At 69.0% G+C, this 226,040-nt stretch carries 197 protein-coding genes, 1 tRNA gene, 3 pseudogenes and 2 riboswitches (2 of these 203 only partly in view); of the genes and pseudogenes, 85 read left to right on the forward strand and 116 right to left on the reverse strand.

The window, feature by feature from the left end:
- The 6 genes in view from cobN to ASF53_RS22425 are tightly spaced (at most 29 nt apart) and all read right to left on the reverse strand, a layout consistent with a single transcriptional unit that may run on beyond the window.
- Nucleotides 1–2,900, reverse strand: the 5' portion of a protein-coding gene (cobN, locus tag ASF53_RS22400; RefSeq protein WP_056204121.1) for a cobaltochelatase subunit CobN. The gene continues 532 nt to the left of window position 1, outside the view; 2,900 of the gene's 3,432 nt are visible here — the first part of the coding sequence; its start codon is at nt 2,898–2,900; its stop codon lies beyond the left edge, outside the window.
- A gap of 13 nt (nt 2,901–2,913) precedes the next feature.
- Nucleotides 2,914–3,810, reverse strand: coding sequence for a DUF4349 domain-containing protein (locus ASF53_RS22405; RefSeq protein ID WP_056204124.1), 897 nt, complete (start codon nt 3,808–3,810; stop codon nt 2,914–2,916).
- A complete protein-coding gene (cobW, locus tag ASF53_RS22410) occupies nt 3,807–4,841 on the reverse strand; it encodes a cobalamin biosynthesis protein CobW (RefSeq protein WP_056204128.1) in 1,035 nt (344 codons plus the stop codon). The genes ASF53_RS22405 and cobW overlap by 4 nt, the downstream gene beginning before the upstream one ends.
- Nucleotides 4,838–5,245: a DUF1636 family protein gene (locus ASF53_RS22415; protein ID WP_056204131.1), complete on the reverse strand. Its 408-nt coding sequence runs from the start codon at nt 5,243–5,245 to the stop codon at nt 4,838–4,840. The genes cobW and ASF53_RS22415 overlap by 4 nt, the downstream gene beginning before the upstream one ends.
- The gene (locus ASF53_RS22420; protein WP_056204134.1) at nt 5,238–6,002 is read right to left on the reverse strand and encodes a CbtA family protein; all 765 of its coding nucleotides are present in this window, start codon (nt 6,000–6,002) and stop codon (nt 5,238–5,240) included. The genes ASF53_RS22415 and ASF53_RS22420 overlap by 8 nt, the downstream gene beginning before the upstream one ends.
- 29 nt (nt 6,003–6,031) lie before the next feature.
- A complete protein-coding gene (locus ASF53_RS22425) occupies nt 6,032–6,214 on the reverse strand; it encodes a CbtB domain-containing protein (protein WP_056204137.1) in 183 nt (60 codons plus the stop codon).
- A gap of 41 nt (nt 6,215–6,255) precedes the next feature.
- A riboswitch (cobalamin riboswitch) is annotated at nt 6,256–6,456 on the reverse strand.
- Nucleotides 6,457–6,522: 66 nt separating this feature from the next.
- Between ASF53_RS22425 and cobU the strand changes: the two genes are divergently transcribed.
- The 3 genes from cobU (at nt 6,523) to fumC (ending at nt 9,765) form a co-directional block, all read left to right on the forward strand.
- The gene (cobU, locus tag ASF53_RS22430) at nt 6,523–7,056 is read left to right on the forward strand and encodes a bifunctional adenosylcobinamide kinase/adenosylcobinamide-phosphate guanylyltransferase (protein ID WP_200943314.1); all 534 of its coding nucleotides are present in this window, start codon (nt 6,523–6,525) and stop codon (nt 7,054–7,056) included.
- Nucleotides 7,056–7,658: a cob(I)yrinic acid a,c-diamide adenosyltransferase gene (gene cobO, locus ASF53_RS22435; RefSeq protein ID WP_056204140.1), complete on the forward strand. Its 603-nt coding sequence runs from the start codon at nt 7,056–7,058 to the stop codon at nt 7,656–7,658. Before cobU ends, cobO begins: the two co-directional genes overlap by 1 nt.
- Nucleotides 7,659–8,223: 565 nt before the next feature.
- The gene (gene fumC, locus ASF53_RS22440; protein WP_056204142.1) at nt 8,224–9,765 is read left to right on the forward strand and encodes a class II fumarate hydratase; all 1,542 of its coding nucleotides are present in this window, start codon (nt 8,224–8,226) and stop codon (nt 9,763–9,765) included.
- A gap of 108 nt (nt 9,766–9,873) precedes the next feature.
- On the opposite strand, the gene fae is transcribed toward fumC, so the two are convergent.
- On the reverse strand, nt 9,874–10,413 hold the full coding sequence (gene fae, locus ASF53_RS22445) for a formaldehyde-activating enzyme (RefSeq protein ID WP_056204836.1): 540 nt from the start codon (nt 10,411–10,413) through the stop codon (nt 9,874–9,876).
- A 178-nt stretch (nt 10,414–10,591) separates the two neighbouring features.
- Here fae and ASF53_RS22450 point away from each other — a divergent pair, with 178 nt between their 5' ends.
- A complete protein-coding gene (locus ASF53_RS22450; protein ID WP_056204146.1) occupies nt 10,592–10,825 on the forward strand; it encodes a hypothetical protein in 234 nt (77 codons plus the stop codon).
- 24 nt (nt 10,826–10,849) lie between these two features.
- Here ASF53_RS22450 and ASF53_RS22455 read toward each other — a convergent pair whose 3' ends face one another.
- On the reverse strand, nt 10,850–11,296 hold the full coding sequence (locus ASF53_RS22455; protein ID WP_056204148.1) for a hypothetical protein: 447 nt from the start codon (nt 11,294–11,296) through the stop codon (nt 10,850–10,852).
- Nucleotides 11,297–11,516: 220 nt separating this feature from the next.
- Between ASF53_RS22455 and ASF53_RS22460 the strand changes: the two are divergent.
- Both ASF53_RS22460 and ASF53_RS22465 read left to right on the forward strand, forming a co-directional pair.
- Nucleotides 11,517–12,402, forward strand: a pseudogene (locus ASF53_RS22460) (alpha/beta fold hydrolase).
- Between the two features lie 312 nt (nt 12,403–12,714).
- Nucleotides 12,715–14,766, forward strand: a complete 2,052-nt coding sequence (locus tag ASF53_RS22465; protein ID WP_286134647.1) for a methyl-accepting chemotaxis protein — start codon at nt 12,715–12,717, stop codon at nt 14,764–14,766.
- Nucleotides 14,767–14,817: 51 nt separating this feature from the next.
- Here the strand turns inward: ASF53_RS22465 and ASF53_RS22470 are convergent, their stop codons facing one another.
- Nucleotides 14,818–18,096 (reverse strand): PAS domain-containing protein, encoded by a 3,279-nt coding sequence (locus ASF53_RS22470; protein WP_156635782.1) that lies wholly within the window; start codon nt 18,094–18,096, stop codon nt 14,818–14,820.
- 153 nt (nt 18,097–18,249) lie between these two features.
- Nucleotides 18,250–19,152: a DMT family transporter gene (locus ASF53_RS22475; RefSeq protein WP_056204842.1), complete on the reverse strand. Its 903-nt coding sequence runs from the start codon at nt 19,150–19,152 to the stop codon at nt 18,250–18,252.
- Between the two features lie 172 nt (nt 19,153–19,324).
- Here ASF53_RS22475 and ASF53_RS22480 point away from each other — a divergent pair, with 172 nt between their 5' ends.
- The gene (locus ASF53_RS22480) at nt 19,325–20,191 is read left to right on the forward strand and encodes a helix-turn-helix domain-containing protein (RefSeq protein WP_056204154.1); all 867 of its coding nucleotides are present in this window, start codon (nt 19,325–19,327) and stop codon (nt 20,189–20,191) included.
- A gap of 57 nt (nt 20,192–20,248) precedes the next feature.
- Here the strand turns inward: ASF53_RS22480 and ASF53_RS22485 are convergent, their stop codons facing one another.
- The 4 genes from ASF53_RS22485 to ASF53_RS22500 all read right to left on the reverse strand — a co-directional run bounded on the left by ASF53_RS22485 (nt 20,249) and on the right by ASF53_RS22500 (nt 27,317).
- Nucleotides 20,249–22,339 (reverse strand): hypothetical protein, encoded by a 2,091-nt coding sequence (locus ASF53_RS22485; RefSeq protein WP_056204157.1) that lies wholly within the window; start codon nt 22,337–22,339, stop codon nt 20,249–20,251.
- Nucleotides 22,340–22,529: 190 nt separating this feature from the next.
- Nucleotides 22,530–25,367, reverse strand: a complete 2,838-nt coding sequence (locus ASF53_RS22490) for a DUF4159 domain-containing protein (RefSeq protein WP_056204160.1) — start codon at nt 25,365–25,367, stop codon at nt 22,530–22,532.
- A gap of 13 nt (nt 25,368–25,380) precedes the next feature.
- Entirely contained in the window at nt 25,381–26,295 is a 915-nt protein-coding gene (locus ASF53_RS22495; RefSeq protein WP_056204163.1) for a DUF58 domain-containing protein, read from the reverse strand.
- 11 nt (nt 26,296–26,306) lie between these two features.
- Nucleotides 26,307–27,317, reverse strand: coding sequence for an AAA family ATPase (locus tag ASF53_RS22500; protein ID WP_012253080.1), 1,011 nt, complete (start codon nt 27,315–27,317; stop codon nt 26,307–26,309).
- Between the two features lie 196 nt (nt 27,318–27,513).
- Between ASF53_RS22500 and ASF53_RS22505 the strand changes: the two genes are divergently transcribed.
- From ASF53_RS22505 to ASF53_RS22525, 5 genes are all read left to right on the forward strand, one after another.
- Nucleotides 27,514–27,948, forward strand: a complete 435-nt coding sequence (locus ASF53_RS22505; RefSeq protein WP_056204165.1) for a PaaI family thioesterase — start codon at nt 27,514–27,516, stop codon at nt 27,946–27,948.
- Nucleotides 27,945–28,538, forward strand: coding sequence for a DUF1285 domain-containing protein (locus ASF53_RS22510; RefSeq protein ID WP_056204168.1), 594 nt, complete (start codon nt 27,945–27,947; stop codon nt 28,536–28,538). The genes ASF53_RS22505 and ASF53_RS22510 overlap by 4 nt, the downstream gene beginning before the upstream one ends.
- Nucleotides 28,535–29,233: a CoA pyrophosphatase gene (locus ASF53_RS22515; protein ID WP_056204171.1), complete on the forward strand. Its 699-nt coding sequence runs from the start codon at nt 28,535–28,537 to the stop codon at nt 29,231–29,233. Before ASF53_RS22510 ends, ASF53_RS22515 begins: the two co-directional genes overlap by 4 nt.
- Before the next feature lie 68 nt (nt 29,234–29,301).
- On the forward strand, nt 29,302–29,559 hold the full coding sequence (locus ASF53_RS22520) for a DUF6111 family protein (RefSeq protein WP_056204175.1): 258 nt from the start codon (nt 29,302–29,304) through the stop codon (nt 29,557–29,559).
- The gene (locus tag ASF53_RS22525) at nt 29,556–30,842 is read left to right on the forward strand and encodes a CCA tRNA nucleotidyltransferase (protein WP_056204178.1); all 1,287 of its coding nucleotides are present in this window, start codon (nt 29,556–29,558) and stop codon (nt 30,840–30,842) included. The genes ASF53_RS22520 and ASF53_RS22525 overlap by 4 nt, the downstream gene beginning before the upstream one ends.
- Before the next feature lie 94 nt (nt 30,843–30,936).
- Here ASF53_RS22525 and ASF53_RS22530 read toward each other — a convergent pair whose 3' ends face one another.
- From ASF53_RS22530 to hemH, 7 genes are all read right to left on the reverse strand, one after another.
- Nucleotides 30,937–31,338 (reverse strand): F0F1 ATP synthase subunit epsilon, encoded by a 402-nt coding sequence (locus tag ASF53_RS22530; RefSeq protein WP_056204181.1) that lies wholly within the window; start codon nt 31,336–31,338, stop codon nt 30,937–30,939.
- A gap of 26 nt (nt 31,339–31,364) precedes the next feature.
- Nucleotides 31,365–31,616, reverse strand: coding sequence for a hypothetical protein (locus ASF53_RS22535; protein ID WP_056204184.1), 252 nt, complete (start codon nt 31,614–31,616; stop codon nt 31,365–31,367).
- A 21-nt stretch (nt 31,617–31,637) separates the two neighbouring features.
- Nucleotides 31,638–33,095, reverse strand: a complete 1,458-nt coding sequence (gene atpD, locus ASF53_RS22540; protein ID WP_003597665.1) for a F0F1 ATP synthase subunit beta — start codon at nt 33,093–33,095, stop codon at nt 31,638–31,640.
- 24 nt (nt 33,096–33,119) lie between these two features.
- Nucleotides 33,120–34,004 carry a F0F1 ATP synthase subunit gamma gene (locus ASF53_RS22545; RefSeq protein ID WP_056204186.1) on the reverse strand — a complete coding sequence of 295 codons (885 nt, stop codon included), beginning with the start codon at nt 34,002–34,004 and terminating at the stop codon, nt 33,120–33,122.
- Between the two features lie 166 nt (nt 34,005–34,170).
- Nucleotides 34,171–35,700 (reverse strand): F0F1 ATP synthase subunit alpha, encoded by a 1,530-nt coding sequence (gene atpA, locus ASF53_RS22550; protein WP_056204190.1) that lies wholly within the window; start codon nt 35,698–35,700, stop codon nt 34,171–34,173.
- A 74-nt stretch (nt 35,701–35,774) separates the two neighbouring features.
- Nucleotides 35,775–36,344: a F0F1 ATP synthase subunit delta gene (locus tag ASF53_RS22555; RefSeq protein WP_056204193.1), complete on the reverse strand. Its 570-nt coding sequence runs from the start codon at nt 36,342–36,344 to the stop codon at nt 35,775–35,777.
- A gap of 268 nt (nt 36,345–36,612) precedes the next feature.
- The gene (gene hemH / locus ASF53_RS22560) at nt 36,613–37,683 is read right to left on the reverse strand and encodes a ferrochelatase (RefSeq protein ID WP_056204196.1); all 1,071 of its coding nucleotides are present in this window, start codon (nt 37,681–37,683) and stop codon (nt 36,613–36,615) included.
- A 191-nt stretch (nt 37,684–37,874) separates the two neighbouring features.
- Here hemH and ASF53_RS22565 point away from each other — a divergent pair, with 191 nt between their 5' ends.
- The 4 genes from ASF53_RS22565 to ASF53_RS22580 all read left to right on the forward strand — a co-directional run bounded on the left by ASF53_RS22565 (nt 37,875) and on the right by ASF53_RS22580 (nt 43,221).
- Nucleotides 37,875–38,846 carry a class I SAM-dependent methyltransferase gene (locus tag ASF53_RS22565; RefSeq protein ID WP_056204199.1) on the forward strand — a complete coding sequence of 324 codons (972 nt, stop codon included), beginning with the start codon at nt 37,875–37,877 and terminating at the stop codon, nt 38,844–38,846.
- Nucleotides 38,847–38,853: 7 nt separating this feature from the next.
- A complete protein-coding gene (locus tag ASF53_RS22570) occupies nt 38,854–40,353 on the forward strand; it encodes a bifunctional metallophosphatase/5'-nucleotidase (RefSeq protein WP_056204201.1) in 1,500 nt (499 codons plus the stop codon).
- A 145-nt stretch (nt 40,354–40,498) separates the two neighbouring features.
- Nucleotides 40,499–41,245 (forward strand): uracil-DNA glycosylase, encoded by a 747-nt coding sequence (locus tag ASF53_RS22575; protein WP_502690597.1) that lies wholly within the window; start codon nt 40,499–40,501, stop codon nt 41,243–41,245.
- 278 nt (nt 41,246–41,523) lie between these two features.
- Complete coding sequence (locus tag ASF53_RS22580; protein WP_056204204.1) at nt 41,524–43,221, forward strand: methyl-accepting chemotaxis protein; 1,698 nt, start codon at nt 41,524–41,526, stop codon at nt 43,219–43,221.
- 171 nt (nt 43,222–43,392) lie between these two features.
- Here the strand turns inward: ASF53_RS22580 and ASF53_RS22585 are convergent, their stop codons facing one another.
- Both ASF53_RS22585 and ASF53_RS22590 read right to left on the reverse strand, forming a co-directional pair.
- Nucleotides 43,393–43,593, reverse strand: coding sequence for a hypothetical protein (locus ASF53_RS22585; RefSeq protein ID WP_056204207.1), 201 nt, complete (start codon nt 43,591–43,593; stop codon nt 43,393–43,395).
- 133 nt (nt 43,594–43,726) lie between these two features.
- Nucleotides 43,727–44,629, reverse strand: coding sequence for a peptidylprolyl isomerase (locus tag ASF53_RS22590; RefSeq protein ID WP_056204210.1), 903 nt, complete (start codon nt 44,627–44,629; stop codon nt 43,727–43,729).
- 467 nt (nt 44,630–45,096) lie between these two features.
- On the opposite strand from ASF53_RS22590, the gene secA reads away from it, so the two are divergent.
- Entirely contained in the window at nt 45,097–48,009 is a 2,913-nt protein-coding gene (gene secA, locus ASF53_RS22595) for a preprotein translocase subunit SecA (protein ID WP_056204211.1), read from the forward strand.
- 7 nt (nt 48,010–48,016) lie between these two features.
- On the forward strand, nt 48,017–48,427 hold the full coding sequence (locus ASF53_RS22600; RefSeq protein WP_056204213.1) for a GNAT family N-acetyltransferase: 411 nt from the start codon (nt 48,017–48,019) through the stop codon (nt 48,425–48,427).
- A 4-nt stretch (nt 48,428–48,431) separates the two neighbouring features.
- Here the strand turns inward: ASF53_RS22600 and ampC are convergent, their stop codons facing one another.
- The gene (gene ampC, locus ASF53_RS22605) at nt 48,432–49,604 is read right to left on the reverse strand and encodes a class C beta-lactamase (RefSeq protein ID WP_056204215.1); all 1,173 of its coding nucleotides are present in this window, start codon (nt 49,602–49,604) and stop codon (nt 48,432–48,434) included.
- 55 nt (nt 49,605–49,659) lie between these two features.
- Between ampC and ASF53_RS22610 the strand changes: the two genes are divergently transcribed.
- Both ASF53_RS22610 and ASF53_RS22615 read left to right on the forward strand, forming a co-directional pair.
- On the forward strand, nt 49,660–50,505 hold the full coding sequence (locus tag ASF53_RS22610; protein WP_056204217.1) for a 4'-phosphopantetheinyl transferase family protein: 846 nt from the start codon (nt 49,660–49,662) through the stop codon (nt 50,503–50,505).
- A 38-nt stretch (nt 50,506–50,543) separates the two neighbouring features.
- Entirely contained in the window at nt 50,544–50,999 is a 456-nt protein-coding gene (locus ASF53_RS22615; protein WP_056204221.1) for an NUDIX hydrolase, read from the forward strand.
- Between the two features lie 39 nt (nt 51,000–51,038).
- Here ASF53_RS22615 and ASF53_RS22620 read toward each other — a convergent pair whose 3' ends face one another.
- The 9 genes from ASF53_RS22620 to ASF53_RS22660 all read right to left on the reverse strand — a co-directional run bounded on the left by ASF53_RS22620 (nt 51,039) and on the right by ASF53_RS22660 (nt 58,949).
- Nucleotides 51,039–52,319: an extracellular catalytic domain type 1 short-chain-length polyhydroxyalkanoate depolymerase gene (locus ASF53_RS22620; RefSeq protein ID WP_056204224.1), complete on the reverse strand. Its 1,281-nt coding sequence runs from the start codon at nt 52,317–52,319 to the stop codon at nt 51,039–51,041.
- A 72-nt stretch (nt 52,320–52,391) separates the two neighbouring features.
- Nucleotides 52,392–52,841 (reverse strand): ribbon-helix-helix domain-containing protein, encoded by a 450-nt coding sequence (locus ASF53_RS22625; RefSeq protein WP_056204227.1) that lies wholly within the window; start codon nt 52,839–52,841, stop codon nt 52,392–52,394.
- Nucleotides 52,842–53,060: 219 nt separating this feature from the next.
- Entirely contained in the window at nt 53,061–53,771 is a 711-nt protein-coding gene (gene dnaQ, locus ASF53_RS22630) for a DNA polymerase III subunit epsilon (RefSeq protein ID WP_056204230.1), read from the reverse strand.
- Nucleotides 53,772–53,841: 70 nt separating this feature from the next.
- Entirely contained in the window at nt 53,842–54,462 is a 621-nt protein-coding gene (coaE, locus tag ASF53_RS22635; RefSeq protein ID WP_056204233.1) for a dephospho-CoA kinase, read from the reverse strand.
- A complete protein-coding gene (locus ASF53_RS22640; protein WP_056204847.1) occupies nt 54,459–55,295 on the reverse strand; it encodes a shikimate dehydrogenase in 837 nt (278 codons plus the stop codon). Before ASF53_RS22640 ends, coaE begins: the two co-directional genes overlap by 4 nt.
- A 29-nt stretch (nt 55,296–55,324) precedes the next feature.
- Nucleotides 55,325–56,326 (reverse strand): cation diffusion facilitator family transporter, encoded by a 1,002-nt coding sequence (locus ASF53_RS22645; protein ID WP_056204236.1) that lies wholly within the window; start codon nt 56,324–56,326, stop codon nt 55,325–55,327.
- Between the two features lie 14 nt (nt 56,327–56,340).
- Entirely contained in the window at nt 56,341–56,955 is a 615-nt protein-coding gene (locus ASF53_RS22650) for a Maf family nucleotide pyrophosphatase (RefSeq protein ID WP_056204238.1), read from the reverse strand.
- Between the two features lie 16 nt (nt 56,956–56,971).
- The gene (locus tag ASF53_RS22655; RefSeq protein ID WP_056204241.1) at nt 56,972–58,108 is read right to left on the reverse strand and encodes a glycosyltransferase family 61 protein; all 1,137 of its coding nucleotides are present in this window, start codon (nt 58,106–58,108) and stop codon (nt 56,972–56,974) included.
- Nucleotides 58,109–58,118: 10 nt separating this feature from the next.
- On the reverse strand, nt 58,119–58,949 hold the full coding sequence (locus ASF53_RS22660; protein ID WP_056204245.1) for a pyruvate, water dikinase regulatory protein: 831 nt from the start codon (nt 58,947–58,949) through the stop codon (nt 58,119–58,121).
- A gap of 747 nt (nt 58,950–59,696) precedes the next feature.
- On the opposite strand from ASF53_RS22660, the gene hemE reads away from it, so the two are divergent.
- The 4 genes from hemE to ASF53_RS22680 all read left to right on the forward strand — a co-directional run bounded on the left by hemE (nt 59,697) and on the right by ASF53_RS22680 (nt 62,086).
- A complete protein-coding gene (gene hemE / locus ASF53_RS22665) occupies nt 59,697–60,779 on the forward strand; it encodes a uroporphyrinogen decarboxylase (protein ID WP_056204247.1) in 1,083 nt (360 codons plus the stop codon).
- Complete coding sequence (locus ASF53_RS22670) at nt 60,776–61,225, forward strand: NUDIX hydrolase (RefSeq protein WP_056204252.1); 450 nt, start codon at nt 60,776–60,778, stop codon at nt 61,223–61,225. The genes hemE and ASF53_RS22670 overlap by 4 nt, the downstream gene beginning before the upstream one ends.
- Nucleotides 61,218–61,658: a protoporphyrinogen oxidase HemJ gene (gene hemJ, locus ASF53_RS22675; protein ID WP_082482934.1), complete on the forward strand. Its 441-nt coding sequence runs from the start codon at nt 61,218–61,220 to the stop codon at nt 61,656–61,658. Before ASF53_RS22670 ends, hemJ begins: the two co-directional genes overlap by 8 nt.
- Nucleotides 61,659–61,744: 86 nt before the next feature.
- The gene (locus ASF53_RS22680; RefSeq protein ID WP_056204255.1) at nt 61,745–62,086 is read left to right on the forward strand and encodes a lysozyme inhibitor LprI family protein; all 342 of its coding nucleotides are present in this window, start codon (nt 61,745–61,747) and stop codon (nt 62,084–62,086) included.
- Nucleotides 62,087–62,235: 149 nt separating this feature from the next.
- On the opposite strand, the gene hisG is transcribed toward ASF53_RS22680, so the two are convergent.
- From hisG to ASF53_RS22705, 5 genes are all read right to left on the reverse strand, one after another.
- Entirely contained in the window at nt 62,236–63,213 is a 978-nt protein-coding gene (hisG, locus tag ASF53_RS22685; RefSeq protein ID WP_056204258.1) for an ATP phosphoribosyltransferase, read from the reverse strand.
- Complete coding sequence (locus tag ASF53_RS22690) at nt 63,210–64,373, reverse strand: ATP phosphoribosyltransferase regulatory subunit (protein ID WP_056204261.1); 1,164 nt, start codon at nt 64,371–64,373, stop codon at nt 63,210–63,212. The genes hisG and ASF53_RS22690 overlap by 4 nt, the downstream gene beginning before the upstream one ends.
- Nucleotides 64,374–64,584: 211 nt before the next feature.
- A complete protein-coding gene (locus ASF53_RS22695; protein WP_056204264.1) occupies nt 64,585–65,223 on the reverse strand; it encodes a VOC family protein in 639 nt (212 codons plus the stop codon).
- Nucleotides 65,224–65,281: 58 nt separating this feature from the next.
- Nucleotides 65,282–66,169 (reverse strand): TIGR01459 family HAD-type hydrolase, encoded by an 888-nt coding sequence (locus ASF53_RS22700; RefSeq protein ID WP_056204267.1) that lies wholly within the window; start codon nt 66,167–66,169, stop codon nt 65,282–65,284.
- Between the two features lie 231 nt (nt 66,170–66,400).
- Complete coding sequence (locus tag ASF53_RS22705; protein WP_056204854.1) at nt 66,401–66,913, reverse strand: TetR/AcrR family transcriptional regulator; 513 nt, start codon at nt 66,911–66,913, stop codon at nt 66,401–66,403.
- A gap of 293 nt (nt 66,914–67,206) precedes the next feature.
- Here ASF53_RS22705 and ASF53_RS22710 point away from each other — a divergent pair, with 293 nt between their 5' ends.
- Nucleotides 67,207–70,623 (forward strand): acyl-[ACP]--phospholipid O-acyltransferase, encoded by a 3,417-nt coding sequence (locus ASF53_RS22710; RefSeq protein WP_056204271.1) that lies wholly within the window; start codon nt 67,207–67,209, stop codon nt 70,621–70,623.
- A gap of 197 nt (nt 70,624–70,820) precedes the next feature.
- Here the strand turns inward: ASF53_RS22710 and ASF53_RS22715 are convergent, their stop codons facing one another.
- The gene (locus tag ASF53_RS22715) at nt 70,821–71,033 is read right to left on the reverse strand and encodes a type II toxin-antitoxin system Phd/YefM family antitoxin (RefSeq protein WP_286134652.1); all 213 of its coding nucleotides are present in this window, start codon (nt 71,031–71,033) and stop codon (nt 70,821–70,823) included.
- Nucleotides 71,034–71,151: 118 nt separating this feature from the next.
- Here ASF53_RS22715 and ASF53_RS22720 point away from each other — a divergent pair, with 118 nt between their 5' ends.
- Nucleotides 71,152–71,838, forward strand: a complete 687-nt coding sequence (locus ASF53_RS22720) for a DsbA family protein (protein WP_056204274.1) — start codon at nt 71,152–71,154, stop codon at nt 71,836–71,838.
- A 4-nt stretch (nt 71,839–71,842) separates the two neighbouring features.
- On the opposite strand, the gene mbfA is transcribed toward ASF53_RS22720, so the two are convergent.
- Nucleotides 71,843–72,835: an iron exporter MbfA gene (gene mbfA, locus ASF53_RS22725; RefSeq protein WP_056204276.1), complete on the reverse strand. Its 993-nt coding sequence runs from the start codon at nt 72,833–72,835 to the stop codon at nt 71,843–71,845.
- Between the two features lie 48 nt (nt 72,836–72,883).
- Nucleotides 72,884–73,906 carry a gamma carbonic anhydrase family protein gene (locus tag ASF53_RS22730; RefSeq protein ID WP_056204279.1) on the reverse strand — a complete coding sequence of 341 codons (1,023 nt, stop codon included), beginning with the start codon at nt 73,904–73,906 and terminating at the stop codon, nt 72,884–72,886.
- A gap of 149 nt (nt 73,907–74,055) precedes the next feature.
- Between ASF53_RS22730 and ASF53_RS22735 the strand changes: the two genes are divergently transcribed.
- Nucleotides 74,056–74,508 (forward strand): molybdenum cofactor biosynthesis protein MoaE, encoded by a 453-nt coding sequence (locus ASF53_RS22735; protein ID WP_056204282.1) that lies wholly within the window; start codon nt 74,056–74,058, stop codon nt 74,506–74,508.
- A 64-nt stretch (nt 74,509–74,572) separates the two neighbouring features.
- Nucleotides 74,573–75,715, forward strand: coding sequence for an AI-2E family transporter (locus ASF53_RS22740; RefSeq protein ID WP_056204285.1), 1,143 nt, complete (start codon nt 74,573–74,575; stop codon nt 75,713–75,715).
- Between the two features lie 24 nt (nt 75,716–75,739).
- Here ASF53_RS22740 and mqo read toward each other — a convergent pair whose 3' ends face one another.
- The 10 genes from mqo to ASF53_RS22790 all read right to left on the reverse strand — a co-directional run bounded on the left by mqo (nt 75,740) and on the right by ASF53_RS22790 (nt 89,588).
- Entirely contained in the window at nt 75,740–77,392 is a 1,653-nt protein-coding gene (mqo, locus tag ASF53_RS22745) for a malate dehydrogenase (quinone) (protein ID WP_056204859.1), read from the reverse strand.
- A 196-nt stretch (nt 77,393–77,588) separates the two neighbouring features.
- Nucleotides 77,589–78,293: a hypothetical protein gene (locus ASF53_RS22750; protein ID WP_056204288.1), complete on the reverse strand. Its 705-nt coding sequence runs from the start codon at nt 78,291–78,293 to the stop codon at nt 77,589–77,591.
- On the reverse strand, nt 78,290–79,390 hold the full coding sequence (locus tag ASF53_RS22755) for a YcxB family protein (RefSeq protein WP_156635784.1): 1,101 nt from the start codon (nt 79,388–79,390) through the stop codon (nt 78,290–78,292). Before ASF53_RS22755 ends, ASF53_RS22750 begins: the two co-directional genes overlap by 4 nt.
- A gap of 205 nt (nt 79,391–79,595) precedes the next feature.
- On the reverse strand, nt 79,596–80,759 hold the full coding sequence (locus ASF53_RS22760) for a VWA domain-containing protein (RefSeq protein WP_056204293.1): 1,164 nt from the start codon (nt 80,757–80,759) through the stop codon (nt 79,596–79,598).
- Nucleotides 80,756–83,077, reverse strand: a complete 2,322-nt coding sequence (locus tag ASF53_RS22765) for a DUF5682 family protein (protein WP_056204296.1) — start codon at nt 83,075–83,077, stop codon at nt 80,756–80,758. The genes ASF53_RS22760 and ASF53_RS22765 overlap by 4 nt, the downstream gene beginning before the upstream one ends.
- A gap of 322 nt (nt 83,078–83,399) precedes the next feature.
- Nucleotides 83,400–84,500 carry an ATP-binding protein gene (locus ASF53_RS22770; protein WP_056204299.1) on the reverse strand — a complete coding sequence of 367 codons (1,101 nt, stop codon included), beginning with the start codon at nt 84,498–84,500 and terminating at the stop codon, nt 83,400–83,402.
- Complete coding sequence (locus ASF53_RS22775) at nt 84,497–86,071, reverse strand: DUF5691 domain-containing protein (protein ID WP_056204302.1); 1,575 nt, start codon at nt 86,069–86,071, stop codon at nt 84,497–84,499. The genes ASF53_RS22770 and ASF53_RS22775 overlap by 4 nt, the downstream gene beginning before the upstream one ends.
- The gene (locus ASF53_RS22780) at nt 86,071–87,447 is read right to left on the reverse strand and encodes an SWIM zinc finger family protein (RefSeq protein ID WP_056204305.1); all 1,377 of its coding nucleotides are present in this window, start codon (nt 87,445–87,447) and stop codon (nt 86,071–86,073) included. Before ASF53_RS22780 ends, ASF53_RS22775 begins: the two co-directional genes overlap by 1 nt.
- A 247-nt stretch (nt 87,448–87,694) precedes the next feature.
- Nucleotides 87,695–89,185 carry a glucose-6-phosphate dehydrogenase gene (gene zwf / locus ASF53_RS22785; RefSeq protein WP_056204308.1) on the reverse strand — a complete coding sequence of 497 codons (1,491 nt, stop codon included), beginning with the start codon at nt 89,183–89,185 and terminating at the stop codon, nt 87,695–87,697.
- 136 nt (nt 89,186–89,321) lie between these two features.
- Nucleotides 89,322–89,588 carry a Rossmann-fold NAD(P)-binding domain-containing protein gene (locus ASF53_RS22790; protein WP_056204311.1) on the reverse strand — a complete coding sequence of 89 codons (267 nt, stop codon included), beginning with the start codon at nt 89,586–89,588 and terminating at the stop codon, nt 89,322–89,324.
- 21 nt (nt 89,589–89,609) lie between these two features.
- Between ASF53_RS22790 and ASF53_RS22795 the strand changes: the two genes are divergently transcribed.
- The 3 genes from ASF53_RS22795 to ASF53_RS22805 all read left to right on the forward strand — a co-directional run bounded on the left by ASF53_RS22795 (nt 89,610) and on the right by ASF53_RS22805 (nt 90,851).
- Nucleotides 89,610–89,858 carry a type II toxin-antitoxin system ParD family antitoxin gene (locus tag ASF53_RS22795; RefSeq protein WP_056204314.1) on the forward strand — a complete coding sequence of 83 codons (249 nt, stop codon included), beginning with the start codon at nt 89,610–89,612 and terminating at the stop codon, nt 89,856–89,858.
- Nucleotides 89,855–90,145 (forward strand): type II toxin-antitoxin system RelE/ParE family toxin, encoded by a 291-nt coding sequence (locus ASF53_RS22800; protein WP_056204317.1) that lies wholly within the window; start codon nt 89,855–89,857, stop codon nt 90,143–90,145. The genes ASF53_RS22795 and ASF53_RS22800 overlap by 4 nt, the downstream gene beginning before the upstream one ends.
- A 79-nt stretch (nt 90,146–90,224) precedes the next feature.
- The gene (locus ASF53_RS22805) at nt 90,225–90,851 is read left to right on the forward strand and encodes a uracil-DNA glycosylase family protein (RefSeq protein ID WP_056204320.1); all 627 of its coding nucleotides are present in this window, start codon (nt 90,225–90,227) and stop codon (nt 90,849–90,851) included.
- Nucleotides 90,852–90,963: 112 nt separating this feature from the next.
- On the opposite strand, the gene ASF53_RS22810 is transcribed toward ASF53_RS22805, so the two are convergent.
- Nucleotides 90,964–92,355: an alginate export family protein gene (locus tag ASF53_RS22810; protein ID WP_286134655.1), complete on the reverse strand. Its 1,392-nt coding sequence runs from the start codon at nt 92,353–92,355 to the stop codon at nt 90,964–90,966.
- 459 nt (nt 92,356–92,814) lie between these two features.
- Here ASF53_RS22810 and pyrF point away from each other — a divergent pair, with 459 nt between their 5' ends.
- Entirely contained in the window at nt 92,815–93,507 is a 693-nt protein-coding gene (pyrF, locus tag ASF53_RS22815; protein ID WP_056204323.1) for an orotidine-5'-phosphate decarboxylase, read from the forward strand.
- Between the two features lie 12 nt (nt 93,508–93,519).
- On the opposite strand, the gene ASF53_RS22820 is transcribed toward pyrF, so the two are convergent.
- Nucleotides 93,520–93,903: a VOC family protein gene (locus ASF53_RS22820; RefSeq protein ID WP_056204326.1), complete on the reverse strand. Its 384-nt coding sequence runs from the start codon at nt 93,901–93,903 to the stop codon at nt 93,520–93,522.
- A 156-nt stretch (nt 93,904–94,059) separates the two neighbouring features.
- Between ASF53_RS22820 and ASF53_RS22825 the strand changes: the two genes are divergently transcribed.
- Nucleotides 94,060–94,404: a DUF1330 domain-containing protein gene (locus ASF53_RS22825; RefSeq protein WP_056204863.1), complete on the forward strand. Its 345-nt coding sequence runs from the start codon at nt 94,060–94,062 to the stop codon at nt 94,402–94,404.
- A gap of 19 nt (nt 94,405–94,423) precedes the next feature.
- Here ASF53_RS22825 and ASF53_RS22830 read toward each other — a convergent pair whose 3' ends face one another.
- From ASF53_RS22830 to dut, 3 genes are all read right to left on the reverse strand, one after another.
- Nucleotides 94,424–95,047, reverse strand: coding sequence for a TetR/AcrR family transcriptional regulator (locus tag ASF53_RS22830; RefSeq protein ID WP_056204329.1), 624 nt, complete (start codon nt 95,045–95,047; stop codon nt 94,424–94,426).
- Nucleotides 95,048–95,268: 221 nt separating this feature from the next.
- Complete coding sequence (locus ASF53_RS22835; protein WP_003605412.1) at nt 95,269–95,469, reverse strand: hypothetical protein; 201 nt, start codon at nt 95,467–95,469, stop codon at nt 95,269–95,271.
- 182 nt (nt 95,470–95,651) lie between these two features.
- Entirely contained in the window at nt 95,652–96,182 is a 531-nt protein-coding gene (dut, locus tag ASF53_RS22840) for a dUTP diphosphatase (protein WP_056204332.1), read from the reverse strand.
- An 80-nt stretch (nt 96,183–96,262) separates the two neighbouring features.
- Here dut and ASF53_RS22845 point away from each other — a divergent pair, with 80 nt between their 5' ends.
- The 3 genes from ASF53_RS22845 to ASF53_RS22855 all read left to right on the forward strand — a co-directional run bounded on the left by ASF53_RS22845 (nt 96,263) and on the right by ASF53_RS22855 (nt 98,488).
- Complete coding sequence (locus ASF53_RS22845) at nt 96,263–97,045, forward strand: DUF429 domain-containing protein (protein ID WP_056204335.1); 783 nt, start codon at nt 96,263–96,265, stop codon at nt 97,043–97,045.
- Nucleotides 97,042–97,575, forward strand: coding sequence for an NUDIX hydrolase (locus tag ASF53_RS22850; RefSeq protein WP_056204339.1), 534 nt, complete (start codon nt 97,042–97,044; stop codon nt 97,573–97,575). The genes ASF53_RS22845 and ASF53_RS22850 overlap by 4 nt, the downstream gene beginning before the upstream one ends.
- Before the next feature lie 226 nt (nt 97,576–97,801).
- Nucleotides 97,802–98,488, forward strand: a complete 687-nt coding sequence (locus ASF53_RS22855) for a carbonic anhydrase (protein WP_056204342.1) — start codon at nt 97,802–97,804, stop codon at nt 98,486–98,488.
- Between the two features lie 336 nt (nt 98,489–98,824).
- Here ASF53_RS22855 and ASF53_RS22860 read toward each other — a convergent pair whose 3' ends face one another.
- Nucleotides 98,825–99,535, reverse strand: coding sequence for a DUF4142 domain-containing protein (locus ASF53_RS22860; protein ID WP_056204345.1), 711 nt, complete (start codon nt 99,533–99,535; stop codon nt 98,825–98,827).
- 170 nt (nt 99,536–99,705) lie between these two features.
- On the opposite strand from ASF53_RS22860, the gene ASF53_RS22865 reads away from it, so the two are divergent.
- The 4 genes from ASF53_RS22865 (at nt 99,706) to bfr (ending at nt 102,933) form a co-directional block, all read left to right on the forward strand.
- On the forward strand, nt 99,706–100,806 hold the full coding sequence (locus tag ASF53_RS22865; protein WP_056204347.1) for an acyltransferase family protein: 1,101 nt from the start codon (nt 99,706–99,708) through the stop codon (nt 100,804–100,806).
- Between the two features lie 94 nt (nt 100,807–100,900).
- The gene (locus tag ASF53_RS22870; protein ID WP_056204349.1) at nt 100,901–101,764 is read left to right on the forward strand and encodes a universal stress protein; all 864 of its coding nucleotides are present in this window, start codon (nt 100,901–100,903) and stop codon (nt 101,762–101,764) included.
- Between the two features lie 340 nt (nt 101,765–102,104).
- Nucleotides 102,105–102,395, forward strand: a complete 291-nt coding sequence (locus ASF53_RS26935) for a (2Fe-2S)-binding protein (RefSeq protein WP_082482936.1) — start codon at nt 102,105–102,107, stop codon at nt 102,393–102,395.
- Nucleotides 102,396–102,435: 40 nt separating this feature from the next.
- Nucleotides 102,436–102,933: a bacterioferritin gene (gene bfr / locus ASF53_RS22875; protein ID WP_056204353.1), complete on the forward strand. Its 498-nt coding sequence runs from the start codon at nt 102,436–102,438 to the stop codon at nt 102,931–102,933.
- Nucleotides 102,934–103,151: 218 nt separating this feature from the next.
- On the opposite strand, the gene msrA is transcribed toward bfr, so the two are convergent.
- A complete protein-coding gene (gene msrA, locus ASF53_RS22880; RefSeq protein WP_056204356.1) occupies nt 103,152–103,874 on the reverse strand; it encodes a peptide-methionine (S)-S-oxide reductase MsrA in 723 nt (240 codons plus the stop codon).
- A gap of 89 nt (nt 103,875–103,963) precedes the next feature.
- A complete protein-coding gene (msrB, locus tag ASF53_RS22885; protein ID WP_056204359.1) occupies nt 103,964–104,467 on the reverse strand; it encodes a peptide-methionine (R)-S-oxide reductase MsrB in 504 nt (167 codons plus the stop codon).
- 392 nt (nt 104,468–104,859) lie between these two features.
- Here msrB and metX point away from each other — a divergent pair, with 392 nt between their 5' ends.
- From metX to ASF53_RS22900, 3 genes are read left to right on the forward strand one after another with little or no spacing between them, the layout of a single operon-like run.
- A complete protein-coding gene (gene metX / locus ASF53_RS22890) occupies nt 104,860–106,077 on the forward strand; it encodes a homoserine O-acetyltransferase MetX (RefSeq protein WP_056204362.1) in 1,218 nt (405 codons plus the stop codon).
- Between the two features lie 18 nt (nt 106,078–106,095).
- The gene (gene metW / locus ASF53_RS22895) at nt 106,096–106,785 is read left to right on the forward strand and encodes a methionine biosynthesis protein MetW (RefSeq protein WP_056204365.1); all 690 of its coding nucleotides are present in this window, start codon (nt 106,096–106,098) and stop codon (nt 106,783–106,785) included.
- The gene (locus ASF53_RS22900) at nt 106,782–107,309 is read left to right on the forward strand and encodes a P-loop NTPase family protein (protein WP_286134657.1); all 528 of its coding nucleotides are present in this window, start codon (nt 106,782–106,784) and stop codon (nt 107,307–107,309) included. Before metW ends, ASF53_RS22900 begins: the two co-directional genes overlap by 4 nt.
- A gap of 100 nt (nt 107,310–107,409) precedes the next feature.
- Here ASF53_RS22900 and ASF53_RS22905 read toward each other — a convergent pair whose 3' ends face one another.
- From ASF53_RS22905 to ggt, 4 genes are all read right to left on the reverse strand, one after another.
- On the reverse strand, nt 107,410–107,739 hold the full coding sequence (locus ASF53_RS22905; RefSeq protein WP_200943319.1) for a BrnA antitoxin family protein: 330 nt from the start codon (nt 107,737–107,739) through the stop codon (nt 107,410–107,412).
- Nucleotides 107,693–107,977 (reverse strand): BrnT family toxin, encoded by a 285-nt coding sequence (locus tag ASF53_RS22910; protein ID WP_012253335.1) that lies wholly within the window; start codon nt 107,975–107,977, stop codon nt 107,693–107,695. The genes ASF53_RS22905 and ASF53_RS22910 overlap by 47 nt, the downstream gene beginning before the upstream one ends.
- Before the next feature lie 89 nt (nt 107,978–108,066).
- Nucleotides 108,067–108,858 (reverse strand): lysophospholipid acyltransferase family protein, encoded by a 792-nt coding sequence (locus ASF53_RS22915; protein ID WP_056204372.1) that lies wholly within the window; start codon nt 108,856–108,858, stop codon nt 108,067–108,069.
- 159 nt (nt 108,859–109,017) lie between these two features.
- Nucleotides 109,018–110,802, reverse strand: a complete 1,785-nt coding sequence (gene ggt, locus ASF53_RS22920) for a gamma-glutamyltransferase (RefSeq protein WP_056204376.1) — start codon at nt 110,800–110,802, stop codon at nt 109,018–109,020.
- A 117-nt stretch (nt 110,803–110,919) separates the two neighbouring features.
- Here ggt and ASF53_RS26385 point away from each other — a divergent pair, with 117 nt between their 5' ends.
- On the forward strand, nt 110,920–111,162 hold the full coding sequence (locus tag ASF53_RS26385; protein ID WP_056204379.1) for a hypothetical protein: 243 nt from the start codon (nt 110,920–110,922) through the stop codon (nt 111,160–111,162).
- Nucleotides 111,163–111,385: 223 nt separating this feature from the next.
- Here ASF53_RS26385 and ASF53_RS22930 read toward each other — a convergent pair whose 3' ends face one another.
- Nucleotides 111,386–111,673, reverse strand: a complete 288-nt coding sequence (locus tag ASF53_RS22930) for a hypothetical protein (protein WP_056204381.1) — start codon at nt 111,671–111,673, stop codon at nt 111,386–111,388.
- A 414-nt stretch (nt 111,674–112,087) separates the two neighbouring features.
- Nucleotides 112,088–112,279 carry a hypothetical protein gene (locus tag ASF53_RS22935; protein ID WP_056204384.1) on the reverse strand — a complete coding sequence of 64 codons (192 nt, stop codon included), beginning with the start codon at nt 112,277–112,279 and terminating at the stop codon, nt 112,088–112,090.
- 137 nt (nt 112,280–112,416) lie between these two features.
- Here ASF53_RS22935 and ASF53_RS22940 point away from each other — a divergent pair, with 137 nt between their 5' ends.
- On the forward strand, nt 112,417–112,779 hold the full coding sequence (locus ASF53_RS22940; protein ID WP_056204387.1) for a hypothetical protein: 363 nt from the start codon (nt 112,417–112,419) through the stop codon (nt 112,777–112,779).
- 236 nt (nt 112,780–113,015) lie between these two features.
- On the opposite strand, the gene ASF53_RS22945 is transcribed toward ASF53_RS22940, so the two are convergent.
- The 6 genes from ASF53_RS22945 to ASF53_RS22970 all read right to left on the reverse strand — a co-directional run bounded on the left by ASF53_RS22945 (nt 113,016) and on the right by ASF53_RS22970 (nt 127,514).
- Entirely contained in the window at nt 113,016–113,666 is a 651-nt protein-coding gene (locus tag ASF53_RS22945) for an OmpW/AlkL family protein (protein ID WP_056204390.1), read from the reverse strand.
- A gap of 236 nt (nt 113,667–113,902) precedes the next feature.
- Nucleotides 113,903–115,153: a GGDEF domain-containing protein gene (locus tag ASF53_RS22950; protein ID WP_056204394.1), complete on the reverse strand. Its 1,251-nt coding sequence runs from the start codon at nt 115,151–115,153 to the stop codon at nt 113,903–113,905.
- 146 nt (nt 115,154–115,299) lie between these two features.
- Nucleotides 115,300–116,283, reverse strand: a complete 984-nt coding sequence (locus tag ASF53_RS22955) for a putative bifunctional diguanylate cyclase/phosphodiesterase (protein WP_056204397.1) — start codon at nt 116,281–116,283, stop codon at nt 115,300–115,302.
- A 247-nt stretch (nt 116,284–116,530) separates the two neighbouring features.
- Nucleotides 116,531–117,523: a DUF808 domain-containing protein gene (locus ASF53_RS22960; protein WP_056204399.1), complete on the reverse strand. Its 993-nt coding sequence runs from the start codon at nt 117,521–117,523 to the stop codon at nt 116,531–116,533.
- Nucleotides 117,524–117,645: 122 nt separating this feature from the next.
- The gene (locus tag ASF53_RS22965; protein ID WP_056204402.1) at nt 117,646–119,886 is read right to left on the reverse strand and encodes a CHASE2 domain-containing protein; all 2,241 of its coding nucleotides are present in this window, start codon (nt 119,884–119,886) and stop codon (nt 117,646–117,648) included.
- A gap of 50 nt (nt 119,887–119,936) precedes the next feature.
- On the reverse strand, nt 119,937–127,514 hold the full coding sequence (locus ASF53_RS22970; RefSeq protein WP_056204405.1) for a beta strand repeat-containing protein: 7,578 nt from the start codon (nt 127,512–127,514) through the stop codon (nt 119,937–119,939).
- Between the two features lie 482 nt (nt 127,515–127,996).
- On the opposite strand from ASF53_RS22970, the gene ASF53_RS25430 reads away from it, so the two are divergent.
- The gene (locus ASF53_RS25430) at nt 127,997–128,854 is read left to right on the forward strand and encodes an FRG domain-containing protein (RefSeq protein ID WP_082482940.1); all 858 of its coding nucleotides are present in this window, start codon (nt 127,997–127,999) and stop codon (nt 128,852–128,854) included.
- Nucleotides 128,855–128,858: 4 nt separating this feature from the next.
- Here ASF53_RS25430 and ASF53_RS22975 read toward each other — a convergent pair whose 3' ends face one another.
- The 3 genes from ASF53_RS22975 to ASF53_RS22980 all read right to left on the reverse strand — a co-directional run bounded on the left by ASF53_RS22975 (nt 128,859) and on the right by ASF53_RS22980 (nt 131,679).
- Complete coding sequence (locus ASF53_RS22975; RefSeq protein ID WP_056204408.1) at nt 128,859–129,047, reverse strand: hypothetical protein; 189 nt, start codon at nt 129,045–129,047, stop codon at nt 128,859–128,861.
- Complete coding sequence (locus ASF53_RS25435) at nt 129,044–130,618, reverse strand: RNA/DNA-binding domain-containing protein (protein ID WP_082482941.1); 1,575 nt, start codon at nt 130,616–130,618, stop codon at nt 129,044–129,046. The genes ASF53_RS22975 and ASF53_RS25435 overlap by 4 nt, the downstream gene beginning before the upstream one ends.
- Nucleotides 130,619–130,731: 113 nt before the next feature.
- Nucleotides 130,732–131,679 (reverse strand): IS1595 family transposase, encoded by a 948-nt coding sequence (locus ASF53_RS22980; RefSeq protein ID WP_056204412.1) that lies wholly within the window; start codon nt 131,677–131,679, stop codon nt 130,732–130,734.
- A 485-nt stretch (nt 131,680–132,164) separates the two neighbouring features.
- Between ASF53_RS22980 and ASF53_RS22985 the strand changes: the two genes are divergently transcribed.
- Nucleotides 132,165–132,887, forward strand: coding sequence for a FecR family protein (locus ASF53_RS22985; protein WP_056204415.1), 723 nt, complete (start codon nt 132,165–132,167; stop codon nt 132,885–132,887).
- 639 nt (nt 132,888–133,526) lie between these two features.
- Here the strand turns inward: ASF53_RS22985 and ASF53_RS25440 are convergent.
- A pseudogene (locus tag ASF53_RS25440) lies at nt 133,527–134,339 on the reverse strand (IS5 family transposase); the annotation flags it as partial.
- Between the two features lie 6 nt (nt 134,340–134,345).
- A pseudogene (locus ASF53_RS26465) lies at nt 134,346–134,626 on the reverse strand (transposase); the annotation flags it as partial.
- 85 nt (nt 134,627–134,711) lie between these two features.
- On the opposite strand from ASF53_RS26465, the gene ASF53_RS23000 reads away from it, so the two are divergent.
- Nucleotides 134,712–136,700, forward strand: a complete 1,989-nt coding sequence (locus tag ASF53_RS23000) for a methyl-accepting chemotaxis protein (protein WP_210168543.1) — start codon at nt 134,712–134,714, stop codon at nt 136,698–136,700.
- A gap of 711 nt (nt 136,701–137,411) precedes the next feature.
- Here ASF53_RS23000 and ASF53_RS23005 read toward each other — a convergent pair.
- From ASF53_RS23005 to ASF53_RS23035, 7 genes are all read right to left on the reverse strand, one after another.
- Nucleotides 137,412–137,486, reverse strand: a tRNA-Gly gene (locus ASF53_RS23005).
- A 110-nt stretch (nt 137,487–137,596) separates the two neighbouring features.
- The gene (locus tag ASF53_RS23010) at nt 137,597–138,106 is read right to left on the reverse strand and encodes a hypothetical protein (protein ID WP_056204420.1); all 510 of its coding nucleotides are present in this window, start codon (nt 138,104–138,106) and stop codon (nt 137,597–137,599) included.
- Nucleotides 138,107–138,277: 171 nt separating this feature from the next.
- Nucleotides 138,278–139,576 carry a type III glutamate--ammonia ligase gene (gene glnT, locus ASF53_RS23015; protein WP_056204423.1) on the reverse strand — a complete coding sequence of 433 codons (1,299 nt, stop codon included), beginning with the start codon at nt 139,574–139,576 and terminating at the stop codon, nt 138,278–138,280.
- An 89-nt stretch (nt 139,577–139,665) separates the two neighbouring features.
- Nucleotides 139,666–141,000 carry an FMN-binding glutamate synthase family protein gene (locus tag ASF53_RS23020; RefSeq protein WP_056204425.1) on the reverse strand — a complete coding sequence of 445 codons (1,335 nt, stop codon included), beginning with the start codon at nt 140,998–141,000 and terminating at the stop codon, nt 139,666–139,668.
- Nucleotides 141,000–141,689 (reverse strand): GltB/FmdC/FwdC-like GXGXG domain-containing protein, encoded by a 690-nt coding sequence (locus tag ASF53_RS23025; RefSeq protein ID WP_056204428.1) that lies wholly within the window; start codon nt 141,687–141,689, stop codon nt 141,000–141,002. Before ASF53_RS23025 ends, ASF53_RS23020 begins: the two co-directional genes overlap by 1 nt.
- Nucleotides 141,689–142,624, reverse strand: a complete 936-nt coding sequence (locus tag ASF53_RS23030) for a class II glutamine amidotransferase (RefSeq protein WP_056204433.1) — start codon at nt 142,622–142,624, stop codon at nt 141,689–141,691. Before ASF53_RS23030 ends, ASF53_RS23025 begins: the two co-directional genes overlap by 1 nt.
- Nucleotides 142,625–142,788: 164 nt before the next feature.
- Nucleotides 142,789–143,787, reverse strand: a complete 999-nt coding sequence (locus ASF53_RS23035; protein WP_056204436.1) for a GlxA family transcriptional regulator — start codon at nt 143,785–143,787, stop codon at nt 142,789–142,791.
- Between the two features lie 200 nt (nt 143,788–143,987).
- On the opposite strand from ASF53_RS23035, the gene ASF53_RS23040 reads away from it, so the two are divergent.
- The 5 genes from ASF53_RS23040 to ASF53_RS26070 all read left to right on the forward strand — a co-directional run bounded on the left by ASF53_RS23040 (nt 143,988) and on the right by ASF53_RS26070 (nt 150,265).
- Complete coding sequence (locus tag ASF53_RS23040) at nt 143,988–145,238, forward strand: sarcosine oxidase subunit beta family protein (protein ID WP_056204438.1); 1,251 nt, start codon at nt 143,988–143,990, stop codon at nt 145,236–145,238.
- Nucleotides 145,239–145,422: 184 nt separating this feature from the next.
- Entirely contained in the window at nt 145,423–145,710 is a 288-nt protein-coding gene (locus tag ASF53_RS23045) for a sarcosine oxidase subunit delta (protein WP_056204441.1), read from the forward strand.
- Nucleotides 145,707–148,736 (forward strand): sarcosine oxidase subunit alpha family protein, encoded by a 3,030-nt coding sequence (locus ASF53_RS23050; RefSeq protein WP_056204444.1) that lies wholly within the window; start codon nt 145,707–145,709, stop codon nt 148,734–148,736. Before ASF53_RS23045 ends, ASF53_RS23050 begins: the two co-directional genes overlap by 4 nt.
- Nucleotides 148,729–149,364, forward strand: a complete 636-nt coding sequence (locus ASF53_RS23055) for a sarcosine oxidase subunit gamma (protein ID WP_056204446.1) — start codon at nt 148,729–148,731, stop codon at nt 149,362–149,364. The genes ASF53_RS23050 and ASF53_RS23055 overlap by 8 nt, the downstream gene beginning before the upstream one ends.
- Nucleotides 149,365–149,467: 103 nt before the next feature.
- Nucleotides 149,468–150,265, forward strand: coding sequence for a hypothetical protein (locus tag ASF53_RS26070; RefSeq protein WP_156635786.1), 798 nt, complete (start codon nt 149,468–149,470; stop codon nt 150,263–150,265).
- 50 nt (nt 150,266–150,315) lie between these two features.
- Here ASF53_RS26070 and ASF53_RS23060 read toward each other — a convergent pair whose 3' ends face one another.
- The 9 genes from ASF53_RS23060 to ASF53_RS23100 all read right to left on the reverse strand — a co-directional run bounded on the left by ASF53_RS23060 (nt 150,316) and on the right by ASF53_RS23100 (nt 163,257).
- Nucleotides 150,316–150,954: a hypothetical protein gene (locus ASF53_RS23060; RefSeq protein WP_056204450.1), complete on the reverse strand. Its 639-nt coding sequence runs from the start codon at nt 150,952–150,954 to the stop codon at nt 150,316–150,318.
- A 59-nt stretch (nt 150,955–151,013) separates the two neighbouring features.
- The gene (locus ASF53_RS23065) at nt 151,014–152,639 is read right to left on the reverse strand and encodes a hybrid sensor histidine kinase/response regulator (protein ID WP_056204452.1); all 1,626 of its coding nucleotides are present in this window, start codon (nt 152,637–152,639) and stop codon (nt 151,014–151,016) included.
- Nucleotides 152,640–152,818: 179 nt separating this feature from the next.
- On the reverse strand, nt 152,819–154,222 hold the full coding sequence (gene lpdA / locus ASF53_RS23070; protein WP_056204455.1) for a dihydrolipoyl dehydrogenase: 1,404 nt from the start codon (nt 154,220–154,222) through the stop codon (nt 152,819–152,821).
- A gap of 195 nt (nt 154,223–154,417) precedes the next feature.
- Nucleotides 154,418–155,743, reverse strand: coding sequence for a 2-oxoglutarate dehydrogenase complex dihydrolipoyllysine-residue succinyltransferase (gene odhB / locus ASF53_RS23075; protein WP_056204458.1), 1,326 nt, complete (start codon nt 155,741–155,743; stop codon nt 154,418–154,420).
- 83 nt (nt 155,744–155,826) lie between these two features.
- Complete coding sequence (locus tag ASF53_RS23080) at nt 155,827–158,817, reverse strand: 2-oxoglutarate dehydrogenase E1 component (protein ID WP_056204461.1); 2,991 nt, start codon at nt 158,815–158,817, stop codon at nt 155,827–155,829.
- A gap of 225 nt (nt 158,818–159,042) precedes the next feature.
- Complete coding sequence (gene sucD / locus ASF53_RS23085) at nt 159,043–159,930, reverse strand: succinate--CoA ligase subunit alpha (protein ID WP_012253228.1); 888 nt, start codon at nt 159,928–159,930, stop codon at nt 159,043–159,045.
- 8 nt (nt 159,931–159,938) lie between these two features.
- The gene (gene sucC / locus ASF53_RS23090) at nt 159,939–161,135 is read right to left on the reverse strand and encodes an ADP-forming succinate--CoA ligase subunit beta (protein ID WP_056204463.1); all 1,197 of its coding nucleotides are present in this window, start codon (nt 161,133–161,135) and stop codon (nt 159,939–159,941) included.
- A gap of 76 nt (nt 161,136–161,211) precedes the next feature.
- Nucleotides 161,212–162,174 carry a malate dehydrogenase gene (mdh, locus tag ASF53_RS23095; RefSeq protein ID WP_056204466.1) on the reverse strand — a complete coding sequence of 321 codons (963 nt, stop codon included), beginning with the start codon at nt 162,172–162,174 and terminating at the stop codon, nt 161,212–161,214.
- A 351-nt stretch (nt 162,175–162,525) separates the two neighbouring features.
- Entirely contained in the window at nt 162,526–163,257 is a 732-nt protein-coding gene (locus ASF53_RS23100) for a TetR family transcriptional regulator (protein WP_056204468.1), read from the reverse strand.
- A 251-nt stretch (nt 163,258–163,508) separates the two neighbouring features.
- Between ASF53_RS23100 and aroB the strand changes: the two genes are divergently transcribed.
- Together aroB and rlmN are read left to right on the forward strand one after the other, a co-directional pair.
- A complete protein-coding gene (gene aroB / locus ASF53_RS25445) occupies nt 163,509–165,248 on the forward strand; it encodes a 3-dehydroquinate synthase (RefSeq protein ID WP_082482943.1) in 1,740 nt (579 codons plus the stop codon).
- Nucleotides 165,249–165,372: 124 nt separating this feature from the next.
- Nucleotides 165,373–166,650 carry a dual-specificity RNA methyltransferase RlmN gene (gene rlmN / locus ASF53_RS23110; protein ID WP_056204471.1) on the forward strand — a complete coding sequence of 426 codons (1,278 nt, stop codon included), beginning with the start codon at nt 165,373–165,375 and terminating at the stop codon, nt 166,648–166,650.
- Nucleotides 166,651–166,694: 44 nt separating this feature from the next.
- Here the strand turns inward: rlmN and ASF53_RS23115 are convergent, their stop codons facing one another.
- Nucleotides 166,695–168,314, reverse strand: a complete 1,620-nt coding sequence (locus tag ASF53_RS23115; protein WP_056204474.1) for a phosphoenolpyruvate carboxykinase — start codon at nt 168,312–168,314, stop codon at nt 166,695–166,697.
- A gap of 312 nt (nt 168,315–168,626) precedes the next feature.
- Between ASF53_RS23115 and recR the strand changes: the two genes are divergently transcribed.
- The 7 genes from recR (at nt 168,627) to truA (ending at nt 175,238) form a co-directional block, all read left to right on the forward strand.
- Entirely contained in the window at nt 168,627–169,232 is a 606-nt protein-coding gene (gene recR, locus ASF53_RS23120; protein WP_056204478.1) for a recombination mediator RecR, read from the forward strand.
- Nucleotides 169,233–169,432: 200 nt separating this feature from the next.
- On the forward strand, nt 169,433–170,764 hold the full coding sequence (locus ASF53_RS23125; protein WP_286134663.1) for a glycosyltransferase family 87 protein: 1,332 nt from the start codon (nt 169,433–169,435) through the stop codon (nt 170,762–170,764).
- 9 nt (nt 170,765–170,773) lie between these two features.
- Nucleotides 170,774–172,147: an FAD-binding oxidoreductase gene (locus tag ASF53_RS23130; protein WP_082482944.1), complete on the forward strand. Its 1,374-nt coding sequence runs from the start codon at nt 170,774–170,776 to the stop codon at nt 172,145–172,147.
- Nucleotides 172,147–172,884 carry an SDR family oxidoreductase gene (locus tag ASF53_RS23135; protein WP_056204480.1) on the forward strand — a complete coding sequence of 246 codons (738 nt, stop codon included), beginning with the start codon at nt 172,147–172,149 and terminating at the stop codon, nt 172,882–172,884. The genes ASF53_RS23130 and ASF53_RS23135 overlap by 1 nt, the downstream gene beginning before the upstream one ends.
- Nucleotides 172,885–173,010: 126 nt before the next feature.
- Nucleotides 173,011–173,526, forward strand: a complete 516-nt coding sequence (locus ASF53_RS23140; protein ID WP_056204483.1) for a peptide deformylase — start codon at nt 173,011–173,013, stop codon at nt 173,524–173,526.
- Nucleotides 173,527–173,536: 10 nt separating this feature from the next.
- On the forward strand, nt 173,537–174,466 hold the full coding sequence (fmt, locus tag ASF53_RS23145; RefSeq protein WP_056204486.1) for a methionyl-tRNA formyltransferase: 930 nt from the start codon (nt 173,537–173,539) through the stop codon (nt 174,464–174,466).
- 13 nt (nt 174,467–174,479) lie between these two features.
- Nucleotides 174,480–175,238, forward strand: coding sequence for a tRNA pseudouridine(38-40) synthase TruA (gene truA / locus ASF53_RS23150; protein WP_056204489.1), 759 nt, complete (start codon nt 174,480–174,482; stop codon nt 175,236–175,238).
- Here truA and dapE read toward each other — a convergent pair.
- A complete protein-coding gene (gene dapE, locus ASF53_RS23155; RefSeq protein ID WP_056204491.1) occupies nt 175,223–176,386 on the reverse strand; it encodes a succinyl-diaminopimelate desuccinylase in 1,164 nt (387 codons plus the stop codon). The genes truA and dapE overlap by 16 nt on opposite strands.
- 258 nt (nt 176,387–176,644) lie before the next feature.
- On the opposite strand from dapE, the gene ASF53_RS23160 reads away from it, so the two are divergent.
- A complete protein-coding gene (locus ASF53_RS23160) occupies nt 176,645–177,463 on the forward strand; it encodes a HesA/MoeB/ThiF family protein (protein WP_156635796.1) in 819 nt (272 codons plus the stop codon).
- Here the strand turns inward: ASF53_RS23160 and ASF53_RS23165 are convergent.
- The 5 genes from ASF53_RS23165 to rpmI form a co-directional block, all read right to left on the reverse strand.
- Nucleotides 177,411–178,286, reverse strand: coding sequence for a DUF1186 domain-containing protein (locus tag ASF53_RS23165; RefSeq protein ID WP_056204872.1), 876 nt, complete (start codon nt 178,284–178,286; stop codon nt 177,411–177,413). The two genes, ASF53_RS23160 and ASF53_RS23165, sit on opposite strands and share 53 nt — an antisense overlap.
- A gap of 27 nt (nt 178,287–178,313) precedes the next feature.
- A complete protein-coding gene (gene pheT / locus ASF53_RS23170) occupies nt 178,314–180,737 on the reverse strand; it encodes a phenylalanine--tRNA ligase subunit beta (RefSeq protein WP_056204497.1) in 2,424 nt (807 codons plus the stop codon).
- 64 nt (nt 180,738–180,801) lie between these two features.
- Nucleotides 180,802–181,881 carry a phenylalanine--tRNA ligase subunit alpha gene (gene pheS, locus ASF53_RS23175; protein WP_056204500.1) on the reverse strand — a complete coding sequence of 360 codons (1,080 nt, stop codon included), beginning with the start codon at nt 181,879–181,881 and terminating at the stop codon, nt 180,802–180,804.
- A gap of 184 nt (nt 181,882–182,065) precedes the next feature.
- Nucleotides 182,066–182,431 (reverse strand): 50S ribosomal protein L20, encoded by a 366-nt coding sequence (gene rplT, locus ASF53_RS23180; protein ID WP_056204503.1) that lies wholly within the window; start codon nt 182,429–182,431, stop codon nt 182,066–182,068.
- Nucleotides 182,432–182,484: 53 nt separating this feature from the next.
- Nucleotides 182,485–182,688: a 50S ribosomal protein L35 gene (gene rpmI / locus ASF53_RS23185; protein WP_003602670.1), complete on the reverse strand. Its 204-nt coding sequence runs from the start codon at nt 182,686–182,688 to the stop codon at nt 182,485–182,487.
- Between the two features lie 440 nt (nt 182,689–183,128).
- Here rpmI and ASF53_RS23190 point away from each other — a divergent pair, with 440 nt between their 5' ends.
- Entirely contained in the window at nt 183,129–184,262 is a 1,134-nt protein-coding gene (locus tag ASF53_RS23190; protein WP_056204506.1) for a glycosyltransferase family 4 protein, read from the forward strand.
- A 159-nt stretch (nt 184,263–184,421) separates the two neighbouring features.
- Nucleotides 184,422–186,758, forward strand: a complete 2,337-nt coding sequence (locus ASF53_RS23195; protein WP_056204512.1) for an amylo-alpha-1,6-glucosidase — start codon at nt 184,422–184,424, stop codon at nt 186,756–186,758.
- A 193-nt stretch (nt 186,759–186,951) separates the two neighbouring features.
- Here ASF53_RS23195 and infC read toward each other — a convergent pair whose 3' ends face one another.
- A complete protein-coding gene (gene infC, locus ASF53_RS23200) occupies nt 186,952–187,473 on the reverse strand; it encodes a translation initiation factor IF-3 (protein WP_003602674.1) in 522 nt (173 codons plus the stop codon).
- A 176-nt stretch (nt 187,474–187,649) separates the two neighbouring features.
- Nucleotides 187,650–188,879 (reverse strand): glycosyltransferase family 4 protein, encoded by a 1,230-nt coding sequence (locus ASF53_RS23205; protein WP_056204517.1) that lies wholly within the window; start codon nt 188,877–188,879, stop codon nt 187,650–187,652.
- Nucleotides 188,880–189,005: 126 nt separating this feature from the next.
- On the opposite strand from ASF53_RS23205, the gene ASF53_RS23210 reads away from it, so the two are divergent.
- Nucleotides 189,006–189,791: an alpha/beta hydrolase gene (locus ASF53_RS23210; RefSeq protein WP_200943321.1), complete on the forward strand. Its 786-nt coding sequence runs from the start codon at nt 189,006–189,008 to the stop codon at nt 189,789–189,791.
- Nucleotides 189,792–189,866: 75 nt separating this feature from the next.
- Here ASF53_RS23210 and ASF53_RS23215 read toward each other — a convergent pair whose 3' ends face one another.
- On the reverse strand, nt 189,867–190,151 hold the full coding sequence (locus ASF53_RS23215) for a BQ00720 family protein (protein WP_502690598.1): 285 nt from the start codon (nt 190,149–190,151) through the stop codon (nt 189,867–189,869).
- A gap of 185 nt (nt 190,152–190,336) precedes the next feature.
- A complete protein-coding gene (locus ASF53_RS23220) occupies nt 190,337–190,768 on the reverse strand; it encodes an Hsp20 family protein (RefSeq protein ID WP_003602681.1) in 432 nt (143 codons plus the stop codon).
- 587 nt (nt 190,769–191,355) lie between these two features.
- Between ASF53_RS23220 and ASF53_RS23225 the strand changes: the two genes are divergently transcribed.
- From ASF53_RS23225 to ASF53_RS26075, 7 genes are all read left to right on the forward strand, one after another.
- Nucleotides 191,356–191,838: a hypothetical protein gene (locus tag ASF53_RS23225; RefSeq protein ID WP_056204524.1), complete on the forward strand. Its 483-nt coding sequence runs from the start codon at nt 191,356–191,358 to the stop codon at nt 191,836–191,838.
- Nucleotides 191,839–191,909: 71 nt separating this feature from the next.
- Nucleotides 191,910–192,611 carry a MotA/TolQ/ExbB proton channel family protein gene (locus ASF53_RS23230; RefSeq protein WP_056204527.1) on the forward strand — a complete coding sequence of 234 codons (702 nt, stop codon included), beginning with the start codon at nt 191,910–191,912 and terminating at the stop codon, nt 192,609–192,611.
- An 84-nt stretch (nt 192,612–192,695) separates the two neighbouring features.
- Complete coding sequence (tolR, locus tag ASF53_RS23235; protein WP_056204529.1) at nt 192,696–193,157, forward strand: protein TolR; 462 nt, start codon at nt 192,696–192,698, stop codon at nt 193,155–193,157.
- A 40-nt stretch (nt 193,158–193,197) separates the two neighbouring features.
- Nucleotides 193,198–194,286: an energy transducer TonB family protein gene (locus tag ASF53_RS23240; RefSeq protein ID WP_056204878.1), complete on the forward strand. Its 1,089-nt coding sequence runs from the start codon at nt 193,198–193,200 to the stop codon at nt 194,284–194,286.
- 57 nt (nt 194,287–194,343) lie between these two features.
- Nucleotides 194,344–194,913 (forward strand): metallophosphoesterase family protein, encoded by a 570-nt coding sequence (locus tag ASF53_RS23245; RefSeq protein WP_056204531.1) that lies wholly within the window; start codon nt 194,344–194,346, stop codon nt 194,911–194,913.
- A 236-nt stretch (nt 194,914–195,149) separates the two neighbouring features.
- Complete coding sequence (locus tag ASF53_RS23250; protein WP_003601051.1) at nt 195,150–195,476, forward strand: hypothetical protein; 327 nt, start codon at nt 195,150–195,152, stop codon at nt 195,474–195,476.
- 79 nt (nt 195,477–195,555) lie between these two features.
- Nucleotides 195,556–195,804, forward strand: a complete 249-nt coding sequence (locus ASF53_RS26075) for a hypothetical protein (protein ID WP_156635788.1) — start codon at nt 195,556–195,558, stop codon at nt 195,802–195,804.
- A gap of 104 nt (nt 195,805–195,908) precedes the next feature.
- Here ASF53_RS26075 and ASF53_RS23255 read toward each other — a convergent pair whose 3' ends face one another.
- Complete coding sequence (locus ASF53_RS23255) at nt 195,909–196,148, reverse strand: hypothetical protein (protein WP_056204533.1); 240 nt, start codon at nt 196,146–196,148, stop codon at nt 195,909–195,911.
- Nucleotides 196,149–196,325: 177 nt separating this feature from the next.
- Here ASF53_RS23255 and flaF point away from each other — a divergent pair, with 177 nt between their 5' ends.
- Nucleotides 196,326–196,700 carry a flagellar biosynthesis regulator FlaF gene (gene flaF, locus ASF53_RS23260; RefSeq protein WP_056204535.1) on the forward strand — a complete coding sequence of 125 codons (375 nt, stop codon included), beginning with the start codon at nt 196,326–196,328 and terminating at the stop codon, nt 196,698–196,700.
- 168 nt (nt 196,701–196,868) lie between these two features.
- Here the strand turns inward: flaF and ASF53_RS23265 are convergent, their stop codons facing one another.
- Both ASF53_RS23265 and thiC read right to left on the reverse strand, forming a co-directional pair.
- Complete coding sequence (locus ASF53_RS23265) at nt 196,869–197,216, reverse strand: flagellar protein FlaG (RefSeq protein ID WP_056204537.1); 348 nt, start codon at nt 197,214–197,216, stop codon at nt 196,869–196,871.
- Nucleotides 197,217–197,432: 216 nt separating this feature from the next.
- Complete coding sequence (gene thiC / locus ASF53_RS23270; protein ID WP_056204539.1) at nt 197,433–199,325, reverse strand: phosphomethylpyrimidine synthase ThiC; 1,893 nt, start codon at nt 199,323–199,325, stop codon at nt 197,433–197,435.
- Nucleotides 199,326–199,399: 74 nt separating this feature from the next.
- Nucleotides 199,400–199,504, reverse strand: a riboswitch (TPP riboswitch).
- 258 nt (nt 199,505–199,762) lie between these two features.
- Here thiC and ASF53_RS23275 point away from each other — a divergent pair.
- Nucleotides 199,763–200,026 (forward strand): hypothetical protein, encoded by a 264-nt coding sequence (locus ASF53_RS23275; RefSeq protein ID WP_056204542.1) that lies wholly within the window; start codon nt 199,763–199,765, stop codon nt 200,024–200,026.
- A gap of 115 nt (nt 200,027–200,141) precedes the next feature.
- Here the strand turns inward: ASF53_RS23275 and trhA are convergent, their stop codons facing one another.
- From trhA to ASF53_RS26080, 3 genes are all read right to left on the reverse strand, one after another.
- On the reverse strand, nt 200,142–200,822 hold the full coding sequence (gene trhA / locus ASF53_RS23280) for a PAQR family membrane homeostasis protein TrhA (RefSeq protein ID WP_056204545.1): 681 nt from the start codon (nt 200,820–200,822) through the stop codon (nt 200,142–200,144).
- Between the two features lie 276 nt (nt 200,823–201,098).
- A complete protein-coding gene (locus ASF53_RS23285; RefSeq protein WP_056204548.1) occupies nt 201,099–202,244 on the reverse strand; it encodes a COX15/CtaA family protein in 1,146 nt (381 codons plus the stop codon).
- 346 nt (nt 202,245–202,590) lie between these two features.
- Entirely contained in the window at nt 202,591–203,601 is a 1,011-nt protein-coding gene (locus tag ASF53_RS26080) for a DUF3800 domain-containing protein (RefSeq protein ID WP_156635790.1), read from the reverse strand.
- A 325-nt stretch (nt 203,602–203,926) separates the two neighbouring features.
- Here ASF53_RS26080 and ASF53_RS23290 point away from each other — a divergent pair, with 325 nt between their 5' ends.
- A complete protein-coding gene (locus ASF53_RS23290) occupies nt 203,927–204,133 on the forward strand; it encodes a DUF2842 domain-containing protein (RefSeq protein ID WP_009863569.1) in 207 nt (68 codons plus the stop codon).
- A gap of 111 nt (nt 204,134–204,244) precedes the next feature.
- Nucleotides 204,245–204,682, forward strand: coding sequence for a hypothetical protein (locus ASF53_RS23295; RefSeq protein ID WP_056204552.1), 438 nt, complete (start codon nt 204,245–204,247; stop codon nt 204,680–204,682).
- Between the two features lie 12 nt (nt 204,683–204,694).
- On the opposite strand, the gene ASF53_RS23300 is transcribed toward ASF53_RS23295, so the two are convergent.
- The gene (locus ASF53_RS23300) at nt 204,695–205,747 is read right to left on the reverse strand and encodes a polysaccharide deacetylase family protein (RefSeq protein ID WP_056204555.1); all 1,053 of its coding nucleotides are present in this window, start codon (nt 205,745–205,747) and stop codon (nt 204,695–204,697) included.
- 206 nt (nt 205,748–205,953) lie between these two features.
- Here ASF53_RS23300 and ASF53_RS23305 point away from each other — a divergent pair, with 206 nt between their 5' ends.
- Entirely contained in the window at nt 205,954–207,153 is a 1,200-nt protein-coding gene (locus ASF53_RS23305) for a GNAT family N-acetyltransferase (RefSeq protein WP_056204556.1), read from the forward strand.
- 93 nt (nt 207,154–207,246) lie between these two features.
- Here ASF53_RS23305 and ASF53_RS23310 read toward each other — a convergent pair whose 3' ends face one another.
- The 5 genes from ASF53_RS23310 to ASF53_RS23330 form a co-directional block, all read right to left on the reverse strand.
- Nucleotides 207,247–207,462: a hypothetical protein gene (locus ASF53_RS23310; RefSeq protein ID WP_056204559.1), complete on the reverse strand. Its 216-nt coding sequence runs from the start codon at nt 207,460–207,462 to the stop codon at nt 207,247–207,249.
- A gap of 143 nt (nt 207,463–207,605) precedes the next feature.
- A complete protein-coding gene (metH, locus tag ASF53_RS23315) occupies nt 207,606–211,358 on the reverse strand; it encodes a methionine synthase (RefSeq protein ID WP_056204562.1) in 3,753 nt (1,250 codons plus the stop codon).
- A 199-nt stretch (nt 211,359–211,557) separates the two neighbouring features.
- Entirely contained in the window at nt 211,558–212,490 is a 933-nt protein-coding gene (gene metF / locus ASF53_RS23320; RefSeq protein ID WP_056204566.1) for a methylenetetrahydrofolate reductase [NAD(P)H], read from the reverse strand.
- Nucleotides 212,491–212,560: 70 nt separating this feature from the next.
- Nucleotides 212,561–213,589 carry an ArsR/SmtB family transcription factor gene (locus ASF53_RS23325; RefSeq protein ID WP_056204576.1) on the reverse strand — a complete coding sequence of 343 codons (1,029 nt, stop codon included), beginning with the start codon at nt 213,587–213,589 and terminating at the stop codon, nt 212,561–212,563.
- Between the two features lie 169 nt (nt 213,590–213,758).
- On the reverse strand, nt 213,759–215,003 hold the full coding sequence (locus ASF53_RS23330; protein ID WP_056204578.1) for a patatin-like phospholipase family protein: 1,245 nt from the start codon (nt 215,001–215,003) through the stop codon (nt 213,759–213,761).
- 331 nt (nt 215,004–215,334) lie between these two features.
- Here ASF53_RS23330 and ispG point away from each other — a divergent pair, with 331 nt between their 5' ends.
- From ispG to ASF53_RS23365, 7 genes are all read left to right on the forward strand, one after another.
- Nucleotides 215,335–216,663 (forward strand): flavodoxin-dependent (E)-4-hydroxy-3-methylbut-2-enyl-diphosphate synthase, encoded by a 1,329-nt coding sequence (ispG, locus tag ASF53_RS23335; RefSeq protein ID WP_056204580.1) that lies wholly within the window; start codon nt 215,335–215,337, stop codon nt 216,661–216,663.
- A gap of 313 nt (nt 216,664–216,976) precedes the next feature.
- Nucleotides 216,977–218,983: a potassium transporter Kup gene (locus tag ASF53_RS23340; protein ID WP_056204584.1), complete on the forward strand. Its 2,007-nt coding sequence runs from the start codon at nt 216,977–216,979 to the stop codon at nt 218,981–218,983.
- Nucleotides 218,984–219,255: 272 nt separating this feature from the next.
- Entirely contained in the window at nt 219,256–221,490 is a 2,235-nt protein-coding gene (locus ASF53_RS23345) for a TonB-dependent siderophore receptor (RefSeq protein ID WP_056204586.1), read from the forward strand.
- Nucleotides 221,491–221,647: 157 nt separating this feature from the next.
- Nucleotides 221,648–222,133: a hypothetical protein gene (locus ASF53_RS23350; RefSeq protein WP_056204590.1), complete on the forward strand. Its 486-nt coding sequence runs from the start codon at nt 221,648–221,650 to the stop codon at nt 222,131–222,133.
- Nucleotides 222,134–222,301: 168 nt separating this feature from the next.
- Nucleotides 222,302–223,420 carry a pyridoxal phosphate-dependent aminotransferase gene (locus ASF53_RS23355; RefSeq protein ID WP_056204593.1) on the forward strand — a complete coding sequence of 373 codons (1,119 nt, stop codon included), beginning with the start codon at nt 222,302–222,304 and terminating at the stop codon, nt 223,418–223,420.
- Entirely contained in the window at nt 223,417–224,355 is a 939-nt protein-coding gene (locus ASF53_RS23360) for a prephenate/arogenate dehydrogenase family protein (RefSeq protein ID WP_056204594.1), read from the forward strand. The genes ASF53_RS23355 and ASF53_RS23360 overlap by 4 nt, the downstream gene beginning before the upstream one ends.
- A 17-nt stretch (nt 224,356–224,372) precedes the next feature.
- A complete protein-coding gene (locus ASF53_RS23365; protein WP_056204597.1) occupies nt 224,373–225,317 on the forward strand; it encodes a glycosyltransferase family 92 protein in 945 nt (314 codons plus the stop codon).
- Between the two features lie 6 nt (nt 225,318–225,323).
- Here the strand turns inward: ASF53_RS23365 and ASF53_RS23370 are convergent, their stop codons facing one another.
- Nucleotides 225,324–226,040, reverse strand: the 3' portion of a protein-coding gene (locus ASF53_RS23370) for a DUF2125 domain-containing protein (protein ID WP_056204600.1). Its footprint extends 387 nt past the window's final position; the window shows 717 of its 1,104 coding nt (coding positions 388–1,104); the start codon falls outside the window, past its right edge; the stop codon is at nt 225,324–225,326.

The raw sequence follows: 226,040 nt of genomic DNA on the forward strand, positions 1-226,040 counted from the left end.
GCGTCCGCGCCTTCCGTGTCGCCGTAGGCATGGGTGGTGGCCGCGAGATAGGCGGTGCCGAGGTCGGTCCGGCCCTCCCACGCGCCGTCGAGGGCGGTTTCGGCTGCGCCCGCACCGTAGCGGCCGGGGGCCGCGCCGTAGATGCGGGCAGCGGATTCGCCCCGGCGCCGGGCGGCGGCGAGCGGGTTCTCCTCGTCCTCCTCCTCGCGGGCGGCGACGGCGCGGGCCGCGCGGTCGAGCAGCGCCAGGGTCTCGGGAAAGGTGTCGCGGAACGCACCGGAGACGCGGCAGGTCACGTCGATGCGCGGCCGGTCGAGAAGCGCCAACGGCAGCACCTCGAAGCCGGTGACGCGGGTCGAGGCGTGGTCCCAGACCGGGCGCACGCCCATCAGGGCCAGGGCATGCGCCACGTCCTCACCGCCCGTGCGGAGTGTCGGCGAGGCCCACAGATCCATGACGATGCGGGCCGGGTACTCACCCTCGTCCTGAAGGTAGCGCAACACCACCGCGTCCGCCGCCTTGGCGCCGAGCATGGTCGCGGCGCGGGTCGGCAGGGCGCGGGGGTCGAGCGTCGTCAGGTTGCGGCCGGTCGGCATCACATCCTGGCGCCCGCGCGAGGGCGAGCCGGCGGGGCCCGGCGCGACGAAGCGGCCGTCCAGCGCCGTGACCAAAGCGGCGCGCTCGGCCTCCGCGCTCGCCCGCACCGCCTCGGAGGCGTCGGCGGGGGCGCGGCCGAACACGTGCAGGCCATCGCGGAACGGGGTCTCGCCGAGGTCGCACAGATGCGCGTCGAGCGCTGTCAGCGCGTCCGCCATCGGCGTGTCGCCATCGACGCCCGCGCCTTCGAGCAGGCCGGCAGAGGCCGCCTCGTCGAGGATCGCCGTGGCGATCAGCCCGGCCCGGCGCGGATCGAGCACGCTCGCGGCGGAATACTCTTCCACCAGTTCGCGGAGCGCCGCGGCCTCGGGGGTGAGCCCGGCGGCGTCGATCGTGGGGGTGAGGTGCCCGAGGGCGATCCCACCGAGCCGGCGTTTCAGCGGCGCGGCCTCGCCGGGGTCATCGACGATGAAGGGATAGACCACCGGCAGCGCCCCGACGGCCAGCGCCGGCCAGCATTTGCCTGAGAGCGCCACCGCCTTGCCCGGCAGCCACTCGGTGGTGCCGTGGGTGCCGAGATGGATCAGCGCGTCGAAGGCGCTCCGAACGCCCAGGTAGAAGGCGAGGTAGGCATGGGTCGGCGGCTCGTCGGGGTCGTGGTAGCCGGCCTTGCGGTCGGCGGCGCGGCCGCGGTCGGGCTGAAGGAAGAGGGTGAGACTCTCATCCCTCTCCCCTCCGCGGGAGAGGGTGGCCCCCGAATGGGGGCGGGTGAGGGGAGCGCCTTTTCTAGAAAGACCTGAGCTGGCCCCTCTCCCGCCTGCTCCGCAGGCACCCTCCCCCGCAGAGGGGGGAGGATTTTGCGCCGCGCAGACCATCCGGAACCGAAATGCCCCGTCGCAGCAGAGCGGGTCGGCCTTCGGCGCGCCCCAGCGCTCGGTCAGCTCTGTGCGGCGCTCTTCCGGCAGCTCCTCGAACCACGCCGCGTAATCGGCCAGCGATACCGAAAAGCTCGGCTCGCCCTCCGTCAGCGCCTCCATCAGCGCGCCTGCCTCCGGCAGGTCGCCCGCGGCAAATCCCGCTGCGGCGAGGTCGGCGGCGATGGCGCGGGCGCTTTCCGGCGTGTCGAGACCGACCGCGTAGCCCGCGCGACCGCCGCGGGCGGGGTAATCGGAGAGCACCATTGCCAGCCGGCGCTGGTCGCGCGGCGTGCGACGAAGGCGGATCCAGGCAGCAGCGCGGTCGGCGAGTGCGGCGATGCCGGCGGGATCGGGCACCGCGCGGCGCTCCGAAAAGCCCTCGACCGCCGCGGCCTCCTCCTTGAACGAGATCGGGAAGCCCGAGAGCCGGCCGTCGAATTCCGGCAGCGCCACCTGCATCGCGAGGTCGGACGCGTTCATGCCGCGGCCCGACGCGCTCCAGGCCGCGTGCGGGGCGCCGATCGTGTAGGCCTGGAGCACGGGGCAATCGGCGGCGTCGAGCACGAAACCGGCATCGTCGCGGGCCGAGAAGGCAGTGGCCGCGAGCACGATGTCGGGGCGGCGCTGGCCAAGCGCCGCGCGTAAGGTCGCGACCGCCTCCGGGTCCTTCAGGCTCGACACCGCGAGCGTGACGCTGCCGATGCCGCGTTCCGTCAGCGCGGCTGCGAGCTGCACGGCCGGCCCCGTCTCGCCGGACAGCACCGCAGAGCGGTAGACCAGCAGCAGCGCCAGCGGCCCCGGCCCGGCGGCCTGCATCGCGGTCTCGAGGGAGAGCGGTCCGCAGCCGGGGCACCACGCAAAGCCGCGCGGCAAAGCCTTCGGCGGCGCGGCCTCGAAGGCGGCGCCGGCCTCCGCCGCGAGGCTGCGCAGCAGGTTCTTCAGGTTCTCCGGCCCGCCCGCGCGAAAATAGGCGTCGAGGCGGATGCAGGTCTCGGGCGGCAGGGTCGAGAAGGCGTCGAGGCGCGAATCCGGCCGGTCGTCGCCGGGCAAAACCGCGAGTTTGACACCCTGCGCCCGTGCCGCCGCCGCGGCGCGCTCGATGCCGTAGCGCCAATAATCGAGCCCGCCGAGGCAGCGGATCACGCAGACCTTGGCGCGGGCGATCACCGCATCGACATAGAGATCGACCGACATCGGGTGGCGCAGTTGCGCCAGCTTGGCCAGCCGCAGCGAGGGCAGGCCGGGCTCGTCCGCATGGGCGCGCGCCACCGCCGCGAGGTCCGTGTCGGTGAACGACAGGAACACGATGTCGCCGGGGCTCTGGCCGAGATCGACCGCCGCCTCGCCCTCGTCGAGGGAGACCGTATCGAGGCGGATCAGGTGCATGGCGCGGGCGCCCTCACGGCTCCAACGGGACGCGCGCCGGATCGGCCCGCTTGCGCCGGATGCGCCAGACCAGCCGGAGGAGCAAGGCGGCAAAAAGGGCAATCGGCAGCCAGGGCAGACTCGCGACGGTGAAGCGGAGGGCGGAGGCCGCGCTCTCGCCGAGGATCGGGCCGCTGCGGGCCCAGACCTCCTGCACCGGGGCGAAGGCGCCGGCCCGCGCCCGGCTGGTGCGGAAGTCCACCGTGACGACCTCGGTGTCCACGCGCTCATCGAGCCCGCGGCGCGTCCCTTCCGATTCCTCGATCTGGCTCTGGACCTGGGCCAACTCGCCCGCGATCTTGATGAGATCCTCGGCCCGGTTGTCCGGCTTCTCGGCAAGCGTGGTCAGGCGGGTGCGGTAATCGTTGAGCTGGGCGAGGCGCCGGCCGGTATCGGCGATGGAGGCGGTGAGATCCTCGGCGCGGGTCGCCTGCTCGACCAGTACGACGTCGCCCGCCGCCTCGCCCGGCAGCGGGCCGGTGACGAAGGCGACGTAGGCGGCGACCGCGGCATGCGGCAGCCGCACCTCGATCTGCGCCTGCGGCGGGCTCGCGCCGTTGCCGTCGCGGACCGACGAATTCAGCAGCGTGCAGGTCGCGGCCTCGTTGAGGCAGCGGTCGCGGGCGGCGGCGAAATGCGGCGCCACCCGGTCCGGCCCGAGGCCGACGGTGAGGTCGTGGCGATAGGCGAGCTTGGCCGCGCTCCCCTCACGCGCGGCGGAGACGAAGGGCGCGGGCGCAGGGGCCTGGGCCATCCGCATCTCCCCATCCGCCTCGCGCCGGCTGTCGGCACAGCCGGCGAGAAGGGCGAGGAGGGGAGCCGCGACCCAAAGCCCGCGCGGCAGCCGGCCTGCGGCCTCGCCCCGGCTCATCCGCGCAGGGCGGCGGCGACCGCGTCCTGGTCGAAGCCTTTGAGGCCGATGACGACGAGGCGTCCGTCGCGGGGCTCCGACCCCTTCCACGGGCGGTCGTAATGGGAGGCGACGCGCCGGCCGACGCCCTGCACCACGAGGCGCATCGGCTTGCCCTTCACTTCGGCAAAGCCCTTGATCCGCAGCACGCCCTCGGTCTCGGCGGCCTTCTCGACGCGGGCGGACAGGTCTTCCGGGCTGCCGGCGATGCCGACGGGGATCGCGACCGATTCGAAATCGTCGTGGTCGTGATCCTCGCCCTCGCCGTGATGCGAGGGGCGGGCATCGAGGTCGTCCTCGGCGGCGGCCGCGATGCCGAGCAGCACCCGCGGGTCGAGCCGGCCATGCTCGGTCTCGACGATCTCGACGGCGCGCGGCAGGTGCGCCTCGATCTCGGCCCGGACCTTCTGCCGGCCGGCTTCGTCCAGCAGGTCGGCCTTGTTGAGCACCACGAGGTCGGCGCAGAGGATCTGGTCCTCGAACACCTCCTCTAGCGGGTTGTCGTGATCGACCGATTGGTCTGCCGCGCGCTGGTTCGCAAGCGCGTCGGGGTCCTCGGCGAACATCCCCGCGGCGACCGCCGGGCCGTCCACCACCGCGACCACGCCGTCCACGGTGACCCGCGAGCGGATCGCCGGCCACTGGAAGGCCTGGACCAGGGGCTTGGGCAGGGCGAGGCCGGAGGTCTCGATCAGGATGTGCTCCGGCGGCTCGGGCCGGTCGAGAAGCTTGGTCAGCGCCGGCACGAAGTCGTCGGCCACGGTGCAGCAGATGCAGCCATTGGGCAGCTCCACCACCGAATCCTCGTTGCAGCCCTCGATGCCGCAGGCGGCGAGGAACGAGCCGTCGAAGCCGAGATCGCCGAACTCGTTGACGATGATGGCGAGCCGGCGCCCGCGGGCGTTCTCGACGGTGTGGCGCACGAGCGTCGTCTTGCCGGCTCCGAGGAAGCCGGTGACGATGGTGCAGGGAATCTTGTCGACGAGGCTCATGATGAGGTCTCCCCTCGGGCCGCCTTGAGCGGCGGGATGCGGGCGACGACGCCCTTGCGAAACGCCTCCGGCCGCTCGCGCCAGGGCACGACGCCGTCGGGGGTTTCGAGGTAGCGACGCAGACCCGCCAGGATGGTGCGGGCGGCGGTGTCGGGGTCTTCGAGCGCGTCGAAGTCGCCGTAGACGTAGGTCCAGCGGGCGGGCGAGATGACCGCGACGGTGCAGGGCCGCTTGCAGACCGAGAGGCACTCGGCGCCCTCGATCGTCAGGCCCGGCACGGGCGCGCGCCCGGCTTCCGCCCGCAGCGCGGCCAGGAGCTTGGCCCCGGCGCGCGGCTCGGAGACATCGCCCGCCGCGCGGCAGGTGGTGCAGACCGACAGGGTCGCGGTGTCGGGATCAGGCATTCGCACGGGCACCCGCCTCGCGGCCGAACAGGCCCCAGGCCCAGCCATAGGCGAGCCCGATCACCGCCCAGAACACGAAGCCGATGGCGAGCGAGCGCGCGGCGAACTGCGCGGCCGTGGCCGGCGGCACCTGCGAGGAGACCGTGTCGATCGATTGCGGCGCGCCCGCGAGATGCGGCGCGACGATGAGGACGAGGCCACCGAGGATCGTCAGCGGCACCCGCCGCACGGCGATCAGGTAGAGGCCGAGCCCGGTCGCCACCACCGTCATCAGCCACCACGACTGGCGCAACACGAGCGGCGCGGCGCCCATGCCGGGCAGTTCCGGCGGCAGGCCGATGGCGGGGGCGAGCGCCACCGCGAGGAAGCCGGCGATGCCGACGACGAGTCCGCCCTGCGGGGTCGGCTCGCGGCGCAGCGCCAGCATCACCGCCGCGAGCAGCAGTGCGTAGCCGACGCCGCCGACCAGCGTCGCGAGCCCGGTGAAGGCCATGCGCTGCAAGCCCGGCGCGGGCTGCCATTCGTCCTTGCCGTGATCGTGTCCGCCCTCGCCATGCGCATGGGCGTGGGCCGGGACGATCAGGGCGGCGAAGGAGGCGTCATTGAGGGAAGGCGCGAGGGCGGCATGCGCGCCCTCGCCCTCATAGGTCTCCGCCTGAAGGATCAGCGGGGAGGTCAGCGCGAGCTGCAGGCCCGTCGCGACGACGGACGCGAGGAAGCCGGCGACAAGCGCCGCCGACAGCAACCGGATGATCATGGAACGGTTTGAAGCCGCTGGAACGCGGATCAGTGGCAGGGGAAGTTCTGCGCGTGGCGGAAATCATGCGCCGCGTTGTGCAGGACGCTCGCCGGAGCGAAGCCCGCCACGAAGACGAGACCGAGGCCGAGGAAGGCGGCGACGAGGAGCGCACGGGCGCCTTCGGCCGAACGGGTGGTGGTGGCCTGGGTCTGAAGGGTCGCAGTCGTCATCGGGTCACGGGCTCCGGCCGCCCCACCGGCGGCGTTCGAGAACAAAACTTCGCCGGACGGCAGGTCTCCTGGCTCGCGGCTGGTATCGTGCCTGCCGCCTTCCCGGATCACCCGGTGGCTCATGGCAGGAACTCGCCGCTTACAGTTGCGGGGGCAGCCGCGGAATCGAGGTTTTTGGAGAAACCTCTCACCGCATTCCCTTTTCACCCCGTTGCCGGGGCACCGTCACGAGCCGCTTGTAACGCGGAGCGGCGAGCCTTGCAAAGCGCCATTGCGTGAACGGAGGCACCCGGTGCAAACGAACCGGCATGACGGAGGCTGCACCCGACCGGATGACCCTGGTGCTCGGCGGCGCGCGCTCGGGCAAGAGCGCCTATGCCGAGCGGCTGATCGAGGCCTGTCCCGCGCCTTGGCTCTACATCGCCACGGCGCAGGCCTGGGACGAGGAGATGCGGGTCCGCATCCACGAGCACCGGGCGCGGCGCTCCGGCTCGTGGCAGACTCTCGACGTGCCGATGGCGCTGCCGGAGGCGGTGGCCACGGCGACCGGGCCGGTGCTGGTCGATTGCCTGACGCTGTGGCTCACCAACCTGCTGCTGGCCGAGGCCGATCTCGACGCGGCCAGCGAGGCCCTGGCACGGGCCTGCGCCGCGGCGCCGGGTCCGCTGGTGCTGGTGGCCAGCGAAGTCGGCCTCGGCATCGTGCCGGACAATGCGCTCGCCCGCCGCTTCCGCGATGCGGCCGGACGCCTGCATCAGCGGCTGGCGCGCGAGGCCGACCGGGTCGTGCTCACCGTTGCCGGGCTGCCGCTGACGGTCAAACCCTCACGCGAGAATCCTTGATGACCGAAGACGATACGCGCCACCGCGATAAGATGGCCAAGCGCAAGGCGGTGCAGGACGCCGAGGTCGCCTCGAAGACGATCGAGAAGGGCCTGCTCATCGTCCATACCGGCCCCGGCAAGGGCAAGACCACGGCCGCGCTCGGCCTCGTGCTGCGGATGCTCGGGCGCGGGCACCGGGTCGGCGTGGTGCAGTTCATCAAGGGCGCCTGGGACACCGGCGAGGCCCGCGCGCTCAAAAGCTTCGGCGACCAGATCGTGTGGCAGGCGCTCGGCGAGGGCTTCACCTGGGAGACGCAGGACAAGGCCCGCGACATCGCCGCCTGCGGCAACGCCTGGGACACGGCCAAGACGCTGATGGCGGATGCCAGCATCCGCCTGCTCGTCCTCGACGAGCTGAACATCGCCCTGCGCTACGACTACCTCGACCTTGAGGCCGTGCTCGCCGACCTCGCCGCACGGCGCCCCGACCTCCACGTCGTCGTCACCGGCCGCAACGCCAAGCCGGCGCTGATCGAGGCCGCCGACCTCGTCACCGAGATGGGCAGCGTGAAGCACCATTTTTCCGCGGGGGTGAAGGCGCAGGAGGGGATCGAGTTCTGACGCCCTGCCCAAGGGCCAGGGACCGGGACGCCGCTTCCGGTCGCCGGCGCCCTCCCTCGGACTGAGGGCGTCCGAAGTTCGGGCACGACGCGCGTCGATGTCCGCCAAGTCCGATATGGCCAAGTCCGATATGGGCCCGCGTCACGAAATGCCGGATCCCTGACCGTTTCGGCACCGGGCTCGAGGGTGCAGCGGACGTATCCTGAGAAACACGCCCATCGGCACGATCGATGCAGACGCGGCGATATTGAATTATATCAGCACAAGATCGACCCTAAGCCTGGAAAATCAGCACTCATCTGCCGTGAACCGCCAAGGCATCGCGCGAGAGTCCTACAAGACAGGCCAAGTGTCAGGCCTATCCCCTTATAACAATTGATCGCCTGACTTGCGCCGCGCATGGAGCCCCGGTCGTCGCTCGGCCGGGCTCGTCCCGCCGTGAGCGATGGATCCTTGATCGCGTGCGCCTCGCTGGAGGATCGCGTGCGGGCCGCGGCCGGACGGGGCCGTGATCGCCTGTCCTCCCCAGCATGTCGATCTCAAGAGCAAGAAAGGGCACGGCTCCATGGAGCGCAGGGACATCCTCAAGACCGGACTGCTCACGTCGATCGGCTTGGCGGCCGGTGCGGCCATCCCGAAGGTGGCGGCTGCGGAGACCGGCAAAGCCGGGGTGCAGCTCGCCGGGACTCCTGCGACGGACGGCGGCGAGTGCTTCCGCGTCGAGAAGGACAGCCTGGGCGAGGTGAAGATCGCCTGCGACAAGCTGTGGGGCGCCCAGACGCAGCGGGCAATCGAGAATTTCGATATCGGCATCGAGCGGATGCCGCGTGAACTCGTGACGAGCTACGCGATCCTCAAGAAGGCCGCCGCCAACGTCAATTTCGCGGATGGCCGCCTCGGCGAGACGCAGCACAAGCTCATCGTTCAGGTCTGCGACGAGATCCTGGCCGGGAAGCACGCGGACATGTTCCCGCTGCACGTCTGGATGACCGGCAGCGGCACCCAGTTCAACATGAACGTCAACGAGGTGATCTCGAACCGGTCCAGCCAGATCGCCGGCCAGCCGCTCGGGAGCAAGAATCCCGTGCACCCCAACGACCACGTCAACATGGCGCAGTCGTCGAACGACACCTTCCCGACGGCGATGTACATGGCCGCCGCGATCGCGGTCCGGCAGCGGCTCACGCCCTCCATCACCGAGCTGCGGGACAGCATCGCCGCGAAGGCGGAGGAGTGGAAGGACATCATCAAGATCGGCCGCACCCATATGCAGGATGCCGTTCCGATCACGCTCGGCCAGGAATGGTCTGGCTATTCGGGCATGCTGAGCGACAACCTGGAGCGCTTCGACGACGCGCTGAAGGGCGTCTACCGCCTGGCCCTCGGCGGCACCGCGGTCGGCACCGGCATCAACGCGCAGCCGGGCTTCGCCGAGGCGAGCGCCAAGGAGATCGCGCGGCTGACCGGCCTGCCCTTCGTCACGGCGCCCAACAAGTTCGTGGTCCAAGGCGCGCACGACGCCATCGTCCACCTCTCCGGCACCCTGCGCACGCTGGCCGGCTCGCTCTACAAGATCGCCAACGATATCCGGCTGCTCTCCTGCGGTCCGCGGGCGGGCTTGGCCGAGCTGATCATCCCGGAGAACGAGCCGGGCTCCTCGATCATGCCGGGCAAGACGAACCCGACCCAGGCCGAGGCGCTGACGATGGTCACCCTTCAGGTGATGGGCAACGACGTCAGCACCGGGTTCGGCGGCGCCAGCGGCGCACTCGAGATGAACGTCTACAAGCCGGTGATGATCTACGACGTCCTGCAGTCGATCCGTCTGCTGAGCGACGGCAGCCGCAACTTCCGCAAGCACCTCATCGAGGGGACGAAGCCCAACCTCAAGCGGATCAAGGAGTATGTCGATCGCTCGCTGATGCTGGTGACGGCTTTGGCCCCGACGATCGGCTACGACAAGGCGTCGAAGATCGCTCACCTCGCGCACGAGCAGGATCTGAGCCTGCGGGAAGCGGCGCTCAAGCTCGGCTACGTCTCCGAGGCCGACTACGACCGGATCGTCGATCCGCGCAAGATGATCGCCCCCTACGTCGCCAAGAAGTAGGTTTTTCGCGCGATTCGGTCCGATCGTTCCAAGGTTACGGAATGGTCGGACCGACTTCGATCTCTCGACCGGGGCGCGGCCTGAGCCGCGCCCCGTCGAATGCGCAAATCAATACTCGATGATGTCTTCGAGCGCGTAGTGCTTGACCGTCTTGCGGTTGGCGATCAGCTCGTCGATCGTCGGCTCGCCCTTCATGGCGCGGGCGATGGCGAGCTTCGTCGCCTCGTAGTTGGTGCGGTAGAGATCCTTGCGGTCGAGGTTCTCGTCCTTGCCGCAGCGCTCGTCGAGCCAGATCGTGATGATCATGCAGAGCTCGTCGAGACCGTCCTTGGGCAGGATGCCCTCGATCACGCAATCGACGATGGCATCGCCCGTGGCCGCCTGAACCACGCCGCCCAGCAGCTCGGCATATTCGGCCGTGTGGATCGTGACCTTGGTGGTCATGATCGTGGACGGGCGCACGAGCTGGTTGAGGTCGCGTACCACGAACATGCGGGTATGGCCCTGCACCTGCCCCAGCATGCTCGCGAAACCGTGGCCCACGGGGCCGCGGGTGGAGCCGATCAGCACCTCCGGCATCGCATCGGTGAACTGCCCTTCGGCCGCGAGCACCGTCGCCTCGCCGGTGCGGAACCAGATCTCGGACATGTCGGTCATCCCTTGAAGTGTCATGTGGTGTCGCGCCCGGCGGGCGTTGGGCGCGCAGACATCATCCCAGGCCGCGCACGTCAATCATCTTCGCCGAGCGCCCGCCCGAACCGCGCCCCTGGTCTGGGGCGGAGAAACCCGCCATGTCAGCGCGGCAAGGACCGGAAGGATCGATTCGATGAGCGAGCCCGGCAAGGGCAGTGGAATGGGCGGTGAGCGCGGCTGGAGCCTGTCCGCCACGCCGGAGGGCGAGGGCGTGCGCCTGGAACTGGGCCTGCCCGATCTCGACGGCCGCCCCGTCACCGCGATCCTCAGCCTCGACCGGGCCGAGGCGCGGGCTTTTGCCCGGGCGCTGCTCGCCGCGGCGGGCGATGCGACGGAGCGGACCTTCGTCACCCCGCCCGAAGCCTGAAGACGGGCCTGACCGCGCCCCCGATCAGCGCTGGTTGCGCCGTCCGGGCAGGCGCGGCACCGCCGTGCCGCGCGGCTCCACCGGGGCGTCGCAGGCATAGGCGAACTCGGTCTGGAGATCGCTGAACACGGTCTCGCCGGTGATCTTGCAATCCTCGCGCACGGTCTCGTCGAGATAGGTGCGCGCCGCCGTGCGGAAGCGGGCGGCCCGTGTCTCGGCCGGGGGACGCCCGTTGCCGACCCGGCCGACATCGCAGCCCGTCACCTCGCGCAGGGCGTTCGAGACCACCAGAACCCGGCGGCGCTGACGGTTGTCGTAGACCTCGTAGGGCTCGTTGCAGCCGATCGTGACGACCTGCGGCACCTGGGTGACGTAGGTCTGCGAGATGTAGCCGAAGCCGGTGCAGCCCGAGACGGCGAGGCTGCCGCCCAACACGAGCGGGAGCGCGCGCCACCGAACCGTCGTCGCCATCTGCCGCCTCATACGGTGCCATCTCTCTCCCGCGACCGGCAGGAATGGACGCATTGAAACGGTCCAGCTTGCCCGGTCAAGCCGGCCCCGTTCCGGATCGGCCCGACGAGACCTCACGGCACGGGCCTGTGACGGGTCGTGGCGGAACGGACCGGCGGGGCGGCCGCGTTGCCCGCAGACGGCGTCGCGGGCGGCGGGACGGCAGGAGGGACGGCTGAGCATGGTGGAGATCCGGCACGACACGGTGACGGCGAACGGCGTGCAGATGCATGTCGCCCGGGCCGGAACCGGCAGCCCCCCTGGTGCTGCTGCACGGCTGGCCGGAATTCTGGCTGACCTGGGAGCCGGTGATGGCCCGGCTCGCGGACCGCTTCAGTCTGATCGCGCCGGATCTGCGGGGCTTCGGCGCCAGCGAGAAGCCCGATCCCGGCCCCTCGGACAAGGCCGGTCCGGAGGTCCACGCCGCCGACATCATCGGCCTGCTCGATGCCCTGAACCTCGCCCGCGTCGGGATCGTCGGGCACGATGTCGGCGCCTATGTTGGACAAGCCCTCGCACGGTCGCATCCGGACCGGCTCACCGGCCTGTTCTTCTTCGATTGCCCCTATCCCGGCATCGGCCCGCGGCTGGCCCAACCGGAGAGGCTGGCCGAGATCTGGTACCAGTCCTTCCACCTCAAGCCGTTCGCGGCAGAGGTGGTCGGCGCCAGCCGGGAGAGCTGCCGCGCCTATATCGGCCATTTCCTGCGCCATTGGGCCGGCGGGAATCCTGCCGCCTTCGACGCCGTGCTCGACGCCTTCACCGACAACTTCCTCGTGCCGGGCAACCTGCAAGGCGGCTTCAACTGGTATCTGAGCCAGCAGGAGGGGCGGCTCGCCATGCTGCGCGGCGAGGCCCCGGCCCTGCCGCCGATCGATGTGCCGACCTGTATCCGCTGGGGCACGCAGGACCCGCTCTTCCCCTATGCCTGGACCGACCGGCTCGGCGAGACCTTCTCGAATCTCGATCTCGCGCCGTTCGAGGGCGCCGGGCACTTTCCGCACCGGGAATGGCCCGACGAGGCGGCGGCGGCGATCGCGGGGTTCTTCGCGCGGCAGGAGGCGTGAGGGGCGCGCGCCGCGGGATCGCGAGCACCCGTCAAAGTTGTGACCGCCGGACCAGGATTCGAGGCCTGAGGGAGCGTTCTCGGCCGACCGGGCCGCGAACTGAGCGCGCCGGTCAGCGTCTCCCGAAAGACACGCGAGGCCCGACATTAAAGTTCACGCAAACGTGGAACAACAGGCGTTCCCCAGTTCGGTTCCCGATCAACCGATCGTTCACAAATATCATTGCGTAATCGCTCCCAGCGCCGACGTGGCCAAAATTTCGAAAAAACAACTGGGGGGCCGATGCGCGTCCGGAATCTCTTCGTTTCGTGCATGGCCACTGTCGGACTCGTCACGGCGGGTTCGAGTTCCTTCATCGCTTGGCAGGAATGGCAGCGCTGGTCGCAGGCCGAAGAGGCCCGTCAGCTCGTCAGCGTTCTCGGCGAGATCGCCCGCTTCAACGAGCGCCTCGCCCTCGAACGCGGCTCCTACAACCAGCTCCTGCTCTCGGACAGCGCCGAGCAGGCGCCGATCCGGGCCTCGGCGGAGGCGAACCGCAAGGCGACCGAGGCCGTCACCGGCCGGATCACGGGCGCCGTCGCGGCCATGCCCGCCGACAAGCGGGCCGCGCTGGAGCAAGCCCTGCAGCCGACGATCCGCCAGCTCGAGGGCGCGCGTGCGGCCGCCGACAGCGAGATCGCCAAGCCGCTCAAGGAGCGCGACGAGCAAGCCGCGAAGACGTTCCAGAAAGCGATCATCGCGGTCGTCGCCCAGAATTCGAAGACGCTCGGCATGATCGAGATCGACGTCGCGCGGAAGAATCCCGAGGTCGCCCGCTCGGTGCCGGTCGTCAGCCTCGCGATGGAGCTGCGCGACATCGGCGGCAGCCGCTCGATCTGGTTCAGTCAGTATGCGGGCGGCAAGCAGCGCTTCTCACCGGCCCTGACCGTGCAGATCCACGAGATGAACGGCCGGATCGAGCAGGCTTGGCAGCGGCTGCAGCGCAGCGTGCTGCAGGTCGAGACGCAAGGCCCTCTGGTCGATGCCCTCACGATGGTCGAGCGCACCTTCATCGCCGATCCGGGACAGGTGATGGCGGGGATGTTCGCGGCCGGCCGGGACGGGACCGAGCCGCCGATGAGCCTGACGGACTGGCGGCCCCACACCACCAAGGTGCTCCAGTCGATCCTCACCGTCAGGGACGCCGCCCTGCAATCGGCCCTCGCCACCGCCGACGAGACGATCGCCTCGGCGCTGCATCGCCTCTCCGTGGCGGGTGCGACCCTGCTCCTCGTCATCCTGTGCACCTTCGGCATCGTGGTGTTCTTCACCCGCCGCGTCGTGCAGCCGCTGGCCTCGCTGGCGCGGACCATCACGCAGCTCGTCGAGGGCACACGGGACATCGTGGTTCCGGGAACGGAGCGCCGCGACGAGATCGGCGAAATCGCCCGCGCGGTGGATGTCCTGAAGGCGCACGGCGCCGAGGCCGAGCGCCTGAGAGGCGAGCGCGAGGGTTTGCGGCAATCCGCCGAGATCGAGCGGCGCCAGAGCCTAGAGCGGACCGCGGACCAGTTCGGGAGTTCGGTCGGCGGCATCGTCGGGCAGGTCGCGACGGCGGCGGGCTCGTTCGAGGCGCAGGCCACGACGCTGGCCGGCACGGCTCGCGAGGCCGACCTGCGCTCGGCGGAGGCCGCACGGCTCTCCCGCTCGGCCTCGCAGAACATCGAGGCCGTGGCCGCGGCCGCGGAGGAACTCTCGGCTTCGATCGATCAGATCCGCGGACAGGCGCGGGGCTCGTCCGCGGCGGCCTCGGAGGCGGCACGGGAAGCCGGCCTGACGGAGGCCAAGGTCGCCGATCTCGGCGCCGCCGCCGCGCGGATCAGCGAAGTGCTCGGCCTCATCCGCGGCGTGGCGGAGCAGACCAACCTGCTGGCGCTCAACGCCACGATCGAGGCCGCCCGCGCCGGGGCCGCCGGCAAGGGCTTCGCCGTGGTCGCCGCCGAGGTGAAGGCGCTGGCCGGTCAATCGGCTCGGGCGACCGACGAGATCGCGGCGCATATCGGCTCGGTGCGCGTGGCCACCGAGGAAACGGTGCAGGCGATCGGCAACATCGCGCAGGCGATCCAGCGCGCCAACGGCATGGCGGACGCGATCGCCCATGCCATCAACGAGCAGTCGGTGGCGACCCAGGAGATCGCCCACAACATCTCCGCCGCCTCGCAGGGCATGCGGCTGGCCACCGGCGAGATCGAATCTGTCATCGGCGCCTCCAGCGCCACGGGCCGCGCGGCCGACAAGGTGCTGCAGGATGCCGTCGCGCTGAACGGGCAATCCACCCAGCTCCGCAGCTCCGTCCAGCACTTCGTCGGCTCGATCCGGGCCTGACGGGGCGGAACCGACGCGGCGGCCGGGAAGACCCCGGCCGCTCCCCACGCACTACCCCCGAGCGATGATCTCGCGGATGCGCAGGCCCAGGGTCTCGACCACGAACGGTTTGGTCAGCACCGCCATGCCGGGTTCCAGATGGCCGTTGCCCACCGCCGCGTTCTCGGCGTAGCCGGTGATGAACAGCACCTTGAGGCCGGGGCGCGAGAGACGGCCCGCATCGGCCATCTGGCGGCCGTTCATGCCGCCCGGCAGCCCGACATCGGAGATGAGCAGGTCGATGCGCACATCCGATTGCAGCACCTTGAGGCCGCTGGCGCTGTCGGCGGCCTCGATCGCAGTATAGCCGAGGTCTTCCAGCACCTCCGTCACCAGCATCCGCACGGTCGGCTCGTCATCGACCACGAGCACCGTCTCACCCTGCTCGGCGCGCGGCGCATCGACCAGGGGACCGAGCGGATCGAGGTCGTCCGCCGCGCCGTGGAAGCGCGGCAGGTAGATGCAGACCGTCGTGCCCTGGCCGAGTTCGGAATAGATCCGCACCTGCCCGCCCGTCTGCTTGGCAAAGCCGTAGATCATCGACAGCCCGAGACCCGTGCCCTGGCCGGTGGGCTTGGTCGTGAAGAACGGGTCGAACGCCTTGGCCCGCACGTCCGGACTCATGCCGGTGCCGGTATCGGTCACGCAGAGCGAGAGGTACTGGCCGGGCGGAACGTCGTGCTGCTGCGCGGCATGGGCATCGAGCCACTTGTTCGCGGTCTCGATGGTGATGCGCCCGCCCTCGGGCATCGCGTCGCGGGCGTTGATGCAGAGGTTGAGCAGCGCATTCTCGAGCTGCGGCGGATCGACGAGGGAGGGCCAGAGCCCGGCCGCGCCCACCACCTCGATGGTGATGGTGGGGCCGACCGTGCGCCGGATCAGATCCTCCATGCCCATCACCAGCCGGTTCACGTCGGTGGGCCGCGGGTCCAGCGTCTGGCGGCGGGAGAAGGCGAGCAGGCGGTGCGTCAGCGCGGCGGCGCGCTTGGCCGCGCCTTGGGCTGCGCCCATGTAGCGGTCGACATCCTTGAGCCGGCCTTGGGCAATGCGGGTCTGCATCAGCTCCAGGCTGCCGGAGATACCGGCGAGCAGGTTGTTGAAGTCGTGGGCGAGGCCGCCGGTGAGCTGGCCCACCGCCTCCATCTTCTGGCTCTGGCGCAGGGCCTCCTCGGCCTCGGCGAGCGCGCGGGCCTGCCCCTTGATCGCGGTGACGTCGCGCACCGAGGCGTAGATGAGCCCCTGGCGCGGCACGGTGTTCCAGGAGAACCAGCGGTAGCCCCCGGCGCGGGTGCGATAGCGGTTCTCGAAGCCGAGCTGCATCTCGCCGCGGGCAAGGCCGGCGGCGGCGGCGCGCGTCCGCTCCCGGTCGTCGGGATGGATGAAGTCGAGGAAGGGCACGGCCTTCAGCTCGGCCTCGCTCCAGCCCAGCGTCGCGCTCCAGGCCGGGTTGAGGCTGACGAAATAGCCCTCGAAATCGGCCACGGCCAGCAGGTCGCTCGATGCCTGCCAGATCTGGTCGCGCTCGGCGGTGCGGGCAGCGACCTGCTCCTCCAGGGTCTCGTTGAGCCGGTGCAGCGCGTCCTGGGCGGCCCGCAGGTCGGTGATGTCGGTGTTGGTGCCGAACCAGCGCACGACGACGCCCGCCTCGTCGCGGATCGGCACGATGCGGGTCAGGAAGGGGCGGAAGGCCCCGTCCCGGCCGCGCAGGGGGAAGGTCATGTCGAAGCGCTCGCCCGTGGCCAGCGAGTGCTGCCAGCGTTCCGTGACGCTCGGCAGCACGGCGGGATCGTGCACCGCCTTCCAGCCCCAGCCCTGCATGCTCTCGGCATCGGTGCCGGTGTAGTCGTACCAGCGCCGGTTGTACCAGTAGATGTGCCCGTCGGCCCGGGACATCCAGCACAGGGCCGGGATGTTGTCGGCCAGCGTCTCGAACTCCACCGCCTTCTCACGCAGGAGCGCGGTGGCCCGGTCGCGCTCGGCCGCGACGGCGCGACGCTCCTCCACGTCGATGAGCACGCCGGGAAAGCTGAGCGGCGTGCCGTCGGGAGCGTGATCGACCCGGCCGTTGGCCTCGATCCAGTAATAGCGCCCGTCCGCCCGCCGCACCCGGTACTGGTGGGCGTAGGCGCCGCCGCGGGCGATGGCCGCGCCGATCGCCTGCGCCAGCCCGACCTTGTCGTCGGGATGGACCGTCTCGACCACCTGGGCGAGGCTCAGGCCCTCGCGGCCGAGCGCCGGATCGAGGCCGAAGGCGCGGGCGAACCCCTCGTCCACGGTGAAGCGGTCGGTGGGCAGATCCCAGAACCACGTGCCGACGATCGCCCCGGCCGAAAGCGCGAGCTGGACCCGCTCGGCGTTGACGCGGGCGAGCGCCTCGCTCACCCGCAGCCGCCGCTCGACCTCGATCCGCTCGGTCACGTCGAGTTCGGCCACCACGCCGCCGACGATGGCGCCCGCCGCGTCGCGGATCGGGGCGGCGTTGTTCAGGAACAGCCGCCGCCCGCCGCCGTCGAAGCGCTCGATCTCGACGAGTTCGCCGCGCACGGTCTCCCCGTGCAGCAGGGCGCGGGCCATGGCCCATTCCTCGGCGCGCAGGCGCTCACCCGTCTCCGGCCAGTAGCCGACCCAATCGCCGTAGCTCTCCCAATTCGCGGTCTGCGGCGGCACGCCCCAGATCTCGCGGTTGGCTGCGTTGTCGTGGACGATCCGCCCGTCCGCATCGGCGATGATCACGCCGACCGGCAGCCCCTTCAGGGTCGCCGCCAGGAGGGATTCGCTGCGGCGCAGGGCGGCCTCGCTCTCCCGCTGGGCCGCCTCCGTGCGGATGCGCTGCGTCGTCTCGTTGGTGAAGACGAACAGGCCGGCGACGCGCCCCTCCCCATCGAGCACCCGCGAATAGGAGAAGCTCCACCATGTCTGCGCCTCGCCCCGGTCGGTGGCGAGGGTCCAGGGCAGGTCCTCGAAGCGGCGGCTCTTGCCCGCGAAGGCGTCGTCGATGATCGGCTTGGCCTGTTCCCAGCCGTCGGCCCAGACCCGGTCGAAGCGCTCGCCCATGGCCCAGGGAAGGCGGGGCCCCAGCAGCGGGAAGTAGGTGTCGTTGAAGAAGAAATGCAGGTCCGGCCCCCAGGCCAGGATCATGCTCTCGGGCGAGTTCAGCACGAGGCTGAGCGCCGTGCGCAGCGATTCCGGCCAGGTCTGCGGGGGGCCGAGGGGATGATCCGACCAGTCGCGCTCGGCGATCATGCGGGCGGCCTCGCCGCCGCCGGCCAGGAACGGGAGTGAGTCGGTCATCGGGCCGGGATTGCACAGGTCGCGCCCGGCCACCAGAGTCCGGGCCGGTCCCGATTCGAACGTGATCGGGACCGGCCGGCTGGCGTCGAACTCCCGGCGACAGATGCCGTTCCTCCCGACAGCTTGGACCACGCGCCTGGAAAGGCTGCTGTCTCAGGCTTTTGCCAGGGGAAGCTGAGCAGCCGGGCGGCGCCATCTTCCGAGAACCAGTCCGTTGCCGAGGAGCACGAACAGGAGGCCCAAACCGACCAACGGCGTGACCCGATAGCTTTCGGCAAAGACCGAGATCGTCAGGGCGACGACGGGGAAGAGCACGGTCATGTAGGCCGCCCGTTCGGGTCCGAGCCGGTGAACGACGGTGAGGTAGGTGGTGAAGCCGATCACCGAGCCGGGGATGGCGAGATAGAGGAGAGACCCGACATAGACGGGGGAGGCGTCGAAGGCGAAGGGGATGCCCTGGGCCAGGGCGATGAGCGACACGATCCCGGCCCCGTACAGCATCGCCCAGGCGTTCACCGACGCGACCTGCAGGCCATGGCGCTGGTTGCGGGCCGAGACGAGGTTGCCGGCGGAAAAGAGCCACGTGCCGAGCAGCGCCAGCCCCAGGCCGAAGGCCGTGTCGGCGCCGAATTGCGTGCTCGTCACCGTTTCCCAGAACAAGCAGGCGATCCCCGCAACGCCGAACATCGCTCCGCCCAGAACCCGGCCCTCCGGCTTGCGGCGGTGGATCAGGAAGGCGTTCGCCATGTTGAAGATCGTGGCCGCCGAGAACACCACCGAGACGATGCCGCTCGGGACGTATTTCGTCGCGTTGTAGAAGCATAGGAAGTTGCACGAGAAGAGGCAGACGGCCTGAAGCGCGACGAAGGGCTGATGGCGAAGGGCAAGGGGCTGCAAGCGCCGCATCGCGATCAAGGCCAGGAACAGCACCGATCCGGCCAGGGCGAAGCGGTACACGATCGATGCCTCGATGGGCACGGACCCGAGCTGGCCCTTGATGGCGATCCACGTCGTGCCCCAGATCAGGACGGTCAGGGCGTAGAAGAAGGCGGTCACGGTCGGTCCTTTGAAGCCGGTTGAGGCAGCCGAGAGAACAGCCGATGCCGGGCCGCGATGCTTGCCCGCATCGGTGGCGGCTTTGCACAATCTTGGGCTTTTCCTACGGGTGCGTTGCACCGATGCGTGTCACGGTCCAAGGAACGAGGCGTCCTCTCTCTCGTCGGTGAGCATGGAACGCCCGTCCCTCAGCGTTGCCCGCACCCTCTCCCGAACCGGCGCCCACCTGATGCGGTCGGGAACGGTCGGACGCGGGCTCTCGCTCGCCGAGTGGAGCAACCGCGACAACCAAGCCCGCTACGAGCGGCCCGATCACCACACGCTCAGCATCTATCTCGACGGGGGCGAGCGCGTCGTGCGCGCGGACCGGCACTTGTCGGGCGGCGGGCCGGACAAGCTCTGCCTCTTGCCCGCCGGACATGAGAGCCACTGGCACATCGGCGGATCGCTGCGGATGTTCCACCTCTATGTCGAGCCGGACGTGCTCGCCTATCGGGCGTTGACGGCCTTCGACATCGATCCGTCCCGGATCGATGTTCAAGACCTGACCTTTTCCGACGATCCCGCGATGGCGATGATCGTTCGCGGCGGCGTGATGCCGCTCGACTGGACGAAGGGAGGCGACCGCCCGGCCCTGGATGCCGCCTGCCATCTCCTCGTTCACCGCCTGCTGCGGCAATACGCGAAGAGCGCGAGTCAGGCGCTTGCCCGCGGTGGTCTCTCGCCCGCGACGCGGCGACGGATTGCAGCGATGATCGAAGCGCATCTGGACGAGCCGCTGACGCTCGATCGGCTGGCCGCGGAGGCGCATCTCAGCACGTTCCACTTCGCCAAGATGTTTCGGGTCAGCTTCGGCATGCCCCCGCATCGCTATCTCGGCGCACGGCGGATCGAGCGGGCCAAACAGCTCTTGAGCCGGGAACCGGCCGGACTTGCCGAGGTGGCGCTGGCCTGCGGCTACGCCTCGCAGAGCCACTTCACGCGCGCCTTCAAGACGGCGACCCAGATGACGCCCGGCGAATGGAAGAAGCGGTTGTAACAGCCGCTTCCTGAGCGGCTGCGGTGACGAGAGCCGCCCTGCCGCTCGTCACCTCCCCTACGCCGCGCGGCCGCGCCGTCCCTCGACCAGCCACATCGCCAGCACCGCGGCGGCAAGCGCCACCAGCGCCCAGAGGCCGATGCCGAGGGGATAGACCTCGACGCCGCGCACCGTGGCGCTGTCGCTCGGGCGGAAGCCGATCCAGTCGGCGCCGCCCAGACGGCCGCCACGGGTGATCTGGAGGCGGGGCACCTCGATGCCGCCGCCGGCCGCCGCGACCCGGCGCACCGTGCCGCCGGAGCCGTCCGCCACGCCCTTCAGCCGGTCGGTGTCGCTGAACACGTCGGCGAGTTCGCGCGGGTTGGCCGGGCCGACGCTGACGAAGGCGACGAGATTGCCCGAGCGGATCGTGTGAAGCCCGAGCCCCTCCGCCTCGAAGGTCGCGGTGAACAGACCGGTCTCGGCCTTCGACAGGTCGAGGCTGCGCTCCTTGCCGGTCGGACCGGTGATCGTGACGGGGCCCGCCTCCTCGGCCATGGTCTGGCGCTCGACGCGGACCTCGCGGCCCCGGCCCGTCGTCTGGGCGCGCAGGGCCTCCTCTTCGAGGGCCGGCTCCTTCATCAGCCAGTGGGCGAGGCGCCGCAGCAGATCGAGATAGGGGCCGCCCTGCTGGTAGCCGCGGGCCCAGAGCCAAGCCTGATCGGACAGCATCAGGGCGACGCGGCCCTTCTCCTCCCGCGAGAGCGCCAAGAGCGGCAGGCCGTTGGCGCCCGACAGGATCGGCTGCACGCCCGGCCGGGTCTGCGCCGAGATGATGCGCAGCCAGTCACCCCAGGCCGGCGGGTTCGCCTCCGAACCCGGCAGGGCCCGGGTGACGGGGTGGCGGTGGCCGGTCTCGGTGAGCGTCGCCTTGAACGGCTGCTCGACCACCTTCATCGAGGGATCGCCCGGCAGGATCGAGGCGAGCCGGGTGCGGGCGAGGCTGGCGGGGCCGGCAAATTCCGGCCCGGCGGCGATGAGCAGCGCCCCGCCCTCGCGGACGTAGCGGGCGATGTTGTCGAAATAGGCGGAGGGCAGCACGCTCTGGTTAGCGTAGCGGTCGAAGATGATGAGGTCGAAATCCTTGATCTTCTGGACGAACAGCTCGCGGGTCGGGAAGGCGATCAGCGAGAGTTCGGAGATCGGGGTGCCATCCTGCTTCTCCGGCGGCCTCAGGATCGTGAAGTGGACGAGATCGACGGAGGCGTCCGACTTCAGGAGGTTGCGCCAAGTGCGCTCGCCCTGATGCGGCTCGCCCGAGACGAGGAGCACCCGCAGTTTTTCGCGAATTCCTTCGATGGGCAGGACAGCGCGGTTGTTGACCGTGGTCAGCTCGCCCGGCAGCGGCTCGACCTCGATCTCGACCACGTTCGGGCCGCCATGCTCGATATGCGTGGTGAGCGAGAACGGCACGCCGGTGGCGATGCTTTGCCGGTCGATCTCCTCGCCGTCGCGGCGCACGGTGACGGTCGCCGTGCCGGTGCCGCCACGCTCCATCACCTCGCCGCGTAAGGTCACGTCCCGGCCGACGATGCCGAAGCGGGGCGCTTCCAGCATCTTGATCTGGCGGTCGCGCTCGTCCGGCCGGCCGGTGACGAGGACATGCAGCGGCGCTTTCAGCCCGAGCGCTTCGAGCGAGGCGGGGATGTCGTGCACCACGCCGTCGGTGAGCATCACCACGCCGGCGATCCGCTCCGGCGGGACATCGGCGAGCGCCTGGGTCAGCGCCGTGAACAGCTTGGTGCCGTCGTCGCCCTCCCCGCCCTGCGCGTCGCCGACCTCGATGAAGCGGGGCTCGATATTGGTCAGCGCGCCGAAGCGGCGTTCCAACTCGGCTTTCACCGCATCGGTCATGGCCGGGCGCTCGCCCAAGCTTTGCGAGCCGGAGCGATCGACGACGATGGCCGCCACATCCTTCACCGGGTCGCGGTCCTCGCGCACGAGCGAGGGGTTGGCGAGCGCGGCGATGACGAGGCCCAAAGCCACCGCCCGCAACAGGGCGGTGCGCCCGCGGGCAAGCACCGCGACGACGGCGAGGATCACGGCGAGCACGCCGAATCCGGCGAGCACCGGCCAGGGGACGAGGGGCGTGAAGCTGAGGCTCAGCATCGGGCGGGGCCTTCAGTGGAAACTACGAAAATCCCTCCCCCCTCTGCGGGGGAGGGTGCCTGCGGAGCAGGCGGGAGAGGGGCCGGCTCAGGCCCTTCCGGAAGCGACGCTCCCCTCACCCGACCCCCTTCGGGGGCCACCCTCTCCCGCAGAGGGGAGAGGGCGATGTCGGAACGTCGCGCGGAAAACATCACTGTCCCAACCGCTCCAGCAGCGCCGGCACGTGGACCTGATCGGCCTTGTAGTTCCCGGTCAGGGTGTAGATCACGATGTTGATGCCGCCGCGGAACGCCATCTCGCGCTGGCGCTGGTCGCCGCCGGTGACGGGGTAGAGCGGCTCGCCGTTGCGACCGACCGCCCAGGCGGCGGCGAGGTCGTTGCCGGTGATGATGAGCGGGGTGACGCCGTCACCGGCGCGGGCCGGACGGCGCTCGCCGGCATCAGTCGCGGGCGGAATCGTCTCGACCCAGGTCTGGCCGGTGCCGAAGCGGCCGGGGAAGGAATCCACGAGGTAGAATGCCTTGGTGAGCACGTGGTCGGCCGGCACCGGCTCCAGCTCCGGCACTTCGAGGGTCGCGAGCATCTTGCGAAGATACGCCGCCTCCGGGCTCGGCGGGCCGCCGGGGCGGGCGGTCTGGGCATCGCGGGTGTCGAAGATCACCGTGCCGCCATTGCGCATGAAGGCGTCGATCTTGCGGATCGCCGCCTCGCTCGGCTGCGGACGGCCGGCGACGATGGGCCAGTAGATCAGCGGGTAAAAGGCGAGTTCGTCCTTCTCCGGATTGAGGCCTGCGGGCTCGCCCGGCTCCAGGGCGGTGCGGGCGGCGAGCATCTGGCTCAGGCCCGACAGGCCCGCCCGGCTCGCCGTATCCGTCGCGGCGTCGCCGGTGACGACGAAGGCGAGGCGGGTGGCGAGTGCCGATTCGATGCCGGTCGGCCGGTTGGCCGGCGAGTCCTGCGCCTGAGCCGGCGGCGGGGCGAAGACCAGCGCAAGGCCGAGCAGTGCCGGCAGAAGCAGGGCGGCCGGCGCCGCCTTCCCGGGTGAACCGCGACCGAGACTGCGAAGAAATCCGCCGAGCCAGAGGCCGGCCAGGGTGTCGAGGGCCAGCAGGGCCAGCGCGAGGGTGAACAGCAGCGCGCGCAGATCCAGCGTCTCCGCGCCCGCGAGCGATCCCGTGCGGGCGCCCTTGAGGCCGGCAAGGTCCAGGGGCTGGAGCCGGTCGCCGGGTGCCAGCGCGTTGACGGCGATGCCGCCCTCCGCCGTGCCGTAGAAGCCGGGCGGGTGTTCGGGGCCGGCGCGGTCGGCGAAATCGGCCGGCACCGCCGTGGCGCTCGCGGGCGGCGAGCCGAGGGCGCCAAAGCCGTCGAGGGTCAGGCGCGGCGCCAGCAGCGCGGCCTTCGCCGGCCGCCCGTCGCCCTCGCCGAGCTTGGCCGAGGGGCCGGCGAGCCCGACGACCCGGCGCAGCATGTCCACGAACAGGCCCGACAGCGGCAGGTTCGACCATGTCGTGTCGGCGGTCACATGAAACAGCACCACGAGCCCCTGCCCCCGCTTCTGCGCCGTGACGATGGGGGTGCCGTCCTGAAGCGCCGCCCAGGTCTTGCCCGGCAGGTCGCCATCGGGCTCGGCGAGGATCTGGCGGCGCACGCCGATATCGGCCGGCGGGTTCAGGCCGGCAAAGGGGCTCTCGGCGGCAAACGCCGCGAGCGTGCGCGGCCGGTCCCAGGAGAGGGTGCCCCCGAGCGAGCGCCCGCCGCGCCGCAGGCGCACCGGCACGAGCGGGTCGTTGCCGGCGGCGAGCCGGGGACCGGCGAAGCGCAGCAACAGCCCGCCCTCGTCCACGAATTGCTCGACCCGCGCGAGGGTGCGCTCGTCCAGCGCGCCGACATCGGCGAGCGCCAGCACCGAGACCTGATTGTCGAGCATCTGGCCGATGGACTCGGCCGTGCCCTGGCCGCCGCGGGGTTGCTGCACATCGGCGAAGGGCGTGAGCGCCTTGGCGAGGTAGTAGGTCGGCGCGAGCAGCGGCTGGGCCTGATCGAGGGTGCCGCCGAAGACGAGGCCGACCCGGCGGCGCTTGCCGCGCTCGTCCATCAGCACCACGGCGCCGGCCGAGCGCTCGCCCTCGATCTCGATGCGGGCGATGGCGTTGCGCAGTTCCACCGGCAGGTCGAAGCTGACGCGGGTCTCGCGCGCCTCCGGCTCCAGGGTGAAGCGGCTCTCGGCGAGCGGCAGGCCCTTCTGGTCGAGCGCCCGCACCAGCCCGGTATCGCGGCCGTTGCCTTCCGCCCGCAGCACCTGCGCCGAGAGCTTTTCGCCCGGCTGCACGGGGGAGCCTTCGAGCGCCAGGGCCGGGGATCGCTCGGCCTTCAGCACGGTCACGGCGCTGCCGTGGCGGGCTGCCATGTCGCCGAGGGATGTGGCGAAATCGGCCTCGCCGACGCCGCGCACGCCGTCGCTGATCCAGACGATCGAGGCGCCGGGCACCCGCTCCAGGAAGGTGCCGATCGAGGCCAGATGCGCCCCGCGGTCACCGAGATGCGGGCGCGGCTTGATCGCGCGCAGGCGCTCCAGCGCGGCGGCCGGGGCCTTCGCCTCGAACGGCGCGGGGGGCTCGGCGCTGGCGACCAGCGCCACCGGGCGACCGTCGCGGGCGGCGGCTTCGATCTCGTCGGTCGCCGCGCGCAGGCGGTCGCGCCAGTCGTGGGCGGCGACGACCCCGTTATCGAGGATGAGAAGCAGCGGGTTGCGGCCCGACGCGGCGCCGATGCCGCCGGGATTCCAGACCGGCCCGGCCACCGCGAGGATCAGGCAGGCGGCGGCGAGGATGCGCAGGATCAGGAGCCAGGGCGGCGTGCGGGCCGGCGTCTCGCGCTTGGGCAGCAGGTCGGCCATCAGCGCCAGCGGCGGAAAGTGGATGCGGCGCGGGCGCGGCGGCGTGACCCGCAGCAGGATCCACAGGGCCGGCAGCGCGACGAGGGCGGCCAGCGCGAGGGGGGCGGCGAAGGTGAGCGGAACTCCGAACAATGCGCTTCGCCTTTCAGCCGAGACCGCGCGCGGCGGCGACGAGGGTCAGCAGCCGCAGCGCCGCCTCGCTCGCCGGCCGGTCGGTCCGGTGGATCGTCAGCGTCCAGCCCCGCTGCCGGGCGATCTCGGACAGGCCGTCGCGATGGGCGGCGATGCGGGTGCGATAGGCCTCGCCCCAGGCTGATGCCTCGCCGATATCGAGGCTGAGACCGCCCTCGGGATCGTGCAGCACCGCTTGGCCGGTGAAGGGGAAGGTTTCCTCCACCGGATCGGCCACCAGCACGAGATGGCCGTGGGTGCCGCGCGCCGAGATCGTCTGCACGGCGCCCCGCACCCGATCCAGCGGCGTGAGGAAATCGCTGATCAGCACGACTTCGTCGAACCGGCCGGGCGTGGCTGCCGGCGGCAGATCCTGGGTCAGGCCGGCCCGGTCGTTGACGAGCGCCTGAGCGAGCCTTTCCACGATGCCACGGGTCGCGCTGGCGCGGGTGAGCCCGAGCAGGCCGACGCGCTCGCCGCCCTCGACGAAGGTGTCGGCCAGCGCCAAGCCCAGCACCAGGGCCCGCTCGATCTTCGAGGTCTGGGCGAGATCCGAGGCGAAGCCCATGGAGGCGGAGCGGTCGATCCAGATCCAGATATTGTGGGCGGCCTCCCACTCGCGCTCGCGCACATAAAGTTTGTCGTCGCGGGCGGAGCGGCGCCAATCGACGCGCGCCGCCGCCTCGCCGGGCACGAAGGGGCGGAACTGCCAGAAGCTCTCGCCCGGTCCTGCGCGGCGGCGCCCGTGCAGGCCGTGCGCCAGGGTGCCGGAGACGCGGCGCGATTCGAGCACGAGCCGCGGCATCACCTCGGCGAGCGCCAGGGCGCCGCCGGTTTCGGGGCCGCCGGGGCGGCGGCTCTCGGCCTCGACGAGCCGGGTGGAGGCCATCCGCGGCGGGCTCAGAGCTTCGCGGCGAGCTGGCCGATCAGGCCGGTCACCGTCTCGCCGTCGGCCCGCGCGGCGAAGGTCACCGCCATGCGGTGCTTGAGCACCGGCTCGGCCAGCGCCTTCACATCGGCGACGGAGGGGGCGACCCGGCCTTCGATCAGCGCGCGGGCGCGCACGGCCAGGGTCAGCGCCTGGCTCGCGCGAGGGCCCGGCCCCCAGAGCAGCTTCTTGGCCACCGACGGATCGCCGCCCTCGGGACGGGCCGAGCGCACGAGGTCGAGGATGGCATCGACCACGGCGTCCCCCACCGGCAGGCGACGCACGAGGCGTTGCGCCGTGAGCAATTGCTCGGTGGTCATCACGGTCTTGGCGCGCGCATCCTCGACGCCGGTGGTCTCGATCAGGATGCGGCGCTCGGCGGCGCGGTCGGGATAGCCGACATCGATCTCCAACAGGAACCGGTCGAGCTGCGCCTCGGGCAGCGGGTAGGTGCCCTCCTGCTCGATCGGGTTCTGCGTTGCCAGCACGTGGAAGGGGCGCGGCAGGTCGTGGCGCTCGCCCGCCACCGAGACGAAATGCTCCTGCATCGCCTGGAGCAGGGCCGATTGCGTGCGCGGGCTGGCGCGGTTGATCTCGTCGGCCATCAGGAGCTGGGTGAAGACCGGGCCCTTCACGAAGCGGAAGGAGCGGCGGCGCTCGGCATCCTCGTCGAGGATTTCGGTGCCGAGGATGTCGGAGGGCATCAGGTCCGGTGTGAACTGCACGCGGCGGGCATCCAGCCCGAGCACGGTGCCCAGCGTCTCGACCAGCTTGGTCTTGGCCAGACCCGGCAGGCCGACGAGCAGGCCATGGCCGCCGGCCAGGATCGTGACCAGCGCCAGATCGACGATCTTTTCCTGCCCGAAGATGACCCCGTGGATCGCCTCCCGCGCCTGCTCGATCGCGGCGAGGCAGGTCTCGGCGGTGGCGACGATCCCGTCGTCGAGACTCGTCGTGCTGGCCGATCCGGCGCCCTGTGCCATGAAGTGAACCTTGCGATGGCCGGGCGCGGAGGCCCGGAAAGTGCGGAGTCTGGCGCCGAACGCGGGCCGAACGCAAGCGCGGCGCTGCCGCGCGGCAGATCGGCACTATATGGGCGCTCCAGACGCGGCGGGCAGGACGCCCGCGACATCGTGCATCGCGGACGGACGGCGTCCGCCCCGAGGAAAGCGAGACCGGATGACGGACGAGGAGCGCGCAGCCTTTCCCGAGGGGTGGGAGGCTTTCACCGATCCGGGCTTCATCGCCCATGTCGGGCCGGTCTATCACCGGACGGTGGAGGGCACGAAAGCGTTCGCCTTTCGCACCGACGAGCGGCACGGCAACCTCGTCGGCATCGTCCATGGCGGCATGCTGCTCACCTTCGCCGACCGGGCGCTCAGCATCGTCGTGCGCGACGCCTGCGACGGGGCACGCGCCGTGACCATCGAGATGTCGAGCCAGTTCGTCGGCGCGGCCCAGATCGGCGACCTGATCGAGACGGTGCCGGAGATCGTGCGGAAAACCGCGTCCCTCGTCTTCGTGCGCGGCACGCTCACGAGCGGTGGCCGGCCTCTGGCGGCGGTGACGGGAATCTGGAAGGTTTTGAAAGACAAGCCCGGCGACCCATCATGACCCAGAATCCATCGGACGATCCGGCGCTGGCCCGCCTCAGCGCCGCCCTCGGCGAGATCGGCAAGGACGCAAAGACGCGCGGCCTCCCGCCGGTGGAGCGCTGGAATCCGGAGCATTGCGGCGAAATCGACATCCGCATCGCTGCCGACGGCACGTGGTTCCACGACGGCTCGGCGATCCGTCGGCCGAAGCTGGTCAAGCTCTTCGCCTCAATCCTGCGCAAGGAGCCCGACGGCTCGACCGTGCTCGTCACCCCGGCCGAGAAAGTCCGCATCACCGTCGAGGATGCGGCGTTCACGGCCGTGGAGATGGCGGTGGAGGGCGAGGGCGAAGGCCGCCGCATCGCCTTCCGCACCAACGTGGACGACCTCGTGCCGGCCGATGCCGAGCATCGCTTGCGCTTCGAGGACGGGGCGGAGGGCCTCAAGCCCTACCTTCATGTCCGCCGCGACCTCTGGGCCCTGGTCAGCCGGCCCCTCACCTACGATCTGGTGGCGATGGGCGAGGAGCACGAGATCGACGGGCAGAAATGGTTCGGGCTCTGGGCCGGGGGCCATTTCCACCCTATCGCCCCGGCAGAGGCGGCGTGAGGCTGGCCGAAGCGGCGGCCGACTCCGGGCCTGCGGAGGATTTCGGCTCCGCGCCTGCGGAGGATTTCGGCCTCGACGCCTTCCTCGCGCGGGCGGAAACCCGTCTGAGCCATGGGCCGCCGGGGCCGGGCGTGCCGCTCTCGAACCCACGCGGCGACCACGACCTCCAGCCGGAGGGCTTCGCCATCGCGCCGGCTACGCCGCATCGGCCCGCCGCCGTGCTGGTGCCGGTCATCGACCGGCCGGACGGCATGACGCTGCTGTTCACGCGGCGGGCGGCGCACTTGCGCGACCATTCGGGGCAGGTCGCCTTCCCCGGCGGCAAGGTCGATCCGGAGGACACCACGCCGATCGACACGGCTTTGCGCGAGGCCTGGGAGGAGATCGGGCTCGAGAGCGACGCCGTGCGCCCGATCGGCTATCTCGATCCCTACCTGTCGGGCACCGGCTTCCTCGTGATGCCGGTGGTCGGCCTCGTGGCGCGCGACCCCGTGCTGCGGCCGAACCCGGCGGAGGTGGCGGCCGTGTTCGAGGTGCCGCTCGCTTTCCTCATGGACCCGGCGCGGCATCTCGTCCGCTCGGCGGAATGGAAGGGCCGGACGCGCTATTTCTACGCCATCCCGTTTGCCGAGCACCTGATTTGGGGCGTCACGGCAGGGATCGTGCACAACCTCCAAGAACGCCTTTATCCGTGAACGTCTCTATCCCTTAACGCCTCGACGCTTGACGGGCGCCCCACGGCCCCTCGCAGATTGCGCCATCCATGCTCCGCCTCGTCCTTCAGGAAATCCTCCTGTTCTCCCTGCCCTTCCTGGCCTTTGCGGGCTGGCTGCTGTTCGCCCGGCGCTCGCCGCTCGACCATGCCGAGTGGAAGCCGCACTGGACGCGGCTGATCCTGGCCGGGCTGTTCATCGTCATCGCCTCACTCGTCACAATCGGCCTGTTCGGGCAGCGCACCCATGACGGCTACGAGCTGCCGCGCTTTGAGAACGGCCGCCTGGTGCCGGGCCATTTCCGATGAGCGCCAACACGCTGCCCACACCTCTTCCCATTCCCCTTGCCCAGCCGCTGGTCGCGGACGGCCCAGCCCGTCTCCTGGCGCGGGCGGGCGTGCAAGCCTGCCTCGCGGCGCTTCGGATAGAGGGTGAGGAGACGCGCCTCGTCGGCGGCTGTGTGCGCGACGCGCTGCTGGGCACCGTCGTCGCCGATATCGACCTCGCCACGACCCTGCAGCCTGACGCCGTGATGGCCCGCGCCCGCACGGCCGGGATCAAGGCGGTGGGCACGGGAATCGAGCACGGCACGGTCACCCTCATCGTCGGCGGCAAGCCGCACGAGGTGACGACCCTGCGCGAGGACGTGGAGACCGATGGACGCCACGCGGTGGTGCGCTTCGGCCGCGACTTTGTGCGCGATGCCGAGCGGCGCGACTTCACCATCAACGCCCTCTCGCTCGATGCCGACGGGCGCCTGCACGACACGACCGGAGGTGTCGCCGACCTCGCCGCCGGCCGGGTGCGCTTCATCGGCGACGCGGCGACCCGCCTGCGCGAGGACGCCTTGCGGCTGCTGCGCTTCTTCCGCTTTCACGCCCGCTACGGCAGCGGCGCACCGGATGCGGAGGGCCTCGCCGCCGCCATCGCCGCCCGCGACAGCCTCGACCGGCTCTCGCGGGAGCGGGTGCGGGCCGAGTTCCTGAAGCTGCTGCTCGCACCCCGCGCCGTCGATGCGGTGGCGATCTTGAGCGAGACCGGCCTGCTCTCCCGCATCCTCGGCGGTGTGGGCGAACTCGGCCGGCTCGCCCGCTGCGCGGCGGCCGAGCCGCACCTCGACGCCACCGCCCGCTTCACCGCGCTCGCCGTGCGGACGAGTGAGGACGCGGACCGACTCCAGGAAAGCCTTCGCCTGTCGCGGGCCGAGCACGCGCGCCTTACCAGCTACGCCGCGGCGCTCGCGGCCCTCCACGACCGGCCGGTGATCGAGGCCGAGGCGGTGCCAGCTCTCGTCGCCATCCATGGCGCCGGACCCTTGCGTGAATTGCTCATCACCCTCGACGGCGAGCCGCGCCCGCGCGTGACGCCGGAGGCCCGCACCGTGCTCGACCGGATGGAAGCCGCCGGCACGCGCCCCGTCCTCCCCGTGACAGGCGCCGACCTCGTGGCGCGCGGCGTACCGCCGGGCCGGGCGGTCGGCGCGGGGTTGCGGGCAGCCCGGGAGCTCTGGCTCGCCAGCGGATGCCCGGAGGATACGCAGGCGCGCGAGCGATTGATCGCGCGGGCGCTGGAAGCCGCGGCCGCGCCGTAGACGGTTCTCTCGGCAGAATCCGCGAGAACCCCGCAAAAAACAAAAAAGGCGCCGGTTTCCCAGCGCCTTCCGAAATCCGAAGCTCTGACGAAAATCAGCGGTTCAGCGTGTTCTTGGCTTCCTGCATCTGAACGATCTGGGCGTTCAGCGCCTCGCGCTTGGCGAGATCCTGGGTCGCGTCGCGGACGAGTTCCACCGCCTCGATCTCCTGGTCGATCATGGCGGGGGTGACCTCCTCGATCGGCGCGGCGCGCTCGGCCAGAACCGTCACGCTCTTGGGTCCGATATCGGCAAAGCCGCCCTGGACGTAGATGCGCTTGCCGTTGCCGGTCGTCTCCGTGACGGTGATGACGCCGACCTTGAGGGTGGTCAGCACCGGGGCGTGGCCCGGCAGCACGGTCATCTCGCCCTCGGAGCCGGGAAGCTGCACGGCCTCGACTTCGCCGGAATACAGCGTCCGCTCGGGGCCGACGAAATCGAAGTGGAAGGTGGCCATCGTCAATCAGGTCCCGAGGTTGGTTGTCAGCGCCGGCTGCGGTCGGCGACGAAGCCTGCTCCGAAGCCGACGACGGCGCCGATCAGGGCGAAGAGCCCGACATGCTGGAGCTGGCCGGTGGTCAGCTCTCCGCCGCGTGCGCCCACCGCCGAGTCCTTGTCCTGGATCTCGACGCTGAGCGGGCCGAGCTTGAGCTCGGCGGCCTGCGGCCGGGTCAGGTAGCCGACGAGGCCCCCGACCACGACGCCGACGAGAAGGAGAACGACCTTGGCGTTCATGATCGTTCCCTTGCTCTGGCCTTAGGCGGCCGCGAGCTTCTTGGCCTTTTCCTGGGCGTCCTCGATCGTGCCGACCATGTAGAAGGCCGCCTCGGGCAGGTCGTCGTACTTGCCTTCGACGAGGCCCTTGAAGCCCTTGATGGTGTCTTCCAGCGGCACCTGGATGCCCGGCGAGCCGGTGAAGATCTCGGCCACCGAGAAGGGCTGCGAGAAGAAGCGCTCGATCTTGCGGGCGCGGGCCACCGTCAGCTTGTCCTCTTCCGACAGCTCGTCCATCCCGAGGATGGCGATGATGTCCTGAAGCGACTTGTAGCGCTGCAGCGTCTGCTGGACCTTACGGGCGACTTCGTAATGCTCCTCGCCGAGGATGGCGGGCGACAGCATGCGCGAGGTCGAGTCGAGCGGATCGACGGCCGGGTAGATGCCCTTTTCGGCGATCGAGCGCGACAGCGTCGTGGTCGCGTCCAAGTGGGCGAAGGAGGCGGCGGGCGCCGGGTCGGTCAGGTCGTCGGCCGGCACGTAGATCGCCTGCACCGAGGTGATCGAGCCCTTGGTCGTGGTGGTGATGCGCTCCTGCAGGGCGCCCATGTCGGTGGAGAGCGTCGGCTGATAGCCCACCGCCGAGGGGATGCGGCCGAGCAGCGCCGAGACCTCGGAGCCGGCCTGGGTGAAGCGGAAGATGTTGTCCACGAAGAACAGCACGTCCTGGCCCTGGTCGCGGAAGTCCTCGGCGATGGTCAGGCCGGTGAGCGCGACGCGCGAGCGGGCGCCGGGTGACTCGTTCATCTGGCCGTAGACCAGCGCGCACTTGGAGCCCTCGGCCGAGCCGCCGTTCTCCTTGGGGTTCTTGTTGACGTTGGACTCGATCATCTCGTGGTAGAGATCGTTGCCCTCGCGGGTGCGCTCACCGACGCCGGCGAAGACCGAGTAGCCCGAGTGAACCTTGGCGATGTTGTTGATCAGCTCCATGATCAGCACGGTCTTGCCGACGCCGGCGCCGCCGAACAGGCCGATCTTGCCGCCCTTGGCGTAGGGGGCGAGCAGGTCGACGACCTTGATGCCGGTCACCAGGATCTGCGACTCGGTCGACTGATCGGTGTAGGGCGGGGCGGGCTGGTGGATGGCGCGCAGCGTGTCCGACTGGATCGGGCCGGCCTCGTCGATCGGCTCGCCGATGACGTTCATGATGCGGCCGAGGGTGTTGTGGCCGACCGGCACCTTGATCGGCGCGCCGGTGTCGCGGACTTCCTGGCCGCGGACGAGGCCCTCGGAGGTGTCCATCGCGATGCAGCGGACGGTGTTCTCACCGAGCTGCTGGGCGACTTCGAGAACGAGGCGGCTGCCCTGGTTCCGGGTCTCGAGCGCGTTCAGGATTTCCGGCAGGTGGTCGTCGAACTGCACGTCCACGACGGGGCCGATGACCTGGGTGATCTTGCCCTTGGCGCCGGTCGTCTGCAGGGGGGAAGCGGTGTTCGCCATTGCGATGATTCCTTTATGCGGCGGTCAGAGCGCTTCCGCGCCCGAAATGATCTCGATGAGTTCCTTGGTGATCATGGCCTGACGCGTCCGGTTGTAGATCAGCGTCTGCTTCTTGATCATCTCGCCCGCGTTGCGGGTCGCCGAATCCATGGCGCTCATGCGTGCGCCCTGCTCGGAGGCGGCGTTCTCGAGCAGCGCCCGAAAGATCTGGACGGTGAGGTTCTTCGGGAGCAGCGTCTCGAGGATCGTCTCCTCGTTCGGCTCGAATTCCATCGCGGCGTCGGAGCCGACGGCGGTCGCGCCCTCGGCCTTCGGCAGTTCGGCCGGGATGAGCTTCTGCGCCGTCGGGATCTGCGAGATCACCGAACGGAACTCCGAATAGAACAGCGTCGCGACGTCGAACTCACCGGCCTCGAAGCGGGCGAGGATGTCGTCGGCAATCTCGGCGGCGAAGGGATAGTCGACCGGCTTGTTGCCACGGATGTCGCGCGAGGCGACGATCTGGTCGCGGAACTGCCGGCGCAGGACGTCGAGGCCCTTCTTGCCGACCGTCATGATCTTGACGGTCTTGCCCTCGGCCATCAGCCGGTTGGCGTGGTCGCGGGCCAGACGGGCGATCGAGGAGTTGAAGGCGCCGGCCAAGCCGCGGTCGCCGGTGCAGACGACGAGCAGGTGCACTCGGTCCTGGCCCGTGCCGGAGAGCAGGCGCGGGGCGCCGACGCCGCCGATCAAGTTGCCGGCGAGGTTGCCGAGCACCTGGGCCATTCTCTCGGCGTAGGGACGCCCGTTCTCGGCAGCATTCTGGGCGCGCCGCAGCTTTGCGGCGGCGACCATCTGCATCGCCTTGGTGATCTTCTGCGTCGCCTTCACCGAGGTGATGCGGTTCCGCAGATCCTTCAAGCTAGCCATCGGTGGGCGTCCGGGTCCGTTCGGAAGGGCCTCTCCTCACCCTACGGGGAGGAGCCGGAGGTCGGGGTGGCTCGTGCGGCGCCGGGAGCTTCGTCCGGCACCGCCCGACCCCTGCCCCCTCCCGCATGCGGGAGGGGACGTGCGTTCGTCAGGCGAACGGCGTTCTTTAAGCGAACGACTTGGCGGTGGCCTCGACCACGCTCTTGAGCGTGTTGGCGTTGGCGTCCGACAGGTCCTTGGAGTCGCGCACCGCGTTCAGCCAATCCTGGTGCTTCGAGCGCAGGGTGCCGAGGAGCTGCTCCTCGAAGGCGCGGACTTTGCCCACCGGCAGCTTGTCGAGGTAGCCGTTGACGCCGGCGTAGATCACCGCGACCTGCTCTTCCATCTTCAGCGGCGAGAATTGCGGCTGCTTCAGGAGCTCCGTGAGGCGCGCGCCGCGGTTGAGCAGACGCTGGGTCGAGACGTCGAGATCCGAACCGAACTGCGCGAAGGCCGCCATCTCGCGGTACTGCGCCAGCTCACCCTTGATCTTGCCGGCGACTTTTTTCATCGCCTTGGTCTGGGCCGAGGAGCCCACGCGCGAGACCGAGAGGCCGACATTCACCGCCGGGCGGACGCCCTGGTAGAACAGGTCGGTCTCGAGGAAGATCTGGCCGTCGGTGATCGAGATCACGTTGGTCGGGATGTAGGCCGAGACGTCGTTGGCTTGGGTCTCGATCACCGGAAGCGCGGTGAGCGATCCGTTGCCGGCGGCGTCGCCCATCTTGGCGGCGCGCTCGAGCAGGCGCGAGTGGAGGTAGAACACGTCGCCCGGGTAAGCTTCGCGGCCCGGCGGGCGGCGCAGCAGCAGCGACATCTGGCGGTAGGCGACGGCCTGCTTGGAGAGGTCGTCATACACGATCACGGCGTGCATGCCGTTGTCGCGGAAATACTCGCCCATGGCGCAGCCGGCGAACGGCGCGATGAACTGCATCGGCGCGGCGTCGGAGGCGGTGGCGGCGATGACGATGGAGTATTCCAGGGCGCCCTGGTCCTCCAGCACCTTCACGAACTGGGCGACCGTCGAGCGCTTCTGGCCGATGGCGACGTAGACGCAGTAGAGCTTGGCGTTCTCGTCCGTGCCGGCATGGGCCGACTTCTGGTTGAGAATGGTGTCGAGCGCGATGGCGGTCTTGCCGGTCTGGCGGTCGCCGATGATCAGCTCGCGCTGGCCGCGGCCGACCGGGATCAGGGCGTCGATCGCCTTGAGGCCGGTGGACATCGGCTCGTGCACCGACTTGCGCGGGATGATGCCCGGCGCCTTCACGTCGACGCGGCGACGCTCGGTCGACGGGATCGGGCCCTTGCCGTCGATCGGGTTGCCGAGGCCGTCGACCACGCGGCCGAGCAGACCCTTGCCGACCGGCACGTCCACGATGGAGCCGGTCCGCTTGACGGTCTGGCCTTCCTTGATCTCACGGTCGGAGCCGAAGATCACGACGCCGACATTGTCCTGCTCGAGGTTGAGGGCCATGCCGCGCACGCCCGACTCGAACTCGACCATCTCACCGGCCTGGACGTTGTCGAGGCCGTAGACGCGGGCGATGCCGTCGCCGACCGCGAGCACCTGCCCTACTTCCGTGACCTCGGCCTCCTGGCCGAAATTCTTGATCTGCTCTTTCAGGATCGCGGAGATCTCGGCGGCGCGGATGTCCATCGTCGGGCCTCTTTAAAGGTCTGGGGCTGTCTGTTCGGCTGTCGGGAGGTTCGCGAGGGTCTTCGTGAGACCGCTCAGCGGGCTTCCCGCATGGCGAGGCGGATGCTGTTGAGCTTGGTCCGGAGCGAGGCGTCGACCATGCGCGAGCCCATCTTGACGACGATGCCGCCGATCAGGCTCGGGTCGATGTGGAGATCGAGGTCGATCTCGCTCTTGGCGACGTCGCGCAGCGAGGCCTTGATGTCCTCGATCACCGCGTCGGACGGCTTCTCGGCGACGCGGACCTCGGCGCGGATGATGCCCTTGGACTCACGCACCTTCTCGCGATAGGCGCGGATCATGCCCGGCAGGGCGAAGAGGCGGCGGTTGGCGGCCGAGAGCTTGATGAAGTTGGCGGCCAGACCCGAGATGCCCGCCCGATCGAGCAGGGCGCCGATGGCCGCCGTCTGCTCCGAGGCCGAGTAGGCCGGGCTTTTCACGAGGCGGCGCAGGTCATCGCTCTCGCGATAGAGCGCGTCGAACGCATCGAGGTTCTTCGCGACGTCATCGACCTGACCCTGATCGTGAGCCAGTTCGTACAAGGCCAACGCGTAGCGGCCCGCCACACCGGCCAACAGGGGACCCTCGGAACCGTTCTGCGCCACCCGTCGCTCTCTCTTGTCCTTGCCCGCCGGCCCCTCATGCTCGAACTCGCCTTGCGGCGACGGCGTGAGACCCGTGGGGATTGGAATTGCACCGGGCTCGGAAGGCCTTGATCGGTCTCCCCGCGGCGCGGCTGTCGCCTAGCATGCGTTCCGAGGGGGCGCAAGGCAACGTTAGGGCGATGATGGAGCGCTTTCGCGGCATGGCGAACCGCCGCGCAGGATCACGACGGACCCTACGCGGCGTTCGTCGAGCCCCGTGCGAGCCCCGTCAGATCCAGCCCTGCAATTCCCGGCGCACCACGTTCTCGATCACCCGCATGCCGAGATCGGAATCGTTGAGGCAGGGAATGAAGGCGTATTTCTCGCCGCCATTCTCCTCGAAATAGTGGCGGTTCTCGCCGTCGAGTTCCTCCAGCGTCTCCAGGCAGTCGGCGGTAAAGCCCGGCGCCACGATCGCCATGCGCTTCACGCCGGACTTGGCCAGCGCCTGCACGGTCTCGTCGGTATAGGGCTTGAGCCATTCCTCGTTGCCGAAGCGCGACTGGAAGGTCACCCGCATCTGCTCGGGCGTGTAGCCCATCGCCTCGCGGATCAGCCGGCCGGTCTTGAGGCACTGGCAATGGTAGGGGTCGCCCTTGAGCAGGTAGCTCTTGGGCACGCCGTGGAACGAGGTGAGGATCACCTCCGGCTCGAAATCGAGCTTGGCCAGCCCCTCGCGGATCGATTGGGCCATGGCTTCGATGTAGACCGGATCGTCGTGGTAGGGCGGGGAGACCCGCACGGTCGGCTGCCAGCGCATCTGCATCAGGGCCTTGAAGGCTTGATCGCAGGCGGTGGCCGAGGTCGCCGCCGCGTATTGTGGATAGAGCGGCACCAGCAGGATGCGGTCGCAGCCCTGGTCGAGCAGCGCCTGGATGCGCAGGCTCACCTCCGGCTTGCCGTAGCGCATCGCCCAATCGACCACGACGGAATCGCCCATCGCCGCCTGGAGCTTCTCGCACTGGCCGCGGGTGATCGTCTTGAGCGGGCCCTCGTCGCGCTCGTTGTTCCAGATGCTGGCGTAGTCCCGGCCCTTCGGCCCCGGCCGCTTGGTCAGGATGATGAGATTGAGCAGGGGCCACCAGATCAGCCGCGGCACCTCGATCACCCGGCGGTCGGACAGGAACTCCTTGAGATAGCGGCGCATCGGCCAGTAGCTCGTGCCCTCGGGAGTGCCGAGATTCATCAGCAGCACGCCGACGCGGCCGGTCCGCACCGCCGGGTGGTCGGGCGGCAGGGCGGTGGGCGCGACCGGCACGGGATCGCGCAGGAGGGTTTGAGGTTCGACGCGTTCGTTCATCGGATTTCCGGTCACGGGCTTCCCGCCTCCCTCAATGCGGCAAGCGATCCGGTTGTGCGGACCGGCCGTTCGATCTAGAGCAGGCGGCTTTTCAAGGCCAAGGCTCACCCGAGAGAGAACACTCTTGCGGGGAGTCCGGCCCGAATCTCGGCAAACCCTTTGCCCGAAATCGCTCCGGAGGCCAGCGCGACATGCCGTCCCCCCGCTACTTCCTGAAGCACTTCGTGCCGTTCACCGGCTACCCCTACGAGGGGGCGCCGGCCGCGTGCAACCTGTGCGGATGTCGCGACGCCGTCACCGTGGCCGAGACCGACCGGCGGCTCAAGACCCTGCGCTCGATCGCCTGCCTGCAATGCGGGCTGATCCGCACCGATCCGATGCCGACGCCGGACGAGCTGGCCGAATATTATTCGACCGCCTACCGCGCCGATTATCAGCTCGCCTTCGCGGGCGGGCCGCCGCGCCACCACCTCAACCGCTCGGCCCGCGAGGCGACGTTCCGCGCCGACCTGCTGGCGCCGAAGCTGAAGCCCGGCGCGCAGTTGCTCGATTTCGGCTCAGGCTCCGGCGAGTTCCTGGCGGAGGCCAAACGGCGCGGCTGCGAGGTGATCGGCGTCGAGCCCGGCCGCGACTACGCGACCTTCGCCCGGACGCATCACGGCGTCGAAGTGCTCGACGAGGCCGAGGATCCGAACCGCTTCCCCACCGGCCATTTCGACGTGATCTCGACGCACCATGTGCTGGAGCATCTGCGCAACCCGGCCGAGACGATGGAGCGGCTCGCCCGCTGGCTGAAGCCCGACGGCATCCTCTACGCCGCGGTGCCGAACATGGCCGCCACCGGCAAGCCGCCGCACGAGCGTTTCCACTTCGCCCATGTCCACGGCTACGTGCGCGAGACCTTCGATCTCCTGGCCCGCCGTGCCGGCCTCGTGCCGCATACCGAGTATTGGCGCGAGGACACCACGGTGGTCTACCGCAAGACCGATGCGCCCGCCGTGTCGCTGAAGAATCCCGGCCTCGCCGACCGGCTCGCCGTTGATCTGAAGCCGATGTCGGCGGGGCTCTACTTCGCCTCGGGCGCCTGGATCTGGCCGGCGCTGCGGCGCAACGCCAAGGCAGTGCGGGACGGGATGAGCAAGGACGGGCTCACCAAGCGCTGAGCTGGTGATGCGCCCGAGCCGCCGCGAGACCGTCGTCGGGCTCGGTGCCGGTCTCCTTGCAGCCGGGACCGGCGCGGCGCTCGCCGGCACGCCGACCTTCACCCTGCTCCTCGTCAACGACATCTACGCGATGGACGAGGTGGAGGGGCGCGGCGGCTTTGCCCGGCTCAATGCGGTGGTGAAGACCGAGCGCGCCCGCGGCGTGCCGCTGCTCTATGCCCATGCCGGCGACAGCTTCTCGCCCTCGCTGATGTCGGGCTTCGACCGGGGCGCACATATCGTCGAACTGCTGAATCTGGCGCCCCCCGACGTGTTCGTGCCGGGCAACCACGAATTCGATTTCGGCCCCGAAATGTTCGCCCAGCGACGGAGGGAGGCCCGCTTCCCCTTCCTCGCCGCCAACCTGCGCGGGGCCGATGGCCAAAGACTTCCCGGCGTTGAGGATGCGCGGCTGATCGAACTCAGCGGCATCCGCCTCGGCCTCGTCGGCATCGCCCTGCAGGCGACGCCGGAAAAATCGCAATCCGGCAACCTGCGCTTCGGCCCCGAGATCGAGACCCTGGCGCGCGAGGCGGATGCCCTGCGCAAGGCCGGCGCGCAGATGATCGTCGGGATCGCCCACACCGCGCGGGTGACCGACGACGCGATCGTGCGGGCGCGCCTCGTCGATATCCTGCTCTCGGGCCACGACCACGACCTCGTCGTGCGCGACGACGGGCAAACGGTGATGGTCGAATCGAGCCACGACGCCCACTACGTCACCGCGATCGATGTCTTCGTCACGGCGAGCGGCGACGGGCCGGTGCGCTGGCGCGCCGGCTTCCGCATCCACGACACCGCCGAGGTGACGCCCGATCCGGACACGCTCGCCGTGGTGCGCCGGCTCGGGGGCGAGCTGTCGCGGGAGCTCGACGTGGTGATCGGCACGACGCAAGGCGCGCTCGACAGTCGGATCGCCTCGGTGCGGGTGCGGGAGGCGAGCTTCGGCGATCTCGTCGCCGACGCGGTGCGGGTGGGCACCGGCGCCGAGATCGGCCTGATGAACGGCGGCGGCATCCGCGGCGACCGGCTCTACCCGGCGGGCACCGCGCTGACCCGGCGCGACATCCTCAGCGAACTGCCCTTCGGCAACACCACCGTGCTGGTGGCGATCGACGGCGCGACCCTGCGCGAGGCCCTGGAGAACGGGTTTCGCGACCTCGGCCGCCCCTCGGGCCGGTTCCTGCAACTCTCCGGAATGGTGGTGACGCTCGATCCGAACGCCGCGCCCGGCCGGCGCGTCGTCTCCGCGGCGATCACTGGCGCCCCCCTGGACGACGCCCGCATCTACCGCGTGGCGGCCAACGACTTCATGCTGCGCGGCGGCAACGATTACGGGATGCTGGCCAAGGGCCGCGTCCTGATCGGCGGCACCGACGGGCGGCTGCTCGCCAACGAGGTGATGGCCTATATCCGCGCCCGCGCGCCGCTGCCGCCGGAGACCGGCGGGCGGATCCGGGTGCTTTGAACCCGATCGCTCGGCCCTGCCCGCCCGTTCGTCGTCGTCGTGAGGGGCGAGCCGAACCGATCGAGGACCGCGATCCGTCCGGAACGGTCGCGCCGCTGGATGGCTTCGGCTGAAAGCCTCTCAAGAACGATAAGCGGGAGTTTCCATGGCCGATCTCTTCTCTGCAAACGGGATGTCGGATGGCGGCGGGACCGGACCCGTCGAGGCCGCGCTCGCCGCGTTTCGCGCCAGCGGCTCCCCCTGGCTCGACCTGCCCTTCTTCCGGGAAGGCGCGGCGGATCGGGTCGCGAAAAAGGTCGATGCGCGTGTCGCGGCCGGGGCGACCGTGCTGCCGGAGCCCGCGGCGATCTTCCGGGCGCTGACCCTGACACCCTTACCTGCGGTGAAGGCGGTGATCCTCGGCCAGGACCCCTACCCGACGCCGGGCGACGCCAACGGATTGGCCTTCTCCTATGTCGGCCCGCGCCGCCTGCCGGCCTCGCTCAAGGTGATCCTGGCCGAATTGGCGCCCGAGGGGGAAAAGCCCGACCTCTCCACCGGCGATCTCACGCTCTGGGCGGAGCGCGGCGTGCTGCTTCTGAACGCGGCGCTCACGACGGAGGCCGGCAAGTCCGGTGCGCATCTGCGGTTCGGCTGGTCGCAACTCACCGACGAGGCGGTCGACGCCGTCTCCGCCCGCGACGAGCCGGCGGTGTTCCTGCTCTGGGGCGCCCAGGCCCGCGCCCGCGAGGCGCTGATCGACACCGGCCGCCACGGCGTCGTCGCCTCGGGTCACCCCTCCCCGCTCAACCGCGCCCGCGACTTTCCGGGCTCGCGGCCGTTCGACCGGGCGAATGCGTGGCTCGAAGCACATGGCCGCGCGCCGATCGATTGGCGGCTTGGTGAGGGTTAAAGCCAAGTCCTTTCAACGGAGCGGGGCCTGTTTGCGAGCCTTCGCAAGCCTCGTGAAGATGTTCTGTCCGGGGTCCCGGCCGGGGACACCCTATGACGGCCGAACAGACGAACCACGAAATGGCTCCGGCCCCGGCCGCGGCCGACATCACAGCGCGCGACACTCCGCAAGACGCTGTTTTCTTTCAAAAAGTTACCAGGTTGTGTGCAGTTTTAATACAAATTTTACGTGTTGATATACTTTATAAAAGATACCAACCTCCATTTTGGCTCACGATCATGCGGTTCCTCGGCAACGCGAAAGTCATCACCAAGGTGGCGCTGCCCCTTGTGATCTTGTCCCTGCTCGCCGCAGGGCTCGTGCTCTACTCACGTGCGACGCTCGGCGACCTTGCTCTGCAAACGAAGAGAATCGTGGATGTGCAGGCCACGCGATTAGAGGGCATCCTCAACGTTCGGATCAACGTGAACGAGGCGTCCATTCAGGCTCGCAATATCCTGATCGAAACACGCCAAAACGAAATGGCACAATACAAAGCTCGGTACGATGCGGCCGTTAAGTCCGCCTTCGAGAATGCCGACAAGCTCATTGCGATGTCCGATACGCCCGATCGCAAGGCCATCAACCAAACTCTTCGAGAGACCCTGGGAGAGCTCTTCGCGATCATGGATCGCGCGAACGTGGCGGGTCTGAAGAACGAGAATGAAACCGCGAGCAAGATCCTGCTGAGTGAAGCCACGGTCGGCCGCGCGAAGGTTCGGTCGATCACGCAGCCCCGGATCGAGCGTCTCACGGCCGAACTCCGCCAAGCGCGTGACGAGACCGAACAGGCCGTATCGCAAGCCACCAACATGCTGATCGCCGCCTCCGTGGTCGGCCTGCTCAGCGCCCTGACGCTTGCCTCCCTGATCGTCGTCTTCGGCCTCACGCGGCCCATGAGCAGCCTGGTGACCGTGCTTCAGCGCATGGCCCAGGGAGAGACGGATGCCGAGATCCGGGAAGCGCGGCGCGGTGACGAGATCGGCGCCGTTGCCCGTGCCGTCGAAGGCATCAAGGCCATGGTGGCGCAGAAGGCCGCCGAGCAGGCCGAAATCAAGCGCATCGCCGACGAGGCCGCGGCCGTCGAACGCAAGCGGACGATGGTGGAACTGGCCGATGGGTTCGAGAGCGCGGTCGGCGGGATCGTCGGCATGGTTTCCTCATCGGCCACGGAACTCCAGGTCACCGCGCAGCAGATGACGGCGACCGCCAACGAGACGGCCTCCCAATCCACCACCGTGGCGGCGGCCGCGGAGGAAGCGGCCTCCAACGTTCACACAGTGGCGGCGGCTGCCGAGGAGCTTGGCTCCTCCGTGCAGGAGATCGGCCGGCAGGTGTCCGGTTCGGCCCATCTGGCTCAGAGTGCCGTCGGCGAGGCCGATCAGACGGCGGCTCTGGTCCAGGCGCTCAGCCAGACTTCGGCGCGGATCGGCGACATGGTCGGCATCATCTCCTCGATCGCCGGCCAAACCAATCTGCTGGCGCTCAACGCCACCATCGAGGCGGCGCGCGCCGGCACGGCGGGCCGCGGCTTTGCCGTGGTGGCGTCGGAGGTGAAGGCGCTCGCTGAGCAGACCGCGAAAGCCACCGAGGAAATCTCCCGGCAGATCGGCGAGGTTCAAGACGTGACGGGGAAGGCTGTCACCGCCATCGCCTCCATCACGACGCGGATCCGTGAGATCAACTCGGTCTCGGCCTCGATCGCCGCGGCGGTCGAGCAGCAGGGCGCGGCCACGCAGGAGATCGTCCGCAACGTGGCTCAGGCCGCGATGGGCACCCACGAGGTGACGAGCAACATCACCGGCGTCGCCCACGCATCGGAGGAAACCGGCGCGGCCTCAAGCCAGGTTCTTTCGGCCGCCTCCGAGTTGTCGCGCCAGTCGGAGCATCTCGGCGCGGAGGTCGCCCGCTTCCTCTCCACCGTGCGGGCGGCCTAGAGCGGCGTCCGACGAAGGGGTTCCTGGTTCGTCGAAAGACGACGCGTCACAACGAAGTCCTCGATCATCGCCCCGGAGAGCGGATCGAGGACGGCGACCCGTCGCCCAAAAAGAAACCGCCCCCGGCCTCAAGGCACGGGGGCGGTTCTGATTCGACGGGCTGTGATGGTGTCAGGCGGCGATCTTGGTCGCGGTCGCGGCGATATTCTCATTGGCCAGCGTGACGGCATGGGCCGAGCGGCCGACGGGCTGGAAGCTGGTCAGTTCGCCAGCGGAGACATGCACGCCACCCTCGGAGCCGAAGCGCTCGGCCAGCAGCACGACGAGGGTCACGTTGGCGATGGCGGCGGCGAGAACGACGAGGGCGATCATGGCGGGCAGGTCCGTTGCTGCGTTGCGATAAAGCCTATATCGCACCGCACTTCGGTATCTGGTATACCAGATACCGAAGTTCAGGCATGCCGCCGACGCATGACAACGCGCCGGATTGCCGTGACCCATTCAATTACGGCTTCTTGGTCTCACCCGCAGCCGGCGTCGCGATGCTGCCGGCGCGCTCAACCTTGGCCGCCTCGCGCAGCTTCACGATAGTGTCCTGCTGCGCCTTGCGAGTGAGGTACTGGTCGATCTGCTCCTTCATCTCGTCGAAGGTCGGCACGGGTTTCGTCCGCTTCTCCTCGACGCGCAGCACGTGCCAGCCGAACTGGGTCTTCACCGGATCGGAGACCTGCCCCGGCGTCATCTTAAAGGCCGCGTCGGCAAACGGCTTCACCATCCGCTCCTGGGTGAACCAGCCGAGATCGCCGCCCTCCGTCTTGGAGCCGGGATCCTTCGAGACCTCGCCCGCGATTTTGGCGAAATCCTCGCCGCCCTTGATGCGCGCGGCGATCTTCTTGGCCTCGTCCTCGCTCTCGACGAGGATGTGGCGGGCGCGCACTTCCTCCTCGGGCTTCATCGACTTCACGGTCTGTTCGTAGAGCGCCTTGGCGGCCTCGGGCGTCACCGCCTTCTTGGCCTCGCGCTCGAGGTAGTCGTCGAGCAGGAGCTTGTCGCGGAAATAGGCGAGCTTGCGCTTGAACTCGGGCGCGTCGCCGACCTTGGCCGCTTCGGCCGCCTGCGCGCCGACCTTGAGATCGACCATGTAATCGACGAGCAGGTTCTGCTTAGCCCCCTCATCGACGCCCGGCAGCGACAAGGCCGGATCCTCGCCAGCGATGGCGAGGTCGGCGGCGGTGATCGGCTGACCGTTGACCCGCGCCACCACCGTCTCGGGCGGGACCGCCGCCGAGACGGGAGCGGGGGCGCTGGGCGACTTCTGGGCCGCAGGCGCCTGTGCGAGGGCGGCGCCCGGCAGGGTGAGCATCAGCGCGAGGGCGCTCGCGCGCCGGAGGGAGAACGGAATCGGCATCGGAAGCGTCGTTCCTTGGGCGTCGTCCCCGCCGGGCCGGTCTTTACGCCGTCCGGCTGCGTCCCGCGGGGCTCGTCGGGAATGCGGCAGGCGCCGCGAAGCGCGACACAGGTGGAACCTCTTCCGGGCAAAGGCAAGCGGGGCCGCCATCGCCGCGCGCGCTCGTGACCGCGGGTCGATGCGGCCGCCGCTCGAAGAGCGATGGCACAGGCTGCCGAGCGCGAAGAGCACCCCGGCGCGGGCTTTTCGGAGCTTGGGGCCCGAACCGCATCGAGCGGCGCGAAAGCGTGAGCCGGTGGAGGCCCGCCAAAAAGCCGGACCGTGCGACCGGCCGTCGCCAAGGTCCGAAACGACCGCCGGCACTACCGGATGCGCCTGCGGATATTTACCTCTATAAGCCCGCCCAACGCAGGCCGGCGGCGCCCGATAAATGCCGCCCGCGACGACCTCACGACCGCAGGTTCACGATGCTCGGTGCCCTCGCCAAGAAGATTTTCGGCTCGTCCAACGACCGCCGCGTCAAGGGCTTTCGCCCGCGTGTCGCCGCGATCAACGCGCTGGAGCCTGAAATCAGCGTCCTCTCCGACGAGCAATTGCGGGCCCGCACACAGGCGTTCCGCGACCAGCTCGCCGCCGGCACCCGCCTCGACGACCTGCTGGTGCCCGCCTTCGCCACGGTGCGCGAGGCGGCCAAGCGCGTGCTCGGCCAGCGCCACTTCGACGTGCAGATGATCGGCGGCATGGTGCTGCACGAGTCCGGCATCTCGGAGATGAAGACCGGCGAGGGCAAGACCCTGGTGGCGACGCTGCCGGTCTACCTCAACGCGCTCGAGGGCAAGGGCGTCCACGTCATCACCGTGAACGACTACCTCGCCGCCCGCGACGCGGAGTGGATGGGCCGGGTCTACCGCTTCCTCGGGCTCACCGTCGGCACCATCGTGCACGGGCTCGACGACGGGCAGCGCAAGGAAGCGTACGCCTGCGACATCACCTACGGCACCAACAACGAGTTCGGCTTCGACTATCTCCGCGACAACATGAAGTACGAACTCTCGCAGATGACGCAGCGGGGGCACCACTTCGCCATCGTCGACGAGGTCGATTCGATCCTCATCGACGAGGCGCGCACGCCGCTCATCATCTCCGGCCCGGTGGACGACCGCTCGGAGCTCTACGTCGCGGTCGATACGGTGATGCCGCGCCTGACGCCCGAGCATTACGACCTCGACGAGAAGCAGCGGCAGGTCTCGCTGACGGAAGCCGGCAACGAGTTCATCGAGGAGGAGCTGCGCGCCGAGGGCATCCTCAAGGAGGGCGACCTCTACGACGCGCACAACGTCACCATCGTCCACCACGTGAACCAAGCGCTCCGCGCCCACACCCTGTTCACGCTGGACAAGGACTACATCGTCAAGAACGACGAGGTCGTCATCATCGACGAGTTCACCGGCCGCATGATGCAGGGCCGGCGCTACTCGGAAGGCCTGCACCAGGCGCTGGAAGCCAAGGAGCGGGTGACGATCCAGCCCGAGAACCAGACGCTCGCCTCGATCACCTTCCAGAACTACTTCCGCCTCTACAAGAAGCTCGCCGGCATGACCGGCACCGCCTCGACCGAGGCCGACGAGTTCGCCGAGATCTACAAGCTCGACGTGGTCGATATCCCGACCAACAAGGAGGTCGAGCGCGTCGACGAGGACGACGAGGTCTACCGGACCGTCGAGGAGAAGTACGAGGCGATCATCAAGGAGATCGACAAGGCGCATGCCCGCCACCAGCCGATCCTGGTCGGCACCGGCTCGATCGAGAAGTCGGAGCTGATCGGCGAGCTGCTGAAGAAGGCCGGCTACACCCTGCTCGACTATTCCGACCCGAACGCGCTCACCGACGTCTACAAGGCCGCCCGCGAGAACCGGGTGACCAAGCGCTTCGCCGTGCTGAACGCCCGCTTCCACGAGCAGGAAGCCTACATCGTGGCCGAGGCCGGCGTTCCCGGCGCCATCACCATCGCCACCAACATGGCCGGCCGCGGCACCGACATCAAACTCGGCGGCAACCTCGAGATGCGCATCGAGAAGGAACTCGGGCAGATGCCCGAGGGCCCCGAGCGCGACGCCGCGATCGAGGCTCTGAAGGCCGAGATCGCCGAGAACCGGACCAAGGTGCTGGCCTCGGGCGAGAAGGCCGACCCGGAGGCGGGCCGGAAGAAGGATCTGCCGGGCGGGCTCTACATCATCGGCACCGAGCGCCACGAATCGCGGCGCATCGACAACCAGCTCCGCGGCCGCTCCGGCCGCCAGGGCGATCCGGGCCGCTCGAAGTTCTACCTGTCCCTCAAGGACGACCTGATGCGGATCTTCGGCTCCGACCGCATGGACGGGATGCTGCAGCGGCTCGGCCTGGAGCAGGGCGAGGCGATCATCCACCCCTGGATCAACAAGGCGATCGAGAAGGCGCAGCAGAAGGTCGAAGCGCGCAACTTCGACATGCGCAAGAACGTGCTCAAGTACGACAACGTGATGAACGACCAGCGCAAGGTCGTGTTCGAGCAGCGCCGCGACCTGATGGGCCAGGACAGCGTGCGCGAGACCGTGGACGAGATGCGCCACGGCGTGATCGACGACCTCGTCGCCGTGCACATCCCCGAGAACGCCTATGCCGAGCAGTGGGACGCCGAAGGGCTGAAGCACCGCGCGCTCGACGTGCTCGGCCTCGACCTGCCCGTGGAGGAGTGGGTCAAGGAAGAGGGCATCGCCGACGAGGAGATCCGCGAGCGCCTGCGCAAGGCCTCCGACGAATCCTACGCCGCCCGCGTCGAGCGCAACGGCGCCGAGGTGATGGCCTATGTCGAGAAGCAGGTGGTGCTGCAGGTGCTCGACCACCTCTGGCGCGAACACCTCGTCACCCTCGACCACCTGCGGCAGGTGATCGGCTGGCGCGGCTTCGCCCAGCGCGACCCGCTCAACGAGTACAAGTCCGAGGCGTTCGAGCTGTTCAACGGCCTGGTCACGGCCCTGCGCGAGCAGGTGACCGCCCAGCTCTCGCATGTCGAGATCATGCAGCAGCAGCCGGAGGGCTTCGCCGATGGCGGGTTCGAGAGTGCCGGTTTCAGCGAGCCGCAATTGCCGCCGATGTTCCCCGAGCACCGCGACCCGGTGACCGGCGAGAACGAGTTCGCCTTTGCCGGCTCCGGCAGCGACGGCGGCGCGGGCGGCGCCTACGGCTTTGCCGCGCGCGAACTCTCCGCGGACGCGGCCGTGCTGGAGCGCAATCCCGACGACGCCTCCACCTGGGGCCGGGTCGGCCGCAACGAGCCCTGCCCCTGCGGCTCGGGCAAGAAGTACAAGCACTGCCACGGCCGCTTCGCCACCGAGGCGTAAACTCTCGGTGAGCGGCGCGCTCGTCTACGGGCTGGAGCCGGATCTCGACGCGGAGACCTTTCACGGTGTCCTCGTCGAATCCGGGCTCGAGCCGTGGCGACCGGACGAAGATCTCGGACGGCTCCGGCGGATCCTGAAGGGTTCCGACCTCATCGTCACCGCCCGGCTCGGCGGGCGCCTCGTCGGCGTGGCGCGCACGCTCACCGATTTCGCCTTCTGCGCCTATCTCGCCACCCTCGCGGTCGCCCGTGATGGCCAGGGCCGCGGCATCGGCCGCCGGCTGATTGCGGAAACGCGGATGGCGGTGGGCCCCGACGTCTCCCTCCTGCTCACCGCCGCGCCGGGGATCGAGGGCTATTACGAGACCCTCGGCATGCCGCGCGTGCCGCACGCCTTCCGCTACGACCGGGAGCGGTGACGGGTCAGGGCGCCTCGGCTGCCAACGCCTCCAGCACCGCATGCGCCGCCGCGATGCGCGCCGGCATCGGAAACGCGCGGTTGGCCAGCATGACGAGGCCGATGCGTTGGGCCGGCACGAAGGCGACATAGGCGACATAGGCGCCAAAGCCGTTGGTCGAGCCGGTCTTGTTGAATAGCATTGCCCCCGTCGGCCGCTGCGGCGGGTCGAGCCGCGTGGCGGGTTGCGCCTCGAACCGCATCGGCTCCCCATTGCCGGCCTGAAGGCGTTCCAGCGAAATCGGATAGGGAAACTGCTCCCAGCCGAGCCCCTGCACCATTTCGCCGACCCTGAGATAGCCGAGTTGCGTGCCGTGAACCGCCTGCCGCATCGGCGGGTCGAGGCGGGCGGGATCGAGATTGGCCTCGACGAAGCGGATCATGTCGGCGGCGCTCGATTTGACGCCGTAGGCCTCCCCGGCAAAGACGCCCGGATTGACCCGGATCGGCGTGCCGTCCTTGCCGGAGCCCCAGGCGTAGCGCTCGCTCTCTGACGCCGGCACGCGGATGAAGCTGTGCGTTAGGCCGAGCCCCGGAAACAGCCGCGTTTCCATCAGGCCGGCGAAGTCGCCGCCCATGGCCGCGGCCGCGGCGGCTCCGAACAGACCGAGGCTCGGATTGGAATAGAGCCTCTGCCTTCCCGGCGGCGCGGAGGGGTGCCACCGGCGAAAGTAGGCGATCATCGCCGCCTCGTCGGTGACGCTGTCAGGAAATTGCAGCGGCAGGCCGCCCGCGCTGTAGGTGCCGAGGTCGCGCAGGCTGACGCGATCGAGCGCGCTGCCCCGCAGCGACGGCAGGAACCGGCTCGGCGCATCATCAAGCGAGAGTTGGCCGAGCCCCTGCGCGTAGGCGACGAGCGTCGCCGTGAAGGTCTTGCTGACCGAGCCGATCTCGAACAGCGTGTCGCGCGTCACCGGCCGCTGCTGCTCCCGGTCGGCGAGCCCGAAGGTGAAGACGGTGGAATGCCCCGCGCGGGTGACGGCGACGGCGATGCCGGGCACATCGTATGCCTTCAGGAGCGGGCGGTAGGCCTGCTCGACCGCGGCGGCCACCCGCGCGGACGGGTCGGCGGCCGGAGCGGGCGCCGGAACGAGCGGTAAGCCGCTCAGAACGAGGGCGGCCAGCGCGCGCTTTCGCATTGCGGAGATGGCGCTTTTCCTTCTTGGCTGAGGCAGGTGACGTGAATGGGCGGCCATGACGGGTGAGGAAAGCGCCGAAAGCGCGGCAGGTGCAGCCGCCGCCGTCCCGCTGGTGCGGAGCCTGCGCCTGACGCTCGATGCGCCCCGCACCGGCCCGATCCAGGCCGTTCTGGCGCTCGCGTACGCGCCGCTCGATTGGCTCGACGCCCATCGCGGCGGTTTCCTTCACCCGGACGAGGAGGCGCTGCTTACCGACCGGCTCCATGCCCGCCGTCGCCACGGCCTCTTGATCGGGCGCTACGCCGCGAAATGCGCGCTCGCTGCGCTTCGGCCCGACCTCGACCCGCGGGATCTGACGATCCAGCCCGGTGTGCTGGAGCAGCCGGTCCTGTCCGGCGCCGGGGCCGAAAATCTCGGCATCAGCCTGTCCCATGCCGGCCCGGTCGCCGTGGCGGTGACCTTTCCCGAGGCCTGCCCGATGGGGATCGATCTGGAGCGGATTCAGCCGTCCAACGTCGCGCTGCTGACGCGCCAGACCCTTGCCGCCGAGCGCCAGCACCTCGCCGCCCGGCTCGACGCGCCGGAGGCCGAGCGGCTGACCCGGTTGTGGTGCCTGAAGGAGGCGCTGTCCAAGGCCCTGCGCTGCGGTCTCACCGTGCCGCTCGAACATCTCGCCGTCGGCAGCGTCGTGGCGGAGCCGCCGGGGCTCGGCGTCACCTTCGCGAATTTCGCACAATACCGGGGCCTGAGCCTCGCCGCGGGGGATCTCGCCGCTGCCCTCGTCCTGCCGCGCCCTCCGGCGGCGACGCTTGCGGTCGATGCGGCGGCCTGGGAGGATTTGCGGGCGGGCTTGGCCGAAGCCGCGACGCGGTGGCAGAGCGAAGAGCGCGACTCGGGCTGAAGACGCCAACCGCCCGACCGCGAAAGGAGCGGACACCGATGACGACCTGGCGCCCACCCCAACAGATCCGCGTCAAGGTGATCGGTCTGGCGTGGCGCGGGGATGCGCTACTGGCCGTCGAAGTCCTTGATGATGGCGGCCGGATCAAGGGCGTGCGTCCGCTCGGCGGCAGCGTCGCCTTCGGCGAGACCCGCGAACAGGCCCTGGACCGGGAATTTCGCGAGGAGCTGGGCTGCGGCGTGACGATGACCGGGCCCTGGACGGTGTTCGAGAACATCTATCGCCACGAAGGCGCGCTCGGCCACGAGATCGTCTTCGCGGCCGACATCCGCCTTCACGACGCGGCCCTCTACGACCGCGACGTGATCCGTTTCAGCGAGGATGACGGCACGGCCTGCACCGCACGTTGGTTCCGGCCGACCGCCCTTCCGGACGGCGCCGCCCTCTTCCCCGACGGCCTTGCGGCCGCGCTGGAGCCTCTTCCCGACCGGTGAGGACCGGCTTTCGGGACGAGGCTCCAGCCTCTCGAAGGCTTAGTCCCGCCCGCCCGTGAGGCTGTGGCTGAGGAAGAAATCGAGCATCGCGCGCGAGGCGTCCGGCCCGTTCGGGTCGGTGTAGCTGCCAGCCGAGCTGCCGCCGCACCACGCGTGGCCCGCGCCCTGCACCGACCAAGCCTCGACCTGAACGTGGCCGGACTCGTCGGCGTAGCGGGTGCGGGTGTAGCTGTGACGGCCGTTGCTGCCGCCCTCCTGGCGCGGCGTCAGAGCGTCGATGCCGGCCTGCGCCAGCACCGCGTCGGCGTTGCGGGGGTGGACGGTGCCGTCACCCTCGCCGTGGAAGACGATGGTCGGCACCCGCAGGTTCTGCGTCACCGCGCCGGCGCCGAAGCCGGCCGCGCCCCCCGGCTCGGCCGCACCGGGCGCGCCGACCCGCATCGCCGAGAGCGCCGAGGACAGGTCGCGGGCGCAGCCGGCCGCGAGGCCCGAATGCACGCCGAGGCCCGCGAACAGGTCGGGATAGGCCCGGGCGATGTTGGCCGCCGCCGCACCGCCCGCCGAAAGCCCGGCGATGTAGATGCGGGAGCGATCGATCGGATGATCGGCGCAGATCGCGCGGACGAGGCCCGCAACGATGCCGGCCTCGCCCATCTCCCGGCCCTGGTCGCCGGGCTCGAACCAGTTCCAGCACTTCTGCGCGTTGGCCCGGCTCGTCTGACGGGGATAGGCGACGTAGACCCCCTCCTCCTCGGTGAGGGTGTTCATCCGCGTTCCCGCCGCGAAATCCTCCGGCGACTGGCCGCAGCCGTGCAGCATCACGAGCAGCGGGCGCGGTCCGCTCCGCCGGCTCGGGATGAACAGCTTGTAGTCCCGCGCCCCGGCGGCGTTGGAGAAGCTGCGCTCGACGAACTGGCCGCCCTCCGGCTCGACGCCGTCGGGTCCGTTACCGTCGGGTTGGGGGGCGTGCAGGCCACCGCCGGTCAGCCCCTTCAGCGAGGGCGCCAGCGTGCGCAGGCCCTGCATCACGTGGTCGATGTTCTCGCGTAGCCGTTCGGGGATCAGCGTCGCATGATCCGTATCCTGAGCCGCATCCGCCTGCGAATCGATCCGGGTCGCCGGGCCTTCGAGCCGATGCGTCTCCTTTTGCGTCCCCTGCGGGGCGGGCGAGGCAGAAGCCGGCTGCGGTCCTGCCGGGGCGAAGTCCGCCCCACCGAGGCTGCGCTGGATGAGGGCGGTTGCCTCGCCGAACCGTCCGGCCTGAGTCAGGCGGGTGGCTTCGGCCATGTCCGAGAAGAAGGCGTTGTGACGTTCGGTCATGCGGGTCTCGCTTTCCGGGTCGACGACGGGCGCGCGCGAGCGCAGCGGGTCACGAGGGGGATTTTCGGAGGGTCAGGGCAGACGGTCGGCCAGCACCCGCTTCACGGCGGGGCTTGCCTGGAGGCTGCCGAGCACTTCGATCGAAGCGATCGCGGCACTGGCGAGGTCGGCGGGAACGTCGTCGGCGATGACGGCGAGGCCGAGGACGCGGATATCGAGCCGTGTCCCCGCGGCCTGCGCCGCTTCCAGTTCGGCCCGGCCGTAGCGTCGCAGGCCGACTTCGATCGGTTTGCGGGCCACCGATTGACGGGTGATGTCGGCGTGCCGCTCGATCTGATTGCGGACCGCCGTGCGGATGAAGTCGCTGCGGTTGGCGTAGACGCCCTCCGAAACGAGCAGATCGACATGCCCGAGATCGACGAAGCCGAGATTGACCGTGATCTTCTCATGGTCGCCGGGCTTGGGGCCCAACCGCACCGCGATCGGGGCATCCGGCCGTCTCTCCTGAACCACATCCATCATCGCGCGACATCCCTGCGCCATCCCTGAGGATGGTATGGGAAGGCTTATGCTGCATCGCAAGATGAAGTTTTTTGCATCGCAGCAAACGAGGTGATGGGGGCAGGGGCGGTTCCGCTTGCGCCTCGCCAACTGGCTGACGGGCGATTCGACGCCAAAGACCGCGCGCGACGAAAGACTTAACGGATCGTTTCCGGTGCCGTCGCCGCTGCGGTCATGGGCTCACGGTTCCATGTATTCCCGCCAGACGGCGTTTGTTCCGAGACTCTCGACAAAGCTGTCATGCCGTAGGCGCTCGCCCTCGGAGAGCCGGCTGCGTATCGGGCGCGGGCCGACCGGACCCGAATCAGTCAGGGCGCCGAGCGCCACAGTCTCGGCCGGCTCGGCGATGCTGAGGCCCAGGGTGGTCTGCTTGCCGCCGAGCAGCTCGACATAGACCTCGGCCAGGATCTGCGCGTCGAGCAGCGCGCCGTGCTTGACGCGGCGGGTGGTGTCCACGCCGTAGCGGTTGCACAGGGCATCGAGGTTGTTGGCCGCGCCCGGATGCTTGCGGCGGGCGAGCAGCAGGGTATCGACCACGTCCTCCAGCGCGATCGCCTTCGGCGCGGCGGGCCCGAGCCGGGCGAACTCCATATTGAGGAAGCCGACGTCGAAGGGCGCGTTGTGGATCACCAGCCGCGCATCGCCGCAGAATTCGAGGAAGGCATCGACCACCTCGGCGAAGACCGGCTTGTCGGCGAGCATCGCATCCGAGATGCCGTGCACCGCGAACGCCCCTTCGGACACCGCCCGCTGCGGGTTGATGAGCCGGTGGAAGGTCTCGCCCGTCTGGACGTGGTTGATGAGTTCGACGCAGCCGATCTCGATCAGCCGGTCGCCGTTTCGAGCCTCCGTGCCGGTGGTCTCGGTATCGAGGACGATCTCGCGCAGCATGTTTTTCCGATCCGATGCAGGAGAACAGCCTGCGCGCGGCTCGCCAAGGATGCGTTAACCGGCAGACCCTTCAGCGGGTTCGGCGGGCCAGTTCCTCGACGATCCGCCCCACCTCCGCTTCCGCGTGTTCGAACCCGCGGCTCGTGTCGATCACGTAATCCGCCCGCGCCCGCTTCTCGGCATCCGGCATCTGCTTGGCGCGGATCGCCTCGAACGCATCCTCGGTCATGCCGGGGCGGGCGAGCACGCGGGCGCGCTGCACCTCTGCCGGAGCGGTGACGACGAGAACGGCATCGCAGCGGGCATCGGCCCCGGTCTCGAACAGGAGCGGGATATCGAGGACGACCAGCGGTGCCCCGGCGTTGCGGGCGAGGAAGGCGCGGCTCTCCTCGCGGACCAGCGGGTGCACGATCGCTTCCAGCCGGGCGAGTTTTTCGGAATCCCCGAGCACCGCCGCGCGCAAGGCCGGGCGATCGACGCCGCCCTCCCGTGTCAGGGTGCCTGGAAAGGCTTCGCCGATCGCCTGCGCCGCGGCGCCGCCCGGCCCGTAGAGGGCGTGGACCGCCGCATCCGAATCGTGGACCGGGACGCCGCGGGCGGAGAACATCGCGGCGGTGGCGGACTTGCCCATGCCGATCGAGCCGGTGAGGCCGAGCACCACGGGGGGGCGGGGTTGGTCGGGCTTGCTCATTTCGCGACGAGATCCGCGACGATTGTTTGGCGCAGGGCCGGCGTCACCGTGGGCCGCAGGCCGAACCAGGCTTCGAAGCCCGGCACCGCTTGGTGCAGCAGCATGCCGAGCCCATCGACCACCGCAAGCCCCCGCGCCCGTGCCGCGGCGAGAAGCGGCGTCTCCAGGGGCACGTAGACGATGTCGGCCACCGCCGCGCGGTCCGGGAGGGGAGCGAGGTCGATGTCGAGCGGCGGGTGCCCGGCCATGCCGAGCGAGGTGGTGTTGACGAGAAGCCCGGTGTCGAGAAGGGCGTCCGACACGGCCTCCCAGGCCAGCGCCTCGATATGTTCGGGGTCGAGTGCGGCGAGCGCCCGCGCCCGCTCGGGGCTGCGGTTGGCGACGCGGACCGAGAGCCCCCGCTCCACCAGCCCGACGACGATGGCCCGCGCCGCGCCGCCCGCGCCCAGCACGAGGGCGGACCCGCCGGTCCGCTCGGGCCAGCCTTCGCCGAGGCTCTGGTCGAGATGGGCAATGAAACCCGGCGCGTCGGTGTTGTCGCCGCGCACTCGGTCGCCCTCGACGATCAGCGTGTTCACGGCGCCGATCTTTTTTGCCCGCTCCGTCAGGGAATCGGCCAACCGATAGGCCACCTCCTTGTGCGGGATGGTGACGTTGCCGCCGGCAAAGCCCGCGGCGGCGAGCCCGCGAAAGAAGGCTTCGAAGGCGTCGGGCGCCACGTCGATGCGCTCGTAGCTGCCATCCAACCCGTGCTCGGCGAGCCAGTGCCCGTGGATCAGCGGCGAGCGGGAATGCCGGATCGGATGGCCGACGACGAAGGCCCTGGCTGTCATGGGATCCTGCTTGCGAAAGTCGAGAGACATCACGCGACGCACGACTTCGGCAGCGTGCAGGCGGTCTGCCCTTCGATCTCGATCTGAAGGGTGGTGTGACCGATCCCGAAGCGCGCCCGCAGCGCGTCCGCCGTCTCCTTGAGGAAGAGCCGGCCGTGCGCCGCGTCGGCGATCACGAGATGGGCGGTGAGGGCGACTTCGGTGGTGCTCATCGGCCAGATGTGCAGGTCGTGCAGCCCGCGCACGCCGGGCCGGGCGGCGAGATAGGCGCGCACCGCTTCCGGATCGATGCCGGCCGGCACCGCGGCAAGCGACATCGCCACGCTGTCGCGCAGGAGCCCCCAGGTCGCGGCGATGATGAGCGCGGCGATGGCGAGGCTCACCAGCGGGTCGATCCAGTCGAAGCCGGTGGCGAGGATGACGAGACCCGCGAGCACCACGCCGGCCGAGACCGCCGCATCGGCCACCATGTGCAGGTAGGCGCCGCGGATGTTGATGTCGTCCTTGGAACCCGAGGCGAACAGCCACGCGGTGAAGCCGTTGATGAGGATGCCGATGCCGGCCACGACCATCACCGTGGTGCCGGCGACGGGGGCCGGCTCGAGGAAGCGCTGCACCGCTTCCACGATGATGCCGCCGGTGGCGACCAGAAGCACCACGGCGTTGAACAAAGCGGCCAGGATCGACGAGCCGCGCAGGCCGTAGGTGAAGCGCGCGGACGGCGCCCGCTTCACCAGCACCGCGGCGATCCAGGCGGCGGCAAGGCCGAGCACGTCGGAGAGGTTGTGGCCGGCATCGGCCACCAGGGCCATGGAATTCGAGAGCCAGCCATAGGCCGCCTCGACGCCGACGAAGCCGAGATTCAGCGCGATGCCGATGGCGAAGGCCGGCCCGAAATTTTTCGGGGCGTGAACGTGGCCAAGTCCACTATGGCTATGCCCCCCATGTCCGTGATCGTGATCATGGGAATGCTCGTGATCATGACCGGCATGATCGTGGTCGTGTCGATGATCCTGCCGGTGGTCGTCCATCGTCCCTCGCCGTGTCAGAACGCCAGCAGGCCCATGCCGCGCAGCCGCGCGAGAAGGGGCGTGAGCGGCAGGCCGAGGACCGTCGAATGGTCGCCCTCGACCCGCTCGAACAGGTGGATGCCGAGCCCCTCGAGCTGGTAGGCGCCGACCGAACTCGTGACCGCTTCCCCTGCGAGCCGCAGATAGGCGTCGATCGCGCCCGCATCGAGGGGGCGCAGGGTCAGCCGCGCGGTTTCGACGAAATCCTCCGCGTGGCCGTCGCGCCGGATCGCGACCGCCGAATGCAGCGCGTGGGTCCGGCCCTGGAGCCGGGCGAGATGGGCATGCGCGGCCGCGAGGTTGGCGGGCTTGTGGAAGACCTCGCCCTCGCATTCGAGCACTTGGTCGGCGCCGATCACGACGCGGCCGGGATGGCGGGCCGCCACCTCCTCCGCCTTGGCCTGTGCGAGCTGCCGCGCCAACGCGACCGGGGCCAGGGCACCGCCCTCGGCCTCCAGGGCGCGCTCGTCGATCCGCGCGGGCGCCGTCTCCACCGGCAGGCCGGCCCCCGTCAGGAGATCGCGCCGGGTGGCGCTCGCCGAGGCGAGAAGGAGCGGGGCAGGCGCAAGCCAGAGGGGGGAAGCGTTCACGTCGAAAATGATTCCGTCAGCGCAGGCCGCGCCAGTCGAGCCAGTCGAACAGGAAGTCGATATCCTCGGGCGCCACGGAGAAGAACCCCTCCTCCGAGCGTTCCGAGCCGATCACATAGCCGCTGGCATGGCCGAGCGTGTGGTCGATCGAGCTTTGCAGGAAGCCAAGTTCGAGCCCATTGTCGCGCAGGGCCACCACGGTGGTGCCAGGGGGCGCGAACAGCGAGCCGTGCAGCCCCGAACCGTATTCGCCGATGATCGTGCCGGCCGAGCGGAACAGGGCGATCTGTTCGGGCACGCTCAGCCGCTCGGGCCGGACGGGGGTGAAGCCGCGGGCCACCGCCTTCGCCTCGAACGCCGCCCGCTCCGCGAGGGTGCGCCGGTTGAGCGTGTCGGCATTGTCCGAGCGGGAGATCAGGAGTTTTTCGCTCCCCTGTTTCTCGCGGCGGCGACCGAGGCGCCAGCGGGGCGGCCAGCGAGAGCCGGGCGCGGCGCGATCGAGAAGGAAGCGGCGGGCCTGCCGCATCAGCGGCGAGGCGCGGCTGATGAAGCGGAGCGCCGTCGGCACGAGGAGCGAGCGGCAGACGACGAGATCGCGGCTGCGATCGTAGACGACGAGCCGATCCTCGCCGATGCCGAGGAGGCCGAGCCAGTCCCGCGCGAAACGCGGCGTGTCGGCGGGCAGGAGGTAGCGCAGCCGCGTGATGTCGTGGCCGGCCCGGTCGAGCAGGAACAGCTTGGGCAGGAAATCGACCAGCCAATGGCCGTACATCTGGTGGCCCATGCCGGTCAGCAGCACCACCGGCTCCTCGACGGTGACCCGCCGCAGATCCGGCAGCCGCGCGGCGATGGCGCGGAAATGCCCCTCGAAATTGACGGAGAAGATGTTGAGCTGGGCGGCGTACTGAAACACGCCGTCGAGGAGCACAACGCCCTCCTCGGTCACCTCCGCCCCCGGCAATTCGTAGAGGCTCGTCCCGAGGACGGTGGTCTGCTCGTGGTAGACGCGCAGCAGTTTGGGCGTCACCGCGCCGACCAGCAATTCGGGCGGGGGCGCCCAATCCCGGTAGGACAGGCTGAGATCGGTGCAGCGCCCGCGCCCGGCCCCGACGGTCTCGCGCAGATCGGCCGCGGGAAAGCCCGCGTCTTCCATATCCCCGCCTTCAGGTCGCGATGAACTTGAGGCGGTGCTCGCGGTAGAGGTCGAGGATCGCGGCGGCCGTCTCCTCGATCGAGCGGCGGGTCACGTCGATGGTCGGCCAGCGGTATTTGGCGCAGAGCCGGCGCGAGGCGGCGATCTCGTCGGAGACCGATTGCCGATCGACATAGGAGGAGTTGTCGTCGGCCTTCAGGCTGAGCAGGCGGTTCTGGCGGATCTGCACGATCCGCTCCGGGCTGGCGATCAGCCCGACGATCAGCGCCTTCTTCGCCCGCTCGAAGCTCGGCGGCAGCGGCATCGAGGGGACCAGCGGCAGGTTCGCGGTCTTCAGCCCACGGTTCGCGAGATAGATCGAGGTCGGCGTCTTCGAGGTGCGGCTGACGCCGACCAGCACCACGTCGGCCTCGTCGAGATCGGCCGGCAGGTTGCCGTCGTCATGGGCCAGGGTGAAGTTCATCGCGTCGATGCGCTTGAAGTACTCGGCGTTCAGCATGTGCTGGGCGCCCGGCCGCTCGGTCGAAGTCGCACCGAGATAGGAGCGCAGGAGCGCGTGCACCGGCTGGAGCACGTTGAGCGTCGGCGAGCCGGTCTCGCGGCAGGCCTCCTCCAGGCGCTCGATCAGCTCGTGGCCGACCAGCGTATAGAGCACGAGGCCCGGCGCCGCCTTGATCTCGGAGATCACCCGTTCGAGCTGCGCGCCCGAGCGCACCAGCGGATAGACGTGCTCGATCGCCGAGATGCCCTCGTACTGCACCGCTGCGGCGCGCCCGACATTGATCAGGGTCTCGCCGGTGGAATCCGAGACGAGATGAAGATGGAAATAGCTGCGGCTCATCGTCAGCCCGTCTCTGCCGTGACGCTCGGTCCGGGGCGGCAGACCGCCCCGAGGGATGCTTAGAGCATTTTCTCGGGCAAGCGCGATGCCGAATTGCCGTCGGCCGTGGCGGAGATCGGTTGCCGTGCGGCCGGACGGGCGATCATCGCGGTGGCCGGATCGCCTCGCCGACCCTCGCGGATATCGCCGAGGCCCGATCCGTGCCGTGATCGAAAGGCGGAGCCGAACCGCTCCGGCAGGGCGGCGCAGCGGGTGCTGACGCCCCCGATCCAGCGATATTCGATTGGTTTGTCAGTGATTTAGCGTTCCACCACTGCCACGCTGTCCCCAGGGCGGGTCCAGGGAGTCGATAAGTGGGGAAAACCAGGCCCGATCCGAGCGCGACGGCGGGTTGCCCCGAAATCCATCGACTCCGCCCTCAACACCCCGACCTTGCGCACATGGTGGAGTCGCCCGAATGGGAGAATCCGGGACCGAGGCGGCCATCAGGGCAGACGGGCCCACGCAAGCCTCTGCTGAGCTTGGCCTATCGTGGACATTAGATCCAATCCATTAAGAGGCGATTAACGCCGTGGCGGTGGGGAGGGCCTGTGGACGCGCTTGCGGCATCACGATCCAACGTCCAAGAGAAAAAACAGAGATTCTAGAATCTCTCTTTCTTTGAATAGGGCCGGGGTGGGGATGGCGCGGTCGCGATCCCTCCGGTCACCCCCCGAACGGCAATCAGGCAGGATACGGGCTTCAGGCATGGCGGAGGCAAAGACGGCGGCAACGGTGGCGGAAAGGCCGGTGCTGCGGGTGCTGTCGGGAGAGGCGATCTCCCCTCCCCCGGCCTGGATGATGCGCCAAGCGGGCCGCTACCTGCCGGAATATCGGGCGACCCGAGCCGAGGCCGGCTCCTTCCTCGATCTGTGCTACAACCCGGCCTTCGCCACCGAGGTGACGCTCCAGCCGATCCGCCGCTTCGGCTTCGAGGCGTCGATCCTGTTCTCCGACATCCTCGTCATCCCGCACGCGCTGGGCCAGGACGTGCGCTTCGTCGAAGGTGAGGGGCCGCGCCTCGATGCGCTCGAAGGCCGCGCCCAGTTCGACCGCCTCCGCGAGGCGGGCGATCCGGCGATCTTCTCGCACCTCGCACCGGTCTTCGAGGCGGTCGAACGCATCCGCGGGGCGCTTCCCCACGAGACCACGCTGCTCGGCTTCTGCGGCGCGCCCTGGACCGTGGCGAGCTACATGATCGGCGGGCGCGGCACGGTGGATCTCGCCCCGGCCCGGACGCTGGCGGCGGCCGACCCCGCTTTGCTCGACGCGCTGCTCGACCGGCTCGTCACCGTCCAGACCGAATATCTCGTGCGCCAGCTCCGCGCCGGCGCCGACGTGGTGCAGATCTTCGAGTCGCATGCCGGCGTGCTGCCCGTGTCGAGCGACGGCGACGCCCTCAAGCGCTTCTCGCTCGGTCCGATCGCGCGGATGGTCCAGGGCATCCGGGCGCAGGTGCCGGATGCCAAGATCATCGTCTTCGCCAAGGGCTCGGGGCTGGAGGGCCATGCCCGCGTCGTGCCCGAGACCGGCGCGAGTGCCGTCGGCGTCGATTGGGGTGTCGATCTCGCGGCCCTGCGAGCCCGTGTGCCGGCCTCGACGGTCACCCAGGGCAACCTCCACCCCGAGACCCTGATCGAGGGTGGGCGGGCCCTGGACGCGGCTGTGGATGCCATCCTGGCGGCGACCGAGGGTCTGCCGCACATCTTCAACCTCGGCCACGGCATCACCCCGCAGACGCCGATCGCCCATGTCGAGCAGATGCTGGCCCGGCTCAGAGGCGGCCGGTGACGCGCATTCGCGTCGCGGCCTTGGCTCTGACGCGCCGGGACGAGACCGGCGAGGCGTTGCTGCTGGTGCGCAAGCGCGGCAGCCGCCGCTTCATGCTCCCCGGCGGCAAGTTCGAGGCGGATGAGACCGACGCCGCCTGTCTTGCCCGCGAAATCCGGGAGGAACTCGCTCTCGCCTTCGACCCCGGCACGGCTGTGCGGCTGGGCCGGTTCGAGGCGCAAGCCGCCAACGAGCCCGGCCACATCGTCGAAGCGACCGTCTATCGGCAGGACGCCGCACCCGGCCTGAACCCTGTCTGCGGTGCGGAGATCGAAGAGATCCGCTGGCTCGCGCTCACCGGCGGAACGGACGAGGCCGCTTTGCCGCTCGCGCCGCTTCTGACCGGACCCTTCCTGGCGCGCCTGCGCGCCGCATCCCCCACACGGAGTGCCTCACCCGGTGCTTGAGACCCTGTACCCCTGGATCAAGGCCTTCCACGTCATCGCGGTGATCGCCTGGATGGCGGCGATGCTCTACCTGCCGCGCCTGTTCGTCTATCACGCGGCGTTGCCGGCCGGTTCGCGGGTGCAATCCGAGACCTTCAAGGTCATGGAGCGGCGCCTGCTCAAGGCGATCATGACGCCGGCCATGATCGTCACCTGGATCCTCGGCCTGTGGCTCGCGTGGCAGAGCGGCTACTACGCCGCGCCCTGGCTCCAGGCGAAGTTCGCCCTGGTGCTGGCGATGAGCGGCGTGCACGGCTTCCTCTCCCGCGCGGTCAAGGACTTCGCCGCCGACCGCAACACGCGGAGCCAGCGCTTCTACCGGGTCATCAACGAGGTGCCGACGCTGCTGATGATCGGCATCGTCATCCTCGCGATCGTGAAGCCCTGGGGCTGATTCTTTTTGGCCGGGCGCGGCACCGGGGCGGGCGCCATCCGTTGGAAGGGCAAAGCGTGGCCGTTGCCCGCGATGGAGCCTTGCCGATGCGTCTCCCGTTCCTCGCCCTCGCTGTGAGCCTCGCCGCGGTCTCCCCCGCGGCGGCGGCGAGCTTCGCCTGCGCCAAGGCCGAGACGCCGGACGAGAAGACGATCTGCGACACCCGCAGCCTCAACGACCTCGATGTCGAGATGGCGGTGCGCTTCGACATCCTCAAAGACCTGCTGCCGATGGGCAACCGCACCAAGATGCAGGACGATCAGGAGGCCTGGCTCAAGGATCGCCGCGCCTGCGGCACCGACGTCGCCTGTCTGAATGCGGCCTACGAGAGCCGGCTCAAGGTGCTGCGGGGCGTGCTGTCGGAGTTCGCCAAGCAGGGCGGGCAGTAGGGGCCGAGCCGACTGTCCCACCAAACCCCCTCATCCTGAGGTGCGCAGCGGCCTCGAAGGATCCTCCAGCCCATCGCGCGGGATCTGGAGGATCCTTCGAGGCCGCTGCGCACCTCAGGATGAGGTTGTGGACCGGAGGGGCCGGCCTCTCACAACCGCGCCAGCAGCCGTTCCGCCAGCGGGTTCTCCGCCGCGAAGGCGTAGTCGATCCGCCGCACGGTGACGGACCGCGCTCCGGCTTGAACCAGGGCGTCGGAGAGGTCGAACACCGCGTCCACGGGGCAGCGCATCACGATCTCGCCGTCGGCGCCGCGCGGGGCGCCGTAGGGCAGCTCGGCCTCGTGCAGGCCGGCGATGGTCGCCAGATCGATCTCGCCGGATTCGGGTAGCCCCGCGCGCACCTCGCGGCTGGTGCGGGCGCGCTCCTCCGCCGCGATCCGGCCGAGCACGGTGCGCAAGGCGGACCGCGCCGTCTCGCCCCAGGGGGCTTTGAGCGAGGCGACGAGGTTGGCCTCCGAGCGCAGCATCACCCCGTCATCGAGAATCTTCAGCGCGTTGGCCGCGAGCGTGGTGCCGGTGGTGGTGATATCGACGATGATCTCCGCCGAGCCTGCCGCCGGGGCGCCCTCGGTGGCGCCCAAGCTCTCGACGATGCGGTAATCGGCGATGCCGGCCTCGGCGAAGAAGCGGCGGGTCAGGTTCACGTATTTCGTGGCGATGCGCATCCGCCGGCCCTGGCGCAGGCGCATTTCGCTGGCGACCTCGTCGAGGTCGCTCATGGCGCGCACGTCGATCCAGGCCTGCGGCACCGCCACGACCACGCTGGCATGGCCGAAGCCGAGCGGCGTCAGGAGTTCGACGCTCGCGGCCGGATCGGGCAGCATCTCGCGGATCAGGTCCTCGCCGGTCACGCCGAGATGGGCGGCGCCGCTGGCGAGCTGGCCGGCGATCTCGGAGGCCGAGAGGTAGCGCACCTCGACGCCGGGCAGCCCGGCGAGCGTGCCGCGATACTCACGGGCGCCCGCCTTCTGCACCAGCTTGAGGCCGGCGCGGGAGAAGAAGGCGCTGGCATTCTCCTGAAGCCGGCCCTTCGAGGGGACGGCGAGAACGAGGGGCGAATCGGTCACGCGACAACTCCTTCGCTTCCGCCCGTGCTGTCTTCGGTGCAGCGCGACAGCCAGAAGGCGCAGCCCACCGCCGGCAGCGGCACCGGACTGCCGAGCTGCTGCAGGAGCCCGTCATAGCGCCCGCCGCCGACCAGGGTCGGGCCACCCTGCGGACCCGTCACCTCGAAGATGAAGCCGGTGTAATAGTCGAGGTTGCGCGCGAACCCGCCGTTGAACCGGAAGCGCTCGACCGGCAGACCCCGCGCGGCCATGAAGCCGGTGCGCTCCTCGAACAGGGCGAGCGCCGCCTCCAGCCCGTCATGGGTCAGGCCCGCCTCGCGCGCCAGCGCCCGCACCGCGGCCACCGCCGCATCGGGATCGCCGGAGATGGCGCAGTAGCGCTCGATCAGTTCGCGGTTCGTCGTGTTGAGGCCGGCGCCCCCATGCGCCTGCGCCGAAGCCTTGGCGAGGAAGCGCTCGGCGATGGCCCCGGCGCTGCGCCCGCCCACCTGCGAGATGCCGGCGATCGACAGCACGTCTTCCACGAAGGCGCGTACGGCGCCCGCATCCTGGCCCTGGATCGCGGCGAGCAGACCGGCATGGCGGTCCTCGGCCTGCACGGTGTTGGCGACCTCGTCGAGGGAGCGCCCGGCGGCGATGGCCCGCAGGGTCCGGCGCTTGGCCACCGGCGGCACGTGGAGCGCGTCGAGGAAGGCGTGGGTCAGGCCCATATCGCCGAGCCGCACGGTGACATCGGCGCGCCCGAGCAGGGCGAGCCCCTCGAAGGCGAGCCCCAGCACCTCGGCATCCGCCGCCGGGGTGTCGGTGCGCCCGATCGACTCGATGCCGCCCTGGACGAACTCGTCGGGCTCGCCGGCCACGAGGCGGAAGACCGGGCCGAGATAGCTGTAATCGGCGCTCTCGTCGGGCCGGGTCGCCTGATGCAGGCGGCAGACGGGAATGGTGAATTCCGGCCGCAGGCACAGCTCGGCCCCGTTCGCATCCTGCGTCACGAAGATGCGCCGCCGGATGTCCTCGCCCGACAATTCGAGGAACGGCTCCACCGGCTGCAGCACGGGGGGCGATGCGGGCACGTATCCGCAGGCGGAAAAATGCGCCGACAGTCGCACATGGCGCAACGCCTCCGCGCCGCTCGGGCCGCCTGCCTCCGGTCTCGTCATCGTCTCGGATCCAGCTTGATTTCGGCCCCCATAGCAATCGCGTTCCCGATTGGCGACCGTGCTGAGGGATTTCCGGGCGAATCGGACTGCGTAAGCGCTCTGGATCGGAAAGATTTTCCGTCGAACGATCCGGTTTCACCGCCCTCATCGCGAGCGGATGCCATGCGATCCGTCCGCGTGACTTTGCCGGGAAACCGCACTCTCGCGTGCGTCAGCCGACGACCGGCGGGGTCCAGCGCCGCAGCGGGGTTTCGGCCTCGTAGGGCAGCGGCGACGGATAGGTGAGGAACTCCACCAGCGCCCCGAACGGCGCGCGGGCGTAGCAGAAGCGGTTGCCGCTCCCCTGCTCGCTGGACGGCATGTCCTGCGGGCGGCTCAGAGCCGTTCCGCCCGCCGCCTCGAACCGGCGCAGGGCCGCATCGAGGTCGTCGGAATAGACGGCGATGTGCTGCCATCCGAGATCGCTGGCACGGGCCGGCGCCCGCTGATCGGGGGCCTCGATCTGGAACAGCTCGATCCCCGGCCCGTGGCCGAGCCGCAGCATCCGGATCGCGGTGATGCGCGCGCCGTTGGCGAGGTCGAGCCGCCGCTCGGCGTCCGGCCCTTCTTGCGGCGCGTCGCCCTTCTTCAGCGTCTCGTAGATCAGCTTGGCACCGAGGCCCTTGCGCAGGAATTCGGTGGCCGCCTCGATATCGTGGACCGCGAGCCCGACATGGTCGATGCCGCGAATCGGCCGGCCGCTCGGGCGCCCCGCACCCGCATCGTCGTCCGCGAGGCTGCGGCCCGGCATCTGCGTCGCGAGTGCCGAGCCTGCGAAGAGACCGCTCAGGATCAGCCGTCGTCCGATCATCGTCCTGCCGCCAAATGTTGCGTCGCAACAATGGGTGGATCGCCGGACGGTTCCCGCGCTACCAGACCAGCCGCTCGATCACCGCGTCCGGCCGCACCGGCTGGCGGTTGAGCCATTCGGCGATATCGCCGAGGCTGTGGTGCTCGGCTGTGACGCCGAGTTCCTCGCCATGGATGCCCCGGGCGACGAGGATCGAGGGGATGCCGTAGCCGGCCGCACCGGCGATGTCGGTGCGGATCGCATCGCCCACGGCCACCGTGCGGCGCACCTCCGGCGCCGGCATGGAATCGAGTTCGCCGGCCATGGCCAGCGCCGTCTCGTAGACCGGCCGATACGGCTTGCCCGCATAGACGACCGCGCCGCCGATGGCCTCGTAGGCCTGAGCGATCAGGCCGGCGCAGGGGATCAGCTTCTTGTCGCGCTCGACCACGAGATCGGGGTTGGCGCAGATCATCGGCACGTCGCGGGCACGGAAGGCGGCCAGCGCCTCGCGGTAATCCTCCGCCGTCTCGGTGTAATCGTCGAACAGGCCGGTGCAGACGATGCGTTGCGCGTCCGCCCCCGGCACCAGGGTGAGGTCGAGCCCGTCGAAGACCGGCGCGTCGCGCTCCGGCCCCAAGTGATAGACCCGCTCGCCCGGATGCTCGGCGATCAGCCGCCGGGTCAGGTCACCGGAGGTGAGGATCGCGTCGTAGGCCTCCCGCGGCACGCCGTAGCCGTCGAGGATCTTCTGCACGCCCTGCCATGGGCGGGGCGCGTTCGAGACCAGGATCACCCGGCGCGGACGCGCACCCGGCAGGCCGCGGAAGCGGATCAGCGCCTCGCCGGCCGCGACATGGCCCCGCGTCCCGTCATGCAGCACACCCCAGACGTCGCACAGGATCAGGTCGTAGCGCTCGGCCACCTCCTTGAAGTGGCGCAGCGTCGGGACGGGGGAATGGGTCATTGAGGATAAGATCCGGCCGAACAGTGTTGGGGGCTCTATAGCGGGGTTTGCGGACCACTGAAGGCCAGCACACGATCCTTCGTGCGCATCTCCCTCTCCCCTCCGCGGGAGAGGGTGGCCCCCGAAGGGGGTCGGGTGAGGGGCTGGCTCCGCACTTTCCGGAAGCGTTGCCCCCTCTCCCGCCTGCTCCGTAGGCACCCTCCCCCGCCGAGGGGGGGTTGAAAAAGCGGCTCACCCCAGGAACCGCCCCACCAGCAGCCGGGCGAGATCCCGCGGCGGGTCGGGGGTGAGCACGGCGAGCTTGCGCGAGGTCGAGAGCGAGGCGAGCCCGTGCAGGGCGGCCCAGAGGGCGGCCACCGCCCGGCGGCGCTCGTCGGGCGGGACGATCAGCGGCGCCAGCACCGTATCGACGAGGGCGACCGGCTCGGCCAGGGCCGCGGCGTACCAATCCGGAAACGGCTGGTCCGGCGCGACGAGATGCTCGAACAGCAGGCTCCAGACCCGCGGGTCGGCGGCGACGAAGACGAGATAGGCGTCGGCCAGCGCCAGGGCGTTGTCCCGTGCCGCCCGCTCCGGATCGATCACGGCGCCCAGCGCCGTGTGCAGCCGGGCCAGCGTGCGGGCATTGACCCGCAGGACCACCTGATCGAGGTCGCCCACCGCGTTGTAGATCGAATTCGGCGCGTAGCCGATGGCCGCCGCCAGCCGCCGCATGCCGAGCGAACGATAACCCTCGTTGCGCACGAGGCTCTCCGCCGCGCCCGCGACCAGGGCGACGAAGCCCTCGCGGTCGTGCTCGCCCCGCGGTCCGCTGCCCCGTGCCTTGCGTGACGCGTCTCCTGCCAAATCCGTCTCCGTCCCTGTGCGCGGCCGGTTCTCGTGCCGGTTCGCACCCTTCATAGGGGGTAGATTGCACGTCGTGCAATTTCAAGCTTGCGGCCGGCTCTGACCACGTTCATTTTGAACAACGTGCAAAACGCGGATTTGACGCCTTCGCCGTCGGCAGGCAGTCATGCCCGGAGCCGGGAGAGACCACGATGTTCCGCACACTGATGACGACGCGACGCTTCGCGCCGCTGTTCTGGTGCCAATTCTTCTCAGCCTTCAACGACAATTTCCTCAAGAACGCGCTCGCCCTGCTGATCCTGTTCCAGGTGAGTGCGCGAGGCGAGAGTTCGGGCGGGGTGTTGGTGACGCTGGCGAGCGCCGTGTTCATCGGCCCGTTCTTCATCCTGTCGGGCCTGGGCGGGCAGATGGCCGACCGCTACGACAAGGCGGTGCTGGCCAAGCGGCTGAAATTCGCGGAGATTTTCGCGGCCCTGCTCTCGGTGCTCGGCTTCTGGCTGCACTCGGTGCCGCTCTTGTTCGGCGCGCTCGGCCTGTTCGGAATCATCGCGGCGCTGTTCGGGCCGATCAAGTACGGCATCCTGCCCGACCACCTGAAGCGCGAGGAACTGACCGCCGGCAACGCCTTGGTCGAGGCCGCGACCTTCCTCGCCATCCTGCTCGGCACCATCACTGCGGGTCTGGCCATGGCGATGGGCGGCCACGCGCTGGGGCTCGGCGCCGGGCTGATGGGCATGGCGGTCCTGTGCTGGCTCGCCGCCCGGATGATCCCCGCCACCGGCGAGGGCGCGCCCGACCTGCATGTCGACCGCAACATCGCCCGCTCCACCGCCGAACTCCTGCGTGACCTGTGGTCCGATACGCGGCTGTGGCGCGGCTCGGTGATCGTGAGCTGGTTCTGGCTCGTTGGCGTGGTCATCCTCTCGCTGCTGCCCGTGCTGGTGCGCCAGACCCTCAACGGCACCGAGATCGTCGCCACCACCCTGCTCGCCATCTTCTCCGTCGGCATCGCGGTCGGCTCCGGCCTCGCCTCGTGGCTCGCCAGCGGGCGCATCGTGCTGCTGCCGACGCCGATCGGTGCGGTGCTGATGGGCCTGTTCGGGCTCGACCTCGCCTGGACGGTCTCGCAGGTCAGCCCGGCCGTCGGCGAACCGGTCGGCGCCTGGGACTTCATCACCAGCGGCTCGGGCCTGCGCATCGCCATCGACTTCTTCGGTCTGGCCGTCGCGGGCGGGCTCTATGTCGTGCCCTCCTTTGCCGCGGTGCAGGCCTGGACCGAGAAGGCCAAGCGCGCCCGCGTCATCGGCGCGGTCAACGTGCTGACGGCCGCCTTCATGGTCGGCGGCACCCTGGCGCTCGCGGTGCTTCAGGGCCTCGGGCTCTCGACGGCGCAGCTTCTCGGCCTCGTGGCCGTGCTGAACCTGATCGCCGGCGCGGTGATCCTTGTGACCCTGCCGACGAACCCCCTGCGCGACGCCCTCTCGATCCTGTTCCGCGCCTTCTACCGTCTGGAGGTGAAGGGCCTGGAGAACGTGGAGAAGGCGGGCCCGAACGCCATCGTCGCCCTCAACCACGTCTCCTTCCTCGACGCGCCTCTGGCGCTCTCGCTCCTCGACAAGGAACCCGTCTTCGCCATCGACCACGGCATCGCCCAGCGCTGGTGGGTGAAGCCGTTCCTCAAGGTGACGAAGGCGATGCCGCTCGATCCGACCCGGCCGCTCGCCACCCGCACGCTCATCAACGCGGTCAAAAGCGGCGAGACGCTGATCATCTTCCCCGAGGGCCGGCTCACCGTCACCGGCAGCCTGATGAAGGTCTATGACGGGGCGGGCCTCATCGCCGACAAGTCCGGCGCCATGGTCGTGCCGGTGAAGATCGACGGGCCGGAGCGCACCATCTTCTCGCGCCTCAAGCGCGATCAGATCCGCCGGGCATGGTGGCCGAAGGTGACGGTGACGATCATGCCGCCGGTCCGCCTCTACGTCGATCCGGAACTCAAGGGCAAGAACCGCCGACGGGCCGCGGGCGCGGCGCTCTACGACATCATGTCGGACCTCGTCTTCGAGACCGCCGACATCGAGCGCGGCGTCTTCTCCGCGCTCATCGAGGCCGGCCAGCTTCACGGCTGGCGGCGCACGGCGCTCGAAGACCCGGTGACGGGCAAGATGAGCTATGCGCGCCTCGTGATGGGCGCCAACATCCTGGGCCGGAAGCTTCAGGCGCTGCTGCCCGACGCGAAAAAACCGGTCGGGCTGATGCTGCCCAACGCCAACGGCGCGGCGGTGACGTTCTTCGCGCTGGCCAGCTCCGGCCGCGTCCCGGCGATGATCAACTTCTCCGCCGGCCCCACCGCGGTGCTCTCGGCTTGCCGGGCGGCGCAGGTCGATACCATCCTGACCTCCCGCGCCTTCATCGAGAAGGGGCGCCTCGGCACCCTGATCGAGGGCATTGAGGGGACGATCCGCCTGATCTATCTCGAGGACGTGCGGGCGGGCGTCACCACGGGCGACAAGATCCGCGGGTTCCTGAGCCCCCGCCGTCCGCTCGTGGCGCGCAAGGGCAGCGATCCGGCGGCGATCCTGTTCACGTCGGGCAGCGAGGGCACGCCGAAGGGCGTGATGCTCGCCAACCGCGCCATGCTCGCCAACACCGCGCAGGTGGCCGCCCGCATCGATTTCGGGCCGCGCGACAAGGTGTTCAACGTGCTGCCGGTGTTCCACGCCTTCGGGCTGACGGCCGGTCTGGTGCTGCCGCTGATCTCGGGCGTGCCGGTCTACCTCTACCCCTCGCCGCTGCACTACCGGATCGTGCCCGAACTCATCTACGGCACAAACGCCACGGTCCTGTTCGGCACCGACACCTTCCTCACCGGCTATGCCCGGATGGCGCATTCCTACGACCTGCGGAGCTTGCGCTACGTCGTGGCCGGCGCCGAGCCGGTGAAGCAGGCGACCCGCAAGACCTGGGCGGAGAAGTTCGGCCTGCGCATCCTCGAGGGCTACGGCGTCACCGAGTGCGGACCCGTGCTCGCGCTCAACACGCCGATGTTCAACCGCTTCGGCACCGTCGGCCAATTGCTGCCGGGGATCGAAGCGCGCCTCGAACCGGTGCCCGGCATCGAGGAGGGCGGGCGCCTCGCCGTGCGCGGCCCCAACATCATGCTCGGCTACCTGCGGGCGGAGAATCCCGGCGTGCTCGAGCCGCCCGCGGACGGCTGGTACGACACCGGCGACATCGTCGCCTTTGACGCCGACGGCTTCGTCACCATCAAGGGCCGGGCCAAGCGCTTCGCCAAGATCGCGGGCGAGATGGTGTCGCTGGCCAGCGTCGAGGCGCTCGCCGCCGAACTCTGGCCCGACGCCCCGAGCGCGGTCGCCGCCGTGCCCGACGCCCGCAAGGGCGAGCGCCTGATCCTGTTCACGGAGGCCAAGGGCGCGACGCGGGCGGCCTACCAGACCCACGCCAAGAGCCGGGGCGCGGCCGACGTCGCGATCCCCGCCGAGGTGGTCGTCGTGGAGGGTCTTCCGATGCTCGGCACCGGCAAGGTCGATCAGGTGAGCGTGACGAAGCTCGCGCGTGAACGGGCGGCGACGGCGGAAGCCGCGTGAGGATCGGGATGGGACAGGTCATCCCATCCCGCTCTTTATCCTGAGGGTGCCGGCGCGCAGTGTCGGCCTCGAAGGGTTCTCCAGATCCCGTGCGATCTCTGGAGGATCCTTCGAGGCTTCGCTTCGCTCCACGCCTCAGGATGAGGGTGGGGACGGGAAAACGGCTGCTGCTCAAGCTTCGCTCAGTGAATCCTTAGTCAGATCGGCAATCCATCCTTGCCGTAGAGGAAATTCTGGCTGCGGGCGGCGTCCGATCCCGGAAGCCTCTTTGAGGCGGCCAATTGCCGAACATTGTTCAGCACAGCATGCCGTTCTCGGCGCTCTGACGCCCGCTCGACCGGTTGGAGGCGTGCGACGGGCCGCCCATCCTGCGTGAGGATGATCGTTTCGCCCTCCTCGGCATTCGCCACGGACACACGCATCGGCTCCTCCTGCCGCAACGCTCCGATCTCAACCTCGCGGACGTCGAACTTAAACCATTCTTGGCCCTATCCTCCGCCCGCCTCACCACCCGCTGGTCCGTTGCCGATGCCCCTCTCTCGCCGCCGCTTCCTCGCCTCCTCGCTCGGCCTTGCGATCGCCGGCCCTGCCGCCGCGCAGAGCTATGGCCAGACCTTCAAGGTCGAGAACGACGAGGGCCGGCCGGTGGCCAATATGCGGCTGCCCGGCGAGATCACCGGGCAGATCCAGGAATTGCGCGGCGTCACCTATGTCGGCCCCCGCGAGGCCGAGGTGACCCTCTACGAGTTCTTCGACTACAACTGCCCGTGGTGCCGAAAGGCCGCCGCCGACGTCACCGCGCTCGCCGCCAGCGACCCGGCCCTCCGCATCGGCCTCGTCCACAACCCGATCCTCTCGCCGATGTCGGCCCAGGCGGCGAAGGTCTCGCTCGCGGTCCAGCGCAAGCTCGGCTCGGCGGCGGCCTTCGCCTTCTACGGCCAGCTTCTCGCCACCAAGGGCCAGATCGACGGGCTCAAGGCGCTCGACATCGGCGCGAAGACCGGCGTGCCGCGGGCCGAACTCGAACAGATCGCCGACAGCGACGAGGTGCGCGAGGCAATGCGCGCGCACATGAACATCGCGGCCAATCTCGGCCTCACCGCGACGCCCTCCTACGTCCTCGGCAATACCGGCGTGCTCGGCCATCCCGGCGTGAAGTCGCTGGCGAAGATGATCGGGGCGATGCGGCGCTGCGATCAGATCGCCTGCGGGTAGCGATTTAAGCGCCGCCGATGAGGATGCCCGTCGCCAGCACGAGGGCGCCGCCGAGCACGATCTGGAAGGCGGCCCGCAGGAAGGGCGTCTCCATGTAGCGGTTCTGGATCCAGACGATGGCCCAGAGTTCGACGAAGACCACGGCGAAGGCGATGCCGGTTGCCAGCCAGAAATTCGAGATCAGGTAGGGCAGCGCGTGGCCGAGGCCGCCGAGCGCGGTCATCAGGCCGGAGGCGAGGCCGCGTTTCAGCGGAGAGCCGCGCCCGGAAATCTTGCCGTCGTCATGCGCGGCCTCGGTGAACCCCATCGAGATGCCCGCGCCGATCGAGGCCGAGAGGCCGACGAGGAAGGTCGTCCACGGGTTCTGCGTGGCAAAGGCGGTGGCGAAGATCGGGGCGAGGGTCGAGACCGAGCCGTCCATGAGTCCGGCCAGCCCCGGCTGGACCCAGGTCAGGATGAACTGGCGATGCGCGACCGCATCCTCCGCGTCGCGGCCGGCTCCGTCGAGATGCTGCTCGCTCAGCGCCTCGGCCGTCCGCTCGTGCGCGCTCTCCGCCGCGGCGAGGTCGCCGAGCAGGCGGCGCGTGTCGGCGTCGGTCGAGCGCCGGGCGGCGGCGAGGTAGAAGTCGCGCGCCTGCCGCTCCATCGCGGCGGCCTCCTCCCGGACGCGGTCGAGCCCGAGATGGTGCATCAGCCAGACCGGCTTGCGGCTGTAATAGCCGGCGATGTGCTCGCGCCGGATCGGGATGATGAAGTCGCCGAACCGCTGCTTGTAGCAGTCGATCAGGCGGCGGCGGTGCGCGTCCTCGGCCTCCGCCATCGCGTCGAACAGGGCGGCCGAATGGGGGTAATCGCCGCGCAGGCGCCCGGCATAGGCGCGGTAGATCTGGCCGTCCTCTTCCTCGGACCCGATCGCGAGCGCCAGGATCTCCTGCTCGCTGAGATCGTCGAACCGTTTCCGGCCGCCGAGCGTCAGCATCGAGAGACGGCTCATCATGGCTCTGTCGACTCCGGGGACGGTGCGGTGGAGAGGGCGTGGAGGGCCTTACCCCTCCTGCTCCTGCAGCAGCCGGTACTCGCGCCCGTGCCGGCAATAGCCCTCGACGATGTGGCTCATCATCGCGCGCTTCGTCGGGTCGAGGGTGCCGAGGATGCGGGCCGGGCGCCCGCCCCAGAGATGGCCGCCCTCCAGCAACTGGCCGGGATCGGTGGTCGAGCCGCCGGCCAGCATCACGTCGTCGGCCACCACGGTGCCGGGCGCCAGCACCGAGCCGATGCCGATGAGGCTGCGGGCGCCGATCCGGCAATCGGCCATGCGCACGTTGTGGCCGATCGTGGTGTCGCGCCCGATCACCACGCCCTCGCCGCGGCTGCGGATCACGGTGTTGTCCTGGATGTTGGTGTCGGCGCCGACCACGATCGGCCCGACCTCGGCGGCGAGTTCGCAGGAGAACAGCACCGTCGATCCGGCCCCGAGGGCGATGCGGCCGGAGAGCCGCGCGGTGCGGGCCACGAACACGCTGGCCTCGGTTTCCGGCGGTTCGGGTTGCGCGGGCGGGCCTGACGCCTCGCCCGACGCCTCCCGCAGGCGCTCGGCCCGCTCGGCCAGTTCCTCCGGCGTCACCGGGCGCAGGCGCTTGGCCGGGTTGCCGCCATAGGCAAAGCCGCTCTCGAGCTTGGAGCGGGGGAAGATGGTGGCGCCCGCCTCGATCAGCACGCTGTCGCCGACAATCGCCCCGTCGAGGATGATCGCGTCGTCCTCGATCACCACGTCCGAGCCGACGGTGCAGGCATGCACTACGGCGTTGCGGCCGACCGTGACCCGGTCGCCGATCTGCGTCGGCAGCGATTCGGTGGCGATGTGGACGGTGGAGCGGGCGCCGAGCCAGAAGCGCTCGCCCGCGGTGATCGGCTGGCCGTCGCTGCGGATCACGCTGTCGTCGCCGAGCCAGGCCTGGGGGCCGAGGATGGCGGCGCCGATCACGGTGCTGGCGCGACCGCACCAGACGGGGCGGCTGGCGAAGACGGGCAGGATGCCGTCGTAGGGCAGGATCAGTTCGGGCGTCACGTCGCGGCTCGCTGTTCGTCGAAACGGCGCCGGTGGCGCGGTCCTCTTGTTGAGCCATATAGGCTCACGGGCAAAGGGGGTCACGGCCCGGCGCGAAAACGCTCGGGCCGATCCTTTTGCGCCGCGTACGCCTTGCCGAAGAGTGGGTCATGACGGTCAGCATCCAGTCCGAGCCCTTCGACACCGCCGCCGAGATCGCCCGGATCGAGGCGGAACTGGCCGGCCGGGCCGGGGCGGTGGTGACCTTCTCCGGCCTCTGCCGCGACGAGGCGGGCCGGCTGGCCGCTTTGGAGCTGGAGCATTATCCCGGCATGGCCGAGGCCGAGATCGCCCGTGTGGTCGAGGAGGCGCGCGCCCGCTGGCCGGTCCAGGCGCTGCGGGTGATCCACCGCCACGGGCTGGTGCGGCCGGGCGAGGGCATCGTCCTCGTCGTCAGCGCCTCGCCCCACCGCAAGGCCGCCTTCGCCGCCGCCGACTTCCTGATGGATTACCTCAAGACCCGCGCCCCGTTCTGGAAGCGCGAACACCTCGCCGACGGCACCACCGGCGGCTGGGTCGCGGCGACGGAGGCCGACGCCGCCGCCGCCCAAGCCTGGGCCTGACAGATCATCGATTGTCCCGGGGCCCCTGCGGCCCCGCCCGAACCGCGAACGGATCCCCCGAACCATGACGGCTCCCCCTTTCAGCCCGCCGGCCAACCCGCCCGGCGCGCGGCGCCTCGCGGCCGCGGGCATCGCGGTCGTGGCCTTCGCCGCCGCCCTCTGGCTCGCCTGGACCGCGGCGGCGACGCTGCTGCTGATCTTTTCCGGCATCCTGTTCGCCGTCTTCCTCGACGGGGTGACACGGGGCCTCGGCTACGTGCTGCCGATCGGGCGCGGGTGGCGCCTTGCCCTCGCCTGCCTCGTGCTCGCCGCGCTCGCGCTGGGGCTCTCGGCCTTCGGCGGCGCCACCGTGGCGAGTCAGGCGCGCGAACTCGGCACGACGGTGCGCCAGCAATCGGAGACGGTGCGCGACTGGCTGAAGGAGCGCGGCATCGAGATCGACCTGTCGCAGGGGGCTCCGGCGGATGCCGGTCAGGGCGCAGAGAGCCAGGGCAAGGACAAGAACGAGAAGGAGGGCGGCCTCGCCGGCCTCGCCTCGGGCGCCCTCAAGAGTCCCGGTTCGCTCCTGTCGGATGCCGGCAGCGTGCTCGGGCCGGCGGCGACCGTGGTGATCGCGCTGTTCAACGCGCTCGGCAACGTCCTCGTGATCGTCTTCCTCGGCGTCGCCATCGCTGCCGATCCGGGCAGCTACCGCGACGGCGCCCTGCGGCTCGTGCCCTCGCGCCACCGCGAGAAGGGGGCGCGCGTCCTCGACGGGTCGGGCGAGACCCTGCGGCACTGGCTGTTCGGGCAGCTCGTGACCATGGCGGCGATCTTCGTGCTGACCTGGGCGGGCTTGAGTTTCCTCGGGATCGGCGGCGCTCTGATCCTCGGGCTCCAGGCGGGCCTGCTCGCCTTCGTGCCGACCATCGGGCCGTTGATCGCGGGTCTGGTGATCGTGCTGAGCAGCCTCGCTTCGGGGCTGAACGGTCTGCTCGGGGCGCTCGGCGTCTATCTCGCGGTGCAGACGGCGGAGAGCTACGGACTCACCCCGTTCATCCAGCGCCGCGCCCTCGACCTGCCGGCGGCGACGATCTTCGCCGGCCAGCTCCTGCTCGGCGTGCTGTTCGGCCTATGGGGCGTGGCGCTCGCGCTGCCGCTGGTGGCCGTGATCAAGGTGCTGCTGGAAGAACTCTATATCGAGGACGGGGCCGAAGCGGAGGCCTGATGCTCCGCTCCGGCCCCGGTCACCTTACGGCGCCATATCGGGGACCGGCTTGACGGTCCCCAATTCGGATGCGGGCGTCGGCTGGGTCGGGGTGCCGATCTGCGGCGGCGGGGTGAGCTGCAGGTGCTCGCTGGTATAGGCGAGTTCCTGATAGACCCGCTGCGGATCGCCGTTCAGCTTCGTGCCGTAGCTCGGTACGACCTGGCGGATCTTCGCCTGCCATTCGGGGGTGGCGACCTTCTGGGCGAACACCTTCTCCAGCACGTTCAGCATGATCGGCGGAGCGGTGGAGGCGCCCGGCGAGGCGCCGAGCAGGGCGGCGATGCTGCCGTCCTTGGCGCTCACGACTTCGGTGCCGAGCTTGAGCACGCCGCCCCGCTCCGCATCGCGCTTGATGATCTGCACGCGCTGCCCGGCCTGGACGAGGCGCCACTCGTCCTTCTTCGCGTCGGGGAAGTACTCGCGCAGGGCCTGGTAGCGGTCCTCGTCCGAGAGCATCACCTGGCCGGCCAGGTACTCGATCAGCGGGTATTGCTCGACGCCGACGCGGACCATCGGCCAGACATTGCTGGTGGTGGTCGAGGTCAGCAGGTCGAAATACGAGCCTTCCTTTAGGAACTTGGTCGAGAAGGTCGCGAACGGTCCGAACAGGATCACGCGCTTGCCGTCGAGCACCCGCGTGTCGAGATGCGGCACGGACATCGGCGGCGAGCCGACCGAGGCCTTGCCGTAGGCCTTGGCGAGGTGGCGCATCGCCACCTCCTGGTTCTCGGTGACGAGGAACGAGCCGCCGACGGGGAAGCCGGCATAATCCTCGGCCTCGGGGATGCCGGAAGCCTGAAGCAGGTGCAGGGCGCCGCCGCCCGCGCCGATGAACACGAACTTGGCATCGACCGTGTGGCGGCTGCCGTCCTTCAGGTTCTTCGACGTGACGCGCCAGGTGCCGTCCTTGTTACGCTCGAAGCCCTCGACCTCGGTCGAGAGGCGCAGGTCGAACTTCGGCCCGCTCTTCAGCGCGGCGATGTGCTGGCGGGTGACCTCGCCCCACTCGCAATCGGTGCCGAGCGGCGACCACGTGGCGGCGACCTTCTGCTTCGGGTCGCGCCCCTCCATCATCAGGGGGACCCACTTCTTGATCTGCTCGGGGTCGGTCGAGAACTCCATCCCGGCAAAGAGCGGGCTCGCCTTGAGCGCCTCGTAGCGCTTGCGCAGGAAGGTGATGTTGTCGTCGCCCCAGACGAAGCTCATGTGGGGCGTGGAGTTGATGAAGGTGTGGGGGTTCTTCAGCACGCCCTTCTGGACCTGCCAGGCCATGAACTGGCGCGTGACCTGGAAGGCCTCGTTGATCTCGACGGCCTTGTTGATCTGGACGTTCCCCTTGGAATCCTCCGGCGTGTAGTTCAGCTCCGCCAGGGCCGAGTGGCCGGTGCCGGCATTGTTCCAGCCGTTGGAGCTTTCCAGCGCCACGCCGTCGAGCCGCTCGATCATCTCCAGCGACCAGTCGGGCTCGAGCTCGCGCAGCCAGACACCGAGCGTCGCGCTCATGATGCCGCCGCCGATCAGCAGCACGTCGACCTTCCGGGGCTCGCCCGCGGCGAGCAGGGGCGAAACCGGCAGAGCCGTCGCCGCCAGACCCGCCAGCGCGCCGCCGAGAACGTGACGCCGGTTCATTGGCATCAGACTATGTTGCATATTAGCGGAACGAATATGCAGTTTATCGTCAGAGCTCATTTTATTTTTCGTGCCGCTCAAAAATTTATTGGCCCGATAGGTCCGCTACAACACGCTTGGGCGAGCGACAACCCGCCGATTACATGGCTGCTATGCCCTGAAACCTTGAACACTCTCGGCCGATTGTCAGGCCAACCCCAGGTCACCCGCCGGTCCCTGGGCAAGCCCTCAAGCGAGCTGCCGCGCGTTCCACCCGGCGGACGCTCCCCAGCAGGGCGCGGGCGGCCCCGTGGCGGACGGCGCCGGTCTCGCAGGTCTTGCAGATCGCTCCGAGATAGCGGCCGTCGATCACGGTCTCGGCGAACAGGCCCGACTTGAACCGCGGCGCCGCCTCGGTCTCGACGGCGATCCAGTCGCGGGGGCCGAATCGCTCGGGCCCGAGCGGCCTTCGGATCGTGGCACCCTTGCTCGTGCTCTTCAGGACCGCGCGCAGGCGGAGGTAGCGGGCGAGCGGCGACGTATAGAGCCCGGCCAGGCGGGCCGCGTCGTCCCCGCCCTCGACCGCGGCGGTGCGCAGGCGCAGGGTGCAGGCCTCCTTGGTGCGGGCGCAAGCGGGTGTCTCACACAGGATTCGCACCACGCGCCGGCCGGAGGCGTCGCCGGGATCGTCATTGGCACCCTCCAGCACCCAGCCCGGCGGCAGGTCGAGCCTGAAACCCTGATCGAGGCGCAGCGTCGTCGGACCCGGCCGGGCATCCGCCCCGTTCGTGGCCGCGTCCGGTGCAGGCGCCTCGGTGGAATCCGGCGTCTCCTCGGCCCAGGCCGGAGCAATCGCGAGCAGGCACGGCAACAGGCAGGCGGCGAGAAGGGCCGTGCGCGGGCGGTGGGGGGCGGGCGCGTCGGTCATTGGGCGCGGGTCTCCGTGGGAACGTGGCGTTCGGCCAGCGCCTCGAAGCGGGCGCGCGCCTCAGGCTCGAAGATTCGCAGCGGCACGGGCAGCATCTCGTCCCAGCGCATCGGCAGGATCATCAGGTCGCCGATCCGCTCGCGTCGGCGAAACAGCGGCCAGCCGAGATGAGCGTGGGCGCCGTCCTTCGCGGTGGTGAGGCCGGCCTCGTCGATCACGATCTCGGCCTCGGCGGGGGATTCCTCGGCGTCGAGCTGTGCGGCGAGCTCCCGCGCGAGCCAGCGGCGCGCGAAGGGGTGGGCCGCGAAGAACAGGGCAATCACCACCGCGACGCCGATGGCGGGCTTCCAGAAATCGCTCGCGACCATTTCGACGAAGAGCGGCAGCGCGTCGGAGAACGGCACCCGGTCGGGATCGACCGCCCAGAGCATCGCCAGCAGAGCGGGGTAGAGCAGGGTCAGGCCCACGAGCCACGCGGCGGCGCCGGTGAGCCGGGCGCGGCGGGCTAAAGGATTCTCCAGCGCGCGCAGGATGATCGGCACCCGCTCCTCCGGCGTCAGGCGCATCGTGGCGCGCACGGCCTCGGGCCCGGTGGCCGGTTCGGCCGGCGGCGCCGTCGGGGCGGTTCGGCCGGCGCAGGCTTGCATCCAGCGCCGGATGCCGGCGGCGCTCTCCGGGCTCAGGGACGCCTTGGGCAGGACGATCGGAACGTCGCCGATCTCCGTCGGCAGGAAGAGATGGTGCCGGTCCTCCGCGAGGTCGCGGATGCGCGGCCAGGGCACGAAGCCCACGAGATGCGGCGCGGTCTGGGTCAGCCCGGCGCCGTCGAGCCGGTAGCGCACCGGCACCGGACCCGGATCGTGGCCCGAATCCTGTCCACCACCGCCCGGCGGCCCCATCAGGGCCCGCACCCGGCGGCGGGCGAACCAGGGGTGGAGCGCGTAAAAGGCGAGCAGGGCGAGGGTGATCAGGACTAGGTAGGCCGCGAGCGGCAGCGGATCGAAGCCGGACAGGTCGCGCCAGAACGCGGACAGGCTGCGCCGCCCGCCCGACGTTGCCCAGCCCGAGACCGCGCCGAGCAGAATGAAAAACCACACCACCGGCAGGCCGAGCGTGAGGATGCGCCGCCGCTGCGCCGCGAGCGGCCCCCTCTGTGCGTAGAGGCCCCCGGTGACGCGATGCTCGAAGATGAGCGGGGCGTCAAACGTGAGCGGCGCCTCCGGAACGGGCGGGCGGCCGGAGAGGGACGGGACGACGGGCAGGACGAAACTCCCGGATGCGGGTTTCGGGGATGGCGCTCGCTCAGCCGTCCTGGGCGGCCGGGACCGCGGCGATGCCGGCGCCCGCGGCCCAGGCGTTGAGATCCTGCTTGCGGATCGCCACCGCCATCATGTCGGGGAAGAGGTCCGGCGTGCAGGCGAAGGCGGGCACGCCGAGTGCGGCGAGCCGCGCGGCCAGCCCGCGGTCATAGGCTGGCGCGCCCTCGTCGGAGAGGGCCAGGAGCGCCACCACCTGCACGCCCGCCCCGACGAGGCGCTGCGCCTGAGCCAGCAACCCGGCCTCGACCCCGCCCTCGTAGAGATCGGAGATCAGAACCAGCACCGTGTCCTCGGGCCGGGTGATGCGCGAGGCGCAATAGCCGACCGCCCGGTTGATGTCGGTGCCGCCGCCGAGCTGGACCGAGAACAGCACCTCGACCGGATCGTCCATGGCGTCGGAGAGATCGACCACCTCGGTGTCGAACACCACGAGCCGGGTCGAGACCGCGGGCAGCGAGGCCATCACCGCCCCGAAGATGCTGGAATAGACCACGGAATTGGCCATCGAGCCCGACTGGTCGATGCACAGGATCACGTCTTTGAGCGATCCGCGGCTTTTCCGCCCATGGCCGAGGCGGGTTTCCGGGATGATGGTGCGGTACTCCGCCTGATAATGGCGCAGGTTCGCCCGGATGGTGCGGTTCCAGTCGATCTCGGCATGGCGCGGGCGGCGGTTGATGCTGGCGCGGTCGATCGCCCCGCTCACGGCTTGGCGCAGAGGTTCCTCCAGCCGCTTCATCAGCGCCTCCACGACCTTGCGCACCACGAGGCGGGCCGTCTCCTTGGTGCGCCCGCCGAGCAGGCCGCGCATGGAGATCAGGGTCGAGACAAGGGAGACGTCGGGCTGGACCGCCTCCAGCATCTCCGGCTCGGTCAGCATCCGCTTGAGGTTGAGCCGCTCGAAGGCGTCGCGCTGCATCACCTGCACCACGGAGGCCGGGAAATAGTCGCGGATGTCGCCGAGCCAGCGCGGCACGGAGGGGGCGGAGGCGCCCAAACCCCCCTTGCGGTCGGAATCGTAGAGGGCGCCCATCGCCCGGTCGAGGCGCCCGTCGCGCTCGCTCAGGGTGCAGCCGGTGCCCTCGGCCGCCCCGCCGCCGAGGACGAGGCGCCAGCGGCGCAGGCGTTCCGCTTCCCGCTCGCTCATGCGGCGTCTCCGGTGGTGTCATCAGCGGTTCGGGCCGGCTCGGGGCCGAGCAGAAGGCGCAGGATCGGCAGCACTTTGGCCGCGCGCGCCGCATCGAAGCCCTGCGCGCCCGCCGCCTCACCGGGAGCGGTCCCGCCCGGCCGGGCCAGGGCTTCGCCGACCGCCCGGCGCTCGGCCGGCGCCAGGGTCGCGAAGGTGCGGCGCACCAGCGGCAGCAATTCGGTGAAGAGATCCGCGTCGAGGCCGCAGAGCCAGTCATCGACCACCGCGAGCAGTTCGCGCCCGTGGATCAGCACCGTGCCGCTGTCTTCCAGGAATCCCTCGATCCAGGCGGCGGCCGGCCCCGCGCCCGAGGCCCGCGATAGGGCGAGGCGCAGGCGTTCGCCGGCTTCCGCGGCGGCGATGGCGCGGTCATCGAACAGCAGACGCACGGCCCGGCCGACGACACGGCCGTGGACGTGCTCCTGATCGGCCAGCGCCCGCAGCGCCTCCCCCCAGACCGCCTTCAGCTCCGGCTCCTCGATCAGCGCGACCGCCCCCGAGACGGCGACGATGCGCGCCTTGGCGGCGGCCGCCGCGTCGTCGTCGAGGCTCTGGCAGGCCGCGACCAACCCGGCGGCGGCGCGCGGGACAAGGCCGCGCACCACCGCGAGCACCGGCTCGGTGTCGGAGGAGCGCACGGAGCCGTAGCGGGCGAGTTCGGCCAGCGCGGGCAGCGCGTCCATCAGGTCGAACACATCGGCCGAGACCGCGGCGCGGTCGTTGAGCGCGCGGATCACCGCCGCCGTGGCGTCGGCCAGATCGGCGTCGAGCAGGGTGCCGATCAGGCCGGAGAGGTCGGCGACGCGGGTCGCCTCACGGGCCCGGACCCGCACCCGGCCAGCGGCAGCCTCGGCGACCGTGCCGCCCTCGGCCGACGCCGCCACCAACTCCACCACCCATTCCGGCTCCCAGGCGAGGAACCAGCCCTCCTTGAAGGTGCCGCGCCCGCGCGCCTCGCGCCGCGTGCCCCAGGGGATGCCGATCAGGGCGAGCCGGTTGAGGAAATGGCTGCGGGCGAGATCCGTTTCCTTGCGCAGGTCGAGGGTGATCTCGCCGGCGGAAGCGCCCGGCTTGAGGCGCAGGCGCTTGCACTGGGCCGCGAAATCCGTCTCGACCGGGGTGCCGGGGCTGTCCGGCGGGGTGGCGCCGAGGCGCTCGCCAATGACGAGCTTGCGCCGGATCAGCCCCATCGGCGCCGGATCGGCGAAGCAGAGTGTGGCCTGCGCCGCTTCATCGAGATCGTCGAGGGAGGGCCGGGACCGGCCGCGAAAACCTGCCAGCGCCTCGGCGAGCCGCGCCGCCTCGATCACCGAGGCCGGCGAGGCGTCGAGATCGTTCTCGCGCAGCAGCGCGGCGGCGCGGGCGAGCCAGCGGGCGGCGACGCGGCCCTCATGGTGCCACAGGGTGTCGTACCATTCCGGCGAGAGCACCCCGGCGCGGTAACCGGAGGCGAAGGCCAGCCGCTCGTAGGACCAGGGCGCCCAGGCCGCGGCGACCTTGGTCTTGGGCAGGTTTTTCAGGGTCGCGGTGTCGGCGCTGGCTTGCCCCTTGGCGTCATGGCGGGCAAGCGCCGGGACGTGCCACGCGCCACAGACCACGGCGATGCGCTCGAACCCGTCCTTGGCCGCCCGCCGGATCGCCGCGCGCATATGCGCCTCGCGCGCCTCCTCGCGAAACGCCTCCTCGGGGTCGGGCTCGGCGCCCTCGCGCAGGGCCGCCATCGCCTCATGGATCGCGGCGAAGACGTCGCCGTCCGCACCCGCGCGGCTCTCGACCAGCGCGTCCCACCAGCGCTCGCCGTCGGGATAGCCGGCGAGTGCGGCGAGTTCGCCGAGCGGATCGCGCCGGATCGCGGCCGGTGCCGGGGCGTCCCCGGATGGGGCTTCGGCCGCCTCGGCGACCGGCTCCGCATCGATCGGCGCGGCCTCGGGCGGGGCTTCCGGTGCGCCAAAGCCCTCGGCGAGCTGGATCGCGTGCGGCAGGTCGATGAAGCGCACCGCCGCGCCCGCCGCTACTCCAAAGCGCATCGCCACCCATTCCGGCGAGAAGGCCGCGAAGGGGAAGAAGGCGCATGTTCGCGGCTGGTCCGGCCGGTAGACGAGGAGCGCGACGGGGGGCGCCATCGCCTCGTGGAGGCTGAGCGGGATCAGCGCATCGGCGTCCGGCGGGCCCTCGATCAGCAGGCAGTCGGGGTTGAGCGCGTCGAGCGCCGCCTTGAGCGAGCGGGCCGAGCCGGGGCCGTGATGGCGGATACCGAAGAGGCGGATGTCAGGCATCGCGCCTCGGTGTGGCGGTGCGAAGACTCATGCGATGATTGTCCTCGTTGGTTAGGCGGAATGAGGCTTGGGCGCTGCATCGGCCGCCGCGCCTTCCCTCTCCCCTCTGCGGGAGAGGGTGGCCCCCGAAGGGGGTCGGGTGAGGGAAACCCGGCTTCCGCTGGTTCGGCGCCGACTGAAATGGTCACCGTCGCGCTGCCCCTCTCCCGCCCGCTCCGCGGGCACCCTTCCCCACCTAAGTCGGGCCTGCCCGACTTGGGCAGATGCTTGCGGATCTTGGGCAGGCCCAAGATCCGATGGGGGGAGGGTTGAGGTTCGGCGGTCACGCGCTCGCGCGGGCGGCCTTGTAGAAGTCTTTCCAGTCGCTGCGCTCCTTGACCACCGTTTCGAGGTATTCGCGCCAGACGATGGCGTCCTGCACCGGGTCCTTCACCACGGCGCCGGCGATCCCCGAGACGAGGTCGTGCGCCGAGAGGCGGCCGTCGCCGAAATGCGCGGCGAGCGCCAGCCCACTGCCAACGACGCTGATCGCCTCCGCCGTCGAGAGCGTGCCCGAAGGCTGCTTCACCTTGCTCTTGCCATCCGCCGTCACCCCCTCGCGCAATTCGCGGAAGATCGTGACGACGCGGCGGATCTGCTCGGCGCCCGGCGGCTCGGCGGGGATCTCGAAGGCGCGGCCGAGGGCGGCGACGCGGGTCTCGACGATGGCGATCTCGGCCTCGATCGTGGCGGGCGGCGGCAGCACTACGGTGTTGAAGCGGCGCTTGAGCGCGCTCGACAATTCGTTGACGCCGCGATCCCGGTTGTTGGCTGTGGCGATGAGGTTGAAGCCTTTTTGCGCCGCCACCTCCTCGTTCAGCTCGGGGATCGGCAGGGTCTTTTCCGAGAGGACGGTGATAAAGCTGTCCTGCGTCTCGGAGGGGATGCGGGTCAGCTCTTCGACGCGGGCGATGCGGCCCTCGTTCATCGCCCGCATGATCGGCGAGGCCACCACCGCCTCGCGGCTCGGGCCCTTGGCCAGCAGCAGCGCGTAGTTCCAGCCGTAGCGGATCGCCTCCTCGCTGGTGCCGGCGGTGCCCTGAACGATCAGGCGCGAGGTGCCGCAGATCGCCGCCGCCAGATGCTCGCTGACCCAGCTCTTGGCGGTGCCCGGCACGCCGAGGAGCAGAAGCGCCCGGTCGGTGGCAAGGGTCGCCACCGCGACCTCCATCAGGCGCCGGTCGCCGATATACTTCGGCGTGACCTCGAAGCCCGACGGGAGTTTGCCGCCGAGCAGGTAGGTGACGACGGCCTGCGGCGACATCTGCCAGTTCGGCGGGCGCGGCCGGTCGTCGGATTCGCGCAGCGCCGCGATCTCCTCGGCGAAGGCATCCTCGGCGGATTGGCGAAGCTGCGTGGCCTTGACTCCGTTGGTCGATGTCATCCTTGAGCCGTCCCCCCTGTGGTGGTCTCCGGTCGGAAGTCGCGCCGGATCGCGGCGCGTAAGTCCAGCACGCTCGTCAATCCCGTGAGCTGCGTGTGCAGGCGGTCACCCTCCCCCTCCGGCAGGCGCGCCAGGATCGCGGCGGCGGAGGCGGCGCTGTCGTCGCTCGGCCAGAGCCGGTCGCCGAGGCGGGCGATGACCCAGGGCTTGGCGAGATCGCGCCGCAGGGCATCCGACCCGCGGGTGACGAAGGCGAGCCAGTCGAGCAACGTGGCGCTGAAGTCTTCCGAAAAGTGCTCCGGGCCTTGGCCCAGCACGGCCAGCACCACCTCGATCTTGCGGGCGCGGATCAGCGCCGCGACGCGGGCTTCCCAGGCGGCGTCGGGCAGGAGATCGAGCGCCTCCGCCCACATCCCGAGAACCTCGTTGGTGCGGCGGACCCCGGAGACCTTGCCCTCGTAGGCCTCGGCGGTGATGTCGGCCATCGCCTCCGCCCAGGCCGGGTCGAGGGTGCGCTTGGCTGCCGAGAACAGCCCGTGGAAGACCGGGTCGGCCCACTCGCTGCGCAGGGCCAGCTCGATCCAGAGCCGCGGCGGATGCGCGGCGAAGGACTGGAGCGGCGCGCGCGCCAGGATCGCCCGCAGCAACCCGGCACGGGCACCGCCGCCGCGCCGCTCCCAGCTGTTGATCTCGACGCCGTCGCGGACCAAGTCCGGGCTCTCCTCCGGCAGGGTCACGACGAGACTATGCGTGGTGCCGCCAAGCAGCTTGCGCTTGCTCTCGACGCTCAGGGCGGCGCGGGCGCGGGCCGCCATACGCTCCGCGTAGCGCGAGCCGGGAAGGCCCGGCAGGAGGTGTTGCGCGGCGAGCCGCACACCGCCGGCCCGGTCGTCGAGGCAGGCCTCGAGGAAGGGCTCGTCGGCGGGCGACAGGCCGGTCGCCAGGGCGTGGACCAAAGCCTCGCGCGCATCGGCCTTCTCTTTGCGGAAGACCGGTTCCAGGGCGGCGCGGGCGCCTTCCGGATCGCGGGCGCGAAAGGCGGTGAAGGCGGCGCGGCGCTCGGCCACCGTGCCTTCCGTCCAGTCCGCTGCCTCGGACGTCTCGGTCGGGGTCTCGCCGCAGGCGCGGGCGAGCCAGTCGAGTTCGGCGCCGATCACGGAGGAGGCGGTCGCCGGCAGGCTGTCGCGCTGCTGCGTCAGCACTTGGAACAGCCAAGCGGGCGGGCGCACGCCCGTCGCGGCGGCGAGTTCGAACCATTCTTTGATGCGGGTGCGCGCGCTGATGCCTTCGGTGAGGAGGCCGTAGAGCCGCGTCGCAGCGGCGGGCGGACATTCGGGGCCGAAGGCGTCGCGCGGTTCGGTCGGCGCCAGCGCTTCCGGCCCGAGTTCCGTGCCGGCGAGATGGTGGACGCCCTCCGCCGCGAGCCGCGCCAGCAGGGCGGCAGCGGGATCGCTTTCCATGACGAGTGCGGTCAGCGGATTGGGTTGGCTAAGCGGCGCGCGCTCGGCCCCGAGGAGCGCGGCGGCGAGCGTCGGCTCCCAGCCATCCGTTGCGCGATCGGCTGCCTCCATCAGGCGACCTGCAACAGCACGGGCTGCGCACCCTGCGCCGGCATCGCGTAGAGGCGGCCCTCCGTCACGAGGGCGAGCGGGTGGAGGCCGTAGCCGTCGTAGAGGCCGAACAGATCGACCGGCCGGCCTGCCGCCACCGCGAGCAGGCTCGGAAGGCGCGGATCGGCCTTGAGCGCGAGGCTGCCGGTCTCGTCCCCCGCCGCGAAGGCCGTCTTGCCGCCGGACGCCGCGGTGGCGAGGCGCCCGAGCCGCACATTCGCGAGCCGCACCGGCCAGCGCTCACACCAGGGTGCGCGGGCCAACACCTCGGCGAAGACGTCTCGCGCTGCCGCGATGCTGGCCGCGCCCGGCAGCACGGCTTGTTCCGCCGGGCCGGCACGGCCCTCGCGGAAGACGGCGCGCAAGGGTGGGTCGCCGGGCTGGAAGGCGAGCGCCCCGGAAAAATCCTGGCCGGCGGCGGGGGCCGGCGGCAGGGGCGATCCGGCCGTGCCGTAATCAATCACCTGGGCCAGGGTGCCGCTCGTCCGGCCGACGAGCCAGACCGAGCGGGCGGTGAGGCGATCCTCGTCCTCGACCGCGTGGGCCAGCACCGCCCAGGTGTCGGTCTGGTCCGGCCGGGCGGCCATCTCCTCGGCGGTGACGGGGTAGCCCAGCGCGGCGCGCACGCCCGCCGCCTGCTCGGGCGACAGGGCGTCGAGGCGCCGCGCGGCCCGGAGCAGCAGGGCGAGCCGGCCGAGGCCGAGCCCGAGCGCGGCTTCCGGCCGGGGGGCGCCGGCTTGAGGCGCCGCCGCGATCAGCCCCGGTAGGGCGCGCACCCGGCGGGCGAGGCCGGGGGCCTGCCCATCCACGAGGCGCCCGGCCATGCGGTCCCAGAAGGCGTAGGGTTCGGAGCGCGCGGCGGCGAGCCCGCGCCGCATCAGGTCGCGCAGCCAGAGATCGAGTTCGTCCAGCGACGCCGCGACCCGGTCCTCGCGGGCCTGTCGGCGCTTGGCCTGCGCCCGCTCATCGACGGGCTTGGCGGGTTCCTTCGCCCGGGTCTCGGCGGCGGCGACGCGGCTCTCGCGGCCCTTCATCCAGGCGGTGGCCCAGTCCGGCGGCTCGGCCTCCGTGACCGGGGCGGCGGCATCGACCAGCATCAGGCCGAGCGCGTGCTTGCAGGGGAACTTTCGGCTCGGGCAGGTGCATTTCGAGGCCGGTCCGGCGAGATCCGCCACCGTGCGGTAGGGGCTCGCGCCGCTGCCCTTGATCTCGCCCCAGATCACCGTTCCCGCCCGGCCGAGACCGGCCCATTTCTGCGGTTTCGCCTGATCCTGCCCGGCCTTGCGGCTCGACGCGTCGGGGGCGAGATCGAGGATCTGGGCAGTCGTCAGGCTCATGCGGCGGCGGTGTGATGTCCGTCCATCGAATCGGGCGATAGGATCAGTCTAGACAAATCAGACCGGTGGGCAAGTTTGATGCGGACTTCTCTCCTGTTTCATGAGCCGGCAATCGCCCCGAAGCGGATAATCTAAGATTATTCTGAGAATTATTCCAGCATATCCGCCGGCGCCGATCACCGATGATCGCATGGGCGACAATGCGACCGGTGCCATGAGGCTGTGACGCGTGATTTCTCCCTCGCGCTCACTCCTGCTCGTCGGTGTTGCGCCATTCTCGCTCGAAGGGCAGGCGCCAAGCCTGCGGCGCGACGAGCTGGTGGATCGATTTCGGCCCCCAGGAGCCCGGCGCGTAGAGCCGCACCGGCGGGGGCGCCTCCAGCAGCGGCGTCGAGACCTCCCACAGCCGCTCGATGCCCTCGGCCGTGGTGAACAGGGTATGGTCGCCGCGCATGGCGTCGAGGATCAGCCGCTCATAGGCCTCCAGCACCTCGCCCATCAGGCCGGTGTCCTTCATGTTGAACTGGAGCGAGAGCTTGTCGAGCCGCATGCCCGGACCCGGCCGCTTGCCGTAGAACGAGAGCGACATCTTCGAGGCGTCGGCGAGATCGAAGGTGAGGTGGTCGGGCCCCTGCGCGCCGACACCCGAATTGACCGGGAACATGCTTTTGGGCGGTTCGCGGAAGGCGATCGAGATGATGCGCTGCCCCTCGGCCATCCGCTTGCCGGTGCGCAGGAAGAACGGAACCCCGGCCCAGCGCCAATTGTCGATGCGGCACTTGAGGGCGATGAAAGTCTCGGTGTCCGATTGCGGATCGACGCCGGGCTCGGCCCGGTAGCCGGCATATTGCCCGCGCACCACCTCCCGCGGGTCGAGCGGGAGCATCGAGCGGAACACCTTGTTCTTCTCTTCCGAGATCGGGCCGGGTTCGAGCGAGGTCGGCGGCTCCATCGCCATGAAGCCGAGGATCTGGAACAGGTGGGTCACCACCATGTCGCGATAGGCGCCGGTCGCCTCGTAGAAGGCGGCGCGGGTGCCGAGGCCCAGCGTCTCCGGCACGTCGATCTGCACGTGGTCGATGAAGGTGCGGTTCCAGATCGGCTCGAACAGGCCGTTGGCGAAACGGAAGGCCAGGATGTTCTGGGCCGGCTCCTTGCCGAGGAAGTGGTCGATGCGGAAGATCTGATCCTCGGAGAAGACCTCGTGCAGCCGGTCGTTGAGTGCCACCGCACTCTCCAGATCGGTGCCGAACGGCTTCTCCATGACGATGCGCGAGCCCGCCGCCAGATCCGCCTCGGCGAGCAGGCGCACCACGGTGAGCGCCGCGGCCGGCGGCACGCTGAGATAATGCAGGCGCCGGCTCTCCTGGCCGGGATGCGCCTCGGCCAGACCCGCCTCGGCGCGGGCCACCGCCGCGGCGAGTGCTTCGGCGCCGGCCGAGAGCGGCACATAGTCGAGCCGCTCGGCGAAGGCCGACCATTCCCCGTCCCGGGCCTGCCGGGTGAAGAACTGGTCGATCGCCTTGTGCGCGCGTTCGCGGAACGCCTCGACGCCGAGGTCGTCGAGGGACACGCCGACGATGCGCAGATCGGGGATGAAGCCGGCGCTGAACAGGTGGAACAGGCCAGGCAGGAGTTTTCGCTGGGCGAGGTCGCCGGTGGCGCCGACGAGGACGACGACCTGCGGATATTTCGGGCCGACGCCCGCCCCGAGCCGTGACGTGCGCGATCCTGCCAAGCCGGGCCTCCCTCGGCGCGCCGGAGATGCGCGCAGGAGTGAGGTAGGGCCAGCGCGATTCATGCCAAGCTTGCGCGGGCGATCCTGTTCGTGCCGAGGGCGTCGATCGAAGCCCTCCGGCACGGGACGGCCTGCATCAGGGCGTGTCGACCGTCTCCGGGCTCCAGCCGTCCTTCGGCTCGCTGTGTCGCTGCCAGTACCGCTCGGCCACTTCCTCCGCCTCCCCCGAGCCGGGTGAGACGAAGCCCGCCACCGTCGCGACGTGGATGCCCCGCTCCTTGAAGCCCTCGAACAGCCCTTGAGCCAGCGCCCGGATGCCGGCCGCCCCGTGCAGGAGGACTTCGCGAGCGCGGCCCTGGGCGCCGGCTTGTCCGGGATTGCGAAATACCAAAATCGGGTACACCCTGCCGCTCGGAGGGTGCCCATGACGCGAAACACGTCCGTCTCGCTCGGCGAGCATTTCGCACAGTTCATCGACCGTCAGGTCGAAGGGGGGCGCTACGGCTCCGCGAGCGAAGTGGTTCGCGCCGGGCTTCGCCTCCTCGAAGAGCGGGAGGCCGCCCTTGAGACGCTTCGATCCGCCCTGATCGAGGGTGAGGAGAGCGGTCCACCGGAACCCTTCGATACCGAGGCTTTCCTCCGGGAGAAGCGCGCCGGCGCGGTCCGGGGGTGAGCGTCCGCCTCTCGCCGAGAGCCCGTGCGGATCTCGGCCGGATCTGGGACGACTCGGCCGAACGCTGGGGTCAGGATCAGGCCGACCGTTACATCCGCCTTCTGGCCGCAAGCTTCACGCGATTGGCCGAGGGATCGGCCCGAGGCCGGGGGGCCGACGAGATCCGCAAGGGCTATCTCCGCCTCTCCGTGGGATCGCACATCCTGTTTTATCGCAGGGGCGCCGAGGGCGGAATCGAGGTCATCCGCATCCTTCACCGGCGGATGGATTTCAAACGCCATCTCTGAAGGGCCGCGCGGCTGAGCCGATGCGCCCCGGGCGCGGTGACGCATCGCGCGGACGCGCGATCGGCCCCATCTCGGGGCCATGCCAAGTAAGGCCTTCGAGACCACCGCCGCCCGCCTGCGCGCCTGCCGGATCTGCCGCGACGCGCCCCTCTACGGGGCGCCCCTGCCGCACGAGCCGCGGCCCGTGGTCCAGGGCAGCGCCACCGCGCGGCTGCTGATCGCGAGCCAGGCACCGGGCAACCGGGCGCATCGCAGCGGCATCCCGTTCAGCGATCCGTCGGGCCGGCGCCTGCGGGCGTGGCTCGGCCTCGACGAGGCGGGGTTCTACGATGCCACGCGGGTGGCGATCCTACCGATGGGCGCGTGTTTCCCCGGCCTCGACGCCAAGGGCGGCGACCGGCCGCCGCGGCGGGAATGCGCGCCGACCTGGCGGGCCGACCTCCTCGCCGGGCTGCCGCAGCTCGACCTGATCCTGGTGATCGGCCAGTACGCGCAAGCCTGGCATCTCGGCCCCCGGCCCGGCGGGCTCACCGAGACGGTCGCGGGCTGGCGCGCAATCCTCGACGCCTCGGCTCGGCCGCGGGTGCTGCCCCTGCCCCACCCCTCCTGGCGCAACAACGGCTGGCTCCGCACGAATCCGTGGTTCGAGGCGGAGCTTCTGCCGGTGCTGCGCGCCGAGGTGGCGAAGGCGATGGACGCGGGATGACATCCGCGCGGAGCCGCAGCCGTCCCGACTGCATCGGGCGGGCTGCGGCTCTCGGTCTTTCTTTCGATGCGCCTTCTCTCGACGGGCCGGTGATCCCTTCGTCGGAACGCGTTCAGAAGAAGAACGTCGTCGTCATGTAGCCGTAGATCGTGTCGCCGGTGTCTGGCGCATTCGGCGCGTTGCGCAGGACGTCGCCCTTGAGGAGGTAGGCGACGCCGCTGTCGAGCACGACCGCGCGCGGCACCAGCCAATAGCGCACCCGCCCCTCGATCTGGTGGCCGGCGAAGGTTCCGGAGCGGCCGGTCCGGTCGCGCACCCCGGTCGCCGCGAAGCTGTCGCTCGGGTTTTCGAGCCAGAGGCTGCGGTAGTCGACGAAGGCGTCCCAATCCGGGTCCGGCGCGACCTCGAACCGGACGCCCGGCGAGATCAGGTTCGCCCGCTGCACGGCGCCGTAGAGGCTCGTCGGGCCGTAATCGAAGCGCCGCGCGCCGTAGAGCGTGTCGAAGCGGGTGTAGCGGTTCGGGTTGGCGCTGTCGCCGCTGGCATGGTCGTAGTGGAGCGAGATCCGGGGTGCCCACGCGGTCTCGAAGGTGTAGCCGGCCTCGGCGTGCACGAAATAGGCCGACACGGGCACGTCGGTGACATCAGTGACGGCAGCGGTGTTGCGCGCGACGCCGACCTGACCGACCATTTCGAGTTCGTGATCGAACTGCCCCGGTTTGGGTACGCGGTAGAGCCGGAAGCCCGGCGTGAACAGGCGCCGGTCCCGCGTCCGGATGCCTTCGAGCTGGGAGCCGGAATCCCGTTCGAGCAGGCCGTAGCCGTAAGCCTCCAGAATGCCGCCGAACACGCCCGCCTTGGTGAAGATGCCACCGAAGAGCTGCGTGTCGAAGCCCTCGTGATCCCACGCGACGCTGTTGCTGAGGATGCCGGCGCGATCATCCGGCAGGCGGTAATGCGGCAGGGTGTAGAACAGCCGCAGCCGGTCCCTGGCCGCGTTTTCCCAGTCGTAGGCGATGCCGGTGAAGGCGTTGATAGTGTTGCGGAACTGGTTGCGGGCGATGAGGCGGCGCGAGCCGACATTCTGCGTGAAGCGCCCGACGGTGAGCGTGCTTACGGTGCCGATGCCCGCGACATCCGCCATGTCGAAGCCGAGATAGGCTTGGCCGAGTTCGAACGCGTTCACCTCCGTGGTGGCGATGGAGTTCGAGTTCCGGCGCTGGAAATAGGCGCGGCTGTCGAACACCTCGCCGCCGAACCGCACCGGGCCGGTGTCGTACTCGGCAAACAGGGTGGTCTGCATCGAGAACAGATCGTTGGTGGCCGGCGCGGGGGCGGGGCGGAACTGCCCACCGAGCCCTTCGGCCCGCGGCCGGAAGCTGCCATGGATCTTCCAGTTCTCCGGCTTGCCCAGAGCCTCGTAGAGGGCGAAGGCGGGCTTCTGCTGCAGGGCCTGGCCGGGCGCGACCTGCGCGAAGGCCGCCGCCGGAAGCAGGCCGCTCATCACAGCCGCGAGAGGAATCAGGCCTGCCACGGGACGAGGCGCGGACCGTCGTCCCGCGTGAAGCACGCGGCCGCATCTTCCAAAACCATCGAATCTGTAAGCTTGCTGCAGGTTAGCCCCGAACACACCGAACACAGGAACTCCTCGACACTGAATTTTCGTCGGATTGTTCAGGATTATGTTCGTTAGAGCTTGGCGTTAAAACAGAAAAGTATGCCAATTTTCCAGGCGGCGAGAGGTGTTCTTCGCGCATGAATCGGGCGTGGGCGGGAGCAATCTTTCGCTTCCGAGCTACGAGGAAGAACAGTATTTAATCCGCCACAACGGTGGAATTTCACGGTGAAGGCATCGCGCGACGGGTGCGCCGACCTCTCGCCCCACCCGAGATCCACCGTTGACAGACGGCCCTCCTTGGGAGGATCGCTGCCGGCGCGCCTCAATCCACGTAACGAGAGCCCGATGCCGGAGAGTGCCGACCCCCGCGACCGCCTGATCGTCGCCCTCGACCTGCCCGACGTGGAGCAGGCGGAGCGGCTCGTTGCGCGCATCGGCGACGCGGCGACCTTCTACAAGATCGGCTACCGGCTGGCCTATGCGGGCGGGCTCGATTTCGCCGCGCGGCTGGCCAAGAGCGGCAAGAAGACCTTCCTCGATCTCAAGCTCCACGACATCGGCAACACCGTCGAGGAAGGCGTGCGCTCGGCCTCCGCGTTCGGCGCGACCTTCCTGACGGTGCATGCCTATCCGCAGACCATGCGCGCGGCCGTGCGCGGACGGGGGGCGGGCCTGAAGATCCTCGCCGTCACCGTGCTGACTTCCTACGATGACGCCGACGCGGCCGAAGCCGGCTACGCGCTCCCCGTCGCCGGCCTCGTGGCCCGCCGCGCGGCGCAGGCGGCCGAGATCGGCATCGACGGCATCGTCTGCTCGGCGGCCGAAGCCGGCGCGGTGCGCGACCGGATCGGCCCGTCGGGGCTGATCGTGACGCCCGGCATCCGCCCGGCGGGCGCGGAGGCTGGTGACCAGAAACGCGTGATGACGCCGGGGCAGGCGCGGGCGGCGGGCATCGACCATGTCGTGGTCGGACGCCCGATCACCGGCGCCGAAGATCCCCGTGCCGTCGCGCAGCGCATCGTTGCCGAGATGGTCTGACGCGCCGCCGGCTCAGCCGTTGAACACCGCGGCGAGCTTGTTGCCGGTCGGATCGCGGAGATAGGTGGCGTACCAGTTCGGGCCGTAATGCGGCCGCGGACCCGGTGCCCCCTCATCGGTTCCGCCATGGGCCAGGGCGGCGGCGTGGAACGCATCGACCGCCGCGGGCGAGGGCGCCGGGAGGCCCATCATCGTGCCATTGCCGGCGCTCGCCTCCCTGCCATCGAAGGGCGTGCAGACCCACAGGATCAGTCCCTCGCCGCGCCCCGCCAGCGAGTATCCGCGCCATCTCGGGAACTCGGCATGCATGCCCCAGCCGATTGTCGCCAGAACGGCGTCGTAGAAGGCGTGGGCGGTCGCGGCGTCGCGGGCTCCGAATGTGAGGTAGGGCTGCATCACGGCGTTTCCGCTCCACTCAAGGGGCGGAAACGGTAGGATGCACGATCGAACAGATCAAGAACGATGAGGGCGTTCACGAGGCAGGCGCTCGCCCTCGCCGCGCCCGTCCGATACCAGGGTTCGAACTCGGATCAGACAGGACGGGAGAGGATGATGGCCAAGGGCTTCTGGATCGTGCGGGTCGATGTGAGCGACGCGGAGGCTTACAAGGCCTATGCGGCCGCCAACGGCGCCGCCTTCGCCCGGTTCGGCGGGCGCTTTCTCGTGCGCGGCGGCGCTTTCGAAGTGGTGGCTGGGCAGGCGCGGGCGCGCAACGTCATCGTCGAATTCCCGAGCTACGACGACGCCCTCGCCTGCTGGAACTCCGACCTCTACCAATCCGCCCGCGCCCTGCAGAAGGGCGGCGCCGAGGCCGACATCCTGGTGATCGAAGGGTATGACGGCCCGCAGCCCGACGTCTCCGAGCCGTCGCCGACGCCGGGCACCGCGTCGGAGTAGGTCCGCGCGTCGGGCGGCTTCAGCCGCCCGGCCGCAGGGCGCCGAGCAGGAAGGCGATCATCACCGGCAGCGGCGGCTCGATCGTGTTGGGCTGGCGGCCCACCAGCATCGGGTGGCAGTAGCGGGTGATCCCGGCCTGAAGGCAGGCCGCCGCGCTTTTCGGATCGGCGATGGTGAAGGCGCCCTCGCGCACGCCGTCGGCCACCACCCGCGCTAGCACCGCGCCGATGCGATCGACATGCGCCTGGCAGACGCTCCAGCTCTCGCTCATCGCCGCCTCGACCATCTCGTGGACGCGCGGATGCGCCTCGAAGCGGCGGCGGCAATCGTCGTGGAGCGCGGTGATGATCTGGGCAAGCCGCTCAGGCGCATCAAGCTTCGGCGCATCGGCGATCGCGACGATCATCGCCTCGATCTCGGCGGTCACTTGCTCGACCACAGCCTCGTTGATTGCCTTCTTCGATTCGAAGAAGCGGTAGACGTTGGCCGGACTCATCTTGAGGGTGCGGGCGATGTCGGCGACCGTGGTCTTCTGATAGCCGATGTCTTGGAACGATCGGGCCGCCGCTTCCACGATCCGGTCACGCGTCGTCGGCGCGGCGTCGCCGGACGACGGAAGAGTCTGAGCCGTGACGGCGGACATCGTTGTCAGTACCTAAGCTTCGACTCCGGCTGCTTCGAAAGCTTGCGAGTCCGGTCATCCGGTCCTCAAAGCAGAATTAAGCGAGCCATTCCACACACAAGCTCTTAGCCGGTGAAAGAACGCTGAAAATATGGAGCGGCCGCGCGCAGAATGCAGGCCCGCGCCGATTCGGACGCAGGCCTGGAATCCAATGGACCGCTTTCAGATCCTGGGACGAGCCGTCAGGAGCCGAATTGCGAACCGAGCTGTTCGAGATACTCGGCAAGATCGAGGCCACCGACGCGCCGACCATACTCGAAGCGCATCCCACGCCGGATATCGACCTGGGTCGAGCGGGTGTTGAGCGTGAAGGGTTTGACGCAGATCCAGGCGCCGTCGGTGCGGTGCTCGAAGAAACCGAGGATGTCGTGGGGGGCGGCCATGGTTCGTCTCGCAGATGGATGCGGACAACCAACGGGATACGGACAAAAGAGTTCAATCGTTCCGGCGCCGTTTCTCTCGAACAAGCTTGTCCGGCCGATGGGTTGAGCTTCGAATGGCCAAGCTTGTACTGAACTTCGCCGAAGATGGTCGGCGGGGCGGGGTCCGGTGATTGCGCCGGCTGTCAGCGCCGGCCCGTCGAGCCGAAGCCGCCCTGCCCCCTGGTCCCCTGTCCCCTGTCCCCCTGCCCCCTTTGCCCGTTCGGCTCCGGCGCGCCGTCGCAGATCGCGAAATCCGGCCGTAGGACGCGGGTGAAGACAAGTTGCGCGATGCGCTCCCCCGGCTCGATGCGGATCGCGGCGCCGCTGCCGGGCGGATTGCGGTTCCAGGCGGAGATCAGGAGCGGGCCTTCGTAATCGGCATCGATCACCCCGGTGCCGTTGCCGAGCACCAAGCCCTCCCGGTGCCCGAGGCCGGAGCGGGCGAACACCAGTCCGCACCAATTGGATTCGCCGATCCGCAGCGAGAAACCGGCCGGTATCAGCGCGGGCGGCGCCTGTGGCTCCAGCACGAGGGGGGCGTCGAGGCAGGCATGCAGATCGAGCCCCGCGGCGGCGGCACTGCCCCAGCGGGGAAAGCCCCACTCGGTGAGCCGCGGATCGAGAATGTGAAGGCCGACCTTCGAATCGGACTCGCGCGAAGGGGATTGTGACAAGAGGGGCTTCTCGGTGTCCGGGTGAGAGGGCGAGAAAGCTTTCTCCGAAGCGGCGGCCAGGGGCAATCGGGGGTGAGCGAATGGCGCGCTGGGTGGCGGGGCTGGATGGGTGCCGTGGGGCCTGGGCGGGTGCCCTGCTCGATCTCGACGATCCGGCGCGCTGGCTTTGCGCCCGCTTCCCGCGGGTGATCGACCTGCTCGACGGCCCGGAGGCGCCGGTTTGTGTCGGCATCGACGTGCCGATCGGCCTGCCCGACCGGGTGAGCGGGGGACGCTCCGCCGACCGGGCGGCGCGGGCGTTTCTCGGGGCGGGGCGGTCCAGCGTCTTCCCGGTCCCGCCCCGCGCGGCGGTCTATGCCGCGAGCTACGACGAGGCCAAGGCCCTGTCGCGGGCGCATTCGGAGCCGCCCTTCGCGCCCTCGATCCAGTGCTGGAACATCCTGCGCTCCGTGCGGGAAGCCGACGAATTGCTGCGCGCGCGGCCCGATCTTGCGATGCGCCTGCACGAGGTGCATCCGGAGGTCGCCTTCTTCCGCCTCAACGGCGAGCGGCGTCTCGGGGCCGGCAAGAAGGGCCCGGCCCGTGCCGAGGGCCTCGCCGCGCGCCGGGCCCTCCTGATCGCCGCCGGGCTGCCCGAGGTGATGGTCGGCGCGCCGCCCCCGCGAGGTGTCGGAGCCGACGACCATCTCGACGCCATGGCCGCCCTGGTGGTTGCCCGCGACATCGCCGAAGACCGCGCCGAGCCGCTTCCCAACGCGATCGAGCGCGACAGCTATGGCCTGCCGATCGTGATCTGGGCGCCCGCGCGCCTTGCTGTGCCCCTGCCTTCGCCCCTTCATGTGCCCCTTGCCGTACGGAGTTGAGCCCCGTGACCGACCACACCAACGCGGATCTGCCGACGCGCGACATCGCCCGCGCCCTGGTCTTCGATCCCTCGAACCGCCTTCTGCTGATCGAGTACGAGGCGGTGCACCCGATCGATCCGGCCGATCCCGATGCCCGCGGCTTCTGGTTCATGCCCGGCGGCGGGCTGGAACCGGGCGAGAGCCACGAGGAGGCCTGCCGGCGCGAACTCTCGGAGGAGATCGGCGTCGCGGAGGTGGAACTCGGCCCCTGCGTTGCCGTCTGCGACGGGCCGTTCCACCTGTTCCGCAAACCGCGTCATGCCCGCGAGCGCTATTTCGTGGTCCGGCTCGCGAGCGACAGCGTCGATACGAGCCGGCTGGCCGAGACCGAGGACAATCCCGTCCGCGGCACCCGCTGGTGGCCGCTCGATGAACTCGCGGCTTCCGCCGAGCGTGTGGAGCCCGCCGGACTGGCCAAGCTGGCGCAACGAATCGCCGCCGGCGACGTTCCGGACCAGCCCGTCCGCCTGACTTGGCGGGACGCTTGAGCTTCCTCTCACGGCATGCCAGCCGCACCCTGCGGCGAGCGCGCCGATGCGCGGAGGCCGCGCGCGCTTGTCCGGCCGGCATCGGAGATCGACGCCCCGGCCTTCGCCTGCGCCATCGGCCACACGCCATGTGCGCAAGCGCATCCGCCGGAGGGGATGGATTCGGCGGGTCAGACCGTTTGGTATGCGCGTCACCCACTCAGCAACGATGAAAGGACAACCGCCCATGTTTCCTCAGGTTCTGACCGACGGTTACCGCAGCTTCCTCGGCGAGCGGCTACCGAACGAGCGGCGCAAGTACGAGATGCTCGGCAAGGAAGGCCAGGAGCCTGAAGTGCTGCTGATCGGCTGCTGCGATAGCCGCGTCGCCCCCGAGGTGATCTTCAATACGGGTCCGGGCCAGATCTTCACGATCCGCAACGTGGCCAACATCGTGCCGCCCTCCCAGCCCGACGGCGCCTATCACGGCACCTCGTCGGCGATCGAGTTCGCGGTGCAGGCCTTGAAGGTGAAGCACATCGTCGTGCTCGGCCACGCCACCTGCGGCGGCATCAAGGCGGCCGGTTTCGGTGCCGAGCCGCTCTCCTCGGGCAACTTCATCGGCAGCTGGGTCTCGCTGGTCGAGCCGGCGACGAAGAAGCTCGCCGAGGCCGGCGACAGCAAGGATAAGGAGGGCTACCTCACCCGCCTCGAATACACGATGATCGGGCAGAGCCTCCAGAACCTGATGACCTTCGACTTCATCCGCGAGGCGGTCGAGGCGGGCAAGCTGCACCTGCACGGCGCGCATTTCGGCATCGAGACCGGTGAACTGCGCATCCGCAACCCGGACACCGGCGAGTTCGAGTCCGTGGTCTCCCGCGACGGCCAGACGCTCACGGCCTCCGCCCTGATCGGCTGCACCGCGGCTTAAAACAGCCCGTCTTCCACGTCCTGCTTCGGCAAATACGCGGCGCCTCCGAAAGCCTTCGGAGGCGCCGTTTTCGTGTTCGATCCGATCCGGTCGATCCCTTCGGGAGGGCGGCTCTCGGCTTAGATGGGATCTCGTCGTGCCGGAACGACGGGTCGCTCTTCTCGGGCGCCGCACGGGCCTAGCGAACTCGCCCCAGTCCATCGAGCGGGACGCGTATCGCTCCCAACTCTCGCCCGAGACCGATCCACGCGTCATCCGGCAAACGAAAAGAAGCGGCGAACCCGAAGGTCCGCCGCTTCTCTCAATTCGTCTCAGGCTGGGGTGCGCGGAGCCGCCTTAGCGGGCGCCGGGCAGGCGCTGGGCGTGGGCGTAGTGCTGCTGGAGCACCGGCAGGGCCTGCTGGGCGTAGTTGCGCAGGGCCGGGTTCGGGCCGGACTGGGCGTAGGACTGCGCCATGCCGATCGACATCTGGTGCGCCATCACCTGCTGCTGGCCGTAGAGGCGGTCGAAGCGGGCGCCGGGCGGGGTGGCGTTCAACTCGGCCAGCATCTGCTGCTGCTGCGGGTTCGGCTGCACCACGGTGGTGCCCGCGGTGGTATCGACGTCGAAGGCCCGTGCGCCGGCAGCCGCACCGCGGCTCAGACCGGTGCCCGCGCCTTCGAGTGCGCCGACCGGGCCGCCCTGCAGGGTGCCGCCGACCACGCCGGTCGCCACACCCGTGGCCGCACCGACCGCACCGCCGGCAATGGCGAGCGGAGCCTCGACCAGGCCGCCGACAAGGCCGCCGGGACCGGCCTGACGGGCCGCCATGTAGTTGCGCTCGCCACCGGCCAGGGCGACGTTGGCGGCCTGATGGTCACGCAGCGCCTCACGGGCATAGGCCCGCACCGACGGGTTGCGGCTCTTCTGCAGCGCGATCTGGGCGGACTGGATCTCGAAGGCATTTGCCTGCATGGCGTCCAGACGGAAATCGCCCCCGACCTGGGCGAAGGCGGGGGTCGCCATGGCGACGACGAGAGCGGACGCAGCAGCGTATTTCTTCAGCATACCAAACCTCAAATATCGAATTTTCGACATACGATCTGGCCTTGAAAACCGGATGAACCGGTCAAGGCCGTGAAGATCACTTCGACGCGACAACGACGACCTTCCACGCTGGTTCCCGAAATTTGAATAAGCTTTTTCATCCCGACCCCATCCGGGGAAAACTGGTCCTGGTGCAGGGGCTAAGGGCCCTGGCCGCGTTGATGGTGGTGGTTCACCACGCCCAGAACGAGGCTGCGGCCCTGGCCGCGCGGACCGGAATGGACTTCGTCCCACGCCACGGATTGCCCTGGCCGGCGGGCGTCGACATCTTCTTCGTCATCTCCGGCTTCATCATTGTCCACGCGGCCGCACCGCTCTACGGGCGGCCCGGAGCGCGGAGCCGCTTTGCCGCCCACCGCATCGCCCGCCTCGTTCCGCTCTACTGGCTGGTGACGGGCCTCTACCTCGCCCTCGGTCTCGCGGCGCCGGCCCTCCTCAGCGGCGAGGGCGGTACGCCCGACGTCGCACGCAGCCTCGCCTCGTTCCTGTTCTGGCCGATGGCCCGGCCCGATGGGGCGGTGCTGCCACTCTACGGCCTGGGCTGGACGCTGAACTACGAGATGGCCTTCTACGCCCTCTTCGCCCTCGGCCTCGGCTTCTCGCGGCGCGGGGCGGTGGCGTGGCTCGCAGGTGCTCTGGTGCTCCTCGTTCTCGCCGGGCGGCTGACACCCGCGCCGCCGGTTCCCCTCGCCTTCTGGTCCGATCCGATCGTCCTCGAATTCGCTCTCGGGGCCGGGTTCGCGCTCCTGCGGGCCGAGGGGGTGCGCCTGGGCTCCGTGGTTCGGAGCGCGCTCGCCGCGGCGGGTTTGTTCGGGCTTGCCGCCAGTGCAAGCCTGTCCGCCGAGCCGACGCTGCGCCTCCTCGCCTGGGGCCTGCCCGCCGCCTTCCTCGTGGCGGCGGCGGTCCTCGGCCGGGACCGGCCCGCGGCCGTGCGCGGTGGGATCGCCGCCTGGGGTCTCGGCGCGGCCGAGCGGCTGGGCGACGCCTCCTACGCCCTCTACCTGATCCATCCATTCGTGCTGCGGGCGGTCCGCGAGGGGCTGCTGCGCACCGGCCTCGCGCCCCTGCTCGGACCCTGGCCGAGCCTCGTCGTGATGGTCGCGCTGACCCTGCCGGCCGCCCTCCTCGTCCACCAGGCGGTGGAGCGGCCCCTGACCCGCCTCGTCCGCCGCGGGCTCGACCCCGCCCCCTCCGGCGAAGCCTCGAAAAGCGCCGTGACGCCCGAGCGATGAGGGCGGGGATGACCGCGTTATGGGCGGTTTTCCCGAACCCCGTTTCGCACTAGCCTCCGGCCGTCACGTTCCTCGCACGCCTCGGAGGCCGGCCATGAAGACCCTGCTCGTTCCGGTCACCCTCCACGACGCCCTGCCTTCGGTCTTCGCCACCGCGGTGCTGGTGGCGCGCCGCTTCGGCAGCCTGATCGAGGGTGTGGCCCTGCGCCCGGCGCTCGCCGAATACGTGCCGGTGGACATGGTCGGCGGCATGACGTGGCTGCGCGACGAGGAGGCCGACCAGGCCGAGGCGCAGGATGCGGGCCAGCGCTTCGTGGCGGCGATGGAGGCCGCGGGCCTGCCCCGGCGCGAGCCCGGCGCCTCCTGCGCCCCGGATGCGGCGGCCAATGCCGGTCCGCGCTATCGCTGGCAGCCCGATGTGCCGCCGGGCGACGCCTTCCTCGGCCAGTATGCGCGGCTGTTCTCGGCGACCGTCGTCGGGCGCCCCGGTGCCGATGACGGCTCGCCGCGCATGACCACCTTCGAGACCGCCCTGTTCGAGAGCGGGCGCCCGATCCTGCTTGCGCCGCCGGTCGCGCCGACCTGCCTCGGCGAGGCGGTCCTGATCGCCTGGAACGGCTCGACCGAGACGGCGCGGGCCGTCGCCTTCGCCATGCCCTTCCTGCGCCGCGCCCGGCGGGTGCTCGTGCTCAGTGCCGAGGGCGGCATGGTGCCGGGCCCGAGCGCCGAGGACGTGGCGCGCTCGCTGGCCTGCGAAGGCATCGAGGCCGCTCACAAGGTATTGCCCGCCGGGCGCCGCACCCCCGGCGAACTCTACCTCGACAACGCCGAATCGTTCGGTTGCGACCTTCTGATCAAGGGCGCCTACACCCAGAGCCGCCTGCGCCAGATGATCTTCGGCGGGCCGACCAGCCACATCCTGTCGCATGCGACCGTGCCGGTGCTGATGGCGCATTGAGCCCAGCGACCCGCGCCGCCGACATCGAACAGCGGAATTTCGCGTTTTCGGCGAAGGCGTTCGCTCAAGATTGCCTTGGCATATGACGATCCCGTGGCGCGTCGCGGTGGGTCGCGGCGAAGGCTCGCGCCGCATTCAATCGTGCCCGTCAGGAGTTGCCAGAGGCCGGATCGGCGGCTAAAGTTCTGAAAAGCTTGAAGTTTCCAATCATTCTAATCTACGTCTGCCTCAAATCGGCCGGTTTCCGGTGGCCTTGAGCGGCGCGAATGATCGGAGGCTTCGGGCGGCGCGGCTCTCGCGGGCCGGGTTCCTCGACAGGCACGACAGGTTGCGATCCCGCATGATTGTCTGCTCTTGCAACGTCCTCTCCGACGGACAGGTGCGCGCGTGCCTGCAGCCGGGTCCGGGCTGTCCCCGCACACCGGCCCAGGTCTATGGCTGTCTCGGCTGCAGTCCGAAATGCGGACGCTGCGCGCGCACCATCCGCTCGATCCTGCGCAATGCGCTGGACGAAGCCCAGGTGCACACCGCCGCGCATGGCGGCGCACATGCCTGCTCGACGGGCTGTGAAGCGTCTTGCAGTTTGGGATCATTCCAAACTACAAGGGAGCCCGAGGGCGTCGCAGCCTGAGACGATCACTCGTCCCGACGCCTCACGAGGAGAGAGGTGAATGAAGGGCGACGCTAAGGTCATCGAGTATCTCAACCGCGGCTTGCGCAGCGAGCTGACGGCGGTCAGCCAGTACTGGCTGCACTTCCGCCTGCTGAACGATTGGGGCTACGTCGATCTCGCCAAGTTCTGGCGCAAGGAATCCATCGAAGAGATGAACCACGCGGATCGGTTCATCGACCGGATCCTGTTCCTCGACGGCTTCCCGAACCTGCAGGAACTCGATCCCCTGCGCATCGGCCAGAACGTTCAGGAGATTATCGAGTGCGATCTCGCCGCCGAGAACGAGGCACGCTCGCTCTATCTCGAAGCCGCCAAGTACTGCGACTCGATCAATGACCGCGTCTCCAAGCGGCTGTTCGAGGATCTGGCCGAGGACGAGGAAGGCCATATCGACTTCCTCGAGACCCAGCTCGACCTGATTGGCCAGATCGGCCTGCCGCTCTACGCCCAGCGCCATGTCGGCGGTCTGCAGCAGATCGCGCCCGAGAAGGAGTGATCCTTCTCTTCCAGGGCCATCGCTCGAGGGCGACCACCCTGGTCTTCAACGGGCCTCGACCGCCGGCGCCCGCCTCCGAGGGCTTGGCTTGCGCTCCGCTCAAGGCTCTTCAGGACTGAAGTCCTGAAGAGCCCGCGCCGCGAAGCCGCCAAAGCGGCTTCGAGCGATCGCCCTGCTTCTCTTCCCCTCCCCCCTCGCGGGGAGGGGAGAAAGTCACCTCAAGCCGGCGGGCGGCCCACCAGCACCGGCTGTGCGTTCGCCCGCTCGGGGAACAGCGCCTTCAGATCCCGCAGCTTCGGCGCATCATTGGCGGCGATGTAACTGTTGGTCGGGTGAAGCGTCATGTAGTCCTGGTGATAGCCTTCCGCCGGGTAGAAGGCGCCGGACTCGATCTTGGTGGCGATGGGCTTGGCAAATACCTTCGTCCCGTCGAGCTGGGCGATATAGGCCTTGGCGACCTTGGCCTGATCGGCATCCGCGGGGAACAGCGCCGAGCGGTATTGCGGGCCGGTGTCCGGACCTTGCCGGTTCACCTCGGTCGGATCGAGCGCCACCGAGAAGAAGATCTGAAGCAGCTCGTCATAGCGGATGACCGCCGGATCGTAGGTGACCTGCACCGCTTCCGCATGCGCGGTACGGCCGGTGCCGACCTCGTCGTAGCGGGCGCTCGCCCGCGTGCCGCCGGCATAGCCCGAGACCGCGTTCTTCACGCCCTTCACGTGCTGGAATACGCCCTGGACGCCCCAGAAGCAGCCGCCCGCGAAGGTCGCCGTGCGCAGGCCCGAACCCTCCTTCGCCGTCATCGTGGCCTCGGGCAGGCGTTGCCCACCCTCCTCCGCGGAGGCGGGCGCCAGCGGCAGGGCCGCACCGGCGAGCAAAGCGAGGCCGGCCAGGCCGCCGATGAGGGCGGATGGGCGGGGACGGAAGCGTGCGCGCGTCATGATCCTGATCCTTCTAAAGCATCATCCCGAAAGCTGGTCTGCGGCTTTCGGAAAAAGATGATGCAGAAACAACGGGATAGAGCATCGACTCAGGTCGGGCCGTCGGCGGCGGGCTCGAAGCGCAGGGACACGCCGTTCATGCAGTAGCGCAGGCCGGTGGGCTTCGGGCCGTCCTCGAAGACGTGGCCGAGATGGCCGCCGCAGCGGCGGCAATGCACCTCCGTGCGTCGCATGCCGTAGGCGCTGTCGACCTGCGTGCCGACGGCACCAGGCAGGGTTTCGAAGAAGCTCGGCCAGCCGGTGCCGCTCTCGAACTTCGTCTTCGATGAAAACAGCGGCAGGTCGCAGCCGGCGCAGGTGAAGCGGCCCGGACGCTTCTCGCCGTTGAGTGGGCTCGTATAGGCCCGCTCGGTGCCGTGTTCGCGCAGCACCTGATAGGCGGCAGGCGAGAGAAGTCGGCGCCACTCGGCCTCGGACTTCTCGACCTCGAAGCCCGCCGCGGATGCGGGACCGGCCATCACGGATGTCAGGCGGGAGGCTGCGAGCAAGCCCAGCAGCGAGGCTCCGGCACGCAAGGTCTGGCGGCGGTTCATGCGCGAGGACTCCAATGGCTGCGATCCGCCAGCTTGGCAGGGAAACAGGCTTCCCCAATGCTGGCCAACTGACGAGGATGATCTTGACGAGGATGATCAATCGCGCGCAATCGATAGCACGAAACCGGGAGCGCCGCCGCGAAGACGAACCGCCGCAGGCCGTCCCGACTGCGGCCCTCATGCGCCGCTTCGCCCGGTTGCCCCGGATCTGCCCTCCGCACCGCGTTGACGCTCGGGGATGCGCACATTACCTCCTGTGATCAGCCGGCCAAGACAGGCACGCGAGATACGCTCGCGAGCGCATCGTCTCACCCGCCCGCCCTCAAGACCGGCGGGACAGTCGGTGCCGGGCCGCTTGGGACCGGTGCCAGGGCCGGCACCCGGGACACGCGATGGATTCCACCCTCACCCAGAACGCCGAGCGCGGCGCCGAGACCGTCCAGCGGGAGGATGCGCGCCGGGCGGTCTACGAGGCCTCGCCGGCCTCCGATCCGCGCAGCCCGGTGATGCTGTTTTCCGCCGACGAACCGCTCGCCATGGATTCCGGCGCGCGCCTCGGCCCGTTCCAGATCGCCTACCAGACCGCCGGCACCCTCAACGCCGCCCGCTCCAACGCGGTGCTGATCTGCCACGCGCTCACCGGCGACCAGCATTTCGCCCAGCCCCACCCCGTGACGGGAAAGCCCGGCTGGTGGGAGACGCTGGTGGGGCCGGGCAAGCCGGTCGATACCGACCGCTACTTCGTCGTCTGCTCGAACGTCATCGGCTCCTGCATGGGCTCGACCGGGCCCGCTTCGCTCAACCCCGAGACCGGGCGCCCCTACGGGCTCGACTTCCCGCTGGTGACGATCCGCGACATGGTCCGCGCCCAGGCGATGCTGCTCGACCGGCTCGGCATCCCCGACCTGTTCCTCTGCATCGGCGGCTCGATGGGCGGGATGCAGGTGCTGCAATGGGCCTCGCTCTTCCCCGAGCGGGTGTTCGCCGCCATGCCCATCGCCACCGGCGCGCGGCACTCGGCCCAGAACATCGCCTTCCACGAGGTCGGCCGGCAGGCGATCATGGCCGATCCGGCCTGGGAAGAGGGCCGCTATCTCGAAGCCGGCACACGGCCGTCCAAGGGCCTCGGCGTCGCGCGGATGGGCGCGCACATCACCTACCTGTCCGAGCCGGCTTTGCACCGCAAGTTCGGCCGCCGCCTGCAGAACCGGGCGGCGCCGACCTTCTCCTTCAACGCCGACTTCCAGATCGAGAGCTACCTGCGCCACCAGGGGCTCAGCTTCGTCGAGCGGTTCGACGCCAACGCCTACCTCTATCTCACGCGGGCGATGGACTATTTCGACCTCGCCGAGGACCATGGCGGCGTGCTCGGCAACGCCTTCCGCGCTTCGAAGACCCGCTTCTGCGTGATGTCCTTCACCTCCGACTGGCTGTTCCCGACCGCCGATTCCCGCGCCATCGTCCACGCGCTGAACGCGGTCGCCGCGCCGGTCGCCTTCGTGGAAGTCGAGAGCGACAAGGGCCACGACGCCTTCCTGCTCGACGAGCCGGCGATGTTCTCCGCCGCGAAGGGCTTCATCGAGGCGGCGGCCCGGGCCCGAGGCCTTTGAGAACGGGACTGTGAGACGATGAGCGAGAGCTTCACCGACGCCGCCTCCGGCGTTCCCTGGGAGGCGGCCGAGGCGCTGCCCCGCGGCGAGGCCACGGCGCGCGTCGATCATATCGTCGTGCTCGGTCTCGTGCCGCCGGGCGCACGCGTCCTCGACATCGGCTGCGGCGACGGCTCGCTGCTGGCGCTCCTGCGCGACCGGCGCGGCGTCGATGGCCGCGGCATCGAATTGTCGCGCGAAGGTGTCAATGCCTGCCTCGCCCGCGGCCTGCCGGTGATCCAGGGCGACGCCGACACGGATCTCGCCAACTATCCCGACGACGCCTTCGACGTGGTGGTCCTGTCACAGACGATTCAGGCGACCCGCAACCCGCGCATCGTGCTGGAGCACCTGCTGCGGATCGGGCGGCAGGTCATCATCTCGTTCCCGAATTTCGGCCATTGGCGGGTGCGGGCCGAACTCGCCCTCCGCGGCCGGATGCCGGTCACCGAGATCATGCCGGAGACGTGGTACGAGACCCCCAACATCCACCACTGCACGATCCGCGACTTCGTCGGCCTGTGCCGGGATGTCGGCGCCCGGATCGAGAAGGCCACCGCCCTCGACGCGCGGGGACGGCCGATGCGCTTCTCGATGCCGTGGTGGTTCTGGAACCTGATCGGCGCGCAGGGCGTGTTCCTGCTGCGGCGCGGCGGGGAGCGGCGGTGAGCCCTCCGCCCCAACGGGTGGTGATCCTCGGGCCGCCCGGCAGCGGGAAATCGACCCTGGCCCGCGATCTCGGCGCCCGGCACGGCCTGCCGGTGTTCCATCTCGACCGCGCCTATTGGCGCCCCGGCTGGGTCGAGACCACGCCCGCCGCCTTCTGCGCCGAGGTCGAGCGGATCGCCGCCCTCCCCACCTGGGTCATCGACGGCAACTATACGGACACGATCGCGCCCCGGTTCGCGCGGGCCGACACGGCGATCTATCTCGACATGCCGGCTTGGCGCTGCACGGCGCGGATGCTGCGGCGGACCCTGTCGAGCTTCGGGCAAGTGCGGCCCGACGGGCCCGAGGGCTGCCCGGAGCAGCTCACCTTCGAGTTCCTGCGCTACACCGCGAGCTGGAACCGCATCCGCCGGGCGCGCAGCCTCGCGCTCGTCGAGAGCTTTGCCGGCCGCCGGGTCGTTCTGCGCGGGCCGTCCGCCGTGCACGCTTTCGTGCAAGAGATGCCGGGATCGGGCACGGCCTGATCCCGAAGTGCCGGCCGATCTGGCGGGCACAACTCGCGCGGCCGATTTCGAAAATCGTCTGAAGCGCAGCCTGCGGCGCGCATTTATGGGAAAGCGAGCCTCAGCTCGCCTTCTCCTTTGCTTTCACATAGCTCTTGAGCACGGCATTGATCCGGGATTGATAACCCTTTCCCGTACCCCGGAAGTGCCTGAGCACATCGGGATCGAGGCGCAGGGTGATCTGCTCCTTGGTCTCTGCCTCGATGGGCTCTGCCGTGTTCCAGAACTCCGCCGGAATCGAACCTGCATCCGGGTCGCTGGCCGCGCGGCGCTCGACTTCGTCATCGGTCAGCGCCTTGAAGGCGCTGCTCAGCGGCGCGGCGGGCGGCATGTCATCGAGGCTGTCAAACCGGACGAGCTTGCCGTGCAGTCGCGTAGGCTTTTCGCTCATGTCTGCTCGCCTTCCATGCTGAGATGATGCGAACGTCCCCGTCGCGCAGGGTGTAGACCACCCGCAGCACCTCGTTGTCGTACTCCCCAAGGGCGATGAAGCGGCGTTCGCCGTAGTTGCGCCGGGTGTCTTCGCGGGTCAGCCGGAAGCCCCGGAAAATTTCAGCCGCCTGCCGGAAGCTGATGAGATGCTTGGCTTGGTTGGCCGCATCCTTCTCAAGATCCCACTGAAAGCCCATGCTCGATCTGTAACTACAAAACGTAGCTCCAACAAGATCGTTTCACATCGGCCTTGTGAGGCTGACGCCATCCCGTCGAGGGGCCGATCTCACAGCGTCCCGGATGGATCCGGTGCGGGCGTCGAGCCGCCCATCGCCACGGCGATCGGGTGGCCGTGGCGGGCGAGGTCGTCCCGGCCCTCCGCCAGCAGCGCGTCGGAGGCCGTCTCGATGCGAGTCTGCAGCTCCTTGATGAAGGCGGAACGCGTCAGTCCCGGCGGGATGACCGGCAGGAACTCGATCACCGTCGTGCCGGGCATCCGGCGAAAGCCGCGGCGGCGCCAATAGAGGCCCGTGTTCAGTGCCACCGGCAGGCAGGGCACGTTCAGCGCCGCGTAGAGGTGGGAGGCACCCTGCTTGTAGGCGGGCGGGGCGCCGGCCGGGCGGCGGGTGCCCTCGGGGAAGATGATGAGCTGGCGCCCGTCGCGGATGGCCTGGGCCGCCGCCTTGTTCATCGCTGCCATCGCACGGGTGCCCTTCGAGCGATCGATCGGCACCATGCCGCCCCGCGCGAAGTACCAGCCGACCACCGGAATCCACATCAGCTCGCGCTTGAGCACGTAGCCGAAATCATCGAACGGGATCGTGAGCGCCAGCGTCTCCAGCGCGGATTGATGCTTGGCGGCGACCAGCAGCGGGCCCTTCGGAATGTTCTCCAGGCCACGGAACTCCACCCGCGTCCCGCCGATCACGCGCAGCAGGAACAGCACCGAGCGGCCCCAGAACTGCGCCACCCGGATCACGCCCTTGCGTGTGACGAAGGCGGGCAGTCCCCCGATCGCGATCACGGCCGTCGCGACATAAAAGGAGAGGTTGAAGGCGAGCGAACGGAAGAGGAGCATCGGTGGTCCGCGTGAGGCTGGCGCTCCTTTACCGTGTGCGCCTGCGCTTGCCCACCGCGGAAACCCGCCGGGCCGCCGCAAGAATCCGGATTTCGAAAAGGCGAGCCTTTTCGCGGGTCCAGGGCAGAGCCATGGTCGCAGCAGGCGAAGGGAGGCTCGCTACGGCCCCTCGGCGAGCGTCCCCCGCTGCCGCGGGTCGGAGGCGCCGGCGAGCAGGCCGTCCTCGGCCATCACCGAATTGGCCGAGCCCGAGGTCGCGCCGACCTTCAGGGTATGGCCCTTCGCCCGCAGCAGGGCCAGCGTATCGGGCGAAATGCCCTCCTCGGCCATCAGCACGTCGGGCTGCCACTGGTGGTGAATGCGCGGTGCGGCGACGGCCTGGGCGAGGTTCATGCGGAAATCGAGCACGTTCACGATGACCTGAAGCGTGGTCGTGATGATGCGGCTGCCGCCGGGACTGCCGGTGACGAGGAACAGCCGGCCGTCCCGGAACACGAAGGTGGGCGTCATCGAGGAGAGCGGGCGCGCGCCTGGCGCCACGGCGTTGGCCTCGCCGCCGACGAGGCCGTAGGCGTTGCGCGTCCCGGTCTTGGCGGAGAAGTCGTCCATCTCGTTGTTGAGCAGCACGCCCGTCCCTTCGGCGACCAGCCCGATCCCGTAGGAGAAGTTCAGCGTGTAGGTGTTGGAGACCGCGTTCCCTTCGGCGTCAACCACCGAGAAATGCGTGGTCTGGTCGGATTCGTAGGGCAGCGGGTTGCCGGCGCTGACCTCCGCGGCGGTCTTTGCCCGCTCCGGGTCGATCTTCTCGCGCAGGGTGGCGGCGTAGGGTTTGGCGGTGAGCCCCGCGACCGGAACCCGCGTGCGGGCCGGGTCGCCGAGCCAGGTGGCGCGGTCGGCGTAAGCGGGCTTCATCGCCTCGGCGAGCGTGTGAAGCGCGCTTGCGCTGCCCGCGCCCATGGCGGCGAGATCGTAGCCTTCGAGGATGTTGAGGATCTCGATGAGATGCACTCCGCCGGAACTCGGCGGCGGCATCGAGACGATCTCGTAGCCGCGATAGCTGCCGCGCACCGGCATGCGGATCTCCGGCCGGTAGGCGGCGAGGTCGGCGGTGGTCATGATCCCGCCCGCGCCCTGGACCGATGCGGCGATCTTGTCTGCGATCGGCCCCTCGTAGAAGGCGTCCGGCCCCCGCTCGGCGATCGCCTTCAGGGTGTCGGCGAGATCGGGCTGGCGCAACGTCGCGCCGCGGGGCAGCACATGGTCGCCCTCGAAGAACACCGCCCGGCTCGACGGCCATTGCCCGAGCAGGCCGGATGCCCGGGGCAGGGAATCGGCCAGCCCCGATTCGACCGGGATGCCGTCGCGGGCGAGCTTTTCCGCCGGGGCGATCAGTTCGGCCAGGGTGAGCTTGCCCGAGCCATAGCGCTTGTGGGCCTCGGCGAGGCCGCGCACCGTGCCGGGCACGCCCACCGCCTTGCCGGTTCGGGTGGAGGCGGCGCGGTCGGGCTCCCCTTGCGGGTTCAGGAACATGTCGGCGGTGGCGGCGGCCGGGGCGGTCTCGCGGTAATCGATCGCGATGGTGTCCCCGGCGGCGTCCTTCGCAGCTTCCTTGCCCGCGGCGCGGTGCACCATCATGAAGCCGCCGCCGCCGAGATTGCCTGCCCGCGGCAGGGTGACGGCCAGCGCGAAGCCGACCGCCACCGCCGCATCGACGGCATTGCCGCCCTTCCTCAGGATCTCGACGCCGACGCGGGTGGCGAGCGCGTCCTGCGACGACACCATGCCGCCGCGGGCGAGAACCGGCAGAAGGCGGGCCTCGTCCGACTGGATCGGCGGCGGCTCCGGCGCCGGCGGCACCGCCTGCGCGTAGGCCGAAAACGGCACCGCGAGGGATGCGGCGAGGAGAAGCGCCAGGGCGGAGCGAACGGGTGAAGTCGGGCTCATGGCCGGAGCTTATCGCAAATGCGAAGCGCGGCCATGCTTCCCGCGAGCGATCGTTTGTCGCCTGGTACGCTTCGCTCGGGAGGAGGCGCGCCTTGTTCGGGCATCGTGTTTCATTCGATGCCCGTCGCGGCGATGCGCTATCGCCCGCTCAACGAAGGCCCGCCCGCCGTGCCGCCGGTGCCGGGCGGTCCGCTGGTCGGCGTGCCGCCGATCACGGCGCCCGGCGTGCCACCGACGACGGCCGGCTTGTTCGGGGTGCCGACCGGAGCGCCGGCCGTGCTCGGGCCGGGCACCGGCTGCGAGCCCGTGGCCGAAGCCTTCGGGCTCGGCGGCGAGGGCGGCGTATCCGCGCCGGTCTGAGCCAGGGCGGCCGCCGGGAGGCTCAATGTCAGAGCCAGCGCGATCGTCGTGAGCCGCATGAGATGTCCTGTCCGAGGGAAATGGTGTCCCTCAACCCCGCCGCCCCCGGAAAGTTCGCAATGGCCGAGGGCGATCCGTCCGTGGTTCAGGCCGGATGGATGATCTGCTTCGGGCCTTTAAGTCGTATCTCCCGAAAGACGGTGGCCGCCTTTCAGAACAACGCTCAGCGCCGGCCGAGCCGGTAGCGCGGGGCGTGGCCGGCCGGGTCATGCAGGCGCGACTGCGAGCGGCGGAGCCGGTGCTCGGCTTCCGTCGGCTGGTGATAGCGCAGCGATTCCTGATGCGCGTGGAAGTGATGATCCCAGTGACGGGTGCTGGGATGCCAATCCACGGTGTGAGCCGTGCCGCCGGCAATGACCTCGGGGTGGGGCAGAGCGGGAGCGGCAGAGGCTGCCGTGGCGCTGATGGAGCCGAGCACGAGGCCGGCCGCGAGGATGGGGATGATCCGCATCGTCTTTTATCTCCTCCACACACACGCTGATCGTGTGTTTCAATATGTCATAAAACGTTCACAAACCGACTTTTCGTCCCGCGCAATCGGACGGAGTCGTGACAAAAATCACTGAAATGATCGGGATTTGGCCGGCGGCGTGCCGTGCCGCACCGGCTCGAACGCTTCGTCCCGCGCGTAAGGATGATTCGCGCGCTGCGTGTCCACGCCGTCTCGGCGTGCAACGCGTGTCGGAATTCGATGCCGCGGGGGGCTTTGCCGGATGCCGTCCCGCAGCGGCCGGGGGGCAGAAAGTCAAATGCCGGCGCCCGGCCTCCGATCATACGGAGGCGCGGCGCCGGCACGGGTCGTGATGGTGTCAGGGTTGTGACGGCTGGCGCCGGGATCGGACCTTCGCCAGCCGGGGGACGCGGGTTAGGCGGCGTCTTCGACGTCGTCGCCGTCGAGGATCGTCTCCAGATCGCCCGTGAGCGCATCGAGTTGGTCGGCGGTCGCGCGGATCTTGAACTTCGTCCCGTCCTCGGCTTCCACCGCGATCTCGATATGGTCCTCGACCTTGGCGGCGAGCGCCTGCTTGAGCGTGTAGGTGGTGACGTCCTTGGCCATGCGGCTTCCTGTCGGCGATGTGTCGTGGGGAGGTGGGAAGCGCCGTGAGGCGGAGTCGTTCCTTCGTCCCGTCATCGACGCCTGCGGCCGGCGCGCCGTTAAGTTGGCCTTGATGGCTTCGGGCGCATCTCGCCGCCATGAACGCGCCACGGCTTCTCCTTGCCCTGTTCGTGATCGGCGGCAGCCTGGGCGCCGACGCGGCGGCGGCGCGCACGCGCGATCTCGAAGCTCTCGAAGCGGCCTGGCATGACTGCGTCCGCGAGGCCTATCTCCGACAACCGCCGGGGCAGAGCCGGGCCGGGGCGCAGCGCAACGTCCTCGACGAGTGCCGGGAGCACGAGGACCAGTTGGTGGCCGCTACCATGGTCGAACATGCCCGCGAGGACGAGGCCGCACGAAGAGCGGGTCTTCCCCTGACGGCTCGGGCGGGCGCCTGGGCCGCCTCCGTCGCGGCCTATGTCGTCGATCCCGTCACCTCCTGGCTGCAGGGCTGGCGCTAGCGCCCCTTCCGACGAAGGGATCACCGGTTCGTCAAGACGGCGCCTCAAAACGAAAACCGAGAGACGCCGGCCTGTCGGATGCGGCTCCGTCACGCTCACGCGATCCGTGACGGGATCGTCGGAGGCTCGTGCTCGCGGGACCGGGCACAGCCTCGGTGCAGGGCCCCGACCCTCGTCGCCCGCCTTCGTGGCGGACGACGCTGTTGGGGCCTGCGCGGGCCGAGACCGGCCGCCGTTCAGAAACGGTAGCCGATGCCGGCACCGATGATCAGCATGTCGAACCGCACGGTGGCGCTGCCGGCACCGATCCGGGCGACCTGCGGCGGCAGGAAGATCTTCTTGATCTCCATGTTGGCGTACCAATCGCCGCCGAGGTGATAATCGAAGCCGGCCTGAAGCATCGGCCCCAGTTGCGGATGGGCCTTCATCTCGGTGATAAGCGGCTTTGCCGGCTCGTAGGCGAGCGGATGGGTGTAGCCCGCGCCCGCGCCGATATAGGGGTTGAAGGCCCCGTGCGGCAGGAAGTGGAACTGGACCGCGCCGGTCAGGGCGAGGCTCCAGGTCGAGCCGATCGGCAGGTCGCCGATCAACGACCCGCGGATCGAGGTCCGGGTCGACACCACGCCGACCTGACCGGCCAGCGCGAAATGATCGGACAGGAAATACGTCGCGTCGAGATCCGGCAGGGCGCGCGCCGGGGTGATGACGCGGCCGCCGATCGGCTCGACCCGGGAGAACTGGCCGACCGGGATGGCGCCGACGACGCGGCCGCGGACGAGGAGGCTCCCCGCGGTCAGCCCACCGTCGGAGACCGGATTCGCCGCCGGCTCGGCGGCCTGAGAGGGGGCGGAGGCCCCGAACACGCCGACCCCGAGAAGGCCGAGCACGGCGGCGAGACGGCTCGGTCGCGACGCTGTGCGCCGGACCGGTCCGGACCGGCGTGAGGCGCAGGCGAGACGACGGTCCCGCCCGGCGGACGGAAGGGACGTGGCAGTGTGGTCGAGCATCGATTCTGTTTTTCAAATCTCGAGAAAAATCGTTTCGGCACGTCTCGCGGCATGCCCGCCCGCGGACCGCTTTCTCGGGGGCCACGGCCGTTCGAAGTTTGGTCCGTGCGTGACCCTCAGGCCGGCTCGGATCGCGGCTGGCCGACGACCTGGATGGCCTCCATCGCCTCGCGAAGCCCGGAGGACGGCTCCGTTCGGCTGGCGCGGGTGTCCGGTTGAGGCGGTGCTTCGAGACAGACGCGGTTGCGGCCGGCTCTCTTGGCGGCGTAGAGGGCCGCGTCCGCCCGGGACAGGGCGGCGTCGATCCGCTCCTCCCCGGCCGCCACGACCGCAACCCCGATGCTGGCGGTCACGGTCACGGGCGCGCCGTTCACGGTGAAGGGCTGCCCGGCGGCGGACTTTCGCAGGCGCTCGGCGACGGCGGCAGCCACGGCGATATCGGCTTGGTCGAGCACGACCAGAAACTCCTCGCCACCCCAGCGGGCGACGAGGTCGTTCTTGCGCATCACGCCGCGCAACCGCTCGGCGAAGCCGACCAGGGCCGCGTCGCCGCCCTCATGGCCGTAGGTGTCGTTGATCGCCTTGAAGTGGTCGATGTCGGCCAACAGGATCGCACTTCGCGGCGGGGCGGGGGACAGGCCGGCCCGCTTGCTGATCGCTGCGAACAAACCGCGCCGGTTCGCCAGCCCGGTGAGCGGATCGGTGTCGGCCAGGCGGCTGAGCTTCAGGTGCGCGCGCTCGCTCACCATGGCCAGATAGCCGACCTGAATGAAGACGCCGCACCACAGATCGAACACCAGCGAGTAGACACCGCTCTCGGGTGTGGAGAGGCGCTCGCCCGCGAAATGAACCACGCCGATCGTCAGCAGGAAGATGCAGAAGTATAAGCTGAAGCCCGCCAGGACGATGTACTGCGTCCACAGGCGCATCGAGGCGGGCGTTCTCAGGATTTCCCACATGCACAAAGCCGAGCTCACCGCGATGGTGGCGAACACCGCGGTCATGCTCCACGACATCGACGCCCCGGCCTGGACCAGGAGGCCGTAGGACAGGCCGGCGAAGAGGGCGAGCCCGAGGGTTCTGAAGATGAGGGGCGTACGCTCGTAGAAGAGGCGCAAGCCGGCCCAGGACACGGCGAGGCTCGCCCCGTACAGGATGTAGACGACAGCCCCTTTGACGGCATTCAGCGGCACGCTCGGCGGATCTCCGAGCATCAGGACCGTGGCAATCAGCGAACAGCTGAGCGCGCCGGCCCAGATCCCGAAATAGATCTCGCGCGGATGCCGCAGCAGGGTGACGACGAACACCAGAACAAAAGCGCAGCGACTGCAGAGACTGGCGACCTGAAGGGTGTTGAAATCGAGCATGTCCGTCCAGGCCCTTTACGGAAGACCCGCGCGTGGGATCGCTCCAGCCGCGGAGCGGATTGCCGGTTCGGCGAAAGGCACGTCGGAGCCGTGGCCCGGAGCCGATCCCGGTTGCCCCGGCCGCGGGGGCTGGGCGGCGCGGCGCGTCACGGGGCCACGGGGTTCAGGAATTTCGTTCGTCGTCCAACCTTCCCGGATCGCAGCCTGTGCGCCTGATCCTTCAGGAGCGAAGCCGCGGCCTCGCCCGCGACGGGCCGGCTGAACAGGAAGCCCTGCAACTCCGTGGCGCCGATCTCGCGAAGCATCCGGGCTTCGTCCTCGGTCTCGATCCCCTCGGCGGTCACCGCCATCCCGAAATGATGGGCGATGTCGTGCATCGTCCGGACCAGGAACCAGCTCTCGCGCGCCTCACCGAGGCTTCTGATGAAGGTGCGATCGATCTTGAGCCGGTCGAAGGCGAAGTGCTGCAGGTAGCCGAGCGACGAGAAGCCGGTTCCGAAATCATCGAGGGCGATGCTGACGCCGAGGGTGCGGATGGCCGCGACGCCCTCAAGCGCAACGGCGACATCTCCCATCGGGACGCCTTCGGTCAGCTCCAGTTCGAGCCGGCACGCCGCCAGCCCGCTCACCCGCAATGCGGCGGCGACCCGATCCGTGAAGCCCGGATCCTGCAGTTGAACAGGAGAGACGTTCACCGAGACCCGGCAGAATTCCGGCCAATCCGCCGCCTGCCGGCAGGCGGTTTCGAGAACCCAGGCTCCGATCGGGCCGATCGCCCCCGTTTCCTCGGCCAGCGGGATGAAGTCGGCGGGCGAGACCGGCCCCAGGGACGGGTGCTGCCAGCGCAGCAAAGCCTCGCAACTGGTGATCGCCCCCGTCGCCGCCGACACGATCGGCTGGTAGGCGAGGGAAAACTCAGCCCCCGCCAGGGCCGACCGGAGATGCGCGGCCTTCAGATCCCCGATGCGCGCCGGAACCTGCGGGACGCCCGCGCTGCCGATCGCGGAACCCTCCGGGGCGGGACGCTGCGCGGTCAAACCGACCACGGCCGAGCGCTTGACCGGATCGATGCGTGGCCCGGCTTCCTCACGATGCAGGCGCTGCGACGAAACCGCAGGCTCGCTTCTCATGGAAGGGGCTTCCTGAAGAATGCTGTACGCATCGTGGTTTGAGCGCCCTCACGCTTGTCCCAAGTCATCGGCTATCGGACGTTCAAGCCAACAAAGGATAAGACGCAGAGCCTAAGGAAAAGTTATCGTATGTTTACGGAATTAACGCCTCCGGCGATCCCTAACAAACCCTAAAGATCAAGAACACGTTTGCGGTGTTCGCTCCAAGCAGAGGTGGGTACGGTGCGTGATCCTCTTCTCAGCTCCATCAGGTCTCCTTCCTCCGCATGGGGAGAACCTGCGTGATCGCCCTCCAGATTGGGGCCAAGACTTTGCCGGCTATCGGGATCAGCGCGAAGCCGGCGAGCAGTCCGATCACGCCCGCGCCGCCCGCCGTCACCAGCCAGGCGATGACGCCGCCGAGTGCCGGCACGGCCCCGCTTGCGGCCACGGCCGCCTCGTGGATCACGTGTTCGGGGCCGGTAACGCCGTAGCCCGCGAGGCTGTGGACGATGATGCCGCCGCCGACCCAGACCATGGCCGCCGTGCCGACGAGGGCCAGCGCCTTGAGGAAGACGGGCATGCCGCGCACCAGTCCGCGGCCGATCGCGGCCAGCACGCCGCTGCCCCGCCGGGCGAGCGCCAGACCGATGTCGTCGGCCTTCACGATCAACCCGACGGCGCCGTAGACCGCGACCGTGATGCCGATCGCGACGAGCGCCATCACGATGGCGCGCGACCAGACCGAGCCGTCGCCCAAGCCCGATAGGGTGATGGCCATGATCTCGGCCGAGAGGATGAAGTCGGTCTTGATCGCGCCGGAGACCCGCTGGTCTTCCAGAACCTGCGCATTCGGTGCGGCCGCCCTGGCCTTCGCTTCGGCCGTGTGATCGTGGGCCGCGTGCGGCACGATCATCTCGTAGACCTTCTCGGCCCCCTCAAAGGCGAGATACAGGCCGCCGAGCAGCAGGAGCGGCGTGATCGCCCAGGGCGCGAAGGCGCTGAGCAGGAGCGCGGCCGGCAGCAGGAACACCAGCTTGTTGATGAGCGAGCCGCGGGCGATGCGCCAGACGATCGGCAATTCGCGGTCCGGGGTGAAGCCGACCACGTAGCGCGGCGTGACCGCGGCATCGTCGATCACGACGCCGGCCGCCTTGGTCCCGGCCTTGGCGGCCTGGGCCGCCACGTCGTCCAGCGAGGCGGCCGCGACCTTCGTCAGGGCCACCACGTCATCCAAGAGGGCTAGTAGTCCGACGCTCACAGTCGCTTCATCCCGTATTGATGCTCGGCGAGCATATGGCGCAGCGTAGCGGTTAAGCGAGGAGGCGACCCGCGCGGCGGGGCGTGGATCGCTCCCGCGCCACCCTCTTTCGGGGCGATGCTCTATTTCGCGGTGGCGATGGTGACGCCGTCCCAATCCGCGGGCGGCGGCTCCCGGAGGAAGGTTTCCGCGCGGGCCGCGTAGAGCGCGTAGAGGCCGTCGATCCGCAAATCCTTCGCCAGCGCGCGGCAGGCTTCCGCGCCTGCGCGGGTCTCGTCCCATTGCCGGGCGCGATAGGCCGCGATCATCGCGGCGTGCCGGGCCGCGAGCTGCCGGAACGGTTCGGAGCGCCGAAACCCCTCGTCGCCGACGAGGGTGAAGAGGGTCTCGGGCTCGCTCTTGCCCTTCACCTGCACGCGGTCGATCTCGATCACCGGGTAGCGGTCGCGGATCGCCTCCGCCGTCGCCGCGCCCAGCACGATCTTCACCCCGTAGAGCTTGGATTGTCCCTCCAGGCGCGAGGCGACGTTCACGGGGTCCCCGAGCACCGAGTAGTCGAAGCGCAGGTCGGAGCCCATATTGCCGACGACGCAGGCCCCGGTGTTGATGCCGATGCCGATATCCAGCGGGAGGACCGGGTGCCCGCCCGCTTCCGCCTCGCGCCGACGCGCGGCGTTCAGGGCATCCATCCGCGCCAGCATGTCGAGGGCGGCGGCCGCGGCCTGGGCCTCGTGATCGTGGACGGGCAGCGGCGCGTTGCAGAACGCCATGATCGCGTCGCCCATATATTTGTCGATCGTCCCCTGCCGTTCGAGGATCGCGTGGGTGAGCGGCGTGAGGAAGCGGTTCATCAGGGCCGTCAGCCCGGCCGGATCCTCCTTGTAGAACTCCGCGATCGCGGTGAAGCCGCGCACGTCCGAGAACATGATCGTCAGGCGCCGCTCCTCGCCGCCGAGCCGCAGCGGCTCGGGCGAGTGGGCGAGCTGCTCCACGAGGTCCGGCGACAGGTAGCGGCCGAAGGCGGTGCGGATGCGTCGGCGCCCGGCCTGCTCGCGGAAGTAATTGGTGAAGACGAGGGTGAGGTAGACGAGGAAGGTCGTCAGCAGAGGGTAGGTGGCATCGAACAGGACGCCGTGCGCGGTAAAGCGGTACCACGACACGAAGGCGAGCTGCGCCGCGACGATGCCGCCGAACAGCAGCAGGCCGAGCGCCCCGAGGATCGGGGCGAACAGGATGATGGCGAGCGACACCGCCGCGGTCGCGCCGGCCTCGATCAGGGTCGCCTCGTTCGGCGCGGTCAGGGTGGCGCCGGTCAGCAGGTTTTCGAGGAGCTGCGCGTGAATCTCGACGCCGGGCATCGAGCGGTCGAGCGGTGTGGTGCGGTTGTCGAGCAGGCCGACGGCGGAGGTGCCGACGAGGACGATCTTGTCGCGCAGCCGTTCGGCTGGGACCGTCCCGTTCAGGAGATCCTTGGCGGACACGTAGAGGCCGGGATCGTGTGGGCTGAAGCGCACCCAGATCTGCCCGCGCGGATCGGTTGGCACCGTGAGGTCGGGCAGGCGGATCGAGACGACGCCCGCCTCGTCCGTCCGGATCAGCAGGGTGTCGGCCCCGGTCGCCACCCGCAGGATGTCGAGCGCCAGGGTCGGCACGACGGTGCCGCCCGCCCGCAGCACCAGCGGCACCCGCCGCACCACGCCGTCGCCCTCGGGGCTGATGGTGAAGACGCCGCGCCCCGCCGCGGCCTGCTCCAGAAGCGGAAGGTTGCGGATCAGGCCGGGGAAACCGATCAGTGCCGCCTCCGGATCGAAATCCGTCCCCACCACGGCGGTGCCGGTCTGCGGCGGCGGCCCCTCCCCCGTCCAGGCGATGGGGGTGCTCGCGGCGGTCTGGCCCAGCACCACCGGCATGCGCGCGATCGCCTCGGCGAAGACCCGGTCGCTGTCGGGCTGCGCCCGCAGGTCGGCGCGGGCCGCCTCGCTCAGGTCGGGCAGGGTCTGCGCCAGGAGCGGCGGCGACAGGCGGTCGGGCTCGGAGAAGACGATGTCGAAGGCCACGACCGCCGCGCCGGCCTCTTGGAGCTTGCGGCAGATTTCGGCGAGCCGCGTGCGGGTCCAGGGCCACTGGCCGAATGCCTTGAGGCTGGCTTCGTCGAGATCGACGATGGCCACCGGGCGCTCGGCCGGCGGAACCCGCGGTGCCAGCACCTGCAGCGCGTCGAAGGTCCGGACGCGCAGGGCCTCGACCGCCGGGGGATCGGAGATCCGTAACAGCAGCAACAGCACGAGCAAGCCGCCGGCGAGCAGGCGGCCCGGCCCGATGCGGCGGCCGATCGGACCGAGGAGGCCTCGGCGCGCAGGCATCACCGAACTCCGCCTCCCCGGCCCGTCCCGCCGATCCTCGTGACGCGGCGTCAGAACGCGTAGCGCACCGAGGCGCCGCCGTGGATGGTGTCGCCGACGGGCTGCGGCCCGAGCGTGCCGAGGATGAAGCCGTCGAGCGCGAGATCCTGCTGGATCCGGTAGCTGATCCGCGCGCCGTATTCCGCCCAGGTGAGATCCTTGATCGGCGTCGTGAACGGTACCTCCGCCACCGTCCCGTTCAGGCCGCTCTTCAGGCCGAAGCCGTGGGCGACGCCGAGATTGAGCTGCGCCTCGATCGCGGTGCCGAACAGGTGCGTGTACTGCCCGCCGAGCTTGGCGATGTTGATGATGTCGGTGCCGCCGCGGCTCGCCAGGGCGTAGGGGTTCGGGGCGAGCAGGCCCTCGTTATAGGCGCCCGCATATTGCCAGCCGCGGCTGTACTCGACGGCCGCCGCGACCTCGTCCTGCGGCGACAGCCTCGCGACGTATCCGACCCGGCCGAAGACCGAACCGCCGAGGGTCGACACCCGCCCGTTACCCTGGCCGGTCATGTTCCCGAAGGTGTAGCCGCGGCTGTAGGTCGTGTTCTGGCTCGGCGCGAACAGGCCGCCGACATCCACGAATGGCCGCGCCGAACCGAGGCCCGCCGGATCGTAGCGCAGCAGGCCGGCGAAGATCGGCCCGCCGGAGACGCGGACCCGGCCGCTGTCGTAGCCGGTATAGGCGAAGCCGCCGATGGCCATGAGTTCCTCGGTGAGCGCCTTACGGCCCTGCGCACCGACGCTGTAGGAGCCGGCCATGCCGAAGCCGCTGAAGCAATCGCCGCAACTGATCTGCTGGTTGAAGCCGGTGAGCACGCTGCCGAGGACGCGCTGGGTCACGAAGGCGCCGAACCGGTCGCGCGCCAGCCCTTGCGCCGAGGCGATCGCGCTCGTCAGGTCCGGTCCCGGCGGCTCGGTCGGGCGGTTGGGCTCGGTCTCGCCGAACTGGAGGTAGGCGCTGCCGGCGTCGTAGCCGACGATCGGCTGGAGGCCCTGCACCGGCGTGGTGAAGCGAATGGTGGTGAACTGGCCGGTCAGCCCCGCGCTCGCCACCAGGATCGGCAGCCGCACCGGCGTGATGTAGGCGAGGTTGGAGGGCGTGATCTGCAGGATGCCCCCGGAGGCGATCGTCGCGGTCGCCGGGGTGACGAGCCGGCTCGCCGCCGTCAGCGACAGGCTCGTCGCCAGCGTCGAGCCCGCCCCGAACACCACCGGCCCCTCCGCCGTCAGCGTGCCGGTGGGGTTGGCCGCGTTGCCGGGCGCCACGAATCCCCCGGATTGGACCGTGAGCGCGCCGACCCGGCCGGTTCCGGTCAGGCCCGCGCCGGGCCCGACGGTCAGGATCGACGACCCCGTGAGCGCTCCATCGACCTGGAGGATGCCGGCGGTGACCGCGGTGGCGCCGCCATAGGTGCCGGTGCCGGACACGACCAGCGTGCCCAGCCCGGCCTTCTCCAAGGCGCCGGGCCCGGAGATCGGACCCGACAGGGCGACCGTTCCGGCGCCGGAATCGATCGTCGCGGCGGCGGGGCCGGCGAGGCGGATCGCGTTCTCCACCGTGTAGCCGCTGCCGAGGAAGGCCAGACGGGTGCCGGAATCCAGCGCGATGGCGCCCGTGCCGGCAGCGCCCGGCCGGCCGAGCGCGAGCGTGCCGCCCGCCACCGTCGTCCCGCCGCGATAGCTGCTCGCCGCCGTCAGGTTCAGCGTGCCGTCTCCGACCTTCGCCAGCGCGAGGGCGCCGCCGCCCGCACCGTCTTGCAGCACGGTCCCGGTCGTGCCGCCGGCTCCCAGCGTCAGCGTTGCCGCGGGGGGCGCCGCGTTCTGGATCACGCCGCCCTCCCCCGTCAGGGTGCCGATGCCGAGCGCGTGGCCGGCCAGACTCACGGTGCCGGCATTGGTCAGGGCGGTGAGGTCGGCCAAGGGCCCGGACAGCGTGAGGCTTGCTCCGGCCCCGTTCGTCACCGGCCCCGCGATCCGGCCCTGGGCCGTGACCGTGGCGCCGTTCGTCAGCGCACCGGTGACAAGGCTGCCGGCGCCGAGCGCGAGACTGCCGCCGGTGATCGTCACCGCGCCGTTCAGCGTGCCGGTGTTGGTCACCGCGCCCGCCGTGCTCGTCAGCGCTCCGGCCGTGCCGCGGTTGGTAAAGCCGCCGCTGTTCGACACCGGCCCGGCGATGGTGCCGTCGTTTGTGGCGGAGCCGGCATTGGTGAGACCGCCGCCCACCGTGCCCGCATTGGCGAAGCGGCCCCCGACCCCTGTCGTCACCGCGGAGGCCAGCGTGCCGCCGGGCGCGAGCGTGAGCGTGCCGCCGGCCACCGTCGTGATCCCGCTGAAGCTGTTCACGCCCGCCAAAGTCTGGCTTCCGCCGGAGAGCACCACATCGCCGGTGCCCGTGATGCGGCCGGAAAACGTGCCGGAGGCGTCCGTTAGGGTGAGGCGGTTGGCGCCGAGCGCCACCGTGCCGGCTTGGCCGACGGCGGTATCACCGAGGCTTCGGATGGCGGCGCCACCGTTCAGCCGGGCGATGTCGAAGGTGGCGCCGCTGGCCAGGGCGACCCCGCTCGACGCAGCGAGGGAGCCGTTGCCGGCGAGCGCCAGCGTGCCGGCCTCGATTGTCGTCGCGCCGGTATAGATGCTTGCGCCCGAGAGGGTCAGCGTGCCGGCCCCGAGCTTGCGCAGGCCGATCCCCGCCGCCTGCCCGGTCAGGCCGGTGGCGATGGTGGCGGCGACGCCTGCATCGACGGTGACGAAGCTCTGGCCCGCCGTGGTGAAGGGGTCGCCGGTCAGGTTGAGCGTGCCGGTCCCACCGAGCCGATAGCCGTCGACGGCGAATTGAAGGCCCTGGACGTTCTGCGCCCCGGCCACCGTCACCGTGCCGGCGCTGCCGGCAAAGAGGCCGACGCCGGAGCGCCAGATGTCGTTGATCTGCCCGCCGGGCAGGCGGGTCCAGTTGGTGCCGCCCGCGCTCCAAGTGCCGGTGCCGCCCTGGCCGCCGGCCGTGGCGCCGGTGGTATCGGTGCCGTCCCAGAGCTGGACCGACTGGTTGCCGTTGACCAGCAGCAGGTTCACCTGGGCCGGGATGTCGGTGTAGACCAGCGCGCTCGTGCTGGCGCTCGGCATGGTGATGCGATCGAAGCCGCCCGAGACCGTGCCGCCGTAATTGAACAGCCGGTAGGCGCCCGAGGCCGGCGCGGCCGTGGCGCCCGCCGCCGAGACGAGGCTGAGCGTGCCGCCGAGCCCGAGATTACCGCCGACATTGATGAGGTCGTTGCTCGCCCCGCCGACGAGGCCCGGGCTGCCGAACTCGAACAGCGAGGTCGAGCCGGGGTTGAGGCTGTAATTGCCGGCGACCGTCAGCGTGCCCGGCGAGTTGCCGGCCGAGACGGTGCCGCCGTTGACGATCACCGAGCCCGCCACGGTGCCGGACCCCAGCAGGGTGCCGCCGGCATTGACGGTGAGGGTCGCCGTGTTGGCCATGGTGTCGCCGAAGGTGCCGTTGACCGCCAGCGTCCCGGCATTGACGGCGGCCGTGCCGGTGAATCGGGCCGACGGCCCGTTGCTGCCGGTGAGCGTCGTGACGCCCGTGCCCGATTGGTTCAGGGTTCCGGATCCGGAAATGATGCCGGCAAAATCCAGCCGGTCCGAGCGGTTGAAGGTCAGCGTGCCGTTGGCCACGACATTGCCGGGGATCGCGCCGGCCGTGCCGCCGTCGCCGAGTTGCAGGGTGGCACCGGCATTCACCTGCGTGCCCCCGCCATAGCTGTTGGCCCCGGTCAGGACCACGCGGCCGGCCCCGCCCACGGTGAGCCCGCCGGGGCCCCCGACCACGCCGGTCAGGGTGAGGCTCGCCTCCGCATCCGGTGCCAGCGTGCCGCCCGAGGCGCCGAGCGTGAGCGCGCGGCCGCTGGTGAAGTCGGCTCTCGTGGCGAGCGTGCCGCCGCCGAAGCTCAGACCGCCCGTCGCCGCGCCGAGGCTGGCATCGCTCGCCACCACGATCGTGCCGCCGTTCAGGGCGGTGCCGCCGCTATAGGTGTTGGCGCCCAAGAGCGTCAGCGTGCCGGTTCCGACCTTGGTTAGGCTGCCCGCGCCGGAAACCGTCCCGGCGAAGGTCGTTGAGCGTCCGTCGCCCCCCGCGGTCAGAGTGCCAGCCCCCAGCGTGACGCTGCCAGCGCCAGCGAGCGAGCCGATGGTCTGTCTGAGACCGGCGAGGTCGAGGGTCGCGCCCCCGGCCAGGGTGAAGGCAGACGTGCCTGCGAAGGCATCGTTGATCCCCGCCCGCAGCGTGCCGGCCGAGACGAGGGTTGCGCCGGTATAGCTGCTCGGGCCTGCGAGCGTCTGCGTACCACCCGCGAGCGTCAGGCCACCGGCGCCGGTGATCGCGCCAGAGAAGGTGCCGGCGGCGTTGGTGAGCGTCAGGCGATTGAAGCCGAGGTTCACCGTTCCAGTTTGGCCCACAGCAGTGTCGGACAGGCCGGCGATCGCGGTGCCGCCGTTGGCCAGCCCCGCAATGTCAAAGCTGGCGCCGGTCGCCAGAGCCACACCGCTCGACGATGCAATCGCGCCCGAACTGGTGAGCGCCAGCGTGCCGCCGCTGACAGTGGTGGCGCCGGTATAGGTGTTGCGTCCCGTGAGCCCCAGCCGGCCGCCCGCGAGGGTGATGCCGCCGCCTGTTGCGTTGAGGATGCCACCGGCATCGCGGATTGTGCCGGCGAAGCTGCCCGAGCTCTCAATGATGGCGAGCGTCTGCGCGCCCAGCGTGACGGTTCCGGAACCCGACAGGTCGATGATGCGCGCGCCTGCACTGGTCTGCGACAAGTCGAGTTCGCCACCGACGCCGACCAAACGAGAAGCGGCGATCGCGCCCGAGCCGGCGAGCGCCAGCGTGCCATCGGTCACGGAGGTGATGCCAGTATAGGTGTTGTTGCCCGTGAGCGTCAGCTGGCCCGCACCAAGAGTGAGGCCGCCCCCCGCCGTATCGACGACACCGCCGGCATCGCGGATCGTGCCGGCGAAGCTGGTCGAGCCTCTGGTGACGGTGAGCGTCTTTACACCGAGGGTGACCGTGCCGGAGCCCGAAAGGGTGACGACGTGCGCGCCCGTGCTCGTCTGCGTCAGATCGAGTTCGCCGGTGACGCTGACCGAGCGTGAGCCGGCGATCGTGCCCGTGTCAGCCAGCACCAGCGTGCCGGCCTCAATCGTCGTCGCGCCGCTGTAGGTGTTGGCACCGGTCAGGGTCAGGGTGCCGGCCCCGGTCTTCGTCAACCCGCCCGCGCCCGTGAGCGGCCCGCCCGCGACCATCGCCACTCCGGGAGCCGCGTCGATCGCCCCGCCGGCCGCCCCCAGGGTGACGGTCCGCGCCGTCGAGAGGGCAGCCGTGGCTTGAAGCGTTCCGCCATCGAGCAGAATCCCGCCCGACGGCGCGCCGAGATTGGCGTCGCTGCTCACGGCAAGCGTCCCGCCCAGAACCTGCCACGGGGTCACCGCCGATGTGGTTCCGGTGAGGGTCCAGGCCCCCGCATCGACCTTCTGGAACACGCCGAAATTCTGGTACTGCGCGCCGATCGCGGCGGTGGAGAAGGTGCCGTCGGTCGCGCCGCCGAGGATGAGCCGGTCGGAGGCGCTGAAGGCGGCGACCGTTCCCTGGATCTGCGCGGTCGAGGTCAGGGTGAGGCTGTTGAGGCCCCCGTTGAAGCTGATGGCCCGGTCCGTCTCCGCCGCGGCGGGGCCTGTGGCGCCCGCGCCGACGGCAATGAGGCCGGAATTGACGATGGCGAGATTGGTGCCGACGATGGCCGTTCCACCAAGGCCACCGCCGCCTGCGGCGGCGCTCGCGCCGGTGGCTCCCGCGCCGCCGGTGATCGTCCCGGCATTGATCAGGGTGGCGCCGCCGCCGGGGGCGAACACGCCGATCCCGCCGGCGCCGCTGCCGGTTCCGCCGGTCCCACCCGCGACCCGGCCCGCAGCGAGGTTGGTGAAGCGGCTCGCGCCCTCGAGCCGGAGGCCGGCACCGCCCGTGCCGCCGATCCCGGCCGCTCCCACCGCGACGGAGGCCCCCAGCGCGCCGGGGTCCCCGCCCGCCCCGCCCCGGCCACCGGCGATGAGGCCGGAACTGGTGAAGTCGGCGCCGATGAGCTGCGCCCCGATGCCGCCCGCGCCGCCCTGGCCACCGGACCCGCCCCGGCTCTCCGGGGTGAAGCCCGGCAGGCCGCCCGCCCCGCCCTGTCCCCCGTCTCCGCCCAGAACGGTCCCGGCATTGCCGGGGCCGGTCACGCCGCTGATCCGCAGCCCGGTGCCACCCGTACCCCCGGTGCCACCTGTGCCGCCGGAGGCATCGCGCGGGCCGATCGGCCCCTCGGTGCTTCCGGCGGACGCGCCGCCCTGGCCACCGATGCCGCCCGCCCCGCCGGCGATGGTGCCGATGTTGCCGAACATCTCCGCGCCGGTCAGTTGCACGCCGACCCCGCCGCGACCGCCGGCCCCGCCCGTCCCTCCGGTGCCGCCGATGGCGACCGGCGCCCCCGACGGTCCCACGAATTCGACGAAGCCGGGCGCGCCGAGGGCGCCGCCGCCGCCCGTGCCGCCGGTGATGGTTCCGGCATTGGACAACCGGGTGCCGGCCGGTCCGGAGAGCCCGGCGCCGCCTTCGCCGGCCGCGCCGAGGACCGTGCGCGGCGCCCGGCCGGGAAATCCGAGGCCGCCGCCGAGGCCGCCGGCCCCACCCGTGATCGTGCCGCCCGCCGCGTTGAGGAAGGGGCTGGAGCCCGACAGGAACACGCCGATCCCGCCCGCGCCGCCGTCGCCCGCGGTGCCGCCATCGGCCCGCGCCGTGCCCCCGCCGCTGCCGCCGCCGCCACCCAGGATCGCCCCGGCATTGGTGAAGGAGACCGTTCCCGCGTTGCGCAGGCCAATGCCGCCCTCGCCGCCGCCGCCAGCGGCCTGCGCGTCGCCGCCCGCGCCGCCGGCCCCGCCCTGCAGGATTCCGGCGGCCCGGTTGGCGCTCGACCCTCCGGCCCCCGCGACGCCCGCGCCGTCGCCGCCGGCCCCGCCGCCGCCGCCACCCTGGAAGCTGCCCGGCGCCGTGGCATCGTAGTTCGTCGCGGTTCCGCCCCGGCCACCGTTGCCGCCGGTCAGCGTCGCCGCGTTGTCGATCAGGGGGCCGGTGCCGTTGCCGCTCGCGCCGCCGCCGCCACCGCCCGCACCGCTCGTGGAGAAGGGCGCGTCGCCGCCGTCGCCGCCGTTCGGCGCCACGGTCGTGCCACCGGCTCCGCCCGTGCCGCCCGGGGTCGCGACCAGCCCTTCGGCGCCGTCGAAGAAGCCGTAGCCGCTGCCGCCCGCTCCGCCGGCAAGGCCCGGTCCGCCACCGTTGCCGCCCCCGCCGGCCCCGGAACTGCCGAGATCGCCGCCGGGATCGGCGCTGTCGGCGGGCGCGTCGGCGCCGGGCCTGCCATTGCCGAGCGTGCCGCCCGACGAACGCCCGCCCGCTCCGCCGCTCGCCGGCCAGGCCGGTGCCTCCTGGAGCAACATGGCGAGCACGGCACTCCCGACGAAGACAGTCGTAAGCAGCGCGTCGCGTTGATGCTGAGCCATGCCCCTAACCCCGTCTTCCCGTCGCACCGAGACTGCGAGAGCCGTATCCGGCCTGATGGCATCAGGCCGGCGTCTCGCGGTCTTTCGTTTCAACGCGCTTTCTTTCGCCGAACCGGCGTCCGCTTCGTCGGAAAGCACTGAACCGCCCGCTTTCGAAGCCGTGTACTTCAGTCACGGGCCCGAAGTCGGGCCTTATTTTTCAAATGGTCTCACGCAAAGAACATTATTTTTGCGACAAGTTTGTCCGAAAGCCCTGCAACCCCCTTTCGGAGTGATGCTCTCACCGGTGCTTGCCTCGGCGTGGCGGCTTCCTCGATTGTGCATCTCCGCGGCTGGATCTGCACGCATCGGCGAAAAAATCTCCCTGACCGGAACAGTCCCCGCTCAGAGGTGGATCTGCGGGCGAAATGATTGGCGATTATGTAGCTTGCAAACTCGTTGGCCGTTCCGTACCACCGTAGGCAGGCAACGGAACGATAATCATGGTCGCATCGCCTACCGCTAAAACAGCTAAGTCTCTGACAGAATTCCTTGAAATAATTGCGAAGCTTGAGCCACAGACAAGAGGTTTCTACACTTTTAGAGGCGAAAGGAATGCGGCATGGAGCTTGGCGCCCGGGGTGTTGAGGCCTAATCGCAAGAAACTGTTAGTTCACGAACGAGACGCAGTTAGAGAGCTTCTCTCAGTACATCCCAACGAGTTTCTGACCGACACTACCATGTTCGACAAACTGGTGAGGATGCAACATTATGGTCTTCCAACAAGGCTATTAGACGTCAGCGCAAACCCCTTAGTAGGCTTATTTTACGCTACAGAGGTGGTTGACCCGGCACTAGAGCCTGAGGCTGACGGCAAAGTTTCTTACATCAGGGTTCCAGACATACGTAGGAAGTATTTCGATAGCGATGCTGTGAGCTGTATTGCCAACTTGGCCAATATGGCGGAGCCGGAAAAAGCCGTTTTATACAAGCAGCGTCGCGACGCGCGCGGTGAATTCAATAAACTGATAGAGGTGGATCGCTTGGTCCAATTTATCCGTATCGAGAAACCGTCATTCCGGAGGAACGTAAATCCAAGAGACTTGGACAGGGTTTACTACGTCGTCCCTAAATTAAATAATCGAAGGATCATTGCCCAGAACGGAGCTTTTCTTATATTCGGGCTATCGCTGCGCCCTGCAACTCCACTTCAAGACCCCATTCAGATCAGATCAATCAAGATCCCCGCCGCCCATAAAGCTCAAATTCGAAAAGAACTATCTATGCTCGGCGTGACGAAAAGTTCGTTATTCCCGGAAATCGACCATGCGGCAGACCATATAGTCGATCGCTACAAGTGACTTCCTACCGTTCAGCATCCTTCTTCCTACCGGTCAACTTCCTCACTCGCTCGGCGAACCGCTCAGGATCATCATCGGTCCCGAGTTCCTGAGCGGCTTTGATGAAGCGCTCAGATTGGGTGAGGCCGTCGTCGGGCGTCAGCTTCTGGGCGCCGAGCTTAGTGGGTTTGGGCTTGGCAGTATCTTTTGTCATTCGCCTTTTCTCCTCATGCCCAGTTTGTCTCGGCGCAAATAATAAAAGCGATGACGACTGCGGGCCTTTCCGGCTGACTTGGATATGATTTTTTTCTCAACTAGACCGTCGAGCACCTTTTTGGTTGCCCTCCAATCCTTCGCTATTACTAAGCCTGCATCTGTTACACTTAACTTCTCTTGGTCAGCCAAATAATTGACTATAATCTTTTCGCTTTCGGTAAGAGTGGCATAAAGTTCCGGATTTATCGAGGCCGCCGCTTCGGTTCGAACGAACTGTCGCCGGTGTTCTTGATCGTTTTCCAGTGTAACTGAGACTTGGAACGTGCCAATCTGCTTTTGGGCAAAGCGCGGATCTGGAAGGTTGGCGTCTCGCATGTCTTGCCGCATGCGCCGCGTCCCCTCAAACGCGCATTGTACGTAATCAAAGTAATACAATGCCCACATCAAGTTCGGGTTCCGAGGATTATGGGCCTCATAAACCGTTTCGGCGGTTGTCGGCGGCATGAACGCGCCGGGGCTTTCAATAACCATCTTATCTTCAAACATTTTCACAAAAATATTCATGTGTTTTAAATTGTATGATCTGTGCACTGCTGCATTGACAACAGCCTCCAACCAAACTGCCCTAGGATATTCTGGATTAGTCGCAAATCTTCCGTCAGGGCTAAGTCTCGTAAAGTTCCTAATCTGAGAGGCGATGAACTGGTCTGCTTCTGCTATCTGACGCGCCAACGGTCCCTCGAAAAGTCTGTCGGCAACGTTGTTCAGATTGCCTCCAAATTTCTCTTCAACACCATCATACCGAATGACACGGATGTACGCCCCGGGGGCGACCACCCTTGGATCTCGTGCAAATAACAAGGCACAGGCGAGGTTCGGCTCAAACCCGGATCGGCCTTTTTTGCCGAGCTTCGTAAGCAACAGCACATCCTCAACAGAATATGGCTGCGCCAATCGGCGTTTTGTAACATACTGATCACGGTACTGTGCCATGAGAACAACATCAAAGTCGTCTGGGTACTTGAGCGCGCTTACCTTTTCCGACTCGACGTCCAGCTCACCCTTATTCAGGCGCACCTCGCGCTTTTCTGCCTCTGTCAATTTCCTCTTCTGATCGCCCTCACGAACAAACGCATTCCCGTCAACGGTCTCAACGAGCTTGTCTTCTCGATATTGGACGCGCAGCGCAATAATAAAGTCGTCTTCCCCCCTTTTGTTGGTAACTTTTACTTTCTTGATGTCGAAGCGGGCATCTGAACAGAGGCGCCTAACAGTTTCAATTTCGTTGATGTGCTCTTGTTCAATGCTCTTGCAGCCAGAGATGGCGCCATCATCATCGACGCCTACGAAAATAATTCCGCCTGAAGGTTGGGTGTTAGCCCACATAGAAAGATTGTCTGCAAGGTCTTTCCTGGATACAGCGGCTCTCTTCCTTTCGATGCGACTGTCCTCCTTGAACCGCTCAACCGCTGCCTGATCCAGGCCGTCGAATATATCGTCGGGCGTCCAAAGCTGCGGCAGCGTGTCCAAGGGGGCGTTGAAGTCGAACGTAAGCTGGTTGCCCGCCAAGCTTTTTCTCCCTGTCGACTACATGTCGACTGCATGTCGACTTGGGCCAAAAAGCCCTGATTTTACAACAGATTGCTCTCGACACTCGTCTCGCCACCTACCGGCGGGATGGCTTAGATCGCGTCAGAGCGAGCTAATCGATACGTGAGGCGCTTGCCAACCACGCCTTTCAGAGCCCGGTCGGTCCGCTCCACATCGCCAATGCCAAGCTTGACCCTGTGATTGTAGCGGAAATCGAATTCCGCCAGATACCGGTGCAGGTGCTGCTTGCCGCAGTGCTGATAGACGCCCTTCATGCCGCGCTTAAAGACGGAGAAGTAGCCTTCGACCGTGTTCGTATGGACGATGCCGCGCACGTACTCCCCCTGACGGTGGGACGTGATCTGATGATCGATGAAGCCCTTGCCGAGCTTCACGTAATGGCCTGCCTCGTCGGTGAAGAGGCTGGCTTCCTTGGCGATGTTCGCGGCCAGGATCGGCTTCACCGTATCGGGCTTGAGGTCATCGACAACAACGGAGCGAACCTGCTTCGTCTCGCGATCCACAAGGCTCAGCACCTTCATCTTATGGTGATAGGCGCGCTTCTTCGGCTTGCCGGGCTCGCGACCGATGAACGTCTCATCGGCTTCCACGATGCCGCCAGCGCCGGGCATGCCATCAACGCCACCGAATGGGGCTAGAGCGCCTTCGCGCATGGCCTCACGGATACGGTGCGCGAGGAACCATGCGGTCTTGTACTGAACCTCAAGCACGCGGTGCAGTTGGTGCGCGCTGATGCCCTTCTTGGAAGAGCACATCAGATGCACGGCCTGTAGCATTTTATGCAGCGGCATGCGGGCGTGCTCGAAGACGGTGCCAACCTTGACCGTGAACTGCTTCTTGCAGTCGCCGCACTTGTGGAGGCCCATGCGGACGCGGGCTTCCTTGTTCGCCTTGATTTTGCCGATGCGGCCCATGCCGCCGCAGTGTGGGCACGCCGGGCCCTGCGGCCAAAGCGTCTTCTCAAGCCAATCGAAGGCGGCTTCTTCGCAGTGAAACTGGGGCTGGCTGAGAACGGACATAACTCGGGCTCCGACGCTCAAGCTGTACCGCGCGAACGCCGGGTTTGCAAGCTACATAATCGCCAAATGATTGGCCTCTGCTGTCCTTCCCGGTCGAGTGCCGCAGGACGATACCGTCGCGCTCCCTCTCCATGAAACCGGACACTGTCGGCCTTGCCCGTCTTCTGCATGCGGAGGATGCGGAAACTTTACGATGTGTGGGAAGTGCGCAACAGGCCCGCGCCGAAATCGGCCGGGCAACGGGAATGAGGCTCTGCCGCCGGAGGCGATCGCGACCCTCCGGCAGCAGATCGGAGCCGATCTGCGCGACCTCTACCGGCCCGATCGATCGGTCTCGGGCGCCCCGTAAAACGGCTTGTCTTGGACGGATGCGGACATTTGTGAAACGGGGCGTGTGCGCGCCGTCGATATGCAACACCCTCGGGAAAAGCTTATGACACCATTGCCGCGGCTGGTTTCGCGTCTAGGATCATTTGACTTCACCAATGGACCACGCCGTGATGCGCCTCGTCAGACGGATTTGTGTCGCCGGCTTCGCCGGTGGCCTCGCGCTCGGCCTGGCCGGCCCGGGCTCGGCCCAGCAGATCGGTGCGACGACGGTCGTGAAGAACGACGTGTCCCGCCTGAAGGGCGCGCAGAAGAACAGCCTCGCCGAGGGCGACACGGTGTTCCGCGACGAGGCGGTGCAGACCGGCGCGGACAGCCTCGCCAAGCTCGTCTTCCTCGACCAGACCAATCTCTCGATCGGGCCGAACGCGCGCATCACGCTCAACCAATACGTCTATTCGGAGGAGCGCCCCGCCGGGAAGGTGGCGCTCAACCTGCTGAAGGGCACCTACCGCTTCGTCACCGGCGACCTCGACAAGAAGGCCTACGAGATCAAGACGCCCGTCGCGACGATCGGCGTCCGGGGAACGGTGTTCGATGTCTGGACGACGGGCGCGCGCTCGGTGATCACCCTCGTCGATGGCGAGGTCCGGGTCTGCACGCGCCAAGCCAGCCCGCAGGCCTGCCTCACCCTGGACCAGCCCGGCTCGGTCGTCATCGTGACCGCCGGCGGCGTGACCCCGGCCCGGCCCGGCTCCGCGACGCGTTTCAGCTTCGGCGGCTATTGCGGAGCCAATCCGGGCCTGTGCACGCCGACCCGCTTCTCGGAGAGGGGTGGCGGACCGCCACCGGCCGCCTTCGCCGCCTTGTGCGGCCGCTGAGGCCCATTCCGAACGCGAGCGTGCGGAGCCGCTTCCGGCCGAGTGTCCTGGCTTGGGTTTCCGTTGGATCGGTGCCGATCGAACAGTGGGTGCCATGGTGGGACGTCAGACAGCGTCGTCGAGCGTCGAACTGAGGCCGGGACCGTATTGGAAGCGCCGTGACATCGCCTCGGGAGCGATGACCGCGTTCAACGCCTCCGCCACCCATCCGGCAGGCCGCCGGGAATCTTGCGGGCAAAAATGCATCATTTATTGCGATTCTTGTTTCCCGTGAAGCGAAGCTGCGGGGCTGGCTTTTGCCGGTTTTTGATTTGTTGATCTATTGGCACGGCTCTTTTGTTTATATATTTTTGCAAAGCGCCTCAGTATATTATTTTTTATAATCACATTACAATAAAACAACTGCGAATAGTCGGTGTTTTCATATCTGCGATTTATTTATCTTATGGCACATCTTATTGTTTTATATTTTATTTCTGGCCGTCGTTTATGGAGCGATTTGCTTCCATGGATTTTCTGTAATTTATTTCCGAAATCAGAGTTTTATAAATTGATTTACATTTGTGGCGCAACAACCCGTCCCGTTATGGGGCCGGGATTAAGTAGCCTGCCATGTTTATAAAGCGCAGCTTAGAGCGCCTAACAGAACCGTCTGATTTGGTTGAGGGTGATAAGGCTTGCCGCGAGGCTGGTGAAGGCCTCGTAGATGTCGGCGCGACGCTCGTATGGCCTCGTAGATGTCGGCGCGACGCTCGTATCGGATGGGTAGGCGGCGGAAGCGGTTGAACCAGGCATGGGTCCGCTCCACGACCCAGCGGTGGCGACCGAGTTTTTCGCGGCTCTCGATCCCCTTGCGGGCGATACGCGGCACGATCCCACGCGCCCGGCACTCCTGGCGCCGCGCCTTGGCCTCGTAGGCCTTGTCGGCGTGCAGCTTGTCGGGGCGTCGGCGCGGTCGACCGCGCCGGCCCGTGCTCAGCGGCGGGATGGCATCGAGGGTCGGCGCCATCTGCGGGCTGTCGTGCCGGTTGGCGCCCGTCAGCCTCACGCCGAGCGGCGTGCCGCGGGCGTCGGTGACAAGGTGGCGCTTCGTGCCCGGCTTGCCCCGGTCCGTCGGGTTCGGGCCGGTGGCAAGCCCCCCTTTTTGGCCGGGACGGAGGCACTGTCCAGGCTCGCCCGACGCCAGTCGATCTCACCGGCCGCGTGCAGGCGCTCCAACAGAACCTGATGCAGCCGTGCCCACACGCCGGCCGTCTGCCAGTCGCGCAGGCGCCGCCAGCAACTCATGCCGCTCCCGCAGCCCATCTCGGCCGGCAGCATCTCTCAGGGCAGGCCGGAGCGCAGCACGAACAGGATCCCGGTCAGCGCCGCCCGATTGTCGATCGGAGGCCGTCCGCCCTTCGGGCGCGGCCGAGGTGGCGGCAGGAGCGCGGCAATCTCGGTCCAGAGATCAGGGGNCCGGCCGCGTGCAGGCGCTCCAACAGACCCTGATGCAGCCGTGCCCACACGCCGGCCGTCTGCCAGTCGCGCAGGCGCCGCCAGCAACTCATGCCGCTCCCGCAGCCCATCTCGGCCGGCAGCATCTCCCAGGGCAGGCCGGAGCGCAGCACGAACAGGATCCCGGTCAGCGCCGCCCGATTGTCGATCGGAGGCCGTCCGCCCTTCGGGCGCGGCCGAGGTGGCGGCAGGAGCGCGGCAATCTCGGTCCAGAGATCAGGGGCAAGCAGAGGTCGAGCCATCCACAACCAACGCTTCCCCCGCCGCAGCGTGCCGTTCTGTTAGGCGTTCTTAGCCAACAAACTCATGTTTTCTGCCGGAACGGCGGTGACCGTCGTTCTGGTGGGGTTTCTCGGCGTCACGAGTTGGAGGACAGCCGACCGCGTTAGAACCGAGGTCACGGATCTGGCGACGGAGAAAGCGGCCGGCGTCGCTGCGCAAGTCGGCATCCAGATCACCGAGGCGGTGTCGGCGGGCACGGCGCTGACGGCCGGATTGTCGGGCCTTCTCGAGACCGGCACGGCGCGGCGATCCGACCTCGTGGCCGTCACGAAGGCAACGGTCCTGCGCTATCCGAACGTCTACAATGCCTGGATGGTCGACACGCTCGAGCGCCTGTCCGAGGCGAGATTGTCCGGCACCGAGGCTTCGAACGCGAAGGGCTTCTTCACCCCGAACTGGACCAAGACCTCGACCGGTACGCTCGAGTTGTTGCCCTTCAACTATGACGGCACCGAGCAATGGTACAAGGCACCGATCGCCTCCGGCAAAAGCCTCGTGACGGAGCCCTACGTCACCACCCGGGGTGATCTCGTGACGTCGATCTCGGCCCCCGTCAGTGTGGGCGGGCGCGTCGTCGGCGTCGGCGGCGTTGATATCAATCTCGACAAACTGCCGGAGATGCTGAGCGCGCTGCACCCGTTCGGCAGCGGGCGCGTGATGCTGCTGTCCAACACCGGCAAGTGGGTCCTGCCGCCCAACAAGGGCCAGGAGATGAAGCCCTATTCCGATTTCGAGGCCGACAAGGTCAAGGCATCCCTGTCGGATGGGAAGATGCGGATTCTCACCGGCAGCCCGGACGGGTCGCTTCGACTGATCTACCCGTTCACGACGCCGGGGATGAACACGACCTGGGCCGTGGTGATGGATGTGCCCGAGCACGTCATCTCGCAGCCGATCTACCGGCAACTCGCCGAGACGGCCGCCGGCGGGGTCGCCGTCCTCCTCGTCGTGCTCGTCACGATCTTCGCGATGTCGAAGATCCTGATCGACCGTCCGCTGAAGCGATCGATCCAGACGATCGAGGCGCTGATCAACCGGCGCTACGACGTCGCCATCGCGGATGCCGATCGCGCCGACGAGGTGGGCGCGATCGCCAAGGCGTTGGAGGTGTTCCGGGACAAGGCGCATCAGGCCGAGTTGCTGGCCGTGGAGCAGGAAGCGCAGCAGCAGCGCCAGTTGTCGCGCGCGGAGTCGATCCGCAGCCATTCGCAGAGCTTCGACGGCACGGTGTCGCGCCTGACCGAAGCGGTGCTGACGCTCGTGAACGACCTCGACGCGGCCTCCTCGAACCTCTCCAGCGGTGCCGACTCGACCAGCATGCGCAGCGCGTCCGTGGCGGCCGCCTCCGAGCAGACCTCGGCCAATGTCGCGGCCGTCGCCTCCGCGGCGGAGGAACTGCTCGCCTCGGTTCACGAGATCGGACGGCAGATGACGCTCTCCACGGAGATCGCCGCGAACGCCGTCACCCAGGCCCAGCAGGCCAATGTGAAGGTCGATGCCCTCGCCGAGGCCGCCCACCGCATCAGCGAGGTCATCAAGCTCATCTCCACCATCGCCGCGCAGACCAACCTGCTGGCGCTGAACGCCACCATCGAGGCGGCGCGTGCGGGTGAGGCCGGGCGCGGCTTCGCCGTGGTCGCGGCGGAGGTGAAGGAGCTGGCCAACCAGACCTCGCGCGCAACCGAAGAGATCGGCGTACAGGTCGAGGCGGTCCAGACCGGCACGGGGGACGCCGTGCGGGCGATCCAGGGCATCTCCGGCACGATCCAGAAGATGAACGAGATTTCCCGGTCTATCCAGGAATCCGCATCGCAACAGGGGCTGGCGATGCACGAGATCGCCCGCAACATCCAGGAGGCCTCGGCCGGCACCCGCGAAGTCTCGGCCAGCATCTCCGCCGTCTCGCGCTCCGCGAGCGAAACCGGCGAGACGGCCCAGGTCGTGAGTTCCGCCGCGGTGACCCTTCAGGACAAGTCGAACGAACTGCGCCAGGAGGTTCTGTCCTTCCTGTCGAACGTTCGAGCCGCTGGCTGACGGCCGAAGCCCGATCCGAGCTGAGGGCCTCGGGCGGGCGTCTCTGAGCCACCGTGTTGGCGTGCATTCCGACGAGCGGGCGACCGCTTCGTCGGAATGCACGCTTAAGGCCGTGCGGGCTCCATCCCCATAGCGTTGTGGACGCGGGTATGCCGCTGCCGGACCAATCGGGAACCCCACCGGGCGGAAAGCCGGGCGAGGCACGATCAGCACGACCCGCCGAAGGGCGGGCACGGGACAGGGTATCGGTGGCGGGCAGGAGCGCCCGGAAAAGAGTCGCCAGCGTGCAACACTTCGTCTTTTCCTGCGAAACGAGGCGCCGGCCTCTCCAATTCCGTCAAGGTTTGGCTATCAGCCTGGTCCGGTCACCTCGTGATTGATCGCCGCCATGCTGTCCGTCCCCCGCGCCGTCCTTTCGAAGCACCGTGAGATTTCCGCGCTGCTCGCCACCTATGCGATGTTCCTCAGCGGCGTATGGATTCTGGCCTGGGCGGCCTAAGCCCCTGATCGAACGCAGCCTGCCGCCCCGGCACAGGCGCCGCGACTTCCACACGATCAGAATCGCCGCCGTTCATCGGTCGCGATCCGCTCGGACGGTGCGAGGGCCGTGAGCGGCGGCGTGTGTTCGTCGAGGAAGGCGTCGGGCAGCTTGTTCCGCCCCCGTGCCGGATCGGGGGGTCGCTGAAGGCGTCGACGCTTCGGCAGATTAGGTGGAGCGGGCGATCGGGATCGAACCGACGACATTCAGCTTGGGAAGCTGACGTTCTACCACTGAACTACGCCCGCATCCGGCCGCTCGTGGAGCGATGATGCGCTCTTGAGGCAGCGGGTGATTCCGAGCGCGAGGCTTCGGAAGCACCCCATTTTCATAAGCGATGGCGGACGCCTGTCCACCCCTAAAATGCGTCGGTGTCGCGCTGCTGTGTCCGGTGGCCGACGCTGCGGCCGGCGATCAGCCAGTAGACCAGACCGGAGACGGCGCCTGTGACGAGGAGGATGGCGGCCAGCCGTGCTTCCGCGGCGGATGCCACCGATCCGGTGGCCGGTGGCGGGCCGCCGCGGGCGAGCCAGGGCAGGAGCGCCGTGAGGCCGCCCGTCGCGCCGCCGTACCAGAACGGAGAGCGCAGCCCCAGCGTCTCGCCGACGAGCGCGGCCAGCGTCGGCGGCAGGATCAGCAGGAGGCTAAGCGCCTGGGCGAACAGGGTCACGGCCATCACCGCCATGCCCGGCGGAACGCCTTGCGCGAGATCCGACAGGCCGGCGAAGAGGCCGACGAGGCCGAGTTCGCCCAACGCCTCGCGAAAGTTCGGATCGAGAAGCACCCCGGCGCCGAGCGTCAGGGCACCGGCCGGGATGGCCACGATCAGGGCGAAGGCGGCCAGGAGGAGGCGTCCGAGCCATGTCATCGGCGATCGGGTCTCCCTGTTGCGCCGTCGGGGTGATGGCGGCTGGGCGATCGATAGTCCGACGGGGCCGGATCGGGCAACCGACCTTACGCTGTCTTGCCGGCGGGGTTCGTCCGCCCCGCGTGAAACCAGCATCGGACCGATGGGATCGGCCGGATGCCGGAGGCGTGCTCAGCAGTCGAGCGTGGTGTCGCGCTCCCACTGGGTGAGGTGGCGGCAGTAATCGTCCCATTCCTGGCGCTTGAGTTTGAGGTAGCTCGGCACGAAGGCACCCAAGGACTCGTTCAGCACCGAGCTCGCTTCGAGGGCGCGCAGGGCATCGAGCAGGTTGAGCGGCAGGCGCTTGACGTCCTCCACTGTGTGCCCGTCCGTGTACATGTTGATGTCGAGGCGCTGGCCCGGATCGCGCTGATTGCGGATGCCGTCGAGGCCAGCGGCGAGGAGGCCCGCCTGGAGCAGGTAGGGGTTGGCCGCCCCGTCCGCGAGGCGGAACTCGAAGCGCCCGCCATCGGGGATGCGGATCATGTGGGTGCGGTTGTTGCCCGTATAGGTCACCGTGTTCGGCGCCCAGGTCGCACCGGAGGTGGTGCGCGGCGCGTTGATGCGCTTGTAGGAATTCACGCAAGGGTTTGTCAGCGCGGCCAGCGCGTCGGCGGAGTGGATCAGACCGCCGATGAAATGATAGCCCAGCTGCGACATCCCGATCTCGTCCGAGCGATCGGAAAAGACGTTCTGGCCGTCGCGCCAGAGCGAGACGTGGGCGTGGCAGCCGGAGCCCGTCAGGTCCATGAAGGGCTTGGGCATGAAGGTCGCGCGGAAGCCGTGCTTCTCGGCGATCGAGCGGGTCATGTATTTGAAGAAGGCGTGCCGGTCGGCGGTGATCAGCGCGTCGTCATAGTCCCAGTTCATCTCGAACTGGCCGTTCGCGTCCTCATGGTCGTTCTGGTACGGCTTCCAGCCGAGGCTCAGCATCGCGTCGCAGATCTCGGTGATGACCTCGTAGCGGCGCATCAGGGCGGATTGGTCGTAGCAGGGCTTGGTCTGCTTATCGGCCATGTCCGCGGGCTCCGAGCCGCAGGGCGTGATCAGGAAGAACTCGCACTCGACGCCGCTCTTCATCTGCAGCCCCTCGCGGGCCGCGTCCTTGATGAGGCGTTTGAGGATGTTGCGCGGGCCCTGCTCGACCGCCGTGCCGTTCATCACGAGGTCGGCGGGCAGCCAGCCGACTTCCGGCTTCCAGGGAAGCTGGATCAGCCCCTCGGGGTCCGGCATGGCCAGCAGGTCGGCATCGGCGGGGCTCATGTCGAGCCAGGTCGCGAAGCCGGCAAAGCCTGCGCCGTTGCGGCAGGTGCCGCCGATCGCGGCAGCCGGCACGAGCTTGGCGCGCTGCGTGCCGAACAGGTCGGTGTAGGACACGAGGAAATACTTGATGCCGCGCTCCCGGGCGGCGGTCTCAAGATCGTGCGTCATTGCAGGGATCCTTCCGGCTGAGTGGTGCGGCCCCATCGCCACAAAAGAAAAAGGGCCGCCCTCGAAGCTTCCGGAGCGGCCCTCGCAGATCAGATGCCGGTCTTGCCGGGGATCCAGCCGGTGCCGGCGAGCGGCACCTGGGCCATCGCGGCGGCTTCGATGGTGAGCGCCACCAGATCCTCGGGTTCGAGGTTGTGCAGGTGGCTCTTGCCGCAGGCCCGCGCGATGGTCTGGGCTTCCAGCGTCATCACCGCGAGGTAGTTGGCGAGGCGGCGGCCCGCGAGTTCCGGATCGAGCCGCTTGGCGAGTTCCGGATCCTGTGTCGTGATGCCGGCCGGGTCGCGGCCCTCGTGCCAGTCGTCGTAGGCGCCGGCAGTGGTGCCGAGGGCCTCGTATTCCGCCTGCCAGCGGGGATCGTTGTCGCCGAGCGCGATCAGGGCGGCGGTGCCGATGGCGACCGCATCGGCGCCGAGCGCCAGCACCTTGGCCACGTCGGCCCCCGAGCGGATGCCGCCGGAGACGACGAGCTGCACCTTGCGGTGAAGCCCCAGATCCTGAAGCGCCTGCACGGCCGGGCGGATCGCGGCGAGCGTCGGGATGCCGACATGCTCGATGAACACGTCCTGCGTCGCGGCGGTGCCGCCCTGCATGCCGTCGAGCACCACCACGTCGGCGCCGGATTTGGCCGCCAGCGCGGTGTCGTAATAGGGGCGCGAGGCACCGACCTTGACGTAGATCGGCTTCTCCCAATCGGTGATCTCGCGCAGCTCCTCGATCTTGATCGCGAGGTCGTCCGGCCCGGTCCAGTCCGGGTGGCGGCAGGCGGAGCGCTGATCGACGCCGGGGGGCAGGCAGCGCATGCCGGCGACGCGCTCGGTGATCTTCTGCCCGAGCAGCATGCCGCCGCCGCCGGGCTTGGCGCCCTGGCCGATGACGACCTCGATGGCGTCGGCCTTGCGCAGGTCGTCCGGGTTCATGCCGTAGCGCGAGGGCAGGTACTGGTAGACCAGGGTCTTGGAGTGGCCGCGCTCCTCCGGCGTCATGCCGCCATCGCCCGTGGTGGTGGAGGTGCCGGCGATGGTCGCGCCGCGGCCGAGCGCCTCCTTGGCGTTGGCCGAGAGCGAGCCGAAGCTCATGCCGGCGATGGTGACCGGCGTCTTCAGGTGGATCGGCTTCGAGGCGAAGCGCGAGCCCAGCACCACTTCGGTGCCGCAGCGCTCGCGGTAGCCTTCCAGCGGGTAGCGGCTGATCGAGGCGCCGAGGAACAGGAGGTCGTCGAAATGCGGCAGGGCGCGCTTCGCCCCGGCGCCGCGGATGTCGTAGATGCCGGTCGCCGCCGCGCGGCGGATCTCGGACATCACGTCGGGGTTGAAGGTCGCCGACAGGCGCGGTTTCGTGCGCGGAGGCTGGCGGTGATCCGTCATCAGTAGGCTCCGGCGTTGTCGACGTTGAAGTGGTAGAGGGTGCGGGCCGAGCCGTAGCGGCGGAACTCGCTCGGGCTCACTTCCCCGGTGAGGCCGGCGGCGGCGAGCTTCTCGGCGAGTTCCCGCAGATGCTCGTCGCGCATCGGCTTCTCGATGCAGTCGGCGCCGAGGCTCTTGACCGAGCCGCGCACGTAGAGCTTCGCCTCGTAGAGCGAGTCACCGAGCGCCTCGCCGGCATCCCCGAGGACGGTGAGCGTGCCGGCCTGGGCCATGAAGGCCGACATGTGGCCGATCGAGCCCTTCACGACGATGTCGACGCCCTTCATCGAGATGCCGCAGCGGGCGCCCGCATTGCCGTCGATGACGAGGAGGCCGCCATGGGCCGTGGCGCCGGCCGACTGGCTGGCATCGCCCCGCACGTGGACGAAGCCGGAGATCATGTTCTCGGCGACGCCGACACCCGCATTGCCGTTGACGAGAACGGTCGCGAGCTTGTTCATGCCGGCGCAATAGTAGCCGACATTGCCCTCGATCTCGACGCTGATCGGCGCGTCGAGCCCGGCGGCGATGGCGTGGCGCCCGTCCGGACCGGTGACGGCCCAGTGGGTCTCGTTGGTGTCGGGCCGCAGGGCGTGCAGGGCCCGGTTCAGTTCGCGCAGGGGCGCGGATCGCAGGTCGAAGCTCGGCATTACTGGCGCTCCCCGGAGACGGGCTGATTGGGCACCCGCTCCCATGCGTAGACCTTGGCCGGCTCGGGCTCGAACACGCGGGCGGTGTCGATGCCGGGCAGGCCGACAAGGGCCCGATACTCGGAGCCGAAGGCGACGTAATCGTCGGTCTCGGCCATCACGGCGGGCTTGCAGGCGATGGGGTCGCGCACCACGGCAAAGCCGTTCTCGGTGCCGACCACGAAGGTGAAGAAGCCGTCGAGATCGGTCAGGCTCGATTCGAGCGCCTGCTCCAGCGAGGCGCCTTCGCGCATGCGCCAGCTCAGGTAGCCGGCGGCGACCTCGGTGTCGTTCTGGGTGGCGAAGGTCAGGCCCTCGTGCCGGAGGCGTCGGCGCAGGTCGTTGTGGTTCGACAGCGAGCCGTTATGGACGAGGCACTCGTCGGTGCCGGTGGAGAACGGGTGGGCGCCGTTCGTCGTCACCGCGCTCTCGGTGGCCATGCGGGTGTGGCCGATGCCGTGCGTGCCGGTCATCCGCTCGAGGGCGAAGCGCTCGGCCACGGAAGCCGGCAGGCCGACCTCCTTGTAGATCTCCATGCGGCGGCCGGCGCTCACCACGTCGATGCCGGGAGCGTTGGCGCGCAGCCAGTCGCGGATCTCGGTCTCGCGCTCCGCCGGAACGGCGAGAACGGTGTGGGTGTCCCGCTCCGTCGCCTGGGCGGAGAGGGCCAGCGCCTCCTCCAATCCGGCGACCGCGCTGCGCAGCGCGGCAGGTCCTGGGCCGCGCAGGGTCAGCTTGACGCTGCCGGCCTCCGAGGCGCCGTCCGAGCCGTAGACCGCGAAGCCCGCGCTGTCGGGGCCGCGATCGGTCATCGTCTCCAGCATCTTGGAGAGCATTGCACCGAGCTGCGGTTCAAGCTTCGGATTCTTGAGGAATAGTCCGACAATACCGCACATCGGTGCCGCCCCGTCCGTTCGATCACTGTTGAGGGTGATCGCATGCGCCGACCGGTCCGTCAACTATCAAGAATGAAAATTTCCTGACATGAAACATATCGCCCGATCATCGTAAGGATCGATGGCCCCGGCACAGTCGCCCCGTCATCGCTTCGGCGACGGCTTTACCCCTCCGCCCCCTGCCGCTGGCGCCGTCGTTCGGCGCGCGCGAGTTCGTCGGCATTGGCAAAGCCGGTGGCGGCCGCGATCTCGGCGCGGCTCAGCGCGCTCTCGCGGCCGAGCTGGTGCGCCCGGTCGAGGCGTAAACCGAGGTAATGGCGGTGAAGCCCGCGCCCGAGGCTGTCGCGAAACAGCCGCTCCAACTGCCGCACGGACAGGCGGGCGCGTTCCGCCAGGGTTTCGCGGGGAAGCGGCGCTTCGAGATTCGCCTCCATCGCCGCGAGCACCTGCAACAGCCGCGGGTCGCGCACGCCGAAGCGCTGGCGCAGGTCCATCCGTTGCGGGCTCAACCCCTCGCGGATCTGGTTGTGCAGGAACCAGTCGCTGACGCCCGCGGCGAGGCCGGGGCCGTGGTCGCGGCCGATCAGGTCGAGCATCAGGTCGAGGGCGGCGATGCCGCCGGAGCAGGTGATGCGGTCGCCCTGGATCTCGAACAGCGAGCGGACCACCTCGATCTCGGGGTAGCGCTCTTCGAAGGCCGGGACATGCTCCCAATGCAGCGTGCAGCGCCGTCCCGCGAGCAGCCCGGCGCGGGCGAGAAGGTACGGCCCGCCGGAGATGCCGCCGAGCGTCGCCCCGTGGCGGGCGAGCCCGCGCAGCCACGCGAACAGGGCGGGATCGTCGAACTCGGCCGGGTTTCCGCCGGCACAGACGAAGACGCGGTCGGCGCTCGCACGCGCGCCGACGGCGACGTCGGTGAGGATGCCGAGCCCGTTCGAGGCCTGAACCACGCCGCCGCCGGGCGCGGCGTGCCACCAGCGATAGAGTTCGCAGCCCGACAGGGTGTTGGCGGCGCGCAGGGGCTCGACCGCCGCGGTGTAGGCCATCAGCGGAAAGTCCGGCACCAGCACGAAGCCGACGGTGCGGGCAGCGGGATCCTCGGCCCGTGGCGACCTTCGCCGGGGCCGGGCATGGTGGCCCGGTTCGGGGGTGTCGTCCGACATGTCCGGTCGCTCCCTCCGGGATGGCCGCCGCGCCGGCGCTGCGGGTTCGGCGCTACGGCCCGTGCTTGCCTCGGGCGAAGGACCGATCATGCATTTATGCGCGATTTGCCGGAAACGTGTCGCGAAATGCAAGTCTGCCGCGGGCGGTCGCGGCTACCTCTGGGATCACACAGACATCTCGAACCAGGGCGGCTTACCCCATGCGCTACTCCCTGTTCAGCGTCCTGGGGCAGGCCCTGCGCGGCCAGCGGGACTGGACCCCGCAATGGCGCGACGCCGCCCCGCAGGAGGCCTACGACGTGGTCATCGTCGGCGGCGGCGGGCACGGGCTCGCCACCGCCTACTACCTCGCCAAGGAGCACGGCATCACCAACGTCGCCGTGCTGGAGAAGAGCCATGTCGGCTCCGGCAATGTCGGGCGCAACACCACCATCGTGCGCTCGAATTACGGACTGCCCGGCAACATCCCGTTCTACGAGCGGTCGATGAAGCTCTGGGAAGGGCTGGAGCAGGACATCAACTACAACGCCATGGTCAGCCAGCGCGGCGTGCTGAACCTGTACCATTCGGACGCCCAGCGCGACGCCTATGCCCGCCGCGGCAACGCCATGCGGCTCGCCGGCATCGATTCGGAACTGCTCGACCGTGAAGGCGTGCGCGGCCTCGTGCCGTTCATCGACCTCGACAACGCCCGCTTCCCCGTGAAGGGCGGCCTGCTCCAGCGCCGCGGCGGCACCGTGCGCCACGATGCGGTGGCCTGGGGCTATGCCCGCGCCGCCAGCGACCGCGGCGTCGACATCGTCCAGAACTGCGCCGTCACCGGCATCCGCCGCGAGAACGGCCGCGTCACCGGCGTCGAGACCAGCCGCGGCTTCATCCGCGCCAAGAAGGTCGCGCTGTCGGTCGCCGGTTCCTCCTCGCTGCTGGCCGGCATGGTCGATATGCGCCTGCCGATCGAGAGCCACGTGTTGCAGGCCTTCGTCAGCGAGGGCGTGAAGCCCCTGATCGACGGCGTGATGACCTTCGGCGCCGGCCACTTCTACGTCAGCCAATCGGACAAGGGCGGCCTCGTCTTCGGCGGCGATATCGACGGCTACAATTCCTATGCGAGCCGCGGCAACCTCCACACGATCGAGGATGTGATGGAGGGCGGCATGGCGCTGTGGCCGGGCCTCGGGCGCCTGCGGCTGCTGCGCCACTGGGGCGGCATCATGGACATGTCGATGGATGGAAGCCCCATCATCGACCGCACCGATATCGGCGGTCTCTATCTCAATGCCGGCTGGTGCTACGGCGGCTTCAAGGCGACGCCGGCGGCGGGCTTCTGCTTCGCTCACCTGATCGCCCGCGACGAAGCCCATGCGGATGCGAGCGCCTACCGCCTCGACCGCTTCGCCACCGGCCATCTCATCGACGAGAAGGGCATGGGCGCCCAGCCCAACCTGCATTGAGGCTGACCGCAGCCTCCCCTTCACCGCCCTCATCCTGAGGTGCCGGAGTGCAGCGGAGGCTTTGAGAGAGATCTCCAGAACACATCGCGATCCCTGGAGCCCTCCTTCGAGGCCGCTTCGCGGCACCTCAGGATGAGGGCAAGGGTGGGGTCGGTCCGAACGAGACGAAACAGGACGACACGCCATGCGCATCCGATGCCCCCATTGCGGCGAGCGCGACAACGGGGAGTTCAGCTACCTCGGCGACGCCGCCCCCGTGCGTCCCGAGGGGCTCGATGCCTCGGCGGCGGCCATGCACGACTACGTTTACTTGCGCGACAACCCGGCCGGGACGATCCGCGAGCTCTGGTACCACGCTGCCGGATGCCGCTCCTGGCTGGTCGTGACCCGCGACACCCGCACCCACGCGATTGAATCGGTCGAGCCGGCGCGCGACGTCGCGCGGGCGCGCCGCTCGGGAGAGGCCGCATGACCACGCTCGCCCTTCAACGCGCGGAGGCCCCGGCTTCCGCAAGCTTCGGCGACCAGCCGTTCCGCACCGCCACCGGCGGCCTGATCGACCGGAACCGGCCGCGCGACTTCACCTTCGACGGACGGCGCCTCACCGGCTGCCATGGCGACACGCTGGCCTCGGCCTTGCTCGCCAACGGCGTGCGCCTCGTCGGCCGCTCGTTCAAGTATCACCGGCCGCGCGGCATCCTCTCCGCCGGTTCGGAGGAGCCGAACGCGCTGGTGGAACTCCGCTCGGGCGCCCGGCGCGAGCCCAACACCCGCGCCACCATGGCCGAACTCTACGAGGGGTTGGAGGCGACGAGCCAGAACCGCTGGCCCTCGCTCGCCGTGGATGTGCTCTCGGTCAACGCGCTGCTCTCGCCGGTTTTCGCGGCGGGCTTCTACTACAAGACCTTCATGTGGCCGGCCTCCCTCTGGGAGAAGCTCTACGAGCCGATGATCCGGCGCGCGGCGGGCCTCGGCCGGGCCGCCGACGCCCCCGATCCCGACACCTACGACCACGCCCACGCCCATTGCGACGTGCTCGTCATCGGCGGCGGCCCGGCCGGCCTGTCGGCGGCGCTCGCCGCCGGCCGCTCCGGGGCGCGGGTGATCCTCGTCGATGAGGATTTCGCCACCGGCGGTCGGCTGCTTGCCGAGCGGCGCGAGATCGGCGGCACGAGCGGGGCCGAGTGGGCCGCCCGCGCGCTGGCCGAGCTGGAAAGCCTGCCGGAGGTGCGGATTCTGCCGCGCACCACCCTGTTCGGCGTCTACGATCACGGCGCCTATGGCGCGGTCGAGCGCGTCTCCGACCATCTCGCGGTGCCGGCGGCCTACGCCCCGCGCCAGCGGCTGTGGCGGATCGTGGCGCGGCGCGCGGTGCTCGCGGCCGGCGCGATCGAGCGCCCGCATGTCTTCGGCGGCAACGACCGCCCCGGCGTGATGCTGGCCGGCGCGGTGCGGACCTATCTCAACCGCTACGGCGTGCTGCCGGGGCGCCGCTTGGCCGTCTTCACGTCAAGCGACGACGGCTGGCGCACGGCCGCCGACATCCTGGCCGCGGGCGGCGGGCTCGCGGCGGTGATCGACACCCGCACCACCGTCCCCCCCGCCTTGCGCCGGATGGCGGAAGCCGCCGGGGCGCGGGTGGTGACCGGCGGATACGTCGCCGGCACCAAGGGCCATCTGGGCTTGAGCGCGATCCAGGTCGTGGACGGCTACAACAGCACCGAGACCATTCCCTGCGACGGCCTCGCCATGGCCAATGGCTGGAACCCGATCGTCCACCTCGATTCGCATCTGTCGCGCCGGCCGGTCTGGAACGAGGCGATCCACGCCTTCGTGCCGGGCACCCTCCCCTCCGGCATGCAGGCGGCCGGCGCCGCCGCCGGGCGCTTCACCCTCGCCGAATGCCTGGAGACCGGCGCCCGGATTGGGGCCGAGGCCGCGACCGATTGCGGCTTCACCGCCTCCGCCGCGGCCGCACCGCAGACCGACCCGGAAACCGTGGACCACACCCCGCTCTGGCGCGTGCCGAAGCCGAAGGGAAAAGCCTTCGTCGATTTCCAGAACGACGTGGCGGCCTCCGACGTCGAACTCGCCCACCGCGAGGGCTTTCGCGCGGTCGAGCTGTTGAAGCGCTACACCACGCTCGGCATGGCGACCGATCAGGGCAAGACCTCGAATCTCGCCGGCCTCTCGATCATGGCCGAGCTGACCGGCAAGGACATCCCGAGCGTCGGCACCACGGTGTTCCGCCCGCCCTTCACCCCGGTCGCCATCGGGGCGTTTGCCGGCCATCACCGCGGCAAGGATTTCCGCGCCACCCGCCATGTCCCCTCCCATGCCTGGGCGGAGGAGAACGGGGCGGTCTTCGTCGAGACCGGCCTGTGGCTGCGCCCGGCCTACTTCCCGCGGGCCGGCGAGACCGATTGGCTCGACACGGTGGTGCGCGAGGTCGAGACCGTGCGCGCCCGCGTCGGGATCTGCGACGTCTCCACGCTCGGCAAGATCGACATCCAGGGCCGCGACGCGCTGGCCTTCATCGAGCGGGTCTGTGCCAACCCCTTCGCGACGCTCGCCATCGGCAGTGCCCGCTACGCCGTGCTCCTGCGCGAGGACGGCCTCATCATGGATGACGGCACGATCGCGCGGATGGGCGAGACGCACTACGTCATGACCGCCTCGACGGCGAACGCGGCGCGCGTCATGCAGCACCTCGAATTTTGCCGGCAATGGTTGTGGCCGGAACTTGACGTGCAGCTCGCCTCGGTCAGCGAGCAATGGGCGCAATACGCGGTGGCCGGCCCCCGCGCCCGTGACACCCTGCGCCGGATCATCGATCCCGGCTTCGACCTCTCGAACGAGGCCTTCCCGTTCCTCGCCTGCACCGACGTCACCGTCGGCGGCGGCATCCCGGCGCGGCTGTTCCGCATCTCGTTCTCGGGTGAACTCGCCTACGAGCTGGCGGTGCCGGCGGCCTATGGCGACGCCGCGTGGCGGGCGATCATGCAGGCGGGCCTGCCCTACGGCATCACCGCCTACGGCTCCGAGGCGCTCTCGGTGATGCGCATCGAGAAGGGCCATGCGGCCGGCCCCGAGATCAACGGCCTGACCACCGCCCGCGATATCGGCCTCGACGGGATGCTCGCCACGAACAAGGACTATATCGGCCGCCTGATGAAGGAGCGACCGGCGCTAGTCGATCCGAACCGGCCGGTGCTCGTGGGCTTCCGCCCCGTCGATCCGAGCGCGCGACTTCGGGCGGGGGCGCATTTCCTGAGCCTCGACGCCGCGCCGAGCCTGGAGGCCGACGAGGGCGTGATGACCTCGGTGGCCTACTCGCCGATCTTGAAGAGCTGGATCGGCATCGGCCTGATCCGGCGGGGACCCGAGCGCCACGGCGAGCGCGTGCGCGCCTACGATCCGGTGCGCGGCGCCGACACCGAGGTCGAGATCTGTTCACCCGTCTTCGTGGACGCCAAGGAGGAGAAGCCGCGTGTCTGAGGCGATGACGAGCCTGTGGCAGCCCCGCGGCGCCTGGGAAGGGGTTGCGCGGATCGGTCGGAGCGGTGCGGATGCGGGGCCGGCGGGCGTCCGCCTGACCCTGCGCGAGGGGTTCGGCCTTGCCACCCTCATCGTGGCCGAGGGAAAGGAAGCCGACTTACAAACCGCTCTCGCGGATCGGTTCGGCCCGTCCCTGCCGGAGGCTGGCACCGCCATCCTCAAGGGCGAGACGGGTTTGGTCTGGTCCGCGCCCGGCCAGTGGCTCGCGGTGGCGCCGTCACCGCGCGATCTGCGGGATCTGCCCGAGACCCTGCGCGGGATCGCCTCCGTCACCGAGCAGAGCGACAGCCGCGCCCTGGTGCGGATCTCCGGGCCGCAGGCCCGCGCCATGCTCGCCAAGGGCGTCGCGATCGATCTGCATCCCCGCGCCTTCGGGCCGGGCCGGGTGGCGGTGACGAGCATCGCCCATATCGGCGTGCAGTTCTGGCAGCGCGATGCCGGCCCGACCTACGACCTCACGGTGGCCCGCAGCTTCGCTGGCAGCCTCTGGCGCTGGCTGGAGCACGCCGCGGCCGAGTTCGGCTACGAGGTGGCGGCCTCAACCAAGGACTTGATCGCGATCGGCTGAACATAGTCCGCCCCGGCGTTTTGTGGCTTGCTTTTGATGTACAGCGTCTCCGTTGTGGAAGTGATATTGTGTGGCTTCCTAAGATCGAATCAGGCTGCCTCACGTGATCCGTATATCACTTACATATATATTCCAACTTGCGCAGCAAATTGAGCCGCTTGGATCGCTGCAGGATGAAATCGATATCCCCTTGCGGGATATATTTATGCCGCTATTTATGGCGGAAAAATCTCTGGAGGCTTTGGTTTCTGATAGTGTATTTGCAGCTCAGCTGAGAAGCTCCTTCACTTTGGGGCACGATTTGCTTTCGCAGATTAAAAAGATCACGGGTAGAGCGGATTCGATAGATGAGCCGGTTGCGAGTTTTCAGCTTTATTCGGTAAAAAGAACATACGAGCAATACAAAATAGCCCTATTGGCCGAACTTGGTGTTATGCCCTCCTACTTTGTAATGCCGAAGGGAGGGTTTGACACCAATGCGCTTCTCGAAAGAGGATGGTTGATATTTCCTGACAGCATTCGTCTGAAAGTTCCTGAGGCTTTATTTGACTTGAGTGAGGCTGGAAAAGCCTTGGCCTTCGATATGCCGACCGCTTGTGGTTACCATTTGTTTCGGGCGACCGAAAGTGTTTTGCGAAAATATTACAGCGCAGTAACTGGCGGCAGCGTGCAGCCCAAGGTAAGGAACATTGCAGTTTACTTGAATGCTATGAGGCAAAAAGGTTTAGGAGACGAAAAAATCTTATCGGCACTAGATCAGCTTTCGAAATTGCATAGAAATCCGCTTATCCATCCGGAGATAGCTTTGTCTCTCGATGAAGCAATAGCAGCAATTGGAATGGCGCGCAGTGTCGTGACTGCGATGCTGATCGCAATACCGTTTCAGGAGAATCCGGCGTAATTGACAGGTTCCAACTTTCAGAAATCGCCTTGGGCAGTGAGTTTAATGCCCTAGTTTGGGCGGCCGAAATAGCGCCGGTCGGCGGCGTCCGTCTCGGCCAGCGGCATGACGGGGCGTCCCGTCCGGTCGATGAGGCCCCAGCGCCCGCCCACCATGGAGGCGGGATCCCGTCCATCCGAGCGGCAGCCCTCGCAGACCAACGCCTCGCCGCGTGCGTTGAACGGGAAGGCCCAGTCATAGGGCGTGGCGAGGACGAGCCGCAGCCGGCGGTCGTAGAAGGCGACCTTGCCCTCGCGCCAACTGCGCACGAGGCCCTGCTCGAACGGGTCCGGCCCGTTGTCGAGGATGAAGACCGGCAGCGCCAGCCCGTCGCGGCGCACCCAGAGACAGCCGACCCCCGGCACGCGCAGCTCGGCCAAGCCACGCTCGAAATGCATCCGTGCGGCATGCGCCGGGGCAACCCGGACCATCCCCCCGTCGCGCCGGGCGCAATGCGCGTATTGGTCGAGATCCCGACGGAAATAGGCGCAGGCCAGCGGATACGCGGATGCCGCGCCCTGCCCCGCGCCGAGCGCCGGCAACGGAAGCGCCCCAAGCATCGTGAGGCCCGCCAGAACCCTCCGCGCGACCCGATGGGAATGGCGGCTTTGCAAGGGGAGCGCCCCGGCGCGGATCGGTGCCTCAGCCATCCGCCGCCTCTAGCCGCCTTCCGTGCCGCGGACAAACCGGGCGGTCGAGGCCCGCGCCCCTACCCGACCCCGGTCGGCCCATCGATCACGCGGCGCACCCGACGGGCCAGCTCCATCCGCTTGTAGGGCTTGTTGATGATCTCGAACTCGGTGCCGCCCGCGTCGGTGCGCTCCATCGAGGCCTCGGCGTAGCCCGTGGTGAGCAGCACCTTGATCTTCGGCTGCCGCTCCCGCGCGGCGCGGGCCAGCATCACGCCGTTCATGCCGCCGGGCATGATCAGGTCGGTGAACAGCAGGTCGATGCGCCCCTCGCCGTCGAGGATGTCGAGCGCCGCCTTGGGACCGTCGACGACGGTGACCTTGTAGCCGAAATCCTCCAGGATGATGCCGGCGGTCTCGGCCACGTCGGGCCGGTCGTCCACCACGAGCACCGTCTCGGTGCCGTGCCGGTCGGCGGCGCGGATCGTCGGCTTCTGCTCCTCCTCGGCCTTCTGGTCGGAGGCGGGGAACAGGAGCCGCACCGTCGTGCCGTGCCCGACCTCGGAATAGATCTTCACCGAGCCGCCGGATTGCTTGGCAAAGCCGTAGACCATGGCGAGGCCGAGCCCTGTGCCTTTGCCCTCGCCCTTCGTGGTGAAGAACGGCTCCATGACGCGGGCCAGGATCTCGGACGGCATGCCGGTTCCGGTATCGGTCACCGAGATCACAACGTAGGCGCCCGGCGGCACCGTCTTGTAGAGCGCGGTGTCCTCGTCCTCGATCAGCAGGTTCTCGGTCCGCACCGTTACCGAACCGCCCTCCGGCATCGCGTCGCGGGCGTTGATCAGCACGTTGAGCAGGGCGACCTCGGCCTGGGTCGGGTCGATGCGGGTGGTCCAGAGATCGGGCGCGAGGACGGATTTCAGGACGACGTCGTCGCCGAGCGTCCGCCCGGCCATCTCGCCCATGCTCTCGACGAGGCCGTTGAGGTTCAAGAGCCGCCCTTCCAGCCGCTGCTTGCGCGAGAAGGCGAGAAGCTGGTGGGTGAGCTTGGCCGCCCGGTCGGTCGCCGCCCGCACCGCCTCACCGGCCCGGCGCATCCGCGGCACGTTGAGGGTGGGATGGTCGAGCAGCGCCAGCATCACCTCGTTATGGCCCGACACGACTTGGAGCAGGTTGTTGAAATCGTGGGCGATGCCGCCGGTGAGCTGGCCGAGGCTCTCCATCTTCTGGGCTTGGTGCAGCGATTCCTCCGCGTCGCGGCGGCGCGACACGTCGAGCTGCGAGCCGAAGAAGTAGACGAGGTCGCCCGAGCGGTTGAACACCGGGCTGACGAACAGCGCGTTCCAGAACGACGAGCCGTCCTTGCGGTAGTTCAGGATCTCGGCGGCGAATTCCCGATGCTCCCGGATGGCGTCGCGCACCTCCGAGACGGTGTCGCGGTCCGTATCCGGGCCCTGGAGGAAGCGGCAATTCGATCCGATCAGCTCCTCGGCCGAGTAGCCCGTCATCCGGATGAAGGCGCGGTTGGCGAAGATGATCGGGTTGTCCGGCTGGTGCGGATCGGTGACGATCATCGGCATGCGCGTCGTCTCGACGGCCGCGAAGAAGATGTCGTGATGCTGATCGACGACGCCCGAGGCGCCGCTGCCGGTGACAGGCGTATTCGGCCCGGGTGCCCTGGGCTTTTCGGGTGACGAGGGCATCGTAACTTTCCAGCGGGGACGACCCACTGGGTCGGATTGCGCGTATCAATCCGATGCGGCGACCGCTCGTTCCATGGGAAGCGACGGCTTGAACGCTTCGTGACCGGCAGGACGCCGCGGAGCGGTCTCTCAGCTTGGCGGCCGCCGGACCCGGTGAGCCGGGTCCGGCGATGACGGGATCAGACGTGGATCGCGCGCTTGTCGACGGCGAGCGCGGCTTCCTTGATCGCCTCGGTCAGCGTCGGGTGGGCGTGGCAGGTGCGGGCGATGTCCTCGGCGGAGGCCGCGAACTCCATCGCCACCGCGACCTCGGCGATGAGGTTGCCGGCATCCGCTCCGACGATGTGCACGCCGAGCACCCGGTCGGTCTGCGCATCCGCGAGGATCTTCACGAAGCCGTCGGTGGTGCCGTTGGCCTTGGCCCGGCCGTTGGCGGTGAAGGGGAACTTGCCGACGTTGTAGGCGATCCCGTCCTTCTTCAGCTCCTCCTCAGTCTTGCCGACCGAGGCAACCTCGGGGAAGGTGTAGACCACGTTCGGGATCACGCCGTAATTCACGTGGCCCGACTGTCCGGCCAGGATCTCGGCGACCGCGACGCCCTCGTCCTCCGCCTTGTGGGCGAGCATCGGCCCGGCGATCACGTCGCCGATGGCGTAGATGCCGGTGACGTTGGTGGCGTAGTGCGCGTCGGTCTCGATGCGGCCCTTGTCGTCGGTTGCCACACCCACCGTCTCGAGCCCGAGCCCTTCCGTGTAGGGCACGCGGCCGATGGCCACGAGCACCACGTCGGCCTCGAGCTTCTCCGGCTCGCCGCCCTGCGCCGGCTCGACCGTGATGGTCGCGCGGCCCTTCTTGCCGACCTCGACACCGGTCACCTTGGTCGAGAGCTTGAAGACCATGCCCTGCTTGGCCAGGATGCGCTGGAACTGCTTGCCGACCTCGCCGTCCATGCCCGGTAGCACGCGGTCGAGATACTCGATCACCGTCACCTCGGCGCCGAGGCGGCGCCAGACCGAGCCGAGTTCGAGCCCGATCACGCCCGCGCCGATCACCACGAGGCGCTTGGGCACCTCGGCGAGTTCGAGCGCGCCGGTGGAGGACACCACCGTCTTCTCGTCGATCTCGACGCCCGGCAGCCGGGTCACGTCGGAGCCGGTGGCGATGACGATGCTCTTCGTCTCCAGCAACTGGTTGCCGCCGTCATCCGAGATCACCTCGACGCGTCCGGCTCCGGCGATGCGGCCGCGGCCGTGATAGGTATCGACCTTGTTCTTCTTGAGCAGGAACTCGACGCCCTTGGTGTTGCCGTCGACGCCGCTCTGCTTGAAGCTCTGCATCTTGGTCAGGTCGAGCTTGGGCGTGCCGACATCGATGCCCAGATCACCGAAATGCTTGTTGGCCTCCTCGAAGGCTTCCGAGGCGTGCAGCAGCGCCTTGGACGGGATGCAGCCGACATTGAGGCAGGTGCCGCCGTGGGTCGCCCGCTTCTCGACCACCGCGGTCTTCAGCCCGAGCTGGGCCGCGCGGATGGCGCAGACATAGCCGCCGGGGCCGGTGCCGATGACGATGAGATCGTAGGACATGCAGTCTACCTGATACGGCGAAAGAGAAGGTGGATCGGCCAGCGCGTCGCGCGAAACGCGATGAACAGCGCTAGGCAGAGCGCCGCCAGGAACGACGCCGAGGATGCCGCAGCAAACAGCCGGTGCAGCGGTTCGAAATCACCCGCCGCGGCAGCGGGCCCGCTCAGGCGAGCGGGCACCGCGGATCGACCAATCTTAGAGGTCGAGGACGAGGCGAGCCGGATCCTCCAGGGCTTCCTTGACGCGAACGAGGAAGGTCACGGCCTCCTTCCCGTCGACGATGCGGTGATCGTAGGAGAGCGCCAGATACATCATCGGCCGCGCCTCGATTTTTCCGCCCCGCACGACAGGGCGTTCTTCGATGCGGTGCATGCCCAAAATGCCCGATTGCGGGGCGTTGAGGATCGGCGTCGACATCAGCGAGCCGTAGATGCCGCCATTGGTGATCGTGAAGGTGCCGCCCTGCATCTCGTCGATGGAGAGCTTGCCCTCGCGGGCCTTCTTGCCGAAGCCGGCGATCTTCTTCTCGATGCCGGCAATCGAGAGGTCGTCGGCGTCGCGCACCACCGGCACGACGAGGCCCTTATCGGTGCCAACCGCGATGCCGATATGGTAGTAGTTCTTGTAGACGAGGTCCTGCCCGTCGATCTCGGCATTGACCGCCGGCACGTCCTTGAGGGCGCCGATCACCGCCTTGGTGAAGAAGCCCATGAAGCCGAGCTTCGTGCCGTGCTTCTTCTCGAAGATGTCCTTGTACTGCGAGCGCATCGCCATCACCGCGCCCATGTCCACGTCGTTGAACGTGGTCAGCATCGCCGCCGTTTCCTGGGCGCTCTTGAGGCGCTTGGCGATGGTCTGGCGCAGCTTGGTCATCCGCACGCGCTCTTCGCGCGCGGCGTCGTCCGGCGCGGAGGGGGCGCGCGGCGGGGCCTTCGTCTCGCTCTTGGCTTCCTGAGCCGGCGCCTTCTGGCCGTTCTTGTCGATCGCGGCGAGCATGTCGCCCTTGGTCACGCGGCCGTCCTTGCCGCTGCCGTTGAGGCTGGCCGGATCGATGCCGGATTCGCGGGCGAGCTTGGCCACCGCCGGGCCGCTGTCGTCGGCCGGGCGCCCGTCCGTGGGCGGGGCGTCGCCGTGGCTGCCATAGGAGGCGGAGGATTCCTGGGCGCGCGCGTCGTCCTTGGCCGGCTTGCTCTCGCCCTTCTCCTCGCGGGATTGCGTCTTCGTCTCGGCCGGCTCGGCGCTCTTCGGAGCGGGCTTCGCGTCCGATTTTCCTGAACCCTTGCCGCCCTCGACGATCGAGCCGAGCACCGCGCCGGGCTCCACCGTCTCGCCGTCCTTGACGAGGATCTCGCCGAGTTCGCCCGCGGCCGGGGCGTTCACTTCAAGGGTGACCTTGTCGGTCTCGAGTTCGACGAGGGGCTCGTCGGCGGCCACGGTGTCGCCGGGCTTCTTGAACCAGCGGCCGATCGTGGCCTCACTGACGGATTCGCCGAGCGTGGGGACGAGGATGTCGGTCGCCATAATATGTCTTCACCGCAGTTTCGGGGCGCGCATCGAGCCGGCGCGGCCCCGGTTGGTGGGTCGGTCGAAAAGGGCCGGCGGCGTCAGACCGCCAGCGCCTCGTTGAGGAAGGCCTGGAGCTGGGCGAGGTGCTTCGACATCAGGCCGACCGCGGTCGAGGCCGAGGCCGGGCGGCCGACATAGCGGGCGCGCTTCGAGGCGGAGCCGGCCTGGCCCAGCACCCAATCGAGATAAGGCTCGACGAAGGTCCACGAACCCATGTTCTTGGGCTCTTCCTGGCACCACACCACCTCCGCGTTGCGGAAGCGGGTCATCTCGTTGGCCAGCGCCTTGAGCGGGAACGGGTAGAGCTGCTCGACGCGCATCAGGTAGACGTCGTTGACGCCGCGCTTCTCCCGCTCCTCGTAGAGGTCGTAATAGACCTTGCCCGAGCACAGCACGACGCGGCGGATCTTGTCGTCGCGCACCAGCTTCACGCCGTTCTCGTCGTGCTCGGCGTCGTCCCACAGGATGCGGTGGAAGGTCGAGCCGTCGGCGATGTCCTCGATCTTCGAGACCGCCCGCTTGTGGCGCAGCAGCGACTTCGGCGTCATCAGGATCAGCGGCTTGCGGAAATCGCGCTTCAACTGACGGCGCAGGATGTGGAAGTAGTTCGAGGGCGTCGAGCAGTTGGCGACCTGCATGTTGTCCTCGGCGCACATCTGGAGATAGCGCTCCAGACGGGCGGACGAGTGCTCCGGTCCCTGGCCCTCGTAGCCATGGGGCAGCAGCATCACGAGGCCGGACATGCGCAGCCACTTGCGCTCGCCCGATGAGATGAACTGGTCGATGACGACCTGCGCGCCGTTGGCGAAGTCGCCGAACTGCGCCTCCCACAGCACCAGGGAGTTCGGCTCGGCCAGCGAGTAGCCGTACTCGAAGCCGAGCACCGCCTCCTCGGAGAGCATCGAGTTGATGACCTCAAGGCTCGCCTGCCCCTCGCGCAGGGAGTTGAGCGGCGTGTAGCGCTGCTCGTTCTCCTGATCGATCACCACGGCGTGGCGCTGGGAGAAGGTGCCGCGCTCGACGTCCTGGCCCGAGAGCCGGACCCGGTGGCCCTCGATCAGCAGCGAGCCGAAGGCGAGCGCCTCGGCGGTAGCCCAATCGATGCCAACACCGGTCTCGACCGCCTTGGCGCGGTTGTCGAAGAAACGCTGGATCGTGCGGTGCAGGTGGAAGCCCGGCGGGGGCGTGGTGATCCGGGTGGCGATGTCGCGCAGCGTGTCGAGCGGCACGCCGGTGCGGCCGCGGCGGGGATCGTCCACGTCTTCGCGTACGGCCTTGAAGCCGGACCAGCGGCCGTCGAGCCAATCGGCCTTGTTGGCCTTGTAGCCGCCCGCGACCTCAAGCTCGCTTTCCAGCATCGCGCGGAACTCGGCCTTGCGCGCGTCGAGCTGCTCCTGGGTCAGGTCCCCCTGCGCCACGAGCTTCTTGCCGTAGGTCTCCAGCGCGGTCGGATGCTTGCGGATCCGCTGGTACATCTTCGGCTGGGTGAAGGCCGGCTCGTCGCCCTCGTTATGGCCGAAGCGGCGGTAGCACAGCATGTCGATTACGACCGGCTTGCCGAATTTCTGCCGGTACTCGACCGCGACCTTCGCCGCGAAGGTCACCGCCTCCGGGTCGTCGCCGTTGCAGTGGAAGATCGGCGCTTCCACCATCTTCGCCACGTCGGACGGATAGGGCGAGGAGCGCGAGAAGCGCGGATCGGTGGTGAAGCCGATCTGGTTGTTGATGATGAAGTGGATCGAGCCGCCGGTGCGGTGACCCTTCAGGCCCGACAGACCGAGGCATTCCGCGACCACGCCCTGGCCGGCAAAGGCCGCGTCGCCGTGGATGAGGAGCGGCAGCACGCGGCGGCGCTCGACATTCGGCTTGGCCTTCTGGTCCTGCTTGGCGCGCACCTTCCCCAGCACCACCGGATCGACGATCTCGAGGTGGGACGGGTTGGCGGTGAGCGAAAGGTGGACGGTGTTGTCGTCGAAGGCGCGGTCGGACGAGGCACCGAGATGGTACTTCACGTCGCCCGAGCCCTCAACCTCGGCGGGAGAGGCCGAGCCGCCCTTGAACTCGTGGAACACCGCGCGGAAGGGCTTGGCCATCACGTTGGTGAGCACGTTCAGCCGGCCGCGATGGGCCATGCCGAGCACGATCTCCTCGACGCCGAGCGCGCCGCCGCGCTTGATGATCTGCTCCATGGCCGGGACCATCGACTCGCCGCCGTCGAGGCCGAAGCGCTTGGTGCCGGTGTACTTGAGGTCGAGGAACTTCTCGAAGCCCTCGGCTTCGATCAGCTTGTTCAGGATCGCCCGCCGGCCTTCCGGCGTGAACGAGATTTCCTTGTCCTTGCCCTCGATGCGCTCCTGGATCCACGCCTTCTCCTCAGGATCGGAGATGTGCATGAATTCGACGCCGAGCGTCTGGCAGTAGGTGCGCTCCAGGATCGCGACGATCTCGCGGATCGTCGAGAATTCCATGCCGAGCACGTTGTCGAGGAAGATCTTGCGGTCCCAGTCGCTCTCTTGGAAGCCGTAATGCTGCGGGTGCAGCTCCTCGTGGTCGCCGCGCGGGGCGAGCCCAATCGGGTCGAGCTTGGCGTGGAGATGGCCGCGCATGCGGTAGGCGCGGATCAGCATGATCGCGCGCACGGAATCCTTGGTGGCCTGCTCCACCGAGACACCGGTGGCCGCGACGATGGCCGCGCCCTTGGTCGAGTCGCCGGGCTTGCCGGGCTGAGCCTTGGCCTGGATCTTGTCGCCGAGCGACTTTTCCAGGGCGCCCCAGTTGCCGTCGAGCGCCGAGACGATCTCGCCATTCGCCACGACCGGCCAGTTCGGCTTGGCCCAGGACGCGCCCTCGGCGTTCTTCTTCACCAGGGCGCTGTCCTCGCCCAGATCCTTGAAGAACTGCTGCCACTCGGGATCGACCGAGTTCGGATCGCGGGCATAGGCCGCCTGCAGCTCCTCGATCCAGGTGGCGTTGGCCCCGTAGAGGAAGGAGGTTCGAAGAAGCGCTTCGTTCGCGTCCTGGCGTGCCATCGCTGCCTGTCCTGCCGCTCGGGCGGCGCTGTCTTGAGCCTGCCGCCGCGTCGAGTTCGATCCGGCGCGTCGATCCGAACGAGGTCTCAGAACCCCGCTTCGCGCCTCCGGATCAGGCCGGGGCACGGTCGCGCCCCGACATGTTCTTCCATATGGGTCGCCCGAGCACGCGTGCGGTGCAACACAGCCGCGCAGGTCCCGGTTACAGACCCCCTCAACTCTTCATCACCTGGACTTCAACACGTCCACGAGCGTGGAGCCGAGCCGGGCCGGCGAGGGCGAGACGCGGATGCCCGCGGCTTCCATCGCCGCGATCTTGTCCTCGGCGCCACCCTTGCCGCCGGAGATGATCGCGCCGGCATGGCCCATGCGGCGGCCGGGGGGCGCCGTGCGGCCGGCGATGAAGCCGACCATCGGCTTCTTGCGGCCGCGCTTGGCCTCGTCGGCCAGGAACTGCGCCGCCTCTTCCTCGGCCGAGCCGCCGATCTCGCCGATCATCACGATCGACTCGGTCTTGGGGTCGGCCAGGAACAGCTCCAGCATGGCGATGAATTCGGTGCCCTTCACCGGATCGCCGCCGATGCCGACGGCGGTGGTCTGGCCGAGCCCCTCGACGGTGGTCTGGAACACCGCCTCGTAGGTCAGCGTGCCGGAGCGCGAGACGATGCCAACCGAGCCCGGCTTGAAGATGTTGGCCGGCATGATGCCGATCTTCGACTGGCCCGCGGTGACGACGCCGGGGCAGTTCGGCCCGATCAGGCGCGACTTCGAGCCTTCCAGCGCGCGCTTGACCCGCACCATGTCGAGCACCGGGATGCCCTCGGTGATGCAGACGATCAGCGGAATCTCCGCCTGGATCGCCTCGCAGATCGCATCGGCCGCGCCCGGCGGCGGCACGTAGACGACGGAGGCGTCGGCGCCGGTGGCCTCGCGCGCCTCGGCCACGGTGTCGAACACCGGCAGGCCGAGATGGGTGGAGCCGCCCTTACCCGGGCTTGTGCCGCCGACCATCTTGGTGCCGTAGGCGATGGCCTGCTCGGAATGGAAGGTGCCGTTCTTGCCGGTGAAGCCCTGGCAGATGACCTTGGTGTTCTGGTCGATGAGAATGGACATCTGTCAGCTCAACCCTTCTTCACGGCGGCGACGATCTTCTGCGCGGCGTCGTCCAGATCATCCGCGGGGATGACGTTGAGGCCGGAGTTCCGGATGATCTCCTTGCCCTCCTCGACGTTGGTGCCTTCCAGGCGCACCACGAGCGGCACTTCGAGGCCGACCGCCTTCACCGCCGTGATCACGCCGCGGGCGATGACGTCGCATTTCATGATCCCGCCGAAGATGTTGACGAGGATGCCCTTCACCTGCGGGTCGGCGGTGATGATCTTGAAGGCCGCGGTGACCTTCTCCTCGGAGGCGCCGCCGCCGACATCGAGGAAGTTCGCCGGCTCCTCGCCGTAGAGCTTGATGATGTCGAGCGTCGCCATGGCGAGGCCGGCGCCGTTGACCATGCAGCCGATGGTGCCGTCGAGCGCGATATAGGCGAGGTCGTATTTCGAGGCCTCGATCTCCTTGGCGTCCTCCTCGGTCTCATCGCGCAGGGCGACGATCTCGGGGTGGCGGTAGAGGGCGTTCGAGTCGAAGGAGATCTTGGCGTCGAGGCACTTGAGACCGCCCTCGCCGGTGAGCACCAGCGGGTTGATCTCCAGCATGCTCATGTCCTTGGCCGTGAAGGCCGCGTAGAGCTTCTCGGTGAGCGCGCCCGCTTCCTTGGCCTGGGGCCCGGACAGGCCGAGCGCCTTGGCGACGGCGCGGCCGTGATGGGGCATGATGCCGGTGGCCGGATCGACCGAGAAGGTGACGATCTTCTCAGGGCTGTCGTGGGCGACCTGCTCGATATCCATGCCGCCTTCCGTCGAGACGACGAAGGCGACGCGGCCGGTCTCGCGATCGACCAGCATCGACAGATAAAACTCGGCGGCGATCGAGGCGCCTTCCTCGATGTAGAGGCGGTTGACCTGCTTGCCGGCCTCGCCGGTCTGCACGGTCACGAGCGTCTGCCCGAGCATCTCGCGGGCGAACTGCACCACCTCGTCCTTGGACTTGGTGACGCGCACGCCGCCCTTGGCGCCCTCGGGCGCGCCCTTGAAGGTGCCCTTGCCGCGCCCACCCGCATGGATCTGCGACTTCACCACCCAGACCGGGCCGCCGAGCTCATCGGCCGCCGCAGCGGCCTCCTCCGGCTTGAAGATCGGCACGCCGCGGGAGACGGGCAGGCCGAATTCCTTCAGGACAGCCTTTGCCTGGTATTCGTGGATGTTCATCGAGACCTCGTCGGACGGGCAGGAGGGAGGGCTGAGCGGGCGGCTCGAGCCTCCCGCCGCCGAGCCTGACGGCGCTTTAGGCGAGCTTGTCGTTGACGCTCTTGCAGGCCTCGATCAAGCCCTTCACGGAATTGACCGACTTCTCGAACATCGCCTTCTCGTCCTCGTTGAAGGTCACTTCGAGGACACGCTCGACGCCGTTCTCGCCGATCACCACCGGCACGCCGACATAGAGGCCGTCGATGCCGTACTGGCCGTCGAGATAGGCTGCGCAGGGCAGCACCCGCTTCTTGTCGCGCAGGTAGCTCTCGGCCATCGCGATGGCGGAGGCGGCGGGGGCGTAGAAGGCCGAGCCGGTCTTGAGGAGGTTGACGATCTCGCCGCCGCCCTTGCGGGTGCGCTCGACCATGGTGTCGAGCTTCTCCTGGGTGGTCCAGCCGAGCTTGACCAGATCGGTCAGAGGCACGCCGGCCACCGTCGAGTAGCGGGTCAGCGGCACCATGTCGTCGCCGTGGCCGCCGAGCACGAAGGCGGTCACGTCCTCGACCGAGACGCCGAACTCCTCGGCCAGGAAGTGGCGGAAGCGGGCGGAGTCGAGCACGCCGGCCATGCCGACGACCTTGTTGGTGGGCAGCCCCGAGAACTTCTGCAGCGCCCACACCATCGCGTCGAGCGGGTTGGTGATGCAGATCACGAAGGCGTCGGGCGCGTGCGCCTTGATGCCGGCGCCGACCGCTTCCATCACCTTCAGGTTGATGCCGATGAGGTCGTCGCGGCTCATGCCGGGCTTGCGCGGCACGCCCGCCGTCACGATCACCACGTCGGCCCCGGCAATCGCGGAATAGTCGCTGGCGCCCGAATACTTGGCGTCGAAGCCATCGACGGGAGCGGATTCGGCGATGTCGAGCGCCTTGCCCTGCGGCACGCCGTCGACAATGTCGAACAGCACCACGTCACCGAGTTCCTTGAGACCGGCGAGATGAGCCAGCGTGCCGCCGATCTGTCCGGCGCCGATGAGCGCGATCTTGCTGCGTGCCATGGATGGTCTAGCCTCCGGTCGGAATTCGCGACGGTTCGGAAAGGGGAGCAGCGAGAGTGTGGATGGTGCGCTGCGTTCGAACCTTCGCCGATCAATTCTGATGGGGGCGGTGTTTGGCGGAAAAGCCACAGAGCTTCAACCCGACCCAGTTTCGGATGAGCGGGGCTGTACCGAGGCCGGACGACGTGTCGAACCCGGAAGGTCTCAATAAAAGCTCCTTGTTTCCAGGGGCTTATGTCGCCCCGGCCGATCGAAGCGCAGCCGGCAAGGTGTCGGTGACAGGTTTTATATTCTGTCATTGAGTGGCATCCCGGTCCCGCCGCGATGCAGCACTGAGATCATATTCCGTATTCAGAAAGTCCCGGTCCGCAGCGCCCGCTGGATCGATTGGATCACCGCGCCGAGCCGGGCGTCGAGCAGGTCGCGGGGCACATCCGCGTCGTGCTGGATCGCGACCGGATGGGTGAAGCGGTAGCTCGCGTCGAAGATGACGGCGATGGCCCGTTCACGGTCGCGGGCGGCGAAGACGCCGGTGCCGATGCCTTCTTCCACCACGCGCTCGACGAGCGCGCGCAGCCGCACGCGATGGCGGCGGGCGATCGGACGGGAGGCGACGGTGGCATCGAGATGCACGGCGAACAGGTTCGGTTCGCGGGTCAGCATCTCGCTCTGTGCGCTGGCCAGCGCGCTGACGAAGCGCTCGATCTTGTCATCGGCCGGATCGGGCGCGTCGGCGATGCCGGCGAGTTCCGTCTCCAGATCGCGCAGCCAGCGCCCGGCGACGGCATCGAGCAGGGCGTCCTTCGAGGGGAAGTAGCGGTAGACATTGGCATGGGTCATGCCTGCTTCCGCCGCGACCGCGACCACCGTCACCCGTTTCGGACCGAGCCGGGTCAGATGCTCCGTGGCGATGGCGAGCAGCCGGGCATCCGTCGAGACCGGTGTGGACCGGGCGCGGGCGGCCGGGCCGGTGAGGCGCGACGATCGCGGAGGGCTGCCACGGGGATCGGAGACCGGATCGCACGCCTCCCTCTCGCTCTCGGCCAGGGTGACGGGAAGGGTGAGAGATCCATACGGCAACATCATTTTCCCGGCACAGAGACAACAAGCGTGGGGGCACTCGACCAAGCGAGCCTGATCGAGAGCGGTGCCGTCCCACGCGCTCGCGTATCAGCCTTCCCCTCCGCGCGGCACTTTGCAACCCCTCCCGGACCCGGTTTTTCTGCGGATCCCGTTTGGATTGCACTAAAGGTGCGATCGTAGGGCTTTCGACTCGGCGTCGACGACGGTACCGGACGCTTCGCCGCGTCCGCAAAACCGTCTATGACCGCCCGATGATCTTCCCCCTGCCGCCGGCGCCGGCGCCCGGCGAACCCATCGAAGCACGTCTGCGCCGCGGCCTCGGAGCCCGGTCGATCGTGCTCGTCGGTCTGATGGGGGCGGGCAAGAGCACCGTCGGGCGCCGGCTCGCCGGCCGCCTCGGACTGATGTTCAAGGATGCCGACCACGAGATCGAGGCGGCGGCCAAGCTCACCATCGCCGACATCTTCACCATCTACGGCGAGGCCAGCTTTCGCGAGGGCGAGGAGCGGGTCATCGCCCGTCTGCTGCGCGAGGGGCCGATGGTGCTGGCCACCGGCGGCGGCGCCTTCATGCGCGAGGCGACGCGGGCGCGGATCGCCGAGGGGGCCATCTCGGTCTGGCTCAAGGCCGACCTTGAAGTGCTGATGCGTCGCGTGCGCAAACGCAACACGCGCCCCCTGCTCCAGACCGAGGATCCGGAGGCGACCATGCGCACGCTGATGGAGGTGCGCCATCCGGTCTATGCCCAAGCCGATGTCACGGTGCTGTCCCGCGAGGTGTCCCACGACCGCGTGGTGGAGGACGTGATGGAAGCTCTCGATATCCACATCAACCCGTCTCATACGACACAATCACAACATTTGACATTCCCCATGGCGCAGCAACCATCGCGTGTGCACGTTCCCCTGTCGGGTGGGCGCGAATACGACATTCGAATCGGCCGAGGCCTCATCGATGCGGTGGGCGCAGAGGCGCGGGATCTCGGTGCCCGGGCCGCCGGCATCGTCACCGACGAGACGGTCGCCGGCCTCTATGGCGAGCGGGTGCGGGCAAGCCTCGAAGCCGCCGGTTTGCGCTGCGGAATCATCGCCGTCCCGCCGGGCGAGTCGTCCAAGAGCTACGCGGAATTTGCTCGGGTCTGCGACGGGCTCCTGGCCCAGAGGATCGAGCGCGGGGACCTCGTCGTGGCGCTCGGCGGTGGGGTGGTCGGCGACCTCGCGGGCTTCGCGGCGGCCTCCCTGCGGCGCGGCGTCCGCTTCCTCCAGGTTCCGACGACGTTGCTCGCACAGGTTGATTCTTCGGTCGGCGGAAAGACCGGAATCAACTCGCCGCTCGGCAAGAATCTCATCGGCGCCTTCCACCAGCCCCGCCTCGTGCTGGCCGACACCGCCGCCCTCGATACGCTCTCGGAGCGCGAGATGCGGGCGGGTTACGCCGAGGTCGCCAAGTATGGCCTGATCGGGGATGCGGGCTTCTTCGAGTGGTGCGAGGCGAACTGGGCCGGCATCTTCTCCGGCGGGCCGGAGCGCGACGAGGCGGTCGCCGCCTGCTGCCGCGCCAAGGCCGGGGTCGTGACCCGTGACGAGCGCGAGGACGGCGAGCGGGCCCTGCTCAATCTCGGCCACACCTTCGGCCACGCCCTGGAGCGGCTGACCGGCTACGACGCGGCCCGCCTCGTCCACGGCGAAGGCGTCGCGATCGGTCTGGCGCTCGCCTTCCGCTTCTCGGCCCGGCTCGGCCTCTGCCCCGGCCAGGATGCGGGGCGCGTGGCCAACCACCTCGCGCTCGCCGGCCTGCCGACCCGCCTGCAACAGGTGCCGGGCGGGGCCGGCGACCCGGACGCGCTCCTCGACGCCATGGCCCAGGACAAGAAGGTCCGCGACGGGCAGCTCACCTTCATTCTCGCCCGCGGCATCGGCGAAAGTTTCATCGCGCCGGGGATCGACGCGGCGGAGGTGCGCGCGTTCCTTGAGGCGGAGTTGCAGGACTGAAGCGCTCCGCGCGAAACCAGCGCTCCTTGCGAAATCTCGGCCTCTCCCCGGAAATGGGCGCAGTCGCGTTCCTGCCCGAATGCGCCTATATGAGAGCTGTTCCAGCTTCCTAAGGTCTAGAGCCATGGCGACGGCGTCGTTCGACTCCGCCCCGGGCGCATCGCGCGCCCTCCCCGCAATCGAGAAGGCGCCCGAGGTCACGGCCCTCTCGACCCTGCCCGGCCGCAAGGCCTCCCTCGTCGGCCTCACGCGCGAGGGCTTGAAGCAGGCGCTGCTCGGCATGGGCGTGCCCGAGCGCGAGACGCGGATGCGGGTGAGCCAGATCTGGCATTGGATCTACGTGCGCGGCGCGCACGAATTTTCCGAGATGACCAATGTCGGCAAGGGCCTGAAGGCGCAGCTTGCCGACCACTTCACGCTGGAGCGCCCGGAGGTCGTCACCGCGCAGGTCTCGCGCGACGGCACCCGCAAATGGCTCCTGCGCATGGCACCCACCGGCGCGCATGACCACAACCGCGGCGCCGAGATCGAGTGCGTCTACATCCCCGGCGACGACCGCGGCACGCTCTGCGTCTCTTCCCAGGTCGGCTGCACGCTCACCTGCTCGTTCTGCCACACCGGCACGCAGCGCCTCGTGCGCAATCTCTCGACGGCGGAGATCGTCGCGCAGGTCGTCGTCGCCCGCGACGCGCTCGGCGACTTCACCGGCCAGATGCCGGGCAAGGATGGCGGCGAGCCCGGCCGGCTCGTCACCAATATCGTCTTCATGGGCATGGGCGAGCCGCTCTACAATCTCGACGCGGTGATCGACGCCATCGCGGTGATGTCGGACCAAGAGGGCCTCGCCCTCTCGCGGCGGCGCATCACGGTCTCGACCTCCGGCGTGGTGCCGCAGATCGAGCGGCTGGGGCTGGAAGCCAACGCCATGCTGGCGATCTCGCTGCACGCCGTGCGCGACGAGTTGCGCGACGAGCTGGTGCCGCTTAACCGCAAATACCCGATCGCGCAGCTGCTCGACGCCTGCCGGAACTATCCGGGCCTCAGCAACGCCCGGCGCATCACCTTCGAATACGTGATGCTGAAGGGCGTCAACGATTCGGATGCCGATGCCCGCGCCCTGGTGCGGCTGCTCAAGGGCATCCCGGCCAAGATCAACCTGATCCCGTTCAACCCCTGGCCCGGCTCGAAATACGAGTGCTCGGATTGGGAGCGGATCGAGCGGTTCTCGGAATTCGTGTTCAATGCCGGCTATGCCTCGCCGGTGCGTACCCCGCGCGGGCGCGACATCCTGGCGGCCTGCGGCCAGCTCAAGAGCGAGACGGAGAAGCTGCGCGCCCGCGCCCGGATGATGCTCGAAGAGGGCATGGGCGCCGAGGCCGTCTACGCCGATCAGGTCGACTGATTGTCGGGCCCCTCCCCGCTCGCGCGGGGAGGGGCTGTGATCGCTCAGGCCGCGATCGCGGCGGCGACCGGCTCGGCGGCGCGCACGTCGGCATCGACGTGGCTCTCGAAGCGCTTGAAGTTCTCGCGGAACATCGTGACGAGGCGCGTGGCCGTCTCGGCGAAGGCCACCTTGTTGGTCCAGGTCTCGACCGGCGCCAGCACCTGCGTCTCGACGCCGGGCACCTCGACGGGCACCGAGAAGCCGAAATACGGGTCGCGGCGGAACTCGACCTGCGCCAGCGAGCCGTCGAGCGCCGCCGAGAGCAGACGACGGGTGACGCGGATCGGCATGCGCCGCCCGGTGCCGACCCCGCCCCCGGTCCAGCCGGTATTGACGAGCCAGCAATCGACGCCGTGCTCGGCCATCAGCTCGCGCAGCAGGTTGCCGTAGACGCTGGGGTGACGCGGCATGAACGGCGCGCCGAAGCAGGTCGAGAAGGTCGCCTCCGGCGCCGTCAGCCCGCGCTCGGTGCCCGCCACTTTGGCGGTGTAGCCCGAGAGGAAGTGGTACATCGCCTCGGCGCCCGTGAGCTTGGCGATCGGCGGCATCACGCCGAAGGCGTCGCAGGTCAGCATCACGATGTTCTTCGGATGCCCGGCCCGGCCGGTGGCGCTCGCATTGGCGATGAAGTCGAGCGGATAGGCGCAGCGGGTGTTCTCGGTCAGCGTCGCGTCGTCGAAATCCGGCACGCGGGTGAGCGGGTCGATGACGACGTTCTCCATCACCGTGCCGAAGCGCTCGGTGGTGGCGTAGATCTCCGGCTCGGCGTTGCGCGAGAGCCGGATGGTCTTGGCGTAGCAGCCGCCCTCGAAGTTGAAGATGCCGTCCCGGCTCCAGCCGTGCTCGTCATCGCCGATCAGTTGGCGCGAGGAATCGTTCGAGAGCGTGGTCTTGCCGGTGCCGGACAGGCCGAAGAACAGGGCCGAATCACCGGTCTCGTCGAGGCTGGCATTGGCCGAGCAGTGCATCGGCATCACGCCCGCGCCGGGGAGCACATAATTGAGGTAAGTGAAGACCGACTTCTTCATCTCGCCGGCATAGGCCGAGCCGCCGATCAGCACGATTTTCTGCGAGAAATCGATGGCGATGACGGTCTTGGAGCGGCAGCCGTGCCGGGCCGGATCGGCCTGGAAGCTCGGCAGGTCGATGATCGTCAGTTCGGGCACGTAGGCGGCGAGCTCGTCGCGCTCGGGCCGGATCAGCAGGTTGCGGATGAACAGCGAGTGCCACGCGAACTCGGTATAGACCCGCGCCCGCACCCGGTGGGCCGGGTCGGCGCCGCCGAACAGATCCTGGGCGAACAGTTCCTTGCCGCGGGCATGCGCGCGGAAGTCGTCGAGCAGGGTCGCGAACTGGTCGGGCGTGATCGAGCCGTTGTTGTCCCACCAGATCTCGTTCTCGGTGCTGGCATCGCGCACCACGTACTTGTCCTTGGGCGAGCGGCCGGTATGGCTGCCGGTGGTCGCCACCAGCGCGCCGCCGCGGGCAAGCTGTCCCTCGCCGCGTTGCAGGGCCTCCTCGTAGAGGCGGGGCGCGCCGAGGTTCCAGTGGACGGCGGCGAGATCGGTCAGTCCGATCGCCTCCGGGCCGTGGGCTGCGTTGAATTCACCGATGGTCTTCACGGATAGTTCCTCCCTCACGGCCCCTGATCGCGCCGTCACGCCGGTCGGCCCGGCTGTTTCGCGTTCTCGGTAGGGCGTCCGTGCGGTCGCTCAGGGCCGCCGCACGCAGGTTCTCCGCCCCGTCCGTTCAATGGATCGGTCTCCGGCTTGGCCGTCAACTAATCCTTGGTATGGGTTCAAATAAAATTTGCACGCCGGCTCCCCATGCAGCGGCCAAGCTGTCGGAATCCTGAACGGGCAAAATCCCGGCGGAAGGCTTATGTGAGGGAAGGCGCCCGCCGCTCCCCTCAGCCACAGCCGTTTCGCACCCGCATGCCCCAAGCCGTCGCCGGCCCCGAGATCGAGCGCCTGATCCAGCTTCTCGGGCGCATGCCGGGGCTCGGCCCCCGCTCCGCCCGCCGGGCCGCGCTCCAGCTCATCAAGAAGCGCGAGACCCTGCTCGCACCGCTCGCCGACGCGATGCGTGTCGCGGCCGAGCGCATCGTCGTGTGCCGCTCCTGCGGCAACGTCGATACCAGCGAGCCCTGCACGATCTGCCGGGACGAGACCCGCGACCCCACCACCCTCGTCGTGGTCGAGGACGTGTCCGACCTCTGGGCGCTGGAGCGTTCCGGCGCGGTCAAGGCGCGCTACCACGTGCTCGGCGGCGTGCTCTCGGCGCTCGACGGGGTGCGGCCCGAACACCTCACCATCGCCCGTCTCGTGGAGCGGGCGGGCGAGCCGGGGGTGAAGGAGATCATCCTGGCGCTCAACGCCACCGTCGACGGCCAGACCACGGCTCACTACGTCACCGAGTCGATCAAGCAATTCGGGCTGACGGTCACCCGCCTCGCCCACGGCGTGCCGGTCGGCGGCGAGCTCGATTATCTCGACGAGGGCACCCTCACGGCGGCGATCCGCAGCCGCACGGCGTTCTGAAGGGCTCCGTGCGAAACCACGGACTCCGGCCGGACGACCCCGTCATACGACGCGGCAGGAAATCCGACCGAGGGCCCGTTTCCCTGCCTCCGGCGGACGCCCGCCGCGGCGCGGGCAATCGAACGACGGGTTCACCCTCGACGGCCATAACGGCTTCTTAAATCGCCCCGTGACAAAGCTTGTCGCGGACCGGCGCGGTTGTGCCGAAGGACAAGATTCCCGGCACGGACCGCTTCGGCTCGACCATGATGGATCTCCGATCAGAGCAGGATCCTGGCCGCGCACCGAGGCTTCACGAGCGGCTGGCCACCCCCTTCGTGGTGCGGATGCTCCTCCTCAGCCTCGCAGCCCTCATGCTCAGCAAGGGGCTCCGCTACGCCGGGTTGCTTCCCGCCCAGGACATCACGGATTTCGACGCCTTCCACATCGCCGGTCGGATGGTGTGGCGGGGCGACATCGCGCAGGCCTACCATCTTCCGGCCCTGCTGGAGGCCCAGCGGGCTCTCACGGGCGATCAGGCCTTCCTGCCCTGGACCTACCCCCCGCCCTTCAACCTCGTCGTGGCGCTGCTGGCACCCCTGCCGATCAGTCTCGCCTATCTCCTCTTCGTCGGCTCGACGCTCGCCGCCTACCTCCTCGTCCTGCGCCGGCTCGCCGGCCCGCATTTCGCGACCGTCATTGTCGCGCTGGTGCCGACCCTCTTCATCGCGGTGGCCGGCGGCCAGAACGGATTTCTCACGGGCACGCTGATCGGGCTGACGGCTCTCGGCCTCTTGGGGGGGCGGGCGCTGGCCGGGCTGCCGCTCGGCCTGATGGTGATCAAACCGCATCTCGCGGTCGGGCTCGCGGTCTGCGCCCTCCTGATGCGCCGCTGGCGATGCCTCGGGGTCGCCGCTGCGACGACCGCGCTCGCTCTGCTCCTCTCTACCCTCGTGCTCGGCCCGGCGATCTGGCCGGCTTTCTTCGGCGGTGTGGAAGAGGCCAAGACGTTTCTGGCCGCGGGGGCCTACCCGCTTTTCCGGATGGTCTCGGTCTATGCGTGGCTGCGCAGCCTCGACCTGCCGGCCGGCCTCGCTCTGGCGGCCCAGGCGGCGACGGCCGTGGCGGTCCTCGGCCTGATTCCGCTCGCGCTCTGGCGAGGAATGCCGCGGCGGCAGGTGATCGGCCTCGCTGCGTTTGCGAGCCTGTTCGTCAGCCCCTACGCCTACGATTACGACCTGCCGCTCTACGGCGTCGCCCTCGCCCTGCTGCTGCCCGATCTTCTGGGATGGGCGAGCCGCGGGGAGGAGGTCGCCCTGCTCGTGCTCGGCTGGATGGTCGGCGGCCACGGCTTCGTCGTGGGGGCGGTGCATGAAGCCCTGGGCGGAACGGACGCCGCCGCCTCGGTCGAGGTCTCGTTGGCCGCCCCGCCCTTCCTCCTCCTGCTCGCGCTGGTCTGGCGCATCCTGCGTCGGGGACAGACCGTGCAGGCCATGGCTGTGACCGATCCGGCGCAGACGAGGATCGGACCGGCCGGACCGGTTCCTGCCTGAGAGCCGGCGATGCACGCAAACCCGGCCCTCACCGAGGCGAGCCCGAAGATACAGGGCGCGCGGACGATCTCCGGCTGGGGCCGGTATCCCCGCGCGGCCAGCGAAATCCTGGTGGCCGATGCGCCCGAAACCCTGCCCGCGCTCCTGCGCGGCCGGCGCGGGGTGATCGCCCGCGGCGCCGGGCGCGCCTACGGCGACGCCGCCGTCGGCCAGCGCACCACATGCCTGACCGGCGCCCTCGATCGGCTGCGCAGCTTCGATCCCGCCACCGGGCGGCTGCGGGCCGAGGCCGGCGTCATGCTCGCCGACATCGTCCGCACCTTCCTGCCGCGGGGCTTCTTCCCGCCGGTCGTGCCCGGCACGCAGTTCGTGACCCTGGGCGGGATGATCGCCTCCGACGTCCACGGCAAGAACCACCACCGCGAGGGCGGCTTCGGCACCCATGTCGAGGCGCTGACCCTGCTGACGCCCGACGGGGTGCCGCGCCCCTGCTCGCGCGAGCAAAACCCCGATCTGTTCGCCATGACGCTCGGCGGGATGGGGCTGACCGGCACGATCCTCGACGCGACCTTCCGCCTGCGGCCGGTCGAGAGCGGCTGGATCGACCAGCAGACCCGCGTCGCCGCCGACCTCTCGGCGATGCTGCGGGCGCTGGATGAGGACGACGCGGCAACCTACTCCGTCGCCTGGATCGATTGCCTCGCCCGCGGGAGCGCCCTGGGGCGCGGCCTCGTCTATCGCGGCGAGCATGCCGGCCGGCAGACCTGCCGCGCCGCCGGGCGCGACCTCTTCCCGATCCCCGCCCGCGGCTGGCTCACGGTGCCGCCGGGCTTGCCGGGCTGGACGCTGAACCGCGCCTCGGTCACGGCCTTCAACGCGACGTATTTCCGCCGCGGGGCGGCGGCCGACGCCTCCGCCCTCGTGCCGTGGCAGAGCTATTTCTTCCCCCTCGACGGGTTGGCGGCCTGGAACCGCCTCTACGGCGCCCGCGGCTTCGTGCAGCACCAATGCGTCGTCCCCCGGCGCGGCGCCGAGGCGGTGCTGTCCGAGATGCTCGACCGGGTCGCCCGCCTCGGCACCGCCTCGCCGCTGGCGGTGCTCAAGCGGCTGGGCTCGGGCGGTGGGTGGCTGTCCTTCCCGATGGAGGGCTACACGCTGGCCCTCGACCTGCCGGCGACGGCCGCGACGCTCGCCCTGCTCGATGAACTCGACCGCAGCGTCGTTGCCGCGGGCGGGCGGCTCTACCTCGCCAAGGATGCCCGGCAGAGCCGCGACACCTTCGAGGCGGGCTATCCCGCCCTCCCCGCCTTCCGAGACCTCCGGCGGCAGCTCGGCGCCGACGGGGTGCTCGCCTCCCGCCTCTCCGCGCGCCTGGGATTGTGATGTCCGGAACCCTGCTCCTCGTCGGGGCCACCTCCGATATCGGCCACGCCGTGGCCGCGCGCTATGCCGAGGCCGGCTGGCGCATTCTGCTGGCGGCGCGCGATCCCGAGCGGGCGCAGCGCAACGCCGACGATCTCGAAGCGCGCCACCGGGCCGAGGTCGCGCTGCTGCGCCTCGATATCTTCGAGAGCGAGCGCTTCGCCGCGTGGCTCGACGGGCTGCCGGTCTTGCCCGACACCGTGGTCTGCGCGGTCGGCGAACTCGGCGACCAGGGCCGGGCCGAGGCCGACCCCGCCCATGCCGAGCAAGTGCTGCGGACGAATTTTCTGGGGCCGTCCCTGCTGCTCGGCCTTGTCGCCGAGCGCTTCGCCGCGCGCGGAAGCGGCACGATCGTCGGCATCAGCTCGGTCGCCGGCGACCGGGGGCGCGGATCGAACTACGTCTACGGCGCGGGCAAAGCCGGCTTCACCGCCTTCCTCTCCGGCCTGCGCAACCGCCTGACCAAGAGCGGAGTCCGGGTGGTGACGGTGAAGCCGGGCTTCGTCCGCACCCGGATGACCCGCGGCCTGCGCTTGCCGCCCCTGCTGACCGCCGAGCCCTCCGAGGTCGGGCAGGCGGTCTATGCCGCCGCGCAAGGGCGTGGGAGCGATGTCGTCTACGTGCGCAGGGTCTGGCGCCTCGTCATGACGGTGATTGGCGCGATTCCCGAGCCGGTCTTCAAACGCCTCAGTCTATGACGGCGCCGCCGACGCAAGCCGGCCGGCCCCGGCATTTGACCACCCCGGCCCTGCCGCCTATCTGCGGTTGGTGAAACGCCTTTTCAGGCTCCTGCCCGCGCTCTCGCCCATCCCAGCCCGGAAACCATGACCGTCCGCCCCCTTGTGATCCTGCCCGACGCGCAGTTGCGCCTCACCTCCGAGCCGGTGGCGGCCGTCACCGACGAGATCCGGACGCTGGCCCGCGATATGATCGAGACGATGTACGACGCCCCCGGCGTCGGCCTCGCCGCGATCCAGATCGGGGTGGCCAAGCGGGTCGTCACCATCGACACCTCGAAGGACGAGAACGCCAAGAACCCCACCGTCTATCTCAACCCGGAGATCGTCTGGGTATCGGAGGAGAAGCGGGTCTACGATGAGGGCTGCTTGTCGATCCCCGAATTCTACGGCGAGGTCGAGCGGCCGGACCGCGTCCGGGTGCGCTACATGAACCTCGACGGACAGACCGTGGAGCAGGAGGCCGACGGCCTGCTCGCGACCTGCCTCCAGCACGAGATCGACCACCTCAACGGCGTCTTGTTCATCGATCACCTGTCGAAGCTGAAGCGGGATCGGGTGATGAAGAAGTTCACCAAGGCCGCCAAGCGCGACGCCGCCTGACGAAGGTCCGATGCGCATCGTCTTCATGGGAACGCCGGATTTCGCCGTTCCCACCCTCGACCGTCTCCACGCCGACGGGCACGCGATCGCCGCCGTCTATACCCGCGCCCCGGCCAGAGCCGGCCGCGGCATGGGCCTCAAGCTCTCTCCGGTCCATGCCCGCGCCGAGGCGCTGGGCATTCCCGTGTCGACGCCGACGACCCTCAAGACCGCGGAGGCGGCGGACGCGTTCGCCGCCCACGGCGCCGATGTGGCGGTCGTCGTCGCCTACGGCATGCTGCTCCCGCAACCGATCCTCGATTTGCCGCGCTTCGGCTGCCTCAACCTGCACGGCTCGCTCCTGCCGCGCTGGCGCGGGGCCGCGCCGATCCAGCGGGCGGTGATGGCGGGCGATGTGGAGAGCGGCGTCGGCGTGATGCGGATGGAGGCCGGGCTCGATACCGGGCCGGTGGCGATGGAAGCGCGCGTGCCGATTTCCGAAGGCATGACCGCGGGCGAGCTGCACGACGCGTTGATGCCGCTCGGCGCCGACCTGATGGGGCGGGCGATCCACGCGCTGGAACGGGACGGCCTCACCTTCACGCCGCAGGCGGAGGAGGGCGTCGTCTACGCCCACAAGATCACCAACGAAGAGGCGCGGATCGACTGGTCGCGCCCGGCGGCGGAGGTCGCGCGCCACATCAACGGGCTGTCGCCGTTTCCGGGGGCCGCGTTCGAGGCCGATCTCGGCAAGGGCGCAGAGCGGGTGAAGGTGCTACGGGCCGTCACCGCCGAGGGGGCCGCCGCACCTGGGACGCTGCTCGATGCCGCTGCCACGGTGGCTTGCGGCACCGGCGCGGTGCGGCTCCTCGAACTGCGCCGGGCCGGCAAGGGCGGCACCGCCAGCGGCGAGGAATTCTTGCGCGGGGCGCGGCTGGCCGCGGGGGCGCGGCTCGGGTGAGCGCGCAAGCCTGATGCCCCGCTACAAGCTCGTCATCGAGTACGACGGCGCCCCGTTCCGCGGCTGGCAGCGTCAGACCGACGATCCGACCGTACAGGGCGCCATCGAGACCGCCGTGACACGCTTCTCCGGCGAGACGGCGCGGCTCACCTGCGCCGGCCGCACCGATGCGGGCGTGCACGCGATCCATCAGGTCGCCCATCTCGATCTTGCGAAGGCGTGGCGCACCGACACCGTGCGCGACGCGCTCAACGCGCATCTGCGGCCGCAGCCGGTCTCCATCCTCTCGGCCGAGATCGTCGGACCGGAGTTCGACGCGCGGCACTCGGCGATCCGGCGGCATTACCGCTACCGCATCCTCAACCGGCGCAGCCCCGCCGCGCTCACCCGCGCCCATGTCTGGCAGGTGCATTGGCCGCTCGATGCCGAGCTGATGCACGTGGCGGCGCAGCGGCTCCTCGGCCACCACGATTTCACGGCGTTCCGCGCCGCCGAGTGCCAGGCCAAATCGCCCATGCGCACGCTCGAACAGCTCGACGTGACCCGCCAGCGGATGGGCCTTTTCGAGGAGATCGTGATCGCGACCTCGGCGCGCTCGTTCCTGCACCATCAGGTGCGGGCCATGGCCGGCACGCTGATGCTCGCGGGCTGCAAACGCCTCTCCGCCGACGATGTGGCGGAGATTCTGGCGACGGGGGCCAAGCACCGCTGCGGCCCGCTGGCGCCGGCCTGCGGGCTGACCTTCGTCGGGGTCGATTACGACGAGAAGTAAACGTCCAGCACCCGCCCGTAGATCGCGGTGAGCCGCTCCAGATCCGCCACCGCCACCCGCTCGTCGGTCTCGTGCATGGTCCGCCCGACAAGGCCGAACTCGATCACCGGGCAGGCATCCTTGATGAAGCGCGCGTCCGAGGTGCCCCCCGTGGTGGAGAGCGCCGGGCGCCGTCCGGTCTCGGCCTCGATCGCATCCGCCACCCGATCGACGAAAGCGTCGGGCTGCGTCAGGAAGGCGGGGGAGTTCGAGGGCTGAAGGTCGAGGCTGAACCGCACCGTGGTGCCGGCCGCCGCCTCCAGCCGCCGCCGGATCTCAGCGCCAAGCGTGTCGGCGGTCCAGTCGTCGTTGAAGCGCACGTTGAACACGGCCTTGGCCGAGGCCGGGATCACGTTGGTGGCCGGGTTGCCGACATCGATCGTCGTGAATTCGAGGTTCGACGCGTCGAAATGCGCGGTGCCGCCGTCGAGCGGTTCGGCGGTCAGCGCCGAGGCGAGGCGGAGGAGGCCGGGGATCGGGTTCTCGGCCCGGTGCGGATAGGCGACGTGGCCCTGGCGCCCGTGCACGGTGATGCGCCCGGTGAGCGAGCCGCGCCGGCCGATCTTGATCATCTCGCCGAGGGTATCGGGGTTGGTCGGCTCGCCGAGCAGGCAATGGTCGAAGCGTTCGCCGCGCGCCCGCGCCCAGTCGAGCAGCTTGACGGTGCCGTTGACCGCCGGCCCCTCCTCGTCGCCCGTGACGAGGAAGGCAATGGAGCCGCCGAAATCCGGCCCGTGCCGGTCGAGGAAGGCGAGCGTCGCGGCGAGCATGCAGGCGATGCCGCCCTTCATGTCCACCGCACCGCGCCCGTAGAGGAAACCGTCGGCGACTTCGCCTGAGAACGGTCCGTGGGTCCACGAACCCACCTCGCCCGGCGGCACCACGTCGGTATGGCCGGCAAAGACGAGGACCGGGCCTGCGGTGCCGAAGCGGGCGTAGAGATTCTCGATGTCCGGCGTGCCGGCTTGCGAGAAGACCGGGCGCTCGACGGAGAAGCCCGCCCGCGAAAGACGATCCGCCAGGAAGGACAAGGCGCCGCCCTCCTCCGGGGTGACGGAAGGGCAGCGGATCAGCACCTGGGCGAGGGCAAGGGGGGAGTGATCGGACAAGGGCGGTCCCGGTGGCTCGCTTCTCCCATCCGCTCCCTCATCCTGAGGTGCCCGCGCCAGCGGGCCTCGAAGGATCGTCCAGTTGCGGTGCGATCCCTGGAGGATCCTTCGAGGCTGCTCCGCAGCACCTCAGGATGAGGGAGCGGGTGGGAAAACAGTGACTCTTCGTTGGTGGGCCAGCCCTAGCACGCACCTGCTCCGTGCGCAGCAAGCCCCCGACCGCTTCCGCTCCCCGTCCAAGCGGCTTACATGGCGCACATGGCCCTCAACTCCCAAGAGATTGAACGCTACGCCCGCCACCTCGTCCTGCGCGAGGTCGGCGGCCCGGGTCAGGCCCGGCTGAAGGCGGGGCGCGTGCTCGTTATCGGCGCGGGCGGGCTTGGCGCGCCGCTGATCCAGTATCTCGCCGCGGCCGGTCTCGGCACGATCGGCATCGTCGATGACGACACCGTCTCGCTGTCGAACCTGCAGCGTCAGGTCATCCACGGCACGCCCGATATCGGCCGCCCGAAGGTCGAGAGCGCGGCGGAGGCCGTGGCCCGGCTCAACCCGCATGTGCGCGTCGAGACCCATGCCTGCCGGCTGACGCCCGAGAACGCGCTGGCTTTGCTCGCCGACTACGATCTCGTTGCCGACGGTTCGGACAACTTCGCCACCCGCTACGCCGTCTCGGATGCTTGCTTTGCCGGCAAAAAACCGCTGGTGACGGCGGCGCTCGGTGCCTTCGACGGCTCGCTCACGACGATCCGCGCTCACGAGACCGGACCGACGGGTGAGCCGAACCCGACCTATCGCTGCCTGTTCCCGAGTCCGCCGCCGCCGGGCAGCGTCGCGCCCTGTGCCGAGGCCGGCGTGCTCGGGGCGCTCGCCGGCGTGATGGGCTCGCTGATGGCGATGGAGGTGATCCGGGCGCTGGCCGGTTTCGGCGAGCCCCTGGTCGGGCGCTTGCTGATGGTGGACGCCCGCTCGATGCGCTTCGAGACGCTGGCCTATGCCTGGGACCCGGACAACCCGCTGAACGGGGTCAGGACAAGCCCGGCAGCCGAGCCGGCGAGGCCCCCGCTTCCGCCGCGTTGAGGCAGCACTTCTTGTACTTCTTGCCCGAGCCGCAGGGGCAGGGATCGTTGCGGCCCACATCCTTGAACGGGTTCTTGACCGGCTGGCCGTAGGATTCCGCGGTCCAGGCCAGCGCACCGACCGGGTCGTCGAGATAGCCGTAGCGGTGGGCATCGAAGGCGCTCAGGTCCGGCGGCGCGGCGCTCGCCTGTTTGAGCGCCTTGCGGAACCACGCAAGATCGCTGAACTCGTCGGTGATGCGGCCATCGCGCCGGGCCGCCTCCGCCCGCGGGGCGAGCGCGATCAGCCCGAGATAGGCGATGGCCTCTTCCCAGCCGATCCAGGCCGGGGCCTCCTCGACCGCCGCGCGCGCCTCGTCGAAGCGCACGAGCAGGGCTTCCGCCTCGGCGAGGGGAATCCGGCCCTGCCGCGTCAGGAAGCCCAAAGCCGCGAAGGCCGCGTTGCGCAGGAAGTCGTCGGCCGTGCTGTCGAGGATCAGCCGGGCCAGCGCCGCGGTGTCGCCGTCGAAGGTCGAGGCGATCACCGCCGGGAGCGTCTCGGCCGAGGCGTCGCCGAGAAGCCCGTCGACCGCCTCGCCGTCCTGGCGCATCAGGCGCATCAAGAGCGGGAAGACCCGCGTGTCGCGCGCCGCGGCCAGCGCGTGCAGCCCCCAGAACAGGAGGTTGGTCTCCTCGTCCGCGATCGCCTCGGCATCCGCCGCCGCCCGCTCCAGCAGGGCGAGCACCGGTTCGGCGACCGCCTCGGGATTCTGGGCGGCCCGCTTCAGCGCCTCGGCCGGGAGATGGTTCTCTTGCGTGAGAACCGCGACGAGGTCCGCATCCATGACCATCTCTCCCTCGGCCTCTCTCGATCAGGAGCGCAGGGTCGCGCCGGTCTTCTTCGACACCTCGGCGACGATCTTGGCGCTCACCGCCTCGATCTCCGCATCGGTGAGGGTGCGCTCGGAGGGTTGCAGCCGCACCGCGACCGCGACCGACTTCGACCCGTCCGGAATGCCGGCGCCCTCGTAGAGGTCGAACACCTCGATCCCGGTGATCAGCTTGCGCTCGGCGCCCTGGGCCGCCTTGAGGATGTCGGCGGCGGCCACGTCGCGGGGGACGACGAAGGCGAAGTCGCGGGAGATCGCCTGAAGGTCGGACAGAGCCAGGGCGGGCTTGGCCTTGGTCGGCCGGTGGCGCGGCAGCGGCAGGGAATCGAGGGTGATCTCAAAGGCGACCAGCGTACCCTTGAGGTCCATCGCCTTCAGGAGCCGCGGATGCAGCTCGCCGAAATGGCCGACCACGTTCTTCGGCCCGAATTGCAGCGTGCCCGAGCGGCCCGGATGCAGCCAGTCGGGCCCGCCGGCCACGACCTGAAGCCCGCCGGTCGGGACGCCGAGCGCCGCGAGCAGCGCCAGCGCGTCGGCCTTGGCCTCGAACGCATCGACCGTCTCGGCCGCGCCGCTCCAGTGGCGGCCCGCGCCGGCATGGCGCGCCGTGCCGCGGCGCAGGCCGGTGGCGCGCAACGACTGGCCCTCCGGCTCGTCGCTGGCGAAGCACTGGCCGACCTCGAACAGGGCGGTGTCGGGGAAGCCGCGGTCGGCGTTGCGCTGCGCGGCCCGCAACAGGCCCGGCACGAGGCTCGGACGCATATCGGAGAGGTCGGCGGCGATGGGGTTGGCGAGCGCGAGATCCGCCCCGCCGCCGCCGAACAGCCGGGCATCCTCGTGCGCGACGAAGGAATAGGTCACCGCCTCCAGCATGCCGCGGCCTGCCAGCGCCCGCTTGGCGAGGCGACCGCGCCGCTGCAGCACGGTGAGCATCGGCTCGACCGCCACCGTCTCGACGCGCGGCAGCGGCTTCGGCTCGATCCGGTCGAGGCCGGCGATGCGCACGATCTCCTCGACGAGGTCGGCCTTGCCTTCCACGTCCGGCCGCCAGGACGGCGGCAGCACCTTCACCCGGTCACCCGAGCCGGAGATGTGGAAGCCGAGCGACTCCAGCGTCACCTTCATCTCGGCCCGCGACAGCTCGATGCCGGCCAGCCGCCGCACCTCGGTCCAGGGGAAATCGATGACGCGGTCGAGATCCGGAATCTCGCCGGCGACGCGCGCCTCGCTCGGGCTGCCGCCGCACAGGTCGATCACGAGGCGGGTGGCGAGGTCGAGCCCCGGCAGGGCGAAGGCCGGATCGACGCCGCGCTCGAAGCGGTAGCGGGCATCGGTGATGATGCCGAGGCGCCGCCCGGTGCGGGCGATGTTGCGTGGATCCCAGAGGGCCGACTCGATCAGCACGTCGGTGGTGCTCTCGTCGCAGCCGGAGGCCTCGCCGCCCATGATGCCGGCGATCGACTCGACGCCGTTGCCGTCGGCGATCACCACGGCGTCGGAATCGAGCCGGTAGGTCTTGCCGTCCAGCGCGACGAGGCTCTCGCCCTCCTCGGCCCGGCGCACGGTGAGGCCGCCCGCGACCTTGCGCGCGTCGAAGACGTGCAGCGGCCGGCCGCGGTCGAAGGTCATGTAGTTGGTGATGTCGACCAGTGCGTTGATCGGGCGCAGGCCGATCGCCCGCAGGCGCTTCTGCATCCACTCGGGCGACGGACCGTTCTTGACGCCGCGCACGAGGCGGAGCGCGAAGAGCGGGCAGAGGTTTTGGTCGTGCGGCTCGAACTGGAGGGTCACCGGCACGGGGCAGTGCCCCTCGCCCCGCACCGGCGGCATCGGCTCGCGCTTGAGGGTGCCGAGGCCGGTGGCGGCGAGATCGCGGGCGATGCCGTGGATCGAGGTGCAGTCCGAGCGGTTCGGCGTCAGGTTGATCTCGATGACCGGATCGTCGAGCCCGGCCCAGAGGGCGTAGGGCGTGCCGACCGGCGCGTCGGCGGGCAGGTCGAGGATGCCGTCATGGTCCTCGCCGAGGCCGAGTTCCGCGCCGGAGCAGAGCATGCCGCGGCTCTCGACGCCGCGGATCGTGCCGACCGACAGGGTCATGGCCTTGCCCGGAACGTAGGTGCCGGGCGGAGCGAAGACCGAGAGCATGCCCGCGCGGGCGTTCGGCGCGCCGCAGACGACCTGAAGCGGCTGGCCGTCGCCGGCATCGACCTGACAGACACGCAGGCGGTCGGCATTCGGGTGCTGCTCGGCCGAGATCACCTGCGCGATCACGTAGGGGCGAAGCGCGGCGGCCTTGTCCTCGATGCCTTCGACCTCGAGGCCGATCCGCGTCAGCGTCTCGGCGATCGCGTCGAGCGAGGCCTCGGTGTCGAGGTGGTCCTTGAGCCAGGAGAGGGTGAATTTCATCTCAGAACATCCTCGCGGCCGCCGGAGCGGACCGGGCCGGGATCGAAAGGCGGGGCGGCGGGGCTCAGGCGGTCAGGCCGCCGACCAGGCTCGGCACGTCGATCGGCCGGAAGCCGTAATGCTCCAGCCAGCGCACATCCGCCTCGAAGAAGGGGCGCAGGTCCGGCATGCCGTATTTGAGCATGGCGAGACGGTCGATGCCCATGCCGAAGGCGAAGCCCTGGACCTGATCCGGGTCGAGCCCGCCGCTGCGCAGCACGTTCGGGTGGACCATGCCGCAGCCCAGAACCTCCAGCCAGTCGGTGCCCTCGCCGAAGCGCAGCTCCCCGCCCTTGCGCGAGCATTGGATATCGACCTCGGCCGACGGCTCGGTGAAGGGGAAGAACGAGGGGCGGAAACGCATCGTCACGTTCTCGACCTCGAAGAAGGCGCGGCAGAACGATTCGAGCACCCATTTCAGGTTGGCGATGTTGGCCGAACGGTCGATGACAAGGCCCTCGACCTGGTGGAACATCGGCGTGTGGGTCTGGTCGGAATCGTGCCGGTAGGTGCGGCCGGGCATGATCACGCGGATCGGCGGCTGCTTGGCGCGCATGGTGCGCACCTGAACCGGCGAGGTGTGGGTGCGCAGGAGCTTGCGCCGCCCGAGATGGTCGGGGGCAAGGAAGAACGTGTCGTGCATCTCCCGCGCCGGGTGGCCTTCGGGGAAGTTCAGCGCGGTGAAGTTCAGCTCGTCCGTCTCGATATCGGGCCCTTCCGCCACCGAGAAGCCGAGATCGGCGAAGATCGCGGTGATTTCCTCGATCACCTGGCTGATCGGGTGGATGCGGCCGCGGATCTCCGGCGCCTCGCGAAGGGGCAGCGTCACGTCGATCCGCTCGGCGGCGAGCCGCGCATCGAGGGCGGCGTTCGCCAGCGCCTCTCGCTTCTGAGCGATCGCGCCCTGAACCCGGTCGCGCAGGCCGTTGATGAGGGGGCCGCGCTCCTTGCGCTCCTCCGGCGTCATCGCGCCCAGCGTCTTCAGCAGCTCCGAGACGCTGCCCTTCTTGCCGAGCGCCGCGACGCGCAGGGCTTCGAGGCTGGCCTCGTCCCCGGCCTGCTCGATCTGCCCGAGAAGATCGCGTTCGAGAGCGTCGAGATCCATTACCGCTGTCCTTGGCCAGTCGTCCGGGGCTGCCTTCGCGCGTCGTTCGCATTCCTGCAAGCGCGCGAATGGGGCGGGCCGGGGCCGTCGGGCCGACATGCCCCGGCCTGAAATGAAGAAGGCGCGGCGCTTGCCGCGCCGCGCCTTGTCAGAACTTCGAGCGTTCCGCCGTTCGGCGGAGCGATCAGGCGGCCTTCGGCAGGGCCGACTTCGCCTTCTCGACCACGGCCGCGAAGGCGGCCGGCTCGTGGATGGCGAGTTCGGAGAGGGCCTTGCGGTCCACCTGGATGCCGGACTTCGCCAGAGCATTGATGAAGCGGGAATAGGTCAGGCCATGCGCGCGCACCGCCGCGTTGAGCCGCTGGATCCAGAGAGCGCGGAAGGTGCGCTTCTTGTTCTTGCGGTCGCGGTAGGCGTACTGCAGACCCTTCTCCACCGCCTGCTTGGCGATGCGGATCGTATTCTTGCGGCGGCCGTAATAGCCCTTGGCAGCCTTCAGAACCTTCTTGTGCTTCGCGTGACTAGTCACGCCACGTTTGACGCGGGCCATGGGAGATCTCCTGGAACGTTAAGACAAAACAGATCGCGGGGGGGTGGAAGAACTTACCGCTGGTTCGGCAGGAAGTACTTCTTCACGTTGGCGGCATCGCCCTCGAACAGGGTCGTGGTGCCGCGCAGGTTGCGGATCTGCTTGTTGGTCCGCTTGATCATCCCGTGGCGCTTGCCGGCCTGGGCGTACATCACCTTACCGGTGCCGGTGATCTTGAAGCGCTTCTTGGCGCCCGACTTCGTCTTCAGCTTGGGCATTTCGCTCTCCTGAAACGCGACAGCGATCCGGCCGGCGGCCGGAACTTCGCGCTTGATGCTGCTGGAGCAACGGGAACCGCCACGGCAGCCCTAATCGGCCGGGCGGTTCGACGCGGGCGGCTTATGGCAGAAACCTTTTGGAGTTTCAATCGACCCGCTTGCGACCCACGTGCTCGGAGCCGCGCTCGCGGGCACGGCTTCCTCACGTGGCGTGCTCATTGCGTGCCGGACACCGTCAGGGCGCGACAGCGCCGGAGGCAGTCCGGCCGGCTAACATATGTGGAAAACCGGTATTGTGTGGGCTTGCAAAGATTGCCGCTCGCCCCATTCGCGGGGCGGAACCATAAACCTTGGCTGTCTGTTTCGTTCATGTCCCGCTCAGGCCGCGTCCCCCATTAGTCTCGCCAACATCCCTATTTCCTGTCACAGGAGACGTCTTCGTGCGCATTGCCCAGGTTGCCCCGCTCGCGGAAGCCGTGCCGCCGAAGTTCTATGGCGGCACCGAGCGTGTCGTGTCGTGGATCACGGAAGAACTCGTACGCCAGGGTCACGACGTGACCTTGTTCGCGAGCGGTGATTCCCAGACTTCGGCCAAGCTTGCTGCCTGCCATCCGGAGGGCCTGCGCCTTCTCGGCTACCGCGACCACACCGCGGGCCACCTCGCCATGCTACATCACGTGCATCGCCGGGCACACGAGTTCGACGTGATCCACTTCCACATCGATCTCTTGCAGTATCCGATGTTCGAGGATCTCTACCATAAGTGCCTGACGACCATGCATGGTCGCCTGGACGTGCCGGACTTCATGCCGGTCTACAACACGTTTACCGGAATGCCCCTGGTTTCGATCTCGGACAACCAGCGCGAGCCGATGCCGGACAGCTCCAACTGGCTGGCCACGATCCATCACGGCCTGCCCAAGCAGAACTGCCCCTTCTATCCGGAGGCCAAGGGCGGTTATCTCGCCTTCCTCGGCCGCATCTCGCCCGAGAAGCGCCCCGACCGTGCGATCGAGATGGCGATCCGCTCCGGCACGCCGCTGAAGATCGCCGCCAAGGTCGACAAGGCCGACCAGGAGTACTGGGACGAGACGATCGAGCCGATGATCCACCACCCGCTGGTGGAGTATATCGGCGAGATCAACGAGGAGCAGAAGAAGGACTTCCTCGGCAACGCCCTGGCGCTCGCCTTCCCGATCGACTGGCCGGAGCCCTTCGGCCTCGTGATGATCGAGGCGATGTCGGCCGGCACCCCGGTGATCGCCTTCGGCAACGGCTCGGTCCCGGAAGTCATCAAGGACGGCGTCAGCGGCTTCATCGTCAACTCGATGGATGAGGCGATCGAGGCTTGCCGCAAGGTCAAGGATCTGCCGCGTGCCGGCGTCCGCGCCCATTTCGAGGGTCGCTTCACCGCCGAGGTCATGGTCCGCAAGTACGTCTCGGCCTACGAGCAGCTCCTGGCCGGCCAGGGAAACGTGATCAAGATGCCCGCCGCCAGCGCCTTCTCACCCCAGTACGGTGAGCTGAACGGTTCGGCCCACGGCCCGATCCACGTCGCGGCGATGCCGGCCTAACCGCTCGACGAAAACCCGCCCCGGCCCTCGCCGGGGCCGGCGAAACGCCTAACTGAATGGGTCCGACAGGGCCGCCGGTCGCTGCGAGGCGATTCGGCGGCCTTCGATTTGCGAGGGTCACCTCGCTCGCATCGGATCAACGGCAAAAAGGCGCTTCGCATGGCGGCACAGGACGACGCAGCCCATCTCCACGCCGACGGCTCCGAGGGACAGACGACCTCGCGGTTCGGCTTCCTCGACGCCGACGAGAACCTGCCGCAGTATCATATCGAGGCGCAGGCCTCCCTGGTGGACCGCCCCTTACGCGCCCTCAAATACGGCGAGGCCTTCGCCGTGCTCGACAGCTACGGCGACATCGGCTGGGTTCCGGGGCCGGAGGGCCTCTACTTCCAGGACACGCGCTACCTCTCGCGCCTCGCGTTGACGATCGAGGACGAGCGGCCGATGATGCTGTCCTCGGCGATCCAGGACGACAACGGAGCGCTCAGCGTCGATCTTACCACCCCCGACATCCGGCTCGACGCGGGCGACGAGACCGCGATTCCCCGCGAGCTGATCGCCATCGAGCGCACCAAGTTCCTGTTCAAGGGCGCCTGCTACGACCGGATCGGCCTGCGCAACTACGACACCCGCCGTCGTCGCCTGCGCATCGGCGTGACGTTCGACGCCGATTACCGCGACCTGTTCGAGGTGCGCGGCTCGGACCGGGTCAACCGCGGCAAACGCACCGTCGAGCGCCGCAGCGAGACCGAGGTGCAGTTCCGTTACGCCGGTCTCGACGAGATCGTGCGCACCACCTCGCTGCATTTCGGGCCGAAGCCGCACACGCTGGAGCCGGGCAAGGCCGAGTTCGTGGTCGAACTGGAGCCCGGAGCCAACACCTCGCTGTTCATCCGCGTCGTGTGCCAATCGCACCGCGCCTATACCAGCGCGCCGGGCCCGGAGCGGGCGGGTGAATCTGCCGCCGCTGCCCTGTCGCGGGCGGCGGGCAGCCTGTCCGAGCAGCCGGACCGGTCCTTGAGCGAGGGGCGCGTCTTCGCCCGCGCCTATCGCGACAATCGCCGCGACCAGCGTCAGATCACCGCCGGCATCACCACGATCATCTCTTCTAACGATCAGTTCAACGAGGGGCTCTGCCGGGCGACCGCCGACCTCTACATGCTGGCGACCCGCACGCAGGAGGGCATTTACCCCTTCGCCGGCATCCCCTGGTACTCCACGGTGTTCGGGCGCGACGGCATCATCACGGCAATGATGGCGCTCTGGATCGACCCGAATTTCGGCAAGGGCGTGCTGCGCTTCCTTGCCGCCACCCAGGCCAAGACCGTCGATCCGGCCGCTGACGCCCAGCCCGGCAAGGTGCTCCACGAGACCCGCCGCGGCGAGATGGCGATGCTCGGCGAGGTGCCCTTCCGGCACTATTACGGCACCATCGACGGCACGCCGCTCTTCGTGATGCTGGCGGCCCAGTATCATGAGGTGACGGGCGACCTCGATACGATCCGGGCGATCTGGCCGCAGCTCAAGCTGGCGCTGGACTGGATCGATCAATACGGCGACCGCGATGGCGACGGCTTCGTCGAATATGCCCGCGAGACCGAGCAGGGGTTGGCGAACCAGGGCTGGAAGGACAGCCACGATTCGATCTTCCACGCCGACGGCGCCATGGCCAAGGGGCCGATCGCGCTGTGCGAGGTTCAGGGCTACGTCTACGCCGCCAAGCGCGGCGCGGCGCGGCTGGCGAGCCTGCTCGGCGAGGACGACCTGTCGGTCCGGCTCTCGGCCGCCGCCAACACGTTGCGCGAGAACTTCGACAAGGCGTTCTGGTGCGAGGAAATCGGCACCTACGCGCTCGCCCTCGACGGCGCGAAGCGTCAATGCGCCGTGCGCTCCTCCAACACCGGCCACGCCCTGTTCACCGACATCGCTCTGCCGGAGCGGGCTTCACGCGTCGCGGCACAGCTCCTGTCCAATGACGGGTTCAACGGCTGGGGCATCCGCACCATCGCCAAGGGCGAGGCGCGCTACAACCCGATGTCGTACCACAACGGTTCGATCTGGCCGCACGACAACGCGATCTGCGCCCTCGGGCTCGCCCGCTACGGCCTCAAGGAGGAGGCGGCGCGGGTGTTCGAGGGGATGTTCGACACGAGCCTGTACTACGACCAGAAGCGCCTGCCGGAGCTGTTCTGCGGCTTCATGCGGCGGCGCCAGCGCGGCCCCGTGAGCTACCCCGTGGCCTGTTCGCCGCAGGCCTGGGCGGCGGCGGCACCCTTCGCCTTCCTCGCCGCCTGCCTCGGGCTCGAAATCGACCACGCCCGCAACCGCATCCGCTTCCGCAACCCGATCCTGCCGCGCTTCCTCGAAGCGGTGGAGCTGTTCAACCTCAAGCTCGGCGACGCGCGGGCCGATATCCGCCTGCACCGCCACGGCGACGACGTGACGGTCTCGGTGACGCGGCGCGTGGGCGACGTGCAGATCGCGATGCTGAAGTAGGCCTTTTCTGATCATAATTGCGGGAGCCTACGGTTCCCCTCTCCCCGCACGCGGGGAGAGGGGAATTCGCACATCCCGAAGCGACCAATCGGACACCGACGCAAAACGAAAAATGCGCCGCCCCCACGAGGGAGCAGCGCATTTGCAGGGGAGCCTTGTCCGCGAGCGTGCGGAGAGGCGAAGGCCGAGACGGTTAGCGCGGCGCCAGGATCATGATCATCTGGCGGCCTTCGAGCATCGGCTCGCTCTCGACCTTGGCGATCTCCTGGGTCTCCTGCTTCACGCGCTCCAAGAGCCGGAGGCCGATATCCTGGTGGGCGATCTCGCGGCCGCGGAAGCGGAGGGTGACCTTGACCTTGTCGCCTTCCTCGAAGAACCGCTGAACGGCCTTCATCTTCACTTCGTAATCGTGCTTGTCGATGCCGGGGCGGAGCTTGATCTCCTTCACCTCGACCGTCTTCTGCCTCTTGCGGGCTTCGTTCTGCTTCTTCTGTTCGTTGAAGCGGAAGCGCCCGTAATCGAGGAACTTGCAGACGGGAGGGACCGAGTTCGGCGCGATTTCGACGAGGTCGAGGCCGACCTCCTCAGCCATGGCCAGCGCGTCGAAGAAGGGCACGACACCCCGGTTCTGCCCATCTTGGTCGATGAGCTGGACGTCGCGGACGCCGCGTATGTCCCGGTTTGCGCGCGGCCCGTCCTTCTGCGGGGCCGGCATGGCTCTCATTGGTCTGCGAATGGCTCAGTTCTCCTGTATCAACGACAAAACGGCAGCCTGAGAGCCACCGCGTCTGGCGAGCCCCGGCCACCGATTGATCCGGCTCGGCCGGACGGCACTAACTTGGCAAATCTTCTTGCCGAGTCAACTCGCGGGACTGATTTCGGTTCACCCTGTCACGTTTTCGCTCGGTTCAGAAGCTCGGCGTAGACGTTCAGGGTGCCGTCGATCATGCGATCGAGCGAGAAATTGGCCTCGACATGGGCCTGCGCCCGGCGTGCGAGGCCGTCGCGGGCGCTGGCGCCGAGCGAGAGCGCGTCCTTCAGGGCATCGGCCAGTGCCGCGGCATCGCCGGGGGGCACCCGCCAGCCGGTGCGCTGGAAGGGCTCGACATCGGGGGGCGCCAGCACCGTCTCCGGCACGGCGCCGAGATCGGAGACCACGACGGGAATGCCGAGCGCCTGCGCCTCGACCGCCGAGCGGCCGAACGCTTCCGGCTCCACGGAAGGGACCGCCACGACGGAGGCCGCGCGGAACGCCGCCGGCATGTCGGTGCAGTGGCCGACCCGGCGCACGATGCCCGACAGGCCGCGCGTCTCGATCAGCGCATCGAGTTCGCGCTCATAGGCCGTGCGCCCCTGCGGATCGCCTGCGAGCACCACGGCGAAGTCGGTCAGGCCGAGATCACGCAGGCGGGCGGCGGCCTCGATCAGCACGCGCTGGCCCTTCCAGGCGGTGAGCCGGGCGGCCAGCAGCACGACCCGCTCGTGCGGTGCCACGTTCCAGGCCCGGCGCAGGCTCTCGACCCGGGCCGCTCCGACCGCCGAGGGCGTGAACGCCGCCAGATCCGTGCCGCGGTGGATCACGCTGATCCGCCCCCCGGCCTGGTCGGGATGGGTCCGGCGGATCAGGTCGGCGGTGTAGTGCGAGTTGGCGATGACGACGTCGCCCCGCGCCATCACCGAATTGTACAGAACCTTGACGCTGGTCCGGCCCGAATAGCTGCCGTGATAAGTCGTCACGAAAGGCAGTTTCAGCCGGCGCGCGGCGCCCAGCGCGACCCAGGCCGGGGCGCGGGAGCGGGCATGCAGGATCTGCACGTTCTCCCGGCGGCAGAGCCGGGCGAGGCGCTCGACATTGAGCGCCATGGCGAAGGGGTTCTTGGTATTGGCCGGGAACGGCACCCAGATTCCGCCCTTGGCCTGCAACTCGCCGACAAGCCGCCCGCCTTCCGTGGCGACGAGCGGCCGCGCACCGGCCTCGGCGAGGGCGGCCGCGACATCGACAGTGGTGCGCTCGGCGCCCCCCGCCTCCAGCGCCGGGATGATCTGCAGCACCGTGACGCCCGCCAGGGGCGACGCCTCGGACAACTGCACGGGGCCGCCCGACAGGCTGCCTCCGGTCATCGCGTCACCCGTGGCGGGACGGTCGCTTGGAATTGGGTCATGGGGTAAGGATTGTCCCCGCGGCTTTACGGTTCGGTAAACGAAGCGTCGCCGCGTTGTTTCAGAATCACAGGATTTAACGCGCCAGTGAGCGATCCGGAGACTTCGCCGGGCGAATTGCCCCTCGTGACGCTCGATATCGGAGCCCCCTCCCCGCGCCGGCTGGCGGTGCGGGTCCGGGAGGGCGAGGGGCCGCCCGTAGTCTGGCTCGGCGGCTTCCGCTCCGACATGCGGGCGACCAAGGCCGCCGCCCTCGACGCCTGGGCGGCCGAGAACGGCCGGCGCATGGTGCGGTTCGACTATTCCGGGCACGGCGAGTCGGAGGGGCGCTTCGAGGACGGCACCATCTCCGATTGGCTCGCCGATGCCTGCGCCGTCATCGACCGCTACGCGAGCGCGCGGCCGATCCTCGTCGGCTCCTCCATGGGTGGTTGGATCGCCTGCCTCGTCGCCCGCGAGCGGGCGCGGCGCGGGGTGCAAGTCGGCGGAATGGTGCTGATCGCGCCGGCCCTCGACTTCACCGAGGCGCTGATGTGGGACGCCTTCCCGGCGCAGGTCCGGCAGACCCTGGAGCGTGACGGCGTGTGGTATCGGGAGACGCCCTATGCTCCGAAACCCGACCCGATCCGCATGGCGCTGATCGAGGACGGGCGGCGCCACCTGTTGCTGGACACGGCCCTGGAGCCGGGCTGTCCGGTGCACATCCTTCAAGGTATGGCCGATCCGGACGTGCCCTATCCCCATGCCCTGCGGATTCTGGAGCGCCTGCCCGCGCAGGGGACGCGGCTGACGCTGATCAAGGATGGCGACCACCGCCTGTCGCGGCACGAGGATATTGACCTCCTCGTGCGCACGGTCGCGGCGATGGCCTGAGGCGCTCCCCGGAAACCACCGGGGATGCGCTATCCATTTGTCCCGGCATCGTCTTTTTCCGATCGGGACGATGCCCTAGTGCAGGCTCACCGGGAAGAGTTGGTGGGCCATGGCGTTCGCCACGGCGACCTCGCGGGAATCCGTGAGCAGGATCGGCGCGCCGCTCGCCGAGAGCAGGGCGAACAGGTCGAGGCCGGGGGTCATCTCGGGAGCCTGCGGGAACAGGCTGCGCACCTCGTCCGAACGGATCGGGCGGACATAGGCGATGTGCCCCTCGCCAAGTGCGGCGAACTCCGCCGGGTCGATGGCGGGGTTGGCATTCGTGTCGATGGTCAGGTCGGTCGTCGTGACGTCGGTCATGGCAGTGGTCATGGAATGCCCTCCTTCCGAGGCAGAGCGTTGAACCGGATATGGTCCCGCATAGTGGCAGCGACAAATCCGGGTTGGGGTGGAGGCCCGAGAGACGGGCGACGCAGCCTGCGATGCATCGACGCGGTTCGCCCGCATCGGCCGTGCGCTGCGCTGGTCCGGATCACCATTCAGGATCAGGGATCCTTGGCGGCAATCGCGATCTTGCGCACGATGCGCTCCGGCTCCGGTCGTGCCAGATCGATCGCCAGCAGCCCGTTCGACAGCTCCGCGCCCAAAACCTCCATGCCGTCGGCAAGGAGGAAGGCCCGCTGAAACTGCCGCGCCGCGATGCCGCGGTGCAGGTAATGACGGGACTTGTCGTCGACCTGCCGCCCTCGCACGACCAGTTGATTCTCCTCCAGGGAGACGTCGAGCTGATCCTGCGTAAAGCCGGCCACCGCGAGCGTGATACGCAAGCGTTCAGGCTCGCGTTCGCTGCGGGTGACACGTTCGATATTGTAGGGCGGATATCCGTCGCTGGCGGCCTTCGAAACCCGATCGAGTGCCTGCTCGATCTCGTCGAAGCCGAGCAGGAATGGGTACCCGAACGGGGACGGCCGCGTCATCGTCGCTCAAACCTCCGGCAAGGTCCTGGGGGATCGAACGGCGTCGAGCCCTTGGTGGCACCTCGCGGTCTCGAGCCCGCCTCACGGCAGCGCTCTTGAGACGGGATATGGAAAGCGGACGGATGCCGATCAAGGGCGGTCGGCTGGGCGGGCAGCGAAGCGTAGACGACCCCATTTCGGGATAAATAGGCAATCCCGTCGGGATGAATGAGAAATCCCCGCTTGAAGGCCTGCCTTCTCCAATAGTTTGGAATTGCTCTGAAATTCTTAGCAAACCTTGATCAGCACCCTGCTTGTCGGATAGGCACGCCCGGAAACGTACACGGTGCTGTGGGGAGCGCTGGGCGTCACTTTTGCTGTATCCGCACATCGCCCTGCGGCGGAGATTGCGTCACGGTGATCCCGCCTCGGATGACGGCGCCCCTCGGCACCGTCGAAAACTACGGTGCGGCGCGAAACCACGGCGCGGCGAAAGTCGTCGGAACAGCGGCCGTCCTTCGGCCTTCGGGTCAAGCGGCCCGCTCCGGGTCTCCGGGGCGGCGCGAGATTGGGGAGATGAGATCATCGTGATTCAGGAAGGCTGGGGAATGAGCGATGCAGGGCCGGGACGCCGCGGGATCGGGGGACGCCTCCTCGCGGGTGCCGTCCTCGCCGCAGCGCTGCTCACCGCGATCCCCGCCGCGATGGCACAGGACGCGACGCCGGCGGCCAAATCGGACGCCCCGCCCCTGAAGATCGAACTGAACCGGCTCGAGCCCTCGGGCGAGGCCTGCCGCACCTACATGCTCGTCGACAACAGCCGCGGCCCCGCGCTGAAGTCGCTCAAGGTCGATCTGTTCGCCTTCGACACGGAGGGCGTCGCCCAGAAGCGCCTCGCCGTCGAGTTGGGCCCGGTGCAGGAGAAGAAGACCGTGGTGCGGCTCTTCGACTTCGCCGGCCTCGCCTGCCCGAAAATCGGCCGCCTTCTGCTCAACGACGTGCTCGCCTGCGAGGGCGGCGACGCCACCCGCGAGACCTGCCTGGAGCGGATCGAGCCCGCCAGCAAGACATCGGCCGCCTTCGATCGCTAAGGCCGGCCACGGCCGTCCCACCGGTTCGACCGGCTGCGACGGACGCCTATTGGAGCCACGAGGAGTCACACATGGATCCGACGTCCGTGCCCGCCGAGGCGGTCGCTGCAGCCCACGACATGTCGTTCATCGGTCTGTTCCTGCAGGCCGACCCGATCGTCAAAAGCGTGATGATTCTCCTCGTGGTGGCGTCGCTCGCCTGCTGGACCGTCGTCTTCGAGAAGATCGTGCGCCTCTCCGCCGCCAAGCGGCAGGCCAAGGCCTTCGACGCGATGGTCCGCTCCGAGGGCACCATCGATACCGGGCAGAAGGGCATCGCCGGCCACGTGGTCAAGGCGGGGCTCGACGCGTGGCGCGACCAGGATCCGAGCGAGAGCCGGGCCGAGCGCCGCGAGCGGATCGAGCGGGCGATGAAGGGGGCTCTCAGCCTCGAAGTGAAGCGTCTCCAGGGCGGGCTGCCGCTGCTGGCGACCTCCGGCTCCACCGCGCCCTTCGTCGGCCTGTTCGGCACGGTCTGGGGCATCATGAACTCGTTCTCGTCGATCGCGAAGAGCCAGGACACCAGCCTCGCGGTGGTGGCGCCCGGCATCGCGGAGGCGCTGTTCGCCACCGCCATCGGCCTCGTCGTCGCGATCCCGGCGGTGATGGCCTACAACAAGCTCTCCGGTGACGTCGCCCGCGTCCAGTCGAGCTTCGTCTCCTGCATCTCGGTGCTTGGCAACCGCCTCGCCCGTGACCGCGGTCCCCACGCCCGGGCCGCGGCGGCCGAGTAATCCCCTTCTTCGCCGACTCCTGAAACCTTCGCGGCGCCCGCCTCAGTTCGGCGGGCCGTCGCCGACACCCGGAAGGGCGAAGCCATGGCCATGGGAACCGCGCGTTCGGCGAGCGACGACGAGGACGGCCTCGACGCCACGCCGATGTCCGAGATCAACGTCACGCCGATGGTCGACGTGATGCTGGTGCTGCTGATCATCTTCATGGTGGCCGCGCCGCTGATGACGACGGGCGTGCCGGTGCAGCTGCCGAAGACGACCGCCGCCAAGGTGGCGCAGTCGCAGAAGCCCCTCGAAGTCTCCATCGACAAGGACGGCAATCCGTTCATCGCCAAGGACGGCTTCACGCCGGAGACGATCCTGCCGCGCCTGAAGCAGCTCAGGGGGGAGAACCCGGATCAGGTCGTGCTCGTGCGCGGCGACCGGGACGTGCCCTACGGCAAGATCATGGAGGTGATGGGCCTCGTCGGCCAGGCGGGCTTCACCAAGGTCTCGCTGATTGCCCAGTCGGCGGGTGGCGCGCCGGCTGCCGGAACGCCCCGTTAAGCCGATGGCCGCTCCCAAGCCAGCTCCGAAGGCCGCCGCCATGCCGCCGATGCAGGCCCCTATGCCGGCTCCCGTGCCGGCTCATGCCGGGCAGGGATTACCCTCGGGCCCGTCCGAGGGAGGCGGCCAGGGGCGCCTCGCGGCCGCCTTCGTCCTGGCCCTGGCCCTGCACGCCGCGGGGTTGGTCGGCATCACCTATCTGCATCTGACGCCGCCCGCGCCCCCCGGCGAGCAGGAGATCACGATCGATCTCGCGCCGCAGATGGCGGAGGCCGAGACCCAGGCGCCGGCCGAGTCGCAACGGGTCGAAGAGATCCCCGAAGAGGCCAAGCCCGAGGGCGAGCCGGAGACGGCCGAGCCGGTCGAGACACCGGACGAGGTGAAGCCCCCGCCTCCCCCCGAGATGACGGAGGTGATGCCGGAAGAGGTGCAGCCGCCACCGCCGCCGGAAGCCGTCACGGAAGTTCCGCCCGACACGGTGCCCCCGCCGCCGGAGGAGGAGCAGCTCATCGCATCCGAGGCGCAGGAAGCGGAGCCGCTGGCGCCGCCCCCACCCGTGGTGGCGAAGGCGCCGGAGCCGCCCAAGCCCGATCCCAAGATCGAGGAGCGCCGCAAGGCCGCGCTGGAGAAGAAGCGCGAGGCTGAGCGCGAGGCACGCCGCAAGGAGATCCTCGAGAAGAAGCGCGAGGAGGCGCAGAAGGAAGCGCGGATCAAGGCCGCCAAGGCGAAGGCCGAGCGCGACGCCGCCCGGCGTGCCCAGGCGGCGCAGGCGGGCAATTCGCAGCGCAACTCCGCCGCGACCTCGCGTCAGAGCGCGACGGGCACGGCCGCAGCGGCCAACGACCCCAACGCCATGGCGGCCTGGAAGGGCTCCATCGCCGCGACGATCCGCGGCCGGATGAACCGTGAGGCCGCGGCCGGCACCAGCGGCGGCGTGGCGACCGTGCGCTTCACCGTGAGCCGTTCCGGTGCGGTGAGCGGCGCGACCCTGGCCAGCAGCAGCGGGATCGGCGCCATCGACAGCGCCGCGCTCGCGGCGGTGCGCGGCAGTCTGCCGCCCGCCCCCGCCGGGGTGACGCAGTCGAGCCTGCCCGTCGTCGTGCCGCTGCGCTTCAGCCCTGGCCGCTAGGCCGGCATCGTTCTCTCATCCGCTGCGTTGTCCCGCTCACACCGGACAGCGCGGCGGATGACCATCTTCTTCACGAGCGACACGCATTTCGGCGATCCCCGGATTCTGCGGATCGACCGGCGGCCCTTCGTCGATCTGCCGGCCCACGACGCGGCCCTGGTCGAGGCTTGGAACACTATCGTCGGGCCGGACGACACCGTCTGGCATCTCGGCGACTTCGCCCTCGGCCCCCCACCGGAGCGCATCGCGGCCCTGCTCGGCGCGCTCAACGGCCACAAGCATCTCATCGTCGGCAACAATGACGGCCCCGCCAGCCTCTCGGCGCCCGGCTGGGCCTCGGTGGCGCATTATGCGGAGACCGAGGTCGAGGGTCGCCGGCTCGTGCTGTGCCACTACGCCTTCCGGACCTGGAACGGCCTCGGTCGCGGCGCGATCAATCTGCACGGCCATTCCCACGGCCGGCTCAAGCCGATCCCGCGACAATACGATGTCGGCGTCGATCCACAGGGCCTGCGCCCCGTCACCCTCGACCAGATTCTCGTCTCTCGCCGGGGGCGTGGCTCGGAGACGGCGCGCCGAAACCGCGCCGGGCAGGATTCCGCTCGGACGGAAGCCGCCGAGGGATAGGCGGGTCGATCGCGTCCGATCGCGCCGAAGGTTCCGCCGAGAATCATCCAAGAAACTTTCAAGAATCTTGGCAGATCCCGTCAACCGTTCTCGGAACCATCGGCTGAGCGTCACCGTTCAAAGGACCGACACGGACGACGACGCCGCGACAGAATCAGTGAAGACACTGTGATGGTCGCGCGTTGAGTTCCTCTTAACCTTTTCACGACTTCGGTCGAACACAGTCGGTCTGCCCCATGCGTCACCTCATGCGACACACCGTTTTCGCCGGCCTTGCGGCCTCCCTCGTCGGCGTCTCTCTGGTTTCCTCCGCGCTCGCGGCACCCGGCTGCCTCGACGGCCGCCGCAAGATCCAGGAAGCCAGCGCCCTGCGCTATCAGGCCCGCCAGGAAGCGCGGCTCGGCAATCACGACCGGGTTTGTGACACCCTCGACGAGATCGGCGACCGCTACCACGAGGCGCAGGACGCCTTCGAGGATTGCGGGGCCGACATCGTCTCGATCGATCTGCGCAGCGAGCTTCGGTCCCTGCGGGCCGCCAAGCAGGTCAACCGCTGCGACTGACCGGGGCCGACCCGCGCCCCGCGGGTCGAGACCGCCTGTAACCCGATGCTGCAAAAGCCGGATCCGTCCGCGGGCCGGAGTGTGGTCCCGCACCGCCAAGCGTCACCGTGAAGCGCAGGTTCTTTGCAACGAAACCGATCGCTTCGCGCCGGAAGAAACTCTCCCTCCTTCGTTTCAGGGTCTCGCCATGATCGCCGCCGACAGCGCCCTCCGTCAGCCCGCCGCCGAAATGCGGACCGGTCCTTCGTTCGCCGCCGCCCTGTTCGGCTTCCTCGGCAGCACCGTTGCGACGACGATGGTGATGTTCCTGCTCAGCAGCAGCGTCTGACACCGTATCCGCTCGGTGAGCGCGGGTTCAGGACGGCGCGGCGCTCGCGTGAAGCACGACATCGCGCCCTGCAAAGCGAATGCCCCGCTTTCGTGGGGCCTGCTTCAGGGGGCGACCGACCAGAGGCGGTTGGGCGAGAACAGCATCTCCGGATTGCCGACTTGGTTCGCCGTCTTCGGCACCGGGCAGCGGGGCGTCTCGGGGCGGGGGGCGATCACGATCGCGGCCTGAGTGGGTGGCACGAGACCCAGTCGCGCTTGGACCGCCGGGTGCCGCGCAGCAGTGATGGTGACGACGCCGGCGATGATGCAGCCGGCCATCAAGCCGAGAAAGAAGTTCGTCATCTGAAGCGGGTTCCGGACCCGATGCGGCACGGACTGGCCATAAAGGCCGCCACGCCGAAGCACTCGCCCCCTTTCGGGGCGCCAATGCGGCAGATTCCTCGCATACTTGGTTTTAACAAAAGCGATGCATTGATTCGCCTGCGATCGGCCGAGGGCGGCGCAGGGAGAACACCGAAGATGCAGTACGCGGCCAATGCCTATGCGAAGGCCTCGCGCGTGGCGCTCTCTCCTCGGGAAGCCGAGGCGGCCGTTCTGTTGAAGGCCGCCGGCCGACTCCAGTCCCTCGGTTCACAGGTCGAGGCGGGGCCGGCTCTCAACGAGGCGCTGACATTCAACCAGCGCGTCTGGACGATCCTGGCCTCCGCCGCGACCGAGCCGAGCAGCCCGCTCCCCCCCGAGGTGCGCACCAGCATGGCGCAGCTCTCGGCCTTTGTGTTCCACACGATCGTGGACACGATGATCGAGCCGACGGCGCAGAAGATCGAGTCCCTGGTCTCGCTCAACAACCACATCGCCGCCGGGCTTCAGGGCGACGCCGGGCCTGGGGCGTAACAGCCGGCAGACTACCCGCCGAATCGAATCACAACCGCCGGATCAGCCGCCTTCGGCCGCGTGCTGTCCGGGCGCATGCGCCGTTGGTCGTTGCGGCGCGCCGGTGCCCACCCCCCCCGAGGTGCTGTTTCCATCGGAGGGCGCGGGGCGGCTCGGCGGAGTGGCCGGTCAGGCCGTCTTGGCGATGCGCTCGCCCGGAAACGGCGCCGCTTCCCGCGCATAGGCCCGCGCCTTGAGAATCACTTCGTCAGGGATCTGCATCACCACATCGCCGGTCTGCGGATCGGTGACCCGGAAAACGAGGCTCTGGCTGTCCGCATCGCGGGTATAGGCCCGCCGATCCGGCTCGGACGGTTTCGCCTCCGTGCTCTCGGGGCTCACCGCGACGGTGACCGCGGGGTCGAGCACGCGGGAGGCTGGGGCCTCGTCGCGAACGGTTTCCGCGACCGGTCGGACGGGGGTGATGGGGGCGGTTGAGACGGGCGGCGTCGAGGCCGCGGCCCTGATCGGGTCCATGGCTGCATTCCTTCAGTTCCGGCGCGAAGCCGGCCCTCAGGAGATTGCGCGCGTCGCTACCGGAGTCTTAAGGCCAGCCGCTTGTCCCCTGCGAACGCCTGCCAGCCTCACCGATCCGTAAAGATTGCCTGAAGAGTTTTCGCGAATTCGCATCAAACGATCGGTTCTGCGAGGATGGCCGCCCGCCGGACGGCCATCCCGCATTCGACGCGCGGCTTACTCCGCCGCGTCGACGTAGAGCTTGCCGCCCTCTTCCAAGAACTCCTGGGACTTGGCCGCCATGCCGGCTTGGCGCTCGGCGTCGCTCATCGGCTGGGCTTGGCCGATGACGATGCCGGCCTCCTCCATGGCGAGCACGTCGGCGCGCAGATCCTGCGTGATCTTCATCGAGCAGAATTTCGGGCCGCACATCGAGCAGAAATGGGCGACCTTGTGCGCGTCCTTGGGCAGGGTCTCGTCGTGGTAGGCGCGCGCCGTGTCGGGATCCAGCGAGAGGTTGAACTGGTCCTCCCAGCGGAAGTCGAAGCGGGCGCGGCTGAGGGCGTCGTCGCGGAGCTGCGCGGCGGGGTGGCCCTTGGCGAGGTCGGCGGCGTGCGCGGCGATTTTGTAGGTGATGACGCCGGTCTTCACGTCGTCGCGGTTCGGCAGGCCGAGATGCTCCTTGGGCGTGACGTAGCAGAGCATCGCCGTGCCGAACCAGCCGATCATCGCCGCGCCGATGCCGGAGGTGATGTGGTCGTAGCCCGGCGCGATGTCGGTGGTCAGCGGGCCGAGGGTGTAGAACGGCGCCTCGCCGCACTCGCGCAACTGCTTCTCCATGTTGACCTTGATCTTGTGCATCGGCACGTGGCCGGGGCCCTCGATCATGGTCTGGCAGCCCTTGTCCCAGGCGATCTTGGTGAGTTCGCCCAAGGTCTCCAGTTCGGCGAACTGGGCCGCGTCGTTGGCATCCGCGATCGAGCCCGGACGCAGGCCGTCGCCGAGCGAGAACGACACGTCGTAGGCCCGCATGATGTCGCAGATCTCGTCGAATCGCTCGTAGAGGAACGATTCGCGGTGCCCGGCGAGGCACCAACGCGCCATGATCGAGCCGCCGCGCGACACGATGCCGGTGGTGCGCCGCGCGGTGAGCGGCACGTGGGCCAGCCGCACGCCGGCATGGATCGTGAAGTAGTCGATGCCCTGCTCGGCCTGCTCGATGAGGGTATCCTTGAACACCTCCCAATCGAGCTTGAGCGGGTCGCCGCCGACCTTCTCCAGCGCCTGATAGATCGGCACGGTGCCGATCGGGACGGGCGAGTTGCGCACGATCCACGAGCGGATGTTGTGGATGTTGCGCCCCGTCGAGAGGTCCATGACCGTGTCCGCGCCCCAGCGGATCGACCAGACCAGCTTCTCCACTTCCTCGGCGGCCGACGACGTGACGGCGGAGTTGCCGATGTTCGCGTTGATCTTGACCAGGAAGTTGCGGCCGATCGCCATCGGCTCGAGTTCGAGATGGTTGATGTTGGCCGGGATGATAGCGCGGCCGCGGGCCACTTCATCACGGACGAATTCGGGCGTGATGAAGGGCGGCAGCGCCGCGCCGAAGCTGTCGCCGTCGGCGAGCGCGGCTTCCGCCCGCTCCAGCATCTGCGCGCGGCAGGCATTCTCGCGATGCGCCACGTAGATCATCTCTTCCGTGATGATCCCGGCGCGGGCGAACTCGTATTGCGTCACCAGCTGCCCCGGTTCGGCCCGGCGGATCGTCCGCTCGGCGGGGCACGGCGCCACCAGCTTGTCGGCGGCGGCAAAGCCGTTGTCCTCCGGCTTCACTTCGCGCGGCTTCACGGCAGCGTAGCCGCGCCCGACGATCCACGGCTCGCGGACTGGGGCCAGGCCCTTCTCAAGGTCGATGGCCGCATCGGTCTCGGTGTAGGGGCCCGACGGGTCGTAGACCCGCACCGGCTCCTCCTTCGGGTCGGAGAGGGCGATCTCCCGGTAGGGCACACGGATATCGGGGCGGCCGGGCGCCTCCGCGTAGACCTTGCGCGAGCCCTGCACGGGGCCGGTGGTCACGCTGGCGGGATTGCCGTTGGGAAGATCTTTGGGACGGACGGGTGCGTTCATCGCTGTCGCTCCTGAAAGGGGAGGCGACCCGTGGTCCCGACGATGGTGCGGCTGACCGATGCTGCGTGTCAGCAGCGGCCACTGGTTCCCGTCCCTCCGCCGGTACGAGCCGGATCAGGTTCAAGGGTCAGGGCGCAGGCCCACTCTCAGCCCCATACAGGGCCCCCCTCGGAACGATTCCAACCTCTGCTTCGGGGCGATCCTTGTCAATGCATGGCCGGAACGGGCCGATTCGCTGGAAAGATTTTTCCGTTTCGGAAATGGCCCGCTGTCACGGCGGGAAAGCTTGACCGTTTGCCGCGGATTCGAGCCACGGTTTCGACGAAAAACTCACCAATTGAGCCAGGAAGCCCCCTTTGGCGACCCCGCGCTGCGGCTTGGGTGTGGATGACGCCCGTTCCGCGGGTGGCCATGCGCCCGGCTTTTCGCGACACACGATGGCGATGAGCACGGTCATCCCTTTCCGCCGCCCACCTGCCCCCGCCAAGCCGGCTCGCGCCGGCTGCGACGTGGCGGCTGTCGCCGGCGACCTCTTGGACGTGCTCGATCAGCTCGAAGGGCTGGTGGCGCGGGCGGCCAGCATGGACCGGCCCCGGATCGAGGTGGAGCGCAGCGTGCAGCACCTGCTCGATGCGATCAGCGCCGTCGAGCGCGCCTCCGACACTTTGGGCGAGGGCAGCAGCATCTCCGAGCCGGCCTGAGGATCAGGCGTCTTCGGTCTCCGGCTCGGTTTTTCCGCGTTTTCCGTTCACGCGCTGCATCGTCCTGGCGGGTGTCGGCCGATTCGCCGCCCGATGACGGGTCAGCGGCGATCGCTCATGCTCCGGCGTGCAGGACGCTTGCCATGATCGTCCCGTAATGGCAGGCGGTCGCGGCCAGGACAAAGGCGTGCCAGATCGCGTTCTGGAACGGCAGGCTGCGCCAGACGTGGAAGACCACGCCGCCCGAATAGAGCAGGCCGCCAATGGCGAGGAGCCATAGAGCGGACGGGGTGAGCCCCGAGATCACCGACTCGTAGGCGAGGACGCCGCTCCAGCCGAGCATCAGGTAGAGCACGATCGAGACGCGATCCCAGCGGCCGGGCATCAGGATCTTGATGGCGATGCCGGTGAGCGCGACCGTCCAGATCAGGGCGAGCAGCGCCCAGGCGACGGGGCCGGAGCCGACCAGCGCCACCACCGGCGTGTAGGTGCCGGCGATCATCAGATAGATGAAGGCATGGTCGAAACGGCGCAGGATCCATTTGCGCGGGCTCACCGGCCACATGTTGTAGGCGGCGGACGCGCCGAGCATCGCCAGCAACGCGGTAGCGTAGACCAGCAGAGAGGCCCGTTCGATCCATCCGAGATGGTTGAGGGCCGCCGTCACGACCAAGGTGATCGCGCCGAGAAATCCGAGGGCGATCCCTGCGATATGGACTACACCGTCCGCCCGCAGCTCACTGGGCGTGTAGTTCCATGTCAGCGCAAGCGGGCGTCCGTCCTCGGCCAGAAACATCCTCTGCTCCTGTGTTGGCGAGGTATTTAATTCTATAGTGCGGCGAGTCGTTCCATCGTCGGACTAGCGAGCGCGCGGTCTTCCACCGAAATTGTTGCAACGACGACTGGAACCCACCTTTTGCGCTGCAGGATAGACCGATTTCTATGCTGCATCGCAGTCGGCCAAGGCTCCCGTCCGAGCCTGGGCCAAGCATCGAAGGCAACCGCGGCGGTTTCATGAACCCGCCGCGGCCGCGAGGCAGGTTTCGCGCCAAGCCGGTGATGCAGCGCCGTCTCAGGCGCCGCGGCCGGCGAGCGCCTCCAGCCCGATCGGCACCTCTGCCCCCTTGGGTGCGGAGGCGGCGGACACGCCGAGGCTGAGGCGCGCATGGACGGTCGCCATGATCAGCACCGCCATGGCGAAGACCTGATGCGCGAGCCCGGCCCAGAGCGGCACCTGCAGCAGGAGGGTCGCGATGCCGAGACCCATCTGCGCCAGCGCCAGCGCCGCCACGCCCATCGCCCGGCCCGCCGCGCTGCCCGGCGCCGTCCGGGCGGCCTGGATCGCGTGCGCGATGGCCACCCCCACGACGAGATAGGCGAAGAGGCGGTGGTTGAACTGGACCAGGGCGAGGTTGTCGATGAAGTTCTCGATGAAGGGCACCTTGTCGAACAGCACCCGGGCCGGCGGCACGAGGCTGCCGTCCATGTCCGGCCAGGTGTTGTAGAGGAGGCCCGCCTTCGAGCCGGCGACGAGCCCGCCGAGCCAGATCTGGATCAGCACCAGGGCCGGTAACAGGCAGGCGACGACCCGGACCGGTTCGGGCGCCGGAGCGAGTGCCCGCGGGCGGGTGCCGGCGGCGAGCCAGACGAGGCCGGCGAGGATCAGGCTCGCGGTGGTGAGGTGGAGCGCGAGCTTGAGCGGGGCCACCGCCGTCATGCCGGGCTGGAGGCCCGAGGCCACCATGATCCAGCCGATCGCCCCTTGAAGCCCGCCGAGCAGGCCGAGGCCGAGGAGGCCGGTGAGGAGGCGACGCCCGAGCATGCCGCGGGCCCAGAACCACGCAAACGGCAGGAAGAACACGAGGCCGACGATCCGCCCGAGCAGGCGATGCCCCCATTCCCACCAGTAGAGCGTCTTGAAGCCGTCGAGCCCGATCCCCTGGTTGAGGATGCGGAATTGCGGCGTGTCGCGGTACTTGTCGAACTCCGCTGCCCAGTCGGCGGCGTCGAGCGGCGGGACCACGCCGGTCACGGGCCGCCACTCGGTGATCGAGAGGCCCGAGCCGGTGAGCCGCGTCGCGCCGCCGACGGCGACCATCGCCACGACGAGCACAGCGAGCAAATAGAGCCACGCGCGCACCGCCCCGTGTCCGGGGCGGTAGGAGGCCGCCGGGACGGCGTCGAAGCGGTCGAGGGACGGTTGGGTCGACAGTCTCATGGTCTCGCGCGTCAGGTCCGGCGGCCGGGAACGTTCGGGTGTGGCTTACGGGAAGCAGGACCCCACGCGCAACGCGGCCTATGGCGCAGGCCCGGGGATCGCCTCGAGCGGTTCCCCCTGCTTTACTGCCGGCTTCAGGTGCTGGCTTCCGGGAATGCCTTAGCTTCTTGGGCTGTCGCTACTGCGCACCTCGGTAGAGTCGATGTCCGCTTTGCGACGCTAGCTCACCGTCCGCACGACCGAGTCTGTTGGTGTCGAGTTTTATTAACTCATTGACGCGTATGGATGGAACGCAGTCAAAATTTTAGGGCGAGATATGTTATTTATTAATATGAAACAGAGGGCGCTAGCGCAGCATTGATCGTCCGTGTTTGGCCATTAGATCGAGCTTCGTTCTCAGATCGTCGGGCAGTGCCTTGCAGAGTTTCTTGGAAATAGATATTATCCTTAAGGTCTGCGCAGTTGAATTTTTTCTCCCGTAACGGCGTCGGATCTGGATTCTGCCCAATAGCTGTGCCGCCTCAGGATGATCCAGTTTGCCACTTATTAGGCGCCGTGAATAATTTGCTAGAACATCAATGGCCTGAAGGAGTATGTCTTTCCTCGAGTCTTCGAAAACGACTTTGTTTGTAATGATTTTCCCAATGTCGATGCCTCGTAACTTTTGCCTGGGTTGATCGGGGAACCATTGGTCTTTTTCAATTTCATAACTTTTGTGAAGGTGCGTAAAGTCAAAATCGGGATGTTTAACAAATCCTATTGGCTGGCCCATTGAGCGGGTCTCTAATAATGGCCCTAAAGTATCCTGCCACCACTTCTCCTGTGATGTGATTTTGTTGGGATCTTTTGCGTCAATTTTCCATTCAAAGAGAGCAAGTTCACGAGGGCGGCGCTGTGCGAAGTAATTTGCTGTTTCTTCAACTGCTTGAGATACCAATTCACTGAGGGTCACGCATTGTAGATAAAGCTGAGGCGGCATAACTTCTAAAGTCCGCCGCAATTTCCAGATTTCCTTTACGGCGTCAGGGTGGTGTTCAGGGCCAAGGTGAACAGTGATATTTTCGCATTGTCTGATCTGGTGATGTTTGATTTCCGCAAATGACTCTCCTGCCATATATATGGCGCACGAGTGAAGAAGGGCGTCGTATCGGTATAATATATCAACAAGCGCAGCCAATTGTGAAGCATCGAGCAGGCCGCCTTTGATCTCACCGTTTTGTTTTGGCCAAGATTTTGAACGGAAATTTATTTCTCTACGTACAGGCCCTAGCGCTTTATGAGGCAGGGCTAGGGAGCAAATGACGCCCCATTCGCTTCCCTGAACAAAGGTGCCACTCTCATCAATGAAAAAGTGCATGCGTGTGTTTTAGCAAGCGCAATGGCTGTGCGCCAGCATTGGTGCAGCGAAAGCTGCTTCCATTCAAACCGCGATAACCAAAGCGCTTCGCATTCGAGGTGTTTGAGAGAGTTTCGATGCTCCTCAGGTGTGAAGCGCCCGAAGGCATTCTGGTGGCAGCGTGCCGATCATCAACGGTGTGAGCGCCGGGCTAAGTCGCTCTCACGGCTTCTAACAATTGCCCCGTGACGCCAGCTTGCCGCGTTGCAGCTCGCGAGCAGGACCGGTACGACCCGTTCCGGCGCCCGCCGGGCGGCTCACACCACGACGCGAGAGATCCAGGCCCATGCGCCGCCGCACGCGCACCCTGCTCGGAACCTTCGGGATCCTGGCCTTCGTGATCGTCTACGCGCCGCTCGCCATGGCGCTCGCCGACAGCCGCATCTCGGAAACCCATCCGGCGGTGCAGACGGTGATCTACTCGATCCTCGGCATTGCCTGGATCTTCCCGCTGATGCCGCTGATCCGCTGGATGGATCGGCCGGACGATTGAGGGATTCGGGCACGGCCTGAACGCAGGCGGCCCCTTTTTTCGCCGCACTCCCTGGCGAGAAGGCGAGACGTTCTACGCTCAAGGTTCGTCTCCGAAGGTCGCCCGCCGCCCATGCGCCCCCCCTCGCGCCGTCCCACGCTTTCGTTTCGTTCGCACCTCCTCGCCGCTTCGTTGATGCTCGCCGCGCCGCTCGCGGCCGAAACCGCCGCCGCGCAGGGAACGCCGCGCTCCATGGCGGAATGCGAGCGGCTGAAGAACGATCTGGCCTACAACCAGTGCCTCGCCATGTTCGGCCCGCCCGCCCGGAACGTCGCGAGCGGCGGCTATGTCAGCGGCAACGACGCCTCCAGCACCTCCTCGGTCGCCTCGACCGCGACGATCCCCGGCATCCCCTCGATCGAGGAGCCCGATGTCGAGCCGGCCCGGCGCCGGGGGCGGCGCTCCGGCCGTCGCGGCCGGTCCAGCGCCAGCTTCGATGTCGGCAGCGCCGAGGCCGGTTCGGGGGAGTCGGAATCCGGCTCGTCGCGCTCGCGCCGCCGACGCCGCTGAGGCGGTTTCCCCTCAGCCCACGTTGAGCCGCCGCCCGCGGTTCCAGGCCAGGAACGGCACGCCGGAGAGAAGACTCGCCAAAGCCGCGTCGCTCTGGTGCAGCCCGTTCACCGACACCCGCGGCAGGGCGTGGCCATGGTTCCCGTGTTCCGCGAACAGATGGCCCGGCCGGGTCGTCACCGCGGTGGCGAAGCCGAGCTTCCGTGCCATGTCGAATTCCCGGGTCCCGGCGGAAGTCGGATCACCGACGGGATAAGACAGGTGGCACACGGGGCGGCCCAGCTCCGCCTCGATCCGCGCACGGCTCTGCGCCATCTCCCGCTCCGCGAAGGCGGCGTCGTGCTTGGCGAGCATCGGGTGCGAGAGCGTGTGCGCGCCGATGGTAACGGCCGGGTCGCGGGCGAGGTCGCGCAACTCCCCCCAGCTCAGGCAGAGTTCGCGGGCGAGCCCGCCCGGCTCGAACCCGGCCTCGCAGCACAGGCGCGCGATCTCGTCGAGCAGGACCGGCTCCGGGCCGGCACGCAGGGCGCGATAGGCCGTCTCGAAGGCAGCCGTCTTCTCCGTATCGGTGCGAGCCGGCAGGACGAGGCCGGAGCCGAGCCGCACCGCGTCGAGCCGGGCCACGGCCCGCTCCAGTTCGAGCCACCACAGCCGCCCACGCCCCTCGGCAAAGTCGCTCGTCACGAACAGCGTCCAGGGCGCCCCGTGCCGCGCCAGCACGGCCTGAGCGTGCTCGACATTGTCGCGGTAGCCATCGTCGAAGGTCAGCACCGCGAAAGGGCGCCCGCACTCCGGGGCCGCGAGTCGCTCGGGGACGTGGTCGAGGCCGATCAGGTCGAAGCCGCGGGCGGCGAGCTCCGTCAGCGTCCGGTCGAGAAAGGCGGGGGTGATCGACAGCAGGGCGTTCGGCGCGAAACCCGGCACCGGCTCGGGGCGGACATGGTGGAAGGTGAGGATCACGCCGCGCCCGCGGGTGGCGGGGGCGAGCCAGCGGTCGGCGCCCGTGGCGGTGATCGCCCGAAAGCCGGCGCGGAACAGGCGGTGTCGGGTGCGGGGCGAGAGCATGGCCCGTCTCGGCTCGAAGCACCGGGCGGCCCCGGCATCGCCTGAAGCCTAGCGGCGGACGCGACAAGCTTTCGTTACCCATCCCCGCAGATCGGCTGCCCGCATCAACCGAGGCTTGAGGACGAACCGGGCAGGATCGCCCGGAGGCGGTTCTGCGTGGCCGCCCGTCCTGGCCGTGACGGGCGCCCGCACTGGGGGATGTGAGAATGGCGGCTCTCGCCGAAGATCTGGGGCGCCCCGTGCAGGCGGGGCTACGGGGCCATGGCGGCCTCACCGCAGAGGTGTTTTCCGACCTTGCCGCGGTCGAGGGGCTGTGGCGGGGGCTGGAGGCCGATCCGGCCGTCCTGATGACGCCCTACCAGCGCTTCGATTGGGTGGCGGCCTATCTCGGCGCCGGGATCGATGCCGGTGAGGAAACGCGCATTCTCGTGCTCCGCGACGCGCATGGGCGGGCGCGGGTGCTGCTGCCGCTCACGGTCGGGCGCCGCGGCCCGTTGCGGGTCGCGCGGGTGGTCGGCGACCGGCACGCCAACTTCCACATGCCGCTTTTCGCCTCCCGCGAGGCGGCAGCGATGCCGGGCGAGGATCTGATCGAGGCGCTGGTCCGGGCCGGGCGCGCGGCGGGTATCGACGCCTTCGCCCTGCGCAACCAGCCGCGGGTCTGGGACGGCACCCCGAACCCGTTGGCCGGAGGCGGCTTGTCGGCGCCGAGCGACGCCTACGGCATGCTGCTCGGCCCCGATGCCGAGGCGACCCTGCGCCGGGTGTTCAGCGGCGATGCCCGCAAGAAGCTGCGGGCTAAGGAGCGCAAGCTCGTGGAATTTCTAGGCGCGGTCGAGCACCGTGTCGCCGAGACGCCGGAGGCGGCGGCCGAGATCCAGGCGGCGTTCTACGCGCAGAAGGCCGCGCGCTTCGCCGATCTCGGCGTCACCGACCCTTATGCGGAGGCCGAAATCCGCCGCTTCATCGCCGCTGCGACCGCGCCGGGCGGGGACGGCCGCGCGGCAATCGAGGTTCATGCCCTCGTGGCGAGCGAGAGCGGGCGCATCCTGGCCACCTTCGGCGGCGCGGTGGACGGCGCCCGCTTCTGCGGGATGTGGACGTCCTTCGACACCGACTCCGAACTCGGCCGGTTCAGCCCCGGCGAGATCCTGCTGCACCGGCTCGTCGGCCATCAGGCCGCGCAGGGACGCCGGGCGCTCGACCTCGGCGTCGGCGAGGCGGGCTACAAGGCCAAGACCTGCGACGAGACCATCGAACTCGTGGAGCAGACCGTGCCGGTGAGCCCGGCGAGCCACGCGCTCGTGCTCGCCTCACGGCTCGCGGTGCGGCTCAAGCACCGGATCAAGCGCTCGCCGCGGCTCTGGGCGGCGGCCCAGAACCTGCGTCGGCGGCTGCGGCGCTGAATGTCTCTCACAAAACTCCCGCCGCGCGATCATCGCCCGAACGAGAACGGTCAGAGACCGGGAGTTTCGTGAGGCACTCCGAGCCGAGACGGCTCAGAAGCCGCGGTTGGCGATCGTGGGCAGCGAGGGCTGCGTGTAGGCGCGGTTCACGTCCCGGCGGGTCTGGGTACCGTTGGTGTCGGAGGAGTGGCGGTAATTGCTGGTCTCGAAGGCCGAGGCCAGGCCGGGGCCGCCCGAATCGGTGCTGTTGCAGGCCGACAGCCCGCAGGCGAGGACAGCGGCGGCGAGGACGAGCAGCGTGGAGCGCATCGGGACTTCCTGTCGAAGGCGGGGCGGTCCCGCGGGTCGTGACGGCAGGCGTGCCGCGCGCCGCCGCCCCTCGGCAAGGAAAAAGTCGCGGCGCGGGAGCGTGGCGATGCGATCCCGCGCCAACTGTGACCTATTCGGCGTGACTACTCGGCCGCGGCCTTGAGGTAGCGGGCCGGGTCGTAGTTGAGGATCGGCCCGAGCCAGCGCTCGACCTCGACCACGTCCATGCCCTTGCGCTCAGCGTAATCCTCGACCTGATCCCGCTCCACCTTGGCGACGCCGAAGTAATGCGCGGCGGGATGGGCGAGGTAGAGGCCCGAGACCGAGGAGCCCGGCCACATGGCGTAGGACTCGGTGAGCTTCACGCCGATGCGGCTCTCCGCCTTGAGCAGATCGAACAACTGCACCTTTTCCGTATGGTCGGGCTGGGCCGGGTAGCCCGGCGCGGGCCGGATGCCGTCGTACTTTTCCGAAACCAGCTCCTCGGGGGCGTAAGCCTCGTCCGGCGCGTAGCCCCAGAACTCCTTGCGGACGCGCTCGTGCATCCGCTCGGCGAAGGCCTCGGCGATGCGGTCGGCGAGCGCCTTCACGAGGATCGAGCGGTAATCGTCGTTGGCCCGCTCGAAGCGCTCGGCGATGCGCACCTCCTCCAGGCCCGCCGTCACCACGAAGCCGCCGACATAGTCGGCGATGCCCGTCTCCGAGGGGGCGACGAAGTCGGAGATGCAGGTGTTGGCGCGCCCGTCGCGCTTCGAGAGCTGCTGGCGCAGGCCGTGGAAGGTCGCGAGCGTCTCCTGCCGGCTCTCGCCGGTGAAGAGCCGGATGTCGTCGCCGACGCTGTTGGCCGGCCAGAAGCCGATCACCGCCTTCGGGTTGAACCAGCGCTCCTCCACGATCTGCTTGAGCATCACCTGCGCATCCTCGAACAGGGCGCGGGCCGCCGGGCCCTGCTCGGGATCGTCGAGGATCGCGGGGTAGCGGCCCTTGAACTCGTAGGTCTGCAGGAACGGCGTCCAATCGATGTAGGGGACGAGGTCCGCCACCTCGTAGGAACCGTAAACGCGGGTGCCGGTGAAGCTGGGCTTGGCCGGCTTGTAGGCCGACCAATCGACCTTGAAGGCGTTCGCCCGCGCCTTGGCGAGCGGCAGGCGCTGCTTGTCGGCCTCCGAGCGGCGGTGCGCATCGGCGACCTTGGCGTATTCGGCGCGCACCTTCTCCACGGTGGCCCCGCGGGTCTCCTTCGAGATCAGGCTCGACACCACGCCGACGGCGCGGCTCGCATCCGTCACGTAGACCGCCTGCCCCTTGGCGTAGGCCGGGTGGATCTTCACCGCCGTGTGCACGCGGCTGGTGGTGGCGCCGCCGATCAGCAGCGGCATCTCCATGCCCTCGCGCTCCATCTCGGCGGCCACATGCACCATCTCGTCGAGGGAGGGGGTGATGAGGCCCGACAGGCCGACGATGTCGACGTTCTCGCGCTTGGCGGTCTCGAGGATCTTGGCTGCCGGCACCATCACGCCGAGATCGATGATCTCGTAGTTGTTGCAGGCCAGAACCACGCCGACGATGTTCTTGCCGATGTCGTGGACGTCGCCCTTCACGGTGGCCATCAGCACCTTGCCGGCGGCCTGGCGCTTGCCGTCGCCGCCATTGGCCCGCTTCTCCTCCTCCATGAAGGGTTCGAGATAGGCCACCGCCTGCTTCATCACGCGGGCGGACTTCACGACCTGCGGCAGGAACATTTTTCCTGAGCCGAACAGGTCGCCGACCACGTTCATGCCGGCCATCAGCGGGCCTTCGATGACGTGGAGCGGACGCGCGGCCTCTTTGCGCGCCTCCTCGGTGTCGGCGACGATGTATTCGGTGATGCCGTTGACCAGCGCGTGCTCGATGCGCTTGGCGACGGGCGCCTCGCGCCAAGTCAGGTCGGCGGTCTTGGCCTGGGCCGAGGCGCCGGTCTTGAAGCGCTCGGCGGCCTCCAGCAGGCGCTCGGTCGAGTCCTCGCGCCGGTTGAGGACCACGTCCTCGCACAGCTCGCGCAGTTCAGCCGGGATCTCGTCATAGACGGCCAACTGGCCGGCATTGACGATGCCCATATCCATGCCGGCCTTGATGCAGTGGAACAGGAACACCGCATGCATCGCCTCGCGCACCGGCTCGTTGCCGCGGAAGGCGAAGCTGAGGTTCGAGACGCCGCCGGAGATGTGGGCGTGGGGCAGGGTCTCGCGGATGGTCTTCGTGGCTTCGATGAACGCCACGCCGTAGGGGTTGTGCTCCTCGATCCCCGTCGCCACGGCGAAGATGTTCGGGTCGAAGATGATGTCTTCCGGCGGGAAGCCGACCTGCTCGGTCAGGATCTTGTAGGCCTTGGTGCAGATCTCGACCTTGCGCTCGTAGGAATCGGCCTGACCCTGCTCGTCGAAGGCCATGACGACCACCGCCGCGCCGTAGGAGCGGCAGATCTTGGCAGCCTCGATGAACTTCGCCTCGCCCTCCTTCATGGAGATCGAGTTCACGATCGGCTTGCCCTGGATGCATTTCAGGCCGGCCTCGATCACCTCGAACTTCGAGGAATCGACCATCACCGGCACGCGGGCGATGTCGGGCTCGGCGGCGACGAGGTTGAGGAACTCGACCATCGCCTTCTCGCTGTCGAGCAGGCCCTCATCCATGTTGACGTCGATGACCTGGGCGCCGGCCGCGACCTGATCGCGGGCGACGTCGAGCGCGGCGGCGTAATCGTTGTTGGTGATGAGCTTGCGGAATTTGGCCGAGCCGGTGACGTTGGTGCGCTCGCCCACGTTCACGAAGGGGATCTCCTTCGTCAGGACGAAGGGCTCGAGGCCCGACAGGCGCATCAGGCGCGGGATCTCGGGGATTTCGCGCGGCTTCTTGTCGGCGACCGCTTCCGCGATGGCGCGGATATGGTCCGGCGTCGTGCCGCAGCAGCCGCCGACCATGTTGACGAGGCCGGACGCGGCGAACTCGCCGACGAGCTTGCCCATGGCCTCCGGGCTCTCGTCGTAGAGGCCGAACTCGTTGGGCAGGCCGGCATTCGGATAGGCGCAGACCAGGGTGTCGCAGATGCGCGACAGCTCGGCGATGTGGCCGCGCATTTCCTTCGCGCCGAGCGCGCAGTTGAGGCCGAAGGTCAGCGGGCTCGAATGGCGCAGCGAGTTCCAGAACGCGGCCGGCGTCTGGCCCGAGAGGGTGCGGCCGGACAGATCGGTGATGGTGCCGGAGATCTGGATCGGCAGGCGGATGCCGGTCTCGTCGAAGACCTGCCACGCGGCGGCGATCGCCGCCTTGGCGTTGAGCGTGTCGAAGATCGTCTCGATCAGAATGAGTTCGGCGCCGCCGTCGATGAGGCCGCGCACCTGCTCGACATAGGCCTGCTTCACTTGATCGAACGTCACGGCGCGGTAGCCGGGATTGTTCACGTCCGGCGAGATCGACAGCGTGCGGTTCGTCGGGCCGATGGCGCCGGCGACGAAGCGGCGGCGGCCATCCTGCTCTTCGGCAAGCTTGGCGGCCTCGCGGGCGAGGCGAGCGCCCTCGGCGTTCAGCTCATGGATGATCGATTCCATGCCGTAATCGGCCTGGGCGATCGTGGTGCCGGAAAACGTATTCGTCTCGCAGACGTCGGCGCCCGCGAGGAAGTAGTCGAGGTGGATCTGCCGGATCGCGTCGGGCTGGGTCAGGATCAGGAGGTCGTTGTTGCCCTTCTGATCGTGGCTGTGATCCTTGAAGCGCTCACCCCGGAAATCCTCTTCCGTGTATTTCAGCCGCTGGATCACCGTGCCCATCGCCCCATCGAGGACGAGGATCTTTTCCGAGGCGCGCTGGCGGAGCGCGCGCTCGATCTCGGTGCCGTCGACGGGGGGGAAAGCGGTCATGTCGGACGATCCTGGGATGTTCCGGGACGGCGATGGCCCAAAGCGTCGGCCGCATCAACCCACCTCAGCCTGAGGTGCCGGAGCGAAGCGGAAGCCGCGGAGGCCTCCAGAAAACACGATCATTCCCGAACCCCTCCCGGGCAGCGGCCGCCGCGCGGCCACGCCCCGGGAGGGGTTCGGGAATGGAGCAACGAGGGGTTCAGGCCGCCTTGGCTTCCGGCTTCACCGCCACCTTGGCCGGCGCCTGCGAGCGCAGGCCGAGCAGGTGGCAGATGGCGTAGACGAGGTCCGAGCGGTTCATCGAGTAGAAGTGGAAGTCCTCCACGCCCTCGTCGACGAGATCGAGCACCTGCTCGGCGGCGACCGCGGCGGCGACGAGACGGCGGGTCTCCACGTCGTTCTCCAGGCCCTCGAACCGGGCGGCGAGCCAGTAGGGCACCGAGGCGCCGGTGCGGCGGGCGAAGTTGGCCGCCTGCTTGAAGTTCTGCACCGGCAGGATGCCGGGGAGGATCGGGATGTCGATGCCGGCCGCGCGCACCTTGTCGCGGTAGCGCAGGTAGATCTCGTTATCGAAGAAGAACTGGGTGATCGCCTGATCGGCGCCGGCATCGACCTTGGCCTTCAGGGCGTCGATGTCGGCATCGAGCGAGGCGGCCTCCGGGTGCTTCTCCGGATAGGCCGAGACCGAGACCTTGAAGTCGCCGATCCGCTTGATGCCGGCGACGAGGTCGCAGGTCTGGGCGTAGCCGCCGGGATGGGGCCGGTAGCTGTGGCCGACGCCCTCGGCCGGGTCGCCGCGCAGGGCCACGATGTGGCGCACGCCCGCATCCCAGTAGGACTGCACGACCGAATCGATCTCTTCCTTCGTCGCATCGACGCAGGTGAGGTGGGCGGCCGGCTTCAGGCTCGTCTCGCGCACCATGCGCGCCACGGTGTTGTGGGTGCGCTCGCGGGTGGAGCCGCCGGCACCGTAGGTCACCGAGACGAATTTCGGCTGGAGCGGCGCGAGGCGCTCGATCGAGGACCAGAGAATCTTTTCCATCTCCTCGGTCTTCGGCGGGAAGAACTCGATCGAGACCCGGATCGGGCGGAAGCCGTCGCGGCTGGCGCGGTGTTGGGAGGCGTTGGGCATCTCTTCGTCCCTTCTCCTGGACGTCTGTCGTGGTGTCGGTCGTCGATGGAAGTCGGCCAGGGCCTGAAATTCAGGCCACGGCGCGTTCTAGGGTTGGCGCTTCGATCGCGGCGGCGGTGTCGTGCGCGAGCCAGAGGGTGACGGTGAGCGGGTGCTCGATCCCGTCCTCCGGCGCGAGGTCGCGGCTCTCGACATCGCCCAGGCCCGCCTGGACGAGCCAGCCCGTGATCTGCTCCGCGCTGAAGCCGAGGCGGCGATGGGCTTGGCTTTCGCGCAACTGCTCCAGGGTATGGGGCGCGAAATCGACCACGAGCAGACGCCCGCCCGGCGCGACGAGGCGGGCCGCCTCGCGCAGTGCCCGGGCCGGATCGTCGAGGTAGTGCAGCACCTGATGCAGCACCACGAGATCGAAGCCGCCGCGGCCGAAGGGCGGCGCGTGGAGGTCGCCCTGGCGCAGATCGACCCGCGACAGGCCGAGCCGTTCGAGGTTGGCGCGGGCGACCGAGAGCATGGCATGGCTCGAATCGAGCCCGGTGGCGCGGCCGGCCAGGGGGGCCAGCAGGCCGAGCATCTTGCCGGTGCCGGTGCCGAGATCGATCACGTGACGAATCGGCCGGTCTCCGAGCGCGTCGAGCACCGCCGCCTCGACGGCGGCCTCGGGCACGTGCAGGGAGCGAAGGCCGTCCCATTTGGGCGCGAGCCGGGCGAAGAAGGTCTGCGCCGCCTCGGCCCTCTGCGTCCGCACCGAATCGAGCCGGGCGCGATCTTCGGAGAGCGGCGGCGCGGCGCGTTCCAGCGCCGCGATCAGGGGCTCGACGAAGCCGATGGCGGCCTCGCGCAGGCGGAAGAACGCCCAGGCGCCTTCGCGATGACGCTCGATCAGGCCCGATTCGACGAGGAGCTTGAGATGACGCGAGATACGCGGCTGCGACTGACCGAGGATGTCGGTGAGATCGGAGACCGACAACTCGCCCTCGGCCAGCAGCGCCAGGATGCGCAGACGCGTCTCCTCCGCCGCCGCCCGCAGCACGGCGAGCGCCTCGGCGAAGGGCACCGGGACCGTGGTCGTGCTGTTCGTGGGGTCGCTCTCGCTAGACATAAAGATATCTTTATATCCGTAGGTAGGTGATAGCAAGAGGCAGGAGAGGGCTTGCCGCGCCGCTGTCCGACAGAGGCCATGCTCTGTCACCGTGGCGTGGAGGAAGCCGCCTCATCCATCAGCAAAAGGTCCGAACCGGGACCGATCGGCCGCCCCGCCGGCGACGCCGCTACTGATAGGCCTGCTTGAGGTCGAGGGTGCAGCGCACGCCGACCTCGTCGTAGCCCTCGGCGAGCCAAGCCTTGGCGGCGGCGCGGCCCTTGTCGCGCAAGCGCTCGATCATCCGCCAGCGGGCATCGACGCGCGACGAGGCGGCAAAGCCGTCGAGCGAGTCGGTTCCGTCGATGCGGTGGAGGAAGACCCGTTCCAGACCCGGAACCTGCCCCTGCCCGCCCTCGTCGATCAGGCCGTGCACGAAATCGATCGAGCGCAGCTCCCGCATCAGGTTGGCGTTGAAGGTGATCTCGTTGAGCCGGTCCTGGATGTCGCTGGCCGAGCGCGGCGTCTCGCGGCGCTCCACGGGGTTGATCTGCACGAGCAGGATGTCGCGGGTGCTCGCTTCATGCAGCGGGTACAGGGCCGGATTGCCGAGATAGCCGCCGTCCCAATAGGGCACGCCACCGATCTCCACCGCCTGGAACACCGTCGGCAGGCAGGCCGAGGCCATCAGGTGATCGACCGTCAGGCAATCGCGCCCGAACACGGCGAGCTTGCCGGTCCAGACATTGGTCGCCGAGACGAACACGTTGGCGGTGTCGGCCGCGCGCAGGCGATCGAAATCCACGGTGTGTTCCAGCGCGTCGCGCAGGGGATTGAAGTTGAACGGATTGGTCGCGTAGGGGCCGGGATTGAGCGCCTTCACCCAGGCCTCGAAGAACGGATTGCCCTTCCAGAACTGGAACAGCCCATCGATCAGGCCCTTCTGCGAGGGGCGCAGGTCGGCATCCAGGCTCGCCTCGCGCCAGAACTTCTCCAGGGCCGCGCGGGCCCCGTCGGGGCCGCCCGCCAGCCAGCCATCCACGAGGACGACGGCGTTCATCGCGCCCGCGCTCGCGCCGGTGACCGCCTCGAAGGCGAGGCGCCCGTCCTCGATCAGCGCGTCGAGCACGCCCCAGGTGAAGGCGCCGTGCGAGCCGCCGCCCTGGAGGGCGAGGGAGACCACCTTCTCCGCCCGTGGCCCGGCGAGGCCGCGGAAATTCGGACCCGGCCGGGTCGAATCGGCGATGGGGTCGGGAACGGCGGTGGCCGGATTATGGGCGTCGTCGCGCATTCCGGTCCGCTCCCTTGTATCGACATGCGGCGGGGCATCGGGCCGAGACCCGTCTTCAGGGCCGGACCCGTGTCGGGATGCGTCGCGGTGTGCTTTCGGCTCCGCGCCGTGGCTGGCCTGAAGGTCAGGGCTCGTCGTGTCCATCTTGCCTCGCGTCATTTATTGCAGCGCACTCTAAAATGGTGCAAAGCAGCAAGCGTGCCCGTGCGGTTCTTTGACCCGCGGGCATACGAATGCAAGATATGATAAGGCGCTTTCGTCTGCCGACATCCTTGCATCTGCACGGCATACGCTCGACATCCCGATCCGGATGCGACATGGAAGCGGCCTTGGCGATCGAGGCGCGCCGCGCATCCGCCCGCGCGGGCGCGGCGGCAGGTCGCGGATCGCGCCGGTTTCGGTTAGGATCGCCCCTGCGCCTGCGGGACGTCCCCGGCCGGCACGCGCGGACAACAGTTTGACCCGCGAAGGCACGATGGAAGTCATGGAAGCTCCCGACGCCCTGGCAAACCCGATCGAATCCCGCAGCCCCAGCATGACAGGGCCGGAGATCGCCGGGCCGGCACCGCGCCACCGCACCGTCGGCGTGCAGATCGGCAGCGGCGAAGGCGCCGTCACCGTCGGCGGCGGTGCCCCGATCGTCGTACAGTCGATGACCAACACCGACACGGCCGATATCGACGGCACCGTGGCCCAGGTCGCCCAGCTCGCCCGCGCCGGCTCGGAGCTGGTGCGCATCACCGTCGATCGCGACGAGGCGGCAGCCGCCGTGCCGAAGATCCGCGAGCGGCTCGACCGCATCGGCGTGCATGTGCCGCTGGTGGGCGACTTCCACTATATCGGCCACAAGCTCCTCTCCGACCATCCGGCCTGCGCCGAGGCGCTGGCCAAGTACCGGATCAATCCGGGCAATGTCGGCTTCAAGGAGAAGAAGGACACCCAGTTCTCGACCATCGTCGAGCAGGCGATCAAGTACGGCAAGACGGTCCGCATCGGTGCGAATTGGGGCTCGCTCGACGAGGCTCTGCTGACCCACCTGATGGACGAGAACGCCCGCTCGCCCCGCCCCATCGACGCCCGCGCGGTCATGCGCGAGGCGATGGTGCAGTCGGCGCTGACCTCCGCCGACCGGGCGGTGGAACTCGGCCTGCCCAAGGATCGCATCATCCTCTCGGCCAAGGTCTCGGCGGTGCAGGATCTGATCGCGGTCTACCGCGAGGTGGCGCGCCGCTCCGACTACGCGATCCATCTCGGCCTGACCGAGGCCGGCATGGGCTCGAAGGGCATCGTCGCCGCTTCCGCCGCCATCGGCGTGCTGCTGCAAGAGGGCATCGGCGACACGATCCGCTACTCGCTGACGCCCGAGCCCGGCGGCGACCGGACGGTCGAGGTGAAGGCCGCGCAGGAACTCCTGCAGACCATGGGCTTCCGTACCTTCGTGCCCCTGGTGGCGGCGTGCCCCGGCTGTGGCCGGACGACGTCCACGACCTTCCAGGAATTGGCCCGCGACATCCAGAACTGGATCTCCACCTCCATGCCGGAGTGGAAGAAGACCTATCCGGGCGTGGAAGGCCTCAACGTTGCGGTGATGGGCTGCATCGTGAACGGTCCCGGCGAGTCGAAGCATGCCGATATCGGCATCTCGCTGCCCGGCACCGGCGAGAGCCCGAGCGCCCCGGTCTTCATCGACGGCAAGAAGGCGATGACCCTGCGCGGCGCCACGCTGGCCAAGGACTTCGAGACGATCGTGGTCGATTACATCGAGCGCCGCTTCGGCCAGGGCAAGCGCGACGCGGCCGAGTGAGCCCCGCGGGTGGGCCGGCTCCCGAAACCTTCGCGGTGAGGGAAGCGGCCCGCCCTTCATTGTCCGAGACGGCCCGCCCTGTCGGCGGACCGCCTCCTCTGCCCTCCGCCCCGCCTCGCACCCGCCGTGATGTCCGGCTCGAGCCGCGCGAACCGGGCGGTTGTCCTGTGCCGCGAGACGGCGTGCGGTGGTATGGCCGCCTCAGGGGCGCCGCGGTGACCGGCGCGCATCGATCCGCATCTCCGACGCATTCCCTTCATGCGACTCCGGCACACCCGGCCGGACGACGCGCGAGCCCAGGCACGCCTGCCCGATGACCCAGCCCGACAGCCCCCATACCGCCGGATCCATCCCGCCGGACGGCCCCGTGGCCGCGCCCGCGGGCGGGCCGGCGCCCGGCGAGGGAGGACCGGTCGCGGCCTCGGCGGGCGCGGTCGACGCGTCCCCGGAGGAAGCGCACGGCCACGCCAAGACCGGCTTCTGGGCCCTCACGGTCGGCTCCGTCGGCGTCGTCTACGGGGATATCGGCACGAGCCCGCTCTATGCCTTCCGCGAGGCGCTCGCGCCCTCGCGCAGCGACGGCATCCTGCTGGCCGAGGAGGTGATCGGCACCGCCTCGCTCATCATCTGGGCGCTGCTCCTGATCGTGACGATCAAGTACGTCGCGATCCTGCTGCGCATGGACAATAACGGCGAGGGCGGCATCCTCTCGCTGATGGCCCAGGCCCGCCACGCGCTCGGCGGCTCCAAGATCGTGTTCATGCTGGGCCTGCTCGGCGCCTCGCTGTTCTACGGCGATTCCGTCATCACCCCGGCGATCTCGGTGCTCTCGGCGGTGGAGGGCCTGAAGCTCGTCACGCCCGCCTTCGAAGATTACGTGTTGCCGATCACGGTGGCGATCATCCTCGGCCTGTTCGCGGTGCAGAGCCACGGCACGGCGCGGGTCGCGACCTTCTTCGGGCCGGCCATGGTGGTGTGGTTCCTGGCCATGGCCGCCGCCGCCCTGCCGCACATCGCCGGCAATCCCGGCGTGCTGGCCGCCTTCAATCCCTGGTACGCCGTGCATTACCTCCTCGGCCACGGCACCGGCGCGCTGGTGGCGCTCGGCGCGGTATTCCTGGCGGTGACCGGGGCGGAGGCCCTGTTCGCCGATCTCGGCCATTTCGGGCGCCGCCCGATCCAGGTGGCGTGGCTCGGCCTCGTCGCCCCCTGCCTCGTCCTGAACTATCTCGGCCAGACCGCCCTCGTGCTGGCCAAGCCCGAGACCACCGATCCGTTCTACCAGCTCGTGCCGGAATGGGGCCTGATCCCCATGGTGCTGCTGGCCACCCTCGCCACCGTCACGGCGAGCCAGGCGGTCATCACCGGCGCGTTCTCGCTGTCGCGGCAGGCGATCCAGCTCGGCATGCTGCCGCGCATGGAAATCCGCCACACCTCCGAGGCACATTCGGGCCAGATCTACCTGCCGCAGATCAACACCCTGCTCGCCCTCGGCGTGGTGATCTTGGCGATCTCCTTCCGCTCCTCCTCGGCGCTCGCCTCCGCCTACGGCATTGCCGTGACGGGTACGATGCTGCTTACCGCCTCCATGGCCTATGTGGTGCTGTGGAAGGTCGTGCGCCTCTCGCCGCTCGTCTCGGCGGCGATCATCATGCCGTTCATCGTGCTCGAGTCGCTGTTCCTGCTCTCGAACCTGCTGAAGCTGCACGAGGGCGGCTACGTGCCCCTGATGCTCGCGGGCGGCCTGATGCTGATGATGTGGACCTGGGTGCGGGGCGTCACGATCCTGTTCAACAAGACCCGCAAGACCGACGTGCCGTTGGTCGAACTCGTCGGCATGCTGGAGAAGAGCACCTCCTACCAGCGGGTGAAGGGCACCGCGGTCTTCCTCACCAGCGATCCCGAGATCGCCCCGGCCGCACTCCTGCACAACATGAAGCACAACAAGGTGATCCACGAGAAGAACGTGGTGCTCACCGTCGAGACCATGGACCGGCCCCGCGCCACGAAAGGAGAGCGGGTGCGCATCGAGCCCGTGGGCTTCGGCTTCTACCGGGTGGTGATGCGCTTCGGCTACATGGAGACGCCCAACATCCCGCGCACCCTGACGCTGCTCAAGCCCCAGGGCTTCAAGTTCGACATCATGTCGACCTCGTTCTTCCTGTCGCGCCGTTCGATCCGCCCGGCCGCCCATTCCGGCATGCCGCTGTGGCAGGATCGGATCTTCATCACGCTGGCCAAGAACGCCAACGACGCCACGGACTTCTTCCAGATCCCGACCGGCCGCGTCGTCGAGGTCGGCACGCAAGTCACCGTGTAGCATCCGGCCCCCGCCGCGCGGCGGAGCCGCCAAACGATCGTTCTCCCCAAAGACGACACCCGATGGGTGTGCGGAGATCCTGTGGCCGGCTCGCTACAGGACGGTCATTTGCGCGCGACTGTCTTGCGCGTCCCCGTGCCGTCACTTACGGCTGAGCTTACGAAAACTAAGCAACAACAACAGTTTAGCATAATTCCAAACAACAGACCGATCCCATTCCGCGCGTTCCTGCGGAGGCTGTCGGCTGTTCGGGGCAGATGGGGGCCAGGAGTATGGGGTCGGTTCGCACTCTCGTCGGCGTCCGCGCCCTGCGGACGATGGCGCTGGCAGGCGCCTCCTTGATGGCCCTGACCCTTGCAGCCGCCGCGCAGCAGGCGACGGCACGGTTGGAGGAACTGTCCGTCGAAGGCAGCGGCCGGAATGCCGGCGCCACCGGCGGGCCCCCGGCCCAGCGCGGCGCCGACGGCCGCGCGGCGCCCGAGGATCCGCGCGGCCCCGTCGCCGGCTACGTCGCCACCCGCTCGGTCACCGCGACCAAGACCAACACGCCCCTGATCGAGACCCCGCAGGCGATCACCGTGATCGGCCGCGATCAGATCGAGGCGCAGGGCGCGCAGACGCTGACCCAGGCGACGCAGTACACCGCCGGCATCTATTCCGGCGTCTACGGCGCCGACGAGCGCGTCGATTTCTTCACCCTACGCGGCTTCGTGGCGAGCGATTACGGGATCTACAAGGACGGCCTGCAACTGCTGAACTACGGCTTCGGCACGCTGAAGACCGAGACCTTCGGCCTGGAGCGCATCGAGGTGCTGCGCGGCCCCGCCGCGGTCCTGTTCGGCGCGGGCAACCCCGGCGGCATCGTCAACCAGATCACCAAGCGCCCGACGCTCGCACCCTTCGGCTATGTCGAGATCGCCGGCGGCTCGTTCGGGCAGGTCTACGGCGCCTTCGATGTCGGCGGCCCGGCCGACGATTCGGGTCACCTGTTCTACCGCCTCACCGGCATCGGCCGGCAGGGCGGCACCCAGGTCGAGGGTGCGGATTCCGATCGCGCCTACATCGCCCCGGCCTTCACGTGGCGGCCGGATGCCGGCACCACTTTCACGGTGCTGACGAGCTACCAGCGCGATTCCACCGCCGTGACCGCGAACTTCCTGCCCTATGCCGGCACGGTGCGCCCCAATGCGAGCGGTCTGCGCATCGACCGCTCCCTCAACGTGGGCGATCCGCGCATCAACAGCTTCCAGCGCGAGCAGGTCTTCGCCGGCTACGAGTTCGAGCACGCGGTCAACGACGTGTGGATCGTGCGCCAGAATTTCCGCTACTCGTTCTCGGACGCAACGCAGAACTCGTATATCGGCCAGCTCGGCTACGCCGACCTGCCGCAGACGCAGCTCGCCCGCTACCAGTTCCAGTACAGCGACAAGGTCAGCCTGTTCCAGGTCGACAACCAGGCCGAGGCCCGGTTCTCCGACGGGTACTTCCTGCACGATCTGCTGTTCGGCATCGATTACAAGAACTACTCGCTCTACGACAATCAGGCCTCGCTCTTCCCCGCGCCGAACCTGAGCATCCTCAACCCGCTCTACGGGCAGATCGTCGGGCGGCCCCTGCCCTATCAGGTCGACGTCAACAGCTTCCGGCAGCTCGGCCTCTACGCCCAGGACCAGATCAAGCTCACCGACCGGCTGAGCCTGATCGGCGGCCTGCGCTACGACATCACCGACAGCGACGTGTTCCGGAAGCTCGCGCCGGCCACCAGCACGAGCCGCAGCGATGACGCGCTGACGGGGCGCATCGCGCTGCTCTACAACTTCGATCCCGGTATCGCGCCCTACGTCGCCTACTCGACTTCGTTCCAGCCGCAGATCGGCGTCGATGCCATCACCGGGGCCTCGCTGTCGCCAGATCGGGGCGAGCAGATCGAGGTCGGCCTGAAGATCGAGCCGGTCGGCGAGCGCTTCTCCCTCAACATCGCCGCCTTCGACCTCGTGCGCGACAACCCGCCCTTCCCGGTCCTCCTCGGCTTCGGCAGCACCCAGCTCGGCACCGTGCGCTCGCGCGGCATCGAGGGGCAGTTCGTCGCCAGCCTCGCGGAAGGCCTGAACGTCGTCGCGGCCGTGACCCATTACGACCTCGAATACACTCGGGTCCGGGATGCCGCCCTCGGCGACCTCGTCGGCAAGACCCCGACCAACGTGCCGGAAACCTTCGCTTCGGTCTTTGCCGACTACACCATCCCCGTGGGCGATTGGCGCGGCTTCGGCTTCGGCGGCGGCGTGCGCTATGTCGGGCGTTCCTACGCCGACCAGCTCAACAATCTGAAGGTGCCGGATTACGTGCTGTTCGACGCGACCGTGCACTACAATTGGGAGCGCTGGCGCATGGCGATCACCGCCGCCAATCTCGGCGACCGCCGCTTCGTCACCTCGTGCCAGTCGGCCAATTCCTGCTTCTACGGCGAGGCCCGCCGCGTCCTGGCGAGTGTGAGCTACCGCTGGTGAGCGCAAAGCGCGCGGGGCGGCGCGCTGGCCCGTGCACGAATCGCCGCAGGGCTGGTCCGCGGGCCCTGCATCAGCTTGGAGGCGGCGGGCGGCCGGGCTATCTCGGGTTTGCTAAGCGGATCGTGAGAATCCGTGCCTTGAGGAACGCCCCGCCGCCATGATCGTCCGCTCTCTCATCGCCGCCGCCCTGATCGGCGGCATGGTTTGCCCTGCCGTCGCGCAGGAAACCGCCCCGCCGCCCGCGCCAACCGCGCCGCAAGAGCCCTCGCAAGAGCCTTCGCGGGAGGCTGCCCCGCCGCGGCCGATCCGCAACGCGCCGAGCCCGCGGGCGCTGGAATTTGCCGCCTACATCTTCTCGGCGGTCAATGTCTGCGGCTACCGGCTCAACGCGCCCGAATTCGAGGCGCTGCTCGCCAAGCAGAACACGCGGCCCGAGGACGTGAGCCCCCGTGGCCCCTTCGGCAACCGGGTGATCGGCATCTTCACCCTGATGTCCAACCAGATGAATCTCAATCGCGAGCAGGCTTGCCTCGCGGTGGCCGGTGAGTACGGCCCCGAGGGGAACGTGGTGAAGAACGTCCTGCTGCCGCCGGGCTCCGGCGAGCCGGCCCCCGCGCCGGAAGGCAAGCCGGCACAGCCCTAGCGGACCCCATCGGTCGAGGGCCGGCACGGACGGCGAAGGGCTCGGCGTTGGTTGCGGGATCGTTGTGCTGCGAACGCGGCGGCTCCCCGTTCCCGCGAAATGCTGTAGAGGGACGGGCGATACCCGCGTCCGACTCTCCCGCTGGCCCTCGTCGACTGACCTTCGCTCATGTCCGCAACCGATCCCGTGCTTCGCCCTCAGCCGCGCCCCGGCGTGCTCGCCATCGAGGCTTACGTGCCCGGCAAGAGCGCCGCGCCGGGCGTGGCGAAGATCCATAAGCTCTCCTCCAACGAGACGCCTTTGGGCCCGAGCCCGCACGCGATCGAGGCTCTGCGCGCGGAGGCCGCGACGTTGGCCCTCTATCCCGATGGCAGCGCGACGCGTCTGCGCACGGCGATCGGCGCGCGCTACGGGATCGACCCCGCCCGCATCGTCTGCGGCGCGGGCTCGGACGAATTGCTGACGCTGCTGGCGATGGCCTTCGTCGGGCCGGGCGACGAGGGCATCTTCTGCGAGCACGGCTTCCTCGTGTACCGCATCGCGATCCTCACCGCGGGCGGCACGCCGGTGGTGGCGCCGGAAACGAACCTGACGGCGGATGTCGATGCCATCCTCGCCGCGGTCACGCCCCGCACCCGGATCGTCTACCTCGCCAACCCCAACAACCCGACCGGCACCTACCTGCCGTTCGAGGAGGTTCGCCGCCTGCAGGCCGGCCTGCCCGGCAATGTGCTCCTCGTGCTCGACGGGGCCTATGCCGAGTACGTGCGGGCCAACGACTACACCGCCGGCCTCGAAATGGCGCTCGAGGCGGCCAACGTCGTGATGACGCGCACCTTCTCGAAGATCCACGGGCTCGCGGCGCAGCGCATCGGCTGGATGGTCGGCTCCGAGGCCGTGGTCGATGCGATCAACCGCATCCGCGGGCCGTTCAACCTCTCGGCGGGCGGCATCGCGGCCGGCGCGGCGGCGATCGCCGACGAGGCCCACGTTGCCGCGGCGGTGGCCCACAACGACGAATGGCTCGCCTGGCTCACCCGCGAGGTCGAGGCGCTGGGGCTCACCGTGACGCCGAGCGTCGGCAACTTCCTGCTCCTCCACTTCTCGGACGTGCCCGGCCGCACGGCGGCGGAAGCGGATGCGCATCTGACCCGCGCGGGCGTGATCGTGCGGCGCGTCTCCTCCTACGGCCTGCCCAACGCGCTGCGGGTGACGGTCGGCGGCGAGGAGGCCAACCGCGCCTTCGTGGACGCGCTGATCGCCTTCCTGGGAGCCAAGCGTTCGTGACCATGGTGGTGGAGCGCCTCGCCATCGTGGGCCTCGGCCTGATCGGCTCCTCGATCGCCCGCGGCGCCCGGACCTACGGGCTGGCGCGGGCGATCGTGGCGATCGACCGCGACGCGGGCGTGATCGAGCGGGTGAAGGCGCTGGGTCTGGCGGAGGTGGCGAGCACCGACGCCTCGGCGGTGGCGGGCGCCGATCTCGTCATCCTCTGCGTGCCCGTCGGCGCCATCGGCGCGGTGGCGGCCGAGATCGCGCCGCATCTGAAGCCGGGCGCGGTCGTCTCCGATGTCGGCTCGGTGAAGGCGGCGGTCGTCGCGGCCGTCACGCCGCATCTCGCTCAGGGAAATCCCTTCGTTCCGGCCCATCCCGTGGCGGGCACCGAGTATTCGGGCCCGGATTCGGGGTTCGCCACCCTGTTCTCGAACCGCTGGTGCATCCTCACGCCGCCGGAAGGCACGGATCCGTTGGCCGTCGAGCGGGTGCAGGGCCTGTGGCAGGGCCTCGGCGCCATTGTCGAGACCATGACGCCCGAGCACCACGATCTCGTGCTCGCCATCACCAGCCACGTGCCGCACCTGATCGCCTACAACATCGTCGGCACGGCGGCCGACCTCGAAGAGGTCACCCAGTCGGAAGTGATCAAGTTCTCCGCCGGCGGCTTTCGCGATTTCACCCGGATCGCCGCCTCCGACCCGACCATGTGGCGCGACATCTTCCTCACCAACCGCGACGCGGTGCTGGAGATGCTCGGGCGCTTCAACGAGGATCTGTCCGCCCTGTCGCGGGCGATCCGCTGGGGGGACGGCGAGGCCCTGCACGACCTGTTCACCCGTACCCGCACGATCCGCCGCGGCATCGTCGCCATGGGGCAGGAAACCGCCGAGCCGGATTTCGGCCGCGCCCGCAACGCGGCGGCGCCTGCGGCGAAACAGAGCTGAAGGAAAGGGCGCCCGAGATGCGCACATTCGCCATCGTTGCCGTCGTCGAGGGCGCGGCCCCCGATCTGTTCGAGTGGCTCGCTTTCCACCGGGCGGTCGGCGTGCGCCACTTCGTGATCTACGACAACGGCCTCGACAGCGAAGCCGCGGCGCTCCTGAAGGCGCACGCGGCGATCGGCGTCACCACCCTCCCCTGCCCGACCCGCATCGACCGCACGCCGCTTTTTGCCGCCTACGACCATTTCCTCGCCTCGTGGGTACGGCTGTTCCGCTTCGCCGCCTTCCTCGGCACCGATGAATTCCTGGTGCCAGCGCCCGGCCGTTCGATCGACGACTGGATCGCCCGCATCCCGCCGCATGCCGGCGCGGTGGTAATCAACCGGCGCGTCTTCAATACGGCCGAGCCGGAAGGGCCGGCCTCCGGGCTCGTCCTGCGCCGTTTCCCGCGCGCTCTGACGCAGGCGGATCGCGAGGCGAACCGCGTCGTCACATCGATCTACCGGCAAGGCGCCGTCGCCACGATCGCCGACCCGCACATGACGGACCTCGTGCAGGGCGAGCGGCTGATGAGCGATTTCGGCCCCGCCGAGCCGGACCCGCATCGGCCCGGCGCCGTCCTCGCCGTGCGGCACGGCGAGATCCGGCTCAACCACTATCCCCGGCTTGCTCCGGGTACGCCGGCACCCGAAACGCGAGCGGAGACGGAGCCGTGCACCCGGACGGCCCGCTGGGTCCCGCCGACTCTCGACGAGATGCGCCATTTCCTAGCTTACGTGGAGAGCACCGCGCCGGCCGAGGCCGCGCGGCTGCGCGCGCGCCTCGCCGCCGTGCCCGAACTGGCCCAGCCGGTCGCGCCGCGGGAGCATCGCCTCTGGCGGCTGCGCCATCTGCACAGGCCGCGGGTGGAAGCCGCCGGGCGCTTCGTCCGGCGCAAGATCTTTGGGTCGCCGCGCCCCTGGTGAGCCTCCTCAGTACAGGGCCGGCAGCACCACGTTCGGCACGGCGAGCGGGCCGAGCATCAGGCGTCCGTCGTTCAGGCGCAGCGTCGGCAGGGGCTTGAGGCCGTTGGGGCTGTCGGCCGCTTGCGCCTCGCCGGCTGCGCTCTCGCGCTTGCGCAGTCCGCCGAGGAACTGGCCGACGAGGTTGCCGATCAGCGCGCCCTTGTCCGCGCCGTAGCGCTGCCCCATCACCTGCCCGATCAGGGCTTCGAGCCCGAGCGCGCGGATGTCGAAGCGTCCCTCGGGGCGATGCGCCTCGTCGAGGCCAACTTCACCCTTGGCCTGAAGGCGGCGCTCGCCCTTGGCGATCGACAAGCGGGTCACCTCGAGGCGGCCGTCCGCCTGACGCCATTTCTCCAATTCCCGCGCCACCGTGCCGGTGCGCAGCACCGTGGCCCGCTCGATCGTCGTGTCGAGATCGACATCGGCCGGATCGCTGCTGCCGCTCAGGGCATCGAGCTGCGGCACGGCTGCCTTGGCGAGGCGCAGGCTGACATCGACGGCGCCGTCGTTCTCGAAGCGGTCGGGGGTCGGCCGGGCGTGCAGTTCGAGATGCTGGGCGGCGAAGTCCACCGGGCCCGGATCGGGGGATTGCACCGTACCCTTGGGGCCATCGACGACGAAAGAGGCGCGGCTGAACCCGTTCGAGGCGGCGTGGATGCTCGCCTCGAGAGAGGTCCAGGTCAC

Source organism: Methylobacterium sp. Leaf123 (assembly GCF_001423405.1).
Taxonomy (GTDB): Bacteria; Pseudomonadota; Alphaproteobacteria; order Rhizobiales; family Beijerinckiaceae; genus Methylobacterium.

Excerpts from the sequence above, each read along its gene's own strand:
- ASF53_RS22405 (WP_056204124.1), bottom strand. The coding sequence starts at position 3,810 with ATGAGCCGGGGCGAGGCCGCAGGCCGGCTGCCGCGCGGGCTTTGGGTC.
- ASF53_RS22415 (WP_056204131.1), bottom strand. The coding sequence starts at position 5,245 with ATGCCTGATCCCGACACCGCGACCCTGTCGGTCTGCACCACCTGCCGC.
- ASF53_RS23310 (WP_056204559.1), bottom strand. The coding sequence starts at position 207,462 with ATGCGCTCCACGCTGCTCGTCCTCGCCGCCGCTGTCCTCGCCTGCGGG.
- pheT (WP_056204497.1), bottom strand. The coding sequence starts at position 180,737 with ATGAAATTCACCCTCTCCTGGCTCAAGGACCACCTCGACACCGAGGCC.
- ASF53_RS22610 (WP_056204217.1), top strand. The coding sequence starts at position 49,660 with ATGACGGGTGAGGAAAGCGCCGAAAGCGCGGCAGGTGCAGCCGCCGCC.
- ASF53_RS22680 (WP_056204255.1), top strand. The coding sequence starts at position 61,745 with ATGCGTCTCCCGTTCCTCGCCCTCGCTGTGAGCCTCGCCGCGGTCTCC.
- ASF53_RS22750 (WP_056204288.1), bottom strand. The coding sequence starts at position 78,293 with ATGACCGACGCGCCCGCCCCCCACCGCCCGCGCACGGCCCTTCTCGCC.
- secA (WP_056204211.1), top strand. The coding sequence starts at position 45,097 with ATGCTCGGTGCCCTCGCCAAGAAGATTTTCGGCTCGTCCAACGACCGC.
- ASF53_RS22935 (WP_056204384.1), bottom strand. The coding sequence starts at position 112,279 with ATGGCCAAGGACGTCACCACCTACACGCTCAAGCAGGCGCTCGCCGCC.
- ASF53_RS22455 (WP_056204148.1), bottom strand. The coding sequence starts at position 11,296 with ATGGCGACGACGGTTCGGTGGCGCGCGCTCCCGCTCGTGTTGGGCGGC.
- fumC (WP_056204142.1), top strand. The coding sequence starts at position 8,224 with ATGGAGCGCAGGGACATCCTCAAGACCGGACTGCTCACGTCGATCGGC.
- ASF53_RS22695 (WP_056204264.1), bottom strand. The coding sequence starts at position 65,223 with ATGATCGGACGACGGCTGATCCTGAGCGGTCTCTTCGCAGGCTCGGCA.
- ASF53_RS22465 (WP_286134647.1), top strand. The coding sequence starts at position 12,715 with ATGGCCACTGTCGGACTCGTCACGGCGGGTTCGAGTTCCTTCATCGCT.
- ASF53_RS22625 (WP_056204227.1), bottom strand. The coding sequence starts at position 52,841 with ATGATGGATGTGGTTCAGGAGAGACGGCCGGATGCCCCGATCGCGGTG.
- ASF53_RS22740 (WP_056204285.1), top strand. The coding sequence starts at position 74,573 with ATGACGGCTCCCCCTTTCAGCCCGCCGGCCAACCCGCCCGGCGCGCGG.
- ASF53_RS22845 (WP_056204335.1), top strand. The coding sequence starts at position 96,263 with ATGGCGCGCTGGGTGGCGGGGCTGGATGGGTGCCGTGGGGCCTGGGCG.
- mqo (WP_056204859.1), bottom strand. The coding sequence starts at position 77,392 with ATGCCAATGAACCGGCGTCACGTTCTCGGCGGCGCGCTGGCGGGTCTG.
- ASF53_RS23030 (WP_056204433.1), bottom strand. The coding sequence starts at position 142,624 with ATGTGCGGTATTGTCGGACTATTCCTCAAGAATCCGAAGCTTGAACCG.
- ASF53_RS22915 (WP_056204372.1), bottom strand. The coding sequence starts at position 108,858 with ATGCTCCTCTTCCGTTCGCTCGCCTTCAACCTCTCCTTTTATGTCGCG.
- msrA (WP_056204356.1), bottom strand. The coding sequence starts at position 103,874 with ATGACGCGCGCACGCTTCCGTCCCCGCCCATCCGCCCTCATCGGCGGC.
- ASF53_RS23245 (WP_056204531.1), top strand. The coding sequence starts at position 194,344 with ATGACCATCTTCTTCACGAGCGACACGCATTTCGGCGATCCCCGGATT.
- ASF53_RS22905 (WP_200943319.1), bottom strand. The coding sequence starts at position 107,739 with ATGAGCGAAAAGCCTACGCGACTGCACGGCAAGCTCGTCCGGTTTGAC.
- ASF53_RS23255 (WP_056204533.1), bottom strand. The coding sequence starts at position 196,148 with ATGACGAACTTCTTTCTCGGCTTGATGGCCGGCTGCATCATCGCCGGC.
- ASF53_RS22770 (WP_056204299.1), bottom strand. The coding sequence starts at position 84,500 with ATGACATCGACCAACGGAGTCAAGGCCACGCAGCTTCGCCAATCCGCC.
- ASF53_RS23295 (WP_056204552.1), top strand. The coding sequence starts at position 204,245 with ATGCGCCCCCCCTCGCGCCGTCCCACGCTTTCGTTTCGTTCGCACCTC.
- rpmI (WP_003602670.1), bottom strand. The coding sequence starts at position 182,688 with ATGCCCAAGCTGAAGACGAAGTCGGGCGCCAAGAAGCGCTTCAAGATC.
- ASF53_RS22565 (WP_056204199.1), top strand. The coding sequence starts at position 37,875 with ATGCCGTCCCCCCGCTACTTCCTGAAGCACTTCGTGCCGTTCACCGGC.
- lpdA (WP_056204455.1), bottom strand. The coding sequence starts at position 154,222 with ATGTCCTACGATCTCATCGTCATCGGCACCGGCCCCGGCGGCTATGTC.
- ASF53_RS22910 (WP_012253335.1), bottom strand. The coding sequence starts at position 107,977 with ATGGGCTTTCAGTGGGATCTTGAGAAGGATGCGGCCAACCAAGCCAAG.
- rplT (WP_056204503.1), bottom strand. The coding sequence starts at position 182,431 with ATGGCCCGCGTCAAACGTGGCGTGACTAGTCACGCGAAGCACAAGAAG.
- ASF53_RS22425 (WP_056204137.1), bottom strand. The coding sequence starts at position 6,214 with ATGACGACTGCGACCCTTCAGACCCAGGCCACCACCACCCGTTCGGCC.
- ASF53_RS22590 (WP_056204210.1), bottom strand. The coding sequence starts at position 44,629 with ATGCCGATTCCGTTCTCCCTCCGGCGCGCGAGCGCCCTCGCGCTGATG.
- ASF53_RS22450 (WP_056204146.1), top strand. The coding sequence starts at position 10,592 with ATGAGCGAGCCCGGCAAGGGCAGTGGAATGGGCGGTGAGCGCGGCTGG.
- ASF53_RS22985 (WP_056204415.1), top strand. The coding sequence starts at position 132,165 with ATGGACCACGCCGTGATGCGCCTCGTCAGACGGATTTGTGTCGCCGGC.
- ASF53_RS23230 (WP_056204527.1), top strand. The coding sequence starts at position 191,910 with ATGGATCCGACGTCCGTGCCCGCCGAGGCGGTCGCTGCAGCCCACGAC.
- ASF53_RS22975 (WP_056204408.1), bottom strand. The coding sequence starts at position 129,047 with ATGACAAAAGATACTGCCAAGCCCAAACCCACTAAGCTCGGCGCCCAG.
- sucC (WP_056204463.1), bottom strand. The coding sequence starts at position 161,135 with ATGAACATCCACGAATACCAGGCAAAGGCTGTCCTGAAGGAATTCGGC.
- ASF53_RS23305 (WP_056204556.1), top strand. The coding sequence starts at position 205,954 with ATGGCGGCTCTCGCCGAAGATCTGGGGCGCCCCGTGCAGGCGGGGCTA.
- ASF53_RS23225 (WP_056204524.1), top strand. The coding sequence starts at position 191,356 with ATGAGCGATGCAGGGCCGGGACGCCGCGGGATCGGGGGACGCCTCCTC.
- ASF53_RS22855 (WP_056204342.1), top strand. The coding sequence starts at position 97,802 with ATGTTTCCTCAGGTTCTGACCGACGGTTACCGCAGCTTCCTCGGCGAG.
- ASF53_RS25430 (WP_082482940.1), top strand. The coding sequence starts at position 127,997 with ATGGTCGCATCGCCTACCGCTAAAACAGCTAAGTCTCTGACAGAATTC.
- ASF53_RS22870 (WP_056204349.1), top strand. The coding sequence starts at position 100,901 with ATGAAGACCCTGCTCGTTCCGGTCACCCTCCACGACGCCCTGCCTTCG.
- ASF53_RS23265 (WP_056204537.1), bottom strand. The coding sequence starts at position 197,216 with ATGGACCCGATCAGGGCCGCGGCCTCGACGCCGCCCGTCTCAACCGCC.
- sucD (WP_012253228.1), bottom strand. The coding sequence starts at position 159,930 with ATGTCCATTCTCATCGACCAGAACACCAAGGTCATCTGCCAGGGCTTC.
- ASF53_RS23035 (WP_056204436.1), bottom strand. The coding sequence starts at position 143,787 with ATGTCGGACGACACCCCCGAACCGGGCCACCATGCCCGGCCCCGGCGA.
- ASF53_RS22760 (WP_056204293.1), bottom strand. The coding sequence starts at position 80,759 with ATGAGCGAGCGGGAAGCGGAACGCCTGCGCCGCTGGCGCCTCGTCCTC.
- atpD (WP_003597665.1), bottom strand. The coding sequence starts at position 33,095 with ATGGCGAACACCGCTTCCCCCCTGCAGACGACCGGCGCCAAGGGCAAG.
- ASF53_RS22765 (WP_056204296.1), bottom strand. The coding sequence starts at position 83,077 with ATGCCTGACATCCGCCTCTTCGGTATCCGCCATCACGGCCCCGGCTCG.
- ASF53_RS23165 (WP_056204872.1), bottom strand. The coding sequence starts at position 178,286 with ATGGATGCGGACCTCGTCGCGGTTCTCACGCAAGAGAACCATCTCCCG.
- ASF53_RS22480 (WP_056204154.1), top strand. The coding sequence starts at position 19,325 with ATGGAACGCCCGTCCCTCAGCGTTGCCCGCACCCTCTCCCGAACCGGC.
- ASF53_RS22950 (WP_056204394.1), bottom strand. The coding sequence starts at position 115,153 with ATGCTCGATTTCAACACCCTTCAGGTCGCCAGTCTCTGCAGTCGCTGC.
- ASF53_RS22420 (WP_056204134.1), bottom strand. The coding sequence starts at position 6,002 with ATGATCATCCGGTTGCTGTCGGCGGCGCTTGTCGCCGGCTTCCTCGCG.
- ASF53_RS22735 (WP_056204282.1), top strand. The coding sequence starts at position 74,056 with ATGACGGTCAGCATCCAGTCCGAGCCCTTCGACACCGCCGCCGAGATC.
- ASF53_RS22700 (WP_056204267.1), bottom strand. The coding sequence starts at position 66,169 with ATGACCCATTCCCCCGTCCCGACGCTGCGCCACTTCAAGGAGGTGGCC.
- tolR (WP_056204529.1), top strand. The coding sequence starts at position 192,696 with ATGGCCATGGGAACCGCGCGTTCGGCGAGCGACGACGAGGACGGCCTC.
- rlmN (WP_056204471.1), top strand. The coding sequence starts at position 165,373 with ATGGCGACGGCGTCGTTCGACTCCGCCCCGGGCGCATCGCGCGCCCTC.
- ASF53_RS22535 (WP_056204184.1), bottom strand. The coding sequence starts at position 31,616 with ATGAACGCCAAGGTCGTTCTCCTTCTCGTCGGCGTCGTGGTCGGGGGC.
- hemH (WP_056204196.1), bottom strand. The coding sequence starts at position 37,683 with ATGAACGAACGCGTCGAACCTCAAACCCTCCTGCGCGATCCCGTGCCG.
- metF (WP_056204566.1), bottom strand. The coding sequence starts at position 212,490 with ATGCCCAACGCCTCCCAACACCGCGCCAGCCGCGACGGCTTCCGCCCG.
- ASF53_RS22795 (WP_056204314.1), top strand. The coding sequence starts at position 89,610 with ATGACGCGAAACACGTCCGTCTCGCTCGGCGAGCATTTCGCACAGTTC.
- infC (WP_003602674.1), bottom strand. The coding sequence starts at position 187,473 with ATGCCGGCCCCGCAGAAGGACGGGCCGCGCGCAAACCGGGACATACGC.
- ASF53_RS23340 (WP_056204584.1), top strand. The coding sequence starts at position 216,977 with ATGACCCAGCCCGACAGCCCCCATACCGCCGGATCCATCCCGCCGGAC.
- ASF53_RS22485 (WP_056204157.1), bottom strand. The coding sequence starts at position 22,339 with ATGCTGAGCCTCAGCTTCACGCCCCTCGTCCCCTGGCCGGTGCTCGCC.
- ASF53_RS22810 (WP_286134655.1), bottom strand. The coding sequence starts at position 92,355 with ATGAGCGGCCTGCTTCCGGCGGCGGCCTTCGCGCAGGTCGCGCCCGGC.
- ASF53_RS23065 (WP_056204452.1), bottom strand. The coding sequence starts at position 152,639 with ATGCCCTCGTCACCCGAAAAGCCCAGGGCACCCGGGCCGAATACGCCT.
- ASF53_RS23060 (WP_056204450.1), bottom strand. The coding sequence starts at position 150,954 with ATGGCTGAGGCACCGATCCGCGCCGGGGCGCTCCCCTTGCAAAGCCGC.
- ASF53_RS22645 (WP_056204236.1), bottom strand. The coding sequence starts at position 56,326 with ATGGACGACCACCGGCAGGATCATCGACACGACCACGATCATGCCGGT.
- ASF53_RS22830 (WP_056204329.1), bottom strand. The coding sequence starts at position 95,047 with ATGTCCGCCGTCACGGCTCAGACTCTTCCGTCGTCCGGCGACGCCGCG.
- cobO (WP_056204140.1), top strand. The coding sequence starts at position 7,056 with ATGACCGAAGACGATACGCGCCACCGCGATAAGATGGCCAAGCGCAAG.
- ASF53_RS22620 (WP_056204224.1), bottom strand. The coding sequence starts at position 52,319 with ATGACCGAACGTCACAACGCCTTCTTCTCGGACATGGCCGAAGCCACC.
- ampC (WP_056204215.1), bottom strand. The coding sequence starts at position 49,604 with ATGCGAAAGCGCGCGCTGGCCGCCCTCGTTCTGAGCGGCTTACCGCTC.
- ASF53_RS23325 (WP_056204576.1), bottom strand. The coding sequence starts at position 213,589 with ATGTCTAGCGAGAGCGACCCCACGAACAGCACGACCACGGTCCCGGTG.
- ASF53_RS22780 (WP_056204305.1), bottom strand. The coding sequence starts at position 87,447 with ATGAGCCTGACGACTGCCCAGATCCTCGATCTCGCCCCCGACGCGTCG.
- ASF53_RS22520 (WP_056204175.1), top strand. The coding sequence starts at position 29,302 with ATGCTCCGCCTCGTCCTTCAGGAAATCCTCCTGTTCTCCCTGCCCTTC.
- bfr (WP_056204353.1), top strand. The coding sequence starts at position 102,436 with ATGAAGGGCGACGCTAAGGTCATCGAGTATCTCAACCGCGGCTTGCGC.
- ASF53_RS22655 (WP_056204241.1), bottom strand. The coding sequence starts at position 58,108 with ATGGAAGACGCGGGCTTTCCCGCGGCCGATCTGCGCGAGACCGTCGGG.
- ASF53_RS22835 (WP_003605412.1), bottom strand. The coding sequence starts at position 95,469 with ATGGCCGCCCCCCACGACATCCTCGGTTTCTTCGAGCACCGCACCGAC.
- ASF53_RS22525 (WP_056204178.1), top strand. The coding sequence starts at position 29,556 with ATGAGCGCCAACACGCTGCCCACACCTCTTCCCATTCCCCTTGCCCAG.
- fmt (WP_056204486.1), top strand. The coding sequence starts at position 173,537 with ATGCGCATCGTCTTCATGGGAACGCCGGATTTCGCCGTTCCCACCCTC.
- hemE (WP_056204247.1), top strand. The coding sequence starts at position 59,697 with ATGGCGGAGGCAAAGACGGCGGCAACGGTGGCGGAAAGGCCGGTGCTG.
- truA (WP_056204489.1), top strand. The coding sequence starts at position 174,480 with ATGCCCCGCTACAAGCTCGTCATCGAGTACGACGGCGCCCCGTTCCGC.
- ASF53_RS23285 (WP_056204548.1), bottom strand. The coding sequence starts at position 202,244 with ATGAGACTGTCGACCCAACCGTCCCTCGACCGCTTCGACGCCGTCCCG.
- glnT (WP_056204423.1), bottom strand. The coding sequence starts at position 139,576 with ATGACGCACGATCTTGAGACCGCCGCCCGGGAGCGCGGCATCAAGTAT.
- ASF53_RS23355 (WP_056204593.1), top strand. The coding sequence starts at position 222,302 with ATGTCCGCAACCGATCCCGTGCTTCGCCCTCAGCCGCGCCCCGGCGTG.
- ASF53_RS23250 (WP_003601051.1), top strand. The coding sequence starts at position 195,150 with ATGCGTCACCTCATGCGACACACCGTTTTCGCCGGCCTTGCGGCCTCC.
- ASF53_RS22965 (WP_056204402.1), bottom strand. The coding sequence starts at position 119,886 with ATGCCTGCGCGCCGAGGCCTCCTCGGTCCGATCGGCCGCCGCATCGGG.
- pheS (WP_056204500.1), bottom strand. The coding sequence starts at position 181,881 with ATGGATCTCGACGCTCTCGAACGCGATCTTCTCGGGCAGATCGAGCAG.
- ASF53_RS23205 (WP_056204517.1), bottom strand. The coding sequence starts at position 188,879 with ATGACCGGAGGCAGCCTGTCGGGCGGCCCCGTGCAGTTGTCCGAGGCG.
- atpA (WP_056204190.1), bottom strand. The coding sequence starts at position 35,700 with ATGGACATCCGCGCCGCCGAGATCTCCGCGATCCTGAAAGAGCAGATC.
- cobU (WP_200943314.1), top strand. The coding sequence starts at position 6,523 with ATGACGGAGGCTGCACCCGACCGGATGACCCTGGTGCTCGGCGGCGCG.
- ASF53_RS22530 (WP_056204181.1), bottom strand. The coding sequence starts at position 31,338 with ATGGCCACCTTCCACTTCGATTTCGTCGGCCCCGAGCGGACGCTGTAT.
- ASF53_RS22615 (WP_056204221.1), top strand. The coding sequence starts at position 50,544 with ATGACGACCTGGCGCCCACCCCAACAGATCCGCGTCAAGGTGATCGGT.
- ASF53_RS23275 (WP_056204542.1), top strand. The coding sequence starts at position 199,763 with ATGGCGATGAGCACGGTCATCCCTTTCCGCCGCCCACCTGCCCCCGCC.
- ASF53_RS22970 (WP_056204405.1), bottom strand. The coding sequence starts at position 127,514 with ATGGCTCAGCATCAACGCGACGCGCTGCTTACGACTGTCTTCGTCGGG.
- ASF53_RS23050 (WP_056204444.1), top strand. The coding sequence starts at position 145,707 with ATGACCACGCTCGCCCTTCAACGCGCGGAGGCCCCGGCTTCCGCAAGC.
- ASF53_RS22570 (WP_056204201.1), top strand. The coding sequence starts at position 38,854 with ATGCGCCCGAGCCGCCGCGAGACCGTCGTCGGGCTCGGTGCCGGTCTC.
- ASF53_RS23345 (WP_056204586.1), top strand. The coding sequence starts at position 219,256 with ATGGGGTCGGTTCGCACTCTCGTCGGCGTCCGCGCCCTGCGGACGATG.
- ASF53_RS23040 (WP_056204438.1), top strand. The coding sequence starts at position 143,988 with ATGCGCTACTCCCTGTTCAGCGTCCTGGGGCAGGCCCTGCGCGGCCAG.
- ASF53_RS22640 (WP_056204847.1), bottom strand. The coding sequence starts at position 55,295 with ATGACAGCCAGGGCCTTCGTCGTCGGCCATCCGATCCGGCATTCCCGC.
- ASF53_RS23300 (WP_056204555.1), bottom strand. The coding sequence starts at position 205,747 with ATGCTCTCGCCCCGCACCCGACACCGCCTGTTCCGCGCCGGCTTTCGG.
- ASF53_RS23330 (WP_056204578.1), bottom strand. The coding sequence starts at position 215,003 with ATGGACACGACGAGCCCTGACCTTCAGGCCAGCCACGGCGCGGAGCCG.
- ASF53_RS22690 (WP_056204261.1), bottom strand. The coding sequence starts at position 64,373 with ATGACGAGACCGGAGGCAGGCGGCCCGAGCGGCGCGGAGGCGTTGCGC.
- trhA (WP_056204545.1), bottom strand. The coding sequence starts at position 200,822 with ATGTTTCTGGCCGAGGACGGACGCCCGCTTGCGCTGACATGGAACTAC.
- ASF53_RS26935 (WP_082482936.1), top strand. The coding sequence starts at position 102,105 with ATGATTGTCTGCTCTTGCAACGTCCTCTCCGACGGACAGGTGCGCGCG.
- ASF53_RS23020 (WP_056204425.1), bottom strand. The coding sequence starts at position 141,000 with ATGACGGATCACCGCCAGCCTCCGCGCACGAAACCGCGCCTGTCGGCG.
- odhB (WP_056204458.1), bottom strand. The coding sequence starts at position 155,743 with ATGGCGACCGACATCCTCGTCCCCACGCTCGGCGAATCCGTCAGTGAG.
- ASF53_RS22470 (WP_156635782.1), bottom strand. The coding sequence starts at position 18,096 with ATGACCGACTCACTCCCGTTCCTGGCCGGCGGCGGCGAGGCCGCCCGC.
- ASF53_RS22805 (WP_056204320.1), top strand. The coding sequence starts at position 90,225 with ATGCCAAGTAAGGCCTTCGAGACCACCGCCGCCCGCCTGCGCGCCTGC.
- ASF53_RS22710 (WP_056204271.1), top strand. The coding sequence starts at position 67,207 with ATGTTCCGCACACTGATGACGACGCGACGCTTCGCGCCGCTGTTCTGG.
- flaF (WP_056204535.1), top strand. The coding sequence starts at position 196,326 with ATGCAGTACGCGGCCAATGCCTATGCGAAGGCCTCGCGCGTGGCGCTC.
- ASF53_RS22660 (WP_056204245.1), bottom strand. The coding sequence starts at position 58,949 with ATGAGCCGCAGCTATTTCCATCTTCATCTCGTCTCGGATTCCACCGGC.
- ASF53_RS22860 (WP_056204345.1), bottom strand. The coding sequence starts at position 99,535 with ATGCTGAAGAAATACGCTGCTGCGTCCGCTCTCGTCGTCGCCATGGCG.
- ASF53_RS22585 (WP_056204207.1), bottom strand. The coding sequence starts at position 43,593 with ATGATCGCCCTCGTCGTTCTCGCCGCCGCCATCGCCAACGTGACCCTC.
- ASF53_RS23160 (WP_156635796.1), top strand. The coding sequence starts at position 176,645 with ATGGCCCTCAACTCCCAAGAGATTGAACGCTACGCCCGCCACCTCGTC.
- ASF53_RS22495 (WP_056204163.1), bottom strand. The coding sequence starts at position 26,295 with ATGGCCTCCACCCGGCTCGTCGAGGCCGAGAGCCGCCGCCCCGGCGGC.
- ASF53_RS23240 (WP_056204878.1), top strand. The coding sequence starts at position 193,198 with ATGCCGCCGATGCAGGCCCCTATGCCGGCTCCCGTGCCGGCTCATGCC.
- ASF53_RS22980 (WP_056204412.1), bottom strand. The coding sequence starts at position 131,679 with ATGTCCGTTCTCAGCCAGCCCCAGTTTCACTGCGAAGAAGCCGCCTTC.
- pyrF (WP_056204323.1), top strand. The coding sequence starts at position 92,815 with ATGCCGGAGAGTGCCGACCCCCGCGACCGCCTGATCGTCGCCCTCGAC.
- ASF53_RS22720 (WP_056204274.1), top strand. The coding sequence starts at position 71,152 with ATGCCCCTCTCTCGCCGCCGCTTCCTCGCCTCCTCGCTCGGCCTTGCG.
- ASF53_RS22505 (WP_056204165.1), top strand. The coding sequence starts at position 27,514 with ATGACGGACGAGGAGCGCGCAGCCTTTCCCGAGGGGTGGGAGGCTTTC.
- ASF53_RS23365 (WP_056204597.1), top strand. The coding sequence starts at position 224,373 with ATGCGCACATTCGCCATCGTTGCCGTCGTCGAGGGCGCGGCCCCCGAT.
- ASF53_RS22820 (WP_056204326.1), bottom strand. The coding sequence starts at position 93,903 with ATGCAGCCCTACCTCACATTCGGAGCCCGCGACGCCGCGACCGCCCAC.
- ASF53_RS23290 (WP_009863569.1), top strand. The coding sequence starts at position 203,927 with ATGCGCCGCCGCACGCGCACCCTGCTCGGAACCTTCGGGATCCTGGCC.
- ASF53_RS23195 (WP_056204512.1), top strand. The coding sequence starts at position 184,422 with ATGGCGGCACAGGACGACGCAGCCCATCTCCACGCCGACGGCTCCGAG.
- coaE (WP_056204233.1), bottom strand. The coding sequence starts at position 54,462 with ATGAGCAAGCCCGACCAACCCCGCCCCCCCGTGGTGCTCGGCCTCACC.
- ASF53_RS22580 (WP_056204204.1), top strand. The coding sequence starts at position 41,524 with ATGCGGTTCCTCGGCAACGCGAAAGTCATCACCAAGGTGGCGCTGCCC.
- ASF53_RS23135 (WP_056204480.1), top strand. The coding sequence starts at position 172,147 with ATGTCCGGAACCCTGCTCCTCGTCGGGGCCACCTCCGATATCGGCCAC.
- metH (WP_056204562.1), bottom strand. The coding sequence starts at position 211,358 with ATGACCGCTTTCCCCCCCGTCGACGGCACCGAGATCGAGCGCGCGCTC.
- thiC (WP_056204539.1), bottom strand. The coding sequence starts at position 199,325 with ATGAACGCACCCGTCCGTCCCAAAGATCTTCCCAACGGCAATCCCGCC.
- ASF53_RS23045 (WP_056204441.1), top strand. The coding sequence starts at position 145,423 with ATGCGCATCCGATGCCCCCATTGCGGCGAGCGCGACAACGGGGAGTTC.
- metX (WP_056204362.1), top strand. The coding sequence starts at position 104,860 with ATGGATTCCACCCTCACCCAGAACGCCGAGCGCGGCGCCGAGACCGTC.
- dnaQ (WP_056204230.1), bottom strand. The coding sequence starts at position 53,771 with ATGCTGCGCGAGATCGTCCTCGATACCGAGACCACCGGCACGGAGGCT.
- ASF53_RS23010 (WP_056204420.1), bottom strand. The coding sequence starts at position 138,106 with ATGACATGGCTCGGACGCCTCCTCCTGGCCGCCTTCGCCCTGATCGTG.
- fae (WP_056204836.1), bottom strand. The coding sequence starts at position 10,413 with ATGTCCGAGATCTGGTTCCGCACCGGCGAGGCGACGGTGCTCGCGGCC.
- ASF53_RS23025 (WP_056204428.1), bottom strand. The coding sequence starts at position 141,689 with ATGCCGAGCTTCGACCTGCGATCCGCGCCCCTGCGCGAACTGAACCGG.
- ASF53_RS22930 (WP_056204381.1), bottom strand. The coding sequence starts at position 111,673 with ATGCGGATCATCCCCATCCTCGCGGCCGGCCTCGTGCTCGGCTCCATC.
- ASF53_RS22500 (WP_012253080.1), bottom strand. The coding sequence starts at position 27,317 with ATGGCACAGGGCGCCGGATCGGCCAGCACGACGAGTCTCGACGACGGG.
- ASF53_RS23130 (WP_082482944.1), top strand. The coding sequence starts at position 170,774 with ATGCACGCAAACCCGGCCCTCACCGAGGCGAGCCCGAAGATACAGGGC.
- ASF53_RS22955 (WP_056204397.1), bottom strand. The coding sequence starts at position 116,283 with ATGAGAAGCGAGCCTGCGGTTTCGTCGCAGCGCCTGCATCGTGAGGAA.
- ASF53_RS22775 (WP_056204302.1), bottom strand. The coding sequence starts at position 86,071 with ATGGAGGCAGCCGATCGCGCAACGGATGGCTGGGAGCCGACGCTCGCC.
- recR (WP_056204478.1), top strand. The coding sequence starts at position 168,627 with ATGCCCCAAGCCGTCGCCGGCCCCGAGATCGAGCGCCTGATCCAGCTT.
- ASF53_RS23220 (WP_003602681.1), bottom strand. The coding sequence starts at position 190,768 with ATGACGCGGCCGTCCCCGTTCGGGTACCCATTCCTGCTCGGCTTCGAC.
- aroB (WP_082482943.1), top strand. The coding sequence starts at position 163,509 with ATGATCTTCCCCCTGCCGCCGGCGCCGGCGCCCGGCGAACCCATCGAA.
- ASF53_RS26385 (WP_056204379.1), top strand. The coding sequence starts at position 110,920 with ATGCCCGTCGCGGCGATGCGCTATCGCCCGCTCAACGAAGGCCCGCCC.
- ispG (WP_056204580.1), top strand. The coding sequence starts at position 215,335 with ATGGAAGTCATGGAAGCTCCCGACGCCCTGGCAAACCCGATCGAATCC.
- msrB (WP_056204359.1), bottom strand. The coding sequence starts at position 104,467 with ATGAACCGCCGCCAGACCTTGCGTGCCGGAGCCTCGCTGCTGGGCTTG.
- ASF53_RS22575 (WP_502690597.1), top strand. The coding sequence starts at position 40,499 with ATGGCCGATCTCTTCTCTGCAAACGGGATGTCGGATGGCGGCGGGACC.
- ASF53_RS22545 (WP_056204186.1), bottom strand. The coding sequence starts at position 34,004 with ATGGCTAGCTTGAAGGATCTGCGGAACCGCATCACCTCGGTGAAGGCG.
- ASF53_RS22510 (WP_056204168.1), top strand. The coding sequence starts at position 27,945 with ATGACCCAGAATCCATCGGACGATCCGGCGCTGGCCCGCCTCAGCGCC.
- ASF53_RS23100 (WP_056204468.1), bottom strand. The coding sequence starts at position 163,257 with ATGTTGCCGTATGGATCTCTCACCCTTCCCGTCACCCTGGCCGAGAGC.
- ASF53_RS23215 (WP_502690598.1), bottom strand. The coding sequence starts at position 190,151 with ATGACCGACGTCACGACGACCGACCTGACCATCGACACGAATGCCAAC.
- ggt (WP_056204376.1), bottom strand. The coding sequence starts at position 110,802 with ATGAGCCCGACTTCACCCGTTCGCTCCGCCCTGGCGCTTCTCCTCGCC.
- ASF53_RS26080 (WP_156635790.1), bottom strand. The coding sequence starts at position 203,601 with ATGCACTTTTTCATTGATGAGAGTGGCACCTTTGTTCAGGGAAGCGAA.
- ASF53_RS23140 (WP_056204483.1), top strand. The coding sequence starts at position 173,011 with ATGACCGTCCGCCCCCTTGTGATCCTGCCCGACGCGCAGTTGCGCCTC.
- mbfA (WP_056204276.1), bottom strand. The coding sequence starts at position 72,835 with ATGATGAGCCGTCTCTCGATGCTGACGCTCGGCGGCCGGAAACGGTTC.
- ASF53_RS22940 (WP_056204387.1), top strand. The coding sequence starts at position 112,417 with ATGAACGCGCCACGGCTTCTCCTTGCCCTGTTCGTGATCGGCGGCAGC.
- ASF53_RS23080 (WP_056204461.1), bottom strand. The coding sequence starts at position 158,817 with ATGGCACGCCAGGACGCGAACGAAGCGCTTCTTCGAACCTCCTTCCTC.
- ASF53_RS23350 (WP_056204590.1), top strand. The coding sequence starts at position 221,648 with ATGATCGTCCGCTCTCTCATCGCCGCCGCCCTGATCGGCGGCATGGTT.
- metW (WP_056204365.1), top strand. The coding sequence starts at position 106,096 with ATGAGCGAGAGCTTCACCGACGCCGCCTCCGGCGTTCCCTGGGAGGCG.
- mdh (WP_056204466.1), bottom strand. The coding sequence starts at position 162,174 with ATGGCACGCAGCAAGATCGCGCTCATCGGCGCCGGACAGATCGGCGGC.
- cobW (WP_056204128.1), bottom strand. The coding sequence starts at position 4,841 with ATGAGCCTCGTCGACAAGATTCCCTGCACCATCGTCACCGGCTTCCTC.
- ASF53_RS22825 (WP_056204863.1), top strand. The coding sequence starts at position 94,060 with ATGGCCAAGGGCTTCTGGATCGTGCGGGTCGATGTGAGCGACGCGGAG.